This window comes from Burkholderia sp. KL41 (assembly GCF_057005415.2).
In genome coordinates, this window is sequence record NZ_CM174447.1 from 3,314,922 (window position 1) to 3,539,936 (window position 225,015).

The 225,015-nt window shown below is 66.0% G+C and carries 219 protein-coding genes and 2 pseudogenes (2 of these 221 running past the window's edge); 106 read left to right on the forward strand and 115 right to left on the reverse strand.

Annotation, left to right across the window (positions count from 1 at the left end; translation table 11 throughout):
* Positions 1 to 637: the 3' portion of an NAD(P)H-quinone oxidoreductase gene (locus tag PQB87_RS32305; protein WP_489243295.1), read on the forward strand. The gene continues 395 nt to the left of window position 1, outside the view; 637 of the gene's 1,032 nt are visible here — the last part of the coding sequence; its start codon lies off the left edge, out of view; its stop codon occupies positions 635 to 637.
* Between the two features lie 14 nt (positions 638 to 651).
* On the opposite strand, the gene PQB87_RS32310 is transcribed toward PQB87_RS32305, so the two are convergent.
* The 3 genes from PQB87_RS32310 to PQB87_RS32320 form a co-directional block, all read right to left on the reverse strand.
* Positions 652 to 1,473, reverse strand: a complete 822-nt coding sequence (locus PQB87_RS32310; RefSeq protein WP_321900473.1) for a quaternary amine ABC transporter ATP-binding protein — start codon at positions 1,471 to 1,473, stop codon at positions 652 to 654.
* A gap of 14 nt (positions 1,474 to 1,487) precedes the next feature.
* Positions 1,488 to 2,453: an ABC transporter permease gene (locus PQB87_RS32315; RefSeq protein ID WP_059498223.1), complete on the reverse strand. Its 966-nt coding sequence runs from the start codon at positions 2,451 to 2,453 to the stop codon at positions 1,488 to 1,490.
* Positions 2,454 to 2,523: 70 nt separating this feature from the next.
* Positions 2,524 to 3,561, reverse strand: a complete 1,038-nt coding sequence (locus PQB87_RS32320) for an ABC transporter substrate-binding protein (RefSeq protein WP_048021501.1) — start codon at positions 3,559 to 3,561, stop codon at positions 2,524 to 2,526.
* Positions 3,562 to 4,137: 576 nt separating this feature from the next.
* Here PQB87_RS32320 and PQB87_RS32325 point away from each other — a divergent pair.
* The 3 genes from PQB87_RS32325 to PQB87_RS32335 all read left to right on the forward strand — a co-directional run bounded on the left by PQB87_RS32325 (position 4,138) and on the right by PQB87_RS32335 (position 7,563).
* A complete protein-coding gene (locus PQB87_RS32325) occupies positions 4,138 to 5,289 on the forward strand; it encodes a porin (protein WP_059687236.1) in 1,152 nt (383 codons plus the stop codon).
* Positions 5,290 to 5,617: 328 nt separating this feature from the next.
* Entirely contained in the window at positions 5,618 to 6,427 is an 810-nt protein-coding gene (gene blaOXA / locus PQB87_RS32330; protein WP_489243296.1) for an OXA-1043 family class D beta-lactamase, read from the forward strand.
* Positions 6,424 to 7,563 carry an acyltransferase family protein gene (locus PQB87_RS32335; protein ID WP_059687237.1) on the forward strand — a complete coding sequence of 380 codons (1,140 nt, stop codon included), beginning with the start codon at positions 6,424 to 6,426 and terminating at the stop codon, positions 7,561 to 7,563. The genes blaOXA and PQB87_RS32335 overlap by 4 nt, the downstream gene beginning before the upstream one ends.
* Positions 7,564 to 7,735: 172 nt before the next feature.
* Here PQB87_RS32335 and PQB87_RS32340 read toward each other — a convergent pair whose 3' ends face one another.
* The 6 genes from PQB87_RS32340 to PQB87_RS32365 all read right to left on the reverse strand — a co-directional run bounded on the left by PQB87_RS32340 (position 7,736) and on the right by PQB87_RS32365 (position 14,872).
* Complete coding sequence (locus PQB87_RS32340) at positions 7,736 to 8,479, reverse strand: hypothetical protein (RefSeq protein ID WP_489243297.1); 744 nt, start codon at positions 8,477 to 8,479, stop codon at positions 7,736 to 7,738.
* 33 nt (positions 8,480 to 8,512) lie between these two features.
* Complete coding sequence (locus PQB87_RS32345; protein WP_489243298.1) at positions 8,513 to 9,904, reverse strand: alkaline phosphatase; 1,392 nt, start codon at positions 9,902 to 9,904, stop codon at positions 8,513 to 8,515.
* 32 nt (positions 9,905 to 9,936) lie between these two features.
* A complete protein-coding gene (locus PQB87_RS32350; RefSeq protein WP_489243299.1) occupies positions 9,937 to 11,376 on the reverse strand; it encodes an alkaline phosphatase in 1,440 nt (479 codons plus the stop codon).
* Between the two features lie 154 nt (positions 11,377 to 11,530).
* On the reverse strand, positions 11,531 to 12,121 hold the full coding sequence (locus tag PQB87_RS32355) for a class I SAM-dependent methyltransferase (RefSeq protein ID WP_059687240.1): 591 nt from the start codon (positions 12,119 to 12,121) through the stop codon (positions 11,531 to 11,533).
* Positions 12,122 to 12,364: 243 nt separating this feature from the next.
* Positions 12,365 to 14,086 carry a ubiquinone-dependent pyruvate dehydrogenase gene (poxB, locus tag PQB87_RS32360; RefSeq protein WP_059687241.1) on the reverse strand — a complete coding sequence of 574 codons (1,722 nt, stop codon included), beginning with the start codon at positions 14,084 to 14,086 and terminating at the stop codon, positions 12,365 to 12,367.
* A 258-nt stretch (positions 14,087 to 14,344) separates the two neighbouring features.
* Positions 14,345 to 14,872 (reverse strand): Lrp/AsnC family transcriptional regulator, encoded by a 528-nt coding sequence (locus PQB87_RS32365; protein ID WP_027789923.1) that lies wholly within the window; start codon positions 14,870 to 14,872, stop codon positions 14,345 to 14,347.
* 163 nt (positions 14,873 to 15,035) lie between these two features.
* Between PQB87_RS32365 and mdeB the strand changes: the two genes are divergently transcribed.
* Positions 15,036 to 17,768 (forward strand): alpha-ketoglutarate dehydrogenase, encoded by a 2,733-nt coding sequence (mdeB, locus tag PQB87_RS32370; RefSeq protein ID WP_489243300.1) that lies wholly within the window; start codon positions 15,036 to 15,038, stop codon positions 17,766 to 17,768.
* Positions 17,769 to 17,882: 114 nt separating this feature from the next.
* Here the strand turns inward: mdeB and PQB87_RS32375 are convergent, their stop codons facing one another.
* Positions 17,883 to 18,383, reverse strand: a complete 501-nt coding sequence (locus PQB87_RS32375) for an Lrp/AsnC family transcriptional regulator (RefSeq protein ID WP_489243301.1) — start codon at positions 18,381 to 18,383, stop codon at positions 17,883 to 17,885.
* Between the two features lie 198 nt (positions 18,384 to 18,581).
* On the opposite strand from PQB87_RS32375, the gene PQB87_RS32380 reads away from it, so the two are divergent.
* From PQB87_RS32380 to PQB87_RS32425, 10 genes are all read left to right on the forward strand, one after another.
* Complete coding sequence (locus tag PQB87_RS32380; protein WP_059687243.1) at positions 18,582 to 19,598, forward strand: 1-aminocyclopropane-1-carboxylate deaminase; 1,017 nt, start codon at positions 18,582 to 18,584, stop codon at positions 19,596 to 19,598.
* A 593-nt stretch (positions 19,599 to 20,191) separates the two neighbouring features.
* The gene (locus PQB87_RS32385; RefSeq protein ID WP_489243302.1) at positions 20,192 to 21,604 is read left to right on the forward strand and encodes an undecaprenyl-phosphate glucose phosphotransferase; all 1,413 of its coding nucleotides are present in this window, start codon (positions 20,192 to 20,194) and stop codon (positions 21,602 to 21,604) included.
* A 52-nt stretch (positions 21,605 to 21,656) separates the two neighbouring features.
* Positions 21,657 to 22,808 carry a polysaccharide biosynthesis/export family protein gene (locus PQB87_RS32390; protein WP_489243303.1) on the forward strand — a complete coding sequence of 384 codons (1,152 nt, stop codon included), beginning with the start codon at positions 21,657 to 21,659 and terminating at the stop codon, positions 22,806 to 22,808.
* A complete protein-coding gene (locus PQB87_RS32395; protein WP_489243304.1) occupies positions 22,805 to 23,302 on the forward strand; it encodes a low molecular weight protein-tyrosine-phosphatase in 498 nt (165 codons plus the stop codon). The genes PQB87_RS32390 and PQB87_RS32395 overlap by 4 nt, the downstream gene beginning before the upstream one ends.
* A complete protein-coding gene (locus PQB87_RS32400; RefSeq protein WP_489243305.1) occupies positions 23,299 to 25,596 on the forward strand; it encodes a polysaccharide biosynthesis tyrosine autokinase in 2,298 nt (765 codons plus the stop codon). The genes PQB87_RS32395 and PQB87_RS32400 overlap by 4 nt, the downstream gene beginning before the upstream one ends.
* Positions 25,593 to 26,840, forward strand: a complete 1,248-nt coding sequence (locus PQB87_RS32405; RefSeq protein ID WP_489243306.1) for a glycosyltransferase family 4 protein — start codon at positions 25,593 to 25,595, stop codon at positions 26,838 to 26,840. The genes PQB87_RS32400 and PQB87_RS32405 overlap by 4 nt, the downstream gene beginning before the upstream one ends.
* Complete coding sequence (locus tag PQB87_RS32410) at positions 26,837 to 28,009, forward strand: polysaccharide pyruvyl transferase family protein (RefSeq protein WP_059687249.1); 1,173 nt, start codon at positions 26,837 to 26,839, stop codon at positions 28,007 to 28,009. The genes PQB87_RS32405 and PQB87_RS32410 overlap by 4 nt, the downstream gene beginning before the upstream one ends.
* Complete coding sequence (locus PQB87_RS32415; protein ID WP_489243307.1) at positions 28,003 to 29,295, forward strand: oligosaccharide flippase family protein; 1,293 nt, start codon at positions 28,003 to 28,005, stop codon at positions 29,293 to 29,295. The genes PQB87_RS32410 and PQB87_RS32415 overlap by 7 nt, the downstream gene beginning before the upstream one ends.
* The gene (locus PQB87_RS32420; RefSeq protein ID WP_489243308.1) at positions 29,285 to 30,406 is read left to right on the forward strand and encodes a hypothetical protein; all 1,122 of its coding nucleotides are present in this window, start codon (positions 29,285 to 29,287) and stop codon (positions 30,404 to 30,406) included. The genes PQB87_RS32415 and PQB87_RS32420 overlap by 11 nt, the downstream gene beginning before the upstream one ends.
* Complete coding sequence (locus PQB87_RS32425; RefSeq protein ID WP_489243309.1) at positions 30,399 to 31,436, forward strand: acyltransferase family protein; 1,038 nt, start codon at positions 30,399 to 30,401, stop codon at positions 31,434 to 31,436. Before PQB87_RS32420 ends, PQB87_RS32425 begins: the two co-directional genes overlap by 8 nt.
* Before the next feature lie 248 nt (positions 31,437 to 31,684).
* On the opposite strand, the gene PQB87_RS32430 is transcribed toward PQB87_RS32425, so the two are convergent.
* From PQB87_RS32430 to PQB87_RS32465, 8 genes are all read right to left on the reverse strand, one after another.
* Positions 31,685 to 32,800 carry a fimbrial protein gene (locus PQB87_RS32430; protein WP_174415121.1) on the reverse strand — a complete coding sequence of 372 codons (1,116 nt, stop codon included), beginning with the start codon at positions 32,798 to 32,800 and terminating at the stop codon, positions 31,685 to 31,687.
* Between the two features lie 175 nt (positions 32,801 to 32,975).
* Positions 32,976 to 33,965, reverse strand: coding sequence for a fimbrial protein (locus tag PQB87_RS32435; protein WP_489243310.1), 990 nt, complete (start codon positions 33,963 to 33,965; stop codon positions 32,976 to 32,978).
* A 140-nt stretch (positions 33,966 to 34,105) separates the two neighbouring features.
* A complete protein-coding gene (locus tag PQB87_RS32440; protein WP_489243311.1) occupies positions 34,106 to 34,360 on the reverse strand; it encodes a FimD/PapC C-terminal domain-containing protein in 255 nt (84 codons plus the stop codon).
* 79 nt (positions 34,361 to 34,439) lie between these two features.
* The gene (locus PQB87_RS32445; RefSeq protein ID WP_174415125.1) at positions 34,440 to 35,438 is read right to left on the reverse strand and encodes a fimbrial protein; all 999 of its coding nucleotides are present in this window, start codon (positions 35,436 to 35,438) and stop codon (positions 34,440 to 34,442) included.
* Positions 35,439 to 35,464: 26 nt separating this feature from the next.
* The gene (locus tag PQB87_RS32450) at positions 35,465 to 36,211 is read right to left on the reverse strand and encodes a fimbrial biogenesis chaperone (protein ID WP_174415127.1); all 747 of its coding nucleotides are present in this window, start codon (positions 36,209 to 36,211) and stop codon (positions 35,465 to 35,467) included.
* A gap of 125 nt (positions 36,212 to 36,336) precedes the next feature.
* Positions 36,337 to 38,841, reverse strand: a complete 2,505-nt coding sequence (locus PQB87_RS32455; RefSeq protein WP_489243312.1) for a fimbria/pilus outer membrane usher protein — start codon at positions 38,839 to 38,841, stop codon at positions 36,337 to 36,339.
* A 122-nt stretch (positions 38,842 to 38,963) separates the two neighbouring features.
* Positions 38,964 to 39,680 (reverse strand): fimbrial biogenesis chaperone, encoded by a 717-nt coding sequence (locus PQB87_RS32460; RefSeq protein ID WP_174415130.1) that lies wholly within the window; start codon positions 39,678 to 39,680, stop codon positions 38,964 to 38,966.
* A gap of 53 nt (positions 39,681 to 39,733) precedes the next feature.
* The gene (locus tag PQB87_RS32465) at positions 39,734 to 40,327 is read right to left on the reverse strand and encodes a fimbrial protein (protein WP_174415131.1); all 594 of its coding nucleotides are present in this window, start codon (positions 40,325 to 40,327) and stop codon (positions 39,734 to 39,736) included.
* Between the two features lie 473 nt (positions 40,328 to 40,800).
* Between PQB87_RS32465 and PQB87_RS32470 the strand changes: the two genes are divergently transcribed.
* Positions 40,801 to 41,088 (forward strand): hypothetical protein, encoded by a 288-nt coding sequence (locus tag PQB87_RS32470; protein ID WP_174415133.1) that lies wholly within the window; start codon positions 40,801 to 40,803, stop codon positions 41,086 to 41,088.
* Between the two features lies 1 nt (position 41,089).
* Here PQB87_RS32470 and PQB87_RS32475 read toward each other — a convergent pair whose 3' ends face one another.
* The 7 genes from PQB87_RS32475 to PQB87_RS32505 all read right to left on the reverse strand — a co-directional run bounded on the left by PQB87_RS32475 (position 41,090) and on the right by PQB87_RS32505 (position 51,852).
* A complete protein-coding gene (locus PQB87_RS32475; protein ID WP_174415135.1) occupies positions 41,090 to 44,170 on the reverse strand; it encodes a hybrid sensor histidine kinase/response regulator in 3,081 nt (1,026 codons plus the stop codon).
* 173 nt (positions 44,171 to 44,343) lie between these two features.
* Positions 44,344 to 45,018 (reverse strand): response regulator, encoded by a 675-nt coding sequence (locus tag PQB87_RS32480; protein ID WP_111938530.1) that lies wholly within the window; start codon positions 45,016 to 45,018, stop codon positions 44,344 to 44,346.
* Between the two features lie 396 nt (positions 45,019 to 45,414).
* On the reverse strand, positions 45,415 to 45,585 hold the full coding sequence (locus tag PQB87_RS32485) for a hypothetical protein (protein ID WP_309251629.1): 171 nt from the start codon (positions 45,583 to 45,585) through the stop codon (positions 45,415 to 45,417).
* A 127-nt stretch (positions 45,586 to 45,712) separates the two neighbouring features.
* A complete protein-coding gene (locus tag PQB87_RS32490; RefSeq protein WP_174415136.1) occupies positions 45,713 to 48,796 on the reverse strand; it encodes an ATP-binding protein in 3,084 nt (1,027 codons plus the stop codon).
* A 364-nt stretch (positions 48,797 to 49,160) separates the two neighbouring features.
* The gene (locus tag PQB87_RS32495) at positions 49,161 to 50,192 is read right to left on the reverse strand and encodes a hypothetical protein (RefSeq protein WP_111938533.1); all 1,032 of its coding nucleotides are present in this window, start codon (positions 50,190 to 50,192) and stop codon (positions 49,161 to 49,163) included.
* Positions 50,193 to 50,315: 123 nt separating this feature from the next.
* Positions 50,316 to 51,143, reverse strand: a complete 828-nt coding sequence (locus PQB87_RS32500; protein WP_021160568.1) for a hypothetical protein — start codon at positions 51,141 to 51,143, stop codon at positions 50,316 to 50,318.
* 121 nt (positions 51,144 to 51,264) lie between these two features.
* Positions 51,265 to 51,852 carry a tetratricopeptide repeat protein gene (locus tag PQB87_RS32505; protein WP_060068302.1) on the reverse strand — a complete coding sequence of 196 codons (588 nt, stop codon included), beginning with the start codon at positions 51,850 to 51,852 and terminating at the stop codon, positions 51,265 to 51,267.
* A 359-nt stretch (positions 51,853 to 52,211) separates the two neighbouring features.
* On the opposite strand from PQB87_RS32505, the gene PQB87_RS32510 reads away from it, so the two are divergent.
* Genes PQB87_RS32510 through atsR form a run of 3 tightly spaced genes read left to right on the forward strand, consistent with a single transcriptional unit; the run spans position 52,212 to position 55,454 of the window.
* Entirely contained in the window at positions 52,212 to 53,084 is an 873-nt protein-coding gene (locus PQB87_RS32510; RefSeq protein WP_059685006.1) for a response regulator, read from the forward strand.
* A 49-nt stretch (positions 53,085 to 53,133) separates the two neighbouring features.
* Positions 53,134 to 53,637, forward strand: a complete 504-nt coding sequence (locus PQB87_RS32515; protein WP_048021454.1) for a putative pterin-binding protein — start codon at positions 53,134 to 53,136, stop codon at positions 53,635 to 53,637.
* Positions 53,634 to 55,454, forward strand: coding sequence for a hybrid sensor histidine kinase/response regulator AtsR (atsR, locus tag PQB87_RS32520; protein ID WP_489243313.1), 1,821 nt, complete (start codon positions 53,634 to 53,636; stop codon positions 55,452 to 55,454). Before PQB87_RS32515 ends, atsR begins: the two co-directional genes overlap by 4 nt.
* 65 nt (positions 55,455 to 55,519) lie before the next feature.
* Here atsR and PQB87_RS32525 read toward each other — a convergent pair whose 3' ends face one another.
* Together PQB87_RS32525 and PQB87_RS32530 are read right to left on the reverse strand one after the other, a co-directional pair.
* Positions 55,520 to 55,939, reverse strand: a complete 420-nt coding sequence (locus PQB87_RS32525; protein ID WP_027789935.1) for a secondary thiamine-phosphate synthase enzyme YjbQ — start codon at positions 55,937 to 55,939, stop codon at positions 55,520 to 55,522.
* A gap of 10 nt (positions 55,940 to 55,949) precedes the next feature.
* Positions 55,950 to 56,276, reverse strand: a complete 327-nt coding sequence (locus tag PQB87_RS32530; RefSeq protein WP_021160574.1) for a thioredoxin family protein — start codon at positions 56,274 to 56,276, stop codon at positions 55,950 to 55,952.
* Between the two features lie 227 nt (positions 56,277 to 56,503).
* Here PQB87_RS32530 and PQB87_RS32535 point away from each other — a divergent pair, with 227 nt between their 5' ends.
* Positions 56,504 to 57,205: a flavin reductase family protein gene (locus PQB87_RS32535; protein ID WP_489243314.1), complete on the forward strand. Its 702-nt coding sequence runs from the start codon at positions 56,504 to 56,506 to the stop codon at positions 57,203 to 57,205.
* 155 nt (positions 57,206 to 57,360) lie between these two features.
* Here the strand turns inward: PQB87_RS32535 and gcvA are convergent, their stop codons facing one another.
* On the reverse strand, positions 57,361 to 58,293 hold the full coding sequence (gene gcvA, locus PQB87_RS32540; protein ID WP_021160576.1) for a transcriptional regulator GcvA: 933 nt from the start codon (positions 58,291 to 58,293) through the stop codon (positions 57,361 to 57,363).
* A gap of 138 nt (positions 58,294 to 58,431) precedes the next feature.
* Between gcvA and PQB87_RS32545 the strand changes: the two genes are divergently transcribed.
* Together PQB87_RS32545 and PQB87_RS32550 are read left to right on the forward strand one after the other, a co-directional pair.
* Positions 58,432 to 59,634: an MFS transporter gene (locus tag PQB87_RS32545; protein WP_489244322.1), complete on the forward strand. Its 1,203-nt coding sequence runs from the start codon at positions 58,432 to 58,434 to the stop codon at positions 59,632 to 59,634.
* Positions 59,635 to 59,648: 14 nt separating this feature from the next.
* Positions 59,649 to 60,545, forward strand: coding sequence for an oxidoreductase (locus tag PQB87_RS32550; protein WP_489243315.1), 897 nt, complete (start codon positions 59,649 to 59,651; stop codon positions 60,543 to 60,545).
* Between the two features lie 115 nt (positions 60,546 to 60,660).
* Here PQB87_RS32550 and PQB87_RS32555 read toward each other — a convergent pair whose 3' ends face one another.
* Positions 60,661 to 61,233: a YbhB/YbcL family Raf kinase inhibitor-like protein gene (locus PQB87_RS32555; protein WP_489243316.1), complete on the reverse strand. Its 573-nt coding sequence runs from the start codon at positions 61,231 to 61,233 to the stop codon at positions 60,661 to 60,663.
* A gap of 472 nt (positions 61,234 to 61,705) precedes the next feature.
* Here PQB87_RS32555 and PQB87_RS32560 point away from each other — a divergent pair, with 472 nt between their 5' ends.
* The 3 genes from PQB87_RS32560 (at position 61,706) to PQB87_RS32570 (ending at position 63,750) form a co-directional block, all read left to right on the forward strand.
* On the forward strand, positions 61,706 to 62,038 hold the full coding sequence (locus PQB87_RS32560) for a DUF2322 family protein (RefSeq protein ID WP_048021448.1): 333 nt from the start codon (positions 61,706 to 61,708) through the stop codon (positions 62,036 to 62,038).
* An 88-nt stretch (positions 62,039 to 62,126) separates the two neighbouring features.
* Positions 62,127 to 62,987: a hypothetical protein gene (locus PQB87_RS32565; protein ID WP_373863073.1), complete on the forward strand. Its 861-nt coding sequence runs from the start codon at positions 62,127 to 62,129 to the stop codon at positions 62,985 to 62,987.
* Positions 62,988 to 63,117: 130 nt separating this feature from the next.
* Positions 63,118 to 63,750 carry a LysE family translocator gene (locus PQB87_RS32570; RefSeq protein WP_059684996.1) on the forward strand — a complete coding sequence of 211 codons (633 nt, stop codon included), beginning with the start codon at positions 63,118 to 63,120 and terminating at the stop codon, positions 63,748 to 63,750.
* 18 nt (positions 63,751 to 63,768) lie between these two features.
* On the opposite strand, the gene PQB87_RS32575 is transcribed toward PQB87_RS32570, so the two are convergent.
* The 3 genes from PQB87_RS32575 to PQB87_RS32585 all read right to left on the reverse strand — a co-directional run bounded on the left by PQB87_RS32575 (position 63,769) and on the right by PQB87_RS32585 (position 65,871).
* A complete protein-coding gene (locus PQB87_RS32575) occupies positions 63,769 to 64,470 on the reverse strand; it encodes a YebB family permuted papain-like enzyme (RefSeq protein WP_489243317.1) in 702 nt (233 codons plus the stop codon).
* A gap of 144 nt (positions 64,471 to 64,614) precedes the next feature.
* The gene (locus tag PQB87_RS32580; protein ID WP_059684992.1) at positions 64,615 to 65,184 is read right to left on the reverse strand and encodes a hypothetical protein; all 570 of its coding nucleotides are present in this window, start codon (positions 65,182 to 65,184) and stop codon (positions 64,615 to 64,617) included.
* A 228-nt stretch (positions 65,185 to 65,412) separates the two neighbouring features.
* The gene (locus PQB87_RS32585; protein ID WP_006749370.1) at positions 65,413 to 65,871 is read right to left on the reverse strand and encodes an Lrp/AsnC family transcriptional regulator; all 459 of its coding nucleotides are present in this window, start codon (positions 65,869 to 65,871) and stop codon (positions 65,413 to 65,415) included.
* 125 nt (positions 65,872 to 65,996) lie between these two features.
* Between PQB87_RS32585 and PQB87_RS32590 the strand changes: the two genes are divergently transcribed.
* From PQB87_RS32590 to surE, 3 genes are all read left to right on the forward strand, one after another.
* Positions 65,997 to 66,731 (forward strand): AzlC family ABC transporter permease, encoded by a 735-nt coding sequence (locus PQB87_RS32590; RefSeq protein WP_059696142.1) that lies wholly within the window; start codon positions 65,997 to 65,999, stop codon positions 66,729 to 66,731.
* Entirely contained in the window at positions 66,724 to 67,032 is a 309-nt protein-coding gene (locus PQB87_RS32595; protein ID WP_153490222.1) for an AzlD family protein, read from the forward strand. Before PQB87_RS32590 ends, PQB87_RS32595 begins: the two co-directional genes overlap by 8 nt.
* Positions 67,033 to 67,229: 197 nt before the next feature.
* Complete coding sequence (surE, locus tag PQB87_RS32600) at positions 67,230 to 68,009, forward strand: 5'/3'-nucleotidase SurE (protein WP_489243318.1); 780 nt, start codon at positions 67,230 to 67,232, stop codon at positions 68,007 to 68,009.
* A gap of 257 nt (positions 68,010 to 68,266) precedes the next feature.
* On the opposite strand, the gene PQB87_RS32605 is transcribed toward surE, so the two are convergent.
* The 7 genes from PQB87_RS32605 to PQB87_RS32635 form a co-directional block, all read right to left on the reverse strand.
* Entirely contained in the window at positions 68,267 to 69,088 is an 822-nt protein-coding gene (locus PQB87_RS32605; RefSeq protein ID WP_021160587.1) for an SDR family NAD(P)-dependent oxidoreductase, read from the reverse strand.
* Between the two features lie 530 nt (positions 69,089 to 69,618).
* Entirely contained in the window at positions 69,619 to 72,264 is a 2,646-nt protein-coding gene (locus PQB87_RS32610; protein ID WP_489243319.1) for a GH92 family glycosyl hydrolase, read from the reverse strand.
* 67 nt (positions 72,265 to 72,331) lie between these two features.
* Positions 72,332 to 74,791: a GH92 family glycosyl hydrolase gene (locus PQB87_RS32615; RefSeq protein ID WP_489243320.1), complete on the reverse strand. Its 2,460-nt coding sequence runs from the start codon at positions 74,789 to 74,791 to the stop codon at positions 72,332 to 72,334.
* Between the two features lie 328 nt (positions 74,792 to 75,119).
* Positions 75,120 to 75,587, reverse strand: coding sequence for a cupin domain-containing protein (locus tag PQB87_RS32620; protein WP_060206126.1), 468 nt, complete (start codon positions 75,585 to 75,587; stop codon positions 75,120 to 75,122).
* Positions 75,588 to 75,827: 240 nt separating this feature from the next.
* A complete protein-coding gene (locus tag PQB87_RS32625; RefSeq protein WP_489243321.1) occupies positions 75,828 to 77,180 on the reverse strand; it encodes a pyridoxal phosphate-dependent decarboxylase family protein in 1,353 nt (450 codons plus the stop codon).
* A gap of 25 nt (positions 77,181 to 77,205) precedes the next feature.
* Positions 77,206 to 77,505 carry an ArsR/SmtB family transcription factor gene (locus tag PQB87_RS32630; RefSeq protein ID WP_021160594.1) on the reverse strand — a complete coding sequence of 100 codons (300 nt, stop codon included), beginning with the start codon at positions 77,503 to 77,505 and terminating at the stop codon, positions 77,206 to 77,208.
* A gap of 175 nt (positions 77,506 to 77,680) precedes the next feature.
* Positions 77,681 to 78,568, reverse strand: coding sequence for a LysR family transcriptional regulator (locus PQB87_RS32635; protein ID WP_153490227.1), 888 nt, complete (start codon positions 78,566 to 78,568; stop codon positions 77,681 to 77,683).
* Between the two features lie 132 nt (positions 78,569 to 78,700).
* On the opposite strand from PQB87_RS32635, the gene PQB87_RS32640 reads away from it, so the two are divergent.
* A complete protein-coding gene (locus tag PQB87_RS32640) occupies positions 78,701 to 79,738 on the forward strand; it encodes an aldo/keto reductase (protein ID WP_301862017.1) in 1,038 nt (345 codons plus the stop codon).
* Positions 79,739 to 79,772: 34 nt separating this feature from the next.
* Here the strand turns inward: PQB87_RS32640 and PQB87_RS32645 are convergent, their stop codons facing one another.
* Positions 79,773 to 81,599, reverse strand: coding sequence for an ABC transporter ATP-binding protein (locus PQB87_RS32645; protein WP_502291559.1), 1,827 nt, complete (start codon positions 81,597 to 81,599; stop codon positions 79,773 to 79,775).
* 36 nt (positions 81,600 to 81,635) lie between these two features.
* On the opposite strand from PQB87_RS32645, the gene PQB87_RS32650 reads away from it, so the two are divergent.
* The 5 genes from PQB87_RS32650 (at position 81,636) to PQB87_RS32670 (ending at position 85,556) form a co-directional block, all read left to right on the forward strand.
* The gene (locus tag PQB87_RS32650; RefSeq protein WP_048021417.1) at positions 81,636 to 81,938 is read left to right on the forward strand and encodes an ArsR/SmtB family transcription factor; all 303 of its coding nucleotides are present in this window, start codon (positions 81,636 to 81,638) and stop codon (positions 81,936 to 81,938) included.
* A 61-nt stretch (positions 81,939 to 81,999) separates the two neighbouring features.
* A complete protein-coding gene (locus tag PQB87_RS32655) occupies positions 82,000 to 82,995 on the forward strand; it encodes a zinc-dependent alcohol dehydrogenase family protein (RefSeq protein ID WP_489243323.1) in 996 nt (331 codons plus the stop codon).
* Between the two features lie 157 nt (positions 82,996 to 83,152).
* Positions 83,153 to 83,629, forward strand: a complete 477-nt coding sequence (locus PQB87_RS32660; RefSeq protein ID WP_059684973.1) for a GNAT family N-acetyltransferase — start codon at positions 83,153 to 83,155, stop codon at positions 83,627 to 83,629.
* Positions 83,630 to 83,946: 317 nt separating this feature from the next.
* Complete coding sequence (locus PQB87_RS32665) at positions 83,947 to 84,210, forward strand: helix-turn-helix domain-containing protein (protein WP_042975682.1); 264 nt, start codon at positions 83,947 to 83,949, stop codon at positions 84,208 to 84,210.
* A gap of 2 nt (positions 84,211 to 84,212) precedes the next feature.
* Entirely contained in the window at positions 84,213 to 85,556 is a 1,344-nt protein-coding gene (locus PQB87_RS32670) for a type II toxin-antitoxin system HipA family toxin (RefSeq protein ID WP_111938546.1), read from the forward strand.
* A gap of 42 nt (positions 85,557 to 85,598) precedes the next feature.
* Here the strand turns inward: PQB87_RS32670 and PQB87_RS32675 are convergent, their stop codons facing one another.
* Positions 85,599 to 86,324, reverse strand: coding sequence for a class I SAM-dependent methyltransferase (locus PQB87_RS32675; protein ID WP_111938547.1), 726 nt, complete (start codon positions 86,322 to 86,324; stop codon positions 85,599 to 85,601).
* A gap of 188 nt (positions 86,325 to 86,512) precedes the next feature.
* Between PQB87_RS32675 and PQB87_RS32680 the strand changes: the two genes are divergently transcribed.
* From PQB87_RS32680 to PQB87_RS32700, 5 genes are all read left to right on the forward strand, one after another.
* Positions 86,513 to 87,520 (forward strand): hypothetical protein, encoded by a 1,008-nt coding sequence (locus tag PQB87_RS32680; RefSeq protein WP_111938548.1) that lies wholly within the window; start codon positions 86,513 to 86,515, stop codon positions 87,518 to 87,520.
* A gap of 258 nt (positions 87,521 to 87,778) precedes the next feature.
* The gene (locus tag PQB87_RS32685) at positions 87,779 to 88,366 is read left to right on the forward strand and encodes a DUF4410 domain-containing protein (protein ID WP_059621180.1); all 588 of its coding nucleotides are present in this window, start codon (positions 87,779 to 87,781) and stop codon (positions 88,364 to 88,366) included.
* Positions 88,367 to 89,115: 749 nt separating this feature from the next.
* On the forward strand, positions 89,116 to 89,925 hold the full coding sequence (locus PQB87_RS32690; RefSeq protein WP_489243324.1) for a TlpA family protein disulfide reductase: 810 nt from the start codon (positions 89,116 to 89,118) through the stop codon (positions 89,923 to 89,925).
* A gap of 576 nt (positions 89,926 to 90,501) precedes the next feature.
* A complete protein-coding gene (locus PQB87_RS32695) occupies positions 90,502 to 90,783 on the forward strand; it encodes a SymE family type I addiction module toxin (RefSeq protein ID WP_489243325.1) in 282 nt (93 codons plus the stop codon).
* The gene (locus tag PQB87_RS32700; RefSeq protein WP_489243326.1) at positions 90,780 to 91,100 is read left to right on the forward strand and encodes a helix-turn-helix domain-containing protein; all 321 of its coding nucleotides are present in this window, start codon (positions 90,780 to 90,782) and stop codon (positions 91,098 to 91,100) included. The genes PQB87_RS32695 and PQB87_RS32700 overlap by 4 nt, the downstream gene beginning before the upstream one ends.
* Before the next feature lie 172 nt (positions 91,101 to 91,272).
* Here PQB87_RS32700 and PQB87_RS32705 read toward each other — a convergent pair whose 3' ends face one another.
* The 4 genes from PQB87_RS32705 to PQB87_RS32720 form a co-directional block, all read right to left on the reverse strand.
* The gene (locus tag PQB87_RS32705) at positions 91,273 to 91,677 is read right to left on the reverse strand and encodes a hypothetical protein (protein ID WP_021160608.1); all 405 of its coding nucleotides are present in this window, start codon (positions 91,675 to 91,677) and stop codon (positions 91,273 to 91,275) included.
* Positions 91,678 to 91,936: 259 nt separating this feature from the next.
* Complete coding sequence (locus tag PQB87_RS32710) at positions 91,937 to 93,529, reverse strand: DHA2 family efflux MFS transporter permease subunit (protein ID WP_489243327.1); 1,593 nt, start codon at positions 93,527 to 93,529, stop codon at positions 91,937 to 91,939.
* Positions 93,526 to 94,644 (reverse strand): HlyD family secretion protein, encoded by a 1,119-nt coding sequence (locus tag PQB87_RS32715; RefSeq protein ID WP_059587090.1) that lies wholly within the window; start codon positions 94,642 to 94,644, stop codon positions 93,526 to 93,528. Before PQB87_RS32715 ends, PQB87_RS32710 begins: the two co-directional genes overlap by 4 nt.
* Positions 94,645 to 94,691: 47 nt before the next feature.
* A complete protein-coding gene (locus PQB87_RS32720; RefSeq protein WP_489243328.1) occupies positions 94,692 to 96,212 on the reverse strand; it encodes an efflux transporter outer membrane subunit in 1,521 nt (506 codons plus the stop codon).
* Positions 96,213 to 96,310: 98 nt separating this feature from the next.
* Between PQB87_RS32720 and PQB87_RS32725 the strand changes: the two genes are divergently transcribed.
* Both PQB87_RS32725 and PQB87_RS32730 read left to right on the forward strand, forming a co-directional pair.
* Positions 96,311 to 97,084 (forward strand): AraC family transcriptional regulator, encoded by a 774-nt coding sequence (locus tag PQB87_RS32725; protein ID WP_489243329.1) that lies wholly within the window; start codon positions 96,311 to 96,313, stop codon positions 97,082 to 97,084.
* A 102-nt stretch (positions 97,085 to 97,186) separates the two neighbouring features.
* Positions 97,187 to 98,242 carry a LysR family transcriptional regulator gene (locus PQB87_RS32730; protein WP_489243330.1) on the forward strand — a complete coding sequence of 352 codons (1,056 nt, stop codon included), beginning with the start codon at positions 97,187 to 97,189 and terminating at the stop codon, positions 98,240 to 98,242.
* Here PQB87_RS32730 and leuA read toward each other — a convergent pair.
* Positions 98,160 to 99,869 carry a 2-isopropylmalate synthase gene (leuA, locus tag PQB87_RS32735; RefSeq protein WP_489244324.1) on the reverse strand — a complete coding sequence of 570 codons (1,710 nt, stop codon included), beginning with the start codon at positions 99,867 to 99,869 and terminating at the stop codon, positions 98,160 to 98,162. The genes PQB87_RS32730 and leuA overlap by 83 nt on opposite strands.
* Positions 99,870 to 100,820: 951 nt before the next feature.
* Between leuA and PQB87_RS32740 the strand changes: the two genes are divergently transcribed.
* The 3 genes from PQB87_RS32740 to PQB87_RS32750 all read left to right on the forward strand — a co-directional run bounded on the left by PQB87_RS32740 (position 100,821) and on the right by PQB87_RS32750 (position 103,152).
* A complete protein-coding gene (locus PQB87_RS32740) occupies positions 100,821 to 101,210 on the forward strand; it encodes a fucose-binding lectin II (protein WP_021160613.1) in 390 nt (129 codons plus the stop codon).
* A gap of 124 nt (positions 101,211 to 101,334) precedes the next feature.
* Complete coding sequence (locus PQB87_RS32745) at positions 101,335 to 102,153, forward strand: fucose-binding lectin II (RefSeq protein WP_489243331.1); 819 nt, start codon at positions 101,335 to 101,337, stop codon at positions 102,151 to 102,153.
* 153 nt (positions 102,154 to 102,306) lie between these two features.
* Entirely contained in the window at positions 102,307 to 103,152 is an 846-nt protein-coding gene (locus tag PQB87_RS32750; protein WP_489243332.1) for an AraC family transcriptional regulator, read from the forward strand.
* Between the two features lie 164 nt (positions 103,153 to 103,316).
* Here the strand turns inward: PQB87_RS32750 and PQB87_RS32755 are convergent, their stop codons facing one another.
* Both PQB87_RS32755 and PQB87_RS32760 read right to left on the reverse strand, forming a co-directional pair.
* Positions 103,317 to 103,583, reverse strand: a complete 267-nt coding sequence (locus PQB87_RS32755; protein ID WP_489243333.1) for a type II toxin-antitoxin system RelE/ParE family toxin — start codon at positions 103,581 to 103,583, stop codon at positions 103,317 to 103,319.
* A gap of 176 nt (positions 103,584 to 103,759) precedes the next feature.
* On the reverse strand, positions 103,760 to 105,124 hold the full coding sequence (locus PQB87_RS32760; RefSeq protein WP_489243334.1) for a M23 family metallopeptidase: 1,365 nt from the start codon (positions 105,122 to 105,124) through the stop codon (positions 103,760 to 103,762).
* 340 nt (positions 105,125 to 105,464) lie between these two features.
* On the opposite strand from PQB87_RS32760, the gene PQB87_RS32765 reads away from it, so the two are divergent.
* Positions 105,465 to 106,334, forward strand: coding sequence for a mechanosensitive ion channel family protein (locus PQB87_RS32765; RefSeq protein ID WP_021160618.1), 870 nt, complete (start codon positions 105,465 to 105,467; stop codon positions 106,332 to 106,334).
* 80 nt (positions 106,335 to 106,414) lie between these two features.
* Here the strand turns inward: PQB87_RS32765 and PQB87_RS32770 are convergent, their stop codons facing one another.
* Complete coding sequence (locus PQB87_RS32770) at positions 106,415 to 107,557, reverse strand: branched-chain amino acid ABC transporter substrate-binding protein (protein ID WP_489243335.1); 1,143 nt, start codon at positions 107,555 to 107,557, stop codon at positions 106,415 to 106,417.
* Between the two features lie 69 nt (positions 107,558 to 107,626).
* Positions 107,627 to 108,664 carry a histone deacetylase family protein gene (locus tag PQB87_RS32775; RefSeq protein WP_489243336.1) on the reverse strand — a complete coding sequence of 346 codons (1,038 nt, stop codon included), beginning with the start codon at positions 108,662 to 108,664 and terminating at the stop codon, positions 107,627 to 107,629.
* A 115-nt stretch (positions 108,665 to 108,779) separates the two neighbouring features.
* Between PQB87_RS32775 and PQB87_RS32780 the strand changes: the two genes are divergently transcribed.
* The 5 genes from PQB87_RS32780 to dbpA all read left to right on the forward strand — a co-directional run bounded on the left by PQB87_RS32780 (position 108,780) and on the right by dbpA (position 113,828).
* Positions 108,780 to 109,268: an Lrp/AsnC family transcriptional regulator gene (locus PQB87_RS32780; protein ID WP_489243337.1), complete on the forward strand. Its 489-nt coding sequence runs from the start codon at positions 108,780 to 108,782 to the stop codon at positions 109,266 to 109,268.
* A 65-nt stretch (positions 109,269 to 109,333) separates the two neighbouring features.
* A complete protein-coding gene (locus tag PQB87_RS32785; RefSeq protein WP_175830964.1) occupies positions 109,334 to 109,621 on the forward strand; it encodes a hypothetical protein in 288 nt (95 codons plus the stop codon).
* Positions 109,622 to 110,143: 522 nt separating this feature from the next.
* Positions 110,144 to 111,805: a malate dehydrogenase (quinone) gene (mqo, locus tag PQB87_RS32790; RefSeq protein ID WP_175830962.1), complete on the forward strand. Its 1,662-nt coding sequence runs from the start codon at positions 110,144 to 110,146 to the stop codon at positions 111,803 to 111,805.
* A gap of 431 nt (positions 111,806 to 112,236) precedes the next feature.
* Complete coding sequence (locus PQB87_RS32795; RefSeq protein ID WP_021157994.1) at positions 112,237 to 112,434, forward strand: hypothetical protein; 198 nt, start codon at positions 112,237 to 112,239, stop codon at positions 112,432 to 112,434.
* Positions 112,431 to 113,828, forward strand: coding sequence for an ATP-dependent RNA helicase DbpA (gene dbpA / locus PQB87_RS32800; RefSeq protein ID WP_059620235.1), 1,398 nt, complete (start codon positions 112,431 to 112,433; stop codon positions 113,826 to 113,828). Before PQB87_RS32795 ends, dbpA begins: the two co-directional genes overlap by 4 nt.
* A gap of 15 nt (positions 113,829 to 113,843) precedes the next feature.
* Here the strand turns inward: dbpA and PQB87_RS32805 are convergent, their stop codons facing one another.
* Positions 113,844 to 114,734 (reverse strand): LysR substrate-binding domain-containing protein, encoded by an 891-nt coding sequence (locus tag PQB87_RS32805; RefSeq protein WP_111938562.1) that lies wholly within the window; start codon positions 114,732 to 114,734, stop codon positions 113,844 to 113,846.
* 122 nt (positions 114,735 to 114,856) lie between these two features.
* Between PQB87_RS32805 and hndA the strand changes: the two genes are divergently transcribed.
* A complete protein-coding gene (gene hndA, locus PQB87_RS32810) occupies positions 114,857 to 115,807 on the forward strand; it encodes a 2-hydroxy-1-naphthoic acid nonoxidative decarboxylase (protein ID WP_111938563.1) in 951 nt (316 codons plus the stop codon).
* 87 nt (positions 115,808 to 115,894) lie between these two features.
* Here hndA and PQB87_RS32815 read toward each other — a convergent pair whose 3' ends face one another.
* From PQB87_RS32815 to PQB87_RS32895, 17 genes are all read right to left on the reverse strand, one after another.
* Positions 115,895 to 116,797 (reverse strand): SphA family protein, encoded by a 903-nt coding sequence (locus tag PQB87_RS32815; RefSeq protein WP_111938564.1) that lies wholly within the window; start codon positions 116,795 to 116,797, stop codon positions 115,895 to 115,897.
* Between the two features lie 72 nt (positions 116,798 to 116,869).
* Positions 116,870 to 117,691, reverse strand: coding sequence for an alpha/beta fold hydrolase (locus PQB87_RS32820; RefSeq protein ID WP_111938565.1), 822 nt, complete (start codon positions 117,689 to 117,691; stop codon positions 116,870 to 116,872).
* A gap of 36 nt (positions 117,692 to 117,727) precedes the next feature.
* A complete protein-coding gene (thmT, locus tag PQB87_RS32825) occupies positions 117,728 to 117,919 on the reverse strand; it encodes a 2-hydroxymuconate tautomerase (protein WP_059684940.1) in 192 nt (63 codons plus the stop codon).
* Between the two features lie 14 nt (positions 117,920 to 117,933).
* Positions 117,934 to 118,722 (reverse strand): 2-oxo-3-hexenedioate decarboxylase, encoded by a 789-nt coding sequence (gene dmpH / locus PQB87_RS32830; protein ID WP_060068268.1) that lies wholly within the window; start codon positions 118,720 to 118,722, stop codon positions 117,934 to 117,936.
* The gene (gene dmpG / locus PQB87_RS32835; RefSeq protein WP_111938566.1) at positions 118,719 to 119,765 is read right to left on the reverse strand and encodes a 4-hydroxy-2-oxovalerate aldolase; all 1,047 of its coding nucleotides are present in this window, start codon (positions 119,763 to 119,765) and stop codon (positions 118,719 to 118,721) included. The genes dmpH and dmpG overlap by 4 nt, the downstream gene beginning before the upstream one ends.
* A gap of 40 nt (positions 119,766 to 119,805) precedes the next feature.
* On the reverse strand, positions 119,806 to 120,726 hold the full coding sequence (locus PQB87_RS32840) for an acetaldehyde dehydrogenase (acetylating) (protein ID WP_059684935.1): 921 nt from the start codon (positions 120,724 to 120,726) through the stop codon (positions 119,806 to 119,808).
* 40 nt (positions 120,727 to 120,766) lie between these two features.
* Positions 120,767 to 121,549, reverse strand: a complete 783-nt coding sequence (gene dmpE / locus PQB87_RS32845) for a 2-oxopent-4-enoate hydratase (protein ID WP_059684934.1) — start codon at positions 121,547 to 121,549, stop codon at positions 120,767 to 120,769.
* Between the two features lie 28 nt (positions 121,550 to 121,577).
* Complete coding sequence (locus PQB87_RS32850) at positions 121,578 to 123,089, reverse strand: 2-hydroxymuconic semialdehyde dehydrogenase (protein WP_175830952.1); 1,512 nt, start codon at positions 123,087 to 123,089, stop codon at positions 121,578 to 121,580.
* A 68-nt stretch (positions 123,090 to 123,157) separates the two neighbouring features.
* The gene (locus PQB87_RS32855; protein ID WP_059684932.1) at positions 123,158 to 123,607 is read right to left on the reverse strand and encodes a GlcG/HbpS family heme-binding protein; all 450 of its coding nucleotides are present in this window, start codon (positions 123,605 to 123,607) and stop codon (positions 123,158 to 123,160) included.
* Between the two features lie 21 nt (positions 123,608 to 123,628).
* On the reverse strand, positions 123,629 to 124,573 hold the full coding sequence (locus PQB87_RS32860) for a catechol 2,3-dioxygenase (RefSeq protein WP_059684930.1): 945 nt from the start codon (positions 124,571 to 124,573) through the stop codon (positions 123,629 to 123,631).
* The gene (locus PQB87_RS32865) at positions 124,570 to 124,956 is read right to left on the reverse strand and encodes a 2Fe-2S iron-sulfur cluster-binding protein (protein ID WP_059684929.1); all 387 of its coding nucleotides are present in this window, start codon (positions 124,954 to 124,956) and stop codon (positions 124,570 to 124,572) included. Before PQB87_RS32865 ends, PQB87_RS32860 begins: the two co-directional genes overlap by 4 nt.
* A 1-nt stretch (position 124,957) precedes the next feature.
* On the reverse strand, positions 124,958 to 126,022 hold the full coding sequence (locus PQB87_RS32870) for an NADH:ubiquinone reductase (Na(+)-transporting) subunit F (RefSeq protein WP_233344519.1): 1,065 nt from the start codon (positions 126,020 to 126,022) through the stop codon (positions 124,958 to 124,960).
* A 25-nt stretch (positions 126,023 to 126,047) separates the two neighbouring features.
* Positions 126,048 to 126,404: a phenol hydroxylase subunit P4 gene (locus tag PQB87_RS32875; RefSeq protein WP_233344518.1), complete on the reverse strand. Its 357-nt coding sequence runs from the start codon at positions 126,402 to 126,404 to the stop codon at positions 126,048 to 126,050.
* 69 nt (positions 126,405 to 126,473) lie between these two features.
* On the reverse strand, positions 126,474 to 128,024 hold the full coding sequence (locus PQB87_RS32880) for an aromatic/alkene/methane monooxygenase hydroxylase/oxygenase subunit alpha (RefSeq protein ID WP_059695187.1): 1,551 nt from the start codon (positions 128,022 to 128,024) through the stop codon (positions 126,474 to 126,476).
* 38 nt (positions 128,025 to 128,062) lie between these two features.
* Entirely contained in the window at positions 128,063 to 128,332 is a 270-nt protein-coding gene (locus PQB87_RS32885; RefSeq protein WP_059684923.1) for an MmoB/DmpM family protein, read from the reverse strand.
* Between the two features lie 35 nt (positions 128,333 to 128,367).
* Positions 128,368 to 129,363: a ferritin family protein gene (locus PQB87_RS32890; protein ID WP_059684920.1), complete on the reverse strand. Its 996-nt coding sequence runs from the start codon at positions 129,361 to 129,363 to the stop codon at positions 128,368 to 128,370.
* Positions 129,364 to 129,379: 16 nt separating this feature from the next.
* A complete protein-coding gene (locus PQB87_RS32895) occupies positions 129,380 to 129,592 on the reverse strand; it encodes a phenol hydroxylase subunit (protein WP_226127088.1) in 213 nt (70 codons plus the stop codon).
* A 304-nt stretch (positions 129,593 to 129,896) separates the two neighbouring features.
* Between PQB87_RS32895 and PQB87_RS32900 the strand changes: the two genes are divergently transcribed.
* Positions 129,897 to 131,585 (forward strand): sigma-54-dependent Fis family transcriptional regulator, encoded by a 1,689-nt coding sequence (locus PQB87_RS32900; protein ID WP_301862000.1) that lies wholly within the window; start codon positions 129,897 to 129,899, stop codon positions 131,583 to 131,585.
* Position 131,586: 1 nt separating this feature from the next.
* Positions 131,587 to 132,327 carry a GntR family transcriptional regulator gene (locus PQB87_RS32905; protein ID WP_301861998.1) on the forward strand — a complete coding sequence of 247 codons (741 nt, stop codon included), beginning with the start codon at positions 131,587 to 131,589 and terminating at the stop codon, positions 132,325 to 132,327.
* Positions 132,328 to 132,351: 24 nt separating this feature from the next.
* Here PQB87_RS32905 and PQB87_RS32910 read toward each other — a convergent pair whose 3' ends face one another.
* Positions 132,352 to 133,176, reverse strand: coding sequence for a phosphate/phosphite/phosphonate ABC transporter substrate-binding protein (locus tag PQB87_RS32910; RefSeq protein ID WP_059684912.1), 825 nt, complete (start codon positions 133,174 to 133,176; stop codon positions 132,352 to 132,354).
* 242 nt (positions 133,177 to 133,418) lie between these two features.
* Here PQB87_RS32910 and PQB87_RS32915 point away from each other — a divergent pair, with 242 nt between their 5' ends.
* Positions 133,419 to 134,444 (forward strand): fatty acid desaturase, encoded by a 1,026-nt coding sequence (locus tag PQB87_RS32915; RefSeq protein ID WP_489243338.1) that lies wholly within the window; start codon positions 133,419 to 133,421, stop codon positions 134,442 to 134,444.
* 240 nt (positions 134,445 to 134,684) lie between these two features.
* Entirely contained in the window at positions 134,685 to 135,887 is a 1,203-nt protein-coding gene (locus PQB87_RS32920; RefSeq protein ID WP_489243339.1) for a benzoate/H(+) symporter BenE family transporter, read from the forward strand.
* 34 nt (positions 135,888 to 135,921) lie between these two features.
* On the opposite strand, the gene PQB87_RS32925 is transcribed toward PQB87_RS32920, so the two are convergent.
* Positions 135,922 to 136,809 carry an NmrA family NAD(P)-binding protein gene (locus tag PQB87_RS32925; RefSeq protein ID WP_489243340.1) on the reverse strand — a complete coding sequence of 296 codons (888 nt, stop codon included), beginning with the start codon at positions 136,807 to 136,809 and terminating at the stop codon, positions 135,922 to 135,924.
* A gap of 775 nt (positions 136,810 to 137,584) precedes the next feature.
* Between PQB87_RS32925 and PQB87_RS32930 the strand changes: the two genes are divergently transcribed.
* The 3 genes from PQB87_RS32930 to PQB87_RS32940 all read left to right on the forward strand — a co-directional run bounded on the left by PQB87_RS32930 (position 137,585) and on the right by PQB87_RS32940 (position 139,566).
* Entirely contained in the window at positions 137,585 to 138,166 is a 582-nt protein-coding gene (locus PQB87_RS32930) for a PAAR domain-containing protein (protein WP_489243341.1), read from the forward strand.
* A 15-nt stretch (positions 138,167 to 138,181) separates the two neighbouring features.
* Entirely contained in the window at positions 138,182 to 138,943 is a 762-nt protein-coding gene (locus PQB87_RS32935; RefSeq protein WP_155635678.1) for a hypothetical protein, read from the forward strand.
* 110 nt (positions 138,944 to 139,053) lie between these two features.
* A complete protein-coding gene (locus tag PQB87_RS32940) occupies positions 139,054 to 139,566 on the forward strand; it encodes a hypothetical protein (RefSeq protein ID WP_155635677.1) in 513 nt (170 codons plus the stop codon).
* Positions 139,567 to 139,767: 201 nt separating this feature from the next.
* Here PQB87_RS32940 and PQB87_RS32945 read toward each other — a convergent pair whose 3' ends face one another.
* The gene (locus tag PQB87_RS32945; protein WP_059684906.1) at positions 139,768 to 140,676 is read right to left on the reverse strand and encodes an AraC family transcriptional regulator; all 909 of its coding nucleotides are present in this window, start codon (positions 140,674 to 140,676) and stop codon (positions 139,768 to 139,770) included.
* Positions 140,677 to 140,870: 194 nt separating this feature from the next.
* Here PQB87_RS32945 and PQB87_RS32950 point away from each other — a divergent pair, with 194 nt between their 5' ends.
* The gene (locus PQB87_RS32950) at positions 140,871 to 141,065 is read left to right on the forward strand and encodes a hypothetical protein (RefSeq protein ID WP_048021356.1); all 195 of its coding nucleotides are present in this window, start codon (positions 140,871 to 140,873) and stop codon (positions 141,063 to 141,065) included.
* Between the two features lie 41 nt (positions 141,066 to 141,106).
* Here the strand turns inward: PQB87_RS32950 and PQB87_RS32955 are convergent, their stop codons facing one another.
* Positions 141,107 to 142,060: a LysR family transcriptional regulator gene (locus PQB87_RS32955; protein ID WP_021158002.1), complete on the reverse strand. Its 954-nt coding sequence runs from the start codon at positions 142,058 to 142,060 to the stop codon at positions 141,107 to 141,109.
* 100 nt (positions 142,061 to 142,160) lie between these two features.
* Between PQB87_RS32955 and PQB87_RS32960 the strand changes: the two genes are divergently transcribed.
* The 3 genes from PQB87_RS32960 (at position 142,161) to PQB87_RS32970 (ending at position 146,077) form a co-directional block, all read left to right on the forward strand.
* The gene (locus PQB87_RS32960; protein WP_489243342.1) at positions 142,161 to 143,519 is read left to right on the forward strand and encodes an NAD(P)/FAD-dependent oxidoreductase; all 1,359 of its coding nucleotides are present in this window, start codon (positions 142,161 to 142,163) and stop codon (positions 143,517 to 143,519) included.
* Positions 143,520 to 143,843: 324 nt separating this feature from the next.
* On the forward strand, positions 143,844 to 144,278 hold the full coding sequence (locus tag PQB87_RS32965; protein ID WP_021158004.1) for an HAD family hydrolase: 435 nt from the start codon (positions 143,844 to 143,846) through the stop codon (positions 144,276 to 144,278).
* A 179-nt stretch (positions 144,279 to 144,457) separates the two neighbouring features.
* A complete protein-coding gene (locus PQB87_RS32970) occupies positions 144,458 to 146,077 on the forward strand; it encodes a histidine-type phosphatase (protein WP_489243343.1) in 1,620 nt (539 codons plus the stop codon).
* A gap of 17 nt (positions 146,078 to 146,094) precedes the next feature.
* Here PQB87_RS32970 and PQB87_RS32975 read toward each other — a convergent pair whose 3' ends face one another.
* The 3 genes from PQB87_RS32975 to PQB87_RS32985 all read right to left on the reverse strand — a co-directional run bounded on the left by PQB87_RS32975 (position 146,095) and on the right by PQB87_RS32985 (position 147,902).
* Complete coding sequence (locus tag PQB87_RS32975) at positions 146,095 to 146,337, reverse strand: energy transducer TonB family protein (RefSeq protein WP_489244325.1); 243 nt, start codon at positions 146,335 to 146,337, stop codon at positions 146,095 to 146,097.
* Positions 146,338 to 146,416: 79 nt separating this feature from the next.
* Positions 146,417 to 146,713: a transcriptional regulator gene (locus tag PQB87_RS32980; protein WP_226216700.1), complete on the reverse strand. Its 297-nt coding sequence runs from the start codon at positions 146,711 to 146,713 to the stop codon at positions 146,417 to 146,419.
* Between the two features lie 250 nt (positions 146,714 to 146,963).
* Positions 146,964 to 147,902, reverse strand: a complete 939-nt coding sequence (locus PQB87_RS32985; protein ID WP_111938576.1) for a sterol desaturase family protein — start codon at positions 147,900 to 147,902, stop codon at positions 146,964 to 146,966.
* A gap of 94 nt (positions 147,903 to 147,996) precedes the next feature.
* Here PQB87_RS32985 and PQB87_RS32990 point away from each other — a divergent pair, with 94 nt between their 5' ends.
* Positions 147,997 to 149,043, forward strand: coding sequence for an AraC family transcriptional regulator (locus tag PQB87_RS32990; protein ID WP_489243344.1), 1,047 nt, complete (start codon positions 147,997 to 147,999; stop codon positions 149,041 to 149,043).
* A gap of 84 nt (positions 149,044 to 149,127) precedes the next feature.
* Positions 149,128 to 149,433 (forward strand): hypothetical protein, encoded by a 306-nt coding sequence (locus PQB87_RS32995; protein ID WP_489243345.1) that lies wholly within the window; start codon positions 149,128 to 149,130, stop codon positions 149,431 to 149,433.
* Between the two features lie 35 nt (positions 149,434 to 149,468).
* Here PQB87_RS32995 and PQB87_RS33000 read toward each other — a convergent pair whose 3' ends face one another.
* Complete coding sequence (locus PQB87_RS33000; RefSeq protein WP_059684894.1) at positions 149,469 to 149,765, reverse strand: hypothetical protein; 297 nt, start codon at positions 149,763 to 149,765, stop codon at positions 149,469 to 149,471.
* A gap of 286 nt (positions 149,766 to 150,051) precedes the next feature.
* The gene (locus PQB87_RS33005) at positions 150,052 to 150,243 is read right to left on the reverse strand and encodes a hypothetical protein (protein ID WP_489243346.1); all 192 of its coding nucleotides are present in this window, start codon (positions 150,241 to 150,243) and stop codon (positions 150,052 to 150,054) included.
* Here PQB87_RS33005 and PQB87_RS33010 point away from each other — a divergent pair.
* Positions 150,230 to 151,798, forward strand: a complete 1,569-nt coding sequence (locus PQB87_RS33010) for an EAL domain-containing protein (RefSeq protein ID WP_489243347.1) — start codon at positions 150,230 to 150,232, stop codon at positions 151,796 to 151,798. The two genes, PQB87_RS33005 and PQB87_RS33010, sit on opposite strands and share 14 nt — an antisense overlap.
* A gap of 85 nt (positions 151,799 to 151,883) precedes the next feature.
* Here the strand turns inward: PQB87_RS33010 and PQB87_RS33015 are convergent, their stop codons facing one another.
* The 4 genes from PQB87_RS33015 to PQB87_RS33030 all read right to left on the reverse strand — a co-directional run bounded on the left by PQB87_RS33015 (position 151,884) and on the right by PQB87_RS33030 (position 154,622).
* Positions 151,884 to 152,804: a hypothetical protein gene (locus tag PQB87_RS33015; protein ID WP_153490263.1), complete on the reverse strand. Its 921-nt coding sequence runs from the start codon at positions 152,802 to 152,804 to the stop codon at positions 151,884 to 151,886.
* Entirely contained in the window at positions 152,801 to 153,175 is a 375-nt protein-coding gene (locus tag PQB87_RS33020) for a hypothetical protein (protein WP_489243348.1), read from the reverse strand. Before PQB87_RS33020 ends, PQB87_RS33015 begins: the two co-directional genes overlap by 4 nt.
* Before the next feature lie 317 nt (positions 153,176 to 153,492).
* A complete protein-coding gene (locus tag PQB87_RS33025) occupies positions 153,493 to 153,990 on the reverse strand; it encodes a hypothetical protein (RefSeq protein WP_175830913.1) in 498 nt (165 codons plus the stop codon).
* Between the two features lie 257 nt (positions 153,991 to 154,247).
* Complete coding sequence (locus PQB87_RS33030) at positions 154,248 to 154,622, reverse strand: nuclear transport factor 2 family protein (protein WP_059489619.1); 375 nt, start codon at positions 154,620 to 154,622, stop codon at positions 154,248 to 154,250.
* A gap of 103 nt (positions 154,623 to 154,725) precedes the next feature.
* Between PQB87_RS33030 and PQB87_RS33035 the strand changes: the two genes are divergently transcribed.
* The 4 genes from PQB87_RS33035 (at position 154,726) to PQB87_RS33050 (ending at position 159,997) form a co-directional block, all read left to right on the forward strand.
* A complete protein-coding gene (locus PQB87_RS33035; protein ID WP_489243349.1) occupies positions 154,726 to 155,706 on the forward strand; it encodes a LysR family transcriptional regulator in 981 nt (326 codons plus the stop codon).
* Between the two features lie 184 nt (positions 155,707 to 155,890).
* On the forward strand, positions 155,891 to 158,287 hold the full coding sequence (locus PQB87_RS33040) for a DNA polymerase II (protein WP_489243350.1): 2,397 nt from the start codon (positions 155,891 to 155,893) through the stop codon (positions 158,285 to 158,287).
* Positions 158,288 to 158,437: 150 nt separating this feature from the next.
* Entirely contained in the window at positions 158,438 to 158,761 is a 324-nt protein-coding gene (locus PQB87_RS33045) for a DUF4148 domain-containing protein (RefSeq protein ID WP_021158021.1), read from the forward strand.
* 108 nt (positions 158,762 to 158,869) lie between these two features.
* Positions 158,870 to 159,997 (forward strand): J domain-containing protein, encoded by a 1,128-nt coding sequence (locus PQB87_RS33050; RefSeq protein ID WP_301861984.1) that lies wholly within the window; start codon positions 158,870 to 158,872, stop codon positions 159,995 to 159,997.
* Between the two features lie 76 nt (positions 159,998 to 160,073).
* On the opposite strand, the gene PQB87_RS33055 is transcribed toward PQB87_RS33050, so the two are convergent.
* Both PQB87_RS33055 and plcR read right to left on the reverse strand, forming a co-directional pair.
* Complete coding sequence (locus PQB87_RS33055) at positions 160,074 to 161,450, reverse strand: pectin acetylesterase-family hydrolase (protein ID WP_489243351.1); 1,377 nt, start codon at positions 161,448 to 161,450, stop codon at positions 160,074 to 160,076.
* Positions 161,451 to 161,516: 66 nt separating this feature from the next.
* Entirely contained in the window at positions 161,517 to 162,236 is a 720-nt protein-coding gene (gene plcR / locus PQB87_RS33060) for a phospholipase C accessory protein PlcR (RefSeq protein WP_060068241.1), read from the reverse strand.
* Positions 162,237 to 162,666: 430 nt separating this feature from the next.
* On the opposite strand from plcR, the gene PQB87_RS33065 reads away from it, so the two are divergent.
* The 5 genes from PQB87_RS33065 to PQB87_RS33085 all read left to right on the forward strand — a co-directional run bounded on the left by PQB87_RS33065 (position 162,667) and on the right by PQB87_RS33085 (position 169,015).
* Complete coding sequence (locus PQB87_RS33065; protein WP_489243352.1) at positions 162,667 to 163,893, forward strand: amino acid deaminase/aldolase; 1,227 nt, start codon at positions 162,667 to 162,669, stop codon at positions 163,891 to 163,893.
* Between the two features lie 65 nt (positions 163,894 to 163,958).
* Positions 163,959 to 165,377 carry a D-arabinono-1,4-lactone oxidase gene (locus tag PQB87_RS33070; protein WP_489243353.1) on the forward strand — a complete coding sequence of 473 codons (1,419 nt, stop codon included), beginning with the start codon at positions 163,959 to 163,961 and terminating at the stop codon, positions 165,375 to 165,377.
* On the forward strand, positions 165,374 to 166,558 hold the full coding sequence (locus PQB87_RS33075; protein ID WP_489243354.1) for an MFS transporter: 1,185 nt from the start codon (positions 165,374 to 165,376) through the stop codon (positions 166,556 to 166,558). The genes PQB87_RS33070 and PQB87_RS33075 overlap by 4 nt, the downstream gene beginning before the upstream one ends.
* A gap of 137 nt (positions 166,559 to 166,695) precedes the next feature.
* The gene (locus PQB87_RS33080) at positions 166,696 to 167,892 is read left to right on the forward strand and encodes a porin (RefSeq protein ID WP_489243355.1); all 1,197 of its coding nucleotides are present in this window, start codon (positions 166,696 to 166,698) and stop codon (positions 167,890 to 167,892) included.
* Between the two features lie 100 nt (positions 167,893 to 167,992).
* Complete coding sequence (locus tag PQB87_RS33085) at positions 167,993 to 169,015, forward strand: AraC family transcriptional regulator (protein WP_048021314.1); 1,023 nt, start codon at positions 167,993 to 167,995, stop codon at positions 169,013 to 169,015.
* Positions 169,016 to 169,065: 50 nt separating this feature from the next.
* Here PQB87_RS33085 and PQB87_RS33090 read toward each other — a convergent pair whose 3' ends face one another.
* The gene (locus PQB87_RS33090) at positions 169,066 to 169,770 is read right to left on the reverse strand and encodes a GntR family transcriptional regulator (RefSeq protein WP_048021312.1); all 705 of its coding nucleotides are present in this window, start codon (positions 169,768 to 169,770) and stop codon (positions 169,066 to 169,068) included.
* Positions 169,771 to 169,953: 183 nt separating this feature from the next.
* Between PQB87_RS33090 and PQB87_RS33095 the strand changes: the two genes are divergently transcribed.
* The 4 genes from PQB87_RS33095 (at position 169,954) to PQB87_RS33110 (ending at position 176,548) form a co-directional block, all read left to right on the forward strand.
* Positions 169,954 to 171,174 carry a pyridoxal-phosphate-dependent aminotransferase family protein gene (locus PQB87_RS33095; RefSeq protein WP_048021310.1) on the forward strand — a complete coding sequence of 407 codons (1,221 nt, stop codon included), beginning with the start codon at positions 169,954 to 169,956 and terminating at the stop codon, positions 171,172 to 171,174.
* Between the two features lie 194 nt (positions 171,175 to 171,368).
* Positions 171,369 to 172,643 carry an MFS transporter gene (locus PQB87_RS33100; RefSeq protein ID WP_489243356.1) on the forward strand — a complete coding sequence of 425 codons (1,275 nt, stop codon included), beginning with the start codon at positions 171,369 to 171,371 and terminating at the stop codon, positions 172,641 to 172,643.
* A 52-nt stretch (positions 172,644 to 172,695) separates the two neighbouring features.
* Positions 172,696 to 173,457: a 2-keto-4-pentenoate hydratase gene (locus PQB87_RS33105; protein WP_489243357.1), complete on the forward strand. Its 762-nt coding sequence runs from the start codon at positions 172,696 to 172,698 to the stop codon at positions 173,455 to 173,457.
* Positions 173,458 to 173,509: 52 nt separating this feature from the next.
* Positions 173,510 to 176,548: an FAD-binding and (Fe-S)-binding domain-containing protein gene (locus tag PQB87_RS33110; RefSeq protein ID WP_489243358.1), complete on the forward strand. Its 3,039-nt coding sequence runs from the start codon at positions 173,510 to 173,512 to the stop codon at positions 176,546 to 176,548.
* 17 nt (positions 176,549 to 176,565) lie between these two features.
* Here the strand turns inward: PQB87_RS33110 and PQB87_RS33115 are convergent, their stop codons facing one another.
* The 6 genes from PQB87_RS33115 to PQB87_RS33140 form a co-directional block, all read right to left on the reverse strand.
* Positions 176,566 to 177,471: a LysR family transcriptional regulator gene (locus PQB87_RS33115; RefSeq protein ID WP_027790054.1), complete on the reverse strand. Its 906-nt coding sequence runs from the start codon at positions 177,469 to 177,471 to the stop codon at positions 176,566 to 176,568.
* 76 nt (positions 177,472 to 177,547) lie between these two features.
* Positions 177,548 to 178,792 carry an acyl-CoA dehydrogenase family protein gene (locus tag PQB87_RS33120; RefSeq protein WP_489243359.1) on the reverse strand — a complete coding sequence of 415 codons (1,245 nt, stop codon included), beginning with the start codon at positions 178,790 to 178,792 and terminating at the stop codon, positions 177,548 to 177,550.
* A gap of 33 nt (positions 178,793 to 178,825) precedes the next feature.
* Complete coding sequence (locus PQB87_RS33125) at positions 178,826 to 179,584, reverse strand: SDR family NAD(P)-dependent oxidoreductase (protein ID WP_059684867.1); 759 nt, start codon at positions 179,582 to 179,584, stop codon at positions 178,826 to 178,828.
* A gap of 7 nt (positions 179,585 to 179,591) precedes the next feature.
* The gene (locus tag PQB87_RS33130; RefSeq protein ID WP_027790057.1) at positions 179,592 to 180,356 is read right to left on the reverse strand and encodes an SDR family oxidoreductase; all 765 of its coding nucleotides are present in this window, start codon (positions 180,354 to 180,356) and stop codon (positions 179,592 to 179,594) included.
* Between the two features lie 43 nt (positions 180,357 to 180,399).
* Positions 180,400 to 181,431 carry a phosphotransferase gene (locus PQB87_RS33135; RefSeq protein WP_113044750.1) on the reverse strand — a complete coding sequence of 344 codons (1,032 nt, stop codon included), beginning with the start codon at positions 181,429 to 181,431 and terminating at the stop codon, positions 180,400 to 180,402.
* A gap of 19 nt (positions 181,432 to 181,450) precedes the next feature.
* The gene (locus tag PQB87_RS33140) at positions 181,451 to 182,125 is read right to left on the reverse strand and encodes a histidine phosphatase family protein (RefSeq protein ID WP_489243360.1); all 675 of its coding nucleotides are present in this window, start codon (positions 182,123 to 182,125) and stop codon (positions 181,451 to 181,453) included.
* A gap of 200 nt (positions 182,126 to 182,325) precedes the next feature.
* Between PQB87_RS33140 and PQB87_RS33145 the strand changes: the two genes are divergently transcribed.
* From PQB87_RS33145 to PQB87_RS33155, 3 genes are all read left to right on the forward strand, one after another.
* Positions 182,326 to 182,481 (forward strand): DUF3309 family protein, encoded by a 156-nt coding sequence (locus PQB87_RS33145; protein WP_021158044.1) that lies wholly within the window; start codon positions 182,326 to 182,328, stop codon positions 182,479 to 182,481.
* 166 nt (positions 182,482 to 182,647) lie between these two features.
* A complete protein-coding gene (locus tag PQB87_RS33150; protein WP_027790060.1) occupies positions 182,648 to 183,379 on the forward strand; it encodes a response regulator in 732 nt (243 codons plus the stop codon).
* 2 nt (positions 183,380 to 183,381) lie between these two features.
* A complete protein-coding gene (locus PQB87_RS33155) occupies positions 183,382 to 184,467 on the forward strand; it encodes an ATP-binding protein (protein ID WP_301861974.1) in 1,086 nt (361 codons plus the stop codon).
* Positions 184,468 to 184,501: 34 nt separating this feature from the next.
* Here the strand turns inward: PQB87_RS33155 and PQB87_RS33160 are convergent, their stop codons facing one another.
* Positions 184,502 to 185,194: a hypothetical protein gene (locus PQB87_RS33160; RefSeq protein ID WP_489243361.1), complete on the reverse strand. Its 693-nt coding sequence runs from the start codon at positions 185,192 to 185,194 to the stop codon at positions 184,502 to 184,504.
* Positions 185,195 to 185,420: 226 nt separating this feature from the next.
* Here PQB87_RS33160 and PQB87_RS33165 point away from each other — a divergent pair, with 226 nt between their 5' ends.
* Positions 185,421 to 186,443, forward strand: coding sequence for a MerR family transcriptional regulator (locus PQB87_RS33165; protein ID WP_489243362.1), 1,023 nt, complete (start codon positions 185,421 to 185,423; stop codon positions 186,441 to 186,443).
* 7 nt (positions 186,444 to 186,450) lie between these two features.
* Here PQB87_RS33165 and PQB87_RS33170 read toward each other — a convergent pair whose 3' ends face one another.
* The 3 genes from PQB87_RS33170 to PQB87_RS33180 form a co-directional block, all read right to left on the reverse strand.
* On the reverse strand, positions 186,451 to 187,266 hold the full coding sequence (locus PQB87_RS33170; RefSeq protein WP_059684860.1) for an alpha/beta hydrolase: 816 nt from the start codon (positions 187,264 to 187,266) through the stop codon (positions 186,451 to 186,453).
* Positions 187,267 to 187,279: 13 nt separating this feature from the next.
* Positions 187,280 to 188,572 carry an MASE1 domain-containing protein gene (locus PQB87_RS33175; RefSeq protein ID WP_059620205.1) on the reverse strand — a complete coding sequence of 431 codons (1,293 nt, stop codon included), beginning with the start codon at positions 188,570 to 188,572 and terminating at the stop codon, positions 187,280 to 187,282.
* Between the two features lie 295 nt (positions 188,573 to 188,867).
* Positions 188,868 to 189,368 carry a lipocalin-like domain-containing protein gene (locus PQB87_RS33180; protein WP_222153548.1) on the reverse strand — a complete coding sequence of 167 codons (501 nt, stop codon included), beginning with the start codon at positions 189,366 to 189,368 and terminating at the stop codon, positions 188,868 to 188,870.
* A gap of 175 nt (positions 189,369 to 189,543) precedes the next feature.
* On the opposite strand from PQB87_RS33180, the gene PQB87_RS33185 reads away from it, so the two are divergent.
* Together PQB87_RS33185 and PQB87_RS33190 are read left to right on the forward strand one after the other, a co-directional pair.
* Positions 189,544 to 190,449, forward strand: a complete 906-nt coding sequence (locus PQB87_RS33185) for a LysR substrate-binding domain-containing protein (protein WP_059695117.1) — start codon at positions 189,544 to 189,546, stop codon at positions 190,447 to 190,449.
* A gap of 130 nt (positions 190,450 to 190,579) precedes the next feature.
* The gene (locus tag PQB87_RS33190; RefSeq protein ID WP_059684853.1) at positions 190,580 to 191,017 is read left to right on the forward strand and encodes a GNAT family N-acetyltransferase; all 438 of its coding nucleotides are present in this window, start codon (positions 190,580 to 190,582) and stop codon (positions 191,015 to 191,017) included.
* Positions 191,018 to 191,042: 25 nt separating this feature from the next.
* Here PQB87_RS33190 and PQB87_RS33195 read toward each other — a convergent pair whose 3' ends face one another.
* The 3 genes from PQB87_RS33195 to PQB87_RS33205 form a co-directional block, all read right to left on the reverse strand.
* Complete coding sequence (locus PQB87_RS33195; protein WP_489243363.1) at positions 191,043 to 191,882, reverse strand: peptidylprolyl isomerase; 840 nt, start codon at positions 191,880 to 191,882, stop codon at positions 191,043 to 191,045.
* 344 nt (positions 191,883 to 192,226) lie between these two features.
* Complete coding sequence (locus PQB87_RS33200; protein ID WP_489243364.1) at positions 192,227 to 194,161, reverse strand: SMP-30/gluconolactonase/LRE family protein; 1,935 nt, start codon at positions 194,159 to 194,161, stop codon at positions 192,227 to 192,229.
* A gap of 530 nt (positions 194,162 to 194,691) precedes the next feature.
* Positions 194,692 to 195,996: a dicarboxylate/amino acid:cation symporter gene (locus PQB87_RS33205; protein WP_048021285.1), complete on the reverse strand. Its 1,305-nt coding sequence runs from the start codon at positions 195,994 to 195,996 to the stop codon at positions 194,692 to 194,694.
* 582 nt (positions 195,997 to 196,578) lie between these two features.
* Between PQB87_RS33205 and PQB87_RS33210 the strand changes: the two genes are divergently transcribed.
* From PQB87_RS33210 to PQB87_RS33220, 3 genes are read left to right on the forward strand one after another with little or no spacing between them, the layout of a single operon-like run.
* Entirely contained in the window at positions 196,579 to 197,724 is a 1,146-nt protein-coding gene (locus PQB87_RS33210; protein WP_174415629.1) for a glycosyltransferase, read from the forward strand.
* Positions 197,724 to 198,290: a hypothetical protein gene (locus tag PQB87_RS33215; protein ID WP_226113248.1), complete on the forward strand. Its 567-nt coding sequence runs from the start codon at positions 197,724 to 197,726 to the stop codon at positions 198,288 to 198,290. Before PQB87_RS33210 ends, PQB87_RS33215 begins: the two co-directional genes overlap by 1 nt.
* Before the next feature lie 23 nt (positions 198,291 to 198,313).
* Entirely contained in the window at positions 198,314 to 199,048 is a 735-nt protein-coding gene (locus tag PQB87_RS33220) for a polysaccharide deacetylase family protein (protein WP_489243365.1), read from the forward strand.
* Between the two features lie 26 nt (positions 199,049 to 199,074).
* Here the strand turns inward: PQB87_RS33220 and PQB87_RS33225 are convergent, their stop codons facing one another.
* From PQB87_RS33225 to PQB87_RS33240, 4 genes are all read right to left on the reverse strand, one after another.
* On the reverse strand, positions 199,075 to 200,439 hold the full coding sequence (locus tag PQB87_RS33225) for an MFS transporter (protein ID WP_489243366.1): 1,365 nt from the start codon (positions 200,437 to 200,439) through the stop codon (positions 199,075 to 199,077).
* Positions 200,440 to 200,673: 234 nt separating this feature from the next.
* Entirely contained in the window at positions 200,674 to 201,612 is a 939-nt protein-coding gene (locus tag PQB87_RS33230; protein ID WP_489243367.1) for an alpha/beta hydrolase, read from the reverse strand.
* 2 nt (positions 201,613 to 201,614) lie between these two features.
* Positions 201,615 to 202,499 (reverse strand): alpha/beta fold hydrolase, encoded by an 885-nt coding sequence (locus PQB87_RS33235; protein WP_059620201.1) that lies wholly within the window; start codon positions 202,497 to 202,499, stop codon positions 201,615 to 201,617.
* Between the two features lie 32 nt (positions 202,500 to 202,531).
* Positions 202,532 to 203,587 carry a sugar phosphate isomerase/epimerase family protein gene (locus tag PQB87_RS33240; protein ID WP_489244326.1) on the reverse strand — a complete coding sequence of 352 codons (1,056 nt, stop codon included), beginning with the start codon at positions 203,585 to 203,587 and terminating at the stop codon, positions 202,532 to 202,534.
* A gap of 110 nt (positions 203,588 to 203,697) precedes the next feature.
* Here PQB87_RS33240 and PQB87_RS33245 point away from each other — a divergent pair, with 110 nt between their 5' ends.
* The 5 genes and pseudogenes from PQB87_RS33245 (at position 203,698) to PQB87_RS33265 (ending at position 207,459) form a co-directional block, all read left to right on the forward strand.
* Positions 203,698 to 204,303, forward strand: coding sequence for a TetR/AcrR family transcriptional regulator (locus tag PQB87_RS33245; protein WP_059684844.1), 606 nt, complete (start codon positions 203,698 to 203,700; stop codon positions 204,301 to 204,303).
* 115 nt (positions 204,304 to 204,418) lie between these two features.
* Positions 204,419 to 204,647: pseudogene (locus tag PQB87_RS33250) on the forward strand (hypothetical protein); the annotation flags it as partial.
* A gap of 236 nt (positions 204,648 to 204,883) precedes the next feature.
* Positions 204,884 to 205,834: a chromate resistance protein ChrB domain-containing protein gene (locus PQB87_RS33255; protein ID WP_489243368.1), complete on the forward strand. Its 951-nt coding sequence runs from the start codon at positions 204,884 to 204,886 to the stop codon at positions 205,832 to 205,834.
* Between the two features lie 23 nt (positions 205,835 to 205,857).
* Complete coding sequence (locus PQB87_RS33260; RefSeq protein ID WP_489243369.1) at positions 205,858 to 207,036, forward strand: chromate transporter; 1,179 nt, start codon at positions 205,858 to 205,860, stop codon at positions 207,034 to 207,036.
* Between the two features lie 123 nt (positions 207,037 to 207,159).
* Positions 207,160 to 207,459 (forward strand): hypothetical protein, encoded by a 300-nt coding sequence (locus PQB87_RS33265; protein ID WP_489243370.1) that lies wholly within the window; start codon positions 207,160 to 207,162, stop codon positions 207,457 to 207,459.
* A 156-nt stretch (positions 207,460 to 207,615) separates the two neighbouring features.
* Here the strand turns inward: PQB87_RS33265 and PQB87_RS33270 are convergent, their stop codons facing one another.
* Positions 207,616 to 208,515: an MBL fold metallo-hydrolase gene (locus PQB87_RS33270; protein ID WP_489243371.1), complete on the reverse strand. Its 900-nt coding sequence runs from the start codon at positions 208,513 to 208,515 to the stop codon at positions 207,616 to 207,618.
* 305 nt (positions 208,516 to 208,820) lie between these two features.
* Positions 208,821 to 209,009 (reverse strand): annotated as a pseudogene (locus PQB87_RS33275) (integrase core domain-containing protein); the annotation flags it as partial.
* A 258-nt stretch (positions 209,010 to 209,267) separates the two neighbouring features.
* Here PQB87_RS33275 and PQB87_RS33280 point away from each other — a divergent pair.
* Positions 209,268 to 209,423, forward strand: a complete 156-nt coding sequence (locus PQB87_RS33280) for a hypothetical protein (protein ID WP_165843486.1) — start codon at positions 209,268 to 209,270, stop codon at positions 209,421 to 209,423.
* A gap of 128 nt (positions 209,424 to 209,551) precedes the next feature.
* Positions 209,552 to 209,800 carry a hypothetical protein gene (locus PQB87_RS33285; protein ID WP_226143940.1) on the forward strand — a complete coding sequence of 83 codons (249 nt, stop codon included), beginning with the start codon at positions 209,552 to 209,554 and terminating at the stop codon, positions 209,798 to 209,800.
* A gap of 258 nt (positions 209,801 to 210,058) precedes the next feature.
* On the opposite strand, the gene PQB87_RS33290 is transcribed toward PQB87_RS33285, so the two are convergent.
* From PQB87_RS33290 to PQB87_RS33300, 3 genes are all read right to left on the reverse strand, one after another.
* Positions 210,059 to 210,343 (reverse strand): hypothetical protein, encoded by a 285-nt coding sequence (locus PQB87_RS33290; RefSeq protein WP_059685033.1) that lies wholly within the window; start codon positions 210,341 to 210,343, stop codon positions 210,059 to 210,061.
* A gap of 73 nt (positions 210,344 to 210,416) precedes the next feature.
* Entirely contained in the window at positions 210,417 to 210,683 is a 267-nt protein-coding gene (infA, locus tag PQB87_RS33295) for a translation initiation factor IF-1 (protein ID WP_027790083.1), read from the reverse strand.
* Between the two features lie 496 nt (positions 210,684 to 211,179).
* Complete coding sequence (locus PQB87_RS33300; RefSeq protein ID WP_011548695.1) at positions 211,180 to 211,383, reverse strand: cold-shock protein; 204 nt, start codon at positions 211,381 to 211,383, stop codon at positions 211,180 to 211,182.
* Between the two features lie 725 nt (positions 211,384 to 212,108).
* Between PQB87_RS33300 and PQB87_RS33305 the strand changes: the two genes are divergently transcribed.
* Both PQB87_RS33305 and PQB87_RS33310 read left to right on the forward strand, forming a co-directional pair.
* A complete protein-coding gene (locus PQB87_RS33305) occupies positions 212,109 to 212,348 on the forward strand; it encodes a hypothetical protein (RefSeq protein ID WP_226118136.1) in 240 nt (79 codons plus the stop codon).
* 68 nt (positions 212,349 to 212,416) lie between these two features.
* Positions 212,417 to 212,656 carry a hypothetical protein gene (locus PQB87_RS33310; protein ID WP_059685032.1) on the forward strand — a complete coding sequence of 80 codons (240 nt, stop codon included), beginning with the start codon at positions 212,417 to 212,419 and terminating at the stop codon, positions 212,654 to 212,656.
* A gap of 271 nt (positions 212,657 to 212,927) precedes the next feature.
* On the opposite strand, the gene PQB87_RS33315 is transcribed toward PQB87_RS33310, so the two are convergent.
* Both PQB87_RS33315 and PQB87_RS33320 read right to left on the reverse strand, forming a co-directional pair.
* A complete protein-coding gene (locus PQB87_RS33315) occupies positions 212,928 to 213,188 on the reverse strand; it encodes a hypothetical protein (protein WP_059684833.1) in 261 nt (86 codons plus the stop codon).
* Positions 213,189 to 213,335: 147 nt separating this feature from the next.
* Positions 213,336 to 213,653: a hypothetical protein gene (locus PQB87_RS33320; protein ID WP_059684830.1), complete on the reverse strand. Its 318-nt coding sequence runs from the start codon at positions 213,651 to 213,653 to the stop codon at positions 213,336 to 213,338.
* Between the two features lie 57 nt (positions 213,654 to 213,710).
* Here PQB87_RS33320 and PQB87_RS33325 point away from each other — a divergent pair, with 57 nt between their 5' ends.
* From PQB87_RS33325 to PQB87_RS33355, 7 genes are all read left to right on the forward strand, one after another.
* On the forward strand, positions 213,711 to 213,893 hold the full coding sequence (locus PQB87_RS33325) for a hypothetical protein (RefSeq protein WP_502291560.1): 183 nt from the start codon (positions 213,711 to 213,713) through the stop codon (positions 213,891 to 213,893).
* A gap of 300 nt (positions 213,894 to 214,193) precedes the next feature.
* Positions 214,194 to 214,391 (forward strand): hypothetical protein, encoded by a 198-nt coding sequence (locus PQB87_RS33330; RefSeq protein ID WP_041489505.1) that lies wholly within the window; start codon positions 214,194 to 214,196, stop codon positions 214,389 to 214,391.
* Positions 214,392 to 214,454: 63 nt separating this feature from the next.
* Positions 214,455 to 214,727, forward strand: a complete 273-nt coding sequence (locus PQB87_RS33335; RefSeq protein WP_059684828.1) for a hypothetical protein — start codon at positions 214,455 to 214,457, stop codon at positions 214,725 to 214,727.
* 48 nt (positions 214,728 to 214,775) lie between these two features.
* A complete protein-coding gene (locus tag PQB87_RS33340; RefSeq protein WP_059685028.1) occupies positions 214,776 to 215,063 on the forward strand; it encodes a hypothetical protein in 288 nt (95 codons plus the stop codon).
* A 77-nt stretch (positions 215,064 to 215,140) separates the two neighbouring features.
* Positions 215,141 to 215,425 carry a hypothetical protein gene (locus PQB87_RS33345; RefSeq protein WP_081064683.1) on the forward strand — a complete coding sequence of 95 codons (285 nt, stop codon included), beginning with the start codon at positions 215,141 to 215,143 and terminating at the stop codon, positions 215,423 to 215,425.
* 458 nt (positions 215,426 to 215,883) lie between these two features.
* On the forward strand, positions 215,884 to 216,063 hold the full coding sequence (locus tag PQB87_RS33350) for a hypothetical protein (protein WP_111938614.1): 180 nt from the start codon (positions 215,884 to 215,886) through the stop codon (positions 216,061 to 216,063).
* A 320-nt stretch (positions 216,064 to 216,383) separates the two neighbouring features.
* The gene (locus PQB87_RS33355) at positions 216,384 to 216,626 is read left to right on the forward strand and encodes a type II toxin-antitoxin system HicB family antitoxin (protein ID WP_489243372.1); all 243 of its coding nucleotides are present in this window, start codon (positions 216,384 to 216,386) and stop codon (positions 216,624 to 216,626) included.
* 196 nt (positions 216,627 to 216,822) lie between these two features.
* Here the strand turns inward: PQB87_RS33355 and PQB87_RS33360 are convergent, their stop codons facing one another.
* The 4 genes from PQB87_RS33360 to PQB87_RS33375 all read right to left on the reverse strand — a co-directional run bounded on the left by PQB87_RS33360 (position 216,823) and on the right by PQB87_RS33375 (position 219,013).
* Positions 216,823 to 217,032 carry a hypothetical protein gene (locus PQB87_RS33360; protein ID WP_226118140.1) on the reverse strand — a complete coding sequence of 70 codons (210 nt, stop codon included), beginning with the start codon at positions 217,030 to 217,032 and terminating at the stop codon, positions 216,823 to 216,825.
* A gap of 230 nt (positions 217,033 to 217,262) precedes the next feature.
* Positions 217,263 to 217,994: a Crp/Fnr family transcriptional regulator gene (locus PQB87_RS33365; protein WP_006480091.1), complete on the reverse strand. Its 732-nt coding sequence runs from the start codon at positions 217,992 to 217,994 to the stop codon at positions 217,263 to 217,265.
* 566 nt (positions 217,995 to 218,560) lie between these two features.
* A complete protein-coding gene (locus PQB87_RS33370) occupies positions 218,561 to 218,827 on the reverse strand; it encodes a DUF1488 family protein (protein WP_059684822.1) in 267 nt (88 codons plus the stop codon).
* Positions 218,828 to 219,013 carry a hypothetical protein gene (locus tag PQB87_RS33375; protein ID WP_059684821.1) on the reverse strand — a complete coding sequence of 62 codons (186 nt, stop codon included), beginning with the start codon at positions 219,011 to 219,013 and terminating at the stop codon, positions 218,828 to 218,830.
* A gap of 901 nt (positions 219,014 to 219,914) precedes the next feature.
* Between PQB87_RS33375 and PQB87_RS33380 the strand changes: the two genes are divergently transcribed.
* Positions 219,915 to 220,316, forward strand: coding sequence for a DUF2384 domain-containing protein (locus tag PQB87_RS33380; protein ID WP_111938616.1), 402 nt, complete (start codon positions 219,915 to 219,917; stop codon positions 220,314 to 220,316).
* 438 nt (positions 220,317 to 220,754) lie between these two features.
* On the opposite strand, the gene PQB87_RS33385 is transcribed toward PQB87_RS33380, so the two are convergent.
* Both PQB87_RS33385 and PQB87_RS33390 read right to left on the reverse strand, forming a co-directional pair.
* Entirely contained in the window at positions 220,755 to 221,879 is a 1,125-nt protein-coding gene (locus tag PQB87_RS33385) for a reverse transcriptase family protein (RefSeq protein WP_111938617.1), read from the reverse strand.
* 212 nt (positions 221,880 to 222,091) lie between these two features.
* Entirely contained in the window at positions 222,092 to 223,273 is a 1,182-nt protein-coding gene (locus tag PQB87_RS33390) for a phosphoribosyltransferase-like protein (RefSeq protein WP_146756239.1), read from the reverse strand.
* A 248-nt stretch (positions 223,274 to 223,521) separates the two neighbouring features.
* Here PQB87_RS33390 and PQB87_RS33395 point away from each other — a divergent pair, with 248 nt between their 5' ends.
* Positions 223,522 to 223,830 carry a hypothetical protein gene (locus PQB87_RS33395; RefSeq protein ID WP_111938619.1) on the forward strand — a complete coding sequence of 103 codons (309 nt, stop codon included), beginning with the start codon at positions 223,522 to 223,524 and terminating at the stop codon, positions 223,828 to 223,830.
* 60 nt (positions 223,831 to 223,890) lie between these two features.
* Positions 223,891 to 224,328: a hypothetical protein gene (locus PQB87_RS33400; RefSeq protein ID WP_146756240.1), complete on the forward strand. Its 438-nt coding sequence runs from the start codon at positions 223,891 to 223,893 to the stop codon at positions 224,326 to 224,328.
* Between the two features lie 21 nt (positions 224,329 to 224,349).
* Here PQB87_RS33400 and PQB87_RS33405 read toward each other — a convergent pair whose 3' ends face one another.
* Positions 224,350 to 225,015: the 3' portion of a DUF2806 domain-containing protein gene (locus PQB87_RS33405; RefSeq protein WP_181522965.1), read on the reverse strand. The gene runs 363 nt beyond the window's last position; only the last 666 of its 1,029 coding nucleotides appear in the window; its start codon lies beyond the right edge, outside the window; its stop codon occupies positions 224,350 to 224,352.

Below are 225,015 nucleotides of genomic sequence, written 5' to 3' on the forward strand. Positions count from 1 at the left end.
GGAAACGTTCCTGACGGTCTGGCTGAACCTGGTCCAGCGCGGGCGGCTGCAGGCGGGCGAATCGGTGCTGATCCACGGCGGTGCGTCGGGCATCGGCACCACCGCGACGATGATCGCGAAGGCGATGGGCGCGTCGACCGTCATCACGACGGTCGGCTCGGAAGCGCATCGCGCCGCGAGCCTGCGGCTCGGCGCGGATCACGCGGTGCACTACCAGGAAGAAGATTTCGTGGCCGAAGTCGACAGGATCACCGCCGGCAAGGGCGTGGACGTGATCCTCGACATCATCGCGGGCGACTACGTCGCGCGCAATTACCGGGCCGCGGCGATGAACGGGCGGATCCTGCAGGTCAGCGCGCTCGCCGGGCCGGCGAAGGAACTCGACGTGTGGCCGATGATGACCAAGCGCCTCACGCACATCGGCTCGACGCTGCGCTCGCGCACGCCGGAGGAGAAAGGCGCACTCATCGCCGAACTCGAACGGCACCTGTGGCCGCACGTCGCGGCGGGCACGGTCAAGCCGCAGGTGTTCCGCACCTTCGCGCTCGACGACGCGCGCGGCGCGCACGTGCTGATCGACTCCGGCGAGCACGTCGGCAAGATCGTGCTGACGACGGCCGCGCACCGCGCGGCCTGACCGGGCACGACGCGTCAGTTCACGCTCGTGCGCTTCTCGACGAACCGCTTCACGTAATCGTCCGCCGGACGCGACAGGATGTCGTCCGGCGTGCCGACCTGCACGAGCGTGCCGTCACGCAGGATCGCGATCCGGTCGCCGATGCGCAGCGCCTCGTCGAGATCGTGCGTGATGAACACGATCGTCTTCGCGAGCGTCGCCTGCAGTTCGAGCAGCTGATCCTGCATCTCGGTGCGGATCAGCGGATCGAGCGCGGAAAACGCCTCGTCCATCAGCAGCACGTCGGTATCGGCCGCCAGCGCGCGCGCCAGCCCGACACGCTGCCGCATCCCGCCCGACAGCTCGTCCGGGTAATGATCGCCATAACCGTCGAGCCCGACCTTCGTCAGCCAGTTGCGCGCGGCGTCAGCCGCGTCGTGCCGCTTCTCGCCGCGCGTGCGCAGCGCATACGCGGCGTTGTCGAGCACGGTCTGGTGCGGCAGCAGCCCGAAGTTCTGGAACACCATGCTGACCTTGTAGCGGCGCAGCTCGCGCAGCCCGTGCGCGTCGAGCTTGATCACGTCGCTGCCGTCGATCACGATCTCGCCGGCCGTCGGCTCGATCAGCCGGTTGAAGTGCCGCACGAGCGTCGATTTCCCGGAACCCGACAGCCCCATGATCACGAAGATCTCGCCCGACTCGATGCCGAGGCTCACGTCGTTGAGCCCGACGTTGCAACCCGTTTCGGCCAGCACCTCGGCCTTGCGCCTGCCCGAGCGCAGCAGGTCGAGCACGCGCGCATGCGCGGCCTGCGGCCCGAACAGCTTGTACACGTGTTTGACGTCGATGGTCGCCATGTCTGCCTCCGTTCCTATGCGCGCGACGATTGCGTCGCCTGATTCGAATCGACGGCCGCCGGCTGCGCCTTGCGCGGCAGCCGGTACGGCACGCGCGACGCGCCTTTCTGCCGGCGCTGCTGCGCGAGCCGGCGGCGCGCGCGACGCTCCTGGCCGAAGCCCTGGCTGATCCGGTCGATCACGATCGCGAGGATCACGATCGCGAGGCCGGCCTGCGTGCCCTTGCCGACGTCGAGCGTCTGGATGCCCGCGAGCACGTCCTCGCCGAGCCCGCGCGAGCCGATCATCGACGCGATCACGACCATCGACAGCGCCATCATCGTCGTCTGGTTGATGCCGGCCATGATGCTCGGCCGCGCGAGCGGCAGCTGCACGTTGACGAGCAGCTGCCAGCGCGTCGTGCCGAACGCACGCGCGGCCTCCGTCACGTCCGGATCGACCTGGCGGATGCCGAGATCGGTCAGGCGGATCAGCGGCGGCAGCGCATAGATGATCGTCGCGAGAATCGCGGGCACCTTGCCGAGCCCGAACAGCATCAGCACCGGGATCAGGTACACGAAGCTCGGCAGCGTCTGCATCACGTCGAGCACGGGCAGCAGCATCCGCCGCAGCCACGCGCTGCGCGACGCGAGGATGCCGGCCGGCACGCCGATCGCGACCGACAGCACCGTCGCGACAAGCATCAGCGCGAGTGTCTGCATCAGCTTGTCCCACAGGCCGAAGCAGCCGATCGCGTAGAGCAGCAGCATGAAGAGTGCGCCGAGGCCGATGCGGCGCGTCGCATTCCACGCGATCGCGCCGACGACCAGCAGCACGAGCCACGGCGGCGCCACGCGCAGCGCGCCTTCGAGCGGCACGAGCAGGTAGCGCAACACGAGCACGCTGAAGTGATGGAAGCTGTCGCCGTATTGCGCGACGAACGTCTCGAGCGCGCTGTTCACCCAGTCGGCGATCGACAGGTGCAGAAAGAAGCCGTTCATGTTGATTCTCCGTCGCGCCGCGAAGGCGCGTGACGGCGGCGGCGGGCGCGGGCCCGCCGCCGCGCGCAGGTTACGCGCCCTTCAGGCTGCCGGCGATCTTCTGCGCGACGTCGGCCGGCACCCACTGCTTCCACATGTCCTGGCGGGTCTTCAGGAACTGCGTGGCCATCGCCGCGCCGTCGATCTTCTTCGTCGTCATCTCGAGGATCGTCTGGTTCAGGAAGTCCATCGGGAAACGCACCTTGCCGAATACGCCGACGAGATCGGGGTTTGCATCGGCGAACGGCTTCGACACGCCGACCGTCAGCCGCGACACCATGTACGACGACGCGCACTGGTGCGTGCTGCTCTCGTCGCGCAGCGTCTTCCAGCATGCGTCGTTATAGGCCGGCATCTTCAGCGCGGTGAATTTGTATTTCGCCATCAGCGCGGCCGGGCCCCAGTAATAGAACACGATCGGCGCGCCGCGCTGGTACGCGGACGCGATCGCCGCGTCGAGCGCCGCGCCGGTGCCCGGATGGAAGTTCGTGTACGACTGGTCGAGCTTCAGCACCTTCAGCAGACGCGTGTTCACACGCTCGCAGTCCCAGCCCGTCGGGCAGTTCAGGAAGCGGCCCTTGTCCGGCTCCTCCTCGTCGGCGAACACCTGCTTGAACTTAGGCAGATCGTCGACCGACACGAGCCCGGGCGCGACCGGCTTGATGTTGCGCGCCGGATCGCCCTTCACCACGTAGTCGGGCACGAACCAGCCTTCGGTCGTGCCGCCCGGCAGCGTGTCGCCGATCAGCTTCACGGCGCCCGACGAGACAGCCTTCGCGGTGATCTCGCTGCGGCCCGTCCACTGCTCGGCCCAGATCTGCAGGTCGTTGCGCGCGAGCGCCGTTTCGGTGGCGGCCGTGCTGCCCGGCACGACGTCCGTCTTGCAGCCGTAGCCCTTCTCCATGATCTGCCGCAGCACTTCGGTCGCGAACGACCCGCTCTCCCACGTGATGCCCGCGAAATGGACCGTCTTGCCGTCGGCGCACGCGCCGCCGGCCGCGTGGGCCGCGGGCGCGGACAGGATCGCCGCGGCGGCGAGAAGGACCGTTTTCAGTCGTCGAATCTGCATGGTGGGTCGTCTCCAAATCGAATCTGTTGTTTGTGCGTCGCGGCATGCGCGGCGACCGGCGAATCGTGCATCCGGCCACGTCCGGTCAGCCTGCATGTTTCAGCCGCCAATATGTTTAGGGAAACGAGTAATTCCGATCATGGCTATCGGCGGCGCCAATCGATCTCCGGGCGCCCCGCCAGGCCCGCCTGGCGGGCCTCTCGTCCGATCTCCCGCGCCTGCGCACGGCCCCGGCCAGGCTGCGTCGCGCCCCCGTCCGGCGAGGGCGCGACCGGCGTTGGCGTGCGGCGCCGCGCACACGGTTTCGACTGTCGAAACGGCTGGCCGCGACCCCATCGGCGAACCCGATCCCATCCATCGAAATTACTCGCTTCCGGTTCCTCTTCGGCTTGGGAAGAATGCGCGGTGTCATCGGAGGAGACACGACCCGGCACAGCCGGTCGCCGCGCCGCCGCGCATCGCGCGTTTCCGGCGCCGCGCGCGCTGCGCCGGAAACGCCCCGGATGACGGGGCGCGCCTCGCCGGTCGCGCCCACGACAACCGATACAAGAAGCTGGATATCCCGGAGATCTCTCAATGAAAAAGACCCTGACGGCGCTCGCCGTAACGGCAACCTTCGCCGCCCCCGTGTTCGCGCAGAGCAGCGTCACGCTGTACGGCGTGATCGACGAAGGCCTGAACTACACGAACAACGTCGGCACCGGCCACGTCTACGAGATGGCAAGCGGCTACGCGCAGGGCAGCCGCTGGGGCCTGAAGGGCAGCGAGGATCTGGGCGGCGGCATGAAGGCGATCTTCCAGCTCGAAAACGGCTTCGACGTGAATTCCGGCCGGCTCAACCAGGGCGGCCGCATGTTCGGCCGCCAGGCGTACGTCGGCCTGAGCCAGGCGCAGTACGGCACGCTGACGTTCGGCCGCCAGTACGACTCCGTGGTCGACTATCTCGCGCCGACCACGGCCAACGGCAACTGGGGCGGCTACCTGCTCGCGCACCCGTTCGACAACGACAACACCGACAACTCGTTCCGCCTCGACAACACGGTGAAGTACGCGAGCCCGAACTTCGGCGGCTTCCAGTTCGGCGGCGCATACAGCTTCAGCAACAGCACGAACTTCTCGGACAACCGCGCGTACAGCTTCGGCGCGCAATACCAGAACAACGGGCTGCTGATCGGCGCCGCGTACCTGCAGGCGAACCACCCGGGCAACGGCTCGGCCGGCGCGATCACCGCGAACGACGCGAGCTACATCGCCGAGCGCATGCGCGTGTTCGGCGCGGGCATCAACTACACGTTCGGGCCCGCGACGCTCGGCTTCGCGTACACGAACTCGAACTACAAGAACCCGACCGGCAACGGCTACCTCGGCACGCCGGGCGCGATCATCGCACCGGGCGCGACGGTCAGCGCGATCAAGTACCAGAACTTCGAGGTCAACGGTTCGTACCAGGTCACGCCGGCGTTCATGGTCGGCGCGCAGTACGTGCTGTCGCTCGAGAAATACGACGCGTCGACCGGCGACGCGAAACCGAAGATCCACTCGGTCGGGCTGATGGCCGACTACAACCTGTCGAAGCGCACCGACGTGTACGTGCAGGCCGCGTACCAGCACATCGCCGGCGACAAGACGAACTCGATCCTCGACAACGCGTTCATCCCCGGCACCGACGCGCCGTCGTCGACGTCGAACCAGGTGGCCGTGCGTCTCGCGCTGCGCCACAAGTTCTGACGCAACCCGGTTCTCCGTTCTTCACGCGACACCCGCGCCGGTCGGCCCGAAGTGTCTTCGCCCGCCCGCACGCGCCAGCCTGCCGGCGGGTTTTTTCATGCGCGCCGCAACGCGCGTGACCGGCCGATGACGCCGGAACGGACAATGGACGCGCAATCGCCCCGTCAACCGTGACAGGTCAACGGACGACGATCCGTCGATACACTGTGGGCCTGCGCAACGGCCGCCATCCCCGCCTTCCTCGATGCCGGCCGTCGCCTTCATTGCGCACGGCCCGCCGCCTTTCGCCCGCGCCGTGCACCTGCCGCCCATCCCCAAGGAGTGTCACTTGAAGCACTGGCGCCGCGCGCTGTTCACCCTCGTCGCCGGCCTTCTGGCCAGCGCGACTTCCCATGCCCACCCGGTGTGCACCGTCGTCGCCGACGCCACCACCGGCCAGATGCTCGTGCAGCAAGGCGACTGCGCGACCCGCGTCACGCCCGCGTCGACGTTCAAGGTCGCCATCAGCCTGATGGGCTTCGATGCGGGCGTCCTGAAGGACGCTCACACACCGACGCTCGAGTTCCACACCGGCTACCCCGACTGGGGCGGCGCGCCGTGGCGCGAGCCGACCGATCCGGCGCGCTGGATGAAGCTGTCGGTGTTCTGGTACTCGCAGCAGGTCACCCAGGCGCTCGGGCAGGCGCGCTTCCAGCAGTACACGACCGCATTCGGCTACGGCAACGCGGACGTGACCAGCCGGCAGGGTGAACTGAACGGCGTGATGGGCGCCTGGGTCAATTCATCGCTGCGCATCTCGCCGCTCGAACAGGTCGGCTTCATGCGCAAGATCGCGAACCGGACGCTGCCCGTCAGCGCGCACGCTTACGACATGACCGAGCGCGTCACGCTGATCGATACGCAGCCCGGCGGCTGGATCGTGCACGGCAAGACGGGCACCGGGTCGCCGGGGCGCAAGTACGATGCGTCGCATGCGTACGGCTGGTTCGTCGGCTGGGCGGCCAAAGGGCCGCGCACGCTCGCGTTCGCGTACCTGATACAGGACGACGAGCGGCAGACGCCGAACGCCGGCCTGCGCGCACGCGACACGTTCCTGGCGACGCTGCCCGCCCTCGCCGAACCGGGCAGGCCGCAATGAGCGCCGGCCCGCGCAACGCGCGGATCGACCTGCTGCGCGGAGTGTCGATCGTGCTCGTCCTGCTGCATCACTTCAACATCCCCTACTCGCTGCGCGAGACGTCGCTCGCGCGCGTATTCGGCTGGGAAACGGTGCATGCGGTGGTGCGCAACGGCAACTACGGCGTGACGATGTTCTTCGCGATCTCGGGCTACCTGATCACGTCGAACGCGCGGCACCGCTGGGGCAACCTCGGCGCGGTCGACGTGCGCGCGTTCTACGTGTCGCGCGTCGCGCGCATCGTCCCGTGCCTGCTCCTGCTGCTCGCGCTCGTCAACGGCCTCGCGGCGGCCGGCGTGCCGATCTTCCGGAACCACGCGCCGGAAGGCATCGCCGTGTCGTTCTGGCTCGTGAATCTCGCATCGCTGACGTTCTGGATGAACGTGCTGATCGGCGCATACGGGTGGGTCAACTACGCGCTCGGCGTGCTGTGGTCGCTGTCGGTCGAAGAGGTGTTCTACCTGTCGTTTCCGCTGCTGTGCATCGCGCTGCGCCGCGATGCGCGGCTGGTCGCGTTCTGGGTGGCCGTCGCCGCGATCGGGCCCGTGTACCGCTTCACGCACGCCGGCGACGAAGGCGGGTTCCTCTATGCGTACTTCGCGTCGTTCGACGGGATCGCGATCGGCTGCTGCACCGCGTTGCTGGCCGAGCGCAAAAGCTGGCAGCGGCTCGCCGCGCCGCTCGTGCAGGGGCTCGTCGCGGCGGCGATGGCCGCGCTGTATCTGGCCTGGCCGATCGCGGAAAGCCACGTCGCCGGCGTCACCGCGATGGCGCTCGGCACGGCCGTGCTGCTGATCGGCGCGCACGTCAACGGCACGCGCGCGCAGGGCCGCCTGCTCGCGCCGTTGCGCCGGGCCGGCACGCTGAGCTACGAGCTGTACCTGTTTCACCTGATCGTGCTCGGCGGGCTGCGCACGTTCTGGCCGCCGTCGGCCACGCATGGCGACACCCGGCTGCTGTTGCTGATCGCGTATCTGGCGTTGTCGGCGGTGCTGAGCGCGGCGATCGCGCGCGGCTATGCGACACCGCTCGACCGCTTCATCAAGCGGGTCGCGTCGCGGCCGTCAACGCGCGTGCCGGACGGCGCGCGGTTCTAGCGGATCGTCGGCCGCCCCTGCCGGGTGACACGACTTCAGAAAGAGAAAAAAGCGGCCAGCGCCCGGCCGTATCGCGATGGCGATACCGGCCGGCCTGACCGCAAACCCCGCGTACGCATCGCACGATCGACCGAAGCCGTCGGGTAATCGGTAACGTGTGGCCGCCCGCCGGTCAATCCAGATAGTCGGCGTATTCCTTGCGCGCGTAGCGGGCGAGCATCGTCCACGGCGGCGGCTCGCGCCGCGCGGCCGGCGCCGGTGTCAACGTCAGCTTGCGCACGACGCGGCCGTCGGCACTCCGGTATTCGACCGACAGCGGCGCCCGCAGCGTCTCGCTCCACAGGATCCGGTTCACGCCGCGCGCGCCGGGCGTATCGACCGCCTGCTCGTACCAGAGGGTGCCGGGCGCGTCGCCGCGCTTCGCGACCGCGAGCCGCTTCAGCTGCGACGGCGGCGTGACGTAGTACGCGTTGTCCCACGAGCCGTCGAAGCCCGTGGTTTCGTACTCGGCCGGCGGCACGCTGACGACCGTCCGGTTCGCCGCATCGACGTACTCGATGCGGGCCGTCTTGCCGTCGTAAGTCACATGCCGTGCAGCCGCCTGGAAGTTGAAATGCCTGTGGCCCGCGTGGGCAGCTGCCGGCTGCACGCCGGCGCGGCGGCCCGGGCCCGCATCGTGGTCATGATCGTGATCGTCGCCCTGACCGCCGCCGGCCGCCGCGGCGGGCAGCACGCGTTCGACCCACACGTGGCCGTCGCGCCGCACCATCCGTTCGCGATACAGCGTCGTGCGCGTCACGCCGTCGGCCGTCACCGTGCGGCTCTCGTGCAGCAGCACGGCGTCAAGATCGGCCGCGGCACACGCCGGCAGTGCAATCATCCCGCAGGCGAGCGCACAGAAGATCTCGCGTTTCATCGCGCGTTCCTGTTCATCGTGCCATCACGCGCCTCAGAAACCGAACGCCGAGCGCACGAGACCGAACACCTTCGTGTTGTCGATCGTGCCCTTGAACGCCTTCGCATCGGCACCGTCGGCGAACAGCATCACGTCGCCGCCGCCGTGCGTTTCCGAACCGGCGCTGCCCATCCGCACGCCGACTTCCTGCAGATACGCATCGTTCGTCGCGGTGGCCGAATCGACCGACGCGCGCACGTTCGGCCGGTTCGCGCCGTTGCCGAACACCAGCGTCGTGTAGGTATTGCCGTCGGCGTCCTTGCTCGGCTGGCCGTCGCGATAGTTGCGGCTGATGTCGAGAATCGGGTTGCCGCGCTTCGAATAGCCGTTGATCGTCATCGTGTGGTCGTGGTCGGCCGTCACGACGATCAGCGTGTTCGACAGGTCGACCTTCGACAGCGCGACGCGAATCGCTTCGTCGAATGCCGCCGTGTCCTCGAGCGCGCGCTTCGCGTTGGTGCCGTGCAGCGCGTGATCGATCCGGCCGCCTTCGACCATCAGGAAATAGCCGTTCGAATTCTTCGACAGCACGTCGATCGCCTTCGACGTCATCTCGGCAAGGCTCGGCTGCGACGGCCCTTCGCCCTTGCCCGCGACGCGGTCCAGTTCGTACTCGAGATGGCTCGTCGAACTGAACAGGCCGACCAGCTTGCCGTTGCCGGCCTGCGCGAGCTGATCCTTCGTCGCGACGACCGTGTAGCCCTTCGCCTTCATCTCGTTGAGCAGGTTGCGCCCGTCCGCGCGGCCGCGCTTGTTGGCCACCGGATCGAACGGCGTCCAGTGGTTGCGGCCGCCGCCCATCAGCACGTCGACGCCGTCGCCGAGCGCCGCGTTGTAGCCCGCGCCGCCCGGCGCCGCCTGCACGGCGATATCGTATTGCGCGTCGCGATGGCAGATGTGCGAATAGGTCGCGGCAGGCGTCGCGTGCGTGAGCTCGGTCGTCGTGATCGCGCCGACCGCCTTGCCGCGCGCCTTCGCCAGTTCCAGCAGCGTCGCGACCGGCTGGCCGTTGCCCGGCGCGCAGTTGTTGACCGTCTTGTTGCCGTTCGCGTCGCTGCCCGGTGCAACCGCGCGCGTGTCGGACGACATCGACAGCACTTCGTTGTTCATCTTCACGCCGGTCATGTACGCGGCCATCGACGGCGCGCTGTCGGTCGTCTGCGCGTCGTTCGAGAAGGTCTTGATGCGCGCGGTGCGCGCCAGCTTCTCCATCGTCAGTTGTCCCGACTCACCGACCTTGTAGATCCGGCTCGCCGTCACGGTCGTCGGCCCCATGCCGTCGCCGAGAAAGAAAATCACGTTCTTCGCCTGGCCGGCGGCCTGCGCCGCGCCGCATGCGAAACCCGCGACGGCCAGCGCCGCCGCGATGCACTTGATGGTCGACATCCTGTATTCCCCTGTACCCGTGTAGTCGGCGCTCACAGCTGCACCGCGTTGCGCACCAGCTCGAAGACCTTGTTGTTCTCGATCACGCCGTGGAACGCATCCGCGCCGCGGCCGATCGCGCCGAGGAACACATCGGTGCCGCCGTGCGTCTCGTTGCCCTTGTCCATTCGCACGACCGCCTCCTGGCGATAGTCGTCGGCGCCCGTCACCGCGTCGGTGAGCGCGGTGCCCGCGCGGCTGCCCTGCACGCGGTTCTCGCCGTTGCCGAAGCCGATGATCGTGTACGGCGCGCCGTCCGCGTCCTTCGCGACCGCGCCCGTCTGGTAGTTGCGCAGCACGCCCAGCACGCCGGCCTTGCCCGCTTCGGTCTTGCCGGTGCGCGCCGCATAGCCGTTCAGCACCAGCGTGTGGTCGTGGTCGGCCGTGACGACGATCAGCGTGTTCTTCAGGTCGGGATCGGTCTTGCGCACCTTGTCGAGCGTGGCCTTGATCGCGTTGTCGAACGCGACCGTGTCCTGCAGCGCGCGCTTCGCATTGGTGTCATGCAGCGCGTGGTCGATCCGGCCGCCTTCGACCATCAGGAAATAACCGTTCGGATTCTTCTGCAGCACGTCGAGCGCGCGCGTCGCCATGTCGGTGAGGCTCGGCTCCTTCGTCGCGCCGCGATCGAGGTCGTAGCTCATGTGGCTCGACGAGAACAGGCCGACCAGCTTGCCGCTCTTCATCGCATCGGCGGCCAGCAGGTCGTCGCGGTTCTGCGCGAACGCATAGCCCTTCGCCTTCAGCTCGTTGACGAGGTTGCGGCCGTCGGTGCGCTTGCCGCCGCCGTCCTTCGGCACGAAGAATTGCGTGCCGCCGCCGAGCACGACGTCGACGCCGTCGCCCAGCGCACCGTTGTAGCCCGCGCCGCCCGGCACGAGCTGCGCCGCGATGTCGTTCTCGGCGTCGCGATGGCACACGTGCGCGTAGGTCGCGGCGGGCGTCGCGTGCGTGACGCGCGTGGTCGTCACGACACCGGTGGCCATGCCCTTCGCCTTCGCGATCTCGAGCAGCGTCGTCGCCGATTTGCCGTTGTTCGCGCCGCAATTGCCGGTCAGGCTCGCGCTCGGCTCGATCGCCTTCGTGTCGGGCGACATCGAGATCACTTCGTTGTTGGTCTTCACGCCGGTCATGTACGCCGACATCGACGGCGCGCTGTCCGTCACCTGCGCATCGTTCGAATAGGTCTTCACGAACGCGGTTTCCGGCAGCGTATCGATCGTGAGCGCGCCGTCTTCACCGACGCCGTAGATGCGTGTGGCCGTCAGCGTCGTCATCCCCATGCCGTCGCCGAGGAAGAAGATCACGTTGCGCGCGGCCGTCTGAACGGGCGGCTGGGTGGGCGACGTGCTGGTCGGGCCGTCATCGCTGCCGCATCCGGCGAGCGCAAGGGCGCCCGCGCACAGTAGCGCCGCCGTTTTGATTCGATTCATGGTGCCGGTTCTCCCCGCCGTTGATGCTTTCGAAATGAAAGGCGATGGTAGGAACCGGATGTGACGGCAATGTGAATGGAAACTGGAAGGTAGCGAATGAATTATGAAAGGCGGTGGCGAGACGCCACCGCCGCGCGCCGCGCGTGCTGCGGCGTCATTCCGCGTGTTCGGCGGCGATGTTGCGCACGGTCACGATGCGCGCAGGCGGAATGTTTGCCCAGACGATCCGGCTGCCGCAGGCGACAAATGCCGGATCGCCCAGCGGATGCCGCCCGGGCGGCCGCAGGTCGTACGTGAACTGGATCATCACGCCGTCGGCGGACAACACGCGATGGCACTGGCCAACGATCGCCGTCACGTCCTGGCGCGGCAGCGTGCGCAGCGGCAGGCACGACACGATCGCGTCGACGCGCGCGTCGGGCGGCAGCAGGCGTTCGAGCTGCCGCGCGTCGCCCGACACGATCGAGATGCCCGGAAAACGTCGCCGCAGATGCTGGACGAACGCGGGCGAACGCTCGACCACGACGAGCCGCCGTGGCGCGACGCCGCGTTCGAGCAAGGCCGCGGTGATCGCGCCGGTGCCGCCGCCGAGCTCGACGACCAGCCCGTCACCGTCCGGCACCGCGTCGGCCATCTCGCGCGCCAGCTGCCGCGAACTCGGGCACAACGCGCCCACCGCGGCCGGACGGCCGACCCACTCGCGCACGAACAGTGCCGACACACGCCACGCGTTCGGCCAGATCATGGGCGGCCCTTGAGCGATTGCGCCACCGGCAACGACGCGCCGAAGACTTCATGGAACAGGGCTACGGCGACACGGGGCTTTGGCATGCGCATCCTCCTGGACGAATCGGTCCGTCGCAGGAAGCGCGACGATCAAATCGATTCTAGGAAACGCAAACTTAAGGCGACGTGAAGATTGACCCTGATTCCCCTGATCAATTCGTACCGGATCAACGGCCGACGCCCGCCCCGTGCGCGGCCCGTCTCATCGCAGGTTGGTTCTCGCCAGCTCGACGATCTCGTCGCCGCGCCCGCTGAGGATCGCGCGCAGCATGAACAGGCTGAAGCCCTTCGCATGCGCGAGTTCGATCTTCGGCGGCATCGCGAGCTCGTACTTCGACGTGACGACGTCGACGACGGCCGGCCCGTCATGCGCGAACGCCATGCGCAGCGCTTCCTCGACGTTCTCCGAGTGCTCGACCCGCACGCTGAAGATGCCCGCGCCCTTCGCGATCGCCGCGAAATCGGTCGGGCTCAGGTCGACGTTCGTGTCCAGATAGCCGGCCGCCTTCAGCTCCATCGACACGAAGCCGAGCAGGCTGTTGTTGTACACGACGATCTTGACCGGCAGCTTGAGCTGGCGTGCGGTGAGCAGGTCGCCGAGCAGCATCGACAGCCCGCCGTCGCCGGACAGCGACACCACCTGCCGCCCCGGATGCGCGCCCTGCGCACCGAGCGCCTGCGGCATCGCATTCGCCATCGAGCCGTGATTGAACGAACCGTGCAGTTGCCGCTTGCCGTTCATCGTCAGGTAGCGCGCGGCCCACAGCGTCGGCGTGCCGACGTCGGCCGTGAAGATCGCGTCCTCCGCCGCGACTTCGTCGACGATCTTCGTCAGGTATTGCGGATGAATCGCGCGGCCCGGCGGCTCGGCCACCGCGAGATCGTCGAGCCCCTTGCGCGCGGCCGCGTAGTGCTTCAGCGCATTCTCGAGGAAACGCCGCTGCGTCTTGCGCGTCAGGCGCGGCAGCAGCGCCGCGATCGTTTCCTTCACGGTGCCGACGAGGCCGAGCGCGAGCGGTGCGCGATGGCCGAGCTGCGAGCCTTTCCAGTCGATCTGCGCGATCTTCGCGTTCGACGGATAGAACGGCCGGTACGGGAAATCCGTGCCGAGCATCAGCAGCGTGTCGCACGATTCCATCGCGTGATAGCCCGAGCTGAAGCCGATCAGCCCCGTCATCCCGACGTCGAACGGGTTGTCCCATTCGACGAACTGCTTGCCGCGCAGCGCATGCACGACCGGCGCGCCGAGCGTGTCGGCCAGCGCGACCACCTCGTCGTGCGCGCCCTGCGTGCCGCTGCCGCACAGCAGCGTGACCGCGTCGGACGCGTTGAGCAGCGCCGCGAGCCGGTCGAGATCGGCGTCGGCCGGCAGGATCGACGGAGGCGCCGATTCGCTCCATGCCGGCGCTTCGTCCGGGCCGTCGCCCAGCGCGATGTCGCCCGGCAGCACGATCACCGCGACGCCGCGCTCGTCGATCGCGGTGCGCATCGCGCGCGCGAGCACGCGCGGGAACTGCGATGCGTTCGTCACGAGTTCGGCGAAATGGCTGCACTCGCGGAACAGCTCCTGCGGATGCGTTTCCTGGAAGTAGCCGAGGCCGATCTCGGTCGACGGGATGTGCGCGGCGATCGCGAGCACCGGCTGATGATTGCGGTGGCAGTCGTAGAGGCCGTTGATCAGGTGCAGGTTGCCGGGGCCGCAACTGCCCGCGCACACCGCGAGCCGCCCGGTCGACGCGGCATCCGCGCCGGCCGCGAACGCGGCGCTTTCCTCGTGCCGCGTATGCATCCAGCGGATCGAGCCGATCTGGCTCAAGCTGAACGACAGGCCGTTCAGGCTGTCGCCCGTCACGCCCCAGATACGCTCGACGCCCGCTGCCGCCAGCGTCTTCGCCAGGTATTCCGCCATCGTCTGTCTAGCCATCATGCCCTCGCTCGTTGATCGGTCGTCACACGATTGATCCGGCAACGGCGGCCGCCGTTGCCGCTGACGGGACGAGCATACGCGATCGTGCCGCGCGGCGTCGTGAAGACGCAAGCGCCCTGCACGCCGCCGCGGCAGCGATCCGTCGTGCCGCACGCGGCCCCTTTCGACGGCGTCGGGCAATCGTCGGCGCTTTGTCATGGTTGCCGACTGCAGCCGGCGGCCGGAAACCGGGCAGGCGCGCCTGCGGCTCCCCGCTCAGCTCCAGTCGGATGCCGCCTCGTCCGGATCGACGAGCGTCAGTCCGGACGCCGGCAACGGCAGCGCGGTCTTGTAGCGCACCTGCTTCAGCGCGAAGCTCGACCGGATGTTCGATACGCCGGGGATCGTCGTCAGGCGCTCGATGATGAAACGCTCGAGCGTGCGCATGTCGGGCATCACGACGCGCAGCAGGTAGTCGGCGTCGCCCGACATCAGGTAGCACTCCATCACCTCGGGCCGCTGCGAGATCGCTTCCTCGAAGCGCTGCAGCGCGTCCTCGACCTGCTTCTCGAGGCTGACCTGGATGAACACGTTGATCCGCAGCCCGAGCGGCTCGGGGTCGAGCAGCGTGACCTGCTGCCGGAACAACCCGAGCTTCTCCAGCGCGCGCACGCGGTTGAAGCACGGCGTGGCCGACAGGTTCACCGCACGCGCGAGTTCCGCGTTCGTGATCCGCGCGTTCTGCTGCAGCTGGTTCAGGATGCCGATGTCGATGCGGTCGAGCCGCCGCGGGTTTGAACTCATGGTCGAAATATTCCGGAAGAGTGGCCACAACTGGAATATTTACACTATCGGCGCGCGAAATCCCAATGAAATCAGACGCATATTTTGCGGATCGGCGGGTAGCATGATCCGACCGATTGCCACTGATGCGCGCCGCTCTGAACCGGCGCGCGGGAGACCTGCGATGACGGACCTGTCGAACGGTATCGACGCCACGCGGCGCGCGGGCGGCGCTCACGCCGACACCGACCCTGAAGAAACCGCCGAATGGCTGGAGGCGCTCGACGCCGTCGTCGCGCACGTCGGCAAGGAGCGCGCCCAGTACCTGCTCGGCCGGCTCGCCGCGCACGCGCACACCCGCGGGCTCGCGGCGCCGCGCGGCCCGGTCACGCCGTACGTGAACACGATCGCCGCGCACGAGCAGCCGCCCTATCCGGGCGACGCCGATCTCGAGGAACGGCTGTCCGCCGCGCTGCGCTGGAACGCGCTCGCGATGGTCGTGCGCGCGAACCGTGCGTACGGCGAGCTCGGCGGCCACATCGCGAGCTACGCGTCGGCATCCGACCTGTTCGAAGTCGGCTTCAACCACTTCTTCCGCGCGGCGCCGGCCGGCGCGGGCGATGAAAGCGGCCCGGGCGGCGATCTCGTGTACTTCCAGCCGCATTCGTCGCCGGGCGTCTATGCACGTGCGTATCTCGAAGGTTTTCTCGGCGAGGATCACCTCACGCACTATCGCCGTGAAATCACCGGGCCCGGGCTGTGCTCGTATCCGCACCCGTGGCTGATGCCCGACTTCTGGCAGTTCCCGACCGGCTCGATGGGCATCGGCCCGATCAACGCGATCTACCAGGCGCGCTTCATGCGCTACCTGCAGCATCGCGGCCTCGCGAACACCGCGGGCCGCACCGTGTGGGGCTTCTTCGGCGACGGCGAGATGGACGAACCCGAATCGCTCGGCGCGCTGTCGCTCGCCGCGCGCGAGGGGCTCGACAACCTCGTGTTCGTGATCAACTGCAACCTGCAGCGGCTCGACGGCCCGGTGCGCGGCAACGGCCGCGTGATCGACGAACTCGAGGCGCAATTCGCGGGTGCCGGCTGGAACACGATCAAGGTGCTGTGGGGCTCCGACTGGGATCCGCTGTTCGCGCGCGACCACGCCGGCGCACTCGCACGCGCATTCGCCCATACCGTCGACGGGCAGTTCCAGACCTTCTCCGCGAACGACGGCGCATACAACCGCGCGCGCTTCTTCAGCCAGGACCCTGCGCTCGAAGCGCTCGCCGCGCAGCTCACCGACGCGGAGATCGACCGCCTGCGCCGCGGCGGCCACGACGCGCGCAAGCTGCACGCCGCGTATGCGCGTGCGCTCGCGCACCGCGGCCAGCCGACGGTGATCCTCGCGAAGACGATGAAGGGATACGGGATGGGTGCGGCCGGCCAGGGCCGGATGACGACCCATCAGCAGAAGAAGCTCGACGTCGACGATCTGAAGGCGTTTCGCGACCGCTTCCGGTTGCCGCTGTCGGACAGCGACGTCGAGCAGTTGACGTTTTACAAGCCAGCGGAAGACAGCCCGGAAATGCGTTACCTGCATGCCCGCCGGGCTGCCCTGGGAGGCTATCTGCCCAGAAGGCGGATGGCGGCATCGAAGGGGCTGACCGTCCCTTCGATGCCGGCCTGGGGTGCGTTCGCGCTGGATGCGGCCGGCCGCGAGATGTCGACGACGATGGCGCTCGTGCGCATGCTTGCCGCGCTGATCAAGGATCGCGAGCTCGGCCCGCGCGTCGTGCCGATCGTCGCCGACGAAGCGCGCACGTTCGGCATGGCGAGCCTGTTCCGGCAGGTCGGCATCTACTCGCCGCTCGGCCAGCGCTACGAGCCGGAGGATCTCGGCTCGATGCTCTATTACCGCGAGGACACGCGCGGCCAGATTCTCGAGGAAGGTATTTCGGAAGCGGGTGCGATCTCGTCGTGGATCGCCGCCGCGACGTCGTACAGCGTGCACGACCTGCCGATGCTGCCGTTCTACATCTACTACTCGATGTTCGGCTTCCAGCGCATCGGCGACCTGATCTGGGCCGCCGCCGACCAGCGCTCGCGCGGCTTCCTCGTCGGCGCGACGTCCGGGCGCACGACGCTCGGCGGCGAGGGGTTGCAGCACCAGGACGGCAGCAGCCATCTCGCCGCATCGACGATTCCGAACTGCCGCGCGTACGATCCGGCGTTTGCGTACGAAGTCGCGACGATCGTCGATGCGGGCATGCGCGAGATGGTCGAGCAGCAGCGCGACGTGTTCTATTACGTGACGGTGACGAACGAGAACTACGCGCAGCCTTCGATGCCCGGCGGCGATGCGCAAGCCTTGCGCGAAGGAATCCTGAGCGGGATGTATCCGCTGGCGGCGGAATCGCATGCGACGGCGCGGGTGCAATTGCTCGGCGCGGGCGCGATCCTCGGCGAAGTCATCGCCGCGCAACGCATGCTGAAGGAAGACTGGGGCATCGATGCGGCCGTGTGGAGCGTCACGAGCTTCACCGAACTGCAGCGCGACGGGATGGAGGCCGAGCGTCGCGCGCGGCTCGACGACGACCACCCGCACGCCATGCCGCATGTCACCGGCGCGCTCGGCGCGACGCGCGGGCCCGTGATCGCCGCGACCGACTATGTGCGCGCGGTGCCCGAACTGATCCGCGCGTACGTGCCGCGTCGCTACGTGACGCTGGGTACCGACGGATTCGGCCGCAGCGACACGCGCGATGCGCTGCGCGCGTTCTTCGAGGTCGATCGTGCAAGCATCGTGCTCGCGGCGCTGAAGGCGCTGGCGGACGAGCACGAGATCGCCCCGGCCATCGTGCGGGCCGCGCGCGAACGCTACCGGCACGACACATCGCCGGATACGCCGCCCTGGCAACGCTGACGCAAAAACGCCGCGCGACCTGCGCGGCGTTTTTGCATGGATCGGCCGTTGCATGTCGTGACCACCGACGGTCATTGATGCCTCGCGCTCCACACCGCCCGCCGCCGAACCGCACTACACCGGTAACGCGTGCGTCGACAGAATCTCCTTGAGCACCATGAACGAGCGCACCTGCCGCACGCCCGGCAGATAGATCAGCTGCTCCGCATGCAGCCGGTTGAAGCTCTCGTTGTCGCGCGTGCGCACCAGCATGAAGTAGTCGAACTCGCCGGTCACGACGTGGCATTCGACGCATCCCGACACCTTCTGCGCGGCCTTCTCGAACGCGGCGAACGCCTCCGGGGTCGAGCGGTCGAGCACGAAGCCGATCACGACGAGCATGCCGGCCCCGAGCGGCTTCGGGTCGAGCAGCGCGACGATCCCGCGAATCATCCCCATCTCCTTGAGCCGCTCGACGCTCCGCAGGCACGCCGGCGCGCTCAGCTTCACCTTCGCGGCGAGGCTCACGTTCGAGATCGACGCGTCCTGCTGAAGCTGCCTGAGGATCGCGCGATCGATGCGGTCGAGCGCGGGCGCCGCGTCGGCCGGCGCCGCGGCATTTCTACTTAATTTCATTGCGTCACTCTCCATTTCTTCGATCCGTAATTGCTTCTACATCGCCTGATTCATTATCAACGTAGGCCGATGGTATTTATTTCGCAAGCTTATTTCGTGCGCGCTTGCCTATCATTTTTCCATCGGGAGGCCGCGCGCCGGCACTTCCCGAACGAGCTGCTTCCCGTACCCATCCTGCCTTTCCGGAGACCCGAGTCGATGAACCTGCAACGTTTCCCCCGTTATCCGCTGACGTTCGGCCCGACCCCGATCCAGCCGCTCAAGCGCCTGAGTGCGCACCTCGGCGGCAAGGTCGAGCTGTATGCGAAACGCGAGGACTGCAACAGCGGCCTCGCGTTCGGCGGCAACAAGACCCGCAAGCTCGAATACCTGATCCCCGACGCGCTTGCGCAGGGCGCCGACACGCTCGTATCGATCGGCGGCGTCCAGTCGAACCAGACGCGCCAGGTCGCGGCCGTCGCTGCGCATCTCGGAATGAAATGCGTGCTCGTGCAGGAGCACTGGGTCAACTACGACGACCCCGTGTACGACCGGGTCGGCAACATCCAGCTGTCGCGCATGATGGGCGCCGACGTGCGGCTCGTGGCGGACGGCTTCGACATCGGCATTCGCCGCAGTTGGGAAGACGCGATGGAAAGCGTGCGGCAGGCGGGCGGCAAACCGTATCCGGTGCCGGCCGGCTGCTCCGAGCATCCGCTCGGCGGGCTCGGCTTCGTCGGCTTCGCCGAAGAAGTGCGCGCGCAGGAAGCGCAGCTCGGTTTCAAGTTCGACTACATCGTCGTGTGCTCGGTGACGGGCAGCACGCAGGCGGGGATGGTGGTCGGCTTCGCGGCCGACGGGCGCGCGAACCGCGTGATCGGCATCGACGCGTCGGCGACACCGGAAAAGACCCATGCGCAGATCACGCGCATCGCGCGGCATACCGCTGAAATCGTCGAACTCGGGCGCCGCATCGACGAACAGGACGTCGTGCTCGACACGCGTTATGCCGGCCCGGAATACGGCCTGCCGAACGACGGCACGCTGGAAGCGATCCGGCTGTGCGCGCGGCTCGAAGGCGTGCTGACCGATCCCGTCTATGAAGGGAAATCGATGCACGGGATGATCGACAAGGTGCGCAACGGAGAATTCGAGCCGGGGTCGAAGGTGCTGTATGCGCATCTCGGCGGGGTGCCGGCGTTGAGTGCGTATGCGGAGATTTTCCGCAACGGGTGACGCCCGAGCGATCGCGATCCGGCGCGCCCGCGTGCGCGCCGTCACGGTGCCGGCCCGGTCGACTTTGTCGACATCGGGGCGGCGCCGTTTCTTCGTTGTGACGCGTCCTGCGTCCTTTGGCTGCCGCTTGCCCCGTCCCATCGCGGTGCGCCGCCGCTTTCACGCCCTCCCCAGCCGCTTCGCACGCGGCATCCCCCGTTTCCTCCACGCTGACCACCGCCTGCATCGGACGGGACTTGTCCGTCAAAAAAAATTGACGATGTGACGCGCTCCCAAATCATTCGTACCTGTACCAAGCCTTACGCGTCCCATTTAGTAAGCGTTCTATTTAAATCACCTCCCTGCTTACCGAAAATTGAAACAGTTGAGTCGATTGCAACGTTTCGCAAGCATTCGCCCGCAATAGCAAGGCCAGAACCGCCGATGCACGCGCGCAACCGGCCGACAAATCAGGCGCCGTCGTCGTCCATCGATTGCCCATCCCATGCACTGCAAGACCGCCGCCCCTCGGCCCGACCCGGGGGTGGCAGCGCATCGCCATCGAAAACGCACGACGCACCGCCCATCCGACCAATCGAAAGGGGCAGGGGTATATGGATACGCCATTCGAAATCCGGCAAGCACAGGTGTCGCCCATCGCGGGGGGATCGTTCGCACGCGTGTCCGACGTCGCGCTGATCTCGACCGGCGCACTGGCCGCGGCGCTGGTGCTGCCCGATACGGGCACCGATCGCTCGCCCGAACTGGCTGCCGTTGCCTGCGCGGCGACGTTCGCGCTGATGCTGTTCCCCGCGTTCGGCATCTACCGGATGCCGGACGGTCGGCCGAAACGCCGAGCGGCGTTCCGCACCGCACTCGCGTGGCTGCTCGCGCAAGGCTGCGCCGCGCTCGTGATGCGCACGCTGGCGCCCGAGTCGAGCATTCCGGCGAACTGGTACCTGGTCTGGACGGCCGCAAGCGGCGCCGCGCTCTGCGTGTCGCGGCTCGTCGCCGGTCGCACGCTCGGGCGGATCGGGCATCCGCCCGCGGGCGGCTACCCGGTCGCGATCGTCGGCACCGGCGCCCATTGCGACGCGGTGCGCGACCGGATCGCGCGGATGCCGTCGGCAGGATTCCGCGCCGCCGCCACATTCGATCCCGACCATGCTCGCCCCGATGGCCACGCCGACGTCCCGCACTTCGATGCGCTTGACGCGTTCGCGCAGCACGTACGCGCGCACGCGATTCCCGAGGTCTGGCTCGCGCTGCCGATCGGCGACACGCGCACCGTGATGGCCGTGATCGACGCGTTCCGCAACGATCTCGTCAACATCCGGCTCATGCCCGACGTCAGCACGATGACGATGTTCGACGGCGGCATGGTCGACCTCGTCGGCGCGCCGGCGATCAATCTCGTCGCGTCGCCGTTGTCGTCCCGCGCGCTGCTTCAGAAGGCCGTTTTCGATCGCCTGTTCGCGGCCGCGGTGCTGATCGGCACGGCGCCGCTGCTGCTCGCGATCGCGACGGCGGTGCGGCTCTCCTCGAAGGGCCCTGCGTTGTTCCGGCAGCAGCGCCAGGGCGCGAACGGCAACACCTTCACGATCCTCAAGTTCCGCACGATGCGGCTGCACGACGACGGCCATGAAGTGCGGCAGGCCACGCGGGGCGATCCCCGCATCACGCGCATCGGCGCATTCCTGCGCCGCACGAGCCTCGACGAACTGCCGCAGTTCGTCAACGTGCTGCGCGGCGAGATGTCCGTCGTCGGGCCGCGCCCGCACGCGCTCCAGCACGACAACCTGTATCAGCCGATCGTCGACGGCTACATCCACCGCTATCGCGTGAAGCCGGGCATCACGGGCTGGGCGCAGATCAACGGGCTGCGCGGCGAAACCGACTCGATCGAGAAGATGCAGCGCCGCGTCGAGGCCGATCTCCATTACCTGCGCAACTGGTCGTTCTCGCTCGACATGCGGATCGTCTCGGCCACCGTTCTGCGCGGCTGGGTGCATCACAACGCGTACTGACCTGCACGCAACGCGCGCCTTTCGAAGCGCCGCCCATCACTAAGGATAACTGATGACGAACCCGACACCCGATCGATCCGATACCGCCCATCCGCGTTGCATGCGTTTGCTGCTGGCCATGGCCGCGAGCGTCACGCTGTCGGCCTGCGTTCTCGCGCCCGGCATGCGGATGAGCCCGCCGTCCGACACGACAGACGCGCACGCCGCCAGCGGTGCCCCCGCGTTCCGGATCACGCCGATCGATGCCGGCCTGATTCGCGAACTCGACGCGCAATCGGCGAGCCGGCAAACCGGGCAGTCCGATCGGCTTGCCGCATCGCCCGGCCCATACCGGATCGGCCCCGGCGACGTATTGCAGATCACCGTGTGGGACCACCCCGAACTCGCGGCGTCGCAAGGCCCCGCGCCGCAGAACGCGCCGCGCGCGGCGGATCCGGCATCCGGCTTCGTCGTCGATCCGAAAGGCAACGTGTCGTTCCCGTTCGCGGGCGCCGTGCACGTCGCGGGGTTGACCGCCGACGCCGCGCAGGCGCGGATCGTCGCCGCGCTGTCGCGCGTGTATCGCGGCCCGCAGGTGACGTTGCGCGTCGCGTCGTTCCGCTCGCAGCAGGTCTACATCGACGGCGAGGTTCGCACGCCGGGCGCCCAGCCCGTCAACGACGTACCGATGACGCTGTACGAGGCGCTGGGCCGCTCGGGCGGCCTCAGTCCGGCCGCCGACCAGAGCCGCATGACGCTGGTGCGCGACGGCGTGACCTATCCGCTCGACCTGAGCCGGATGCTGCGCAACGGCCGCAATCCGGCCGACGTCGTGCTCGCCGCCGGCGATCTTCTTCACGTGCCGGCCCGCAGCGACTACGGCGTGTACGTGATGGGCGAAGTCAACAAGCCATCGCTCGCGGTGCCGCTGCGCGACGGGCGCCTGACGCTGTCCGACGCGCTGTCCCAGGCCGGCAGCGTGAACGCCGGCACGGCCGACGCGGCTCAGATGTTCGTGATCCGCGGCTCGGGCACGGACAGCCCGCAAGTGTTCCACCTCGACGCGCGCTCGCCGGTGTCGATGGTGCTCGCGAACGAGTTCGAGCTGCAGCCGAAAGACATCGTCTATGTCGACGGCAACGGCCTCGTGCGCTTCAGCCGCGTGCTCAGCCTGCTGCTGCCGGGCGTCAATACCAGCGCCACCGCGGCGCTCGCCGTCAAATGAGCGCGATCTCCACGCTGCTCGTCGTGTGCATCGGCAACGTCTGCCGCAGCCCGATTGCCGAAGCGCTGTTGCGCGCGCGGCTGCCGGGCGTCGACGTGCAATCGGCAGGCCTCGGCCCGCGCGACGGCCAGCCGGCCGATCCGCATGCGGTCGACCTGATGCGCGAGCGCGGCCTCGACATCGCCGCGCACCGCGCGCGCCGCGTGCCACCCGGGCTCGCGATGCGCGCCGACCTGATCCTGACGATGGACGCCGACCAGCAACAGCGGCTCGAACGCCGCCTGCCGGCGATGCGCGGCCGCGTGTTCCTGCTCGGCATGCCCGGTCCGTCCACCGGCCGTGCGCAAGGCTTCGACATCCCCGATCCCTACCTGGGCCCGCGCGCGTCGTTCGAGCACAGCCTGCGGCTCATCGAATGCGGCGTCGACGCATGGTGCGCGCGCATCGCACCGGCCGCCCCTACCACGCTTGCCCTTTCCGATTCGAACCGATGACATCCACACCTTCCCACGAGCATGCGCCCGACCGCGACGCCGAACTCGATCTCGCCGGCGCGATCGACGTGCTCGTTTCCCGGCGCTGGCTGATCGCCGCCGTCACCGCAGCCTGCATGGGTGCGGGCACGCTGTACGCGTTCCTCGCACCGCGCCAGTACCAGGCCGACATCATGGTGCAGGTCGAGGACAGCGGCGACACGTCGGCCGCGAAGAGCGCACTCGGCGACGTGTCGTCGCTGTTCGACATCAAGTCGAGCGCTGCAGCCGAAGCGCAGATTCTCGCGTCGCGGCTCGTCGTCACGCGTGCGGTCGACGAGCTGCGCAGCTACATCGTCGTGCAGCCGAAGCGCTTCCCGGTCGTCGGCGAATTCGTGTCGCGCTTCAACACGGGAATCGCACGCCCCGGCCTGCTGGGCATCGGCGGCTATGCGTGGGGCGCCGAGCGCGCCGAACTGGCGCGCTTCGACGTGCCGAAACCGCTGGAGGGCGAGCGTTTCGAACTCGTGCTGCTCGACGGCGGACGCTACCGTCTGACAGGCGGCGCACTGAGCGCGCCGGTCATGGGCACGATCGGTCGTCCCGAGACGATTCCGACCACGTACGGCCCGATCGCCGTAGACGTCACCCGCATCGATGCGCATCCGGGCACCCGCTTCACGCTCGTGCGCGAATCGCGTGCCGGCACGATCGACGCGCTGCGCCGCGGGCTCGACGTCCAGGAAAAGATCAAGCAATCGGGCGTGATCGTCGCGACGCTGCGCGGCGCCGACCCGCAACACGCGCAGGCTCAGTTGCAGGCCGTCGCGAGCCACTACGTGCGCCAGCACATCGAGCGCAAGTCCGCCGACGCCGCGCAATCGCTCGCGTTCCTCAACGCGCAGTTGCCGGTGCTCAAGAAGCAGTTGCAGGACGCCGAACAGCGCTACACCGACATGCGCAATGCGAACGGCGCGATCGACCTCGATGAGGAAGCGAAGCTGATGCTTCAGCAATCGGCCGATGCGAAAACGCGCCGGCTCGAACTGGAGCAGAAGCGCGACGCGATGAGTGCGCGCTTCGCGCCGGGTCACCCCGACATGATCGCGCTCGACGCGCAGATTGCGACGCTCGCGCGCGAACAGCAGTCGTTCGAACGTCAGGTCGGCCGCCTGCCCGACCTGCAGCAGAACGCCGTGCGCCTGATGCTCGACGTGAAGGTCGACACCGATCTCTACACGGCGCTGCTCGCCAACGCGCAGCAGCTCGAACTGGTCAAGGCCGGCAAGACCGGCAGCGTCCGGCTCGTCGACACGCCCATCGCACCCGAAGACCCGGTGCGCCCGAACCGGCCCGTCGTGATCGCGGCCGCCGCGCTGCTCGGTTTCGCGCTCGGCATCGCACTCGCGTTCGTGCGCGACTATCTGTTCGGCGGCGTGCGCAGCGCCGACGAGATCGAGCGGCCGCTCGGCATCGACGTCTATGCGACCGTTCCGGCATCGTCCGGCCAGCGACAGGTCGCCCGGCGCAGCGCGCAACGGCTGCCGGGGCCGCACCTGCTGAGCGTGCTCCACCCGCACGACCCGGCGGTCGAGAGCCTGCGCAGCCTGCGCACCGCGCTGCGCTTCGCGATGCAGCGCGCGCGCAACAACGTGCTGCTGCTGACGGGCCCCGTGCCCGGCGCCGGCAAGTCGTTCGTTGCGTCGAACTTCGCGGCGCTGCTGGCCGCCAACGGCGAGCGCGTGCTGCTCGTCGACGGCGACCTGCGCCGCGGCTACCTGCACGATGCGCTCGGCGTCGGGCGCGAGCCGGGCCTTGGCGACCTGCTGTCCGGCACCGCGACGCAGGACGAGGCGATCCGCCGCGACGTGATCCCCAACCTCGACTTCATCCCGACCGGCACCCTCCCCGAACACCCGTCGGAACTGCTCGTCGACGAGCGTGTCGGCGCGCTGCTCGACACGCTGTCGGCCCGCTACGACCGCGTCGTGATCGATACCGCGCCGATCCTCGCCGTCACCGACGCCGTCGTGCTCGGCCGCCATGCGGGCACCGTGCTGCTCGCGGCCCGCGCGGCGTCGACGCGTGTGGCCGAACTCGGCGAGGCGATTCGGCGTCTCGCGCACAACGGCGTCGATGCGAGCGGCGTGCTGCTCAACGGCGTCGATCCGCGCTCGGGCCGCTACGGTTCGCGCTACGGCGCGTATCGCTACACCGAGTATCGCTACACGCCACCGCGTCGCGGCATCACGTCGTCGATCGGACAGTCGCTGCGCTCGCGCGTCGCGCGCTTCCGGCGAGGAGCACCGCGATGAACGATCTTCGACACCTCGAACGCCGGGCCGCTGGTGAAGCAACGCGCCCCGCCGCATCGCCAGCGGCCGGCACATCCGTCCCGTCGCGCGCGCCCCGCATTCGACCGCTTCGTGTCGCACTCGTCGTCGAGGCGGCGGGCGGCGGCGTGGCCGTCCACCTTGCCGACCTGATCGACGGACTGAGCAAAACCGGCGGCGTCGAACTTCACCTGATCGTGCCGCGCGGCCCGCGCTTCGACGGCACGATCCTCGATGCGCGCGTGCTGTCGCTGTGCGCGAGCGTGCACCACGTACCCATGTATCGCGCCCTCGGCTGGCACGACGCATGGGCCGTCGCGCACGTATACCGATGCCTGCTGCGGATTCGCCCCGACATCGTGCACAGCCACAGTTCGAAGGCCGGCGCAGTCGCACGTCTGTGCATCGGCCCGTGGCGGCACGTGTACACCCCGCACGCGATCTACACGCTCAACCCGACCCTGGGCAGCCTGCAACGCCGCGTGTACGGCACGATCGAAGCGTTGCTCGGCCACTTCCGCTCGCACCGGATCGTCGCCGTCTCGCGCGACGAAGCGCGGCATCTGCACGACGCGCTCGGCATCCCCGCACATCGCGTCGCAACGATCTGCAACGGTGTCGCGGCGCCCGCGACGCTGCCGCGCCGCACCGCGCGGCAGGCGCTGGGCCTCCCGGACGACGCGATCGTCGTCGGCTTCGTCGGGCGCCTCAGCCACCAGAAAGGCGTCGACCGGCTCGTGCGGATCGCGCGCGGCGTCTATCGCCAGTGCGGCCTCGACGTGCGTTTCGCCGCGATCGGCCCCGGCGACTTTGCGACCGCGGCCGGCCCCGAGGCCGACGACGTGCCGCCCAATCTTCACGTCGTCGGCCCGGTCGATCGCGCCAGCCGCTATTTCTCCGCATTCGACCTGTTCGCACTGCCGAGCCGCTATGAAGGGTTTCCTTACGTGTGCCTCGAAGCGATGGCCGCCCGGGTGCCGATCGTCGCATCGCGCGTCGCGGGCGTGACCGAACTGGTCGAAGGACACGCGATCGGCGAAGTCGTGCCGAACGATGACGACACGACGCAATTCGCCCGCACCGTCGTCGCGCTCGCCCGCGACGCAGCGCGACGTGACGCCATGCGCGACCACTGCGCGGCGACGCTCGACCATTTCTCCGCCGCGACGATGGTCCGGCGCACGCACGACCTGTATCGCGTACTCGTTCAAGGACACCTCGCATGACTTCCTCTCCCCACGTCGCGCTGCTGCACGCGTACAGCGCCGGAAACGCCGGCGACGGCCTGCTGGTCGACCTGTCCGTCTCGCTGCTGCGGGAGGCCTTCGGCGACGCGACACGCGTGTCGATCGTCGCCGCCGATCCCGCATCGTTTGCCGGCCACGACGACGTGCGCCCGGCCCCCGTGCTCGCCGGTAGCGGCTGGCGCCGGCTGGCCGCCGCTGCCGGCGCCGCGCTGCATGTCCACACGAACCGCGGGCTGCGCCCGCTCGGCCACCTGCTCGAGCAGGCCGACCTGATCGTCGGCGTCGGCGGCGGCTACCTGCGCGCGCGCAATCCGCTCGAGGCGCTCAAGCTCGAAGCCGGGCACCTGCTGCAGATGCGCGCCGCGCACGCGTCGGGCAAGCCGGCCGTGTATCTGCCGCAAAGCATCGGGCCCACGCTGTCGGCGGGCCCGGTCGGCGCGCACCTGCGCTCGCTGCTTGCCGCGTTCGACACGGTGTTCGTGCGTGACGACCGTTCCGCGGCCTTCCTTGCCGAGAATCCGAATACGCGGCGCGCCCCCGATCTCGCGGTCCTCGATTTCGAACATCGCCGCGACGCGATCCTGCAACGCGCGGCGCGCACGGATGGCGACGTGCGGCACGTGGCGTTCGTGCTGCGCCGCGCGCCCGCATGGTCCGCCGCGCAACGCGCACGCTACGACGCGTCGATCCGGCAGCTCGTCGAACAGGCGAGCGCATCATGCCGCGTAAGCTTCGCGGTGCAGAGCACCGGACGCGGCAACGACGATCTCGCGTACTACCAGCGCCTCGGCATCCGCGATGCACTGGTACCGCTCAGGACGCTGCTCGAGCACGACCGGCCCGACGTCACGGTGTCGGTGAGGCTGCACGGCGCGCTCGAATCGATCCTGCATGGCGTGCCGGCATTCCACGTCAGCTACGAGCGCAAGGGCTTCGGCGCCTATGCGGACATGCGGCTCGACGACTGGGTCGTCAACGGCGCGCACTTCGATCCCGCGTCCGTCGCCGACACGATCTTCGCGCCCGGCGCGACAGCCGCGTTCTGGGACGCCGCGCAAACCGGCTTCGCCCGCATTCGCGCGGCCCGCCTGCGCGTGATCGATACGTTGCGCGCCGCGCTCGATACCGGCACGGGTGAACGATGCTGACGCGCCTGTTCCTGCGGATCTCGGCACTCGGCCTGAAATTCGCGCTCGCGATCGTCGTCGCGCGCACGCTCGGCTTCGACGCGATCGCCGCGTACGGGCTGGCGGTCGCCGCGTCGGTGATCGCGTCGAAAGTGCTGGGACTCGGCTTCAGCCCCGAACTCAACCGGCGCCTGAGCGAGGCCAACCCGCTTCCGGCCATCGGCAACATGCGCCGGCTGTGCGTCGCCTATGGCGCGCTCTACCTGTTGCTTGCCATCGCGCTTGCCGTGGCGACACTGAACGATGCCCCCGCCGCGCTGCTCGCGCGGTTCGGGCTGCCGGCGCCGCTCGCGTGGAGCGTGCTGCTCGTCGCGCTGTCCGAACATGCGGCGTTCGAGGCGAACGGATGGCTGTTCTCGCTGCACCAGCCGCGTGCCGCGTCGCTGCTGCTGTTCGCGCGCACCGGCGCGTGGGCCGGTATCGCGTGCGCGGGGCTGCTCACGGGCGTCGTGCCATCGATCGAAACGGTGTTCGCGATCTGGGTCGTGACCAACGTATTTGCCGTGATCGCGTCCCTGCGCCGGATCGATGCGTTCGCGCACCGCGCGCGCGGCATCCGTTCCCCCGGAAGTGTGGTGGATTCGGGTGGCATGTTCCCGGTCTGGTTTCACGGGCTGCCTTTCTACGCGGCCGGCATACTTCTCGTGGTGCTGCAATACGCGGAACGCTTCATCGCCGGCAGCCTTGTGGACGCCGACGTGCTCGGCCAGTACGTATTCGCCTGGTCGATCGCCAATGCGGTGCAGACGATTGCGTTCGCGACGGTCGTCGCGACGGCCGGCCCGCGCTTCGTGCGTACGCTGGCCGATACGCCCGGCGCGTTTCTGCTCCAGGTTCGCCGCGCGGCGGCAGCCAGCGTGGCCGTGACGTTGCTCGCATCGGCGGCCATCGCCGTCGTGTACCGCGACCTGTTCGCCTACGCGCACGTGCCGGCGGACGCCGGCCATGCCGCGCTGCTCGCGGTGCTGCTCGCATCGTTCGTCCTGCGCGCGGCGGCAGATGTCCTGTGGACCGCGGCCATCGCGCTGCGTGGCGGCGCCGTCGTGCTGGCCGCGTTGACGGCGATCGCGCTGCTGTATCCGCCGGTTGCGTTGCATCTGATCGCGCGCGGCGGCGTCATGGGCGCCGCGCTTGCCCATCTGGCAACCGGCGTCGCGGTCGCAGCGATGCTCGCGCTGAGCGTCGGACGACTCGCGCGCCGGCATCGACGCATCCTGCCCGCCACGGAGCCGCATCATGCTGGATAAGCTGCTTTGCGCGGGCCCGCGGCTCAGCCGCGGCCTGATACGCGCGATCGTCGCGCTGGCCGTGCTGGCTTACTGGGGCATCTATGCGAAAGCCGGTGCGTTTCTGCCCGAATTCATCTTCCGCGATGCGGAGAAGATCCAGAGCCAGATCGGCGGCGCCAGCACCTACGAAGGTACGTCGTTCGATGCGGTCGCACGGCTCTATGCCGCGCTCGGCGCAACCGGTACGCATCTGTTCGTCGCCGCGGTCGGCGCGCTCTGCATCGGGTGCGTACTCGGCCAGGGCAGACGCATCGGCTCGATGGCAGCCTGCATGGTGCTGCTCGCGCCGTGTGTGTTCTTCAACCTGTTCGTCGCGAGCAAGGACACGCTCGTCGTGCTGATGGCCATCGTGCTCGCGCGGATCGCGCAGCGCCGCACCGCGCTCGTCGCGATCGCGGCCGCCGTCATGCTGTATGGCGCCTATGCAGCCTTTGTACGCAGCTATTTCGCGTTGATTCCCGCGATCGCGTTCGGCGTGCTGCTGTTCCGGCAGGGTGCCTGGCCGCGCAGGATCGTGCTGATGCTGGCCGTGGTACTGGCGATCTTCCTGCTGCCGAACGATGTGTATTACCTGCTGCAGCATCCGCGCGACATGGCGGCCGACTACCTCGCATATGGCTCGCCGTTCGGCGCTCGCACCAGTTTCAACAACCCCGCCGAACCGGTTTCGTTCGTCGCGTTCTGCGTCAACTACCTGTACGCCGTGCTACGCCTGAATCTGCCGGTGCTGTTTTCTCCCGGGCCGAAGGAAATCGCGATGCAGGTGTTCGTGTGGATCGCGCTGGCCGCCGTGTGGCGCCGTGCGCGGGGCGATGACGGTCCCGGCCGCGAGGTGCTTGCCGCCCTCGTCATCGGGCATGTCGCCGTATCGATGCTGTTCGAGCCCGATCTCGGCAGCTATACGCGCCATTTGTCGAGCGTGTCGTTGCTTTGCGCGGTGCAATTCGCGGGGGGCTCGCGCGTGGCGCGTGGGCCGGGGCGGAGATCCGGTGCGATCGACATCGCCGCCGGCCACCGCGACCGTCAAGCGGTGTCGCGAGCGGCCTCGTCCGGAGATCGCCATGCGTGACACCGTGCACCAACGCGCGTTCTTCCCCAATATCCAGGCCGCCCGGGCCTTCGCTGCCCTCGCGGTGGTTGCCTATCACATGCACGTGCTGCCGTTCGGCGAGGCCGGCGTCGACGTCTTCTTCGTGATCAGCGGGTTCATCATGTCGTGGGTCGCGCCGAACGAAGGCCGTGCGTTCTTCCGCAAGCGCCTGATCCGGATCGTGCCGCTCTACTGGGTCACGACGCTCGGCATCTACGCGATCGCCGTGCTGCGCCCGCACTGGCTGAACACGACGACAGCCGCGCCCGAATACCTCATCAAATCGCTGCTGTTCGTGCCTTACGTCAAGGAAAACGGTCATTGGGGCCCGCTGAACCTGAACGGCTGGACCCTCGAGTACGAGATGCTGTTCTATCTCGCCGTTGCGGCAAGCCTCTGGATCGTTCGCGCACGCCGCGCGACTGCATTCGCGGCGCTGATGCTCACGTCGCTTTGCCTGTGGGCGGCAATCGATGGCACGCCTGGCACCGTCGCCCACCATCTCGGGCAACCGTTCGTGCTGGAGTTCGGCCTGGGTGTCCTGGCGTACCGGGTCCTGCAAACCGGAATCGTGCGCCGAATCGCCGCGCCGGCTTGGGCCTTCGCAGCAATCGGCGCCGTCGTGGCGATTCCGTTATCTCATGCCGCGTACGGCACACCACAAGCGTTCGCGCGTATTGGGCTGTGGGGCATGCCGGCATGCGTGCTGATCGTCTCGCTGGTCGCGCTCGACATGCTGAACCGGACGATCTCGAACCGCATCGTGGCTTCGCTCGGAGCCGCCAGTTATTCGATCTATCTGATCCATCCGTATGTGATCGGGGCCGCCGAGAAGATCGTCGACGTGCGCGCGAATCTTCACACATGGCCCGGCGTCGCTACCGCGTGCGCAATGCTCGGCGTGATCTGCCTGTCCGGACAGGTTGGCCATATCTGGATTGAACGGCCGATCGTGTCAGTATTGAATCGATGGCTCCGACAGTCGCGCTTCTCGAAGCGTTCTCCGTAATTGCCCCCGAAACGTCGTATTCCCGCGCCGCGTCTGCCTGAACCAGCTCGAAACCGATTCGGCGACCAGTGCGCTTTCGCCCGGTTCGTCGGATGAGTGCCACCCAGGGGCTACCCCAATGCCGTTCGTCGATCGTTAGGGGCCGACTTGCAGTGCCCCCGTCGAAGCTGCCGCTGTTCCAACGCCAACATCCTGTCAGGACCTTCCCGCTCCGGACAGGACGCCTTCGCGGGTCACAGCCAAGGCCGTCACTGGTAAGAGAATGTGATCGTGCTTTGCGCGGCAACCGATCCCGGTGTGATCGTTGTCCCGGTCTTGGCGTACTTGGCCACGAACGAAAGCCCAACCACGCCGTTCGATCCGGCCGTACCGACATACCATTGGTTGGCATTTCCGTTCGCCGCCGAATCCGGCCCATAGCTGACAGGCGTCGTTTCATTCTCGCGGTAGATCCGAATGCCGACACCGCTGGCCGTCGAACCGGCTCCAAGGCTCAGCGTATCGGTCGAATTCAGGGGATTCGAAGCGTCCGTCATCGTCGCGTAGACCTTCACGCCCGAATCGCACTGCAATCCGAGCGAGAAAGGAGAAGACGAACCTTCCGACACGCCATTCGGATCCTGACTGCCTATGCTGTAAATCGATACCTGCGGCAGCAAAACGGACTGCTTCGCACCGTTCGTCAGATTGCAAGACCCGGCTTTCACGGTAACGGTCCCGTTGATTCCCAGACCTGTACTAAGCAGTTCCTTTGCCGTCGATTTCTGCTTGATATAAGCAGTTGGGTTCACTCTGATCGAATAGCTCCCGGACTTCACCCGCCCAGTGGCGACCAAGGTAGCCCTGAGTTGCAACGAAATGAAAAGGCTCCCGACCGATGGTTCATTCAGCGTCCCGATATTCTGCTCTGCGGATGCAATCGGGATCCAATCGCCAGTATTTTTTAATCTGCCCGCCATGGCAATCCCAATACCCGGCACGCCGCTTTCCCAGACAACGTGCTCGACTCCGTTTTGCGTATAACTAACGGCAGTCTTTTTGACCGTATCAGGAATGGAAATAATACCCACGACTCCCGATCTATCATTGCAAGTCAGGCTGGTATCAATCTGCAATAGACCGAAGCTCAAGGATTTATCGGTCGCTCCGGAAGAGACCGCCGTTCCAGGCACCATTGCATCTTGCGCACCGGAAATCGTTTGCGCAGGAAATGTTATTGCCGTGCTACCACTTCCCGACCAGCAGATCGCATGAGAGGCAGTCGAAAACGCCGTAAGTAAAAAAAGCAATAATATGCGTATTGGCATCATTTTTCCCAGGAAAGCGGTGAAACGAATCGAGGACGCACATCGAACAGCAATCATTTGACGTTGACGGTCATTCCACCCCGTTCACAGCTCACCGCCTGTCGCTCGTACGCCAGTTCCTTACTCCGTGGCTTCAACGTATAGCCGACCGTGAATGACCACCCCGGCGCGTGGCGATGCCGCTCTGGTCCTCGATGCGAGCCAGCTTTCGGCAGTCCGGAAGCGCGCCCGCTTATTGATAGCTCATGGTGAACGTGGCGGCGCCATCCGCCTTGCCAGGCGATACGGTGGAAGACGTTCGCACATAGCGAGCCTTGAACGGAACGGTCACGTCGACATTGCCGAAACTCCCGATGCTCCATTGATTCGGATTGCCTGCCGCCGCAGAGTCCGGACCGTAACTGACCAGCGTGTCATCCGAACCACGCAGTATCTGAATGCCGAAGCCTTTGGCTTTCGAGCCGGCCGCAAGGGAGAGCGTATCGGACTCGTTAGCGGGATTTGCCGAGTCCGTCATCGTCATGAACATTTTCGTCGACGTGCCCGGATTCCCACCAGAGCACTTGAGACGCACTTCGAAGGATTTTGGCGATGACGTTGCACCGACGTTTTTCAGATCACCGGTTAATGCCTTCCCGAGATCGACCGATATATTCTTGGTCAACACATTGCAGGTCGGCACTTTTGGAATGATATTTATCGAACCATTCGTCACGATTGAACGAACTTTCTTTTCATGCGCAACCAGATAAGTCATACCGATCTCTCCACTCAAGACGCCTGCCGCTGTGATATCGCCAGTTTTTACGAGCTCAATCGTAAAATCCGATGCCCCGTCCAGGTTCCACACAGTAGTGGTCCCGGTAGTCGATTGCGGCCACCACTGATCCGTATTGATACCGCCTTTTATTCTAAGCCCCACCCCGGAAACTGGCGTGGGATACGTGCTGTATTTCCCCGGAGCAACGCCTGCCGGTCCGAAATAACCGACTTGGCCAACGACAGAGTCGCATGTCGCCTTTCCTCCCAATCCAGTTGACGTCCCCGATGCCGTGAAGATCACCGTTCCCTCAGCGATATTGGGATCAAATGCAGGTGGAGAGAATTTCGGCAGCGTGATGACGAGATGATCCACGACTACGTTATCGCTTCTTTTGACCGTGCATTTCGCATGGGCAAAATTTGACAAGAGAACCAAAATCAAAAAACCGATGAATTTCATTTTTCCGTGTCCATGGTTGATTGCGTGTTTTCCGGCTTTCCAAAGCTCGTCGTAGTCGTGGGCCGCACGATGCGCGGCCCGTACAAGCGGTTATTCCCGAGCGGGAAGTGGCGGAAATCAGCACGCGCGCCGAATGACGCTCACTTGACGCTGGTGACCGTCCCGGCGCGTACACAACTCGCTGCCTGTCGCTCGTACGCCAGTTCCTTGTTCTGCGGCTTCAGCGCGTAGCCGATCGTGCATTGCTTGTCGCCCCAGCTCACGTCGATGCTGCCCTGGTCTGCGACACCGAACACCAGCAACCGCGACTGGTTGTCCACCATGCCGAGCAGCTTGCCCTTCGCGTCGTACGCCTGCGCGCCGAATGGCACCTTGCCGCCTTCGTCCGTACTCAACTCGAACTGCACGCGCCGGCCCGACTCTGTGCCGAAGCGGATCTTCGCGATCGCCCCGCGTGTGGCCGGCTTACCCGCGCTATTTATAGTAGAGTTCCACTGCCGCACCGGCATTGAATTTGCCCAGTTTCGGCGTACCGGTGCGCCACTTCAGACTTGCCAGAAAGCGGTGCAGGTTGGATTGTTGCGATGTTGGCGGAGTCAGGACCAGCTCCTTCCGGAAAGTAATCGGTGCAAGATCGTCCGCCCTGAGAAGATTGATGCCGACAGACGGGTTGTCCGAAGGCACGAGTGTCGTATCGCTATCGGCAAGCGTCGCGTTCACCGGGCTCAAGTAAGCATTGACTCCGTACACCGCGCTCCCGCTTGCGCAGGTGCGTACCTCCGCAATCGTGAACGGCATTCGCACGATCACCTGGTCCGGCTTCGGAACCGAACCGCCAGTACTGATTCCGCTGAATTTGATCGTGCTGGGACTGATGCTGATCTTCGACTCGCAAGGGATATAACGCAGCTTGTCGAGACCTTTGACCGTGATGTTGTAGCTCATGCCCAGGCGAGTCCCTCCCTGTCCGTCGAATTGCAAGGCCATGTAATCGGTGATCGATGTCATCGACCCTTCTTTGGCCGTGCCGGCCGGCGACTTCTTGACGAGAAAGATGGAGTACGTGAAGGTCTTTCGCGCCTTCTGCCAGCCGCAATTCACCGAACAACCGTCGACCCAGACGTCGGTCTTCAACTTCCCCCCCGACAAGGATGAATAGAGGTAGTCCTTCCCATCGTAGGTAACGCCGATTTCCAGGTCGTCTCCGAGCGAGATTCCTTTCGGGTTGACATATAAATAGACATATTCACCGGGGTTGATGGAATCCACCCAACAATCCATCGTAGTCGTCTGAGTGGGTTGTCGCCAGAGCACCTTGCCCTTCGGCTGGGTGTTGGGAACGGCGACTGTCGTGTCGACGGTCGTGGTAACGCTCGTCACCTTCGAGTCCGCAAGCGTACAGATCAGGGCATAACTCTTAGGCATCCAGAGCATGAGTGCTGCAGCCAGCAACAGAATCCTGTGAAATTTCATTGACTATTCCCCAAATACAAGTGGATTCAGAGCGCCGACTGCAGTGCGAACGTGCGTGGATGCTGGAATCCGCTGTCGCTGATGTAGACGTAGCCGACACCATCCGGCGCCGTGGCACATCCGGAATCAGGTAGTGGTTTGGTGGAGTACGGTTCCAGCATCCAATGCCGGAGCGTCTCCCCACATGTCTTTCCAGTGCTGTCCTGAAGCTTGATATCCGTCAGCGTCAGGAAATAAGGCGAATCGTTGTGCGCGCTCGGAACAGCAGATCCAGGCTGGCGCACCCATTTGAGTCGGTCAATCGCCTCTTGCGGATCCATGGAAAGCTGCGGACGATAAAAGAACTTGAGATGATGCCGCACAGCGAACTGAAGGCTGTCGCCACCTTCCGGCTTCTTCGGGATCTCCGTCACGGAAAGCGTGAAGTAGGATTCCCGATCGGCCGGAAGACCCTCCCCCTGGTAGATGATTTCCTCGAAAGCTCTTTTCCGCGACGGGATCAGGAGCAGCGGCTTGGAAACAGCAATGGGAACGAGCGGCGCGGCCTTTTCGTTTCCCCACTCGATATTGACCTGAACGAGGGCCGGCTCGTCACCATCGTTCTCGATCTCGATGTTTTTTCTGCCATTCCTCTCATCCATGACAAAGCGGGTATAACCCCCGAAATGGATATCCGCCAACGCGGCGGTCGATTGCAGCAATGTCGCCAGGAGAGCGCCCCTCAGCACGGCGACCGATGACCCAGCCAGAAACAAAAATAGTCTGTTCAGCATGTCGTTTGCGGCATGAACGGCGCCGCCTCCATTTCACTTAGTGCGCGACGGTGCAAGCAAGAGCCCCCGCGGATTCAGTCGGATTCGCGCTGCGCTTGCTCTGCACTACCCTCGCAATCGGCGCATCAGTTCGACGCCGCCATCTTTCCAGCGGAGCATCGCGTCTGCACGCGCTCGTACGCCAGTTCCTTGTTCTGCGGCTTCAGCGCGAAGCCGATCGTGCATTGCTTGTCGCCCCAGCTCACGTCGATGCTGCCCTGGTCTGCGACACCGAACACCAGCAAGCGCGACTGGTTGTCCACCATGCCGAGCAGCTTGCCCTTCGCGTCGTACGCCTGCGCGCCGAACGGCACCTTGCCGCCTTCGTCCGTACTCAGTTCGAACTGCACGCGCCGGCCCGACTCCGCTTCGAAGCGGGTCTTCACGATCGCACCACGCGTGGGCACTACCATCTTCGCGTTGTCGGTGATCTCCGTATGCGTGCCGACACTCGACGGATCGATGTTCAGCCAGTTCTGACGGTACGGCTGCAGATACGGCACGATCGCGTAGCCGCGCCGGTCGGTACGCACCGTCGGCGCTCCGCCGAACGTCACGTCGCTCACTTTCGGCACCTGGACCACCGCGAACGTCTCGCCAAGCGGCTGGCCGAGCGTGACACCGCCGCCATGCACGACGACCGAGCCCGATGCGCTCGCATCGAAATGCCGGCCCGAGCGGTCCTGCGTGAAGTTGCCGGCCAGCTTCGCGTTCGGCGTATCCCAGCCCGCGCTGACGCCGCCCGAGCCGCCGCCGTCCCGGCTATAGCCGCCCTGCACACCGTAGTTGACGGTATTGCTGTCGTTCAGATAACCCGACGCGCCGGTCTGCACGTTGAAGTCGCCGCGGGTCGACGACACCGCGTTCGCGTACAGGCGATGCGAACTCGACGCCTTGCCCAGCGGAATGCTCACGGACACGCTGAACTGCGTGTCCGGGCGCGCGAACGGCCCCGACTCCTGGATGTGGGATGCCGACACGCTGTAGCTGACGTTCCTGTAGCTGTTGCTGTAGCCGACCTGAAAGCGCCGGCTGTGTCCTTCACCGTTCCAGTAGGTCGTGTCGCCGATGCCGGCGAACATTGAGCCGCTGCCGAGCGGCTGGTTGACGTTCACGTCCAGGCGGCTCTTCTGACGCATGAGGCTCGGCCCATACGTATGGTCCGTGTCCTCCACGTGCTGGCTCAACGTCCGGTAGCCGTCCGTCGAATAGCGGTAGCCGACCATCGTGAACGTGGTGTTGGTCGGATACAGCGTCTTCGAATACAGGAACCGCAAGCTCTGCCCTTGCCGCGTGCCCGACGACGTGCGCGACCGGCTCGTCGTGACGTCCAGCGACATGCCGCCGATGCGCGTGTTCATGCCGATGCCGAGGGCGGCCGCCACGTAGTTGTCCGCGGCGATGATCCCGCCGTAGCCGGTGAAGTTGTCGGACACGCCGTACACCAGCGTGCCCTGCGTGAACTTCGGGCTCGACTGGCCCTGCACGCGATACTGGCCGGCGGCAAACGCGTACCGCAGGCTGCCACGACGAACCATGACCGGCAGGTACGAGTACGGCTGAGTGAACCGGCGCACGCGTCCGTCGGACTCGGTGATCCTGATCTCGAGGTCGCCGTTCGAGCCACTCGGATAGATGTCGGAAATCTCGAATGCGCCCGGCGGCACCGGCGTCGAATAGATCACATAGCCGTTCTGCCGCACTTCCACGATTGCGTTGCTCTCGGCAATCCCGCGCACGACCGGCGCGAAGCCGACTTCGCTGTCGGGCAGCATGCCGAGGTCGGTGCCGATCTGCGCGCCGACGAAGCGCACGCTGTCGAAGATGTCGCCCGACGTATACAGTTCGCCGGCCGCCACCTTGCTGCGCAGGCGCCGGATGTCGCGTTCCACGTAGGTGCGGTTGCTGGAAAAGCGGCTGCCCGCACCCGTGGTGCCGGTGAGCGACGATTCGTTGCGGAAACGCCAGCCGCCGGCATTGAAGCCGTTGCGCAAGCCGACGAAGTAATACTCGTTGTTGTGGCCGTGGCTATCGTTGCGGCTGTAGCTGACCTGATAGTCGCTGTACAAGGCCGGCACGCCGTCGTCCCACAGCGACTGGTCCACGTAGCCGCGCGAGGTACGCGACACATACAACTGCGGGAAGCTGATGTTCAGCGAAAGCGTATTGGCTTCGAACTCCACCGAAGCGCCGTCCGCCACGGCGGGGAGGTCCACGATCGTCGCGTCGTCCTCGCCCGCGGCGATGCGCCCGTCCTTCTCCAGCCGCGCGACGTTGACACCCGCGGCGCGCAACAGCCCGAGGGTCACCGCCGGCTTGACGGCGCCGCCGGCATCCGCGCGGAACACGACGTCCTGGCGCTTGACGAGGGTATGGTTCAGGTAGACATCGACGTCATAGCTGCCGGGCAGCACCGAACTGCCCTTCTCGAAATAGCTCAGCTCGACGGGCGCTTCGCCCTTGCGCAGAAAGGATTCGTTGAATTCCACCGCATGGCCCTGCGCCGGCAGCACCAGCCCGAGCAACGCAAGGCACGGCGCACCGATCTGCGCGGGCGTCCAGATATCCACTTCCTTTCTGACGTTCTCCATACCTTTTCTCTATGTTGGTTCACCTCCTGAGCGAAATCGCAAGCGCGAACGTGCCCCGCCCCGCGGCACCGGCCCGGGGAGAATGAAGATGAAGAGGAATGCGATGTGTCGAGCTGGCTGCGTCAACCAGCGGTGGTACCGTCGTGCGGTTCGACTGCGCCGTAGTCGTTGATCGATTCGAAGTGAACCTTGACGCCCGCTGCGGCGGCGCCAGCCGGCAAATCCTTCACGGCAAAATGGCGGGTGGCGGACGGCGGCACCATCTCGGCGGCCGCGGCATAGTCCCGACCGCCGCTTTGCACGTTGACCGATGCCAACGACACGAAGTAAGCCGACGGATTGCTGACTTCGAGCTGTGCCTGACCGTTGCGTTGCACGAGCTTCCAGCGGAGTTGCGCGGGCGCCTCCTCGACCTTGCCGGGCAGGCCGGCGGGCCGGTAGAAGAACTTGATGCGCTGACGCACCGCGATCTGCAGCGTGTTGTCGCCCTGGGCTTTCTGCGGGATTTCCTGCACGTTGAGCCAGAACACCGACTCGCGATCGGCCGGCAGGCCCTGACCGTAGTAGAGAACGCGTAGCGTCTGCTGCTTCTCCGCGCCGAGGCGGTTGAGCGCCGGCGTGATCGCGAACGGCACGTCCGCCTTCCCGTCGCTCGCGTCCATCCACGACTGGATCATCACGTCGGCCGGCGCGCGGTTGCGGACCAGAATCGACGCCTCCTTGCTCGGCGCGGCCAGCACGACGCGGGTTCCGTCGAGCGTGACGCCAGCGAGCGAAGCGCCCGAAGACAACAGCAGCGAACTGGCCAGGGCCAGCCCAGCAAAGTGGAATCGTTTCATGTCGATTGGGATCCTGTTAGTCGGGCGAGGGCGCTCCCCCGCCCGGAGGTGGCTTACTCGTAGGTCAGCGTGAACGGCAGCGTGCCGTTGGCGGTACCGGCCTCGACGTCGGCGGCGGCCTTCACGTAGCCGGCGCGCAGCGCGAGGTCGGCCTTGTAGGTCGGCGCTTCGGGCGTACCGTCCTGGACCAGCGGTGCGTCGAACGTTTCGTTGGCGCCCAGGTTCAGCAGCGCGCCGTCGGCGTTGTAGATACCGATGCCCACGCCCTTGGCCGTGCCGGTGGTCTTCAGCAGCTTGTTGTTGTTGCCGTCGACACCCGAACCGCTGGCCGGATCGAAACGCACCTTGACCGTGTTCAGGCCCTTACCGGTCGCACCGCAATCGAGACTGAGGTTGATCGCCGTACCGGCCGCGATGCCGCCGCCGGCGGTGCTGCCCAGCGCGTCCACGCTGACCTTGCCCATCTTGACGTCGATCGACTGGTCACCCTTGCCGCCGGTCACCGACGTGCCGTTGCCGCCCGTGATGCCGCACGACGCAGCGACGATCTCGCCCGTGAAGTTGATCGTGCCATCCGCAGCATGGGCAGCGCTCATCGCCGCGAATGCGAGGCCGGCGGCCGACATCATCATTGCAATCTTTTTCATTTCGGTTTCGCTCAGTTTTAAAGGAGTATTGCGATAATGAATGCAAGGTCTAAACCCGCATTCGCCGCGTGGAAGATCATTTCCACTGACAATATTTTCAAGAAATCTCTCAAAACGAGGAATAGGACGATTTTTATATGTCGCTTCAAACAAATAGTACGAGTACGAATTTCGTCTTTTCGGCAAACCGCCCCCGCCGACTGTCAAGTTAACCTAATTATTCTCGCGCCCCCTGATCGCACCGGGTGACGGGGTTCCCGGGGTGACGGGGTTCCCGTCCACGCGCATCACGCAAGCCCGGGCATCGGGAATGGCGATCACCTCGCGGTCAATGGCGGCGGTTATCGGAAGACGACGGAAGGAGTGAAGCGGCAAGGCGCACGGCGAGTTCCGTTCGGCGTAACACCGGAAACCGACATCCGCGCACGCATCGGCATCTGACGCATCGCGCGGATGTGCGCAATCACGCGTTCATGCGCGTCGAATTCAAGGGTGGAAAATGGGGCACGCAAGCACCCGATAGGCATCGAGCGATGCCGGAATGCACGGCGGTCGACATTCGAAGATTTCAGAACAGCCGTAAAAAAGTGAAGTCGACCCGCGCGGCTGTGAAACGGATCACACGCCGAAACGGCTCGACCGAACAGTCAAATCTCGGCTCTCCGGCACTGCGCTATGTCGTTGTTCGAGCAATGTGCCACGCGATCGGCCCGCGGATCGACGATCGTGGCGCGCCCACGCCGCGCCACATTCAGTCGTAAATCAGATCGGCTCCGGCAAGCCGCACGACCCGCTTCCGGACAGCCGCGCCAGCGCGCATTCGATCCGCGCGTCGAACGCCTGCCATTCCGCCTTCATCGCTTCGATGCCGCCTTCGGTCACGGTTCCTTCGGCACGCGCGCACACGTCACTCGCCTCGGTGTCGCCTGCCAGCGCAAAGCCGCCGCGCATCGAGTGCAATTCGATCTTTATCAGATCGATCTCGCCGGCCGCCAGCGCGCCTCCGATCACCGTCAGTGAACGCAGCGTCGCCTCGCGCAACGTCTGCCGCATCTCGTCGGTCACGACCGGCGGCCTGTCATGCGCCGCCGACGCATGCGTATGCGTATCGCCCGCCAGCACTCGCCGCCCGCCATGCCTGCGCAATACCGCTTCGAGCGTCGTGATCGACAACGGCTTCAATACGACCTCCACCGCGCCCGCCCGCTCACAGCGCCGACGGTCTTCATCGGTCGCGTGCGCGGTCATCGCGATCACCGGCACTTTCGCGCCCTGCTCCCGCAGAAAATTTGCCAGCGCGAACCCGTCGAGTTCCGGCATGCCGAGATCCGTCAGCACGACGTCGAACGGATGCTCGAAAAACGCGCGCATTGCCTCCACACCGTTGGATACGATCGTCGCGTCGTAATGCAGCGCGTCGAGCTGGTCGCGCAGCAATGCGCGACTCGCGGGATGATCCTCGGCGACGAGCACACGCAGCGGCTCCTCGTCGTCCTCCCGGCCCGGCGGGCCCGCTTCGGCCGCCGCTGTCGCTCGGGACTCGTCATCCGCTTCCGATGCCGATCCATAACCGCGCACCGCATCCGCGAACGCCGGCAGTTCCGGTACGTCGATACGCCACCCGGGTGCGGCTTCGGACAGCGGCAACGCGGCCACGAAGGTCGTGCCTTCGCCAAGACGACTGTCGACGCTCAGCTCACCGCCCATCAGCGTGACGATGCGCTTGCACAGCGGCAACCCGAGCCCCGTGCCGCCGAAGCGGCGATACACCGATGCGTCGGTCTGGATATAGACGTCGAACAGCGTCGACACGCCGTCTTCGGGAATGCCGATGCCCGTATCCCGGACGATGATCTCGACTCGTCTTCCCCCGGCACCGGCCGGCGCGGGCCGCGCCTCGACCGTCACGTCGCCGCGCTTCGTGAACTTGATCGCGTTGCTGACGAGGTTCGACACCAGTTGACGCAGCCGGGTCGGATCGCCGACGTAGCCGTCGGCCAGTTCCGGCGCTACGCGACAAGCAAGCCCGAGGTTTTTCGCTTCCGCGAGCGGACGGAACATCGCGGTCACGTCGTCCAGCAGGCGACGCAGATCGAATGGGATGCTTTCCAGCACCATCTGGTTCGACTCCGCCTTCGAAAGATCGAGCACGTCATTGATCACGCGCAGCAACGTGTCCGACGACGAAGCGACCGTATTCAGGCGCCGCCGCTCCGCCGACGGTAGCGCCCCGCGCGCCATCAACTCGAGATTGCCGATGATCGCATTGAGCGGCGTGCGGATCTCGTGGCTCATCGTCGCGAGGAACGTGGATTTGGCCTTGTTCGCGTCCTCGGCGGCCACACGCGCCGCACGGAGCGTCTCCTCCACTTCCTTGCGCGCGGTGATGTCGATCAGTGTGCACAGCAGCACGTCGATGCCGCGGTACTTGGCGCGCACCATGTGCGCATCGAGATACGCGGTGCCGTGTTCCGCGCGCTCGATCGCGAATTCATGCGTGACGAGCCTGCGCGCGCCGCCGCCGCGCACCGCGTCGCGATAGACGTGCCACAGCCGCTTGCCGAGCGGCGCGCCCGACACGGCATTGTCGTACGCGGCCATCGCGTCGTTGCGCACGATCGCGTCGCCGTCGGCGAGCGACAGCAGCGCGAGGCCGGCCGGCGCCGTGCGAATCAGCGTGCGGTTCAGCGCCTCGCTTTCGATCAGTCGTACCGCGCGCCGATTGGCAGGACGCAGCGCGCGCCGGTCGAACAGGACGATCGCGGTCCACAACACCACGATGCCGAACAGCGCCAGGACGCACGTGATGCCGATACGCGTGGCATTGGCCATCGCCACGCTTTGCCACGAAACGCTCTTGATCAGCACGAGGTCGGCCCCAGGCAGGCGATCCCCCAGCACGAAGCGGCCGCCGATGCGATGCGGGATGGCTGGCGCACGATCCCGATTCAGCACGCGATCGAGCATTCGCGCGACGACTCCGCTGTCATGCGGCCGCCCCATCACGATATGCCCGCTCGTGTCGACGAGCACTTTCTCTTCGTCCGGGGCCTGCGGCGCCATGATCCGGTCGAGTTCGGGGCGCCCGTTGTAAACAAGCCAAGCGAACGGCTCGCCGTTCACGTTGCGCAGCCGTTGCGCGATCCGGGTCACGGGCCTGCCAAGCAACGGATCGTCGCGCGTCTCGATGACGACGCGGTCATCGACACCCGTGGGTTCCAGGCGTCGCGCCAGCGCCCGCAGATCGGACGGGGCCAGTCGCGCGGGAGCCCGCGCGGCCAGTTCGGCGCCGAACAACACCAGATAGTCGTCGTTCACGCCAATCAGGTAAGCCGAGAAACTCAGTGCAATCGAAACCGGCGACGGCGTGGCCACGGCGTGGCCCATCCGGTAGAGCGCGCCGATATAGCGGAGATACGCAGCAGGCGAATGCCCCGGCGAGATATCGGCAAACCCGACGACCCTCGACTTCCCGTACGGGTTCGGCCAATCCAGTCTGCCGCCGTTATCGATCAGCGTTTGCAGATCGGACGGCGGCACCACTTCGGGGTTGCTGTTGGCCGCGGTCATGTTGTCGGCGAATCGTCCAAGCAGCACCTTCGTCACCTGCAACTCGCCGTGCAGTTGCGCCGCTTCCCGCAGGAACGACGAGCGCATCTGGGCAACGTAGTCGCCGACAGCAAGCCGGACGACCAGGAACGCACACAGCACGATGAACACGGTGATCGCCACGCCGCCACCGTACAGCAGCGCGTACTGCTGGCGCCGAACCCGGGCCGGGTCGAACGGCTTGCGGCCAACGGCGGCAGCCTGCGCGGCCAGCCTTTTCAATTTGTCGGGCATACGCTTCGCTGTGGTTTCACTGTCGTCGAACGTGAGCCGGTATTCGCCCGTGCTGGCGACAGCTTGCCGCGGGTGCAACCGTCACGCATCGAACATGCGCGCGGGAACGGTGCGGCACCGTGCCGCCCGCGCTGTGCGCCTGCCGGTGGCCTGTGCCGAGCCGTGTGCCCAGGTCAGTCACGTGCGGTTGGTACGCCCGGAGCGGACGGATCCTGCACGTCGCCTTCGTCCGCATACCGGATCAAGTCCGCGTCGCGAACGATCCCCAGCTTCTTCATCGCGCTCGACTTCTGGGAACTGATGGTCTGCTTGCTGCGATGCAGCTGCGTGGCGATCTCGCCCACCGTGTAGCCGGCACCGAAAAGCCGGACCACCTCGATCTCGCGCGTCGTCAGCGCGCGCGCGACGGGCATCGCATCGCCATCCTGAAGCAGTTGCTTCACGAACGGCGACATGTAGTTCGCGCCGACATAGGCCGCGTGCACGGCGCCGATCAGGTGCGACAGCGCATCCGACTTGCTGAGGATGCAGCTCACGCCCTGCTTCTGGATCGCGCGCAGTACGCTCGGGTTGTCGATCATCGTGATCGTCACGATGCGCAGCGCGGGGTAACGACGCTGCAGGAACGACAGCAGCACGAGGCCATCGCCGTACTTGCCGCCTGGCATCACGTAGTCGAGCACGAGCACGTCGCTCGGCTGCGCATCGAGCGCCGTGACCAGATCCGTCGAGTTCGAAACGGCGCCCACCAGCTTGATCGTGCTGTTGCCTTGCATCGCCTGCGACATCCCGAGCGCTGACGCCGGATGATCATCCGCCACCATCACGCGCACTGAAAATTCGTCCATGCTCCTGTTTCTCCCCGAGGCTTCCCGTCACGCGTCCGGCGCACGACGCGACGCTCGCATACTCGCGCCGTCGGCCGATCGTCAGCCACATACGGCCGCCGGACAATAGTGACCCAATTTTAAGATAAATCCGGCCGCGTTTGCCGGTCGGGCGGGCAGTCGATGCATCCTGCGCGCCAACTGGCGGACGGGCTGCGATGACCGCGTCGCGCGGTTTGAGGGATCGAACACGCGTCACCGGGGAAATCCGCTGCGCGGCGCGCCCGTACGCGCCTGAGGCGGCGCTTGCAACCGGCTGGCCCGTATTGGTCGTCGCCGCCTGCCGCCATCATACGCAGGGCGTCTCAGCGGAAGGGCGCGGGGAGATCCCGCTACGTACCGCCCCGCCACCAAGCACTATCGGGGCATCGACTCGCCGGGTTCGTCATGCCGCGTACCTTCCTGGCGCATTTTCCAATCGTTGATCGCGCGCCGTCTCTGAGCCGGCGACATCAGCAGATACTCGTTCATTATCGTCAGAAATTCCTTGCGCGACCGCTCTGACAGCGCCGCGAATTCGATCAGCAATGCGAATATCTTCCCCAAGTGACGCATGGTCTTCCCCTCCAGTGTGATTTGAAATGTGCACTGCGACCGGCGCAGGCACTCTGCCTCTGTTATGTCGGACACGCGTTGCTGGGTTCCGTGTTGCCGGTTACTTATCATGCAGTGCCGCCTCGCGATCGGCCGGCTCGCTCGCCGCGCTTTCCGGCGCAGCATCGCACCGCTGCCACACGGACGCGAGCGCGCCACGCAGGTGTGCGAGCGTCACGGGTTTCGTCAGGACGCGCCGCACGCCTGCCGTCATGTAGCGGCGCATGCCATCGGGCGACACGTGCGACGTGATGACCAGTACGTCGCACGCGGCACCTTGGTCGCGCGCGGCTTCCGCCAGCTCGTGCGCGCGCAGATCGGGAAGATCGGCGCCGATCAACAGCACGTCCCAGTCACCGCCGGCCAGCGATTCGAGCACCGCGCGCCCGGACCCGACCTCGGCCACCGTGCAGCCGAGTGCATGCAGCTGCTCGCGGAAAATCGACCCGTCGACGGCTTCGTCGCGAGCGACCAGCACGCGCGGCGCACGGGCGACGGACGGCTGTGGCCGCGTCAGCCCGGCGCGCCGCCGGCCGGGCATGACGAGACGCGCAAGCTCGCCAGCGGATGAAGCGGCGATCGCGCTTTCACCGCGACACGACACGCAGTACGACAGCGCGGCGCACAGGCCGCCGAGCGAATAACTCGATACGCGCACCGTGCCGCTCGCACGGTGCGGTTCGAGCGGGCCGTCGCGCGTGGCGAGGATCAGCGGCGCACAGCCGCGCAGGTTGCCCAGTTCGGCGTGCGACCAGGTGTCGGGATCGCCGATCAGCACGACCGGCCCCGCCAGATCGCCCGGCAGGCTCGACAGGTTGTCGTACACGTCGACGTCGAATCCCCATGCACGCAGGTGCGGCAACGCGAATTCGCGCCATTCGCGATGCGCGGCAACGAGCGTCAGAGCACATGCATGCGTGTGCACGCCGTGCGGCCGGCCGGGCACCGCGACGTCCGCGCCGAGCGGCAGACGGATCGTGAAGCGACTGCCGACACCCGGCTCGCTCGCCACGTCGATGCTGCCGCCCATCGCCGCGACGAGGCGATCGCACAGCGCGAGCCCGAGCCCCGTGCCGCCATAGCGCCGCGTGATCGACGTATCGACCTGCGTGAACGCCTTGAACAGCTTGCGCCGATGCTCGGCGGCAATGCCGATGCCGGTGTCCTCGATCGCGACCGACAGCACCGGCGCGTCGTGGCCGTCCGCAACGACTGCCACGCGCACGGTCACGCGGCCCGCGCTCGTAAACTTGATCGCGTTGTTCAGCAGGTTGCCGAGCACCTGCGCGAATCGCGTCGGATCACCGCGCATCCGCTGCGTATCGGCCGCGTCGACTTCACAGAACAGTTGCAGGCCCTTCGCCTTCGCGATCGGCGCGAACGCGCTCAGCTCGCGTGCGACCGTCGCGATCACGTCGAACTCGATCGACTCGACGCGCATCGCGCCGGCCTCGATCTTCGAGAAATCGAGAATGTCGTTGACGAGCGCGAGCAGGCTCGTCGCCGACGTGCGCAACGTGCCGATGCGGCCGTGCTGGACCGCATCGAGCGCCGAGCGTTCGAGCAGTTCGAGGTTGCCGAGGATCACGTTCAGCGGCGTGCGGATCTCGTGGCTCGTCGCCGCGAGGAACGAAGATTTCGCGGCATTGGCCGAATCGGCCGCGCGCACGGCCTCTTCGAGCTTCTGCATCAGCTGGTGCTTCGCGGTGGTATCGGTAACCGCGGCGATCAGCACGTCCGCGCCCTGATAGCGTGCGCCGCACGCGATGAATTCGAGATGCAGGTGCGCGGCTTCGCCGCCGCCGATCACGAGATCGTCGTGCAGCACGCGGCCCGCGCCACCGCTCGCGACGTGCGCCTGCCACGCGGTGGCCATCTGGTTCGACAGCTCGCGATGATCGCCGCCGTTGCGGGCGACCATCTCCCTGAACGCGGGACTCGCCAGCATGCAGCGCCCGTCGTCGCGCGCGATCAGCCCAAGGCCGATCGGCGCCATCTCGATCACGCTGCGGCACAGCGCCTCGCTGTCGACCACGCGCTGCGAGCGCGCATAGAGCGGCGCGAATTCGCGCCGGTGAAAGCGCAGCAGCAACACCCACATGACCGCGAGCGTCAGCAGCGTCGCCGCCATCAACGTGCCGGCCGAACGCGCGACACCGGACGCGACATCGGCCCACGACAGCGCGTATGCGAAGGTCCAGCCGGTCGATTCGAGCTTGCCGTGAAACAGCAGGAAACCGTCGCGGAACTCGGGCGAGCCCGACGACGCGCCGCCGCGCCACGGCGCCAGCTTCAGCAGGCGCGTCGCGCGGCCGGCGTCGCCCACGGCGGGATCCATCGCGACGAGCCGGCCGTCGGCCGTCGTGATGGAGAACGCGCCGTCGGGCCGATAGTCGGCCAGCCATGACAGCAGGTACTCGGGCGGATATTCGGTCACGAGCACGGCAAACGTCTTGCCGTTGTCGTGCGCCTCGGCCGCGATCCGGATGCGCGGCTGCCCCGACACGGGATCGGTAAACGGCGCGAGCCAGCGCACGTGCGGACGGCTATCGACGACACCCGGATACGCGCGCTCGAAATCGATGCGCAGCGCGTCCAGCACGCGTGCGCGATCGTCGGGCGACACCAGCGCGGGATCGTCGCGGTTCTGGTTCGGCACCAGCCCGAACATGCCCGTGCGCGTGCTGTAGTGGTAGCCCTCCAGCGTGCGCCCGCGATTGATCGAGCTCGCCGCGCAGATGCGCGCCAGCAGCACCGACAGCGACAGGTAGCGCGCCACCTCGATGCGATCGCCCGTCTGCCCCGGCACGCCGAGCAAAAGCGATGGATGGGGCCGGATCGCGATACGCTGGTCGTCGCCGAAGAACGCATCGACGACCGACTCCGGCGCGCTATCGGCCTCGCGCCAGATCAGCTGCGCATTCGCGACGCCGTTGCGGAACGAGGTTTCGCTCACCTGGATCTCGTTGAGCGTCTGCTCCAGCCCGTTCAGGTAGTTGCGCCGCTCGCCCTCGACATGCCCCGAGACGATCGCCGTCATCCCGAGACCGCATGCGATCAGGACCAGGATGGTAACGACGATGCCGCCACCGAACACGGAAATGCTCAGATAGCGGCGAAGGGATTGAAGCGGACTCTGCGGCATGACGCGCGACGAGGGTCGCGCCCTCGAACGATGCCGATTCGATGCGCGACGCCTGGCCGGAATTCACCATGGAAAAGATGGAATGAATTCCGACGATGCCAAACGGGTATGGGAGCGTCCACCCCAAATGAACCGTTTCGTACAGGTCAGATTCTATTGAGAAGATATTTAGAACTTGACCGAGATTTGATGTGGAAAAAAGTGGCGTTAGGACGCATCCCGGTTGCACGTCGGAACATGCGACGCGCAATCGGGAGGAAGAGGAGGCGAGGAAAAAGGCGGGGGCGGGCCATCAAGCGGCATACCCCCACGGAAGCGCCGCTCAGGCGGCGAGGCACATCGGCGGCCGTCGAACGACGGCAGGTCAGTTCTGCGTGAGCGGGTTGAGCGTCGTGCACAGGAACCCCGTGCAGTTCGCCGGCTTGAAATAGAACGACGCCATCACCGGCGTGGGAACGCCGAGCGCGAGATCGCTCAGATACGCGGTACCCTGAGCGCCGAACGTGTTCGACTGCTGGACGAAGCTGGCGCCGGTCGACTGGATCGCGGCCGACTGGTACGTGAAGGTCGGCGACTGAGTCTGGTCCTTCACGTAGACCCACGAGATCGTGCTGCCGAACACCATCGCGCCCTTCGCGCGATAACCCTTCGCACCTTCGCTGTTGGCCTGCGCGATGAAGTCGCTGACGCTCGTCGTCGGCGCGAGCGCATCGTACGTGTAGGTTGCGCTCGACGCGTTGTTCTTCATGTACACGTTCGACTGCACCGAGCCGATCACCATCGGGCCCAGGAACCAGTAGCCCGACTGGCCCTGGCCGTTCGCCTGCGTGAGGAACGCGTTCGGGTCGGCCGGCAGGCCGGTCGTCGTATACGCGTAGGTGGCCGACGAACCGCCATCCTTGCGATACAGGTAGCCGTACGTGAGCGGCCCTTCGTAGCGATAGCCGTTCGTGCCCTGCGTGTTGGCCTGGTTGAGGAAGGTCGTCCAGTCGCCCGGCGCGGATTGCAACTGGTACGTGTAGGTCTGCACGGTGCCGTCGTTCACGAAGATCGAGCGCGAGCCGCCGTCGGACGGGGCGTAGTAGTAGTCGCCCAGATAGCGGTAACCCTTCGCGCCTTCGCTGTTGAGCAGCGTCAGGAAGCTCGCCTGATCCGCCGCGGTCGGCTGCGCGTCGTAGCGCAGCGTCAGCGTGCCGCTGCCTGAGCCGCCGGAGCTGCCCGACCCACCCGAGCCGCCGCTACCGCCGCTTCCCGTTCCGCCGGAACCCGTGCCGCCGGTGCCGCCGTTGTTGCTCGTGCCCGATCCGCCGCCGGACGACGCAGGTGATGAATTGTCGTCGCCGCCGCAGGCGGTCAGCGCGAGACAGGTCAATGCGATCAATGCAACGGCTTTCATCGGAATCACCTCGAAACGAACAGGACAAACAGGACGAACGAAGCCGGCGCGCGCGGCTCACGCCGCACGCACGGACGCTTGCGAAGCGGAAACCGGCCGGCGGCGCACCGCCGGCCCTGGACGTCAGTTGACCTGGAGCTGGCCACCGCGGCCGAGGCCGCCCTTGACGTCCTGCGCCTTGTAGCTGCGCAGTGCGACGACCATCTTGTTGTACGCGTCGATGAACGCGACGACGGTCGCCTTGCCTTCCGGCGTCGACGAGAAGCCCGCGAGCGCACCGCCCACGCCGCCGCCGAAGCCGCCCAGCGCGGCACCGTAGTTGGTCGCCGTCGAGCTGCCTTCCGATGCCGCGATCTGCACGGCCGAGCGCACGTCGAACAGCGTCAGCGTGACGACCGATGCCTTCGTCTGCAGGTGGCCGGCCACGGCCGCCACCGCGCTGTTGCCGATCAGCCCGCCGATCATGCTGCCGATGCCGCCGATCGGCGAATCGTTGATGACGATCTGCGGTTCCATGTAGTAGTCGGCCGCGACACGCTGGCCCTTCTGCTGCTTCGAGCCCGCGCGGTATTCGCCCGAGTTGCGCTGCAGTTGCGTGATGCGCGACAGGCGCGCGTCGCTCTTCTGGTTGCCGATCGACGTGATCACGAAGCAGTTCGACTGCTGGACGGCCAGGCGCAGCAGCGGGTCGATCGTCGTCATCTTGGTCGCGCTGCCGAACGGGCCCCACCAGTCGGCATTGCGGCCGTCGTCGACGGCGATCGTGCCGAGCGGCGACGCGCAGCGCTGCAGCCCCGTGTCGGCGCCGGCGCTCGTGCCGCCCGCGGCGGCACCGGTCACGCCCGCGTTCTGACCGCCGGGCGTCACGACGCCGCCGCAGCCCGCCACGGACGCGCAAAGCGCTGCGACCAGCGCACCTTGAGTGAGACGTTGGGAAAGGTTGGTCTTCATGTCGTTGTCGATCGATTAGAGTCGTTGTTCGGCTTATGTGTTCGTGCGAACTTCGATAAGCCCCCCGGGCTGGCGCGCGATGGTGGTCTCCCCGCTGCTGCCCCCGTTGCTTCAGGCCCGGTCAGTAGTACCAGTACGTCTGCTGCCAGACGCCGTAGTACGGATAGCCCGAGTACCAGTAGCCGTAATAGACGTCACGCCACTGCGTGCGCCATTTCCAGTCTTCTTCGTCTTCCTTCTTGGCCTTGCGTGCAAGGTCGAGCAGCTTCTTCGACTCCTTGTCGCCGCGGGCGGCCGCGATCGACAGCCACTTCTCCGCTTCGCGCGCGTCGGAGCCCATTTCCTCGAGGCCGAACAGGTAGAAACTGCCGAGCGCCTTCTGCGCCTGCAGGTCGCCGCGCTCGGCGGCCTCGCGCATCCACTTGAGGGCCTGGTAGCTGTCCTGGCGCACGCCGTCGCCGCGGAAGTAGCGCAGGCCGAGGTCGTAGGCGGCCTTCGGCTGGGTCTTCGCGGTCTGCTTCAGCGCGGCGATGCGCGGATCTTCCCGGTCTTCCGAATCGTCCCTTTTTTGATAGGACACCTGATCTTTAGGGCGGTCGGAACATCCTGTGTCGTCGCAGATCCGCACCGTGTTGGCGGTGACGGACGGATCCTGCGCGCACGCGGCCAACAGCAACAGCAGCCCCGGTGCGAGTAGACGGCGGAACATTGGTACTTTCCTCAAGTTTTATTGGCGCCGCAATTCTTCGAGCCTTTCACCCCCGTGAGCGCGCACCCGGTTGCGCGCGGCGCAGCGGATACAATCCGCCAACGCCGACACGCTATCCAAGGCTCTCTCAGGTTCTCTCTTCGAATCGTTCAGTCACCGCTTCATTGTTGTCGCTTTTCGTTGTACCGGCTCCCGCCGGCTGCGATCTCCAAACATGACGCGACAAACAAAGGTGACGTGGTGAGCAATAATAATGGAGAAAAACAGCATGTCAAGGTGATTCGCTTTTTCAAAGTTTGCGTGTCGCGTCAGTTTTGATATGCTCTCCCTCGCCAAAAACCCTTGGAGACCCCATCGAGATGTCCAACAGCGAGCAGGCCAACGTCGATCTGATCACCGCCAACAAGGTGCGCGACCTACTGAACCGGAACGGCATTCCGCCGCGAAGTCACAACACGACGATCGCGAACGTGCTCGGCCTCAGCTTCTCCGTCGTCACCCGCAAGATGAAGGGCCTGATCCCGTGGAACCTGTCGCAGTTGCAGGACATCGCGACGCATTTCGGCGTGCCGCCCGCGATCCTGCTCGACGACAAGGGCACGCAACCGGCCGCCGCCGAGATGATCGACGCGACGCTCGTGATCGAGTCGCGGCGCTTTCGCTGCCGCGCCGCGATCTCGACCAAGGCCAGCAGCCAGATCGAGACGGACTTCGTCGCGCTGCAGTGGCAGGGCGAGTGGCTCATCACCGAGCGTCAGCACGCGCGCGAGGGCCGCACGTATCCGGTCGACGTGATCGAGCTGCGCTCGACCCAGCCGAACGTGTATGCGGCGCGGATCGCCGTGGTCGACGATTCGCAGGACGTCGCCGAAACCGTATGTGAATATTTCATCGAAAAAGGCGTGAACGCGATTCCGTACTTCGACGGCGCATCGTTCCGCAAGGCACTCGAAGTAGAGGATTTCGACGGCTACATCCTCGACTGGATGCTCGGCGACCAGACCGCCGCCGAACTCGTGCGCGGCATCCGCTCGAGCGAGAACAGCGGCGCGCCGATCTTCCTGCTGACCGGCAAGATCTCGACCGGTGAAGCGAGCGAAGACGAAATCGCGCACATCGTGTCGCACTACAACGCACGCTGCGAGGAAAAGCCGGTGCGCCTGCCGATCCTGTTCGCCGAAGTGGCGCGCGAACTGAAGATCACGCTGCCGGCCGCGGCCGCCGCGAACTGAGACCGGAAACACAAGCCACCACACAACACGACAAAACCGAGGGAATGACATGCGAATTCCGACCATCTGGACCAAGGGCCTGCTGACGGCCTGCCTGCTCGGCATGGCCGCCGCGGCGTGGGCCGCCTCGTCGTTCACGTTCACCGTCGACGGCAGGATCGACAGGCACAACCAGCCGGGCAAGACGGCCTACGTCTTCTCCGAACAGGCGCTGATGGCGCTGCCCCAGCACACGATCGTCACGTCGACGAGCTGGACACCGAAGGCGACCTTCACCGGCCCGCGCCTGTCCGACATCCTGAAGACCGTCGGCGCGCACGGCACGCAGATCGAGTTCCGCTGCATCGACGAGTACACGTTCACGATTCCCGTGTCCGACGCCGATCGCTACGGCGTGATCCTCGCGCGGACGATGAACGGCAAGGTGCTCGACAACGACAACTACGGCCCGCTGTGGATCATGTACCCGCGCGACCAGTATCCCGACGAACTGAAGACGCCGCTCGGCGAAGCCAAGTTCGCATGGCAGATCATCGGCCTGACGGTGAAATGAAACGCGGGCGATGGAAAAATAGAAAAATCATCCTGGTCCTCGGCTCGCTGTGGATCATGGGGTTCGCCGCGTGGGCGTTCCTGCTGTGGGACCTCCTCGCCACCTCGGTCAACGAAGGCGTACTCGAGGGGCCGCGCGAAGGCGTGTTCTGGACCGCTGCGCAATACCGGAACGTCTATACGCGGTTCGACCGGCAACTGATCCTCTACGCGACGCACGAGGACGACGACTTCAATCACGTCCAGATGCAGCTCGACAGCCTGTCGGTGTCGTTCGGCTTTCTGCAGCGACCGTCGGAAGTGTCCCAGTACTGGCTGCGCATCCCGCGCGCGCGCAACGAGATCGACGCGCTCGGCGAATTCATGACGCGCCTGAAGCGCGACGTGCCGCCGTTGCGCGATTCGCCGCAGCGCGCACGGCAGGTGATCGACGACGTGAATGCGTACTGGCCGAAGGTCAACGGCCTCGCGAACTATTTCCGCGCGATCGAGATGGCGCAGCGCGACTTCACGTTCCATCAGCTGAAGGAAAAGCAGCGCGCGATCCTGATCCTCGGCATCGTGCTCGGCGTCATCCTGTGCGCGTTGTTCCTGCTGCTGTTCTATACGATGCGCACGCGCGACGACCTGCTCGAACGGCAGGACGCGGCGCTCGACGCGGAACGCAAGGCGTCCGATCGTGCATTCGAGATGATCGAGGCGAAGAACGCGTTCCTCGGGATGGTCAGCCATGAGTTGCGCACGCCGCTGCAGGCGATCTGCGGATCGGTCGAGATCCTGCTCGCGCGCCCGCAGTCGGACGCGAACCTGAAGACGATCCGGCGGCTGCAGAATTCCGCGCTGTCCCTCGAGGCGCTCGTCAAGGACCTGACCGACTACATCAAGCTGCGCTCGACGAAACGTCTCGCCGAGCTGGATACCGTCGCCATCGCGCCGCTGCTGGCCGAAGTGCTCGACCCGCTGCGCGAGAAGATCGCGGCCAGGCGGATCGTGGTCACGCAGCAAGTCGAGCCGCACGACCTCGCGATCCGCTCCGATCGCAAGCTGCTGCGCCAGGTGCTGTCGAACCTGATCGAGAACTCGGTCAAGTACACGCTTGGCGGCTCGATCGACGTGTCGATCACGCTCGCCGACGCGCCGGCCGGCCAGCAATTGAAGATCGCCGTGCGCGACACGGGCGCCGGCATCGCGAAACAGCACCTGTCGAAGATCTTCGAGCCGTTCTATCGCGCGAACGACGCGGTCGGGCTGCATGTGGACGGAATCGGCATGGGGCTCGCCGTCGTGCGCGAAATCGTGACGACGCTGCGCGGGCATGTGGACGTGCGCAGCACGGTGGGCGAAGGCAGCGAGTTCGTCGTGACGCTGCCGGCCGAAGTGCCCGGCATCGACACCGCCGGCAACGCGGCCGGCGACGCGCCCGCGCTGCCGCACGCGGCCGCATACCGCGGCCGGCGCGCGCTGGTGGTCGACGACGACGACAACGCACGCGAAACGCTCGGCGCGATGCTGTCGGCGCTCGGCATCGACGTCGATCTGTGCAGCACCGGACAGGAAGGCGTCGCGCGCTTCGGTGCGAGCCGCTATGACATCGTCGTGCTCGATCTCGAGCTGCCGGACCTGAGCGGTTTCGACGTCGCACGGCGCATTCGCGCGGTGGCGCAACCCGACGACGACGGCCGGCATCCGGCGATCCTCGGCGTCAGCGCGTATGAATCGGCTGCGCTCGGCGAAAACAAGCGGGTATTCGACGCATTCCTGCCGAAGCCCGTCCACCTGCGCGAACTCGGCGCGCTCGTCGAGAAACTGCTCGCGTAAGCCCGCGATGCCGTGTGCGCACAGGCACCGCATTGCGAGCCGCGCGCGGCGTCACCCGTCGAGACTCATTCGCCGATCAGATGCAGCACGATGTCGCGCCGGTGCGCGGCGCGGCGATGCTCGAACAGGTAGATGCCCTGCCACGTGCCGAGCACCATGCGTCCGTGCTCGACCGGGATCGACAGCTGTACCTGCGTGAGCGCCGTGCGCAGATGCGCGGGCATGTCGTCGGGCCCTTCGGTGTCGTGCTCGTAGCGCGTGGCGTCCTCCGGTGCGAGCGTCGCGAAGTAGCGTTCGAGATCGCGCTGCACCGACGGATCCGCATTCTCCTGGATCAGCAGCGACGCCGACGTATGGCGGCAGAACACGGTGAGCAGGCCGGTGCGGATCGCCTGCTGGTCGACGAACGCACGCACCTGCGGCGTGAATTCGACGAGGCCGCTGCCGCGCGTGTCGACGCCGATGTGCGTGAGGGCCTGTTGCATCTCGGTGACCTCAGGCCAGCGCGGCAAAGCCGTCGGCTTCGATCTGCTTCGCGTCGGCCGGGCGCACGACGCGCGCGACCTCGACACCGTCGCGCAGGAACACCAGCGTCGGCCACAGCTTCACGCCGAACGAACGGCCGAGCGGGCGGCCCGGGCCATCCTCGATCTTCAGGTGCCGCACCGCAGGATGCGCGGAGAACGACGCGACGATCGCGGGCTGCGCGCCCGCGCAGATCCCGCACCAGTTCGCGCCGAATTCGATGACGGTTGCGCCGCCCAGTGCGTCGACTTCCGCGCGCGTCGGTGCATTGGCGGTATAGCGTTGCTCGGTATCCATCGGGCCCTCGTGTGCGTTGGCGGAACGTGGCCGCGCCCGCGTGCGTGGTGCGGCGGTCGCGGCCTGCGATTTCCTACTCTAGCGGAAAAGCGCGCGCGATGCCGGCCGGCCCGTTGCGGCGCCCACGCCGCCTGCGCCCCCTCCGGAATGACACGACAAGATTCGGAGCGCCGCGCCGCCGCGACAGGATCAGCATGCGGACTGATCCGTCACCAGGGGCACCCGCCATGAATGCGCCGCATTGCGTCACCGAACCGAACATCCTCTATTTCGGCACGCCCGTCGTGCTGGTCAGCACGCTGAATGAAAACGGCACGCCCAATCTCGCGCCGATCTCGTCCGCGTTCTGGCTCGGCTGGCGCGGCGTGATCGGCATCGCCGCCCGCTCGCAGACCACCCGCAACCTGATGCGCACCGGCGAATGCGTGCTGAACCTGCCGTCGTCGGCGCAGGCGGATGCGGTCGACCGGATCGCGCGCACGACGGGCACGCATCCGGTGCCCGACGGCAAGCGCGCGAGAGGCTACGTATTCGAACCCGACAAGTTCGGCACGGCCGGGCTCACCGCAACCGCGTCGCAAACCGTCGCGCCGCCGCGCGCGCTCGAATGCCCGGTGCACATGGAAGCAGTCGTCGCGGCCACGCACGGGATCGGCGACGAGGCGCCGGACCTGCGCGGCCATATCCGCGTGTTCGAGTTGCGCATCCAGCGCGTGCACGTGCATCCCGACCTGCTGATGGACGGCTACGCCGACCGCATCGATCCGGACAAGTGGTCGCCGCTGATCATGAGCTTCCAGAAGTTCTACGGGCTGGAGCCGCGGCAGGTGCATGCGTCGCGGCTCGCGGAGATTCCGGAGCGCGCGTATCGCAGCCCCGACATCGAACGTTCGCGTGAAGCGGGCATGTTGACCGGCGCCGGACGGTAACGAAGCGCCCGGCGCATTCGCAGTGAACCGGGCGCTTCGTCATGCCTCCACCGGCGGTAGCGAGGCGGCTGCGCCGACCCCGCACCGCCTCGTTCCGCCTCGCACTGCCGGCCCTGTGCATCGCGATGCCGATCGCGCGGATCGACACTGCGAGCCTATTCCGCCTCGCGGCCCGCCATGCGTTCCATCCACTGCTCGAACGCGGACACCGCGGCATCGTCGGCACGATCGGCGTTCGTCACCAGCATGTAGTCGTCAGCACGCCATACGGGCGACGCGATCGGACACACGAGGCGCCCCTCGGCGAGATCGCGCCCGATCAGCGGCAGCGATGCCAGGGCCACGCCGAGCCCCTCGATGGCCGCGCCGAGCTGAAGATTCACATGATCGAATTCGACATGACGCGCGGCGCGCAGATCGGAAGCCCCCGCTTCCTGCAACCAGTGCGACCAGGCGGAGCGCGTCGTGGCCGAATGCAGCAGGGTGTGATGGCGCAGGTCGGCCACGCCCTGTATCGGATGCCGGCGCAGCAATGCGGGATTGCAGGCCGGCACGCGCAGGTCGGGCATCAACGGGCGCGATACGACGCCCGCGCCCTGCTCGGGACCGGAACGAACACCGATATCGAAAGCGTCGGCGACATAGCGCAACTTGCGCGATGTCGTCGACACCCTCACGTCGATGTCGGGGTACCGCGAATGGAAATCGGCGAGCCGCGGCAGCAGCCAGCACAGCGCAAAGCTCATCGGCACATTCACGCGCACGACGCCCGATATCCGGTGCTTGAACGTGTCGTGGCGCAGCCGCCCCACCGCGGTACCGAGGCGCTCGAACACGTGGCTGACGTCGTTCAGCAACGCGGCCCCTTCGTCGGTCAGCACGACACCGCGCGGACGACGGTCGAACAACGGCAGGCCGAACCAGTCCTCCAGCAGCCGGATCTGCTTGCCTACGGCCCAGTGGGTGACATGCAGTTCCACCGCCGCCCCCGCGAAGCTGCCGTGCCGCGCGACCGCATCGAAAGCGCGCAGCGCATTGAGCGGAGGCAACTCGCCCCGATGCTTCGCCGTGTCCTGGTTGTCGTTCATGACGTGACTTTTTCTCTCCGTTGACGCGATTTTAGTTCAATTGAAATGGCCGCTGCGTCACCCATAAAATTGACACATCGAGCGTGAAAACGATGCCACGAGCTGCTTCCACCGACCGCTCGCACGGAGCAAATGACGATGCGCCTGCCGGTTTTTTCCCCTCCCGCGACGCGGGAGACTGCGCCACCCCGACGGCGCGTGCTGTGGCTGTCCTGCATTGCGCACGCAATGCACGATGGCTATACGGACATGATCTACGCGCTGCTACCCGTGTGGCAGTCGGAATTCGGGCTCGACTTTGCGGCCCTGGCGATCCTGCGCGGCATCTATGCCGGCACGATGGCGACGCTGCAGTTGTCCGCGGGGCGCCTCGCGCAATACCTGGGCAGCGGCACGACCCTCGCATTCGGCACACTGCTCGCCGCGCTCGGTTATGCGCTCGCGGGCCTGTCGGGTGGCCTGCTCGGTCTGGGCGTGGCGCTGGCGATTTCGGGCGGCGGATCCAGCACGCAGCATCCGATCGCATCGGGCGCCGTCTCCCGCCTCTATGGACGCGACGCGAGAGGCCCGCTGAGCATCTACAACTTTGCCGGCGATCTGGGGAAATCCGCACTGCCGGCCGCCATTTCGCTGCTCGTGACCATGATGCCGTGGCGTCACGCGCTATGGATCGTCGCCGGATTGGGCTGCGTCGTGGCCGCCGTCATCGCGCTCTGGTTTCCCGCCGTGCCGCGTGGCGCCGGCAAGACGGCGGCCAAAGAACAGGCGTCCGCTCAACGCAGCGGCACCGGAGGAAGCGGCTTCCCCACGCTGTTTTCGATCGGCGTGCTCGATACGGCGGTACGCATGGGACTGCTGACATTCCTGCCTTTCCTGCTCAAGGCGAAAGGTGTCTCGCCGCAACTGCTGGGAACGGCGCTTGCGCTCGTTTTCATAGGCGGGGCGGCCGGCAAATTCCTGTGTGGCTGGTTGGGCGCGCGCCTGGGTATGGTCAGGACGGTGCTGCTCACGGAGGGGGGGACAGCCGCGTGCATCGTCGCGGTGATGTATCTCCCGTTGGCACTTGCCATGGTGCTGCTGCCGATTCTGGGTATGATGCTCAACGGCACTTCGTCGGTGCTGTACGGAACCGTTCCGGAGATGTCCGCACCCGAGCGCACCGAGCGCGCATTCGCGATCTTCTACACGGGGACGATCGCATCCGGCGCGATATCGCCTGTTCTCTACGGTTTCCTGGGCGACAGGATCGGTGTGCATGGCGCCACATATGCGACCGCGCTGACCGCCCTCGCGATTTTTCCGCTCGCCCTCGCACTGCGCCCGCATCTGGCGGATGACTGAACAGGATGAACACCATGACGAACGCTGACTACCCGACCGTCGCCCTCGTCGGTCCGGGCGCAATCGGAACGACCGTCGCCGCGGCCCTTCATGAAGCCGGCCGCACGCCGGTGATCTGCGGCCGCTCGGCGCACGAACAGTTGAAGCTGCGCTTCGACGGGGGCGAAATCGTCTTGCCCGGGCCCGTACTGACCGATCCGCACGCGGTCGAGGAGAAGTTCGATCTCGTGTTCGTTGCGGTCAAGTCGACGCAGATAGCGAGTGCGGCACCCTGGGTCTCCGCGCTATGCGATGCGAATACCGTCGTCTGCGTGCTGCAAAACGGCGTCGAGCAGAAAGCCGCGTTCGCGCCGTATGCGGCCGGCGCCACGGTCGTGCCGTCGATCGTCTGGTTTCCGGCGCAGCGCGAATCGGGCGCATCGGTGTGGCTGCGGGGCAAGCCTCGGCTCACCCTGCCCGATACGCCGGCGAGCAACGTGGTGGTCACCGCTTTGCACGGCACGCGCTGCGCGCCGGAGGTGGCGGAGGACTTCATCTCGCTCGCGTGGCGCAAGCTCTTGCAGAACGCCGTGGCGGGACTCATGGTGCTGACCGGTCGCCGCGCCGGCATGTACACGCGAAGCGACATCACCGAACTGTCGCTCGCCTACCTGCGGGAATGTCTCGAGGTCGCGCGGGCGGAGGGCGCGAAGCTGGGCGATGACGTGCCGCAGGAAATCGTCGATGGATTGCATGGCTTTCCGCCCGATTTAGGGACGTCCATCCTTGCCGACCGACAAGGCAACCATCCGCTCGAATGGGACTGCCGGAACGGCGTCGTGCAGCGCTACGGACGAACGCACGGCATTCCGACGCCGATCAGCGATCTGGTCGTTCCGCTTCTCGCTGCCGCCAGCGATGGTCCGGGCTAGGGCCTGTTCACGCTAATAACGGGCTTGCGCCGGCCCCCAGAAGGGCGCTTCGTCAACGGTGTGAACCCGAGTGTCGACGGCGAGATGTCGCTGCGATGACCTCCCGCCAGGACGCTTACTCTGCCGCCCGGTGATACATCGCAACGTAGCGAGCCCGGGCAATCACTTTTCCGTGCATCTGATATGCAACGAGGGCCGGGCTCGACGTGGCGTTCACGTCGATACTCGGAACAGAGAGCGCCGATGCCGTCACGACGTATCGGTGCGACTCTCCCTGAGGCGGGCAAGGTCCGCCGTATTTCGCCGCACCGAAGTCGGTCAGCGTTTCGACGGCCCCGGCAGGCATCCGCTTCGGATCGCCGGAGGCGCCCTTTTCGATCGATTCTTCGGATGCCGGAATATTGACGACGCCCCAATGCATCCAGCCCAGTCCGCCCGTCGGGGCGTCGGGGTCGTGAATGGTCACGACGACGCTCTTCGTTCCGTGAGGAAGATGGGACCACGAAATGCGTGGCGAGACGTTTCCGCCGTGGCAGCCAAATCCGCCGTAGACCTGTTCGTTCTCGAACCGGCCATGGTTCAGGTCGTCGACTTTGACGGAGAACGTTCCCGCGACAGCGACGGTCGGCACGATCGACAAGAGCATCGCGGAGCAGAAGGTCGATCGCGGCAAGAAATTGAATGTCATGGTTGCTCCGTTGAAAAGGACGGCGTTTCCGCAGCAGGCAGGAACGATCCAGCCGAACGAAGCGGATAAGTTGCCGGCTTCGTTGCGGCAGATACGTCGGGTTCGAACATGAAACAAGCGTTGTACAACCCGCGCTCAAACAAATTGTAGATTTGGATTCCCGACGTCAGTAGCGTCGCCAACGCGTTCACCGTGTTGTCTTGATGGCAACAATTGACGACGGGGATGTCTTGAAATTGCGCTCGCGACTGTCACGCGAAGCGGCGGCGGCACGAGAAACAGGCATGGCAAACCGGACGACTGCGCGTCGCGGAGCATTCCCGCGTGCCCGCAATCGGCGCGCCGTGCGCATCTGCGATCGGATGATCAGACTCCGTGCAAATCGCCCGGTTGCGGCGGAAAGTGCATCACGGCGAATCAGATAACATACAGGCCGCCACCTTTCCACGATCAAACCGACGGAGTGTTTTCAGTGATTCAACCGACCCCTGTATTCAAGGACAACCTCGCGCAACTGCCGGCCATCGACGGTATCGCGCGCATCGATCTCGCCGGCGCGAACGGCGACGTGGTCGCGACCATCGAGAACCAGCCGGGCAAGCAGGGCTCGCTCGCGGTGTACAACTATCTGCAGCAGGCATTCGGCACGCTCGACGCGAAAGCGGCCGAGCACGGCCTCGCCGTGTTCGCCGAACATACGGCCGACGCACGCAACCGCCCGGGCGCGCACCCGAACGTCGATCGTCTGCTGGCGATCGTCGACGGCGGCGAAGCGCTGCGCATCGACGTCGTCGCGAAGGGCTGAGTCGTTGGCGGCACACGTGCGGAACACCGCAATCGTCGCATCCGTATCCGCTTCCCTGGAGATCGCCCGCGTGTCTCGCTTGAGTGCTCTGGCCTCGGGCCGCCGTTTCGCGACGGCCACCGCGATCACGGCCGTTGCCTGGGCCGCGCTCGGCGGCACGGCATCGGCCGCCCCGCTGCGGACAGCATCCGATATCGCCGGCGCGTCGCTCGTGCCGCTCGGCGTGCTGCCGCATTCGCCGGAGAACGGTTCGCTCGATCCGTTTTGCACGCGATATCGCGCGAAGACGACCACCGCGGCCGGCCGCGAAGTCGCGAAGCGCGACTGGATCGTGACGTCCGAGGCGCCGCTCGGGCGCTACACGGTCGTCACGTTCTCGAGCGGCTTCCGCGCCGGCACGAGCGCGATCTGCTTCGCGCGCAACGGCAACATCGGCGTATTCGACGGCACGACGCTCGTCGCGCTCGGCTATACCGCGCGCAAGGCCGGCTGGCAGCTCGGCTCGGTCGATCGGCTGGAAAACGGCGCGCTGCTGATCTGGGGCGGCGACGGCCCGGCACCGCCCGTCGGCGAACTGCATGAAGAGAACGGCGGCCTGCGCTTGACCGGCGTCGCCGCCGAAAGCACACACTGCAGCGGCCGCGCGGTCGTGCCGAACGTGTACGGCAAGCCGCTCGACGCGGCACGCAGGATCCTGATCGCGCACGGCTGGCAACCGCTGCCCCCGCGCGAGAAGCCGGAAGCAACGGATGGTGCGGCAACGCTCGCGAAGCACGGCATCTTCGAAGCCGAAGCGTGTTCGGGTACCGGCCTGGGGTATTGCGCGCTGCGCTACCGGAATGCAGCCGGCGTGCTCGGCGTGACGACGGTCGGCGGCGAGCCGGACAAGCCTTCGGCGAATACCGTGATCGACTACCAGGTCGCGTGCCGCAAGCAGGGGGTGCGCTGATCGCACGAGCATGTTGCACGCGTCATGCGATCCGCGCCGTCCGGCCATCGTCCGTTCGCTCGATTGACCGCGCTCACGTGCCCTCCTAAACTGACCTCCCTTTTACGCCGCACCGACAAAAGGGACTGCCATGATCGACTTCTCCACGCTCGCGCTGTTCTCCGGCGCATGTCTCGCCCTGACGGCCACGCCCGGCCCCGACATGCTGCTGATCGCGTCCCGCAGCGTGAGCCAGGGCCGGCGTGCAGGCTTCGCGACGCTCGCGGGCATTCAGGCCGGCACCTACTGCCACGCGCTCGCGGCCGCGCTGGGCTTGTCGCAGCTCTTTGTCGCGGTGCCGCTCGCGTATGACGCCGTGCGCTTCGCAGGCGCCGCGTATTTGCTGTATCTCGCGTGGAAGACCTTCCGTTCGGATGCGACCGCGCTGTCGCCCGTCGCGTCGCCACGCCGCCACTCGACCGCGACGATCTTCCGTCAGGGCCTGACGACGAACCTGCTGAATCCGAAGATGGCGTTGTTCGTGCTCGCGCTGTTTCCGCAGTTCGTGCGCCCCGAGCACGGTTCGATCGCCGTGCAGATTCTCGTGCTCGCGACGGTGCTGAACCTGATCGGACTCGTCGTGAACGGCGCGGTCATTCTTTCCGCGAGCCGGCTGAGCCAGCGGATCGGCGCGCGCCGCCGGCCGTCGAAGCTGCCTCAGTATCTGCTTGGGTCGGTGTTCGTCGGATTGGCGGCACGGCTTGCGGTGGCGGGGCGGCAGTAGTCGTAGCGGCCGCCCGATTCAGGTGCCACCCGAACGGCCAGGTTCAGGCCCGTTCTCGACACACCCGCGCGTATCCGCCACCACCCGCAACGCGTCGCTCTCGAGCAAGCTCGCCGGCGTCACCGTGCGGCGGCGCCACGGGATTCGCCCGAAATACCAGATTTTCCAGAAACCGAGCGGATGATCGGGATTCCGGCGCAGCAGCATGTCGAAGGTCTCGACGTCGCCGAGCACGATCCGCGTCGCATCGCGCACGACTTCGCGCACGAACCGCGAGCAGAACTGCCGGCGCGACGCGAGATTGAAACCCGTGTCGTAGACCACGCCGGTCCGGCGCATCGCCGCGTCGACAAGCCGCCGCCGCTGCTCTGCATCGAGCGGCTGCTTCAGCCGCGCGATCACGCATGCGCCGCGATCGGAGCGTGCGAGAAATCGCGACATCGTCGTCACGCGCGATAGCGGAAACGTGCTCTCCGCGATCAGCGTTTCACCGCCGCGCGCGCCGACGACGATGCCGACGTGATTCGTCCATGAGCGCGTTGCGCTCGCTACCTCGAGGAACGGCCGCACGGTCACACGAATGAACACGATATCGCCAATCTCCGGCGCGACCGGCAACGACACATCATGCGTTTCGGGAGAACCGACGGAGAAGAGGCGCCGCCGGCCCGCGCCGGGCGGGCGGATCATGAGCGGCTGGCGGCCGGTGTCGACGACCATACGGACCTCGCGCGAGTGGTGATGGCGCGAGCATGTCAGCAGCGGCCGGACTCCGCATCCGCTTCGTGTGCGAGGCCAGGTATTCGCGCCGCCCGGTGGCGGATTTCGATACCGGCGTGAAGCGGCGCGCGGGCGCCGCCGCCTTCAGCGCGTCGCGCCCAGCGCCACGCGCAGCCGTTCCATCAACTGCGTGTAGTGGCGCAGCACGTCGTCCCTCGGCACGACATTCGCCGTCGCGAAACGGTCGGACCACACCGGTTTCCACTCATACGAACCGTGCACGCTGCGGTCGCCGTCGGGCGCCTGGATCAGCGAGCGGATCCGCGCGTCGCGGCCCGGGCCCGTATGCATGTCGAACAGCGCGTGGATATACGTGTGATACGCGTCGTACACGTCGTCGTCGAACAGGTAACGATAGATGTGGAACGTGCGGTCGAGCTCGCGCTTCGCGCGGATCACGTCGTCCGGCGAGATGTCCTTCCAGTAGCCGATCCATGTGTAGAAGCACAGCAGCGCATTGAGCTGCGGCGCGACCGCGTCGTACAGCGCGAGCCGCTTCTCGATCAATCGCTGGTTGGTCCATTGCACCAGTTCAAGGCGCTTCAGCCGGCGCGCGACGAGCCAGCCGAGGCACGCGACCGACAACGGCGTCAGCACGCCGAGCACGAGCTTGACGATTTCCAGCGAATTCCACGGATTGTTGAATGGCTGCATGAATGGCCCGACAAGAAGGAACGTACCCGCGCCGGCGCATGACCCGGCGCGCGGTGCCGCCTGCCCGTTTGCGTCGACATTGACCGTTAGTTGCTTGCGCATCGAACGTCGCGCGACGACACGGGCGACATGCCCGAAGCGGCGCGATGCGTCAGTCTATCGGGCGATTGTCACCGAGCCGTGACCGTTCGTCGACCCGTCGTCGCAACTCCGCGCGCCCGCGTCGCGTTACGTCGGCAACGCCGACGTCAGCTTGACCTTCTGCATCGGAATGTCCGTCTTCACGCTCAGCACGCCCGGGATGCGCGTGAGGGTTTCCATCTGGAAGCGCCGGTAGTCGTCGATATCGGCCGCGACGACGCGCAGCAGGAAATCGCAGTCGCCCGCCATCAGGTGGCATTCGACGACTTCCGGCATCTGCTGGACGGCGTCGGCGAAACGGTTCACGGATTCCGCGTCCTGCCCCTTCAGCCACACGCGCGTGAAGATCGTCAGGCCCTTGCCGACTTTCGCCGGATTCAGCACGGCCACGTATTTCTCGATCACGCCGGCTTCCTCGAGCAGCCTCACGCGCCGCAGGCACGGCGACGGCGACAGTCCGACCTCGTGCGCGAGCTCCACGTTCTGCATGCGGCCGTCGCGCTGGAGCGCGCTCAGGATCCGGCGGTCGATGGCGTCAAGTTTCATTTGGCATCCAATTCCAAGAAATTCCAAAATCCTTCGTTCGATGCCAAATTCTCCGAAAATCATGGCCACAACGCAACCCGATTCGAGTCAAAAAAGCAGACAATCCCTCCCCCGAAGGAGGAGTAATGAGCAGTAGCGTTTCAACGTCGTCAGGGCTTCGCGACAAGCCCGCCTATGTCGCCGAGATGGGTCGCGGATTGCGCGCGGCGCTGCCCGTCATGCTGGGTTTCGTGCCGTTCGCGCTCGTGCTGGGCGCGCAGGCCGCGCAGAAAGGGCTGAGCCTGTTCGAAGTGCCGATGATGACCGGCATGAACTTCGGCGGCGGCTCCGAATTCGCGGCGATCCACCTGTGGACGTCGCCGCCGCACATCGCGCTGATCGTCGCGATGTCGTTCCTCGTGAATTCGCGCCACATCCTGATGGGCGCCGCATTCGAGCCGTATATCCGCCGCCTGCCGCGCCGCCGCGCGTTCTTCGCCCTGTTCTTCATGTGCGACGAAAGCTGGGCGATGTCGCTCGCCGACGCCCGGGCGCGCTCGGCCACCCACATCAGCGTGCCCTACTACGCCGGCATCTGCGTGGGGCTCTACCTGACGTGGATCTCGATGACCACGCTCGGCGCGGCGGTCGGCCCGACGATCGGCAACGTCGAGCAGTACGGCTTCGACATGGCGTTCACGGCCGTCTTCCTGGTGCTGCTGCGCGGGATGTGGAAAGGGATGCGCGCGAGCCGCCCGTGGTTCGTGAGCCTCGTCGTCGCGGCGGCCACGCACCTGGCCGTGCCCGGCGCATGGTACGTCGCGGCCGGCGCCTGCGCGGGGCTGATCGCCGCGCTGCTGTGGGAGCCGCGCGATGCCTGATTTCCCGGATCTCAACACGGTCGTCACGATCGTGCTGATGGCGTCGACGACTTACCTGTCGCGCATCCTCGGCTACGTGCTGCTGCGCAACCGCACGCTGAGCCCGCGCATGGCGTCGGTGATGGAGAACGTGCCCGGCTGCGTGCTGATCTCCGTGATCGCGCCGGCCTTCGTGTCGACGCGCCCGGCCGACCTGTTCGCACTGGCCATTACGCTGATTGCGGCGACACGCCTGTCGATCCTGCCGACCGTCATCGTCGGCGTCGTGTCGGCCGGCCTGCTGCGGCACCTGCTCGGGTAACGCGGGTAACGCCGATCCGACCCGCCGCATGCGCGGTCTGTCGAACCTGAGAACGGGCGCGCGATGCGCCCGTTTTCGCATGCGCGCACGGTGCAAGGCACTGCGTGGCACGACAGGCGTCGCGACGGGATGCTAGCCTTGCGGGGTGTACCCGCGATGCCATCTCCCCTCATTGCCTACCTGCGAGGATCGTCCCGATGCAAGAAACCCGCCCGCTGTTCGATCGTGTCCTGCTCACCAACGACGACGGATTCGACGCCCCCGGCCTTGAAGTGCTCGAACAGGTCGCCACGCAACTGGCGCGCGAAGTGTGGATCGTCGCGCCGGCGGAAGACCAGAGCGGCACGTCGCATTCGCTGAGCCTGCACGAACCGCTGCGCGTGCATCGCAAGGGCGAACGCCGTTTCGCGGTGCGCGGCACGCCCGGTGACTGCGTCGCGATCGCGATCAGCCACCTGATGAAGGATGCGCGGCCCGACGTCGTGTTGTCCGGCGTGAATCGCGGCGCGAACCTCGGCACCGAAACGGTGTTCTCCGGCACGGTCGGCGCCGCGATGACGAGCATGCTGGTCGGCGTGCCGGCCATCGCGCTGAGCCAGGCCTTCACCGATCGCAATGCGGTGCCGTGGGGCACCGCGCTGGCGCTCGCGCCGGACGTCATTCGCCGGCTCGTCGCCGCCGGCTGGGACAGCGATGCGTGCCTCAACGTGAATTTCCCGGCGCGGCCGGCCGAGGACGTGCGCGGCCTGAAGGTGACGAACCAGGGGGCCGGTACGCTGCAGGGCATCGAGATCGTGTCGGGCCGCGATCCGCGCGAGATCGACTATCACTGGCTGAAACTCGCTCGCGCGCCGCGTGAGGACGATCCGGATTCGGAAACGGTCGCACTCGGCGAAGGGTATGTCGCCGTCACGCCGCTGAAGTTCGAGCGCACGCACGACCAGGCGCTCACGCAACTGCGGTCGCGCCTCGGCTGATCCGCGTACGGAGGCTAAAAAGCGGTCGCGGCAATCGCGTGCATGATTCTTGCGCGCGGCTGTCCGGCCGCGACATTGCATCACGACATCACCGAATCGCCCCCACACCGCGACGCTGTATCCCCATATCACTTGCATCACTGCATCACCGCATCACCGCATCACCGCATCACCGCATCACCTCATCACCTCATCACCTCATCACCGCGTCACCGCGTCACTGCATCACTGCATCACCGCATCACCACTTCACCGCATCACGTCAGATTCATTCCCCCATCAAGCATCACGATCTCGCCCGTCACGTAATCAGACGCGACGAGCATCGCGACCGTCTGCGCGATGTCATCCGGCGCCGCCGCCCGGCGCATCGGCGCGCGCTCGCGCCAGAGTTGCTGCGCGTCCGTCCAGTCGGCCGTGAGCGGCGTATCGACGAGCCCCGGTGCGACCGCGTTGACGCGAATCGCCGGCGCGAGCGTGCGCGCGAGCAGCCGCGTCGTGTGATTGAGCGCGGCCTTCGCCGCCGCATAGGGAATCGACGCGCCCTTCGGCCGCACGCCCGCATGCGAACTGACGTTCACGACACACCCGGCACGCCCATGCGACGCCGCCTCACGCAGCGCGGCCTCCGCTTCGGCGACGAGCCGGAATGGCGCGATCACGTTGATCTCGTGCATCTCGCGCCACACGTCGGGCGTCGCTGCGGCAAGGTCGTCATGCGGAATCACGCGGCTGACGCCCGCGTTGTTGACGAGGACGTCGAGCCGCCCGTGCACGGCCAGTGCGTCGCGAATCAACCGCACGCGTTCGGCATCGTCGGCGAGATCGGCCTGCACGTAGGCCGCGCCGAGCTCGCGCGCCATTGCTCGCCCCACGTCCGCCGAACTGCGCGAATGCAGGATCACCGCATAACCGTCCGCCGCCAAGCGGCGCGCGATCGCCGCGCCGATGCCCGACGTCGATCCGGTGACGAGCGCGACCGGCCGATGCAGCCGCGACGCGCGCGGCTCGGCGACGGTTTCGGTTTCAGGTTCCGTTTCGGGAATCGGGGCAGAGATCGGCGGAAGCGGCGCGTCCATGTCGGGGAACCCTGTGAGTGGCGTTCCCGCATCATAAGCGCGACGACGTCTCCCGGACGCGAAAGTCACCGCGGCCACCACGAGGATCGCTCCGGCGAAGCCGAATCGGCCGGCCATCCATTCGCCGGCAACGCGCGGATCGCACAGCCGGGATCGCACCAGAACCGGTACACGCTCGGCGAGCGAGCACGCCCGCGAGCCGGGCCCGGACGCATCGGACACGGCGGCAATCAGGCCCGGACAGACCATCGCCGTGCCGAGACCGGGCAACACGCTCGCCACGAGCCGCCAGCCGCCAGCGCAACCGCCCCGTCAGCGCGGTCGGCGCACGTCTTGCCGCTGGCACCCGCATCCCGGCGACGATCAGCCCCTTGCGGCCCCAGCGGTCGCTCAGCGGCCCGGTGACGATCCGGCAACTTGCCCCATACGGCCGGACAGACGGCCTCAAGGATGCGATCCGCTCGAAACCGGCGCCGCCGGATGAAGCCATTCGGCCCGCGTCGAGGCGGGCCGCTTGCCGTTGCCTGCGGCTACTTCCCTGCCAACGTCAACGAAGGTGCGAGCGCGCTGTTCGGATCCTGACCGTTCCACTGGCTGACCCAACCATCGTTCGGCGTCGCCCCCATCACGAAATCGAGCGTGCCGCCGGCCTTCATCTCGTCGTAGGTGATGTACGGCCGATGCAGCGGCACGCCGTTCAGGCTCACCGACTGCACATAGCGATTGACCGACGACGGCGCGCCGCCGCCGGCCGTGTGCGCCGTCACGGTGAAGCGCCGCGACTTGCCGAACTTCAGCGCACCACCGTCTCCGCCGCCCGATGCAACCGGGATGTCGATCGTCGCTTCCGCGAACAGCGGCGTGCCAAGGTAGAACACGCCACCCACCGGATTCAGCGAATAGATGCCGAGCGCGGACAGCACGTACCACGCGGACAGCTGCCCGCAGTCGTCGTTGCCGGGAATGGCCGAATCGCGCACGCGGCGCGGGTCGGCCAGCGCGGCCTTCAGGCTGTCGCCGCTGAGCAGCGCGCGATCGCCGGCCGTCAGCGTCAGCGAATACATGTCGTCCATCACCGTGCGCACGCGGTCCTGTGTCTTCGACGGCATGCCCGCGACGTCGTACAGGTACGGCAGATGGTTCGCCGGCTCGTTCCCGGCGAAGAACTGGCCGCTGCGGCCGGTCAGGTCCGGAAAGCCCTGGTTGCCGAGGAAGGTCAGCGGGTTGGCCGGATCGAACGTGCGATCGAGCTGCGCGATGAACTGGCTTTTCCCGCCGAGCAACGCAACGAGCCCCGGGAAGTCGTGGAAGATGTTCCACGTATCGATCCACGCATTCGATTCGGAGAAGTCCGTCTTCTCCGCCGCCGTCGGGTCGAAGCCCGCCACCCAGTTGCCCTGCGCATCCTTCGGCTGCGAGAACTTCCAGCCGTTGTTCAGCGTCGGGTTGAACACGTTCCGGTAGTTCTGGCTGCGCTGCAGGTAGGGCCGGTAGTCGGCCGTGCTCTTGCCCGCCGCCTTGCCGACCGCGGCCGTCGCCCAGTCGTCGAACGCATAGTCCTGCGTCGTCGACACCGATGCGTTGTCGCCCGCGACCACGTAGCCGCGCTGGCGGTACTGGTCGAAGCCGTGCGCGCTCGCGCCCTGCGTGGTCGTCAACGCGGCCCAGATGTCGTCGATGCCCGCGCTCGTCAGGTGCTTCAGGTACGCATCGGCGATCAGCGGGATCGACGGGTGGCCGGCCATCGTGAAGGTTTCCGTTTGCGCGAGCGGCCACACCGGCAGCTCGCCCTTGCCGTTCTGCCTGAACTGCGTGAGCAGCGACTTGACCCAGCCGTCGACGCGCTCGGGCTGTACCAGCGTCATCAACGGCGACTCGGCACGGAAGGTGTCCCACAGCGAAAACGTCGACGAATAATCGAAGCCCGGATTCGCATGCTTGCTCGTCGTCGGCGGCGACGTCGCGCCGTCGTTGGTCGAATCGGTGCCGACGTAGCTGCCGTCCGCGTTGTTGTAGACGGTCGGCGCGAGCATCGTGCGATACAGCGACGTATAGAACATCGTCCGCTGGTCGGCGCTGCCGCCCTTGATCCTGATCCGTCCGAGCGCGTCGGCCCACACGCGTTCGGCCGCGCCGCGCACCTGGTCGAACGACTTCGCTCCGACTTCCGCGGCGAGATTGGCCTGTGCATCCGCGATGCTCGACGGCGAGATGCCGACCTTCACCGTAACCGCGCCGCTGTCGTTGCCGTCGGCGAACGTCAGGTAGGCCTTGAAGCCGTCGGCGCTGAACGCGACGTGTTTCGTATCGAACGGCTTCGAGAAACGCGCGACGAAATACGTCGGCTTGTTGTTCGCCCAGTTGTTCGTGATCTCCCAGCCGGCGATCGTCTGCGCATCGATGACCTGGATCTTGCCGCTCGCGGTCGAGCCGCCGATCGGGTTGTCGATGCTGACGATCATGCTGCGCTTCTGTGCAGCCGCGCTCGGGAAATACGTGTAGCGATGCACGCCCGCGTGCGCGGTGGCCGTCATCTCCGCGAGAATCTTCGCGCCCTTCACGTTCCACGGCGTGTTGCCGCTGCCGACCGGCGCCATCTTCACGCGGTAGTAGCCGGGGCTCGCGGTTTCGTCGTCGTGGCTGAACGACGCGTTGTAGGTGATCGACGCATCGGCGGCCACCTTGGCCAGCGTCGCGGTGTCAACCGGCGCCAGCGTCGGCAGGAACCGCACTTCGCCACCCGAACCGATGCCGGTGCCCGACAGGTGCGTGTGCGTGAAGCCGGTGATGAGCGGATCGTCGTACTGATAGCCGGACGTGCGATCCCAGTTCCACGGCAGCGTGTGCGCGCCGCCGGTCGTGTCCGGCCCGAGCTGCACCATGCCGAACGGCACGGTCGCGCCCGGGTACACGTGGCCGTGGCCGCGCACGCCGCTGCTCCAGTCCGCGTTGATGTCGAGGTTCGCGGTGCCGATCATCGGATCGACGCTGCGCAGCACCGATCGCTTGCCCGCGCCGCCGTTCTCGCCCTGGTCGTTCTGATCGCCCTGGTCGTTCTGGTTGCCCTGCGCGTTCGACATCTGCGCGAGCACGCTCGCATCCGTCGAAGCCTGATCGCCCCCGCACCCCGACAACACGGCAAGGCACCCGATACCCACCACATGACGTAGCTTCATCCGTTCGTCCCTCCCTCTCTCTGCGTCGATCCTGTCGGCAAGAACCGCTCGTTGATCTTCTCGACCGTTACGGCGCGCTGGCCGCCTGCGGGAACGACGGCATCGCGGATGCGTCGGTGCCCCACGTCGCCGCGCTCGCGTCGGCCGTCATCGAATACGACAGCTTTCCACCCTTCGCGATGTGCTCGAACGGCAGCCACGCGGTCGAGTAAGGTGCACCGTTCAGCTTCAACGACTTCACGTAGAACGACGCGGCATCGCCCGACCCTGCGCCCGGCGCGACGATGTGCAGCAGGCGGTAGCTGCCGTCCTGCTGCCCGACGCGCACGACGATCTTCTCGAACTGCGGGCTCGACAGCGCAACGCCGCTCACGCCCGGCACGACCGGATAGAGACCGAGCGCGGCCCACACGTACCAGCCCGAGAGCGCGCCGAGATCGTCGTTGCCGGGCAGCCCGGCCGCACCGGTGCCGAACTCGTTCGCGAGCGACGCGTGCAGCACGCGCTGCGTATGCGACGGCGCGCCGGCCCACGCATAGACCCACGGCACGGCCATCGTCACTTCGTTGCCGACGTAGAAATACGGCTGCACGGTGCCGATGTTCAGGTGCGTGAAGAACGTGTCGAGCCGCTTGACGACCGGCGCGGCGCCGCCGGCCTGCGCGACCACGCCGCCGAGATCGTGCGGCACGTACCACGTGTACTGCTCCGAGTTGCCTTCCATGAAGCCGGTGCCGTCGGTGACCCACGCACCGGCCGACGTCTTCGGCTGGATCGCGTTCCTGTCGAACAGGTTCTGCCAGTTGCCGCTCGACTTCAGCAGCGCGCCGGCCGTCGCCGTATCGCCGAGCGCCGTCGCGAAGCGCGACACCGCGAAGTCGCGCACCGCATATTCGAGCGTGTTCGACGCGGTCTGGTTGTCGCCCGGGCCCGACGACGGCACGTAGCCGAGCCGGTCGTAATCCGCGCGGCTGCCCATCACCGGCGTGCCGGCGCATGCGGCGCCCGGCATCGTGCTGCGCTTCATGATCGACAGCGCGGCCTGCGTGTCGAAGTTCGTCGCGCCGAACGCATGCGCGTTCGCGACGATGATCGAGCCCGCATCGCCCGGCATCACGGCCGTCTCGGTATTGAAGTACGCCCAGCGCGGGAACGCGCCGCACGCTTTTGCATCGAGCACGAGCGACTGCACGATGTCGCTGGTCCGCACCGGATCGAGCAATGCCTGAAGCTGCATGAACGAGCGGTCGATGTCCCAGCCGGAGAAGTTCGCGTACATCGTGCGGCCTTGCTCGACCTGACGCGTCGGCGCGGCCGATGCGCCGTTCGACGCGTAGAAGTCCGGATACTGGCCGTTCACGTCGTTGAACACGTTCGGGTGCAGCGACGCGTGATACAGCGCGGTGTAGAACTTCGTCTTATCGGCGTCGCTGCCGCCCGTGACCTGGATCGCGTTCAGGCGCGCGTTCCACGCGGCGCTCGCCGCGCTGCGTACCTTGTCGAAACGCCAGTTCCGGTTGCCTTGCGCGTCGGTGCCCGGATTCTCGGCGAGCAGGTTCGCCTTCGCATTCGCTTCGCTGACGAACGAAATGCCGAGCTTCATCATCACGTCCGGGTGCTTGCGGTCGACATTGAACGTCAACGCCACGGGGCTGTCGTTCGACAGCGCCGGCTTCGCCGCGAACGGCTGGCTGAATTCCGCGTAGTAGTAGACGGGTACCGCATGCCCGGCCCAGCAGAATCCGCCGCCCGCGATCGTGCCCGACAACGCGCGGTCGCCGACCTGGCTGATCGTGTCGCCCGTCGAGCCTTGCGCGCGATTGTTCAGCACGGTCGGATCGATCGCGATCGTCGCCTGCTGGCCCTGCGCGAGTGCCGGGTACGTGAAGCGCGCGAAGCCGGTGCGCAGCGTCGTCGTCAGCTCGGCCTTGATGCCGTTGCCGAGCGTGACACCGTAATAACCGGCCTGCACGGTTTCGTTCGCGTGGTTGAAGCTGGCCGGCGTGCCGGCGTCGCCGGGCGCGAGTTGCGGCATCACGTTCAGGTAGCCGCCGTTCGCCCAGCAGCCGGTGCCGCTCAGGTGCAGGATGCTGAATGCGTTGATCGACGTGTCGCCGTACCAGTAGCCGCCGGAGAAGCCGGAGCCGTCGCCTTTGCGGCTGTCGTACTGGGCGGTGGGCGTCATCGGGCTCCACTGCATCATCCCGAACGGGACCGTCGGCCCCGGGAACGTGCCGCCGCCCAGACCCGAGCCGACCGGGTCGGCCGGCTGGTCGGTCGCATAGTCGGTGCCGATCAGCGGATTGACGTACTGAACGACGCGAATGTCGGCGTTCTTCTTCGCTGCTGCGTTGCCGTTGTCGTTTCCATTGCCGTTGCCGCCGTTGCCGTCTTCGTTGCCTTGCGACTGCGCCGCGGCCGACAGATTCGAAGCGGCTGCCGACGGCGAATCGCCATCGCCCCCGCACGAAGCCAAGCCAACGCAGAGCGCCAGCAGCGCCGCTCCCAACCCCCAGTTCCTCGACATCGCCTGTCTCCGTTTCGTTCTTGAATCAAGCTGTTGGTTCGAACTACTGAGCTTTAAATCAGGAATCTTTTCGTGACTTGTCGCGTACGCGGCCAATCGGTCGAAACTGCCGGACGCGTGTATTTATTTCCGTACCCGGATGCCCGAAAAAGACATGCCGCCAGGTCGAAATGCCGGCACCCGGGAACGGACAATGCGCACAAGCGTGCCCAAATAAACGCGGTTTCTCTACCCCGTATTTTTACGAATTTTTATTTTGTTTATCTAAACAATAGGTAATTGATTCGGTTTTTTATACGGAATTCGACATTGCGAATGCGATTGGCAATCAGGGCTGTTTCGGCAGCTCGACGTAGTCTTCAAGCTCGCCGGCGATATAAAGCCGCTTGCCGATACGCGGGTATTCGCAGACATCGTGTTCGAGCCGCTGCCCGCCGACGAGCAGTTCCAGCGGCGCATCGCCGGTGTTCTGCACCGTATGCGCTTCACCGCCACGCGGAAAGCCGATGAAATCACCGGGCCCGATTTCACTGACGCGTTCGCCGATCGTGACGGAGCCCGCGCCGGACAGCACGTAGACGAATTCTTCCTCGTACAGGTGACGGTGATACTCGGCCGATTCGTGACCGGGCATCAGCGTGAGCAGGTGGATACCGAATTGCGTCAGGCCGGTCAGGTCGCTGAGTTGTCGTTTGAGCCGGACGGCATTGGGATTCAGCGAATGCACCGCGCGCGTCGGTTCCATCTTCGCGATATCGGCGGCCTTCAGCAGTTCCCGGGGAAAGGGAGTCGACATGGGGGTCTCGCAAGCGTGAATGCATCGGTTGAACGCTACGCCGGCGCGGCGCACGCAGCGGCTATTGTCCGACATTTTCACGCTGGCAGCCGTGGCATCCGCACCGCCGTCGCACGCTGCTCACACGCCCCCGTTCGTTGCGCGAGCGCGTCGATGCGAATGGTGCGTGCCGCGCTGCACGTCATCGAATGCACGAAGGTCGCGCCCGCCACCGTGACGGGCGCGGACGCCGCGGGACGCTCAGCGCACGTGCACGCCGCGCAACGCCGTCAGCAACGCGACGAGCCGATCGATGTGCGCATCTTCCGTGCGCCACGACGACACGCTGATCCGGAACGCCGGCCGCCCCTGCCACACGGTCGCGCCGAACCACACGTCGCCCGATGCCTGTGCGGCTTCGAGGATCGCCGCGGTTTCGTCGTCGGTGCCGGCGCGCGCGAGCACCTGGTTCAGCACGACGCGGTTCAGCACGTCGTAACCGGCCGCACGCAGGCCGTCCGCGACCCGCGCCGCCTGCGCGCAATGCCGCTCGACCATCGTCGCCACGCCGGCGCGGCCGAGCGCACGCAACGCAGCCCACACGGGAATGCCGCGCGCCCGTCGCGAGAATTCGAGGTTCAGGTTCTTCTGCGCATCCTGCGCGCCGCTCAGGTAGACGGCGTCGCTGTTCATCGCGGTGGCGAGCGCCGCCGCGTCGCGGCAGATCACCATCGCGCCGTCGTACGGCGTGTTGAGCCACTTGTGCCCGTCGGTCGTCCAGCTGTCCGCGCCGTCGATGCCGTCCGTCAGCGCGCGCTTCGACGATGCGCGTGCCCACAGGCCGAACGCGCCGTCCACGTGCACCCATGCGCCGGCCGCCTTCGCGGGCGGAATCAGCGCCGCGAACGGATCGAATTCGCCGGTGTTCACTTCGCCAGCCTGCACGCAGAGGATCGTCATGTCGTCGAGCGGCGGCAACTGGGCGGGGTCGATGCGGCCGTGCGCATCGACCGGCGCGACGACGATGCGCTTCATCCCGAAGCCGAGCACGCGCAGCGCCTTCTTCACCGTGATGTGCGCGAGCGCGGAAATCACGACCTTCACTTCGGGCGCGCCGATCAGCCCGTCCTCGTCGATATCCCAGCCCTTGCGCGCGAGCAGCGCGCGCCGCGCGGCCACCAGCGCGACGAGCGTGCAGGCTGTCGCGCTCGTACCGAACCCGACCGCGCTGCCTTCGGGCAACGCGAGCGCATCGACGACCCAGCGCGCGGCCTGGCGTTCGATCGTCGCCGCGACCGGCGAATTCGCGTACGACGACGCGCACTGGTCCCACGCGAGCATCAGTCGCTCGGCCGCGGCAGCAGCCGGGAGCGCCGCGCCGATCACGAAGCCGAAGTAGTTCGGGCCGTTCGACGCGACCGTCGCGGGCGTGCCGTGCTCGTCGAGCAGGCGCAGCACGTCGTCGGCCGGGCGCCCCGCGTCGGGCAGCGGCTCGTCGAAGGCGGCGAGGCCGGCCAGCGCGGCCGCGTCGGGAAACGCGCGTCGCTCGCCGGTTGCGGCCAGATACGCGTGCGCGCGCCGGTCGGCGTCGGCCAGCAGTGCAAGTTCGTCCATGTCGGTTGCCTCGGGGGAAATGGAATCAGAGTTGCGAGAGATCTTGGCCGAGCTGCTGCAGCGCGCCGTCGATCCGCTTGTAGTACGTGAACTTGCCGACGCGGGTCGCCCGCACGAGCCCGGCATCCGCGAGGATGCGCATGTGGCGCGTGGTCGTGGCCGGCGCGATGCCGAGCTTCTCGGTGATGTACGTGCAGCACACGCCGAGTTCGTCGAAGTCGCCGTGCGGTTGCGGCGGGAAATGCTTGCGCGGCTGCTTGAGCCAGCGCATCACGGCCAGACGGCTTTCGTTGGCCAGGGCGCTGATGCGGGTAACGTCGTCCATGGGGTGCGGTTTCGTTTGACGTTTCGAATATTAGCTAAATGACGAAGTGTGGGCAATCGGTTTGAAGGACGATTTCGGCTGGCGATGTGGCGTGCAGGGGCGCCTGCGTCGACACGCGACGCAGGCGCGGCGGAATCGCTGCTTCAACGTTTCGCGACAGCCCGTGTAATCTGCATCACGCCGCAGTCAGTGCCTGCGCCAGCCGGTCGATCAGCGCACGCACGCGCGTCGGCTGCGCGGCACGGCCCGGATACACGATCTGCAAGTCGACGTCGCCCGGCGAGAAATCGCGCAGGATCTCGACGAGCGCGCCGGACGCCAGATCCTGCTCGACGTCGACCAGCGATTTCAGCGCGACGCCATGCCCCGCGATGCACCACGCCCGCACGAGCGCGCCGTCGTTGGCCACGCGCCGGCCGCGTACCATCACGCGCTTCGGTTCGCCATCGATGCTGAACGGCCATTCGGCATACAGGTCCGGCCCGAAACGCATCACGATGCAGTCGTGAGAAACGAGATCGTCCGGATGCGTTGGCGTGCCGTGCGCGGCGAGATACGCAGGCGACGCACATACCACGCGCCGCGCGCGGCCGAGCGAGCGGCTGCGCAGCGAACTGTCCGCGAGCGTGCCGCGGCGAATCGCGAAATCGAGCCCCTGCCCGACGAGATCGACGTAACCGTCGCCGAGATGCAGGTCGACCGTCACACCCGGGTGCTCGGCCAGGAACGCATCGACGACCGGCACGACGCGCTCGCGCCCGAGATCGGCCGGTGCGCTCAGCCGCACGGGCCCCGACAGCGTCTGCACGCCCAGCCGCACGCGGCTTTCGAGTTCGTCGGCTTCGGCCAGCAGGCGCCGCGCGCCGTCGACGAGCGTGCGGCCCTCGTCGGTCAGGCTGATCGCGCGCGTCGTGCGCGTGAGCAGCGCCGCGCCGTAGTGACGCTCGAGCGCCGTCAGTCGCTCGGACACCGTGGCCGGCGACAGCCCGACCTCGCGGCCCGCCGCAGCCAGCCCGCCCTTCTCCACGATGCGCAGGAACAGCGCGAGATTGTCGAGCAGCATTGTTCGCTCCTTCCGAAGGATATTTTCGAAGCCTGCCCGATTATCCGAAATGTCCGCAAGCGATACAGTGCGGCAACGCTCGATGTCACGGCCGTCCACCCCAGCGCTTCGATCATCCACAGGAAACCCGCCATGGAATACCGCACCCTCGGCCGCTCCGGCCTCAAGGTTCCCGTCCTGAGCTTCGGCGCCGGCACATTCGGCGGCACCGGCCCGCTGTTCAGCGCATGGGGCAACACGGGCGTCGACGAAGCGCGCCGCCTGATCGACATCTGCCTCGAAGCCGGGGTGAACCTGTTCGACACGGCCGACGTGTATTCGGACGGTGAATCCGAGCGCGTGCTCGGCGCCGCGATCAAGGGACGTCGCGACCAGGTGCTGATCTCGACGAAGACGGGCCTGCCGACCGGCGACGGCCCGAACGACGCGGGCACGTCGCGCGCGCGACTGGTCCGCGCGGTCGACCACGCGCTGCGCCGCCTCGACACCGACTACATCGACCTGCTGCAACTTCATGCGTTCGACGCGGGCACGCCGGTCGAGGAGGTGATGTCGACGCTCGACGATCTCGTGCGCGCGGGCAAGCTGCGCTACATCGGCGTGTCGAACTTCGCGGGGTGGCAGATCATGAAGTCGCTGGCGGTGGCGGATCGGCACGGCTGGTCGCGTTACGTCGCGAACCAGGTCTACTACTCGCTCGTCGGCCGCGACTACGAGTGGGACCTGATGCCGCTCGGCGCCGACCAGGGCCTCGGCGCACTCGTGTGGAGCCCACTCGGCTGGGGCCGGCTCACCGGCAAGATCCGGCGCAACACGCCGCTGCCCGAAGGCAGCCGCCTGCATGAAACGGCGAGCTACGGGCCGCCGGTCGACGAAGCGCGCCTGTACGACGTCGTCGATGTGCTCGACGCGATCGCGGAGGAAACCGGCAAGACGGTGCCGCAGATCGCGCTGAACTGGCTGCTGCGACGGCCGACCGTGTCGTCGGTCATCATCGGCGCGCGCAACGAGGAACAGTTGCGCCAGAACCTCGGCGCGGCAGGCTGGGCGCTGACCGATGCGCAGGTCGCGAAGCTCGATGCGGCGAGTGCTGTCGAAGCGCCTTATCCGTACTTCCCGTATCGCCGGCAGGCGGCGTTCGCGCGGCTCAATCCGCCGATGCGCGGGTAAGGGACGGTAGCGGCGACGCGGTTGCGTGCCTGTGTCAGGCCGGCACGCCTGCGTGGCCGAGCCGCACGACCTTGTCGGCCGCGCCGATGACCGAGCGCCGGTGGGTGATCGCGATCACCGTGACATCGCGGGCGAGCAGTCGCACGTGTTCCATGATGTCGCGCTCCGTCGCTTCATCCAGCGCGGAACTCGCCTCGTCGAGAAACAGTACGGTCGGGTTGCCGTACAGCGCCCGGGCGATCGCGATGCGCTGGCGCTCGCCGCCGGACAGCTTCAGCCCGCGCTCGCCCACCGTCGTGTGGAATCCGTCCGGCAGGCCGTCGATGAACGTCAGGATCGTGGCCCTCGCAGCGGCTTCCCGCAAACGCCGAGCATCGTGCGGCCGGCCGAGCAGGATGTTGTCCTCCAGGCTTTCGTTCAGCAACACTACGTCCTGCGGCACGACGGCGACCGCACCGTACCAGTCGGCGCGGTCGATGTCCGCGAGATCGACGCCGTCGACGAGAATGCGCCCGCCGGTCGGTTCGATCGACTTCAGCGCCAGCTTGAAGATCGTCGATTTCCCCGCCCCCGTTTCGCCGACGATGAACGTGACGGCCCCACGCTCGGCGACGAAATCGACATCGGTCACGCCGCGCCCGTTGCCGTACGCGTAACCGACATGGTCGAACACCACGCGCCCTTCGCGCGGCACGAACGCCGATGCGTGCGACACCTGCCGCTCCTCGGGTGCCGTCCAGAGCGCCGCGAACGGCACGAGGGCCGCGCGGGAGCGCGCACTCTCGTCGATCGAGCGCGCGAGCATTTCGAACGGCAGGTTCAGTTGCAACAGCAACGTGTTGAACAGCACGATGTCGCCGATCGACAGCGCACCGGCTTCATGGCGCGGCAGCAGCAACCAGAACGTCACCGAGAACTGGACCGCGAGGCCGAGACCCAGCAGCGCGAGATAGCCGACGTGCTGCAGCACGTATGCGCGCCAGCTGTCGCGCTCGACGCGCGCTTTCTCGGAGAAACGTTCGCTCATCCACCGATGGCTGCCGAAATGCCGAAGCGTCTCCATCGCATTGATCGCGCCGCCGACGAAACGCGCATTCTCCTGCCCGGCCTCGATGGCGCGGTCGAGAAACGCGCGCGAGCGCCGCGCGGCAACGATCGCGATCGTCACTGCGACCGCGCCGTAGGCGGCCGTGATGGCCATGACCTCGAAATTGATCAGCGCGCCAAGCGTGGCGAGCGTCAGCACGATCTGAAGCGTGCCGGGGATCAGGTCCATCAGCGCGAGTTGCACGAGCACCGACAGTGCGCGGCTGCCGCGTTCGTTCGCATTCTGGATTTCAGCCGGATTGTGTTCGACGAAGAAGGCCGTGGTCTTCTTCAGGATGCGCTCGAAGAAGCGCGTGCCGGTGATGAATCCGAGATTCTCGGAACTCATGAAGGACAGGTACTGCACCACGCGTTGCAGCGCGCTGGACAGGCCCAGCAACACCGCATAGAGCACAAAGCCCGGGATCAGCGCATGGAGCACGCCGCGATGCGACAGCGCGTCGATCAGGCGCGAGAACAGATAGGGCGCGGCGACGGCGCTCGCACTCGACAGCACGACGACCGCCGCGACCGTCAGCAGCATCCAGCGATCGGCCTTCCAATAGGCTCGCAGCACCTCGGCAATCGGATTCGGCGCGTGGTGTTCGTTCATGACGCGAAAAACCGGGGGCGACCCGGATGGCGACAGACGGCCGAAAAGTCTAACAGACCGAAAGAAAAGACACGGCGGCGTTCGGGCGGCACGGCGGCAGCAACGCGGGGCCTTCGAAGGCCGGCTGGCCGTGGACGCTACCAAACGGCGGATGCCCCCCACATTGACATATCGGTAAATCTCGATATACTCCGCGCCATGGAATTGCTCGACATTTTCAAGGCCCTCTCGAACCGGACTCGTCTCGAGATCCTGCAAGGCTTGAAGGATCCCGTGAAAAACTTCCCTCCGCAGGACGAAGGGGACGTGCTCACGGTGGGCGTCTGCGTCAGCAGCATTCAGGAGGGTGTCGGGCTGTCGCAGTCGACGGTGTCCGATTATCTTGCCACGCTGCAACGCGCCGGCCTGGTCGAGGTCAGGCGCATCGGTCAGTGGACCTACTACAAGCGCAACGAAGCAGCCATCAGTGCGCTTGCCAAGGCCATTGGCAAAGAGCTGTAATTTTTTGCCGCAATATATCGATAATTCCCGATATCTCTTTTTATCGAAACAAGGAGCTCCAGTGAAAGCGCTCATGCTCAAATCATTTGGCGGCCCGGAATCGTTCGAACTGAGTGACGTACCCAAGCCCGTGCCGCACGCGGGACAAGTCCTGGTCCGCGTCCATGCGACGTCCATCAACCCGCTGGATTACCAGGTCCGGCGCGGCGACTATCACGACCTGGTGCCGCTGCCGGCCATTACCGGGCATGACGTCTCCGGCGTGGTCGAAGCAGTCGGGCCGGGGGTGACGGCCTTCTCTCCGGGAGACGAAGTCTGGTACACCCCGCAAATCTTCGACGGGCCGGGCAGTTATGCCGAGTACCACGTCGCCGCCGAACACATCGTCGGGAAGAAGCCGCCGTCACTGAGCCATCTCGAAGCGGCAAGCCTGACCCTGGTCGGCGGGACGGCATGGGAAGCACTGGTCGTGCGTGCGGCGCTGCGCGTGGGGGAAAGCATTCTGGTACACGGTGGCGCGGGAGGCGTCGGCCATGTGGCGATCCAGCTCGCCAAAGCCATCGGCGCGAGGGTGTTCACGACCGTGCGCGCAGCCAACGTCGAATTCGCCCGAAGTCTGGGGGCCGACGAGGTCATCGACTACGAAAAGGACGATTACGTCGACGCCGTCATGCGGACCACGGGTGGCCGCGGAGTCGACGTCGTGTTCGACACCATCGGCGGCAACACCTTGTCGCGCAGCCCCGACGCGCTCGCACAGCTTGGCCGCGTCGTCACGATCGTGGACATCGCACAGCCGCAAAACGTCATTCAGGCCTGGGGCAAGAACGCGAGCTATCACTTCGTTTTCACGAGGCAAAACCGTGGCAAGCTGGATGAGCTGAGCGCATTGGTTGCGCGCGGACAGCTGCGGCCACACGTCGGCGCCGTCTATTCCCTTGCCGATATCCCGCTCGCCCATGCCCGGCTGGAAAGTCCCCGCCACGGTGTTCGCGGAAAGATCGCGATCGCGGTCGAGCCATTGGCTCATCCCGGCCGTGTCGACGGGTCTTCATGATCCTGTTGCACGGATGCTCGACCGTTGGCCGTGGCACCATGAAATGCTGTCACCATGGGCCTACCCATGGTGCCGCGAGCTTCCTATCGTAGAGACCTGCGACGCGCCGGCCGGACCGGCGGCGCGCGCCCTTCTCATCGAAAGGTTCGCCAACAACATGAATGCCGACGACACAGGACTGACCGTACGCGCGGTCACTGAAAACGACTACGACCAGTGGCTGCCGCTATGGGACGGCTATAACCGCTTCTACGGCCGCTTCGACGATACGGCCCTGCCGCTGCGCATCACGCAGCTCACGTGGTCGCGCTTCTTCGACGGCTACGAGCCCGTCCATGCTTTCGTCGCGGAACGTGACGGCAAGCTCGTCGGGCTCGTGCACTTCCTGTATCACCGCAGCACGACGCACGCCGGGCCGGTCTGCTACCTGCAGGACCTGTTCACGCTCGACAGCGAGCGCGGCAAGGGCGTCGGCCGCGCGCTGATCGAAGCCGTGTACGACACCGCGCGTGCGCATCGCGCCGAACGCGTGTCCTGGCAGACACACGAATCGAACCACACGGCGATGCGCCTCTACGACACCGTCGCGGAAAAGCCGGGAGCGGTGCTCTACCGGAAGGAGTTGTTGCGCTGAGTACGCGCGGCCGGGCGCTCATCTGCCACCTTGCCCCGCGAAGACGACGGCATGCGCGCCCCTTTCTTCAACGCGCTGAATGCAGGAACACCAACCAGCGTCAGCCCCTGGACAAGCCCGCCCGATTGAATGCCACGATGAATGCCACGATCGATCACAGTCGCGGTTACCTCGGCAGCTTGGTAGCCCTCGAGACACAAAATCTCCGGTTACATCCATTTTTGTATCCCTGAGGCTACAATCCCTGCATGCCATTTTGTAGCAGAAGGGCTACAATTAAAGCCGGTTTGGCGCTTTCTGATGCCTTGGGGCTACAAATGACAACATTGGCCGATGTGGGAGAAATGCTGAGGGATGCCCGCCACGCGGCGGGACTTTCTCAGAGTGAGCTGGCTGAGCACGCCGGTGTCGCACGCACGACGCTCGCACGCATGGAGACACTTGCACGAGGCGACATGAGCGTATCTGCGCTCGTCCGCCTCCTTGAGGCCGCCGGCTACGACCTGCGCGTCGTGAAGCGCGGACACGGGCGCACGCTCGATGACGTGCTGGCCGAACAGCGCACGATGGGAGATACGTGACCATGCGCCTCCACGTGTATGTCAAAGGCAAACTCGTTGCTCACCTCTACCGCCAAGCGGACGACTATGCGTTGCGCTACACCGCAGACGCCCTCGACGCCGACTTTGCCAGCCTGACCATGCCCGTTCGCGAAGATGCCTGGGTCTGGCCTCGCGACCTGCATCCCTTCTTCCGGCAGAACCTGCCCGAAGGGTTTCTCTTTCAAGTGATTCGCGAAGAGTTCGGCCCTTATCTCGACGGAACCGACCTCTCGCTCCTGGCCATCATCGGCGGCTCCGGTATCGGCCAGGTAACAGTCACACCCGAAGGCGGCCCCCCTGGCGGCGAGCTCGACCCGCTCGACCTGAAGAGCCTGCTGCACGAAGACATCACGACCGCCCGCTTTGCGGAACTCGTGCGGTATTACGCTCGCGCCGCCATTTCAGGCGCCGTACCCAAATTCCTTGCGCCTGAACTCCGGTCAGGCCAGGCACCCGTAGGCAAGCAAACGCTACGCACGAGCCGGCACATCGTCAAGGGATCCGACGAGCAAACGCCCTATCTCGGTTTCAACGAGCATTACTCGATGCAGGTGCTGGCAAGACTCGGGGTCGCACGAGTAGCGAAGACCACGATGTCGGACGACGGCCGTGTGCTCGTCGTCGACCGGTTCGACATCGACGAACAAGGCAAACCAGCCCTTGGCCTCGAAGACGCTTGCAGCCTGCTTGGCCTGCCTCCGCATGAGAAGTACCGCCCGTCGACCGAACAGGTCCTCAACGCAACGAAGCCCTACATCGGCCCCGCCAATTGGCGACGAGAGGCCGAGCAACTCGGCTGGCAACTCATCACCAACTACGTCGTGCGCAACGCGGACTGTCACGCGAAGAACATCGCACTCATCTACTCGAACATCGACGACGTCATCTACACACCCGCCTATGACATCGTCACCACGGAGGCTTATCCGCGCTTTGCAAACAACCCGCCAGGGCTGAGCATCGAAGGTCGAAAAACGTGGGCTCCGGGGAAAACGCTGGAGCGCTTTTTCAACACGCGCCTCGGCATCCCGCCAAGGCAATACCGCGAAATGGTCGAAGCGCTGTGCGACTCCGCCGTATCGACAGGGAAAGATATCGTCGAAGCAGCAAAAAACGAGACGCGGTGGCGGTGGATCGCCAAACAGATGCTGCATGCATGGAACGAAGGGATGGGATCGCTTCGCAGCACCAAACCGCAGGTCGCACTCAAAGCGCTCACGCCAATCATCGAGGCCGCCGGTTTCTCGGATGCCGACAAGGCCGACAACGCGAGAGAGGTCATTGGTCGCTCGGAATTGCTGGCCAATCACGGCAAGGACAACTGACACCCGCCCAGTTCAGCCCACCGACACACGTCCGGGTCGCGCTCACCCCACCGGCCGCGCCTTGATCCACAGAAACAGCGGCACGCGCGCCCATTGCTTCAGTTGATCCGTATCGGCCTGATCGGGCGGCGGCTCGCGCAGCGACACGATCGCGAACCCGGCCGCCTCCAGTGCTTCCATATACGCCTGCAGCGGCAGCGACCAGCCCGCGAAATGCATCGACAGCCCGTCGCGCGTTTCCACGCCGTCGAAGTGCTCGCGCCCGAAATAGCTGCCCTTCAGCACGAACGGCGCATCGGGTTGCGGCCCCGCGAAGCCGCCGCGATCGCGAAACGGATGCACGAGCGAGATGAACAGCAGCCCGCCCGGCTTCAGCACGCGGCGCGCCTCGTTCAACGCGCGCTGCATGTCGTCGAGATCCATCAGCACGTTGTACGCCATCACGAGATCGAAGCTGGCCGCGTCGAACGGCAGCGACGCCGCGTCGGCCAGCTCGTAGCGATGCGCGGAATCCGCGCGCCGGGCGGCGTCGAGCATCGCGGGCACCACGTCGGTCGCGGTCACGTCGTAGCCGAGCGCCTTCAGCTCGCGGCTCACGCGGCCTTCGCCGCAGCCGATCTCCAGCGCGCGGCCGGTGTCGCGGCCGATATAGGCCGCGAGCCCCGCGCGGTATTTCCAGAACGCATCGTGCCCGGGCTTGCCGGCCCAGCCGATCCATTGGTCGGCGACCTGTGTCCAGTGTTCGGTGATGGCTTTCGTGTCGGTCATGCGCGCTCCCGCCCGGTGTGCGTCGTTGGCTCAGGATGCGCATGGTAAGCCGATGCGGCGGAACGCGCGACCAGGCTCCGCCGCGCGGCCGGTTTCCGTTTCCGGCGGCAACGTTCTACAGTGACATAAAACAATCCGCGCCGCGTCGCCCCCGCCCGGCGATACGCACCCGATTCCGAGGACACCCCATGCCGAGCATCCTGGCCGCGCCCGCCAATCTGCCCCCGAGCCCCGTCGCGGCGGAAACGCGCATGGTGCACGACGTCGCGACGCTGAAGCCGTCCGACTACCGTTCGGCGGACGGCGTGTCGTGGGTCATCTCCATCATCACGCCGGCCGCGGACAGCGGCACGAACGTGACCGGCGCGACGTACTTCGACACAGCGAAAGGGAAGACCGTCCCGGTGCCCGACGCGCGCCGTCGCTATGCGAATCGCGGCACGTGGCAGGTCGTCGCGAGTTCGAGCCCTGCCGTGCCCGCCACCGGCCGCTACGACTGGCTGACGCTCGCCTGGCTGCCGATCAACCGGCGGCCGCTGCCGCAAACGCCCGAACACCTGTATTCGCCGTTCATTCGCGGCGGCACGATCGTGTATCGATGGAATCCGGCGGCGGAAGGCGGCGAGCAGTTCGGCAACGTGCGGATGATCTTTCCGGAATGGACGCGGCAGGTGGCCGATGCGTTGCGGTCTGCGCCGGCAGAGTCGCCGGGTGACGCCAGCACGTCGGCCGCACCGTCGGCGCTCGATCGCCTGACAGCGGACACGAACCCGATGATCGCCGTGCTCGACTTCGGCGACGCACTGCGCGACGAGCCGGTCGAGCGAATCGTCGCGCGGCTGCCGGCGCTGCTGCGTGTGAAGGACCTGCACGAACTGTCGGCGATCGTGTTCCTGTGCCTGTCCGGATCACGCGCAGAAGACCGGCCGCGCCTCGCCGAAGCGATCAACGGATCGATCGCGTCGACCGACGACAGCGCACGCCTGCTCGCGATTGCATATGGTGCGTTCGCGGCCGGCCGGGCACGGCCCTATCCGTTCAACGATGCGGGGCAGGCCGCGCGTATCAACGACGTGTTCGGCGCGTTGAAGCGGCGGACCGCGGCACTTGACGTGCCGGTCGCGGAAGGTTCGCCGTGGTACGAGTTCTTCACGGCATATCGGCTCGGCGGGGCGGCGCCGGGTAACAACCCGTGACGACGGGCACATAGCCGGTGCGGCCACGGCGAAAGCCGGCCTCCCGCTTGCGCGTGGAACCCGTCGTTCCGGTGAGCCGCGCGCCGTCATCGCCCGTCACGTGAGCGGCGCATGTCTGCATCGGCGCCGAAGGCCGCGACGAATCCGGATCAAACGGAATGTTCGATCTATTCGACCATTTGAACCGGATCGCCCTGTGCTAGATTCGCGCCCGGCCATAGAGCCATCTCAAATAACCCGAACTAAAAAGACCAAATCATGAAATCTGTATTCCGTCATGCCGCTCTGGCATTGGTGACGATCGGCTTCCTGTCGGGCTGCGCCAGCAGCGTGACACGCGACGCCAGCGATCCGGCGGGGGCCGCCGTGACTGCATCGACGATGAAATTCGGCACGAAACCCGTGGTCGTGAAGGTCACGCTCGACAATACCGCGCAGGAAGCGTTGAAAGACAACCTGAAGTTCGACGCGAAGAAACTGCAGGAAAAAATCGAAAGCGCGCTGGATGCACGCAAGCTGCTGGCAAAAGCGGATTCGACCGATGCAATGCACCTGAACGTCGAAGTCAACGGCATTCGCGTGCGCTCGAGCTTCTCGGCCGTCATGTTCGGCTTCATGGCGGGCAACGATCACGTCGACGGCACCGTGACGCTGCTCGACGCCGACAATCATCAGATCGACCGCTTCAAGGTATCGGCTTCGTACGCGCTCGGCGGCATCGCCGGCGGCATGGACGATACGCGCATGAGCTGGCTGTACGAGAAGTTCACCGAGCAGACGCTGACGACGCTCGAACCGGCAACCGGCGCGCAACAGGCGAACGCCACGCAGACGAAGACGCAGTAATGCCCGACGCCCGGCCGGCCGCGGATGCGCGGCCCGCCGGGCGGCTGCGATCGCGCTCATCCGCCGGCGACGATGCGGATGTCGCACGCAACGATCGTCGTCGACCGGGGAGCCTTTCAGCCTGCCCCACCAGTCACCGGGCATGCCCCGCCTCTCACCGCGCTCCCGCGCGCGGCATGACTCCATCGCCGAATTCCTGAATACGGTCGCAAGCCACGCTTGCGCAAATACTCAGCCATCGGTCGGCCGACCAGCAACGACGGTTCACGTGTGTTGCCTCCATCGGAACCCTGTGCCTGCCACCAACCTGGCACCACGCCGTGCGCGAGTGAATGCCCGGTGCCCGAATCCGGCGACGATCCCGTTTCGTCGAATCAGCCTGCATGAATCGGATCGCGGCCGTGCCCATCTGCCACCACAACGCATACACGATCGCATGTGAAGCGATGGGAATGCAGCCGCTCGGGGGAGCCGACCGTCAGGCAGAGATCCCTTTCGAGACACCGGCGGACACCACGCCGGACCGGCGACCGCGTTGTCGATGAGCGATTCGCAACCGATCATCAGACCAGCCCGAATGACTGCACGCTTACCGGAAAATGACGGCATCCTGACTATGCACGCGCCGCGCCGGGAACCCGCACGCATCGGGCCATGTCGAATCGCATCACGACCGTTGACCGCAACGCGTTCATCGGCCGATCATCGTCCTCCTGCCCCCGCTCGATCAAGTCGCCCCTTTCCTTCTCATGTTAAGCATCGGTCCCTTCTCGATCCGCGTCGTCGCGGTGGCCGTCGCCGCGCTGCTCGCGTGGCTCGTCGCCCGTTTCATCCAGCGCCGCGCGCCGGACGGCCAGCACAAGACCGCATCGAGCCTGATCCTCGATACCTTGCTGCTCGGGCTGATCGCCGCGCGCATCGGCTACGTCGCGCAGTGGTGGCACGAGTACGCCGCCGCGCCGCGCGCGATCGTCGCGCTCGGCGACGGCGGCTTCGACTGGCGCATCGGCCTCGCGGCCGGGATCGTGTTCGCGGGCTGGCGCCTGCGCCGCCTGCCCGCGCTGCGTCGCCCGGTGATGGCCGGCATGCTCGCGGGCCTCGCCGCGTGGGGCATCGCGCAGGGCACGCTCGCAACGTTGCAGCACGGCGCGCCACCGCTTGCCGCGTTGCGGCTCGAAGCGCTCGACGCCACGCCGGTGCCTGTGCAACGCTTCGCGGGCAAGCCGGTCGTCGTGAACCTGTGGGCCACGTGGTGCCCGCCGTGCCAGCGCGAAATGCCGATCCTCGCGCAAGCGCAGCTGGATCATCCGGGGATGACGGTGCTGATGGTCAACCAGGGCGAAGACGCGCAAGCGGTGCGCGCGTTCCTCGAACAGAAGGGGCTGCGGTTCGATCACGTGCTGCTCGATCGCACACTGCACGCGATGCAGACCTATGGTTCGCGCGGGCTGCCGACGACGCTCTTCTTCGACGCGAAAGGCAATCTCGTCGAATCGCACATGGGCGAGATCACCGCCGCGCGGCTGAAGGACGCCGTCGCGGACCGCTTCGGCCAGTAACGCGCGTCGGCCGAACAGCCGCGGCATCGCTGCATCACATCCGCGCCTCGACCGCGGCGAGCGCGCGCCGGCAGATGGACGCGCTTCACGCATGATGCGCGGCCGCCGTTGCGGAAAGCACGGCGGCTTCCCGCGCAAGTTCGGACGGCACCTGCACGACGCCGATGACATCCTCGTGCGACGTGTGGCGGGCGGATCGGAGCATTCGACCGACACGTTTTCTGACATATCGTCAATAAAGTGACGACACGGCCCGCCGGCGCAATCGCCGGGGAAGCGTTTCGCAGCAAGCCTGCAAGACATCGGGGCATCCATCAGTGCGGACGAAGACGCTCCGGACCGACACCTGATGCCGGCCGATCTCGGCTAGAGTAATTGCACGTTTTCGCGTGGAAGGTCATTTCATTTCGTCATGCCAACCATGTGACGAGGTGTCGATCGAAATCCACTGCGTAAACGAGCGCGGCCCGCGAGTGCACTACCACGCGCGGGCCGCTGACCACAACCCACTCTGTACAGGAGTCAGTCATGGCTGACGGGAATCATAACGCACCGGTTCGCTTTCACGATTGTTCCGTGCCCGCTCGCACGTCTTTTCAGACTCGCCGCATCGTTCCACATCTCAGGCTCGCCGACACGGCACCGCCAGCCCTCCATCTGTGGATGAAACTGTCCGGCCGCTGGATCGATGCAGCGGGTTTCGAACCCGGCCAGCGCTTGCAGATCGAGGTGATGCACAAGCGGCTGGTGGTCACGCCGATCGAAGACGGGCCCGGCGACGATTTCGGCCGGGATGCCGATCGCGCAACAGGCCGGCCGCGGCCGACGTTCACGGTGATCACGGGAGGCGCGCAATGAATCGCAACGACTCTCGACAACGTGCCGACACCTTGCCGGCCGACTTCGGCCTCGATGACGCGGGAGCGCTGTCGGCCAAATCCGCGCTCGTATTGAAGATCAACGCACTGACCGTCTCGCGCGGCCTGAGCGAAGACGAGGCGGCGGCGCTCGCGGAGATGGCCCGGCCGGTCGTCACGCCCGAGCAACGCGAAATGCTCCGGAACGTCTCGCTGGAACTGCTGATGCAGACGCTGGTGTCGCTGGGTCAACAGGTGGAAATCGTGGTGCGGCCTGCGGGGCCACCGCATTCGGCAGGCATCATGGTTTCGGTCTGACCGTCGGCGAAATGAACGAAGGGGGTGTAGCGGCCGGGCCCGGCCGCCGCCGGATGCCCGTCACGGGCGAGCGGGGGGACGCACAGTGCCGGCTCGCAGCAATCATCCTCGGCACATCGGCTCGGCCGCGCCCCCGTCGCCCCGCGTTCCGACGATGCGCCGGACCTGACGGTCAGGGCCGCGACAACACCATCACACGCCCCGACACGCGCTGCAGCTTCAACCAGCCCGTGTCGGCCGTAAATTGAAGCTGCTGCAGCGGAAAATCGAACTCCGCGCGCTGCGCGGCGCTGATCACCGCATCGGCGATCCAGCGGATCAGTTCCTTGCCTTCGTCGGTCGTCTGGTGGCCGTTCTGGACACCATAGAAATAGCGGTTCCCGGCGTTGACCTCGTTCTGAACCTGCATCCAGTGCCCCGGCAGGCCCCGCTGCGTCCTGAACAGGTCGGCCACCCGCTGCGTCGTCAATCCGCGCGCCCACAATGCGCCGTTCACGGCGGGGCGCGCCAGGTTGTGGCGATCGGCTTCCTGGGCTTGCTCCTTGATGTCGCCTTTCAGGGAATCGGGTTTCGTCATGACGCTTTCCTCGCGATGGGCCCGACAAAGGGCCGATTGAATGGACAAGGACCACGGAGAGGAGGGGCTGACGCGCGAATCTGCGCGACCCGGGCGTCCGTGGCCACCACGAACGACAGGCCGGCGACATGCGCCGGCCTGGCTCACGATATCGGCCGCAGGCCGGTCGTCCCGCCTGCGCCGGGTGAACGATACGCCCATTGCAGGAATTCTTCGCCTGTCAGGTATGTCAGGCTTCGATATCGGGCGTCCGTCCCCATCACGCTTTCCTTTTCCCCTTCAACAGGAACGCCGCCGCCGTACATCCCGCCATCGCAACACCCGCGATCAGGAACGTATCGCTGTACGCCATCAACAGCGCCTCACGCATCACGCGCTGGTTCACGAGCGCGAGCGCCAGCTCGTGCACGCCGCCGATCGCCGAACCCGGCAACGCATCGGCACGCGGCACATGCACACGCGACAGCAACCGCACCAGCATCGCCATCCGCTCCTGAAACGCTTCCGAGAACGGCGAAACGGCCTCGCCGATCCGCATCGCATGCAGCTTCTGCCGCTCGACGACGACCTGGCTCGCCACCGCGATGCCGATCGCACCGCCGACGTTGCGCACCATGTTGAACACGCCGGACGCCGAACCGAGCTGCGCCTTCTCGATCCCGTCGACGGCCATCACCGACAGCGCGATCACCACGAGCGACTGCCCGATCCCGCGCACGACGAGCGACGGCACGATCACGTTCGATGCGGCGTCGGCGGTCAGGTGGATGTTCATCAGGCAGCCGGCCGCGACGAGCACGAAGCCGAGCACGATCGTCGCGCGCGGGCTCGTGCGGCGCATCAGCGGCGGCGTCAGGAACGACATCACGAACTGCACGAGCCCGTACGGGATCATCGCGAGGCCGATGTCGCGCGCGCTGTAGCCGTGCAGCTCCGCGAAGTAGTTCGGCACGAGAAACACGACACCGAACACCACCGCGCCGAACAGGAACTGCATCAGGCTCGCGATCCCGAAGTTGTAGCGGCCGAGCAGCCGCAGGTTGATGAACGGCGCCTCGCGCCGCAGCTCGATCGCGACGAACGCGACGAGCCCCGCCACCGCGACGATCGACAGCTCGACGATCAGGTCGGACGCGAACCAGTCCTTGCGCCCGCCCTCCTCCAGCACGATCTGCAGCGCGCTCAAGCCGATCGCCATCGTCGCGATCCCGAACCAGTCGGCCTGCCGCAGCTTCGCCAACTGCACGGGCACCGGGCGGATCGCCCACGCGATCGCCGCGATCAGCGCGATCGCAGGCGGAATCTGCAGATAGAAGATCCAGCGCCACGAATACATGTCGGTAAGCCAGCCGCCGAGCGACGGCCCGGCCGCCTGCGCGACGTTGTTCGCGACCGCGAACAGCGCCATCCCGAGCGGATGCTTCGACGGTGGCAGCTCGGTGACGATCAGCTGGAACGACAGCGGAATCAGCACGCCGCCGAACGCGCCCTGCAGCGCGCGCGCGACGATCATCGTCGAAATGGTCGGCGCGACCGAGCACGCGATCGAGAACGCGAGGAACCCCGTTGCGCCGACGAGCAGCACGCGGCGCGCGGAGAACACCTGCACGAGCCAGCCGGTGAGCGGAATCACGACGATCTCGGCAACGAGGTACGCGGTCGAGATCCACGAGCCTTCCTCGAAGCTCGCGCCCAGCGACCCGCGGATGTCGGGCAGCGACGCGTTCGTCACGTGCACGTTCATCCCCGCCATGAAACAGCCGAACACGCCGCCGAGCACCGCGACCCACGCGCGCAGCGAGACGGATTCATCTTGCGCGGCCTGCGCGGCCCGCGATGCCGCGGCCGTCACGATCCGGCTCCCGGTGCGCCGCGCGTATCGACGCGCGCGATCACCGACATGCCGGGCCTCAGCACGAGGCCCGGCGGCGGCGCATCGAGGCGGATCTTCACGGGTACGCGCTGCACGATCTTCGTGAAGTTGCCGGTCGCGTTGTCGGGCGGCAGCAGCGCGAATTCGGCACCCGAGCCCGGGGCGAGCCCCAGCACGCGGCCGTGCAGCGTGCGGCCCGAGTAGGTATCGACGTCGATCTCGACCGGCTGCCCGTCGCGCATCGCGCCGAGCTGCGTCTCCTTGAAGTTCGCGACGACGTACACGTCGCGCAGCGGCACGACCGCGAGCAACGGCATCCCGACCTCGACGTACTGGCCCGCGCGCACCGCCCGCTGGCCGATCGTGCCGTCGCGGGTCGCGCGGATCACCGTGTGCTCGAGATCGAGTTGCGCCAGCGCGAGCTTCGCGCGCGACGCCGCGAGCCGCGCACGCGCCTGCTCGATCGCGGCCGCGCTTTGCGCACGGCGCCGGCGCAACACCGTCTGCTGGTCGTCCTGCGCGCGCACGGCCGCACCGGCGCGCGCCAGTTCCGCGCGCGCCTTCAGCGCATCGGCGTGCGCCTGTTCCCAGCGCTGCCCGCTGGCGGCCGATTCGGCGAGCAACTGCTTGTAGCGCGCCGCATCCGCGTCGCGTCGGGTCGCCTCGGCACGCGCGGCGGCCGCGTCGGCCTGCGCCTGCTCGATCACGCTGCGCTGCTGGCCGACCTGCGCGTCGAGCGTCGCGGCCGCGGCTTCCTCGGCCTGCAACGTCGCATCGGCGGCGGCAACGGCCGCCTGCGCGTCGTCGAGCTTCGCGCGATAGTCGCGATCGTCGAGCGTGACGAGCACGTCGCCGCGCTTCACGGGCTGGTTGTCGTCGACGGCCACGCTTGCGACATAACCGGCCACCCGCGGGCTGACGGTCACGATGTCGGCGCGCACGTATGCATCGTCGGTGTGTTCGATGAAGCGGCCGACCGTCCACCAGCGCCAGCCGAAACCGGCCAGCACGATGACGGTGATGAAGGCGCCGGCGGCGATCCAGTGGCGCCGCGCGAAACGGGCGGATTTCTCGGGTACGGCTGTGGTGCTCATGATCGGAATCGGAAGGGTTGAGTGCGTGCGGATTCACGAACGGCCGGTCAGGGCCCGTTCACGTCAATAACGGGCTTGCGCTGGCCCTGACGCTGCCAGCCGCCCCCCAGTGCCTTGAAGACGGCAACCTGATCGAGCGCGACCTGCTGCGTCGACGCGGCCAGTGCCGCATCGACCGCGACGAGGCTGCGCTGCGCGTCGAGCACGCCGAGAAAATCCAGCGCGCCCGCGTCGTAGTTCAGTTCCGCGAGCCGGAAAGCGCGCGCGTGTTCGGCGCGCGCGGTTTCGAGCGCGGCCTTGCGGCGCCACTCGGCACCATATCGCGCGAGCGCCTGTTCGGTTTCCTTCAGCGCGCGCAGCACCTGCGCGTCGAACGACGCGCGTGCGGCGGCATCGTCCGCGCGGGCCTGCGCGAGCTGCGCGCGGCTCGCCGCGAGATTCGGAAAGCGCCAGGTAATCAGCGGCCCGACGCCCCAAGCGATCGCGTACTTGTCGCCGAGCGACGACGGATCGCCGGTCGTCGACAGCCAGTTCACCGACCCGCCGAGCACGATCGACGGATACAGCTCGGCCGTGGCGGCACCGATCCGCGCGTTCGACGCGGCGAGCCTGCGCTCGCTTTCGCGCAGGTCGGGCCGGCGCCGAAGCAGCGCGGCGCCATCGCCGACCGGAAACGGCCGCGCCAGCGCCGGCGTCGCATGGCAGCGCGCGGCCGCATCGGGAATCGCGCCGGGCGCGTGCCCGGTCAGCACCGCCAGCTCATACAACGCGGCGCGGCGCGCGCCAGTCAGCGTCGGCAGTTCGGCACGCGTATCGTCGGCGAACGCGCGCGATCGCGCGACTTCCAGATCGGACACGAGACCGTGCGTGCGCTGCCGTGCGGTCAGCGCGGCGAGGCGGTCGGCGATCGCGACCGAACGCTCGGCCACGTCGATCCGCTCGCCGTATGCGCACGCCTGCGCGTAGGCGGCCGTCGTCTCGGCGGCCACCGCGACGCGCATCGCATCCGCTGCCGCCTGCACGGCCTCCGAATCGGCGCGCGCGGCATCGACGAGATGGCCGACACGCCCCCACAGATCGACCTCCCACGACAGCGCGAACGACGGCGCGAATCCCCGGCGCGTATGCGCATCCGTGCCCTTCGCGCTCGCGACGATCTGGTCGGGCGCGTGCTTGCCGTAGTCGACACCGAAGCCGGCCGTCGTATCGGGCAATCGCGCGGCACCCGCTTCGTCGAGCACGGCGCGCGCACGCGCGACGCGTGCCGCGGCCACCGCGAGATCGCGGTTTTGCGCGAGCGCTTCGCGCACGAGTGCGTCCAGCGCCGGATCGTCGAACAGTTGCCACCAGCGATCGGGCAACGCGCCGCCCGGCGCGACGGGCGCATCGACGGCGGCATCGAACGGCGCGCGATGTGCCGCATCGATCGACGGCGGGCGATACGGCTCGCCGACGGAGCATGCGCCAAGCATCGCCGCGCTCAGCAGCGTGGCGGCAATGCGCGGCGCGCAAGACGAGGCGGCAACGGGTAAATCGAAGGAAAGCGAAGCAAGGAAGGAGGCGCGCATCGTGCAGTGGCAGTCGAACAAACGATGGGCCTATGGTAATTTCGGCACATTCAGTCGATCTCGCGCGCAAAGCGCATTCGTCGTCGAGAAAAGGACAAGTGGACCCATTTTTCAGCGCGCTCGAGCGCAAGGAAAAGCACAAGCAGATCGCGGTCGCCGTGTCCGACGCGGCGTCCGGTGTCCTGTATCCGCCGCATTCGCACCGGCACGGCCAGCTGATTCACGCGATCTCCGGCGTGATGCTCGTGCATGCGGATGCCGGCAGCTGGGTCGTGCCGACCGGGCGCGCGGTGTGGGTGCCGGCGGGCACGCAGCACGAGATCCGGATGGCCGGCGACGTGCAGATGCGCTCGGTGTTCGTCGCGCGCGAAGTGCGGCCGAGCCTGCCGGGCGAGTGCCGCGTGATCGAGGTCGGCACGTTGCTGCGCGAACTGATCGTGACCGCGTGCGAACTGCCGGCCGACTACGACCTTTCGCATCGCGCGGGACGCGTGCTCGCGCTGATCCTCGACGAAATCGAAATCGCGCCGCTGCTGTCGCTGCATGTGCCGATGCCGCGCCATCCGGCACTCGCCGCGCTGTGCACGCATCTGATCAACGACCCGTCGGTGGCCGTCACGCTGCAGTCGTGGGCGCGCGATGCGCACATGAACGAGCGCACGCTCGCACGCACGTTCAAGCGCGAGACGGGCATGACGCACGGCGCATGGTGCCGCCATGCGCGATTGCTGCTGAGCCTGCCGCGCCTCGCGGCCGGCACGCCGATCCTCGAACTCGCGCTCGAGCACGGCTACGACAGCCCGAGCGCGTTCGCGGCGATGTTCCGCAAGGCGCTCGGCGTGCCGCCGAGCGAATACTTCCGGCGCCGATAAGCGGCGCTGTCCGTTTCGCGACGATCGAGCGCTGCCGCGCGTGCGCGGCGCAACGTGTGGCCCGCTACAGTGGCGGCATCGCACGACACTCGCGCTCCGCCGATGGATCTGATTCAACGCATGCAGGTTTTCGTCACGCTCGCCGACGCGGGAACCTTCACCGAAACCGGCAAGCGGCTCAACCTCACGACCGCGTATGTCAGCCGCGCGATCGCGTCGCTCGAAACGCATCTCGGCATCCGGCTGCTGAACCGCACGACGCGCTCGATGTGCCTGACCGAAGCCGGTGAACGCTATCTGGCCCGCGCACGCGACATCACGCTCGCAGTGGACGCGAGCGAACGCGAAGCGCGCGGCGCGCGGCTGCATCCATACGGACGACTGCGCGCGCACTGCAGCGCCAGCATCGCGAACCGTTTCGTGATTCCGCTGGTCGCGCGCTTCCAGGCGCGTTATCCGGAAGTCAGCGTCGACCTGACGCTTGCGCCGCACGTGCCCGACCTGATCCGCGACAGCTACGACGTTGCAATCGTCGCGATGCCGAACCTGCCGAGCTCCGATCAGGTCGCGATCGATGTCGGGCGAATCGGCAGCGTGCTGTGCGCCGCGCCCGCGTATGTCGCGCATCACGGAACGCCGGATACGCCGCGCGCGCTCGTGCGGCATCGCTGCCTGCAGCTGGTCGCGCCCGCCTACCCGGCGGGCGAATGGACACTGACGCGCGGTGCGGATGCGGAAACGGTCGCATTCGAGCCGGCGATGACGGCCGACGTCGCGGCATCGCTCGCGATCGCGGTGCGGGAAGGGGCGGGAATCGGCCTGCTGCCGGAATTCGTCGCGGCGGACGATCTGCGTTCAGGCGCGCTGGTGCGCGTGCTGCCCGATTACCGGGCGGAGGACGTGCGCGTGTTTCTGGTGTACCCGTCACGCCGGCACATCGACGCGAAGACGCGCGCGTGGGTGGATTTCATGAAGGTGGAACTGCGCGATGCGCTTGCCGGGCCACGCGGCGGCCACCGCGGCGGCGGCGACGCGACCGCGCCGGGCACCGCCGGCGCAGCCGCCACGACGCCGCTTACGCGACAGCCTTCACCGCCTGCTGCGCGCCAAAAAACGTCGCCTGCGCCGCTTCGTCCGCGCGCGCATACGCGCGGTTGACACCGCTGATCACCGCGCGGATCGACGCGGTCGTCAGGTTCGCGTCGATGCCGACACCGAACGCGCTGCCGCGCACGCCCGACCCGGCCAGTTCCGCGATCGCGATCGCCTTCGCATCGGCACCTTGCGACAGCGCGCGTTCCTCGTAGTGCTGGATGCGCAGCGGCGTACGCAGCGCGTGCATCAGCGCGTCGAGCGGGCCGTTGCCTTCACCGCGCAGCACGCGGCGCTCGCCGTGCACGTCCGCGGTCAGCACGATCGTCTCACGGCCGTCGCGCTCGCTCAGTTCATGACCGACATAACGCAGCGGCGCATCGCCCTCCACATATTCCTGCTGGAACAGCGACCAGATCTGCGCGCTCGTCACCTCGAGCCCGCTGTCGTCGGTCAGGCGCTGCACGGCCGCGCTGAAGTCGACCTGCAGGCGGCGCGGCAGCGCGACGCCATAGCTCTGCTCGAGCAGGTACGCGATACCGCCCTTGCCCGACTGGCTGTTCACGCGAATGATCGAGTCGTACGTGCGGCCGACATCGCTCGGATCGATCGGCAGGTACGGCATTTCCCATACGGCGTCGGGTTTCTGTACCGCGAAGCCCTTCTTGATCGCGTCCTGATGCGAGCCGGAGAACGCGGTGAACACGAGGTCGCCGACATACGGATGGCGCGGGTGGATCGGCAACTGCGTGCATTCCTCGGACGTGCGCGCGACTTCGTTGATCTGCGAGAAATCGAGGCCCGGATCGACGCCCTGCGAGTAGAGGTTCAGCGCGAGCGTGACGAGATCGACGTTACCGGTGCGCTCGCCGTTGCCGAACAGGCAGCCCTCGATCCGGTCCGCGCCGGCCATCACCGCGAGCTCGGCCGCCGCGACCGCGGTGCCGCGGTCGTTGTGCGGATGCACGGACACGATCAGCGCATCGCGGCGCGCGAGGTTGCGGTGCATCCATTCGATCTGGTCCGCGTAGAAGTTCGGCGTGCCGACTTCGACCGTGGCGGGCAAGTTCACGATCGCCTTGTGCTCCGGCGTCGGCTGCCAGACGTCGAACACGGCGTCGCAGACTTCCTTCGCGAAATCCAGCTCGGTCGCCGTGAAGGTTTCCGGGCTGTATTGCAGCGTGAAATGCGTGTCGGTCGCGGCGTCGGCGAAGCGCTTGATCGTGCGCGCCGCGTTCACCGCGAGTGCCTTCGCGCCGTCGCGGTCGAGGCCGAACACGATCTTGCGGAATTCCGGCGCGGTCGCGTTATACAGGTGAACGATCGCGCGCTTCGCGCCGCGCAGCGAGTCGAAGGTACGCTCGATCAGGTCGTCGCGGGCCTGCGTGAGCACCTCGATCGTCACGTCGTCGGGAATGTGGCCGCCTTCGATCAGTTCGCGCACGAAGTTGAAGTCGGTCTCCGACGCCGACGGAAACGCGACCTCGATCTCCTTGAAGCCGATCGCGACCAGCATCTTGAACATCCGCATCTTGCGCGCCGCGTCCATCGGCTCGAACAGCGACTGGTTGCCGTCGCGCAGGTCGGTGCTCATCCAGATCGGCGCTTGCGTGATCGTGCGCGTCGGCCACATGCGGTTCGGCAAGTTGACGGGCGTGAACGGTCGGTACTTCGTCGCGGGGTTCTTCAGCATCATGATGTTCGGTCCTCGGTCGGTTGGTCGGGAAACCGCGGCGCGATGGCCATCAGTCGTGGTGGCAGGCTGCGCGCACAGCGGTGAAAACGGTGGAAAGCGGCACAACGGCAAAGCGGTACGGCGAACGACGGCCTTGGCGGTTGAGCGACCGGGACGGAGCGGAACGATTCGGAAGAAAGACGAACTCAGGCGCCGGTCGACAACCGGGGCCAGGTCGGTGATGCGGGGGAAATCTGGCGCTTCAGGAAAGAAGCAGATGGAAAGCGCGCAGCCGCAGACCCAGCCCGGAGAAACGGGCTAGTAGTCGTAGCGAGAAGAGGGGCTGGGCGGCTTGCATGGCCGGAATCAAATCACAAGGTGACGGGGGCTGTCAACGGGCCGGGCGCAAATGGCGCCGAATTTGATCGCTCAGAATCAGTCCTGTCCGATAGGCATCGCGCAGCCCCGTCGATATGCTTCATGGGTGCGGCGCCGGTGGAGCCCTGTTCGCGTTCGGAGTGAGTGGGTCAATCCACTTCGCCGGTTGCCGCACCCCATTTCCGTTGCGATCGGGTTTCGGCGCGGGCGTTCGGTGGTGGCCGGTGGGCGCGGCCATGACCGAGATGCTGATGTTGAAACGAACGCTGCCATATGCGAACGCCGAACGTCCGCGCCCAAGCCCGCTTGCTGTCGCCTCCCCTGCCTCCCCTGCTCCGCCCGCGCAATCACGCATCGTTCAGAAAAGCGATATGCGCGCCGATATAGTTTCCCGAATATTTCAAAATAACGCCAATTAAACACGCTTCATTAAATCGATTAACCCTGGTTTTCGATTTACTGAACAATAGCCATTCCTCGGCGAATATTTTCTGATTTATTTTTCGGCATGCTCGATGCGTCGCATTTCAAACGGCAAACGTTTGTGCGACACGGCTTCAAGCCTTACCCATCATTCCTCAGGAGGAAAGCATGGCCGATTCTCAAACGTCTTCCAATCGCGCCGGCGAGTTTTCGATTCCGCCGAATACCGATTTCCGCGCGATTTTCTTCGCGAATGCCGCCGAGCAACAGCACATCAAGCTGTTCATCGGCGACAGCCAGGAACCCGCCGCGTATCACAAGCTGACGACGCGCGACGGCCCGCGTGAAGCGACGCTGAATTCCGGCAACGGCAAGATCCGCTTCGAAGTGTCGGTGAACGGCAAGCCGTCAGCCACCGACGCGCGCCTCGCGCCGATCAACGGCAAGAAATCGGACGGCTCGCCGTACACGGTCAACTTCGGGATCGTCGTGTCGGAAGACGGCCACGACAGCGACTACAACGACGGCATCGTCGTGCTCCAGTGGCCGATCGGCTGACCTGACGCACGGCCGACGACCGACCACCGCCGGCCGCCTCCGGGCCGGCCGGCGGTCGGGCACCGCATTCAGCGGCGCCTCGCGCCGCACTCCACGAAAACCCGCCCAACCAACGGAGACATCCATGCCCCTCCTTTCGGCTTCGATCATCAGTGCACCCGTGGCGACCTCGGAGACCTACGTCGACATCCCGGGCCTGTACATCGACATCGCCAAGGCTGAGATTCGAAACGGGAAACTGCAGGTCATCCTCAACGTGCCGACGCCGTACGCGACCGGCAACAACTTCCCCGGCATCTATTTCGCGATCGCGACCGACAAGGGTGTCGTCGCGGACGGCTGCTTCACCTATTCGTCGAAGGTGCCCGAAAGCACCGGGCGCATGCCGTTCACGCTCGTCGCGACGATCGACGTCGGCACCGGCGTCACGTTCGTGAAGGGCCAGTGGAAAAGCGTGCGCGGCAGCGCAATGCATATCGACTCGTACGCGAGCCTGTCCGCGATCGGGGAAACGGCTGCATCGTCGTCGTCCGCCGGCGGCGGCAACGAAACCGGTGCGGAGGGCGGCAGCGGTGCCGGCAGCATCGGCGGCGGCGAGCGCGACGGCACGTTCAACCTGCCGCCGAACATCAAGTTCGGCGTCACCGCGCTCACCAACGCGGCGAACGACCAGACGATCGACATCTACGTCGACGACAACCCGAAACCGGCCGCCACGTTCAAGGGTGCCGGCGCGCAGGACCAGAATCTCGGCACCAAGGTGCTCGATTCCGGCAAGGGACGCGTGCGCGTGATCGTGATGGCGAACGGCAAGCCGTCGCGGCTGGGCTCGCGGCAGGTCGATATCTTCAGGAAGTCGTATTTCGGGATCGTCGGCTCGGAAGACGGCGCCGACGACGACTACAACGACGGCATCGTGTTCCTGAACTGGCCGCTGGGCTGAGTAGCACCGCCCTGCCTGCCGTCGCCACGCCGCCCGGCGTGGCGATCCGTTCCAGTGCGTCAGCCGGCGCACTCCCCGCCCGCGCCGCAAGAACGATCAAATGCCCCCGGCGCCGATACCATATAGTCCGACCGACACCCTCATTGGCACGCCATGAACCCGGTAGGAAAAGCACTCTGGTTGATCGAAACCAAACTCGACACGGAACTGACGCTCGACAGGATCTCCGCCGGTTGCGACATGTCGCGCTTCGGCTTCTCGCGCCTGTTCTCGATGAATACCGGCTGGCCGGTGATGCGCTACGTGCGGTCGCGGCGGCTCACGCGCGCGGCACGTGCACTCGCGCAAGGCGCGCCGGACATCCTGCACGTGGCGCTCGATGCCGGCTATGGCTCCCATGAGGCGTTCACGCGCGCCTTCCGCGATCTCTTCGGCGTCACGCCCGAGGACGTGCGGGCACGGCGCACTCTCGACGGATTGTCTCTTGTGGAGCCGCTGCGCATGAAAGAACTGAAGATCATCGACGTGAGGCCGTCGCGCTTCGAAACCGCAGGCAAGCAGTTGATCGCGGGCATGAGCGACCGCTATACGTTTGACACCAATGAAGGGATTCCGGCGCTCTGGCAAGCGTTCATCCCATACATCGGTACCCTTCCCGGCCAGGTCGGCGACGTGACGTACGGCGTGTGCTGCAACCCCGATGCGGACGGCAGCTTCGAATACATCGCGGGCGTGGAAGTCACGAGCCGCGACCGGCTGCCCGCACCGTTTCGCTGGGTCGAACTGGCGCCACAGCGGTACGCGGTGTTCGAACACGCCGGGCATATCTCGACGTTGCACCAGACCTTCTACAGCATCTGGAACGGCTGGCTGCCGACGTCGGGATTCAAGGCGGTGGACGCACCCGAGTTCGAGCGCTACAGCGGCGACTACGATCCGGTGACGGGCGCCGGCGTGCTGGAGATCTGGTTGCCGGTCGAACCTGTGGCGTCAACGTGAACGAACGTGACAGCCAATCGGACCTCGCTGATTCTGCGGCCAACGTGTTCGACCAAGATGTGCCCACACGATGAACCGGACGGGTTGCCGTTTCTCGAGGTGCGCGATTCACAGCCAGGATCGTGGCCGCGTATGCGGTCTCCCGACGAAGTTTATTTTCGAAATCAGCGCCTGACATGTGCAACTCGTCGTTGGGTGTTTCCTGGCGCTTTCCTGACGAAGGAATGCAGGACGACGAGTTCATCCCCCACCCGGATGCAATGGAACACACGCCCGATGCCTTCACGGCCTCGCGGGCGCAATTCAAGCAATCCTTCCCCCATCGCGCGAATACGGCATCCGCAGATTCGCACCGTGTTCTTCCATCGTCTCGACGCGCTACGTGCACGTGACCCTCCGCATGTATTGCGACTCCTGCGACAAAGCGACATGCCCGCTGCCGGCCACGCGCCCCGATCAGGTACCTCTCGTCAGGCCAGGTGAACCGGGTATCCGGCTTCCGTTTGTCAATTCGTCTTCTACACGCTTCCTTCAGACTCCAAGGCGACGTCTTTGCGATTCGTCAGTTAACCAAACGATCTAATTCCCACATTGCAAGTCCGCGGGGTCAGCCATCGCGCGACGGGGAAAGCGTCGTCATCGCAACTGGCTGCAGCCAGGCGGCAGACGCGAGCTGCGTGCGCGCATCGAGCGCCACCTGGTTGAACGCCACGCGCCGCTCGCCCGTCAGCTTCGCCGCGTCGCCTGCCTGTACGAGCGCGACCGGGTCGACGAGACGGTCATGCCTGCGCACCTCGAAATGCAGATGCGGCCCCGTGGCCGTCCCGGTGCTGCCGACCGCGCCGACACGCTCGCCGCGCGCGACCCGCATGCCGGTTCGCAGCGTCGGCTCGAACGCCGACAGGTGCGCGTAGTACGACGCATAGCCGCCGTCATGGCGAATCACCACGTACTTGCCATAGCCGCGCGGCTCGGTGCCGATGAACGTCACGACCCCACGTTCCGACGCATGAACCGCGCGCCCGGCCGGTGCCGCGAGATCGACGCCGGAATGCACATGACGCACGCCGGTCACCGGATGCACGCGCGCCCCGAAATGCGAGCTGATCCGCGTTGCGTTGACCGGCATCGCAAACCGCGAACCGGCGAGCGGCACGCCGTCGAAGTCGTAATAGCCACCCGACGCGCCGTCCGCGGGCGCAAACCACACGCCCGCGACGTACTGGCCGCGGAAGCGGAGCTCGAGTGCCGTCACGCGCGTGCCGCCCGGCTGCATCGCGCTGTCGTCGGGTTCGTATGCGACGCGGAAGGTGTCGCCGAGTGCGCCGCGCTGTTTCAGGTCGACGCGCCCGGCGAGCATGCGGATGACCTGCGCGGCAACGCCGGCCGGCAGATCGGCGCGCGCCAGCGACGCCCGCAGGTTGCCGACGATCGCGCCGCTACGCGCGCCGCGCTCGGCCTCTTCGAACACGAACGGTTCGGCAGCAGCGAGATCGACGGGACGCCGTTCGTGCGCGGCCCGTTCACCCATCGCGGGCAACGCCGATGCAAGACCGTAATCGAACCTCGACGCGTACGCGCGCTCGACCGCACCGCGCGCCGCATCGCACAGCACGCGGTAGGCCACACATGCACCGAAGCGCGCAACGGCGCCATCGCGTTCATGCGCGCTCGGCACGGTCAACGCAGGCGCCGCATAGGCCACGTCGAGCGGCGCTGCCGACGATGCGTGCAAGCCGCCCCACGTCGTTCGAGCGGCATTGAAAAAGGGCACGTCGACAAGGTCGGCCGTCACGGACGGGAACGGCGCGGTGTCGTTGGACACATGCGCCGGCGCGCCCGGTGCACCCGCCACACAGGCGGCCGCGACGACACCGCGCAGCAGCGCGCGGCGCATCGGGAAACCGCAAGCGCCGCGGAGCGCGGGTAGACCTTGTTCGCGTGCGAGACGGAAACGCAGGTCTAACCGCATGACGTCGTCACTCGCTGTCTGTCAATGAAAAATCGGGAAAGAACCGGGTATCGCGGAGGAACGATCGTCGCGACCCGGCGACGTGAAGACGAGTGTATCGGCGCGATCGAAACAGCTGAATAGGACAAGTCTTATTTACAGGAAAAGCCGTTTCGTACTAAATCGAAATCGCGATGTCGCGCGCCGGCGGCACGGCTGTGCGGCATTCGACCCCACCCATGCGGGCGAACCATCGTGCCGCAGGGACAGTCGAACGCTGCCGGCGCGTGAATGCGAGCGTGCCCGACCACGGCACGCTCGCGTCGCATCGCGCACTGCTCCCCCAACCCGGAATCCCCTCATGTTTCTCGACCAACTACATCCGGAACGCTGGACGTTCCTGTGGAACGCGTTGTCCACCCTCTCCCTCAAGCTGTCCGCCGGCCTGGCGTTGCTCGTCGTCGGCTGGTGGCTGTCGAAACGCATCGGCAACTGGCTGAACCGTCTGCTCTCGAACAAGGAGCGCGTCGACGACACGCTGCGGCCGATCCTCTGCGACGTCGCCGTGTGGGGCATCCGCATCGTCGCGATCGTCGGCGCGCTGTCGCAGCTCGGCATCGAAACCGCGAGCATCGTCGCGGTGCTCGGCGCCGCAGGCCTCGCGATCGGGCTCGCGCTGCAGGGCACGATGCAGAACATCGCGGCCGGCATCATGCTCCTGCTGCTGCGGCCGTTCAAGGTCGGCGACTATATCGACGGCGGCACGGGTGTCGCGGGCACCGTCGACGAGGTCGGGCTCTTCATGACGCGGCTGACGAAACCGGACGGCATCTGCGAATACGTGCCGAACAGCGCGCTGTGGGGCAGCTCGATTCGCAACTACACGCGCAATCCGACACGCCGCCTCGATCTCGAAGTGGAAGTATCGGTACACGACGACATCGACCGTGCGCTCGATGCGCTGCGCAAGCTGGCGCTCGCCGATCCCGACGTGCTCCGCGAGCCGGAACCGGACGTGATGGTGATGCGCTTCGACGACAGCACGGCGGTCGCGAACATGCGCGTGTGGACGCACACCGACAAGTTCTGGGCGATGCGCTGGCGCCTCGCGCGCCAGGTGCGCAAGACGCTTGCCGATGCGGATTGCGTGCTGCCGATCCGCGCACGCGAGCTGCACATCGTGCACGACGCGGAGCGCCGCGCCGACAGCACGCGAGTGCGCGCGCTGTAAGCGGCGGGGGCCGCGAAGCCTGTCCCGCTTCGCGGCCCCCGCGACATCAGGCGCGACATCAACGCAACATCACCGCCGCGTCACATCTTCACGATATCGAGCAGCGCCTTCTTGCCGCTCTTGTACGTGAACACCGAGATCGCGCCGTGCTTCAGGTCGCCCTGCGGCGTGAAGCTCGTTTCGCCGATCACGCCGCGATAGTCGGTGGCCGGCATCGCGGCCAGCACCTTCGCCGGATCGGTGGAGTTCGCGCGTTTCATCGCGTCGACGATGATGTGGACGGCGTCATACGAGAACGGCGCATACACCTGCATCGGCTGGTGGTAACGCGCTTCGTAGCGTTTCGCGAACGCCGCGCCGCCCGGCATCTTCTCGAGCGCGATGCCGGCTTCGGAGCACACGACGTTGTCGGAGGCCGGGCCCGCGAGCTTCGGCAGGTCGGTCGAGCACACGCCGTCGCCGGCGAGGATCTTCGCCCGCATGCCGAGCTGGCGTGCCTGCTTCGCGAGCGGGCCGCCCGTCGCATCCATTCCGCCGTACATGATCGCGTCCGGGTTCGCGCCCTTGATCTTCGTGAGGATCGCGCGGAAGTCGATCGCCTTGTCGTTGGTCGCGTCGCGCGACACGACCTTCATGCCGGCCGCCTTCGCGGCCTTCTCGAACTCGGTCGCGAGACCCTGCCCGTACGCGGTCGAATCGTCGACCACGGCCACCGTCCTGATGCCCATGTTCTTCGCCGCATACATCGCGAGCGCGGGCCCCTGCTGCGCGTCGGTCGCGACGACGCGATAGGTCGTCTTGAAGCCCTGCTGCGTGTACATCGGATTGGTCGCGGCCTGCGAGATCTGCACGACGCCGCCGTCGCGATAGACGCGCGACGCCGGAATCGACGTGCCCGAGTTGTGATGGCCGACGACCCCGATCACCTTGTCGTCGACGAGCCGCTGCGCGACCTGCGTCGCGGTGCGCGGATCGCCCGCGTCGTCCTGCGCGTCGAGCTGCAGCGTGACCTTCTTGCCGCCGATCACGAGCCCCTTCGCATTGATTTCCTCGACCGCGAGGCGCGCGCCGTTCTCGCTGTCCTTGCCGAGATGCGCGATCGCGCCGGTCAGCGGCGCGACGTGGCCGATGCGTACGATCTCGTCCGCGTGCGCGGCCCCTGCGGACAGCGCGCACGTCAGTGCGGCCGCGCTGGCGAGTACCGTCTTGTGATGTCGATTCATGGTTGTCTCCGTCCTTGTCGCGCTTCGTTCGTGTTCAGATCCGTCGTTCGTCGAAGTCATCCCGCACGCTCACACGCGCCCTTCGAATCCCAGCAGTACGTTCACCGCATTGATGCCGATCTCGTCGACCATGTAGCCGCCTTCCATCACGAACAGCGTCGGCAGGTTCAGGCGCGCGAGCGCCGCGCCGATGCGCAGGTAGTCGGGCGAGCGCAGCCGGAAATGGCTGATCGGGTCGTGCTCGAAGGTATCGACGCCGAGCGAGACGACGAGCGCGTCGGGCGCATGCGCGGCGATCGCGGTTGCCGCCTGGTCGAGCGCCGCCGAATAGGTATCCCACAGCGTGCCCTTCGGCAGCGGCAGGTTCAGGTTGAAGCCTTCGCCCGCGCCGATGCCGCGCTCCTCCGCGTAGCCGGAGAAGTACGGGTACGACACCGGCGCCTCGCCGTGGATCGATGCGAACAGCACGTCCGCACGGTCGTAGAAGATGTCCTGCGTGCCGTTGCCGTGGTGGAAATCGACGTCGAGCACCGCGACGCGCGCGGCGCCCTGCGCGATGCAGTGCTGCGCGGCGATCGCCGCGTTGTTCAGGTAGCAATAACCGCCCATGTACTCGCGGCCCGCGTGATGGCCGGGCGGGCGGCACAGCGCGAACGCCGCGCGCGCCGCGCCGCTCGACAGCAGGTCGGCGCCGGTGAGCGCCGAGTTCGCGCTCGCGCTCACGGCATCCCACGTGCCGGCGTTGATCGGCGCGCCGGCGTCCATCGCGTAGAAGCCGAGCTTGCCGTCGATGAACGCGGGCGGCGTCGCGGCGGCCGGCATCGCGCGCACCGGCCACACGAGCGGCAGCGCCTGGCAGGTGCGGCCCGTCGCGGTCCACTCGTCCCACGCGCCGGCGAGGAAATCGACGTAGCGCGCGCTGTGCGCGGCCGCGTAGTGCGCACGGTCGAACGGTTTCGGCGCGATGACGTCGCCAAGTCCTGCGGCACGCACCTGCGCGAGCACCGTCTCGGCGCGAAGGGGGTTTTCGAACGAATCGGTGATCGCGCCGTCCTTCAGTTCGACGCCGCGATGCAATTGGTGATCGCTGCTGTAGACCGTGAGCATGGTTGACTGTTGCGGTAAGGGTGGCAACAGTTTATTGACCGCAGGCGGCAATAACTTTGCTTTCGACGCGCGCCTTTCGTACAATTTTGAGAAAACCGCCTACGGAATCCCGGAAATGAGCAAAATTCGCGCTTCGGTCGAACTGGATGGCGTGGACCGCGCCATGCTGCGCCTGCTGCAGGACGACGGCGCGCTGTCGAACGCGACGCTCGGCGAGAAGCTGTCGCTGAGCGTCACGCCCTGCTGGCGCCGCCGCAAGCGGCTCGAGGACGAAGGCGTCATCACCGGCTACCAGGCGAATCTCGACCGGCGCGCGCTCGGCATGAACGTGTTCGCGTTCGTGCAGGTGACGTTCAACATGCATTCCGACGAGGATTCCGATCACTTCGAGGAGGTGATGCGACGGCACGACGAAGTGACGTCGTGCCACAAGATCACCGGCGCGGCCGACTACCTCCTGCAGGTCGTCGCGGCCGATCTCGATGCGTACGCCGAATTCGTCGAGCGCGTGCTGCGCAAGCAGGCCGGGGTTTCGTCGATCCAGTCGAGCCTCGCGTTGCGCGAAGTGAAGTTTTCGTCGCGCGTGCCGGTGCCGGGCGCCTGAACGACGCGGCGAACGCAGGGGCCGTCAGCCGATTCTCCGAATACTCATCCCATGGAGCACCACCTATGACGCGTTTCGTCCCTTCCCTGTCGCTGGCCGCCACGCTGGCCTGCGCGTTCGCACTGAGCGCCTGTGCCGCACCATCCACGCCGCCGGCCCAATCGTCGGCGCCGCCCGCACCACCGATGGTCGGCAGCGATCGCGACGCGCACGGCTGCATCGGCTCGGCCGGCTATTCGTGGTGCGAAACGACCCAACGATGCGAGCGCCCGTGGGAACTCGCGAAGCAGAAGGGCTTCGCGAATTCGGCGCAAGCGTACGACCAGTTCTGCCGGAACGGTGCTGCCAAGTAAAGTGACGTGACGTCGCGCGATCGTGTCGCGGCACGCTGCCGCGACACGACGAGACACAAGCAAGACGCGCCCGAAAACCCCTCGCGATCCCGCGCAGTTATCCACACGTTTCCCGGTTCCGCCGACCATCATTCCGGAAACCCGGACACGCAAAAAACCCCACGAAAACAACGGTATTTTTCGTTTGTGACACAGCAAACGAGTTCGGTTACATTACGCGCCCCTTGCCACCCCGCCCCCCGCAAAACGCGTCGCGCGCGGCCTCTTTCCACGCAACCCGAAGCGCCTTCCGCCTAGGCTTGCCGCAAGGGCCCGGGCGCGTCGTGCGCCACTGTGACGCAGGCGCTTGCCTGCCCGCGGGAAGCCGATCCGAAGGTGTCCTTCCCGACGGTTTCGCGTGCGCAAATGCAACGCGGTGCGGCGTCAATCCGGAATTCCGGATTCGCGATCCGGATCTCCGGATCCGCGTTTCACCGCGGTCGACACGCACGCCGGGCGGCTTGGCAAACCGATGCATCCAAGTTGAAAAAGGGATCTGCTGTGATCAAAACGTTACGGGTAATACTGTCGGCGCTCGCGCTGTGCGTCGCCGCGTCGTCCGCGCACGCCGCCGATACGAAGAAGGTCGACGTCCTGCTGGTGGGCGGCGGCATCATGAGCTCGACGCTCGGCGTCTGGCTGCACGAGCTCCAACCTGACTGGTCGATGACGATGGTCGAGCGCCTCGACGGCGTCGCACTGGAAAGCTCGAACGGCTGGAACAACGCCGGCACCGGCCACTCGGCGCTCGCCGAACTCAACTACACGCCGGAGAAGGCGGACGGCAAGGTCGACATCTCGAAGGCCATCGAGATCAACGAGTCGTTCCAGATCTCGCGCCAGTTCTGGGCGTGGCAGGTCAAGCAGGGCGTGCTGAAGAACCCGCACTCGTTCATCAACTCGACGCCGCACATGAGCTTCGTGTGGGGCGACGACAACGTCCGCTTCCTGAAGAAGCGCTACGAGGCGCTGCAGGCCAGCCCGCTGTTCCGCGGGATGCAGTATTCGGAAGACTACGACCAGATCAAGCAGTGGGTGCCGCTGATGATGGAAGGCCGCGACCGCAACCAGAAGGTCGCGGCGACGTGGACGCCGATCGGCACCGACGTGAACTTCGGCGAGATCACGCGCCAGTTCGTCGGCTACCTGAAGACGCAGCCGAACTTCACGCTGTCGCTGTCGAGCGAAGTGCGCGAGATCACGCGCAATGCCGACGGCACGTGGCACGTGACGTGGGTCAAGCTGCACTCGGATGAACCGGCGCAGTCGGTCGACGCGAAGTTCGTGTTCATCGGCGCGGGCGGCGGTGCGCTGCACCTGCTGCAGGCGTCGGGCATCCCCGAGGCGAAGGACTACGGCGCATTCCCGGTCGGCGGCTCGTTCCTCGTGACGGACAACCCCGAGGTCGTGAAGCAGCATCTCGCGAAGGCGTACGGCAAGGCGTCGGTCGGCTCGCCGCCGATGTCGGTGCCGCACCTCGACACGCGGATCATCGACGGCAAGAAGATCATCCTGTTCGGGCCGTTCGCGACGTTCTCGACCAAGTTCCTGAAAAACGGTTCGTACTTCGACCTGCTCAAGAGCACCAACACGCACAACGTCGCGCCGATGATGCGCGTGGGCGTCGACGAATTCCCGCTGGTCCAGTACCTCGCCGGCCAGCTGATGCTGTCCGACGACGACCGTTTCAACGCGCTGAAGGAATACTTCCCGAACGCGAAGAAGGAAGACTGGCGCCTGTGGCAGGCCGGCCAGCGCGTGCAGATCATCAAGCGCGACCCGGTGAAGGGTGGCGTGCTGAAGCTCGGCACCGAGATCGTCAGCTCGCAGGACGGCAGCATCGCGGGCCTGCTCGGCGCGTCGCCGGGCGCGTCGACGGCCGCGCCGATCATGCTGAACCTGATGAAGAAGGTGTTCAAGGACAAGGTCGCGACGCCCGAGTGGCAGCAGAAGCTCCGCCAGATCGTGCCGAGCTACGGCACGAAGCTGAACGACAGCCCGGCGAAGGTCGTCGAGGAATGGACCTACACGAGCGACGTGCTGCAACTGGCGCCGCCGCCGAAGATCGACATGGCGACGCCGTCGCAGGCAACGGGCACGGCCCCGGCACGCCCCGCGAAGGCGTCGGCCGACATGGCGCTGTAACGCGTCCGGCCCCGATTCGCCGCACCGCACGGCCACCCTCCGGGGTGGCCGTTTTGCATGGCGGATGCGGATGCCGTGGCGTGCTTCGTCCTGCGGAGGCTCCGCCGGCTGCCATGCCGCCCGCCGCGCCGCGCCGCTGCCGATCGTCCGCTGCCGGACGTCAGCTACCGGCCTTCCGCTATCAGCCGAACCGCAGCCGGTGCCCCGGCCGCTCGTCCGCTACGGGCCGCGCGCGGGCGGCCGCCCCCAGCCGCCCGTCCGCATCCGCTAGAATGCGGGCACGCGCGACGCCGTCGCCACCGATCCACCATCCGCATCGACGCGGTCCACGCGACCGCCGGTGCGGCCCGCGCCCGAGCCGCGCGAGCGCCGCACCTCGTTGCCGCGCCCGCCGGGCGCGCCATCAACCGAATTCAGCTGGAGAAAAATCCGTGTTTACCTGCCGAAACCAGAGCTGCGGCACGCAGTGGGAACAGTCCGACGTCGTCATCAAGGACGAAGGCCAGGGGCTGCTGTTCCGCTGCCCGCTGTGCGGCGCCCGCAACTACCTCGAGCGCTTCGAGGACGATGAAGGCAACGTCGCCTACGAACAGATGGAAGGCAAGCCTTACCTCGGAGACCTCGAATGACCCAGCCGACCGCCACGCCCTTCAGCGCGCTGCCGCTGACGCCGGCCACGCTCGCCAACCTCGCCCAGCTCGGTTATGTCGACATGACGCCGATCCAGGCCGCGAGCCTGCCGATCGCGCTGGCCGGCCAGGACCTGATCGCGCAGGCGAAGACGGGCAGCGGCAAGACCGCCGCGTTCTCGCTCGCGCTGCTGGCCCGCCTCGACGCGCGCCGCTTCGACGTGCAGGCGATGATCCTGTGCCCGACGCGCGAACTCGCCGACCAGGTCGCGCAGGAAGTGCGCCGCCTCGCGCGCGCCGAGGAGAACGTGAAGGTGCTGACGCTCTGCGGCGGCACGCCGATGCGCCCGCAGGCGCAGAGCCTCGAGCACGGTGCGCACATCGTCGTCGGCACGCCGGGCCGCATCATGGATCACCTCGATCGCGGCAACCTGAAGCTCGACGCGCTGAACACGCTGGTCCTCGACGAAGCCGACCGGATGCTCGACATGGGCTTCTTCGACGACATCGCGAAGGTCGCGCGGATGTGCCCGACCACGCGCCAGACGCTGCTGTTCTCCGCGACCTATCCGGACGGCATCGTCAAGCTGAGCCAGCAGTTCCTGCGCAATCCGAAGGAAGTGAAGCTCGAGGAGCGTCACGACAACAGCAAGATCCGCCAGCGTTTCTACGAAGTGACGGAGAACGAGCGCCTGCATGCGGTCGGCCAGTTGCTGAACCATTACCGGCCGGTGAGCACGATCGCGTTCTGCAACACGAAGCAGCAGTGCCGCGACCTGCTCGACGTGCTGCACGCGCAGGGCTTCCACGCGCTCGCGCTGCACGGCGAGCTCGACCAGCGCGAACGCGACCAGGTGCTGATCCAGTTCGCGAACCGCAGCTGCTCGGTGCTGGTGGCAACCGACGTCGCCGCGCGCGGGCTCGACATCGCGCAGCTCGAAGCCGTGATCAACGTCGACGTGACGCCCGATCCCGAAGTGCACGTGCACCGCATCGGCCGGACGGGCCGCGCGGATCAGGACGGTTGGGCGCTGAGCCTCGCGAGCATGGACGAGATGGGCCGCGTCGGTGCGATCGAGCAGGCACAGAAGCGTGACGTCGAATGGCATCCGCTCGCGGAACTGAAGCCGGCCGACGACGGCGTGCTGACGCCGCCGATGGAAACGCTGCAGATCCTCGGCGGACGCAAGGACAAGATCCGCCCGGGCGACGTGCTCGGCGCGCTGACGGGCGACGCCGGGTTCGACGGCAAGCAGATCGGCAAGATCAACGTGACCGAGTTCTCGACCTATGTCGCGATCGAGCGCGGCGTCGCACACGACGCGCTGCGCAAGCTCAATGCGGGGAAGATCAAGGGCAAGCGGGTCAAGGTCCGCTTGATGGACGAGGAGTAAGCCCCGCGCGCGCCGCTACCCCTGCGCGGCGCGCTCGCCCAGCATCGTCAGGTACTGCTGTACCGCCCCCCATTCCGCGCCGAGCCGGCTGAGCGCGACGAGCTCCGACCGCGGTGTATCGCCGGCAAGCTTCCGGTACACGACGTTCGGCGCCGCGATCCGGCTGAGCGGCGCCGGCACGATCGACACGCCCAGGCCGGCCCCCGTCAGCGCCAGCACCGACAGCGTGCTGCTCACCTGGTGCGCGATGCGCGGCTCGCGCCCGAGCACCTGGCGCAGGATCGCCAGTTGCCATTCGTCGTCGCCGTCGGCCGCATACAGGATGAACGGTTCGTCCGCGAGCGCGGCAACGCTCACCGAGCGCCGCTTCGCGAACGGATGCCGATCGCTCATCACGACTTCCCACGCCCAGCTGCCGACCGTCCGCACGGCCAGTTTCGCGTCGAAGGCCACGCCGAACGCCGGGCAATAGCCGATGTCGAGCCGGCCCGCGAGAATCGCATCCTGCTGCGCGGCCGGCGCCATTTCGTGCAGGTCGAGCACCACGCCCGGCCAGGTCGCATGAAACTCGGTCAGATCGTGGGACAGCCGCCCCGTCGCGACCGCATTCCCGACGAAACCGATCCGCACGATGCCCGTCTCGCCGCGCGCCGCGCGCTGGACCAGCGTCTTCGCGCGCTCGGCCTGCTCGAGCGTGCGCTGCGCCTCGATCACCAGCAGCCGGCCGGCATCCGTCAGCGCGACCTTGCGCGTGCTGCGCTCGAACAGCGGCGTGCCCAGTTCCTCCTCGAGCGCGCGGATCTGCTGGCTCAACGCGGGCTGCACGATATGCAGCCGCTCCGCCGCGCGACCGAAATGCCCTTCCTCGGCAACCGCGAGAAAGTAGCGCAAATGACGAAGATCCATGGGGCCGATTAATCACTCAAAACGATCAATATCGAAATTTAATCTATTGGATTGAAAAATCAAGCGCGCGCATCCTGACGGTCAGGCGCTGCACCGCAGCGCACCTTCACAGGAGCCGCATCATGTCCGACCGCAACCGCATCGATGTTCACCAGCATGTCGTCCCGCCGTTCTGGGCCGACGCCCTGCCCGCCCATGGCGGCGACCCGTCCGGCTGGGGCAGCCCGACGTGGAGCCCGGAAAGCGCCCTCGCATTCATGGATTCGCTGGAGATCCGGACCGGCGTGCTGTCGTTGACCGCGCCGGGCGTACAGGGCTGGAACGGCCAGGCGAAGTGCGACATGGCACGCCAGGTGAACGAGTACGTCGCCGGCCTCGTCGCGAAATGGCCGACCCGCTTCGGAAACTTCGCGACGCTGCCGCTGCCCGACGTCGACGGCACGCTCGCCGAAATCGACCACGCTTTCGACACGCTGAAGGCCGACGGCGTCGTGCTGCTCAGCAACTACGGCGGCACCTATCTCGGCGATGCGGCATTCGAACCCGTGTGGGCCGCGCTCGACCGTCGCCACGCGGTGGTGTTCATCCACCCGGCCAAGCCCGCGATCGACGTGCTGCCCGGCATGCCCGGCCCGCTGCTCGACTACCCGTTCGACACGACGCGCATCGCGCTGCAGCTCGTCCTCAACGGCGTGATCACGCGCTACCCGAACGTGCGCATCATCCTGTCGCATGCCGGCGGCTTCCTGCCGTACACCGCGTACCGCTTCGCCGAACTCGCGCCGGGCGTGCGCAACGACGTGCCGGATCGCGACGGGCTGCTCGACCTGCTGCGCTCGTTCTACTTCGATACCGCGCTGTCGTCGCCGTCAGCGCTGCCGAGCCTCACCGCGTTCGCACAACCCGATCGCGTGCTGTACGGCAGCGACTTCCCGTACGCGCCGCCGTCGGTCAGCACGTCGTTCACCCATGCGCAGGATGCGTATGCGGCGCTGAGCGCCGACCGGCATGCCGCGCTCAACCGTGCGAACGCGCTGCCGCTGTTCCCGCGTCTCGCCGCGCTCGCGCAATAACGCGCAATAACGCGCGATGAAGCGGCGCGTGACGCGCGGCGATGGCGGCGTCACGCGCGCAACCGGTGGCCGGCCCACGCCGTCAGGTCAGAACGGAATGACGGCCTTCGCCCACACGGCCTCGCCGGCCGGCCGGTTGCGGACGAAAAACTCCTTCACGATGCGCGCTTCCACGCTGATCTTGCTGAACTGATAGCGAACCCCCGGCCCGATCGCGAACGCCTGCCCGCGAAACCCGTCGCCCGCGACCGGCTGGCCGTTCTGCATGTCGTCGGTGGTCTGCTTGACGAAGTAGCCCGACAGCCCGACCCGCACCTTCGGTGTCACTGCATAGCTCGCCGAATAGTCGACGTGAAACAGGTTCCCCGAGTGGTAATGCGTGTCGTTGTTCGGCGAGTTGAAGCTGTACGTGATCTTCGCGGATACCTCGACCTTGTCGTTCGGCAGCCACGACACGCCGAATACCGGCCGCGCGGTGTAATAGTTCTTGCCCGTGTTCAGCGCGGATTGCGCGTCGTACTGCCCGGTCGGGAACACGAACTCGACCGCCGCGACGGTGCGCAACGCGCCCGAGCCCCATGCGATCAGCGCGGGGCTGACGATCAGGTCGCCGAGGTTGGTGCGGTCGAACGACGCGCCGCCCGCGTCGAGCGCAAGATGCTGCATCGGCAGTACCGCATACGCGCCGTAGCGCCCGCCGAGCACCGACAGGTTCGACATCCAGACCACGCGCGGAATCAGCACGTCCGCATCGAGCTTGAAGCCCGGCACCGAGCCGTTGCCATGCGAATCGTTGAAGCGCGATGCATGGTAGTGCGTGTAGTACAGCAGCGCGTACAGCCCGACCGGCGGCAACGCGCCGGCGAAGAACGCTTCCGCGCCCTCGCCGATCGTGTCGCCGCCGCCCTCCGTCGCGCGTGCGCCGGTGCTCAGTGCCATGCCCGCGCAAGCCGCGAGCGAGATCAGTCCGAATGCAGCCTTTCGTTTCATCGATGTCTCCAATCTTCGTTCTACTGATTTGATTTATTGTGATCGTCCTGCGCTGCCTGCCCTGCCGATGCGTTACTCGTTGAAGTGGTCAATCACGAGCCGGTTGAAGCGCGCCGCATGCTCGATCTGCGTCCAGTGCCCGCAGCGGCCGAACACGTGCAGCTGCGCGTTCGGCAGCCATTCCATCAGCTTCAGCGAACTCTCGAGCGGAATCACGCGGTCCTCGCGGCCGTGCACGATCAGCGTGTCATGCGTCAGCGCACGCAACCGCGTCTCGTCGCTCGCGAGCGCATCGACCCAGCGCTGGCGCGGCGCGGGAAACATGTTCGCGAACGCTTCCTGGTAGCCGGGCCGCACGCTCGCGTCGTAGCGCAGCTTCGCGAGCTCGTCGTTCACGAGCGTGCGATCGAACGCGAAGATATCCAGCAGCGCGCGCATGTTCGCGATCGACGGCGTGTAACCCCACACTGCGTCGAGCCCTTCGGTCAGCGTGAAGCGCGTGCCGGCGGCGCCCATCAGCACGAGCTTGCCGACCCGCTCCGGCGCGCGGATCGCGAGTGCCAGCGCGAGCGCGCCGCCGAACGAATTGCCGACCACGTGCGCGCGCTCGACGTCGAGCGCATCGAGCAAGCCCAACGCGTGATCGACCCAGTGCGCCATCGAATAACGGTATCCGGCCGGACGTTCGGTTTCGCCGAAGCCGGCCATGTCCGGCGCGATCACGCGGAACTGCCGCGCAAGCGCCGGCATCGTGAGCCGCCAGTTCGCATAGGCCGTGACACCGGGCCCCGAGCCGTGGATCAGAAGCACGGGCGGGCCGTCGCCGACGTCGTGATAATTCGTGTCGATGCCGCCGGCGACGATCCGGCGGCCGATTTCAGGATTGGATGACATGACGCTCCCCCAGTCGATTCATGTAGGCGCGGCGCATCAGCGCCCGCGCTGCTTCGCGCTCTGCCCGCCGATCCCGAAATGCGCCTTCGGCATCTCGGTGATGATCACGCGCACCGATTCGACCGGTGCGTCGAGCGAGCGATGGATGGCTTCGGTGACCTCGGCGATCAGGCGTTCCTTCTTGTCGTCGCTGCGGCCTTCCAGGATGTACAGATGAGCAACCGGCACGATCGGCCTCCCCGTCAGATGAAACGCAGGCCGACCGACCCGATGTCCTGCACGCGCAGCGTCACGCTGTCGCCGGCCGCGACGGCCACCGCCTCGGTGATGCCGCCCGACAGGATCAGGCTGCCCGCCGGAATCGATTCGCCGCGCGCGCCGAGATGGTTCGCGAGCATCGCGATCGCGGCGGCCGGATGCCCGAGCACGGCCGCGCCCGCACCGAACGCGACCGGCAGCCCGTTCTTCTCGAGCACGACGCCGAGCGTGCGCAGATCGACGCCGTCCACCGGCAACGGGCGCCCACCCGCCACGAAGCGCGCGGCCGACGTGTTGTCGGCCACCACGCTCTTCAGGTCGAACTTGAAGTCGCGGTAACGGCTGTCGATCACCTCGATGCCGGCGATGACGAAATCCGTCGCGGCGAGCACCGCACCGATGTGGCAACCGGGGCCTTTCAGCTCGGCCTTCGTCACGAACGCGATCTCGGGCTCCACCTTCGGGTGAATCAGCGCGGACGTGTCGCACTCGCCGCCGTCGGGCAGGTCGTAGAGATCGGTGAGGAAGCCGAACACGGGCGTATCGACGCCCATCTGGCGCATCTTCGCGTGCGAGGTCAGGCCGGCCTTGTAGCCGACGATCCGTGCGCCGCGCGCGAGCTGCCGGCGTCGGATCGCGTCCTGGACCGCGTATGCGTCGTCCCAGTCCATCTCCGGATGCCGGTCGGTGATCTTCGGCGTGTCGCGCGCTTCGCGCATGCAGTCGTCGAGATGCGCGGCGAGCGATTCGACGGTCTCGTTGGTCAGGTTCATGCAGCCTCCCGCTTCGCTTGCGCCGCGCGTGCCTTCGCGAGCGTCAATGCCGTGTCTTCGATCATGTCTTCCTGGCCGCCGACCATCCCGCGCCTGCCCAGCTCGACGAGGATGTCGCGCGCCGGGACCCCGTACTTGTCGCCCGCGCGCTTCGCGAACAGCAGGAACGACCCGTACACGCCCGCATAACCGAGCGTCAGTGCGTCGCGATCGACGCGGATCGGGAAATCCATCATCGGCACGACGAGGTCCTCGGCCACGTCCTGGATCTTCCACACGTCGACGCCGGTCTCGATGCCCATCCGCTCGCACACGGCGACGAACACCTCGAGCGGCGTGTTGCCCGCGCCGGCGCCGAGGCCGGCCGCCGCGCCGTCGATCCGGTTAGCGCCGGCCTCGATCGCCGCGATCGAGTTCGCGACGCCCATCGCGAGGTTGTGGTGGCCGTGAAAGCCGAGTTCGGTATCCGGCTGCAGCGCGTCGCGCACCGCGGCGAGGCGCGCCTTCACGTCGTCGGGCAGCATGTAGCCGGCCGAATCGGTGATGTAGATGCAGTTCGCGCCGTACGACTCCATCAGCTTCGCCTGCTTCACGAGCCCTTCCGGGCTGTTCATGTGGCTCATCATCAGGAAGCCGACGGTATCCATGCCGAGCTTGCGCGCCATCGCGATGTGCTGTTCGGACACATCGGCCTCGGTGCAGTGCGTCGCGACGCGGATCGTCTGCACGCCGAGCGCATGCGCCTCCTTCAGGTGATCGACGGTGCCGATGCCCGGCAGCAGCAGCGCCGACACCTTCGCGCGCTTCAGCAGCGGGATCACCGCGCCGAGGTATTCGGCATCGGTGTGCGCGGGGAAGCCGTAATTGACCGACGAGCCGCCGAGCCCGTCGCCGTGCGTGACTTCGATCAGCGGCACGCCGGCCGCATCGAGCCCGGTCGCGACCGCGCGCATCTGGTCGAGCGTCATCCGGTGACGCTTCGGGTGCATGCCGTCACGCAGCGTCATGTCGTGGACGGTGATTCGCTTGCCTTTGAGATTCATTGCCGTTTCCTTGTTCGTCCGGTCATGGGAGAAGCGCGCGTCAGGCTGCCTGTGCAACCGGCTGGAGCGCGAGGCGGCCGGCCAGCAGTTCCTCGGCGAACATCTCGGCGGTGCGCGCGGCGGCGGCCGTCATGATGTCGAGGTTGCCCGCGTATTTCGGCAGGTAATCGCCGAGGCCTTCGACCTCGAGGTAGATCGACACGCGGTTGCCGTCGAACACCGGCCCGTTGACGATCCGGTAGCCCGGCACGTAGCGCTGCACGTCGGCGATCATCGCGTGCACCGATTCGACGATGCGCGCTTCGTCCGGCGCGCTTTCCGTCAGGCAATGCACGGTGTCGCGCATGATCAGCGGCGGATCGGCCGGGTTGATCACGATGATCGCCTTGCCGGCCTGCGCGCCGCCGACCTGCGCGACCGCCGCCGCCGTCGTGCGCGTGAATTCGTCGATGTTCTTGCGCGTGCCGGGGCCGACCGAGCGCGACGACACGGTCGCGACGATCTCGCCGTATGCGACCGGCTGCACGCGGGACACCGCGCGCACCATCGGGATCGTCGCCTGGCCGCCGCAGGTGACCATGTTGACGTTCATCTCGCCGGAGCCGATGTGATCCTTCAGGTTCACGGGCGGCACGCAGTACGGGCCGATCGCGGCCGGCGTCAGGTCGATCATCAGCACGCCGAGCGCGTTGAGCTTGCGGCTGTTCTCCGCGTGGACGTACGCGCTCGTCGCATCGAACGCGATCTGCACGCCGTCGGCCTGCACGTGCGGCAGCAGGCCGTCGACGCCTTCCGCGGTCGTCTTCAGCCCGAGTTCGCGCGCCCGCTTCAGGCCGTCTGAATCGGGATCGATGCCGACCATCCAGACGGGTTCGAGCACGGGGCTGCGCATGAGTTTGGCGAGCAGGTCGGTGCCGATGTTGCCGGGGCCGATCAGCGCGCAACGGATCTTTCGGGTCATGGGGATGTCCTCGTTTGCGATTGAATGGAAACGGCGCCGCTCACGCGAACCGCACCGAACACGCGCCGATCCCGCCGATCGACACGCGGAAGTTGTCGCCGGGCCCGGCCGGCGCCATCGCGGCAAGCGCGCCGGACAGGATCACCTCGCCGGCCTTCAGCGGAATGCCGAGGCGGCCGAGCGTATTGGCGAGCCACGCGACGGCGTTCACCGGCGAGCCGAGCGCGGCCGCGCCGGCGCCGGTGCCGATCACGTCGCCGTTCTTCTCGAGCACCATCCCGCAGGTCGAGAGATCGACGCGGCGCGTGCTCACCGCCTGGTCGCCGAGCACGAACACGCCGCACGACGCGTTGTCGGCCACCGTGTCGCCGATGCGGATCTTCCAGTCGCGAATGCGCGAATCGACGATCTCGAAGCACGGCATCACGCATTCGGTCGCGGCCAGCACCATCGCGTTCGTCACGCCGGGGCCGAGCAGGTCGCGCTTCAGCACGAACGCGATCTCGCCCTCGGCCTTCGGCTGAATCAGCGTGTCGAGTGCGATGCATTCGCCCTCGCCGACCACCATGCCCGACAGCAGGTAGCCGAAATCGGGCTGGTACACGCCGAGCATGTCCATCACGGCTTTCGACGTGACGCCGATCTTCTTGCCGACGACGGTCTCGCCGGCGTCCAGGCGGCGCTGCACGAAGCGCTGCTGGATCCGGTACGCGTCGTCGATCGACAGGTCCTCGTGCTGCGACGTCAGCGGCGCGACGGGCATGCGCGACGTCATCGCGTCGTACAGCCGGTCGCCCAGCGTGGTAATCAATGTGGAGTCCATAAGCGTTTTCCGGTCGGTAACGGGTGGATCAAAGCTTGATGCAGACGTTGCGGAGTTCCGTGTAGAACTCGAGCGAATGCACGCCGCCTTCGCGGCCGATGCCCGATTGCTTCGCACCGCCGAATGCGGTGCGCAGGTCGCGCAGGAACCACGAGTTGACCCACGCGATGCCGACGTCGATCGACGCGGCGACGCGATGCGCGCGGGCCAGGCTGGTCGTCCAGATCGCGGTCGACAGCCCGTACACGTTCGCATTCGCGCGGCCGATCACCTCGGCTTCAGAGTCGAACGGCATCACGAGCGTGCACGGGCCGAAGATTTCCTCGCGCGCGATCGGCGAATCGTCGCCGAGGCCGGTCCAGATCGTCGGCTGTACCCATGCGCCGCCGCGCAGGTCGTCCGGCAGGTCGGGCACGCCGCCGCCCGTCACGACCGTCGCGCCGAGTTCGGTCGCCTTGCGGTAGTACGACAGCACCTTGTCGCGGTGTTCCTGGCTGATCAGCGGGCCGATGCCGGTCGTGTCCGCTTCCGGGCGGCCCGGCCGCAGCGCCTCGGCGCCTGCCTTCAGCGCGGCGACGAAACGCTCGAACAGCGGGCGCTCGACGTACACGCGCTCCGTGCCGAGACACACCTGCCCGGCATTCGCGAAGCACGAGCGCAACGTGCCCTCGACGGCCGCGTCGAAATCGCAATCGGCGAACACGATCGCCGCGTTCTTGCCGCCCATCTCGAGGCTGACGGGCCGCGCGCCGTCGGCGGCCGCCTTCATGATCGCCGCACCGGTGCGCGTCTCGCCGGTGAACGTGATCGCGTTCACGCCGGGATGGGTCGTCAGGAATTCGCCGGCTGAATCGGGCCCGAAGCCGTGCACGACGTTGTAGACGCCGCGCGGCACGCCCGCCGCGTTCATCACTTCGCCGAGCAGCGCGGCCGTCTGCGGCGTTTCCTCCGACGGCTTCACGACCACGGTGTTGCCGCACGCGAGTGCCGGCCCGACCTTCCACGTCATCAGCAGCAACGGCAGGTTCCACGGGCAGATCACGCCGACCACGCCGACCGGGCGGCGAATCGCGTAGTTGAGCGCGCCCGCCCCGTCCGGCGTCGCCATTTCGAAGGTTTCGCCCGGCACGTTCTTCACGATGTCGGCGAACACCTTGAAGTTCGCGGCGCCGCGCGGGATGTCGATATGGCTCGCGAGGCTCACCGGCTTGCCGGTGTCGGCCACTTCGGCCTCGAGAAAATCGTCGAAGCGGCGCGTGATGCCATCGGCTACCGCGTACAGGATCTCGACGCGCTGTGCGACCGTGAAGCCGCCCCACGGCCCCGACAGCGCCGCGCGCGCCGCGTGGACGGCCGCGTCGACGTCGGCGCGGCTCGCTTCGGCCACGCGCGCGATCACCGCGTTGTCGAGCGGCGAGCGCTTGTCGAACCAGCGTTCTCCGGCGCGATAGCTGCCGTCGATGAAATTGCGGACGAGCCGCACGTCCGGCTGCCCGCCGGCGGGGCCGCGCGTCGCGGCGATGGGTTCGGTGTCGTACATGATGTGTCTGTCGAGTGTCTTGAATCCGTGATCCGGTGGGTTCGTTCCGCGCGTTCGCGTGCCGTGCGTCATCGCGCGCGGAAGCCGGCGGCAGCGAGGCCCGCGTGCGCGCACTGTTCGTCCTGCGCCTCGCTGCCGCCCGACACACCGATGCCGCCGATCCGCGCGCCGTCGTCGTCGATCGGCAAGCCGCCGCCGAACGCGACGAAGCGTGCGCGCAAGACGAGCCCCTGCCGCACCGCGTCCGAATGCGTGGCCAGCGCGTCGTGCCAGCCGCCGGTCGGCACGCCGAAACTCGCGGCCGTGTACGCCTTGTCGATCGCGATGTCGATCGAATGCAGCGGCGCGCCGGGCATCCGCACGAAGGCCGCGAGCAGCCCCGCCGCATCGACCACCGCGACGTTCACGCGCACGCCGAGCCGTTCGGCCGCTTCTGCCGCCGCGTGCGCGGCGCGCGCGGCGGCCGGCCAGTCGATCGTGCGCAACGCGACGCTGCGGGTCGAATCGTTCCGTGCCATGACGCTGTGCTCCTTCGCGGGTCAGGTGTAGACGGTCGTGAACGCTTCGTTCAGCTCGCCGGAGTGGAAGAAGATCCCGCGCCCGAGTTCGTCCTCGGTCCAGGTCGTGACCGGGCGATCGGGTTGCGCGAGATAGCCGAGCCCCGCGAAGGTTTCGTTGCGGTTGCCGCTCGGATCGAAGAAGTAGATGGTCGTGCCGCGCGTGATGCCGTGCCGCGTGGGCGCGACGTCGATCTTCACCTTGTTCTTCGCCATCACGTCGGCCGACTTCAGCACGTCGGCCCAGTCGTCGAGGAAGAACGCGATGTGATGCAGGCCGTTGCGCGGGCCGCCGACGAACGCGATGTCATGCGGCGTCGAGCTGCGGAACATCCACGTCGCGGCGCGAATCGTGTTGCCCGGGCCGACCATCACCTGCTCGGCCAGATGGAAGTCGAGGCACTCGGCCATGAAGCGCGTGTTCTCCTCGACACGGTTCACGCCGGTCTCGGGATTCAGCTCGCACATCAGCAGGCAATGGTCGAGCCAGTGCACGGCCGAGCCCGGAATGTCGTCGGGCCACGGATCGGGATTCAGCGAACCGACGGCCGTGCCGACCTGCTCCTTCTGCGCGAACAGGCGCAATTCATGCCCGCTCGGCAGCAGGAACCGCAGCTGGCGGCCCATGGCCGGCAACGCGCCTTCCGGCAGCATCTCGGTCTTGATCCCGTACGCGTCGATCCGCTGCCGCAGCGTGTCCAGGTCGGCATCGCGCTCGACCTTGTAGGCCGCATGCTTGAGCCCGGCCTGGTCGGACGGCGACAGGATCAGCGAATAGCGGTCCCATTCGTCCCAGCATTTCAGGTAGACGTTGCCGGCCGCGTCGCGCATCGTCTCCTGCATGCCGAGCACGCGTATGTAATGACGCAGCGCTGCTTCCATGTCCATCACCTTCAGATTGACATGACCAATACGCATCACACTCATGGTGAGTCTCCTCCTTGGTTACTTGTTGAGTTCCGGCGTTCCGGCGTCCCGGCACAGGCCGATCCGCAGAAAAACGGCTTCTTCAGCCGGCCGGCCACTTCCAGTTCGACGTCGCCGTCGGCCGTCACGCGGCACGCGAGCGCATAACCGTCGTCCTCCTCCTCGGCGCTCACGTGCGCGCGGCTGACCGGCCCGAGCTTGCGCACCGCGCCGCGCAGCACGCGCACCTTGCACACGCCGCACCCGCCGTTCAGGCAGCCGACCGGGATGCCGCGCCGGCCGAGCTTCGCCATGCCGGCCAGCAGCGATTCGCCGGCGCCGCATGCGTAGCGCTCGTCGGTCTGCGCGATCGTCACCGTCGCGCACACACGGCCCGCGTCCACGTCACACCCGCCGGAACAGCGGGCTGCGCGTCTGTTGCGCGTCGGCCGCCGAAATGAACTTCTCGTGATAGATGTCGCGCTCGAACAGGCGCCCCTGCATCAGCGCGGTGATGCACGCGTCGATCATCGCGGGCGGCCCGCACAGGTAGGCTTGATGGCCGGAGAAGTCGCCGCCGAAATGCGCCTTCGCGACGTCGTGCACGAAGCCGTTCGCGACGCCGTCACCCGCGTCCGGTGCGCCTTCCGACAGCGCCGGCACGTACGTGAAATTCGGGTGGCGTTCGGCCAGCGCGCGGAATTCGTCGTGGTAATAAAGCTCCTTCGCGTTGCGCTGGCCGTAGATCAGCGTGATCGGCGCGGTAACGCCGCTCGCGAGCAGGTCGGCGATCATCGAGCGCGGGCTCGACAGCCCGGAGCCGCCGGCCATGAAGATCATCGGCAGCGCGGCCGAGCGGCGCACGAAGAAACGGCCGTACGGGCCCGACAGCCGCACACGGTCGCCGGTCGCCAGCTGCTCGTGCAGGTAGCCGGTGCCCAGGCCGCCCGGCACCTGACGCACGTTCAGCTCGATCTCGTCGGTGGCGGCCACATCGGCCGGCGCGTTCGCGATCGAGAACGCGCGGCTCTGCCCGAGCCCGGGGATTTCGAGCTGCACGTACTGGCCGGCCTGGAAATGGATCGGCTGCGACAGCTTCAGGCGGATCGACTTGATGGTCGGCGTGAGCTGCTCGATGCGCGTGACGTCGGCCACGAAGTCCTTGACCGGGATGATCTCCGCGTCGGGCTCCTCGTCGACGTCGGCCTCGATCACGGTGTCGGCCTGCAGCGTCGCGCAGCATGCGAGCGCCTTGCCTTCCTCGCGCTCGAAATCCATCAGCGCGAACGGGTTCGCGTCGCCAAGATCGGTCTCGCCGTCGAGCACGGCGACCTTGCAGGTGCCGCACAGGCCGTGACAGCACGCGTGCGGAATGTAGATGCCCTGGCGCAGCGCGGCATCGAGCATCGTCTGTCCTTCCTCGACCTCGATCGTGACGCCCAGCGGCTCGATGGTAAGTTGGTGGCTCATGATGGTTCGCTCGTCCGCGTGGCGGTCAGAAGCTCGCGCCGCCGAGGCCGTCGAGGCCCGGCGTGCGGAAGCTGATCAGGTCCTTGTGCCCGAGGCCGTTGCCGGCGAGGCTCTGCGCGGAGTCCGGCGTCCACGGCTCACCGGAGCGGAACCACTCGACGCGATCCCAGTCGATCTTCGCGAAATCCGGGTGGTAGCCGTAGACGGGCGGCAGCACGTCGCGCGCGAGCGCGCCGAACGGCAGGTCGGGCGGCAGCGGCAGGCAGAACGGCGCCGGGAACATCAGGTGGTCTTCCCAGCACACGTAGAGCAGCGGCGCCGGGAACTTCCCGACCGCGTCCTTCACCGGGAAGTCGTAGGGTTTGAGCGCGATGACGGCCATGTTTGTCTCCTGTCGGCCGGCGTTCGCGCCTTCGCGCGTGCGCCGGTCTCGTTCAAGGTTGCGTATTGATCAGTTGCTCGTGACCTGGCCGCGCCAGGCCGCGAAGTTCTTCTGGTCTTCCGAGCCTTCGAAATCGAGGTTGTCGCGGCCCATCTGCACCGCGTAGTAGTCGAGCACCGCGGCGAGCGGATCGAAGCCTTCCGCCGTCGGGTCCGCATCGGGCGGGAAGCAGTTGCCCTGATGGATCTGGTGCACCGGCAGCCACGCCTGCACGTACTTCTGCGGCTCGTGATCGAAGATTTCCTTGCAGTGATCGCTGCAGAAATGGAACTTGTTGCCGAGGTAATCCGATTCGCGCGCGCCGATCTTGCGGGCGTTGCCGGGCTCGGTGAACAGCATCGGGATCTGGCAGGTCTGGCACAGCATCGGCAGCGTCTTCATGTAGAAGCGGTTGCCGGCCTTCGCCTGCTCGCCCCAGTAATCGAAGCGCGGGCGGTAGTAGCGGTCGAACGAATCCGGATACTTCGCGGACAGCCACGCCATCTCGTCCTCGCCCGGCACCCACGTATGGAATGCGGACGCCGCGTTGAAGCCGTAGAACGTCGACCACGCCTGGTGGCTAATGTGGTCCTTGCCTTCGCATGCGTCCTGCCAGCCCTTCGGCTCGCGAATGCCGTAGCGCGCGAGATCCTTGAACAGCGCGCCGCCGTTCTGCTCCGCGTACATCTCCCACGATTCGCGCCAGCTCATCACGCGCTTCGGCTGCATGTAGTCCATCATCATCGCGACGAGCGTCAGCAGCCGGTAGCCGCGCCAGAACCACTTGTCGATCCAGCGCTGCACGATCGGCACGTTGTCGGGGTCCTGTTCGAGCAGGAACTTGATGCACTCGATGCCGAGCGTCATGTGACGCGATTCGTCCGATTGCGCGGAGAAGCCGAACGTGACGGTCGACATGTCGCCGTTGTACGCGGCGCCCGACATGAACGGCACGAACAGCAGGTTCGTCAGCACGTATTCGAACGAGAAGCTCACGGCGGTCAGGAATTCGAACGGCCCCGACGAATACGCATCCTCGAAGAACGACTTCGGCACCGACAGGTACCAGACGCGATCGAACCAGTGGTTCGAGTGATGGAACCCGTTGAAGAACCTGTTGTACGTCGACATCGCGTGCGTTTCGGTCTGGTAGTGCCGCAGCTCGTCGATCGACTGCATCTGGCACGCGATGCGCGCGCCCTCGCCGGTGAAATGCCGGCCGACGTGCGCGAAGCCGCGGTGCGCGAGGTATTCGAGCGGCGTCACGCCCTGGATGAACAGCTTCAGCGCATTGATGTAGCGCGCGTCCGTCACGCCGAGGAACGCGTTGTTCTGCGTGAACGCGTCGATCACCGCGTACAGTTTCTTTTCCTTCTCGCCCTGGTATTTCCAGTACGCGTCCATCGTCAGGCGGAACGGGTCGACCCACTTGTCCCAGTCGTGGATCTTGATGCCCTCGTAGCGGTCGTACGGGAATACCTTGTCCATCGGCTGGTAGGTCGTTTCCCAGCCGAGGCCGCGCGTCATCGCCGCGTAGCGGTCCTTCAGGCCGAGCTTTTTCTTGAGCGTAGGCGTATCCATTCGTGTCTCCGGTGTTGTCGGTGCGCGGTGCGCGGCGTTCAGTGCGACCAGCTCAGCGTGAACTGGTCGTCGTCCTCGTCGATGTGGCCCGACAGCGTGATCAGGTTCACCTGCAGCTGCTGCAGGTCGAAGCGCGTGCCGGTCAGTTCCTCGATCGTTTCGCGGCGGATCGTCAGGCGGTCCGGCGAATCGATCTTGACCATGCCGGGCGACTCGACCACCGTCGCGAGCGGGTTGTCCGCGACGATCGCCTCGACGATCGGTCTGGACTCCTCATTGGCCTGGAAGGCAATGAATACGTTGGACATGCTGGTTTCCCTGTTTGAGTGATTGACGCCCGTCGTCAGGACGCGATGCCGAGCTTCGCGATGCGCGCATGGAACAGCTCGCGCACTTCGTCGAGCGCCGCGCGACCGTCGTCCCGCAACGCCAGCTCCGCCACCGGCGCGAGTGCCGCATCGGCCCGGGCGGACCAGTCGCGCGTCCAGCGGGCAAGCAGTGCGCGGTTGTCGTCCGATTCGGCCGCCATCGTCTTCACGACCGCGTCGATCCAGCGGTTCGATTCCGTGTGCCATTCGGGCATGAACGCGGTCAGCATCGCGACGGCCGAGCCGCCCGCGAGCGCGATCCGTTCATCGACGAAGCGGTCGTATACGAGCGGATAAAGCAGCCCGTCGAGCGCGAGGTTCTGCGCGACGAACAGCTCGACCGGATCGGCGACGACCAGCGTGTCCTCGACGTAGCGGCGCAGCGGTTGCCACGCGGCGCCGGTCAGCCATGCCGCCTTGGCCGTGTCGAGCGTGTCGGGCTCGGCCATCGCAAGCGCGAGACGCGTGAGGTACTGCGCGACGCCGAGGTTGTCCATCGCATGGAACATCGCGGGGGCGGTGAACGCCGTGCCGTAGCCGAGCGCGCAGACCTGCGCGTTGTTCATGTTCGCGCCCCACGCCGCGTGGCGCAGCGGCACCAGCACGTCGAGCGCGTGCGCAGCGACGTCGTCGCGCATCAGGCCTATCATCCGGCGCGATTCGACGAACTCGAAGTTCGCTTCCATCGTGTCCTGCTGGCGCGCCCGCGCGGTTGCCCACGACGCGTAGTAGAACTGGCGCGGGTCCTTCAGCGCATACCAGTCCGCCATCCGGATCGCCGAGCGCGACGCGTCGAAGATCTCGTGATCGGGGTCCCACGTCGGCCGGTAATGGAAGTTCGCCTGGGGCTGCGCGCCCATCATGCCTTCCTGGTAGCGCGTCGCCGTCCTGTCGCCGCCGATGTGCTGCGCGACGTGCGCAAAGGTGTGCCGGAGCGGCTTGATGTCGACTGTCTTCAGCTCGATGGTCACTTCTTGCTCCTCAAGGTCATGGGTTCGCTTCGACGTCCAGCCGCGTGACCTGCTGTTCGCGGCAGAACGCGTCGAAGGCGGCAGGAGGCAACGTCAGCTCGACGCACAGCTCCGGCGCGCCGCCGATCGACAGCTCGAATTCGACGAAGCCGCGTGAGTTCGTGCCGGTCACGCGGACGCACTTGCGGCCCGGGTCGAGCGGAGAAAGATCGGTGTCGGGTGGATTCATGTTCGGTGTCGCCTCCATGCCGTCCTTCAATGCAGCATCCGTGCCACACTCGGCCGGCCTTGCAAAAAATCTCGATAATTCAGGGAAAGCCCTGACGTAAAGTTTGAATTCGAGATCCACAATGGCGGTTAACCAGAACGCGATCCGCGCCCGGACTATCGCGCCGAACCCTTGATCAGGCGGACTTCTTCATCATTTGATCAACCCGGTTTCGCGCATTTGATCAAATGATCAACCCGTCACGTGTCCCGGGGCGACGCTGGTGGAAATTTCGAAAATCACGAGAAATCTCGACGGAGGAGACATGACGCGGCCCAGCCTGCCCCCCTTGCCGCCAGACACCGACCTGCGCAAGCTGATCCATTTTTCGGCGAGCGACGGCCGCATCTGGCTCGCCGGACAGCGGATGGTGCTGCTCCATGCCGGCGCGCTGGCGACGCTGCGCCAGGAACTGATGGAAAGCGTCGGCCCGGCACAGACGCGGCGATTCTTCACGCGCGTCGGTTTTGCCGCCGGCGAACGGGACGCCGCGCTCGCGCGCGAGATCCGCAGCGGCGCATCGCTGTTCGACATGTTTCATGTCGGCCCGCAGTTGCACATGCTCGAAGGCGCGGTGCAGGTCACGCCGCTGCGTTTCGAAGCGGACCCTGCGACCGGTGCGTTCTATTGCGAGTACCGGTGGGAGCATTCCTGGGAAGCCGACGTGCACCGCCGCACGTTCGGCCCGCAGCCCGAGCCCGTGTGCTGGATGCTGATCGGCTATGCGACCGGCTATACGAGCGCATTCATCGGCCGGACCATCCTGTTCAAGGAAACGTCCTGTGTCGGCATGCACGATCCGCACTGCACGATCGTCGGCAAGCCGGCCGACGAATGGCCCGATGCGGAGGAAATCTCGTCGTGGTTCAAGGCCGATTCGCTGATCAATACGATCCGCGACCTGCAGACCGAGGTCGAATCGCTGCGCCTCGAAATCGCACCCGACGACAGCCGGACGAAGCTCGTCGGGCGCTCCGATGCGTTTCGCGCCGCATACGCGCTGCTCGAAACGGCCGCGCCGACCAAGGTCGCCGTGCTGCTCACCGGCGAGACGGGCGTCGGCAAGGAACGGTTCGCCCGCGCGCTGCACAGCCTCAGCCCGCGCGCCGCGAAGCCGTTCGTCGCGATCAACTGCGCGGCGATTCCGCACGCACTGATCGAATCGGAACTGTTCGGCGCGGAGAAGGGCGCGTTCACGGGCTCGCAGGCCACGCGCGCCGGGCGCTTCGAGCGCGCGGACGGCGGCACGCTGTTCCTCGACGAGATCGGCGAACTGCCGCTCGACGTGCAGGCCAAGCTGCTGCGCGTGCTTCAGGAGGGCGAAGTCGAGCGGCTCGGCGCGACGGAAGGCAGGAAGGTCGACGTGCGCGTCGTCGCGGCGACCAACCGCGACCTCGAACAGGCCGTGCGCGACGGCACCTTTCGCGCGGACCTCTATTACCGGATCAACGTCTACCCGGTGCTGATCCCGCCGCTGCGCGACCGGCAGGACGACATCGCGCTGCTCGCCGACGCGATGCTCGAACGCTTCGCGTCGCTGCACGGCAAGCCGGCGCCCACGCTGACCGACTATGCATACGACACGCTGCGCGGCTACCGGTGGCCCGGCAACGTACGCGAGCTCGAGAACCTGATCGAGCGCGCGGTGATCCTGTCACGCTCGAACCGGCCGGTCGACGCGAAGGACCTGTTCCCCGGCGTCGGGCTGCCCGGCGGCGCGACGGTCGACCGTGCAGGGCAGATTCGCCCGGCGGCCGCGCTGTCGATCGACTGCGCGACGCTGCTCGACCAGTTGCAGGGCGGCGGCGGGCTCGACGGCCTCGAGCGCGCGCTGCTGCATGAAGCCGTCGACCGCGCGAACGGCAACCTGTCGGCCGCCGCACGCCTGCTCGGCGTGACACGCGCGCAGCTCAGCTACCGCCTCAATCGCAAACACGATCAGGAGGACGCCTGACATGAACACCATCCTGCCCGCGCCCCCGTTCACCGACACGCTGCCCGACGACGCGTCGGCGGCCGACGATACCGTCGAGCCGCATGCCCGCACGCTCAGCGAGCATGCCTACCATCAGCTGCGCCAGCACATCGTCGAAGGCCACTACCCGCCGGGCGCGAAGCTGCGCGTCGAGCATCTGAAGAACGTGTACGGCGTCGGCGCCGGCACGCTGCGCGAAGCGCTCACGCGGCTCGTCAGCGATGCGCTGGTCGTCGCCGAAGGGCAGCGCGGCTTTCGCGTGACGCCGATGTCGGTCGACGATCTCGAAGCGATCACACGGCTGCGCGTCCACATCGAGGTCGATGCATTGCGCGAATCCGTGCGACGCGGCGACGACGCATGGGAACAGCGCGTGCGCCAGAGCTTCGAGATGCTGTCGGCGTGGGAACAACCGGTGTCGATCGCGCACCGGACCGCGTGGGAAGCCTGCAACCGGCGCTTTCACGAAGCGCTGATCTCGGCCGCCGCGACGCCGTGGACCTACCTGATCCTGCGGATGCTGTCGCAGCAAAGCGAACGGTACCGGCGCGTGTGCATTGGGCTCGGCGATTCGAAGCGCGACGTGCATGCGGAACACACGTGCCTGTTCGATGCCGCGATGCGGCGCGCCGATGCGCGCGCGGCGCTCGCGCTCGAGGACCATATCGGCACGACGCTCGCGGTGGTGCGCAACGCGCCGCCCGGCACGCTGCCGTTCTAGCGCTTCACGGCATGCTTGCGGCGCTCAGGCCAGTTCGGGATAACCGTGCGCGGCCGCGTCCTGCGCGAACCGTGCAATCGTGTCGTAGTCGGCCGGCAGCAGCCGTTCGAAGCCCTTCAGCCGCAGCACGCGCGCCCGTTGCGCGTCGGCGGCCGCCGCACGATCGAGCGCGTCCTGCAACGCGCCGACCTGTGTTTCCGGCAGCGCGCGCGATGCGATGAACGGCAATCCCGGCGCGGAAGCCGTCGTACCGATGACCCGGATGTCCTTCAGCAGATCGGGCAACGCGTCGCGGATATAAGCAAACGTCACGCAGTCAATCGCCCCGCAATCGGCATCGCCCGACGCCAGCGCACGCAGCACGTTCACGTGCGAGCCAACCGGCGTGACCGACCCGAAGAAATGCCCGTCATGCGCATGCGGCGCGACCGCGTGCCTGAATGCGTTCATCCCGCTGTGTGAATCGTCGCCGTTGAGTGCGGCGCGCAGCCCGCGACAGGCGGCGAGCGTCGTCGCGCCGCCCGCGTGCACGCGCGCCGACACGACCAGCACGCTGCTGTAGCGCGCTCCGTCGCAGCCGTCCGCATCGAAAGCGGGCGTTGCGATCAAACGCACGACGCCGCGCAATCCGAGCATCCGGTACGGGTAGCCGCAGGTCTGCGACAGCAGCAGATCGTCGCGCCGCCACAGCGCATGCAGGTCGTCGAACGGCGCATCGGGCAGCGCTACGCCGGCAGGGCCGCCCGCCTTCGCGAACGCGTCGAGCGCATCGCGCAACAACGCGCGCCACAGGGCGGCGTGGTGCGGCGTCACGTTGTACATCGGCAGTACTGCGATCCATGGGTTCATGCGGGCATTCTACGCACCGGCGGCGGTCCCGATGCTTATCGGCCTCGTCACGATAAGCAAATGCGAATCGATTGGTTGGCGCGGCAGCGCCGCCCCGGTACCGTTCGAGGGCCTGCCGGCGCTGCCACCTTGCGCAATGCCGGACAGGCCGACCGTGATCCGCGAGACACCTGCGCACCGGGCCGAGCGCACCGGTTCCATCGCTCGTTCCCCGCACTGCCCGATCCATCCGCCTCAACGCCATGGCCGAATACTTCGACGTCGATCACGCGCGCGCGATTGCCGCGCTCGGCGCCCGCTTCACCGCCCGCACCGAGTGGCCGACCTGGCTGCTGGTCGCCGTCATCTACGGCGGCTGGCTGGCCGTGCTGCTGCTCGTGCGCGACGGGCACCTGTCGCTCGCGGCCGCGACGCCGCCGCTGATCCTGCTCGGCGCATGGCACTTGTCGCTGCAGCACGAACTGCTGCACGGCCATCCGACGCGTTCCGCGTTCGTGAACAAGCTGCTCGGCTATCCGCCGCTGACGGTCTGGTATCCGTACACGCTGTATCGCGACACGCACCTCGAGCATCATCGCGACGAAGACCTGACCGTGCCGGGCGTCGATCCTGAAACGAATTACGTGACGCGCGAACGCTGGGCGCGGCTGCCGCGCTGGCGTCGCGCGCTGACGGTCGCGCGCAAGACTTTCATCGGACGAATCGTCGTGGGGCCGCCGCTCGCCATCGCCGCGACGGTCGCCGATGCGGTCGCCAGGTTCCGGCGCGGCGACTTCCGCCATCTGCCGATGTGGATCATGCACGTAGCCTGCGCGGTCGTGCTGCTCGCATGGCTGCAACGCGAGATCGGCGTGCCGTGGTGGTACTACCTGCTGGCCGTCACGTGGCCCGCGCTGTCGCTCGCGATGATCCGCTCGCTGTACGAGCACCGCGCCGCGCGGCACCCGAAGGCACGCATCACGATCAACGAGGCCGGCTTCGCGATGCGGCTGCTGTACCTGAACAACAACTACCACCTCGTTCATCACGACCTGCCGAAGCTGCCGTGGTACGACCTGCCGCGCGCGTACCGGATGCGGCGCGACGCGTATGCGAAGAAATGCGGCGGCTTCGTGATCCGCGGCGGGTATCGCGCGTTGCTCGCGCGCCATGCGTGGACGCCGACCGATACGCCCGTGCATCCGTTCGACGAAGGCACGGCGTCGCTGTCGACGGGGAGCGGGGTGAAGGTGGCCGTGGTCGACGAGGTGCTGCAGATCAGTACGTGACGTGCGGCGGCGCCGCACTTCTTCGCGAAGCAGCCGGATTCAGCGACGCGGGCGTCAGGCCGTTCGGCCGCCGATTCGTCCGACGCGCCGCATTTTTCTTACGAAATGCCGACGATGCCGCTCGTGCCCGCGCATTGCCAATTGCGCCGCCAATGCCCAGAATGACGGCTCATCCGGGGCTTCCAACAATCATTCGCCCCGGCTATGCCTCGCGGCCGCGCGCCGCATTCCCCGACGACGATGCAACCGAACTCCCCGCCCGGCGCAATCCGCGCGATCGGCAACGACTGGTCCGTTTCCGCGATCACCGCGGGCTTTCTCGCGGTCCTGATTTCCTACGCGGGCCCGCTCGCGATTTTCTTCCAGGCGTCGCAGGCCGCGCACGTGTCCAATGAAATGGTGTCGTCGTGGGTCTGGGCGATCTCGATCGGCGCGGGCATCTCGGGCCTGTTCGCGAGCTGGAAGCTGAAGGTGCCGGTCGTCACCGCATGGTCGGCACCCGGCACCGCGCTGCTCGTCGGCCTGTTTCCGCAACTGACGCTCAACCAGGCCGTCGGCGCCTATATCACGGCCGCGCTGATCATCCTGCTGATCGGCGTGACCGGCTATTTCGACCGGCTCGTGCGTCACATTCCGCGCGGCATCGCGTGCGGGATGATGGCCGGCATCCTGCTGCCGTTCGGCACGCACGCGTTCGCCGCCGCATCGGAGCAGCCCGCGCTCGCGTTCGGGATGATCGCGGCCTACGTGATCTTCAAGCGCCTGCTGCCGCGCTACAGCATCGTGCTCGTGCTGCTGACGGGCGCCGCGCTCGCGACGGCGCTCGGGATGACGCATCTCGGCAACGTGTCGCCGAGCATCGCGCACCCGATCTTCATCGCGCCCGAATGGGCGCTCGGCACGACGCTCAGCCTCGCGCTGCCGCTCGTCGTCGTGAGCCTCACCGGCCAGTTCCTGCCGGGCATGACGATCCTGCGCGTGTCCGGCTATCACACGCCCGCGCGCCCGATCATCACGGCGACCAGCGTGATGTCGCTCGTGGTCGCGTGCTTCGGCGGGATCACGATCGTCGTCGCGGCGATCACCGCGGCGCTGTGCACCGGCAAGGACGCGCACGAGGATGCGGGCCGGCGCTACGTCGCCGGGCTCGCGAACGGTGCGTTCTACCTGGTCGGCGGACTCTTCGCGGGCACGATCGTCACGGTGTTCTTCGCGCTACCGAAGGCGTTCGTCGCGATCCTCGCGGGGCTCGCGCTGATCGGCGCGATCGGCGCGAACGTGCACGGGATCTTCGAGGACGAGAATCACCGCGAGGCGTCGGTGATCACGTTCCTCGCGACCGCGTCGGGCATGACGTGGCTCGGGCTCGGTTCCGCGTTCTGGGGGATCGTGATCGGGTCGTTTTCGTATGCGGTACTGAACAAGGTGCGGCGACAGGCATGATGCGCCACGCGCGCAACGCTCGCCGCCGCGTCGCTCAGCGCGCGTGCTGGCGCAATAGCTGCACGAGTGCATCGGCCGGCGCCGTCGCCCCGTAAAGCCGCTCCGACACGCCCGCCTCGACGTCGATCTGTCCGGCGTTGTGCACGTCGTAGAGATCGACGATCAACTGCGCATGGCGTTCGCCGAGGCCCGCGCGCAGCAACGTCGCGGCCCAGGTGTCGCGCGGCAGTTCGCGCGCGACGACGGCACGGCCGGCCGCCGCGCCGAGCGTATCGGCAATCGTCGTCACGCTCACCCGCTGCGGCCCTTCGACGCTGACGATGCGCGGCCCGTTGCCGCCTTCTGGCGCATCGAGCAGCAGCCGCGCCGCGACGACGCCCACATCGGGCGCCCAGACCGTCGGGAACACCTTGCCGACCGGATGGTGAAAGCTCGGCAGCACGCCGGTGCCGAGCGCGACCGGCAGCACGCGCGCCCAGTTCTGCAGATGCTCGGCCGAACGTAGCAGCGTCAATTGCGTCGGGATCGTTCTCAGCCGTTCCTCGAGGTAATAGAACAGACGCGTGATGCCCGTGTTGCCTTCGCGCTCCGCGCCGTAATCCGACAGGGCGAGCAGCGCGGGCGGCGGGTTTGCGGCGAGTGCGGCGGTGGCGACGTCGATCGTCCGCGTCATCGTCGCGGCCGGATCGGGGTCGGCGACGGGTACCGGGCACAGTATCTGTACGGCCTGTGCGCCGTCGATTGCAGATGCGACCGCGTTCACGTCCGTCAGCTCGGCGATCACGACATCGCAGCCAAGCTGCGCGAAGCGTTCACGATGGCGTGCGTCGCGCAACACCGCGCGCACGGGATGGCCGGCGTTGCGCAAGGTCGTCACGGTCGACTGGCCGACGTTGCCTGATGCTCCGAAGATCACGAACACGATCCGCTCCTGGGGGGATGAAGGTGGGGTGATTGTCGGGTTGGAGAGCCCGGGTGTCGGACACAAACGGATGAATCGGACAGAAATGGACGAACGATTCAACGTCTGACGATTTTTCGCGGAACTGGATAAACCCCAGTAGCACGCGTTCGACACCTCACGGTCTTTGTAATCAAGGGGACGGGAGCGAAACAATGCGAATACAAGAGCCACCCGGAGTCGGTATTTGCTTGCGGCTGATCGCCTTGACGGCTGGCCACCCTGGTGAAGCGGCTGACGCTGAGTGGGATGAGTTCGACGACGAGAATGTGCAACGCTGATCACCCGAGACTCATGTCTAAAGAACTAAGTCTCAGATGATCGCGATTTCGTTGGCGCTGCCGAAACACCACTTCCGACTCAGGCTTTGGGCACCATGTCGAAACGCCGCACCGAACTTTTGCGAGTTACTGAGCGCGAATAAATTTGACAGTTGATCACGTTCTAACCTGCGGCTAACAACCAACCGCACAAATCGCAGTTGCTCAGCAAGGCCAGATCGCTCCCCGCGCGGGGAGTCCCCACTGATCGCCCATGCTCGCCCATGCTCGCCCATGGACAAGACGTACAGACCAGATTCCCATTGCGGGATTCCGAGCAATCTCAATAAAAATCAGATTCATCCCGAAATTTTTAAGGATGCATCTCATGTACTTTCTTGCTCGAATCGGGTTCACTCCTTTCGATTCCCAACCTCTTTTTGTTAGAAGGTGGTCATATAGCCGGTGAACAGCCGATGAACTTGCTTTCAGCAATGAAGCACGCCACCCAAATCGAAGCAATATTTCAAATCCTCAATGATATGGAGCGGTCAATGAGAGCCAATCTGATAGGTCGAGCGCAGTGTGTAGTGGGAGATATGACTTCTCACGGAGGGGTTGTCATATCCGGAAATCAATTTCACACATGGAACGACATTCCAATTGCGCGCCAAGGCGATCTTGTGACCTGCCCAAAATGCCCGCCCCATATTTTCAGGATCGCAGAAGGCCTCGAAACGTCGATAAGTGACGATCGGCCCATGGCCGTCGAAGGGCATAGAACGACCTGCGGAGCGGTGCTTATAGCACGGATGGCCCCAGCGAACATGGTCTCCGCTCATACCGCATTCGCGAACGGCTGTGGTTACGACGAGCAATTCGTCTTGCGTGATCTGGACGGGCATCCGATTCCAGGGATGCCCTACAAAATCACGGCAGCAGACGGCACGGTATATCGCGGAACCACCGACATGCATGGACGTACTGAGCGCGTAATGTGCGTAGAAACACAGAGCCTAACCATCGAACCAGATATGGATTGGCTGCTTACACGTTAAATCCAGGATTCATCGATGACAAATCTCGCATGGTCAGGCAGCGCCGCGACCAATACTACACCGCATAGCTTCCAATTAGTTCAAACTGACGTGATACGTTACGTCAATACAGTCGACACCGACAGTGGCTGGTTACTTGTCGGGAGAGACGATCTTCCACGCTCAGAGTGGAAATCGCTTTTCAAGTATTGCAAAGTCATGCTTATTGGCAGAAAAAATGGCCGCACCTACTTCAAGGTAATGGAAGGGGAATCTCGGGGAACAATCGCCTTTCTGTCAGATTCGAACGCCAGCCAATACCTTGGCAAGACAGCGCCCACACAAAAACCTGTCGAACTCGTCATGACCTATGGCGCTTATGATGAGAGTTGGGAATCAATCACCCGGAAGAGAATGTTGCCACAGCAATTAGCCAGTGGGACACTCGGCGAAATCAGGTTTGAAGCGACAATGAACACAAGCTGGGGCGGTGAATTTCATCCTATCCCACCCGGAACCTATACAATTTTGCTACCCGACTTCCCTCACAAAAAAGAATATACCGAACAGTATAAACGCGAACATCCAAATCTATCCCATCATCAAGTCTGGTTTCCTATCGCCCATGGCAACAACAGCAGATATGTTCACGTGGGAAACGTATCGGAAGGATGCGTTACCGTTGTGCACCTGAAGAAGTGGTCCGAGATTCACGAAACGCTTGTTCGCCACCGCGGTCCAGACGGAAACAGCGTAGGCACCCTCATTGTCAAAGGTCAACCTCGGAGAACAAGATAGTGCGTAGCTGCCCCCTTTACACCGCTTGCTTTCTCGCTGCGATCATCGGGTTCTCCGATTGGTCATTCGCATCATCTGATTTAAACAGCAGCCCCGCAACCGAGTGGACCATGTTCAGAAGAACAGCCGAAGGATATCGAGAAAATATAAACAAAAATGAGAGCATTAGAAATGCAAGGGAGGCCGAAGAGAGAGGTCGAAAGGCATTCCTAAATGGAGATCTTCAAAAGGCTTACCTCCATGGCTACGGTGACGCAATAGCATGGCTCCCGAGGCCCGAGTATTTTTTTATAGTCGGAGATATCAATCTTCGCCACAAATTATCACTTCACAGCGACTCCCCTTACGCAACATCAGAATACAAGAAATGTTGGGATAAGTATCTATTCGCCATCGATGTACAGAGAACTATTAATTACGATTTTCAAAGAGGATTTGGGCTGACAGAGGAATTGAATTTATCGACCACCAAGAACTCAAAAATCTACAAGCAAGCCATCGCCAACGCATCCTGCTTCGCACGATTGACAAGCAAATATTCTGAAGGAGTAGGTCCACAGTGCGTGCCAGTCAATGAAGTAAAAGCATGCCTCGGGAGTCCGCTGTTGTTTCTATATCACTAGGCCATAAACCCGCCATCGCCGCTGTTTAGGTTAGGGGTGGCATCCACTCGCGCTCCCTTTCACCAACCCCATTACTGCCCCAGACACACCGCCGCATCTTGTACGTTCATGCCCGGATTCCCGGTCGATTGCCTGCAATCACAGTGGCCGTATCGAAACTGGTACCGAAACCGACACGGTCACCGGACTTGTAGCCATGCGTCAGCCCTTCCCCTCGCCGTCATACGCCAGCCTCAACCCACCCCGCTCCCCCGATCGCGCAATCTCCGTCGGCGTCGCACCCAGCACGCGATTCATCCAGTTCGCCATGTGACTCTGGTGCGCAAACCCGGCTTCGAGCGCGATCTGGCTGATACTCAGCCGGCCTTCGAGCAGCAACGCCTTCGCCCGCTCGACCCGGCGCCGCACGACGTACTGGTGCACGGGCATCCCGAGCGTTTCGCGGAACAGCACCTTGAAATGCGGGACGCTGATCGACACGAGCGCCGCGAGTTCGGCAAGCGTCATGCGCCGCTCGAGATTCGCTTCGACATAGTCGATCACGCGCGCGGCCGCCTTCGGCGCGAGCGTGCGGCGGCGCTCGCGAAACGCCGGCTGGCCGTCGACCAGCCGCGCGACGAGCGCCGTGCACAGGCTTTCCGCATAGAGCGGATCCGACGCGTCCTCCGCTTCGAGTTCGGCCGCCATCGCCCACGCGATGTGCTGAAGGCGCGGGTCGCGCACCTGTAGCCGGCGACGGATCTGCCCCTGCGACGGCTTCAGTTCGAGCTGTTCGACGGTGCGCCGCACGAACGTGTCGCTGAGCATGATGTGCAGGATCCGGCAGTCGGCGCTGTCGGTCCACTGGCCGGGCAAGCCGGCCGGAATCACGTCGACGTCGCCATGCGCCTGGATACGCGATACGCGCTCGCCGTCGCACACGCAATCCGCGCGAACGGGCCCGCCGATATGCACGCCGATCCGGTGATGCTCGGCCGCCGGAATCCGGTAGGTGCCCGCGCGGATTTCCAGCAGCGACGCGCCGAAGCCCTGCCAGCCGAGCCCGCGGCTGGAGCGCAGGCTGACCGGGACGCCGTTGTCCGTCGGCGCCGCGAGAATCGCATCGCTCATGGCCTTCCTCCGGTTGATGGGGATGTCGAACGCGCATTGTGACGCGTTTTTGGCCCGCCTGCCGGGCCTGCCGGCTGCTCACCCGGGCCGAGCAGAAAAAGATCATCCGTTTCTGCTCGGGGCCATCCTTGCGTGTGCGCCGGCGGGCGCCGTGCCGCTTACGATGGCCCCATCCGACACCTACGGAGACCGTCATGCCTCACTGCCTTGCGCAACGCACCGCGCTCACCGCGCCGTCGCCCGCCGCCACCCGTCCCTCGTCCGGCCCCCGCTCCCGCAACGACCGCACCACGCTCGCCGCCCGGTGCCTGCGCATCGTCGGCTGGTACCGGCTCGAACGGCTGCTCGCGTCGATCCCCGACAGCAACGACGACTTCGGGCTCGTCTGACCGGCCGCGCGGCCGGTGTCGGCGCGACCGGCATCGTCCACCTACTTGCGCCGCCGCTCGTGCGGTGCCACCGTCGCGCCGTCGATCACCGGCGCGCCCTGCTTGATCAGGAAATCGCGGAACAGCCCCGTGACCTGCGAAATGCGCCGGTCGGCGAGCGTGACCACATACCATTCGCGTTCGATCGGGTTGCCGGGGAACGGCAGTTGCCCGAGCAGCCCGGTGCGCAATTCGAGTGCACACGCGTGCAACGACAGGAACGCGACACCGAGCCCGGCTTCGGCCATCTGCTTGATCGCCTCGTTGCTCGACAGTTCGGAGCCCACATGGAAGCGGTGGCCGGCCGTCTTGAACAGGTTCTCGACGGTCGAGCGCGTGCCTGCGCCGCGTTCGCGCACGAGCAGGTGCGCGGATTCGAGATCCTTCAGCGAGATGCGCTTGCGCTGCATCAGCGGATGGCCAGGCGCCGCGACGAACACCATCGGATGCTTCGCGAACTCCACCGCATGCGTACGCAACTCCTTCGGCGCGCTGCCCATCACCGCGAGATCGATTTCATGCGTGGCGAGCATGCGGATGATGTCGTCGCGATTTCCAACCTTGAAATAAGTCTTCACATGCGGACGCGTCGCGGTGAATTTCACGAGCAGCGGCGGAATCAGGTACTCGGCCGTCGTGATCGCGCCGATCCGCAGCGTGCCGCCGAGATCGCCCGTCAGCGCGGCCACTTCGTCGCCGGCCTCGCTCCACAGATGCAGGATCTCGCGCGCATAGCGCGACACGATCTCGCCGGCCGCGGTCAGCTGTACCCCGCGCCCCACCCGCTGCAGCAAGGCGGCGCCCACCGCCTCCTCGAGCAGGCGAACCTGCAGCGACACGGCCGGCTGCGTCAGGTTCAGCTCCTCGGCCGCCCGCGAAACGCTGCCGAGCCGCGCAATCATGTCCAGCGCCTTCAGCTGCCGGAACGTCGCGGTCTTTCCTATAAGTGAATACATATGAGTCGCTTATAAACATTAAATTGTTCGAGTGGGTTCGAAACTATATCGTCGGTTCTTGAGCAATGTCATCCGAATCGTCATTCAGCGGGAGCCCCACATGGACAACACCACGCCCAACCTTGCAACGGACCGCGCACCGCGCCTGCCGCGCATCGTGATCGTCGGCGGCGGCGCCGGCGGCCTGCATCTCGCCACGCGTCTCGGCGATACGGTCGGACGCCGCGGCCAAGCCGAAGTCGTGCTCGTCGACCGCTACCCGACGCACTTCTGGAAGCCGCTGCTGCACGAAGCCGCTTCGGGCCATCGCGACCCGGCATCGCACACGATCGAGTACGCGGCGCAAGCAAAGCGCCACGGTTTCCGTTTCGTGCAGGGCGCGCTGCAGCGGGTCGACCGCGCGGCACGCACCGCAACGATCGCGGCCGTGCAGGACGCGGACGGCACGGAAATCCTGCCGCAGCGCGAGCTCGACTATGACGACCTCGTGCTCGCCGTCGGCAGCGTGACGAACTTCTTCAACGTGCCGGGTGCCGCGCGCCATGCGCTGCCGCTCGAAAACCTCGACCAGGCCGAGGATTTCCGCCGGAAGTTCCTCGCGGCCTGCACGAAGGCGAATCACCTGGCCGAGCAGCAGCCCGCGCGGCGCGCGGCGCCGATCTGCATCAACGTGATCGGCGCGGGTGCGACGGGCGTCGAGCTGGCCGCGGCATTGCGGCATGCGATCCAGCAGCTGACGACGTACCGCTTCAAGGCGCTGGTATCCGCACGCGACGTGCACATCCGGTTGATCGAAGGCGGCCCGCGCATCCTGCCGGCACTCGACGCGCGGCTGTCCGGCAAGATGCACGCGCAGCTTCGCGCGCTGAACGTGGACGTGCTGACCGATACCCGCGTGGCGGAAGTCGGCGCGGATGCCGTGACGACCGCGACGGGCGAACGGCTCGCGAGCGACATCACGATCTGGGCGGCCGGCGTGGCGGGCCCCGCGATGCTGCGCGAAATCGGCGACATCGCGCTCAATCGTGCGAACCAGGTGATCGTGACCGACACGCTGCAGACGCCCGACGATCCGCACGTGTATGCGTTCGGCGACTGCGCCGCGTGCCCGACGGCCGGTGCGAGCGGCTTCCTGCCGCCGCGCGCGCAGGTTGCGTACCAGCAGGCCGTGTATCTGGTCAATGCGTTCGCGCGCCGCGTCGCCGGCAAGCCGGTGGCCGGCTTCACGTTCCGTGATGCAGGCACCGTCGTGTCGCTCGGGCATGCGGGCGCCGTGTACCAGGCCGACCTCGGCGTGCGTTCGCGCTCGCTGATCGTCGACGGGCTCGCCGCGATCGGCCTGTACAAGTTCCTGTATCGCAAGCACCTGTTCAGCGTGGTCGGCATGAAGCGTGCGCTGTTCCAGTCGCTGAGCCACTGGCTGCAAAGCCGCAACCAGCCGTCGATCAAGCTGCACTGAGCGACGACTCGCACGCAGCATCGCACAACGGCATATCGGGCGACCATCGCTCGATATGCCGTTTTTTTATATGCATATAACGGTTGCATCCACAACGTGCGCGACTTTGGTGCATCACATCGAAGACCGTCGATGCGAGGCATGTCGCCCGAAAAATGTCGCGCGACACGCATCCCGCGCCGGTTCTGGCTGACACCCCGATTCATTAGTCGAATCGTATAGGTCTGATAAAAATATTAATTGGTCGCGTTTTCAGGATCGACGCTAAGGTGTGTGGCATTCCCGTCGGCGAACGGATCATCACGTTTCTGAAGAGGAATCACCGTGGTTATCGAAGCCATCGTCACCCGTCTCGACGCAGCATTCGCGCAAATCGAAGCAACACCGGATTCGCATGAATCGCGCCATCAACGCGACGCGATCATCCAGTGGCTCGACCGGGCATCGGAAGAAGGATATCGACTCGGTCTCGTCACGACGCTGCCGGCTGCACGGCTCAGCGACATGTTCGAAGGCCAGTTCGGCCGCGCGAACCTCGACCGCTTCTCGGTCGTCGTCACCGACGCCAATCAGCAGGACTCCGGATCAAACCAGCATCCTTTCGACGTCGCACTGCAGGCACTCGGCGTACCGCCCGAACGCGCGGTAGGGATCGCGAGCAGCGAACCGGAGCGCCGGGAAGCCGAGCATTTCGGCCTGTCGCGCTGCGTGAACATCACCGACACCGTGCGCTCGATCGCATCGGCCGGCCTGCACTGACCGCCCGCACACCGGCTGGCGACGGCCGGCCACCCTCGATCCGGCGGCCATCCGACGATTGCCCGACCGAATCCTGACATTCTGCTGTCAAAGTCGCTTGCAACACTTCCGGGCTTGACCGATCCCTCCCGGAGACGGGACGACGCGAAACCGCATCGTCCCGCCCGTTGCACACCACGATGACACGCCCGACCCGCACCGCCACCGCCCTCGCCGTTGCCTGCCTGCTGCTCGCCGCTTGCGGCGGGGACGATTCGACACCGCCCGCGGCCTCGGCCGACAACAGCGGCTCGACGCCCGCACCGCAACCGCAACCCCAGCCCACGCCGGCACCCGCGACCTATTACCAGACGAAGACGCCATACCGTCCGCAGCAGGACGCCGCGACGTACGAAGCGCCGCCCGCCGGCTACGCGCCCGTCTACACCGAACTCGTCGCACGCCACGGCTCGCGCGGGTTGTCGGGTTTCAAGTACGACGGCGCGATCTACGCGATGCTGGTCAAGGCCGAAGCCGACGGCGCCCTGACCGCGCTCGGCGCACAGCTCAAGGCCGATACGTACGCGATGATGAAAGCCAATGCGCTGCTCGGCTATGGCGTGGCGGGCATCTCCACGCCCGGGTACGGCAACCTCACGCAAACCGGCATCCGTGAACACCAGCAACTCGCCGCGCGCCTCGCGCAGCGGCTGCCCGCACTGTTCGCGGCCGGGAACCGGCAGATCGTCGTCGTCAACTCGGGCCAGGACCGCGCGGTCGACAGCTCGACCTTTTTCTCCTCGTCGCTCGTGGCCGCGCAACCGGCGCTGGCCCCGGCGATCACGCTGCCGGCCGCGCCGTCCGGTTTTCCCGCGAGCGCGCCGGTCGCGCAGCCGGCCGGCACCAACCGTTTCCTGCTGTACTTCCACTCGCTGAAGCCGGCCACCGACCTCGTGACCGATGCGGGCAATCCGTACTACGCGACCTACCAGGCGAGCCAGGCCTACCAGGCCTATGCGAACGACGCGACGGTGGCCGCGAAGCTCAACGCGATCAAGGCCGCGCCGCAGGCGGCCGAGGTCGCGCAAACGGTGCTGTCCGCGCTCGTGTCGCAGGCATTCATCGCGAAGCTCGGCACCAGCGGCTACACGTTCGCGAACACGGGCACCTACGCGTTCACGTCGGCGGACGGCAAGTTCAGCAACACGCTGAAGGGCGACGGCAAGACGAAGATCGCGACGGCTGTCGATGCGGTGAACGTGCTGTACAACCTGTTGCAGGTCGCGCCCGCGATGACGGCGGAAACGGGTGGCGTCACGATGGAAAAGTACATCGGCGCGGAGCAGGCGCAGTATCTCGCGTATCTGCAGGATGCCGAGGACTACTACCAGAAGGGGCCCGGCATCCAGGAAGCGAACCCCGTCACGTACCGGATGGCGAAGGTGCTGCAGGACGATTTCTTCGGCGAAGTCGATGCGATCGCGCGCGGCGACCTGACCCGCGCCGCGAAGCTGCGCTTCACGCATGCGGAGATCATGATTCCGTTTGCGTCGATCATGAACCTGAAGAACGTATTCGTGCCGACGCCGCAAGCGCAGACGTACACGTACGCGAACAACCCGTGGCGCGGTGATCAGGTGTCGCCGATGGCCGCGAACATGCAGTGGGATGTCTATCGCAACGGATCGCGGCTCATCGTGAAGATGCTGTACAACGAGCGCGAAACGGATTTCCAGGCTGCGTGCGATGGCGCGAAGCTCACGCCGGGCAGTCACTTCTACGACTACGCGGGGTTGAAGCAGTGTTACGGGTATCGGTGACGGACAGCGGCGCGCCGTCAGTCCACCGGATAGTTGAGATCGTGCCAGCGCTTGGCGGATTTCCCGCCGGAGCCGAGGTGACCGGCGGAGAAGCGCATCACGGCAATCGCGTGGAGCGCTTTCTCGTCGAGCGCGGAATCGCCGCAGCTGCGCCGGACCTTCAGATCGCGCACGCGTCCCTGTTCGTCGAGCCACACGCGCACGATCACCTGCCTTCGCGACGAGGTGTCCGGCACGCCACGTGACAACAAGCGATCCATGAGCGACACGATGTTCTCCGTAACCGTCGAATGCTGCGATTATCACCGAGCGCGCGGCAGTGCGGCGCGCGGCGTGGCGTCAATGCTTCGACACTTCAGGCCGCACGACCGTACCCGTGCGTACCGCCCGTACGCGCTGCGGATTCGCGGCGGTTTTCCGCTTCGGGTCGGTGCGCCCAGCCTCCTGAGGCTTCCGCACCTTGGCCGCAGCCGGCTGCGACTTGGCGGCAGGCTTCGCGTCGGCATGCGCGGCGACCGGGCCGGTCGCGCGCGAGCGAACGGGCTGCCGAACCGGCTTTGCGGCTGTCGCACTGCTCGCCGCCACGGCCGGATGCTTGACCTGCCGCGCGTATTCCTTCACGTCGCCGTCGCTCATCCACGCCTCCGTGTAGACCGCTGACGCAGGATGTGCAAGATTGAGATAGGCGAACGAGGCCACGAGAAATGCACGCACGTGTGTGCGACGAGTCGATGCGGTAATGACGAATGCTCCTTGCGATCTGGCTCGACACCCCTGTGTCGGAGCCGTCGTGGCGGCACAATAAAGGAGCGCCATGTACATCGCAAGCATCCGACCGGCGATCCAAACGATTCTTAACGTTTGGATCGCCCCGCCGGCCCGAATCTCATTCCCGTCCGTCGTCACCCTTGCGCTCGACGCTCCACGTATGGATCGGTCGATGCCCCGGCCGCTCCCATTCGGGCGGCATCCACAGATGCTTCAGCCGCTGCAGGATCGGCCCCGGCGCGAATACGTCACGCCACATATCGACGAATTCGTGCAGGTTCAGCACCAGGAAGTTATACGAACGAATCTGCTGCGTGATCCCGTAGTCGACCGGCTCCGTTTCCTCGACATAGGTGCCGAACAGGCGATCGAAGACGATCAGCACGCCGCCGTAGTTCCTGTCGATATAGCGCGGATTGCGGCCGTGATGCGCGCGATGGTTCGACGGCGTGTCGAACACGTACTCGAACCAGCGCGGCAGCCGCCCGATCGCTTCGGTATGCACGAAGTACTGGTACACGAGATCGACCGCGAGCAGGAACAGCACGACCGCGGGCGGGATGCCGAACCAGACTGGCGGCAGGTAGAACAGGAACACACCGACGAACGCATTCAGCAGCGACTGCCGCATCGCCGTCGTGAAGTTCATCACTTCACCGCTGTGATGCGGCACGTGCGCGGCCCAGAACCAGCGCACGCGGTGCGACGTGCGATGAAACCAGTAGTAGCAGAATTCCACGACGACGAAGATCGGCACGATCGTGAGGCCGTTCACCGGCACGTCGAACAGCCGGTGCCGGTAGACCCACGCGAAGATCGCACCGGTGAACAGGAGCCCCATCACGGTCTCGGCCACCTGATAGCCGGCGCCGAGCGACAGGTTCGCGACGATCTCCTTCCAGCGAAACGGCTCACGGCGGCCGCGCCCGGTCATCACCGCGTATTCGATCGCGAACGCGATCAGGAAGACCGGCGTCATGCCGATCAGCAACACCTGCTTCCAGTCCACGTCGTTACCCAGGAACGCATGGAGCCACGTCATCAACTCGGTCGGCATGTTCGCAGCCTCGATCAGGAACTGGCCGGCAGTATGGTCGCGCGCGGGTCGCTCCGCGTTGACACTTGCCGACGATTACTTGACACTTTCCGCCATGCCCGCCGCCTCCCCGCTCTCGACACAGCGCGTCTACTACTCGAGCACCTACGTGCGGCTGCTGTTCGACTATCTGTCCGAGCAGGGCAAGGATGCCGCGCGCGTGCTGGGCGAGGCGCGGCCGCCCGAGGACGACCGCGGGCTCACGCTGTACGCGAGCGCGCACTGGCGGCGCCTGCTCGAAAGCGCGGTGCACGTGCTCGACGATCCGCTGCTCGGCCTGCACGTCGGCCAGCGGATCACGCCCGCCCATCTCGGCGCGCTCGGCTACGCGCTGCATGCGTGCCGCGATGCCGGCGCCGCACTCGCGCGCTGGCAGCAATACGAACACCTGATCGCGAACGTCGCGCGCATGGAAGTGCGCGTCGAGGCGGCGTCGGTCGCGATCGAATGGCACGATGCGCCCGAGCCGCTCGGCCCGCTCGTCGACGAAGTCGCGCTCACCGCCATCGTCCAGTTCGCACGCAACATCACCGGCACGCGTGACGGGCCCGACGAAGTCTGCTTCGTGCACCCGTCGCCTGGCGACGATCGGCCGTACATCGATTATTTCGGCTGCCCGGTGCGGTTCGGCCAGCCGGTGAACCGCCTCGCGTTCCCGCTGCACCTGCTGACACAGCCGCTGCGCCAACCGGACGACGCGCTGCTGCAGATGATGGAACGCCAGGCAAGCGCGCTGCTGGCCGAGTTGCGGCAGACGGACGATCTCGAACAGTCTGTGCGCGAAGCCGTCGCGCGCCTGCTGACGCAAGGTGAAGCGAGCATCGAACAGATCGCGTCGGACCTGCATGTGTCGTCGCGCACGCTGCATCGGCGGCTTGCCGAACTCGGGCTCAACTTCCGGACACTGCGCGAGGACACGCGGCGGCGGCTCGCAATCGACCACCTGAACGATCCGCGGCTGACCCTCGCGGAAGTCGCGTGGCTGCTCGGGTATTCGGAACACAGCGCATTTACGCGCGCCTTTCGGCGCTGGACCGGCGAATCGCCGCAGCAGTGGCGCAGCCGGCAACCCGCGCGGACGGCGAGCGTCGCGCGCGGCTGAGCGCAACTGAGCGCAGCGCGCAACCGTGCCGCCGACGAACTCGCGTCCGCCCGCGCGGTCGAACGAGCATCGCCGGAGAATCCCATGAAACGCGTTGCCGCTGTCGCTGTCTTGACCCTGCTTGCCGCCGTCAGCTTGCCGGCGGCCGCCGGTGCAACATCCGCCAGTGCCGGGCCGGTTCCCGTTCAATCGCACGCGAACAACTGCGTGCCGTCCCGCAGCGCCACGCCCGACGCGCGCTCGCCGTCGAAGGCGCCGCCGATCCGCGTATGCGTCGGCGATTCCAATACGCAACTGAACCTGCCGTGGTTCCTGACCGATGTGCTCACCGCGGTGGACACGCACCAGTCGGGCGGCGACCTGCTGCGCAAGATGCGCGACGATTTCTGAATCGCGGCCCGCGTGACGCGCGGGCACCGCATCGTTCACTCATCTTCGGACGCCTGCAGCACCTGCGTGAACGTGCCGACCATGCCGGCCCACATTGCGGGGTCGGCAATGCTGCGCAGCAGCGCAAGCGCTTCCTTTCGTTCGTCTTTCGAAAGCGGACCATGTGCGCCGCTGATGGTGTTGTAGCGCGGCGTGCCGCGCGAAGCGAGCGCGCGATCGAGCACGTAATTGCGGGCCTGCCCGTTCACGTCGATCCGGATCCACAGCGAACCGCCGTCGGCTGCGGCTGCACCATCGGTCACGATGACCGTGGGCACGGTATTTTCTTCCATCCCGAAGCTCCGGCGAGACGTGCGACCGAATTGCGCGGCGCCCGAACGCGGGCCACGGACAGGTCGGCAAAGACAGCATCCCGAAAGAATGTTTCCTGTCGAGACACAATGACAAAATTACACCAATTGTTGAATAACAATATTTCGTAATCTCTCATCACATCTTATACTTGCCGCGCACCATCCTCGTGCCAAGAGACGGTGTTTTTTCGTCCCGGCCGCAAGACCATGCGGCCGGGGTTTTTTCGGTGCGTTCCGCCAGTTTATATGCGCCGAATGCGCATGTTCATGGAGGCAAGCCTCGGAATGAACGGCCCATTGCGACGAGGCTGTCACGGATGTCCGTCGCGACCGTAGAATCGATCGCATCGAGATGGCGGCGCGCATGACGCAGGCGTGCCGTCGATGTATCGACCAGTTCGACTTGCCTCTCCCAACACACAACACCAAAGGCGACCGCGGGAATGTCGGCGTTCACGCCAGGCTCGAAACCAGTTTTCCAGCGCAGCGGCGCCTGGCCGCGGGTCGTCTTGTTCGTCGCCGTTATCGTTTGCGTACTCGTGCCGGCATTCGCGATCGCGCTTGCCGACCGCTATGCGCGCGATACCGTCATCGAACATGAACGCGTCGTGGCGAACGACATCGTGGCATCGGTCGACCGCATCCTGGACGGCGCGCGCCTGCGACATGTGGACGAACTCACCGCGCTCGTCGGGCGGCCATGCGCGACGGTATTCCGGACGCTCGCCGAGATAGGCACGCGCCTGCGCTACCTGCGCGCCGTCGCGCTGGTGTACAACGGCCGTGTCATGTGCTCGTCGGCGCTGGGGGCAATCGACTTGCCGCTGGGCGCGTACACGCACGAGCCGGAACCGGGTTCGACGCTCGTCACGCTGCTGCGCCAGACGCCGTTCCAGCCGGGCATCCCGGTGCTGCCCGTGTTTTACGCCACCGCGCCCGGCGCGGGCGTGCTCTACCTGGTCGAAGGTGACTACGTGGCCGACGCGCTCGCGCACGGCGCCCGCTACGGGACGGAAACCGCGACGCTGTCGATCGCGGGTTCGGGCCATCTCGATCAGCACGGGAAGTTTGCGCCGGAAGCGGCCGCGGAACCCGCACGCGGCAGCACGATCGTGTCGCCCCGCTGGCCGTTCACGGTGTCGGTTGCGGCATCCACGCGCTACGCGTCGCAGGTTCGGCACCACTATCGGCTGATCGGCATCACGATCGTGCTGCTGGCGGATGGCCTCGTGATGGCCGCCTACCTGCTGGCGATGGCACCGCGCCGGCTGTTGCTGAAGGCCGTGCGCAACGCGCTCAGGCGCGACGAACTCCATGTCGTGTACCAGCCGATCGTCGAGGTCGGGACGCGCAGGACCGTCGGCGTCGAGGCGCTGGTGCGCTGGCAGCATCCGAAGTGGGGGGCCATCAGTCCGGCGGTGTTCATCCCGCAGGTCGAATCGAGCGCGGTGCTGCCGAAAGTGACCGAATTCGTGCTGCGGACCGCCGTGTCGGAACTCTCCGCGCTGACGCCGTCAACGCCGCTGCGCATCGCCGTCAACATCGCGCCGAAGGATCTCGAGCGCACGCGGTTCGTGTCCATCGTCGAGGATGCGATTCGCGCACTGCCACCCGGCTTTACGCTGGTGCTCGAAGTCACCGAGCGCATCCTGCTCGAGAAGAACGCGCGGACCACCGCGATCTTCCATGCGCTGAGAGCGAAAGGCGCGAAATTCGCGATCGACGATTTCGGCACGCATCACAGCAATCTCGACATGCTGTCGCGTTTTCCGTTCGACTACGTGAAGATCGATCGCCAGTTCGTCTCGCAACTGAACGGCGGCAGCGCGGGATTGATCGAGGGAATCGCGTCCGTCGCGCATCACTACGACCTGAAGATCATCGCGGAAGGCGTGGAAACGGAAGCGCAGCATCGCGCGCTGCAGACGGTCGGGATTCAGTATGCGCAGGGATATCTGTATCAGCGGCCGCAACGGGCAGAGCACTTGAAGCAGGATGTCGCGTGGGTGTAGGGTGCGTGCGCCGATGCGCACGCTGCCGAATCGCCGCGGGTCGTCCTGTCGCGCACGCGGCTCACGCCATATCCGCTTGCGGGTTTCACGACGTCGGCATGCCTTGCGACGGTCCAGCGGTCTCGCCACGCGCAGCGGCATAGAACACGCGGAACCACACCCAGTAGGCCGCGCCGGTTGCGGCGAGAACGACGACCGGCATGATGCCGGACATCAGGCTGGCTATTCCGAGCACGTCGCCCACGAGGCGCAGCACCGCATAAGCCAGCAGCAGGACCGATACCATCGACGCAAGCGACGCCCCCAGCAGACGCCGGACGTGCAGCCGACCGAGATCGCGAGGCAAGCCGAGCATCGCGCCGGCGAAGACGATCGCGGCGGGAACGACGATCCCCCCGACGTAGTTCAGCATCACGAGCTTGAGATCGTCGTCGAAATGGTCGAGCAGGATCATCACGGCCTGCGTCATGAAAAGCAGCAATACGCTGGCAAACAACCAGGCCGCGAGACCCGCAATGCGCCGCCGCGCATTGCCGCGCGGCACCCCGGGCAACGCGTCGTTGCGAAACAGGTGGGTGACGAACCACCACGCAAGCCAGGCGACGAGCGCATAGAGGACGGCGTTCACCGGCGCGATGAGCGTCACGATGTGCGTCAGGCTGAGAGAACCGCCGCGCAACATGCCCACGAGCGCCTGGAAAACCAGTACCTGCGCGGCCTGCCAGACCAGCAGGCACAACGCAAAGGCCGTCAGCGGCAACGCGGGGCGACGGAATGCAAGCTGGTCCCGATACTCTCCGTGCCAGCGGACGATCAGGAACACCAGGCCGCTTCGAAACACCAGGCTCCCGATGAAAGTGGACAGTTGCACGGCCAGCATGTTCACGGACGGCGAAGACTTCGTCGACCACACGTAGAGGCCGATCAGAAATTGCGCCGTGGTAATGACCGCCGCGATGAGCGCGGCGATACCGGGTAAAGAAATTTGCCGGGAGGAGGCGTTCATGGGGAGTCCGGGGTAAATGGGTTCATCGGCAATGCGTGCGGCGCCGCGCTTCCAGGCAAACCGAACAGCCACGCCATCCCTGCGGCAACAGGATGGCCGGGCATCCGCCGGGAGAATGCGCCTGTGCGTTTCGTGTGGTACTTCCGGGCAACGACCCACGGCCCCGACCGGGGCGACGCACCGGTTGCGACCGTTTCCGGCCAACCAGCTGTCCGGCCAAGTAACTCGAGCGTGTCGTGCAGAAGGGCCCGCCCCGACAGCCCGAGGACGAGCGACAGCGAGCCGAATTCAATCGGGATCAGTGGATGCGTGCGGTTTTGCGGTCGATTGCCTTCGCTCATGTCGAGCGACAGGCCGGTCGACTGCGGCATGGAGGCTTTCACCAGCGGCGACTGGAAACGCGGCTGGCGAAGTCAGGTCGGCATGCGTCATGCGCTCCCACGCAGCTTGCGCGATGTGTCGGCACGTCATCGCGACCGATGCAGGACTTCCTGGCCCTGCGGTGGGGAATCGGAGCACGATTGCCAAGCCGGGATTGGAACGCGACAAGCGATGCTTGCCGAGCCGGCCGTTCCGCAAATGCTTCCCTCATGCGGTGCGCATTCATGGCGCCTCTCTCAGAATGATGTTGTTCTTGACCGGCGATTCTACGAATGATGATTCCGTGACGTCAATCGGGCGGGATTCATCAGCATGCCGGCGGATGATCGGGATCGGACAGGCATGTGTCCCGATAGGCGTCGTCGACGGCACGCAGAAACGCCTTCCGTCCGTTCTCCAATGCCGTGGCCGTGTGCGCGTCCGGCGAGACAGGCATCACGCGGCCATCAGGCGACATCGAATATCCGAGATCGACGAACGCATCGTCCGGCGCGCGCTTCGTTCCGATCCAGTAGCCGATCGAAACCGAGCTGGCAACGCCGGTCGCGCCGTTGTAACCCACTTCGAATCGTCCGGCCTTGAAGATGCGCGGCCTCATTTTTTCCGCATAGGACAGCACGTCGGCAACCGTTGCGCCATCTTTTGTCCGATGCTGCCTGACCGCCTGTATCCAGTTGGCTTCCGTGGTCGCCGGCAATGCCTTCACTTGCGGGGAAGCGCCTATCGCACGCCCGCTTCCACACAGGCAGGCCGCAACGACGACGCAGCCGGCAACACGTGCGACGCGATCAATCGCGAGTTTCATTCAATGATCCTTGACGGGTTCAATCGAGCCCGAATCTTACGATCATCGGCCCGGATGCCGGAACGGTATCGCGCACCCCGTCCCGGCACAGCCCCGCCCAAGCGATGAAATCGACCGCCCGGGCATCCACGACGAGCGGGCGTCTCGACGGCGTTCGAGCAGGGTCCCATACGGATTCACCCCGTCGATGCCGAGACACCGCATTTCGTCGGCGCAAAAAACCCCGGGAACCCGATGCGCATCTGCCGCGCGGCGCTTCAGTCGAACGTACGCACCACGGCGGACGCCTTGGTTGCGATCAACCAGCTGCCGTCCACCTTGTGCATGACGAAGTGATCGTTGAACAACCGGTTGCCGATCCGCACCCGCACCGTAGCCGTTGAAAGGCCGTCCGACACATGCGCCATCGAGAGGATCGCCTCGTCCCTGGGCGCGCCGGTCGATCGCGGACTCGGCCTCCCGTTGATGAGCGCCGCATACTCGTGCGACGCCAGCGTGCGAAACCGGCCTTCATCGAGCCACTGAATCACGCAGCTCGGGTGAAAAACCTTGTCGAAGTCGCGGCTCTTCGGCTCATAAGCCAAATTGAAGTAGTCGTCGATCAACGCGACTACGGCCTGGGTCTGGGTCATGGCTGGCTTTCCTCGATAGTGAACCGCTCGTATAGTGAGCGATCGCCCCGGCCCTCGGCTACGGCGACCCGGTTATCGCTGCCATTACAGGAACACATGGATCATGGAAGACCTCGACGGAGGACTGGTCAGCGGCTTGCTTGTCCTTGCGGCCCTGGCCGAATCCGGGAGCTTCGGTCGAGCGGCCTCCCGCCTGGGCAAGACTCAGCCCGCGGTCAGTCGCGCGATCCAGCGGCTGGAGGATCGCCTGCGCGCGAAGCTCGTGCATCGCACCAGCCGGCACGTCGAAGTGACGGACGCGGGCCACGAACTGTTGTCGAAGGTGCTGCCGTTACTGCAGGGGATCGAGGAGGCGACCGCCGGCACTTCCGGCCAGGCCTCGGTCGCCAGCGGCACGCTCCGTGTGGCGTGCGATGCCGCATTCGCCCGCCTTGTGCTCGCGCCGGAGCTCGCCCGGTTCATGAAGGAACACCCCGCTCTGCACCTGAAGCTGGAGACCCGGAACGACCTCTCGGACCTCGTCAGCGACGGCTTCGATCTCGCCATCCGCTTTGGCCCCCCATCCGTTTCCACCTTGGTCTGTCGAAGGCTGTACAGCCCGCGGGTGCTGACGGTGGCCGCACCGTCCTACCTGGAGCGACGCGGCCGGCCGAGGTCGCCGCAGGATCTGGTCAACGACGGCCACGAATGCATCCTGGCCATCGACCCGGCTACCGGCCGCCCCTTCGACTGGGAATTCTGGCGTGACGGCGAAAAAGTGAAAGTGGCCGTAACCGGCAGCCTGACCGTCACGGATGCGGGCACCAAGATCGGCGCCTGCGTTGCAGGCTTCGGGATCGCCCAGGTGATCGACCTCGGAATCGACACGCACCTGCGTGCCGGCACACTGGAGCCGGTGCTGACCGACTGGTGCGACGAGACGTTCCCGCTTTATGTCTACTACCCCAGCCGGAACCACGTTCCGGCCAAGGTGAGAACGTTCATCGACTTCGTCGTCGGCATGATGCCCAGGTTGCAGTCCAATGGCTACGGCGCGTGCCGGCAACCGCCATCCGCCGTGCTCGAGACGCTGCGTCGCGAGTAGTCGCCTTCTTTCCGTCGCGCGCCGGACGTCAATCGCGTCGAAAAACCCGAACGCCGGCCGGCACGCGGAAGATCGCGCATCGCGCGCCGGCTTCCTGCCACCTGTTGCCACGCGCGCCCCGTCGGCACGGCCGCCATTCAAGCGCTAAAATCCGCCGCCTGGGCATTCACGACGAGCAAGCGTTTTGACGGCGTTCGAGCAGGGTTTCATCCTCACCCGCCACTGGCGGGACACCGCATCCGGCATCGAGATCGAGTTCTGGCTGGCAACCGAACACGGTCCGCGCCGCGTGCGCCTGCGCCCGCAGGAAGCCGTCGCGTTCATCCCCGCCGAACAGCAGGCGCTCGCCGAACGCACGCTGGCAGGCGAGCACGACGCCGAGTTGCGCCCGCTCACGCTGCGCGATTTCCGGCAGCGCCCCGTCGTCGGCCTCTACTGCAAGCGCTATCGCCATCTGTCCGGGCTGCAAAAACGCCTCGCCGCAGCGGGCGTCGACGTCTACGAAGCCGACGTGCAACCGCCCGACCGCTACGCGATGGAACGCTTCATCACGGCGTGCGTGCAGTTTCGCGGCCGGCCCGGCCGCGACGGCACGCTGACCGGCACCGAGCTGAAATCCGCGACCGGCTATCGCCCGGCCCTGCGCTGCGTGTCGCTCGACATCGAAACCAGCGTCCACGGCGAGCTGTATTCGATCGCGCTCGAAGGCTGCGGGCAGCGGCAGGTCTACATGCTCGGCCCGCCGAACGGCGATGCAAGCAGCAAGGCAGGCAGCGAAGCAGGTACGCGGGACTTCGACCTCGACTATTGCGACAGCCGCGCCGCGATACTCACGCGGCTCAACGACTGGTTCGAAACACACGATCCCGATGCCGTGATCGGCTGGAACCTCGTGCAGTTCGACCTGCGCATCCTGCATGCGCATTCGGAGCAATACGGCGTGCCGCTGAAGCTCGGGCGCGGCGGCAGCGTGCTCGACTGGCGCGCGCACGGCCAGCAGCCGGACCACTTCTTCGCGGGCGCGGCCGGCCGGCTGATCCTCGACGGCATCGACATGCTGAAATCCGCGACGTGGACGTTCCCGTCGTTCAGCCTCGAATACGTGTCGCAGGCGCTGCTCGGCGAAGGCAAGTCGATCGACAATCCGTACCAGCGGATGGACGAGATCCAGCGCCGCTTCGATCACGACAAGCCGGCGCTCGCGCGCTACAACCTGAAGGACTGCGAGCTCGTCACGCGCATTTTCGACAAGGCGGACCTGCTGTCCTTCGCGCTCGAACGCGCGAGCGTGACGGGCCTCGCGGCCGATCGCACCGGCGGGTCGGTCGCGGCCTTCACGCACCTGTACCTGCCCCGCATGCACCGGCTCGGCTACGTCGCGCCGAACCTCGGCGACGTGACCGGGCAAAACAGCCCCGGCGGCTTCGTGATGGATTCGCGCCCCGGGCTGTACGACTCGGTGCTCGTGTTCGACTACAAGAGCCTCTATCCGTCGATCATCCGCACGTTCCTGATCGATCCGGTCGGGCTGATCGAAGGGCTCGCGAATCCCGGCGACGACGCATCGGTGCCCGGCTTTCTCGGCGCGCGCTTCTCGCGTACCGCACACTGCCTGCCCGATATCGTGCGCCGCGTGTGGGAAGGCCGCGACGATGCGAAGCGGCAGCGCAACGCGCCGCTGTCGCAGGCGCTGAAGATCATCATGAATTCGTTCTACGGCGTGCTCGGCTCGACGGGCTGCCGCTTCTTCGACCCGCGCCTCGCGTCGTCGATCACGATGCGCGGACACGAGATCATGCACCGCACGCGCGAGCTGATCGAAGCGCAGGGCTACGAAGTGATTTATGGCGATACCGATTCGACGTTCGTGTGGCTCGGCCGCGCGCACGACGACGATGAAGCCGGCGCCAAGGGCCGCGCGCTCGTGGCGCACGTGAACCGCTGGTGGCACGCGCACCTGCGCGACCAGTTCGGGCTCGAGAGCGCGCTGGAACTGCAGTACGAGCGGCACTACCGCCGCTTCCTGATGCCGACCGTGCGCGGTGCGGAAGAAGGCAGCAAGAAGCGTTACGCGGGCCTCGCGGCGGCGGCCGACGGCGGCGAGGATCTCGTGTTCAAGGGGCTCGAAACGGTGCGCACCGACTGGACGCCGCTCGCGCAGCAGTTCCAGCGCGAGCTGTATCGACGCGTGTTCAGCCGCGAGCCCTACCAGGATTTCATTCGCGACTACGTGCAGCGCACGCTGGCCGGCGAATTCGACGATCAGCTCGTCTACCGCAAGCGCGTGCGCCGGCCGCTGCGCGAATACGAGCGCAACGTGCCGCCGCACGTGCGCGCGGCGCGGATCGCCGACGAGTTCAACCACGCGCAGGGCCGGCCGCTGCAATACCAGCGCGGCGGCTGGATCAGCTACGTGATGACGACGGCCGGCCCCGAGCCGCTCGAGACGATGCGCTCGCCGATCGACTACGCGTTCTACCTGAGCCGCCAGCTGCAGCCCGTGGCCGACGCGATCCTGCCGTTCCTGCGCGACGATTTCGAACGCGTGATCTCCGGGCAGGGGCAGTTGTTCGGCGATTGACGACGTGGCGGCACGGCCGCACGCCCGTCGCCCACTGTGGCGCATTCCGGAAACACAGTTCACCCGGAATCGGCATTTATCCGGCCGGCATGGATTCCTAAACTTGCTTCGTCGGTTCGGTGAACCGCCACGCAACCGTCTGAGGAAATCATGAAATCGATCATCGCCACCGTCGTCGTCGCCACCGCTGCCGCGACTGCCCTGCTCGCCGCGCCGGCCGTGTCGTACGCGCAGTCGTCGCACTCGACGCTCACGCGTGCGCAGGTACGCCAGGAACTGTTCGACCTCGAAGCCGTCGGCTACGACCCGGTCGCCAGCAACGGGGACAACTATCCGGGCGACATCGTCGCCGCGCAGGAGCGCCTGACTGCCAAGCGTCTCGCGGAGCGCAACAACGCCGCTGCCGCCTATGGGCCGGGCGGCACGCCGGGCACGGATTCGGGCGCACCGGCGGTCGCGGCACCGCGGCCGTAACGCGCTGGCGAAAGCGTCGGCGAAGCAGGCCGTTCCGCGCCGCCGGCCGCACATCCGGCTAGAATACCGGCCTGCTGCGCGTCCTGCCGCGGCCGGAGGACATTCATCATGACCGCACGACGCGGTGCCGCGGTCGTCATTGCGCCCGGCCACGAGACAGCCAGCCTGTCGAAAGCCCAGAAGACGTTCAATACGCTCGTCCAGCAGATCGAAACACGGCGCGAACGCCTCGGCGCATGGGACGCCGTGACGCCGGCCTTCCACAAGAAATTCGTCGACGGGCTGCTGCCGCTCGAGCAGGCGGCGACGGCGTTGCGGATCAGCTTGCTCAACCGGCTCGACGACGCGTTCCTGCAAAAGGGCTTGAGCAAGGCGGAGCAGCGCACGCTGTCCGACGTGATCGCGAACATGGCGCGCGACCTGCTCGACGTCAGCGACGACGCGCAGTTGAAGATCATCTACAACCGGCACCGCGCATCCGGCGACGACGACCGCACGGCAGCCGATCGCGCACGGCCGAAGCAGGCACCGGAACCGGCGCCCGCCCCCGCGCCGGAAGACGATCTCGACACGCTGTCGCCCGACGAACTCGCCGAGCGCATGCAAGCCGAGCTGGACGAACAGTTCAGGCGCGACATGGCCGAGCACGAGGCCCGCGAGGCGCAGCGCGCGAAACGCAAGAAGGCGCCCCGGCAATCGGCGGCGCAAGCGAGGCGCGAAGCCGAGCAGGCCGAATCGAGCAAGTCGATCCGCGACGTCTATCGCAAGCTCGCGAGCGTGCTGCATCCCGATCGCGAAACCGATCCGAAGGAACAGGAACGCAAGACCGTGCTGATGCAGCGGGTCAACCACGCGTATGCGAAAGGCAACCTGCTGCAGTTGCTGGAACTGCAGCTGGAGATCGAGCAGATCGACCGGCGCGCGATCGACGGCCTCGGCGAAGACCGGCTGATGCGCTACAACGGCATCCTGGAGGAACAGGTGCGCGAGCTGGACCAGGAGATCCGGCACGTCGAGACCCACTTCCGCCGAACCTACGGCATCGCATCGTCCGTCAAGATCGCGCCCGATACGGTCATGCGGATACTGACGCGCGACATTGCCGGCATGCAGCGCAGCAACCAGGACCTGACCATCGCGGTGCGCGAATTCGACGACCCGGACAACGTCAGGGAATGGCTGAAGGAGATGAAGCGCCGGCCGGCATCGTCCCGCTTCGACGACGATTCGTACTGAACGCGCATGCCCGGCGCAACGGCGGCGCGACACGGCGGCGCGGCGCAGAGCAGCGCACCGCGCCTCCGTCACCCGTTCACGCCCGGTGCCCCGAGATCGGTCCCGCTTCGCCGGTCAGGTTGAACACGCTGTCGATCCACGCGAGAAACGTCGAGAACGTGAAATCCGACCACTGCTGCGTGCGGAACGCCTTCATCACCGGCGTCTCGGCCGGGTCCTGCTGGTTCAGCAGGTTGTCGACGAAGGTGCCGATATCCGCGTCGGTGCCGTTCTCGTGGATCCCCGACCCGGTGAAGCTGACCGCCGTCACCTGATGGTTGGCGATGAAGTCGTTGCGCGCCCACGGCATGAAGTAGCCGAAGTTCGGCAACGGGTTCAGCATCTGCTTCAGCCCGTCCAGCTCCTTCCCGAACATCGCGAGCGACAGCGCGTCCTTCGTCGTGTCGTCCGGCGCCGCGATCACGGCCGGCACGAACGCGCGATAGTGATACGCGGCGATGATCTTGTCGCGCTGGTAGCTGGAAAAACCGAAGCGATCATGCGGAAAGGTCGCCGACAGCGCCGCGTACGCGCTCCCCATGTTGCCGGGGTCGAACCGGCTGGTCAGCCGGCTGTTCACGGTGATCATCCCGTCGGGGCCCGTCATCCCCCACTCGGTGCGCACGCGGTCGTACAGGCCGACCGACGGATGCGTGGCCGCGTCCGCATCGAACGGCGTGTTGAACACCGTGCCGGCGTCGTCGAGCAGCGAACTGTGCGCCTGCGGCTGCAGCGTGTTGCGCAGCGTCGCGTAGTTCGCGAGCGTGCCGTAGCCGCCCGCGCTCATCCCGTACACGAGCAGCCGGTTCGGCTTGCCGAAGCCGTGCGACGTCAGCCACTGCGCGACGGCCTGGATGTTCTTCAGCCCGCTGTAGTGCTGCAGGCGCCAGTCGCCGGACGGCGACGTGTAGTTGCGCACCGCGCTGCCCATGTGGATATCTCCGGTGCAATAGGGCACGAAAACCTGTGTCCATTGCTGCGTTTCGACCTTCGGCTCGCCGACGAGAATGTGCGCGAGATCCATGCGCGTCAGCAGCGGCGACAGGAACGACGACAGCAGGCTCTCGTTCGCGGTGCCGTTCATGTAGTTGTGCGGGATGCCGTCCGGATTGAAGCCGCCGAGGCCGGCCTCGGCACCGGTCGAGGTCTGCGTGCAGGTGCCGTAGTCCCAGCACGCGCCGCCCGGCTCCATCATGTACAGCAGGTTGTCCGACTGCGCGCGATTGATGTAGAAGCGCATCGGCGTGCCGTTGCCGCACGATGCACCGGTGCTCTCCGGCAACGTCACTTCGTACCACGAATAATAAGGAACCGACGGATCCGGCATCGTCGTATCGGCCGCGTGACCGTTCAGTGCCGCGCAACCGAGCAGCGCGGCAACGGCCGCGCGCAGCAGGCATCGTGCTGTGGACATCTCCCCTCCTTGTCGATGGACATGACGCGGCCGCCGGGCGCCGCCCCGGCCGCGCGGATTCGGCGCTCAGTGCACGCCGGACGGTGAAGCGCCGTCGAACAGCTGGACGCGCAGCGCCTGCAGGCGTTGCGCGATGACGGCTTGCTGCTGGTCGGGATCGGGAATGCTCGCCTGAACCTGCCGGACGACGTCGCGGCTCTGCTGTTCGTACGAGAGATAGCGCGGGTCCTGCGCCGGCGACGGGCCGACCGTCCGCTGCGCATAGGTGTCCCATTGCGCGCGCATCGACCGGATCGCCGCGCCGCGCGTCGCCGGGTCGGCTTCGGTGTCGGTCAGCAGCGCCGCGCTCAGCGCTTCGGCCTGCACGGGCACGATCTCGTTGCGCGCGACGTGGTCGGGAAGTTCGTCGAGAATCCGGCGCGCGAGCGCGTCGCGCTCGGCTTGCGGCAGGCTGTTGCGGCGATCGCCGTAAGCGGCGACCTCGTCGCGGAAGCGCGCGAATGCAACGACGCGCTTCACTTCCGCGTCCGCATCGGGGCGCCCGGCAAGGCTGCGGCGCAGCGCGTCGACATCGAGCCGCCGCTCCTCGGGGCCCGGTGTCGCGGCGCCGGTGCCGGTACCGAACGTATCGGCCGCGCCGGACCGTGTGCCCGCCGTCGCGACCGGCGTGCCGGACGACGCGGCCTGCGCCGGTGTCGCCGCTTCGTATCGCCAGATCGCGACGACGGCCACGCCGATCGCCGCGATCGCGCCCGTGCGCCGCCAGAGTGCCCTGTTCTTCTTCACGTCGCCTCCTCGTCACGTCATGCCGTTCTTCGCCGGTGCATCCGCGAGTAGGTTCTAGGTCGAATCCGGCATGCAGTCAAAAGCGGCACTAGAACGCGGGCACTAAACCTGCGCGCAGCGGCGATGGCCGGCAAGACGTTTGAAACGCATTTCGTTGTCGCGTCGGCACGCGCGTGATGTCGAGCGTCGCGCCCGTCCGGCGGTGGTTCGCGCCGGCACGCGCGATGTGCGCCGCGACACCAAGCAAGCAGCGATCCACCTTCACGGGGCGCGACGCTCACGCGTGCGCGTGGCCGATACGGATGGCCGGATAAGACCCGTCGAACGACCCGCTGAGCGCTTGGTCGTCATTTTGGCCGGCCCTATGCTGGTTTCCGACACGCGCCGAACGGTCGGCGCGGCACACACCCCACCCAGCCGAGCCCGTTCCATGAGCCGTGCAGACCTTCCGCATCGCGCACCCGCCGCCGTCCACGACTATCCGACCTACCGCGACGCGCTCGCGGGCCGCCGCCTTCCCGCCGCATTCGTCGATCTCGACTGCCTCGACGCGAACCTCGCCGACCTGAAGCGCCGCGCGCGCGGCCTGCCGATCCGGCTCGCGACGAAATCGGTACGTTCGCGCGAACTGATCGGCGCGGTGCTCGCCGCCGGCCCGTTCATGCAGGGGCTGCTGTGCTATTCGGCCGCGGAAGCCGCATGGCTTGCGGACGGCGGGTTCGACGACATCGTCGTCGCCTATCCGACCGTCGACGCCGACGACCTTCGCGCGGTGGCCGCGCAGCTCAGGCGGGGCCGCTCGATCACGCTGATGGTCGACGATGCCGCCCAGGTCGACGCGATCGACCGCCTCGCACGCGCGGAAAGCGTGACGATCCCGCTCGCGATCGATCTCGACATGTCGTCCGCGTATCCGGGCCTGTATTTCGGCATGTACCGCTCGCCGGTGCGCGACGTGGCCGCTGCACTCGCCCTCGCGAACCGCATCGGCGAGCGGCGGCACGTGCGGCTCGACGGGCTGATGGGTTACGAAGGACAGATCGCCGGCGTGGCCGACATGGAGCCGGGCAGCGGCGCGCGCAACGCGCTGGTGCGCCACCTGAAGCGCCGCTCGGCGCGCGAGATCAACGCGCGCCGCCACGCGGCCGTGCAGGCGCTCGCGGCGGCGGGCCATACGTTGCGCTTCGTGAACGGCGGCGGCACCGGCAGCTTCGAAAGCACGCTGGGCGACGCGTCGGTCACCGAGCTCGCCGCCGGCTCCGGCCTCTACGCGCCGGCGCTGTTCGATCACTATGCGGCGTTTCATGCGCAACCCGCCGCCGGCTTCGCGCTGCCGGTCGTGCGGATTCCGCAGCCGGGCATCGTGACCTGCTCGGGCGGCGGCTATATCGCATCGGGCCCGGCCGGCAAGAGCCGGCTGCCCCGCCCGTGGCTGCCGGCCGGCTGCACGCTGATCGACAACGAAGGCGCGGGCGAGGTGCAGACGCCCGTGCGCGTGCCGCGCGGCGTCGCACCGGCGATCGGCGACCCGATCCTGTTCCGCCACGCGAAGGCCGGCGAACTGTGCGAACGCTTCAACACGCTGCTGCTGATCCGCGGCGGCCGCGTGGTCGGCGAGGCGCCCACCTATCGCGGCGAAGGCAAGAGCTTTTTCTAGCGGGCCGCGCGGCCCGTCGTTCAAACCGTTCAACTCATTCGATCGACAACCACGGAGACAATGCCATGTGGCGTAACTGGTCGGGATATGTCTGCAGTCCTGATGCAACCGTGTCGACGCCCGCGTCGCACGCCGCGCTCGCGGCGGTGCTGCGCGACGCGGCGGCAACTGGCACCACCGTGCGCGCGGCCGGCGCCGGGCACTCGTTCTCGCCGCTCGTGCAGACCGACGACGTGATCCTGTCGCTCGACGCGATGCAGGGCGTGATCGACGTCGACCGCGACCGGCGCGTCGCGCGCGTGCATGCCGGCACGCGGCTGTGGGCGCTGGGCCCGGCGCTCGCCGCGCACGGCCTCGCGATGGAGAACCTCGGCGACATCAACGTGCAGTCGATCGCCGGCGCGACCAGCACCGGCACGCACGGCACCGGCATCACGCTCGGCAACCTGGCGACGCAGATCGACAGCCTGACCTTCATGTGCGCGGACGGCAGCGAGATTCGCGCGAGCGCCGACACGCATCCCGCGCTGTTCGCCGGCGGCCGGATCGGGCTCGGCGCGCTCGGCGTGCTGACCGAGATCGGCCTGCGCCTCGTGCCCGCGTTCAAGCTGCGCCTCGAACGCGGCGGCATGCGGCTCGACGATTGCCTCGCCCAAGCGGACGCGCTGATCGCCAGGCATCGCTCGTTCGAGTTCTACTGGTTCCCGCACACGGACACCGTGCTGACCAAGGCGTGGGACATGACCGACGAGCCGGCCGACGCGGTGCACTGGGCGAGCCGCGCGTCCGAGTCGTTCCTCGAGAACACCGTGTTCGGCGCGCTGTGCGGGCTCGGCCGGCGCGTGCCGTCGCTGTGCCCGGCGCTGAGCCGGCTGTGCGCATCGACCGTGTCGGCCGGCCGGCACGTGGATGCGAGCTACGCGATGCTGTCGACGGTGCGCCGCGTGCGCTTCAACGAAATGGAGTGGTCGGTGCCGGCCGACCGCGGCGCCGACGCGCTGCGCGAAATCCGCGCATTCATCGCGCGCCGCAGCTTTCCGCTGATGTTCCCGATCGAATACCGCTGGGTGCGCGGCGACGACATCTGGCTGAGCCCCGACTACGGGCGCGACAGCGTACGCATCTCGGCGCACCAGTATCGCGGGATGCCGTTCGACGCGTATTTCTCGGGCGTGCAGGCCATCTGCCGCAATCACGGCGGGCGGCCGCACTGGGGCAAGGTGCATGCGATGAAGGCCGCCGAGCTGGCGACGTGCTACCCGCACTGGGACGATTTCCTCGCGCTGCGCGAGCGGATGGACCCGCACGGCCGCTTCCTGACGCCGTACCTGCGCACGCTGTTCGGCCTGCCGCAAAGCGCAGGCGCAAACGCAAACGCAAGCGCCACCGCTCGCGCCACGCGGGCCCGCCGGGGGACACACCCGATGCACGAAACGGCCGGCGTCGCGCAAGATCGGCCGCGATCCAGCCAGGAGGCCTCATGAGCACCGCCACGCTGCACGCGGCCGCGCAGTCGCGTCCCGATCCATCGGCCAGCGCCGTCGTCCGCCTTGCGCTCGCGTTCGCGGCCGCCACCAACGGCCTGATCCTGTCGCCGTTCCTCGTCGCGGCGGTGATGACGCGCTTCCGGCTCGACGAAGGCACGGCGACCGCGCTCGTCAGCGCCGAGATCCTCGGCATCGCGATCAGTTGCGCGCTGCTGTCGCACCGGATCGCGCGCGCCGCGCGGCCGTTCACGCTGGCCGGCCTGGTCGGCGCGATCGCCGGCCAGGCCCTCGGCGCGGTCGCGCCCGGCATCGTGTCGGCGGCGCTCGCACGCGGGATGACGGGGCTGTTCGAGGGGATGCTGTTCGTCGTCGTCGCGTCGGGCGTGTCGCAGCGCGCATCGACCGACCGCCTGTGGGGGCAAATCAACCTGCTCGCGGGCATAGTCAACGGCGGCATCCTCGTGCTGATCTCCGCGCTGCCGGCCGCGTGGCTCGGGCGCTGGGTGTTCGCGCTGCTGGCCGTCGTCGTCGCCGTGCTGGCGCCCGCGATCCGCGGCATCGACGCGTTCGCGAGCGCGCCCGCGCAGGCCCGCTTGCGCGCCGGCACGTTGCCGTGGCGGCCGGTGCTCGCGATCTGGGCCGTGACGGCGCTCGTCTATGGCGTGCAGGCGTCGCAATGGGCGATCGCCGGTTTCGTCGGCGAGCGTGCCGGGCTGTCGCCCACGACGATCGGCGTGCTGCTGTCGGTGTCGTCCCTGCTCGGCTTCGTCGGCGCGGCGATTCCGTCGCATCCGGCCAGCCACCGGCACCGCCTCGCGCTGATCTGGGCCGCGCAGCTCGCGATGATCGCGTCGATCGAATGGTTCTTCGGCGCGCGCGGCGGCAGCGCGTATTTCCTGAGCCAGTTCGTGCTGAACAGCGCGTTCTTCGTGATCGTGCCGTTCCTCACCGGCATGCTGTCCGACGTCGACCCGGATGGCTCGCTGGTCGCGCGCACGCTCGTCATCACGTTCTTCGCGGCGGGCATCGGCACCGCGCTGTCGGGTGCGCTGCTCGGCCGCTTCGGCGGCACGCGCGTCGCCCACGTGCTGTGCGTGGCCGTGCTGGCCGCCGCCCCGTTCGTGCGGCTGGCGCTGCGCCGCGCGGCACCCGCTGCCGTGGCCGGCGCGGCGCCCTGACCGCAGTGCGCCATGCCGTGGCCGCGACGCACCACGAGAATGGCCGCCGCGGCCTTGGCCCGCGCAAATTTGGCTTTCTACAGTCGTTCCCGACGGCGCGAGCCGTCCGTCCCCAGTTCGATGCGGAGTCCAGAAGAATGAATCGTCACGATAGCGTTCGCGCCGCGTGCTGCGCGATGATGGTCCTGGCCGGTACCGGTGCGCACGCGCAAGGCAACGTGACGCTGTACGGCGTGATCGATGCGGGCATCCGCTACGAGACGCACGGCGTGTCCTACGGCGCCGACGGCACACCGGTGTCGACGGGCCGCAAGATCTCGATGGCCGACGGCGGCGGCCTGACGGAAAGCTACTGGGGCCTCAAGGGCAACGAGGATCTGGGCGGCGGATTGTCCGCGCAGTTCAACGTCGAAAGCCACTTCGGCCCCAACAGCGGCGCCATCGTGCCGGCCGGCTCGCCGAATTTCTTCCAGGTCGCGTACGTGGGGCTGACGTCCGCTTCGCTTGGCCAGCTCTCGCTCGGGCGCCAGTACAACGTGCCGTTCGAGATGGTGTCGCTGACCTTCGGCTCGAACCTGTGGGCCGGCCCGCAGGACCCGTACTTCAACCTGTTCAAGCCGGAGCAGACGATGCTCGCGGGCGCGCGCACCAGCAACATGATCCAGTACGGCGCGCAGCTCGGCAGCTTCTACCTGCTCGCGCAATATGCGCCGGGCGGCCATGCGGGCGGCGGCGTGCGCGGCGGCCAGCTCGGCGCGGCCGCCGCGTATGCGCCGGACAAGGGGCCGTTCACGGTCGGCGCATCGTTCATGCGCAGCTGGGACGACGTCACGCACGGGAAATTCGACATCTACACGGGCGGCGGCTCGGTGACGATCGGCAACGCGACCGTCAACGCCGGCTACATCGAGAACGCACGCGACAACGACTTCACGTCGTTCGAGAACGGCCCGTTCAGCCCGACCGATCTGGCGGGGCTCGGCATCATCTCGCCCGCGCAGGTGGTCGACCCGACCGTGCCCGGCGGGTTCCGCCGCCGCAAGATGGCGCTCGCGGGGCTGACCTACCGCTTCACGTCGGCGTTCACGGCGGCCGTCAACGCGTGGTGGACGCAGCAGTCCGGCTATACGGCGGATTTCGACGGCCGTGCGCGCCAGTTCCAGGTGATCGCCGGCTACAGCCTGTCGAAGCGCAGCATGCTCTATGCGGAAGTCGACTACGCGATCTACCGCGGCGGGCTGGCCGGCGCGCAACTGGTCGGCGTGAACGGGCAGGCGCCGAGCACCAGCACCACGCAGCTCGGTGCGACGGTCGGCCTGCGTCACTACTTCTGACGCGGGGCCGCGCGGGATGTGGGCGATCGCGGCCGGGGCGGCACCGGGTCTCCGGCCGGGCGGGACGAGTACAATCCATGGAAAAAAATACGGAGCATCCATGGACGATACCGACCGTTATACGACGGCGAATCTGCCGGTCCATCTGTTGCGGTGCCTCGCGGAGACAAGCAAGGAACTGGGCATCGACCCTACGCGGCTGTGCCTCGGGCTCGGCTTCGACGTTGCCGACCTGTCGAATCCGTCGTGCCGGATTTCATTGCGCCAGGCGAGCACGATGATCCGCCGCGCGCTCGAGATGGCGCCGGGGCGGGCGCTCGGCCTCGAACTCGGCACGAGCGAGACGATCGCGTCGATCGGGCTGGTCGGCTATGCGATGCTGACGAGCCCGACGCTGAAGGACGCGATCGTGACCGGTATCGGGCTGCAGCGCCACACGGGGCCGCTGATGCGCTTCGACGTGATGTCGGATGCGCGCACGCTGTCGGTTCGCGCGACCAACGTCTTCCTCGAGCCCGACATCGAGGCGTTCCTCGTCGAGGAGGCGTTCGGCAGCTTCATGAAGATCGGGCGCTCGCTCGTCGGCCCCGCGTTCCAGCCGAAGGTCGTCGATCTCAGCTACCCGCCGCCGGCCTATGCGGAGCAATACGCCCGCGTGTTCCCGTGCCCGGTGCGGTTCGAACAGGAGCAGAACCTGTTTTCGTGCGACGCCGCGCTCGGCAACCGCCCGATCGCGACCCACGACCCGCTCGCGCATCGCCAGGTGCTCGAATTCCTGCAGGACGCGCTGCCGCCCGAACCCGAAGGCACCGAATTTCTCGAATCGATCGAACGGATCATGCGGCGCGACCTGCGGCATGCGCCGTCGCTCGCCGAGATCGCCGCGCAGTTGTGCATGAGCGAGCGCACGCTGCGGCGGCGGCTCGCCGACCAGGGCGTGTCGTACCAGACGGTGATCGACACGATCCGCCGCAAGCGCGCGTTCACGCTGCTGAGCAATCCGCGGCTGTCGATCGAGGACGTCGCGCACGAAGTCGGGTTCAGCGACGCGCACAACTTCCGGCGCGCGTTCAAGCGGTGGACGGGGCACGGGCCGAGAGAGGGGCAGCGGGCGGCGGTGTAGCGGCGCGGCCTGCCGGCACGACGCGATGACCGTTCGCGTGCGGCGTGCGACTACGCGTCCACTGCCCCCTGCTGCAACAACACCGCGTCGCGCTTCTCCAGCAGATGCCGGCGCAGGATCGCCGCGAGCGCCTTGCCGTCGCGCGCCTCCAGCGCCTTGATCATCTCCTCGTGATCGTGCACCGCGCGATCCCACTTCTCGACGTGCTGGTTCGAGCGGAACCGCATCGACATGATCCGGCGATTGATCGACTGGTACGTGGCGCGCAGCGCCGAGTTGCGCGCGGCCTCGTTGATGCGGTCGTGGATTTCCTGGTTGCGGCTGTAGTAGCCGGGCAGGTCGTTCTGCAGCCGGCACGCGAGCATCGAGTAATGCAGCGCCTTGATCTCCGCGAGCTCCGCGTGCGTGATGCGCTCGCAAGCCAGCTCGCCTGAAAACGCCTCCAGCCCCGACATCAGCTCGAACGTCTCGCGGATCTCCGATTCGCTCATCCGGTACACGCTCGCGCCGCGATTCGGCGACAGCACCAGCAGCCCCTCGGCCGCCAGCACCTTGAACGCCTCGCGCAGCGGCGTGCGCGAGATGCCGAGCGTCTCGCACAGCTCGCGCTCGTTCAGCCGCATGCCCGGCGTGAGCACGCCTTCGACGATGAATTTGCGCAGGTGCTCGACGACCGTGTCGTGCAGCCGCTGCCGCTCCAGTTTCGGCAGTGCCGGCGCGCCGCCGGCCTGCTCCAGATCATTCAAATCTTGCATGCAAAATCCTTCCTTCTTGCTTCACGCGATTCTACTTCAACTCGCCCGACCCGAATATCTCCCCGCCAACGCCGGGTAAACACCGGCATTTTCGGTGAAATCAGTGCTTGGGTTTGCCGTGATCGCTCTGCTAAAGTATTTTGCATGCAAAATTCAAAATGCAACCAAGGAGACAGAACGACCATGCTGCAACTCGACTTTCATCCGTCCGGCCGCCATTTCCTGCAGATTCCGGGGCCGAGCCCGGTGCCCGACCGCATCCTGCGGGCGATGAGCTATCCGACCATCGACCACCGTGGCCCCGAATTCGGCGCGCTCGGCCTCAAGGTGCTCGCCGGCATCAGGAAGATCTTCAAGACCACGCAGCCGGTGATCATCTATCCGGCGTCGGGTACCGGTGCATGGGAGGCCGCGCTGACCAACACGCTGAGCGCCGGCGACACCGTGCTGATGTACGAGACCGGCCACTTCGCGACGCTGTGGAAGAAGATGGCCGACGCGCTCGGCCTGAAGCCCGAATTCCTCGGGCTGCCGGGCATCGAAGGCTGGCGCCGCGGCGTGCAGCCCGACATGATCGAAGCGCGCCTGCGCGCCGATACCACGCACGACATCAAGGCGGTGTGCGTGGTGCACAACGAAACCTCCACCGGCGTCACCTCCGACATCGCGGCCGTGCGCCGCGCGATCGACGCGGCCGGCCATCCGGCGCTGCTGATGGTCGACACGATCTCGGGGCTCGCCTCCGCCGACTACCGCCATGACGAATGGGGGGTCGACGTGACGGTGTCGGGTTCGCAGAAAGGGCTGATGCTGCCGCCCGGCATCAGCTTCAACGCGGTATCGCCGAAGGCGCTCGCGGCGAGCGGGCACGCGACGCTGCCGCGCGCGTTCTGGGGCTGGCACGAGATCATCGAGGCGAACAGGAACGGCTACTGGCCGTACACGCCGAACACCAACCTGCTGTACGGGCTCGCCGAAGCGCTCGACATGATCCTCGGCGAAGGGCTCGACGCGGTGTTCGCGCGCCACCAGCGGCTCGCGGAAGCCACGCGCCGCGCGGTGCGCGCGTGGGGCCTCGAGATCCAGTGCGCGGATCCGGCCGTCTACAGCCCCGTGCTGACCGGCGTGATGATGCCCGACGGCGTCGACGCGGACGCCGTGCGCAAGCTGATCTACGAACGCTTCGACATGTCGCTCGGGCAGGCGCTCGGCAAGATGCGCGGCAAGATGTTCCGCATCGGCCATCTCGGCGACTGCAACGACCTCACGCTGATGGCCACGCTCGCCGGCTGCGAGATGGGGCTGAAGCTCGCCGGCGTGCCGGTTGCCGCGAGCGGCGTCGTCGCGGCGATGGACACCCTCGCATCGAACACGCACGCCCCCGCGCTGCGCGCGGCGGCCTGAGCGCCGGCGGGCAGCGCGCACGTTTCCCGCACGCCGCCCGACGCGCCCTTTCCGCTTCACGGGCGGCCGCGCGGTCGTCGCGACACGCACCGGCCGCTGCCGGCGCCCGCCCCGCTTCATCGGCACGACCCGCCTCGACGCCGGCCTCGACGCCGGCACGGGCAGCAAGCCAGACAACATCCAGGAGACGAAACATGAAGCTGTTCCGAGCGACCGGCATCGTACTGGTGATGCTGTGCGTGATGTACTTCATCACGTACCTCGATCGCGTGAACGTGAGCACGGCCGCTGCCGGGTTCGCCAAGGAATTCGGGCTGAACAGGACGGAGATCGGCCTCGTGTTCTCCGCGTTCGCGTATCCGTATCTCGTATTCCAGATCATCGGCGGCTGGGTCAGCGACCGCTTCGGCGCGCGCCGCACGCTGCTCGCCTGCGGGCTGCTGTGGGCCGTCGCGACGCTGCTCACCGGGATGGCCGGCGGCCTCGCGTCGCTGCTCGCCGCGCGCCTGCTGCTCGGGCTCGGCGAAGGCGCGACGTTCCCGGCGGCCACGTCGGCGATGTCGCGCTGGGTGCCGCGCGAGAAACGCGGCTTCGCGCAGGGCGTCACGCATGCGTTCTCGCGCGTCGGCAACGCGGTCGCGCCGGCCGCCGTCGTCGCGGTGATGGCCGTGTACGGGTGGCGCGAATCGTTCTACATCTGCGGCGTGATCAGCATCGTGTGGGTCGCGGTGTGGGCGCTCGTCTATACCGAACACCCGAAGGACCACCCGCGCATCACGCAGGCCGAACTCGACGCGCTGCCGCAACCGAAGCCGAAACCCGCCGCCGTGCCCTGGGGCCCGTTGTTTCGCCGGATGATGCCCGTCACGATCGTGTACTTCTGCTACGGCTGGACGCTGTGGCTGTTCCTGAGCTGGATTCCGCAGTACTTCCTGCACAGCTACGACCTCGACCTGAAGAAATCGGCCGTGTTCGCGTCGGCGGTGTTCTTCGCGGGCGTGATCGGCGACACGCTCGGCGGGATCGTCACCGACCGCATCCTCGCGCGCACCGGCAGCCTCAAGCGCGCACGCAGCCGGATGGTGTCGATCTGCATGCTGCTCACGCTGCTGTCGCTGTTGCCGCTGCTGTTCACGCATCACCTGTACGTGTCGATGGCGTGCCTCGCGGCCGGCTTCTTCTTCGCCGAAATGACGATCGGCCCGATGTGGGCCGTGCCGATGGACATCGCGCCGGAATACTCGGGCACCGCGAGCGGGATGATGAATTCCGGCTCCGCGCTCGCGGCGATCCTGTCGCCCGTGATCTCCGGCTTCGTGATCGACCGCTTCGGCAGCTGGGAGCTGCCGTTCATCGGCAGCATGGTGCTGATGGGCGTGGGCGTGCTGCTCGCATTCCGCATGCAGCCGGAAAGCCGCTTCGCCGACGCACCCGCCGAACAACCGGCCGCCAATCGCTCGCCGGCCTGATGCCAACGGGGCGCTGCCGCCCGCGGCGCCCGCCTTTTCCCCGACTGCAACGATGACCCAGGCTACCCACGACCTCGCCGTCCGGCTCGCCGCCGGCTGGCAACACGGCATCGCGTTCGCCGCGCTGCCTTCAGCCCTCGTCCCCGCCGATGCCGACGCCGCCTATGCGGTGCAGGCGCAACTGCTCACCGAGCGCCGCGCCGCGATCGGCGCGTGGAAGGTCGGCGCGAAACAGCCCGACGGGCCGATCCAGGGCGCGCCGCTGCCGGACGACTGCCGCCATGCGAGCGGCGTCACGCTACCGCGTGGCGCGTTCCGGCCGCTCGGCCTCGAACTGGAGATCGCGTTCCGCTTCGGCCGCGACTTCGCGCCGCGTGCGCCCGCCTATGCCGACGATGAAGTGTTCGACGGTATCGCTCAGATGGGCGCCGCGATCGAGATCGTCGCGAGCCGCTTCCGCGAATGGCCGGACGTCGCGCCGGCCGCCCAGCTCGCCGACCTGCAGAACCACGGTGCGCTCGTGCTGGGCGAGATGACCGGCTATCGCGCCGATTTCCCGTTCGCCGCGCCGGCCCCGGCGTTCACGTTCGACGGGCACGACATCGCCGGCACCGCACCTGGCACCAACCCGGCCGGCGACCCGCGCCGCCTGCTGCCGTGGCTCGTGAATCACGCGTCGCGACGCGGCATCGCGTTGCCGGCCGGCACCGTCGTCACGACCGGCTCGTACACGGGCATGTATTTTCCGCGGGCCGCGGGCACGGCCGTCGGCCGCATCGCGGGGCTGCCGCCCGTCAGCGTCACGCTCACCTGATCCCTCGCCCGATCCTCGCCCGATCCGTTCCCACCCGATACCGACCGCCGCCATGACATCCGCCGTCTCGCCTTCGCTGGTTCGCCCCGTCCATCTCGTGCCGTCGCAAGGCGCCGCGCTGTCGCCGCTGTTCGAGCGGCTGCGCCGTGAAATGCGCGGCGACGTCTACGCCGATCGCGCAAGCCGCGGTCGTTATGCGACCGACGCGTCGATCTACCAGATCATGCCGCTCGGCGTCGTCGTGCCGCGCGACCAGGACGACCTGCGGATCGCGCTCGACATCGCGCGCGACCGCAAGATTCCCGTGCTCGCGCGCGGCGCCGGCACCAGCCAGTGCGGGCAGACGGTCGGCGAGGCGCTCGTCGTCGACAACAGCAAATGGCTGAACCGGATCGTCGCATTCGACGCGCAGGCACGCACCGTCACCGTCGAGCCCGGCATCGTGCTCGATCACCTGAACGCGTGGCTGAAACCGCACGGGCTGTGGTTTCCGGTCGACGTGTCGACGGCCGCGCAATGCACGATCGGCGGGATGGCCGGCAACAACTCGTGCGGGTCGCGCTCGATCGAGTACGGCAACATGGTGCACAACGTGCTCGCGATCGACGCGATCCTCGCCGACGGCAGCGAATGCCGGTTCGGTTCGCTCGCGCAGCCCGTCACCGATCGCCGCACGCTCGACCTGCTGCACGGTGTCGAACGCATCGCGAAGCGCGAGCGCGACGAAATCGTCGAACGCGTGCCGAAGGTGCTGCGCCGCGTGGCCGGCTACAACCTCGACCTGTTCGACTGCCAGAACCCGCGCGCTTACACCGACGACGGTCACGCGAATCTCGCGCACCTGCTCGTCGGCTCGGAAGGCACGCTCGCCCATAGCCGGCAGATCACGCTGAAGCTCGCGCCGCTGCCCGCGCACAAGACGCTCGGCGTCGTGAACTTCCCGACCTTCTACCAGGCGATGGACACCGCGCAGCACATCGTGAAGCTGAAGCCGGTGGCCGTCGAGCTGGTCGATCGCACGATGATCGACCTGTCGATGGAGAACCCGGCGTTCCGGCCCGTGATCGAACGGGCGCTGGTCGGCCGGCCGCAGGCGATCCTGCTCGTCGAGTTCGCGGGCGAATCGCGCGACGCGCAACACGCGCAGCTCGACCGGCTCGCCGAACTGATGGCCGATCTCGGCCTGCCCGGCAGCGTCGTGAAGATGACCGATGCCGGCGCGCAGAAGGCGCTGTGGGAGGTGCGCAAGGCCGGGCTGAACATCATGATGAGCATGAAGGGCGACGGCAAACCGGTGTCGTTCATCGAGGATTGCGCGGTGCCGCTCGAACATCTCGCCGAATACACGCGCCGCCTGACCGACGTGTTCCACAAGCACGAGACCGAAGGCACGTGGTACGCGCACGCGAGCGTCGGCACGCTGCACGTGCGGCCGATCCTCGACATGCGGCGCGACGGCGCGACGCGCATGCGCGAGATCGCCGAAGAAGCGGCGGCACTCGTGCGCGAGTACAAGGGCGCGTATTCGGGCGAACACGGCGACGGGCTGTGCCGCGGCGAATGGGTCGCGTGGCAGTACGGCCCGCGCCTGAACGCGGCGTTCGCGGAGATCAAGAAGCTGTTCGATCCCGACAACCGCTTCAACCCCGACAAGATCGTCAATCCGCCGAAGATGGATGCGCGCGAGCATTTCCGTTTCGCGCCCGGCTATGCGGCGCTGCCGCTGCGGCCCGCGCTCGACTGGTCGGCATGGAACGTCACGCGCAATCCGCTGACCGGCGAAGAAACCGCCCCCGGCTCGGGCACCGACATCACGCACGGGCTCGCGTCGGCCGTCGAGATGTGCAACAACAACGGCCACTGCCGCAAGTTCGACGCGGGCACGATGTGCCCGAGCTACCGCGTGACACGCGACGAACAGCACGTGACGCGCGGCCGTGCGAACACGCTGCGGCTCGCGGTGACGGGCCAGCTCGGCGCCGACGGCCTCGCCGGCGACGACGTGAAGGCCGCGCTCGACCTGTGCGTGTCGTGCAAGGGCTGCAAACGCGATTGTCCGACGGGCGTCGACATGGCGCGCTTCAAGATCGAGGCGCGGCACGCGTGGAACCACAAGCACGGCACGACGCTGCGTGAACGGCTCGTCGCGTATCTGCCGCGTTATGCGCCGTGGGCCGCGCGCATGCGCGGCGCGATCGCGTTCGTCAATGGCGTGCCGGTCGTCGCGTCGTCGATCAAGCGATGGATCGGCCTCGCGCCGCAGCGCGCGCTGCCCGGGTTCGCGCGACCGTTTCTGGCGGTTACGGGGGCGGGTGCGGGTGCATCAACGCCCACGCAAACCGGTTCGGCCACCCGCGAAGTGCTGCTGTTCGTCGATACGTTCAGCAACTACCAGGAGCCGGACAACGCGCGCGCCGCGCAGGCCGTGCTCGAAGCGGCCGGCTACACCGTGCATTTCAACGTGCGCGCAGGCGCGCGGCCACTGTGCTGCGGCCGCACGTTCCTCGCGGCCGGGCTCGTAGACGAAGCGAAATCCGAGGCCAGGCGCACGCTCGATGCGCTGCGGCCGTACCTCGAACGCGGTATCGCGATCGTCGGGCTGGAGCCTTCGTGCCTGCTGTCGATGCGCGACGAGTTTCTTGCCTACGGTTTTGGCGACGAAGCCGCGAGGCTCGCGAGCCACGCGTTCCTGTTCGAGGAGTTTCTCGTGCGCGAACACGAGGCCGGCCGGTTGTCGCTGCCGCTGCACGCGATCGATGCGAACGAAGCGCTCGTGCACGGCCACTGCCATCAGAAGGCATTCGGCGCATTCACGCCGGTGCAGACGGTGCTACGCTGGATTCCGGGGCTCAAGGTATCGCCGGTCGAATCGTCGTGCTGCGGAATGGCCGGCAGCTTCGGCTATGAAGCCGAGCATTACGCCGCATCGCAGGCGATGGCCGAGCTGTCGCTGCTGCCGGCCGTGCGTGCGCGGGCGGAAGGCGCGATCGTCGTCGCGGACGGCACGAGTTGCCGGCATCAGATTCAGGACGGCGCGCAAGCGCAGGCCGTGCATGTGGCGAAGGTGCTGGCGCGGGCATTGCGAAGCTGACCGCCGCCGCGTGCGCCTCACCTCGGTTCGCCGATCCCGCCCATCAGCGTCACCAGTTGCTCGCGCAGCCACCGGCTGCCCTGATCCTGATCCGCGCTGCGATGCCAGTAGCAGAAGTATTCGAGCGCCGGCATCTCGAACGGCAGTTCGAGAATCCGCGCCGGATAACGCTGCAGCAGCCGCAGCGGTGCCGTCAGCGCCAGGTCGCCGCGCATCGCGATCAGCGGCGCGACCATGTAGTGCTGCACGCGCATCTGGATGGTGCGGCGCAACCCGAGGCGCGTCAGCTCCGCGTCGACGTGCCCGCTGCCCTTGCGACGGCTCGACACGTGGATGTGCCCCATCGACAGGTAGTCGTCCATGGTGAGCGTGTCGCCCTTGAACGGGTGATCGTCGCGGATCATGCACGCATAACGATCGCGCACGAGCAGCGCCTGATGCAGGTGCGGATCGCCGATCAGCGGCGCGTCGATCGCGATGTCGACGGAACCGTTCGCGAGCGCGGTCGCGACTTCGCGGCGATCCATCGTATAGCTGCGCACGTGCATGCCGGGCGCATGCTTCTGCAGCAGTTCGCCGAGCGCGGGCAGCAGCAGCGCTTCGGTCAGGTCGCTCATGCTCATCCGGAACACGCGCGTCGACGACGCCGGATCGAACACGTCGCCTTCGTGCGCGCTCGAATCGAGCAGCTGCATCGCCTCGCGCACACGGCCGACGATGTTCTCGGCCAGCGGCGTCGGCATCATCCCGGCCGGCGTGCTGACGAACAGCGGATCGTTCAGGGTCTTGCGCAGCCGCGCCAGCGCGTTGCTGACGGCCGGCTGCGTGAGATTCAGCACCTCGGCCGCGCGCGTCAGGTTGCGCTTGGTGTAGATCGCGTCGAATACGACGAACAGGTTCAGGTCAATCTTCGAAAGGCGCATCGCCGGATCTCCTTGCCGGCATCTTACGGCGTGCGCCACCCGCTCGTCCACGGCCCTGCGCATCCCGGCGCGACGCTCAGGCGCGCAGCGGCGGCGTCAGGTACGGCGCCGTCGAACCCGGCACGCCGTCCTTGATTTCCATCCGCGCGATCGCCTGCAGGTGCACCTCGTCCGGGCCGTCGGCGAAGCGCAGCGCGCGGCCCCAGGTCCAGAGGTCGGCGAGCGGCGTATCGGGGCTCAACCCCGCCGCGCCGAACACCTGCATCGCGCGGTCGCAGACATTCGCATACACGGTCGGCACCAGCGCCTTGATCATCGCGATTTCCTTGCGCGCGGCCTTCGCGCCGACCTTGTCGATCATCCACGCGGCCTTCAGCACGAGCAGGCGCGCCTGCTCGATCTCGATGCGCGAGCGCGCGATCCATTCGCCGACCGTGCCGTGCCGGTTCAGCGGCTTGCCGAACGCGACGCGCGACTGCGCGCGGTCGACCATCAGCTCCAGCGCGAGCTCGGCCGCGCCGATCGACCGCATGCAGTGGTGGATGCGGCCCGGCCCGAGGCGGGCCTGCGCGAGCGCGAAGCCGCTGCCTTCCTCGCCGAGCAGGTTGCTCGCCGGCACGCGCACGTTGTCGAACGTGATCTCGCAGTGCCCTTCCGGCGCGTAGTGATTGACCACCGTGATGTTGCGCAAGACCGTCACGCCCGGCGTGTCGCGCGGCAGGAGAATCATGCTCTGCTGCTGGTGCGACTCGGCATCGGGATCGGTCTTGCCCATCACGATGAAGATCTTGCAGTTCGGATGCGCGGCGTTGGTGATGAACCACTTGCGGCCGTTGATCACGTACTCGTCGCCCACGCGCTCGATGCGCGTCGTGATGTTCGTCGCATCCGACGATGCGACATCGGGCTCCGTCATCGCGAACGCCGAACGGATCTCGCCGCGCAGCAGCGGTTTCAGCCACTGCTCGCGCTGCCCGGGCGTCGCGAACATGTGCAGCAGCTCCATGTTGCCGGTGTCCGGCGCGTTGCAGTTGAACACTTCAGATGCCCAGCCCACGCGCCCCATGATCTCGGCGAGCGGTGCGTATTCGAGGTTCGTCAGGCCCGTGCCGGGCTCGTCGTCCTTCAGGTGCGGCAGGAACAGGTTCCACAGCCCTTCCGCCTTCGCGCGCTCCTTCAGTTCCTCCATGAACGACACGGGATACTGGCCCGCGTGCACTTCCTCGTTCCACTGGCGGATGCGCGGCACGATGTGTGCATCCATGAATGCGCGCACGCGGCTGCGCAGTTCTTCCACTTTCGGGGTGTAGCCAAAGTCCATGATCGACTCCTCGATTCCGTTCGTTCGGTTCCGTCAGAAGGCCGAGACACCGCCGTCGACGGCGACGGCCTGCCCGGTCAGATAAGTGTTTTCCTTCGCGCACAGCGTCAGCATCGTCGCGACGATTTCCTCGGGCCGGCCGAGCCGCTTCATCGGCGAGCCCTGCGCGAGAAAATCCTGGCGGTCGCCGATATCGCTGTCGGTGACCATCGGCGTCGTGCTGTAGAACGGGCACACCGCATTCACGCGAATGCCGTGGCGCGCGTATTCGATGGCCGCCGTCTTCGTGAGCCCGACCACCGCATGCTTCGACGCCGCGTAGGCGGCCAGCTTCGGCGCGCCGCCGAGCCCGGCCATCGACGCGACGTTCAGGATCACGCCTTCGCGCTGCGCGAGCATCTGGCGGATCTGGTGCTTCATCCCGAAGAACACGCCCTTCGCGTTCACCGCGAAGCTCAGGTCGAGATCGGCTTCGTCGGTATCGATCAGCGCCTTCATCGGCGGCGCGATGCCCGCGTTGTTGATGCCCACGTCGAGCCGGCCGAAACGCTCGGCCGCCGCGTGCACCAGCGCGGCGACGTCCGCTTCGACACGCACGTCGCAGCGCCGCGCGATCACGTCGGCGCCGGCCGCGCGCAGCGGCGCGGCCACGCGTTCCAGCGCCTCGCCGTTCAGGTCGCCGAGCGCCAGCCGCGCGCCCATCGCGGCGAGCTCGCTCGCGAGCAATGCGCCGAAGCCGCTCGCGGCGCCGGTGATCATCACGGCCTGGCCGGCGTAGCTGTCGATCTTCATCGCGCGCTCAGATGGTCAGGCCGCCGTCGACGACGATGCATTCGCCGTTCGTGTAGCTCGCCGCGTCCGACACGAGGTACAGCACGGTGCCGGCCATTTCGCGCGGTTCCGCGTGGCGGCGCAGCGGGATCTTCGCTTTCCACGTCTCGTAGATGTCCTTGTCGGCGAACAGCGCGCCCGCGAACTTCGTCTTCGTGAGCCCCGGCAGCAACGCGTTCACGCGGATGCCGAACGGCCCGCATTCCTTCGCGAACGCCTTCGTCATGTTGACGACGGCCGCCTTCGTGATCGAGTAGATGCCCTGCCGGTCGCCCGGCTGCAGTGCATTCACCGACGCCGTGTTGACGATCGCGCCGCCGCCGTGTTCCTTCATCAGCTTGCCGGCCTCGACCGACATGAAGAAGTAGCCGCGGATGTTCACGTCGACCGTCTTGTCGTAAGCGGCGAGATCGGTATCGAGGATGTGCCCGAAATACGGGTTCGCGGCCGCGTTGTTCACGAGGATGTCGAGCCGCCCGTGCTTGCCGCGGATATGCTCGAACGTCGCGGCGATGTCTTCCAGGCGCCCGACGTGGCAGGCCAGCGCCTCGGCGCGGCCGCCCGCCGCGACGATCGCGTCGGCCACGGCCTGGCAGTCGTCGAGCTTGCGGCTCGACACGATCACGTGCGCGCCCTGCTCCGCGAGCAGTTTCGCGATTTCCTCGCCGATGCCGCGGCTCGCGCCCGTCACCAGTGCGATCTTGCCCGTCAGGTCGAACAGATTCGTTGCCATGTTGCTGTGCTCCTCCATTGATGTGGTGTCGTGCCCGGCGCTGTCAGCGATGCGCGTCGATCACGCCGACGGCCATCTCGGCGAGACGCCCGGCCATCGCGCCGACGCGCAGCGCCTGCTCGCTCGATGCGTTGCCCTGCAGCGCGCGCGCCTTCACGCCCTGCGCGATCGCCGCGAGCCGGAAGAAACTGAATGCGAGGTAGAAATGCCAGTCGCTGATCGGCTCGATGCCGCGCAGCTCGCAATAACGCGCAACGATCGCCGCTTCGTCGGGAATGCCGAGTTCCGCGCGATCCTGGCCCGCGAGCCCGCGCACCTGCCCGCCCGACGGCAGCCGCAGGCACATGCAGAAGTACGCGAGATCCGCGAGCGGGTTGCCGAGCGTCGACAGTTCCCAGTCGAGCACGGCCTGCACGCGATAGCTGTCACGCGCGAACATCAGGTTGTCGATCCGGAAATCGCCATGCACCAGCGTCGGCCGGCCCGTGTCGGCCGGGCACGCCTTCGGCAGCCAGTCGATCAGCGTCTCCATCGCGTCGAGGCGCTCCGTTTCCGCCGCGCGGTACTGCTTCGTCCAGACGCCGATCTGGCGTTCGAAGTAGTTGCCGGGGCGGCCGTAGTCGGCGAGGCCCACCGCGTCGACATCGACGTCGTGCAACGCGGCCATCGTCTGCAGCAACGCGTCGTAGCACACCGCGCGATCGGCCTTCGGCAGCTCCGGCAGCGCGGGATCCCAGAAGATCCGGCCGTCCTCGAAGCTCATCACGTAGAACAGGCTGCCGATCACGTCGCGGTCTTCGCAGAGGTGATACGGATGCGCGACCGGCACCGCGGTGCCCGACAGCGCGCTCAGCACGCGGAATTCGCGGTCGACCGCGTGCGCGGATTTCAGCAGTTCGCCCGGCGGCTGGCGGCGCAGCACGTAGCGGCCGCTCTTCGCATGCAGCAGGAAAGTCGGATTCGACTGGCCGCCGGCAAACTTCTCCGTGTCGACCGGGCCTTCGAAGCCCGGCACGTGCGCTTCCAGATAGCGCGTGAGGCGGGCTACGTCGAGTTGCTGGGTAGGGTTCGTCATCGTCGCGATCGTTCGTGGGTCAGCCGTAGGTTCGCAGCGCGTGTCGTTCGGGATCCTCCAGATGCGGGATGCCGTTGAACGACGCGAGGTGGAATGCATCGGCGTTGAAGAAAAACTGCGAAAGGCTGCTGTTGCGGATCTGCAGGTTCAGCGCGATCGCGCTCGACGGCGGGGCGGCCAGCACCTGCTGCACGGTGACCGCGATCGGGCCGCCGGAGCTCACCGTCAGCACGCGCTGGCCGCCGCCGTGGCGGATGGCCGCGCGGGCATCGGCCACGCGCTGCTGGAAGTGCGCCCAGGTCTCGGGGGCCGAATCGCCGAGCTTGTCTTCCGACCAGAGCTGCAGCACCTGCCGCAGCGCGCGGAAATGCTCCTTCATCGAGCCGGCCGCGAGGCGGGAGATATCCGGGTAGTCGTGCGCGGCGGCGGCGAACAGGCCGTGGAAGTCGTATTCGTTCAGGCCGGGATGGCGGTCGATCTCCGCGCCCTCGCGGCCCATCCCGCGCAGGATCGCGTCGACCGTCTGCGCGTGGCGGTTCATCGTGCCGCAGATCACGCGGTCGAACACCAGGCCTTGCTGCGCAAAGTATTCGCCGAGCCAGACGCCCTGCTGCTCGCCCGCCGGGGAAAGCCGGTCGTAGTCGTCCGTGCCGAAGGACGCCTGCCCGTGCCGTACCAGAAAAAGTTCAGCCATCGCATGCCCGCCAGATCAGAAGGATTCAGCATAGGGGGCGGGGATGCATTTTCAAACTTTATTTTCTGAATCGGCGGGTATTCATCGGGTGAATTTCAGGCATTCCAACCGTGCGCTTGCGCCGGCTTTCGCCCGCCCCCGCCGCGGCACGCGAATTGCGGCGGGAAGCACCGTCCATTCACGACGTCAGGAGGGGTGCGATGCTCGGTACGATCCTCATCATCATTCTGATTCTGCTGCTCATCGGGGCGTTTCCGGCGTGGCCGCACAGCCGAAGCTGGGGCTACTGGCCGTCGGGCTCGGTCGGGTTGATCGTCGTCATCGTCGTGATACTCGTGCTGCTGGGTCACATCTGAGTCCGACGCCGTAGCTTCTTTACAAACGCAGGCAAGGGCGGGACATCCGTCGGCCGGGCGCGAATCGTGTCGCGCCGCGCTGTCCCCCCGCCTCCGTTCGATTGCGCCGGCCGTGCGGTAGTATGGCGACCTGACGGAACCCCCTGATGGATCTGAACGAGTGGCCATGCCCGAATTTTCTTCATCGCCCGGCGCCGGCCAGAACGCCCAGGCGCTCGTCCTCATCGCCGAGGACGAACCCGAGATCGCCGAGATCCTGACCGCCTATCTCGCGCGCGGCGGCCTGCGCACCGTGCACGCCGCCGACGGCCGCCGCGCACTGGAACTGCACCTGCAGCTCAAGCCCGACCTCGTGCTGCTCGATGTGCAGATGCCGCACGTCGACGGCTGGAAGGTGCTCGCCGAAATCCGTCATCGCGGCGACACGCCCGTCATCATGCTGACCGCGCTCGACCAGGACATCGACAAGCTCACCGGCCTGCGCATCGGCGCCGACGACTACGTGGTGAAGCCGTTCAATCCCGCCGAAGTCGTGGCGCGCGCGCAGGCGGTGCTGCGCCGCTCGATGGCCGGCGCGCGCCAGGAAGAACAGCGCGTGCTGCGGGTCGCGCCGTTCGAGATCGATCTCGAACACCACGAAGCCACGCTCGAAGTGGGCAGCGAACGGCACACGCTCGTCCTGACGCTCACCGAATTCAAGCTGCTCGCGCAACTCGCGCGCGCGCCGCGGCGCGTGTTCAGCCGCGCCGAGCTGATGGCCACCTGCCTGCCGGAAGGCGACGCGCTGGAACGCACGGTGGACAGCCACGTCAGCAAGCTGCGCAAGAAGCTGGACGACCTCGGCGTGCAGGGCGTGCCGGTCAGCGTGCGCGGCGTCGGCTACAAGCTCTGGAGCTGAGCATGAAGCTCGACGGCCTGAGCCGGCAGATCGCGCTGACCATGGCAGGCATGGTGTTCGGCGTGACCGTGCTGATGGTGCTCACCGCCACCGTCTTCTACTACATCGCGTTCAATTACTGGCCCGCGCATTTCAACACGAAGAACCTGCTGCCGACCGGGCCGGAATGGGCCTGGCTGATCGCGACCACGTCGGTCGGCCTCGCGCTGTCGGTCGCGGTCGCGGTCAATCTCGCGCGCCGCATTCTCGTGCCGCTCAATTCGGTCACCGAAAGCATTCGCCGCGTCGCGCGCGGCGATCTCGACGCACGCGCCGTCGCGGGCGACCGTTCACTGCACGAAGCCGCGCTGCTCGCCGACAACTTCAACGCGCTCGCCAGCGAACTGCAGCGCGTGACCAACGAGCAGGCACTCTGGAACGCGGCGATCGCGCACGAGCTGCGCACCCCCGTCACGGTGCTGCGCGGGCGCCTGCAGGGGCTCGCCGAAGGCGTGTTCACCCCCGACGAAGCGCAGTTCCGCAGCCTGCTCGGGCAGGTCGAAGGGCTGACGCGGCTGATCGAGGATCTGCGCGTGGTCAGCCTCGCGGACAGCGGCCACCTGAGCATCGAGATCCGCGACACCGATCTCGCGGCGGATGCGCGTGCGGTGGTCGACATGGTCGAGCCGGCGCTGCGGGCCGCCGGCCAGCATCCGGTGCTCGATCTCGACACGCGGCGCATGCGTTGCGACCCGGTGCGCATCCGCCAGGCGCTGCTGGCGCTGCTGGAAAACGCGCGCCGCCATGCGGTGCCCGGCGCGATCCGCATCCAGACGCGCATCGAACAAGGGATGTGCCGGTTGCGCGTCGGGGACGACGGCCCCGGCATCCCGGCCGATTTCGCGCCGCACGTGTTCAAGGCCTTCCGGCGCGCCGACGACACGCAGCCGGGCGGCAGCGGCCTCGGGCTCGCCGTCGTCGCGGCGATCGCCCATGCGCATCATGGCGAAGCTGTCTGCATGCCGAGCCGCACGGGCGGCACGCTGTTCGAAGTGCAGTGGCCCGACAACCTCACGCCGGCGCCGGAACACGAGCGCTTTCCGGCCTGAGGCATCGCCTTTACGGCCGACCTGGCGCCCGCCTTTACCGCGCCACGTGCGGTTCGCGCCCGACCTGTTCGAGCGGCGGGTTGAACCCGAGCACCGTGTACTCCAGCACGGACACCGTCCCTTTCCCGGCCGCGCCCTGCACGACGACCGCGCGCACCGCGCCGGCCCGGTCGAATTTCAGGCAGGTGCCGACGGTCGCGTTGCGCAGCGCCTCCAGTTCCTCGATCCGAGCGATCGCCAGCTTGCGCACCGCGCCGGACACGTACACCGGCAGGAACACCAGCGCGATGAAGATCGACACGGCATCCTTCGATACGCTGTCCAGCACCGCCTGACCCGACATCACGAGCGACAGCGACGTCGCGGCGACGAAGATCGCGAGCACGGTCGCGCCCACACCGAGCGACGAGAACCGCTCGGCCGCCTTCTTCATGCGTGCCTTCACGAGCGCGCGCGTGGTCGCGGACGGCACCAGCCATTCGCGCAACGCGCCATGGTATCCGCCGAAACCGAGGAACAGCGTCGCGACCGCGCTGATGCCGATGCTGGTGTACAGCGCATCGAAGATCATGCAGAGGAATTCGAGCACGAACACGATCACCGGCGGCCACAGCAGCAGCCGGAACGAATAGCCGTCGCGGCCGTGCCCGCGAATCCACCATTTCACCGGCGCAAGCTGCCAGAAGCGGCTCTCCTGGTGGAGCGAAAGTTCTTCGTTGTCGGTCAATTTCCCACCTGTCGGATCCTGCGCCGTGTCGGCGTCGGCCGTGAATCGGCACGGCCGCAGCCGCATTCTCCCAGATGCGCGGCGCGGCGAGAAAGGCGCCGCCGCCGGCCTCCGATTCCCGGCCGACCGACACATCATGTGCATCGCACATGCACGCGCGCTTGACCCGGCCCTTGGGATCGCCTTTATGCTGGGCGCAACGAATCGACAGCAAGGAGAGTGACGGATGAGCACGTCCACGCCCCGTTTGAACGCGTCGGCCGCCGCCGCGCGGCTCGGCGTCTCGATCAAGGCGCTGCGGCTGTACGAGCGGCACGGCCTCGTCACGCCGGAACGCACGCCGGCCGGATACCGTGCGTACGGCCCGGACGATCTCGCCCGCGCGGCCGACATCGCCGCGCTGCGCGCACTCGGCCTCGGTCTCGCGCAGGTGGCGAGCGTGCTCGACGGCGACGCGCGCAGCCTCGACGACGCACTGGCCGCTCACGAAGCGGCGCTGGACCACGGCATTCAGGATCTCGTGCGCAAGGTCGATCGCGTACACGCAATCCGCGCCGGCCTCGCGCGCGGCCGGATGCCGGCCGACGGCGAACTGACCCGGCTCGTCGACGACAGCAGCGCCGGCGTGGCATTCAGCCTGCCGTGGCCGTGGGGCGGCGAGTGGTTCGAGTGTCGCGATATCCGGCCGCTGAACTACATCATCGGCCCGCTCGGCAGCGGCAAGACGCGGCTGGCGCTCCGGCTCGCCGACGCGCTGCCCGGCGCCGCGTTCGTCGGCCTCGACCGGCTGGAACACGACGGTGCGGCGGCGCGCGACGTGCTGCGCACCGATCCTGCGTTGAAGTCGCGCGTCGACCGTGCATCGGCAGCGCTCGTCGCCCGAGGCGCGACGCCGTCGGCGGCGCTGACCGCGCTGCTCGTCGCCCTCGAAGTCGAAGGCCCGCGCACACGGGTCGTCGACATGATCGAACAGGATCTCGATCGCCCCACGCAACAGGCACTGATTGCCCGTCTGCGCGAACAGGCCGCCGCCGGGATGCGGCCGCTGTTCCTGCTGACGCGTTCGTCGGCGATCCTCGACCTGTCGGCGGTCGGCCCGCATGAAGCGATCATCCTGTGCCCGGCCAATCACAGTCCGCCTTCGCGCGTGGCGCCTTACCCGGGCTCACCCGGCTACGAAGCGGTTGCCACGTGTCTTGCGTCGCCCGAGATCCGGGCGCGGATCGCGCATCCCCCGGAAGCGGCGTAAGCGTTCGTCACGGCGCCATCCGCCCCATCCTGCGCGCCATCGCCGGGCTGACCGCATGCACCGGATCGAACCCGAAGAATTCGAGCACGTGGCGGGCGACGTCGTCGCGATCGTTGTCCGCGCAGATCATGTGGTAGCTGTTCTCCAGCACGATCCCGCGCGCGTCGGGCATCTTCGCGAGCAGGAAATCGGCCGAGCGCAGGCTCGTCAGTTCGTCCTCGCGCGCATGCAGCACGAGCGTCGCGCACGGCGTGCCGGCTGCCGCCTCGAGCGCCCAGTCGCGCATCCGGTCGACCTGGCGCACGCAAGCGAGCGGCACCCACGCATAGTGGAAACTGTCTTCGCGCTCAAACTTCTTCTTCACGATCGCGCGGATCGTCGCGTTCTTGATGCCGAACGGATCGCCTTCCTCGACGCGCATCCGCTCCGCGACACCCGGCACGCGATACAGCACATGCCGCAATGCCCGGTACCACGGTGTCGACCAGCCGTCGATGAACACCGGCGTGGCCAGCAGCGCGAGCCGGCCGCGCGCATGCTGCACGCGATGGCACAGCAGCAGCGCGACCAGCGCGCCCATGCACATGCCCGCGACATGCACGGTGTCGTACTCGTTCTCCAGCGCGCGATACTGCTCGGTCACCGCGTCGAGCCATGCCTCCGCGCGCACACCGACCAGATCCTCGGGGCGCGTGCCGTGCCCCGGCAGCGTGATCATGTGCGGTTCGCCGCCCGCGCGCCGCACCGCCTTGTGCAGCGAACCGAGATCGTATTGCGTGCCGCCGAGCCCGTGGATCAGCAGGACGCCCGTGCGGCCCGTCATGACGCGTCCCCGCTCATTCGTCCGCCGGCCACACGCGCTCGAGCTGCCAGACCCCTGCCACCACCGTCACGTCGACATTCGAGTCGAGCAACGGTGCGCCGTGATCGGTGATCGTCCGCGTGCCGCCGTCGCGCTGCACGATACGCAGCGACAGCGACGCACGATCCTCGCCGGCGATCTCCGCGTTCCAGTAGTCGCTCAACGCATCGCGGTCGCCCGGCTGCACACGTTCGAGCACGAGCGACACGCTCGCGATCTGCGCCGCGTCGACGCCGACACCGAACACGCGCTCGACGTCGCCGCTCCACTCGATCCGCCCCGATTCCGGATCGAGCACATACGCGATCTGGCCGGCGCTCGCGAGCGCGAGCTCCATGTTGTTCTGCAGGACCGCCGCATGCTCGTGCACGCGCTCGCGCGTCGTCTTCAGCGTGCTCACCGTCAGCACCAGCAGCGACGCGACCGCCAGGTAAAGCTGTGCCTCGAGCAGCGAACTGCCGTAGTGCTCATGGAACGACGCGAACGGGCCGTCGCCCTGCGCGGTCTGCTCGATCACGATCAGCGCGAGCACCAGCACCGACGACGAGCCCGCGCGGCCGCCGAGCAGCAGCGTCACCGCGACGGTCAGGAACAGCGGGATATACGTCAGCGCAAAGCCGGCGCCCGTGCCGAATTTCTTCGACGTGTCGCCGTCGAAGATCACGAGTGCGCCGATCACGAGCAGCGCGAACGCGACGATGCCGAGTACCAGGTCGAAGCGCTCGTGGTCGCCCGAGCGGTGCGCGCGAAAGCGCGACCATGACGCGAGTACCGGCGTGACCAGCAGCACGCCGACGAAATCGGACGCGGCCCACACCGACCACACGTCGAGGAACGGCGCGCCCTTGACCGCCGTGTACCACGCCGCGCCGCCGATCGCGCCGACCACGCCCGCGATCAGGCCGGCGAGGATCACCGAGCGCAGGAAATACAGCCCTTCGAGCGAGAACCGCACGCGCTGGACGAGCCATACCGCGAGCGCGGCGGCGCCGACCTCGTCGACCGTGAACAGTACCGCGTTGACCAGGCTGCCGTGTTCGATGCCGGTCAGCGCGAGCTGCCCGACCAGGAACGCGCCGGCCAGCGTCAGCCATTCGCGCATCGGCCGCAGCATGAACGCGCCGACCGTCACGCCGGCCGGCAGCCAGATGTAGCCCGTCAGCCGGACGGGGCCGTTGAACTCGTGCGAGATATAGCCGGTCGCGAGATACAGCGCCGCCCAGAGCAGCGCAGCGACGAGGCCCGGCCGCGATCGTTTGGTGTCCATCGAGAATCCCTGTGTGCTGCGCCGTGCAGGCAGACGCACCGCCGCGTCGGAAGCGGCGGCGCCTGCGGCCGGCAGGTGCGCGATGTGCGCATGATATGCGGACAGGGCAAACGGAGGAATACCGGCGGGGGAGGCACGGGAAGCCGCGGCCTCCGATCCGGCTCGCCGGGCCGGCGGCGGCGGCTTGCGCGGGCCGGCGGAAATCGCGTGTGGCGCCGGCTACCCGGCGCGTGCCGGAACGGCCGCGATCACGGCCTCACGGCCGCATGCGTCACGGATCGAACGGCCTCCCGGTTCACTCCTTTCGCCGCCACACCGAGATCGGAATGTCGCCGTTGGCACGCGGCGGAACGCGGTAGCTCAGCTCGCCGTCCTTCAATTGATAGGTTCGCGTCTGCGTTTGCCCGGCCCAGTTCGGGTACGACGCATTGCTGATGTGAAACGCCAGCGTGTGGTTCGCGGGATCGACGCTCAGCGTGCCGTAGTGGGTACTCGAGCCGAGCACGGCTTCACGGAATTCCTCCGGCGTGCCGGTCGCCTTGTCGTTCGACGCGAAGCGCGGGCGTTCCGACTTGAAGATCTGCAGCGAATAGTTCCCGTGCGCGTCGATCAGCAGCAGGCCCGCCGGATCGGCACCGAAGTCGCGGCCGATCGTGCCGTCGGGATGTTGTACGTCCGCCGCGACCAGCGTCCACGTCCCCGCGAGCGACGGCGCGGCCGAAGCGTCACCGGGAATCATCGACGCGGCCAGCAGCATGCCGGGAAAGCCTTGGCGGAATATCGAGCCGATTTTCATTCAATGTCCTTGTCGGGAAGAAGAGGGAGCAACCTCACGGACATCCGCAGCCGCGTATCCAGCCGCGTATCGCGCGCATCCCCGTGAACCGAAACGACCGGTTCACTTGATGGTAGCGACGGGAATGTGCAATAAATACGATAATTCGAAATCGACTTATAAGAAAAACCGAATCATGACGCTTCCGAATCTCGACATGGATGCGCTGCGCACGCTGATTGCCGCGGATCGGCTCGGCAGCCTCAACCGCGCCGCCGACCGGATCGGCCGCTCGCAGTCGGCAGTCAGCCAGCAGATGCGCAAGCTCGAAACGCAGATCGGCCAGCCGCTGTTTCGCCGCCAGGGGCGCGGCCTCGTGCCGACCGAAGCCGGCGAGCTGATGCTGTCCTATGCGCGCCGCATCCTCGAACTGAACGACGAGGCGGTCGGCGCGATCCGCGGCGCGGCGATTGACGGCGCCGTGCGATTCGGGCTGCCGGGCGATTTCGCCGAATCGTGGCTGCCCGTCGCGCTCGGCCGGTTCAAGCGCACGCATCCGGGCGTGCGCGTCGACATCGTCGTCGACGGCAACGGCGCGTTGCTCGACCGGCTCGATGGCGGCGAACTCGACATCGTGCTCGCGATGGGGCGCGGGCATCGCGCCGACGCCGAACACCTGGTCACGCTGCCGATGGCGTGGATCGGGCCGCAAGGCATCGACGTGCGTCCGCGTGCCGGCGCACCGCTCGATCTTGCGCTGTACAAGCCGCCGTGCCTGTTCCGCAAGGCGGGTACCGACGCGCTCGACAAGGCCGGCATCCCGTGGCGGCTCGCGTACACGACCGGCAGCCTGCAAAGCCTGTGGGCCGGCGTCGCCGGCGGCCTGGGCATTACCTCGAGAACGATGGCGGGTGTGCCGCCGGCGCTGCGGCAGCTCGGCGAGCGCGACGGCCTGCCGCCGCTGCCGTCCGTCGACGTGTGCCTCCATGCGGGCGGAGGCGATGCGCCTTCGGCGCTCGTGAGCCTGAAGCGCGTCGTGATCGACACGCTGATCGCCAATCTCGCCGATGTGCACCCGCACTCGGGCCGGCGCGCCGGATGATCGGCCACGCATGCGCGCCGGGCTCGGCGTTGCGCCCTTTGACCGGCTTCCCGTCATCGCGGATGATGCGCTGCGGGGTTCGACCTTCCCGTCGGCGCTCCCGTCCCGAACGAACGTATGAGTCCGCACGATGACACACGCAATCCGCCTGCGCCCGGCATGCGCCGCCGACCTGCCGTTCCTGCTGACCCTGCGTCGGCTCACGATGACCGTGCACCTGCAACGCGTCGGCGCGCCCACCGACGACGAAGCGCACGACCGGCGCATTCGCGCGAACTTCGACGATGCGATGATCGTCTGCGACGTCGACGACGCAATCGGCTTGCTGAAGGTGACACGCGCCGCCGACGAGTGGCACGTTCACCAGATCCAGATCCTCCCCGATCACCAGGGCCGGGGCATCGGCGAAGCCGTGCTGAACGCGTTGCTGGCCGACGCGGCGCGCGCGCACGTGCCGGTATCGCTCAGCGTGCTGCACGGCAACCCGGCGCGGCGGCTCTACGAACGGCTCGGCTTTCGCGTCGAGTCGGCAACCGACACGAGCGCGAGCATGATCTGGCGCGCGTGACGCGCGGCGTTTCGACGCCGCCGCATTACTGCGTGATCTTCGCGTCCTTCAGCAGGTTGCCGATCATCTGCGCGCTCGCCTTCTCCACCGCAGCCGCCTGCAGTTGCTGCTGCAGCGCCGGCTTCGCGGTCGCGAAACCCGGCACCTGCGTCGGCCGCTTCGCATCCAGCTTCACGATCGCCCGCACGCCGTCGACCGGGATCGAATCCTTCGTCGCGGCGCCGACCGTCAGTTTCTCGAGCGCCTGCGCGACCGGCAGCGGCAAGCCGGACGTCTTGCCTTCCGCCGCCGGCGTGTGGAAGCTCACCCACGGCAACTCGCCGCCGCTGTCGCGGCTCGGCGCGATGCTGTACTGGCGCGCCAGCCCGTCGAACGACTTGCCCGCCTTCAGCTCGCTCAGCACCGTCGCGGCCGTCACCGGATCCTGGACGATGATCAGGCGCGGCTTGTACTCGTTCTTGCCGAGCGACGCCACGAGCTCGTCGTAGCGCGCCTTGACCTGCTCGTCGGTCACCGGCTCGGGCTTCACGTTGTCGCGCAGGTAAAGCTGCACTTCGGCATTCGCCTTCGCCTGCTGCACCGCCGCCTTGACCTCGGGCTTGTCGGCATAGTTCGCCTTCTCGGCGGCCTGCTGGACCAGCACGCGCGTAATCAGCTGATTCTTGATCGCCTGGCGGACCTGCGGCGAGTCGGGTTGCCCGGACGCGCGCAGCAACGTGTCGACGTCGGCCTGCGTGATCGGCGTGCCGTTGACCGTCGCAACGGTCGCGGCGGCCGCCGGCGTCTCCGCGTGGACTGTGCCGCTCATCGCGCCGGCCAGTGCGGCGATCAGAAACAGGCGGTTCGGTGTCGTTTTCATCTTCATCGTTTCGTCACTTCGGCATAAAAAACGCGGCATGGGGCATGCCGCGCGAGTTCACCGGCGCTGCAATGCGCCGGCGCAACCCATCAGTCGATCCGGTTCATCGTCGTGGGCACGCGCAGTGCCTGCCGGTGCCGCTGTCATTGTGCCCGGAACCGCTTTTCCGCGTCGTGAGGTTTGGAACGGCCGCCCGGCGGGCGGTGAGGCGCGCGTTGCGCACGCCGCTCATGACGAACGCGTGATGTGGAAATTGCGTGGATGCGCGGTGGAAATCCCGCGAAATCGCGACGAATAATACGATGAGGCGTTCACGAGCGCGGCCGCCTGTCGACGCGGCCGCGCGTTCATCAAGGCGTCCACCGGTACACGGTGATGCTGTTGCCTTTCACATTGTTCTTCATCACCACGTACTCGCCGTTCGAGCGGCGGTACGCGCGAATGCTGTACATCGCATCGATCGCGCTGCTCGTATCCACGGTCGCGGGGCTCGCGTTGACCAGCGTCGTATCGAGAGTGCCGGTCGTCAGGTTGAACGCGTCGACGTTCGGCCACAGCGGCCCGCTGCTGCTGAACCAGTAGCCGACGAACAGATGGTTGCCCACCGCGTCGATCGATTTCGCGCCGCTGTGCGGCAGCGTGATCACCGGGTCCGGCTTCGTCGTATTGCCCGCGCTCCAGCCGTGATACACCTCGATGCGCGTGCCGATCGACGTCCAGTCGTTGGTCCCGATCGCACCTTGCGCGAGCACCATCGTGTCGCTGTCCGCGAGATAGACGATGCGCGTGAGCGGCTGGATGCTGTCGGGCACGCGGGTCGCGACACCCGGCCCCCACGACGGCTTGCCGCTCGCGTCGAAGCCGGTCAGCGGGTAGTGCGTAATCGCGCCGGTCTTGTCGAGACCGGCCCACACGCCGCCCTTGCTGTCGACGCTGAAGCCGCCCGTCACGCGCCGCGTCGTGTTGAACGCGGGGCCCGGGATCGCGCCGTCCGGAATCGCGACATAGCCGTTCGCCGCGTTGAAGTGGAAGAAGTAGAAGACCGGCGGGTTCTGGCCGGCCGCGACGAGAATCCGGTTCGCGCCCACCGACGTGAGCAGACCGAAATGCTCGTCGCGCTGCGTGTCGTTCATGTCGATGCGCGGATCGGCCGGGTACGTGAACGGATCGACCGTGTTCGCGATGAACCTGCCGCCCGCGCTGCCGCCGTACACGTGCGTGCCGCCGTAGAACAGCGCACCGTCCGTGACCGGGTCCGGCGCGGCGATGCCTTCGAAGTTCAGCGACTGCAGCGTCCACCGCAGGCTGCCGGTGCTGCTGTACGCATGAATGTCGGTCGCGCCGTTGCGGCCGAGATCCCAGCTGCCGCCCCAGGGATTGTTGAGCACGTAGAGATTGCCGCCGGTGTCCTTGCCGATCCCGACGATGCGCGTGAAGCGCTGCGCGCCGACCTGCCCCTTGATGCCCGTCGTCGTGTCGAGATAGCCGCCGCGCACGCCGAAGGTGCCGGCCAGCGCGGGCCGGCCCGACACCGTATAGCGCTTGATGTTCTGGTCCGGGCCTTCGTCGCCCACCAGCAGCTGCCCGGCCGCCGCATCGAAATACAGCGCCGACGGCTGCGACCCGGACGGCATCCGGATCGTGTTCAGCGGCGCACCGGCCGGGCTGAAGCCGACGATCGAGCCTGCGCGCTTCTGCGCCACCCACACGTTGCCCGCTGCGTCCAGCGCGAGCGCGCCCGGCTCCGATACGCCGATATCCCGCTGCCACACGCCGTCGGTGGTGAACACGCGCACGCGATTGCCGTAGAAATCGCTCGCATAAAGCAGCGAGCCGGCCGTCGCGAGCCCGGTGACGACGTCGATGCGCGGCTGGTTGGTGGCCGCGCTGATCTGGATCACGCGGTCGCGATACTTCGTCGCGCGGTTGTAGCGCCCCACCGCGCCGCTGCCGTACGTCTTGCCGGGCTGCAGCGCGACGAACAGCGAGGTCGCGTTGCCCGTGATCGCGCTGCCCTGGAACTCCGAGTGCGTGCCGATCGAGCCGACGCTCTTGCCGTTCTGGTAAATCGCGACACCGCCTTCGTCCTCGTCCCACATCGACGCCGTATAGATCACGCCTTCAGGCGCGACCCACATTGCACGCGCGACGTTGCCGACGTGGGCCGCGAGCGTGCCGTACGTGTTCGCCAGCCAGTCGGTGGTGTTGCGTGCGTGAACGGGCGGGGTAATCGCGGCGATCGCCGCGGCGAGCAGCGCGGCCTGGAACCGTTGTCTGGCGACCATGACGGATGCACTCCTGAATGGTGCGAACACTCATATGAAGGGCCGGCCGGACGGCTTGAAAGCCGCAATACGTCAATTCTTCCGCTGAAGCATCCGGCGCAGTCGGTATTACGTACGGCATGCGTTCGATCATGCGCAGCGCGAGAATAGCGTTATATAAATCGAAAAAAATTGCGGATCGTGCGCCATTGCGCTTTTCGCGGAAGCGGTTTCGACGGCGTCGCCCGTGGCGCCCCTGCGTGCCGGCGGCACGCGTGACTGCGCGACAGTGAATGGTCACTTACGCGTCGAATCGGAGATCGGGAAATTCAGGCTCGTGCCTGCGGGAATATCGCCGCCGGTTCAGCGACGATCGATTGAAACGGCGAGTGCCTGTTTCGGAGAATCGGGAAAAACCGCCGCATTCAACGCGGCTTCATTGCACCCGGCAAATCGCCGGCCTGAATCCATTGCGAATCCAGGCCGGCGATCGTCCGTTACCGCGGGGCAGGCAATGCGCCACTAACGCCGTACTGCGGCACTGCCACGCGTCAAGCCGATGCCGAAGTCTCCGGCACCTTCACCTTCATCACGCGTCCGTTGTCCGGATCGTTGTCGTCGCGCGGGGCGTCGAGCTGCCCTTCCCACTTCGCGACCACGGCAGCCGCGATCGAGTTGCCGACGGCGTTGGTGGCCGAGCGCCCCATGTCGAGGAACATGTCGACGCCCATGATCAGCAGCAACCCGGCTTCGGGCATGTTGAACTGGTTGAGCGTCGCCGCGATCACGACCAGCGACGCACGCGGCACGCCCGCCATCCCCTTCGACGTAACCATCAGCATCAGCAGCATCGTGATCTGCGTGCCCAGCGGCAGATGGATGCCGTACACCTGCGCGATGAACAGCACCGCGAACGTGCAGTACATCATCGAGCCGTCGAGGTTGAACGAATAGCCGATCGGCAGCACGAAGCTCGAGATCTTGCGGTTCACGCCGAAGCGGTCGAGCGCATCCAGCAGCTTCGGGTAGGCGGCCTCGGAACTCGCCGTCGCGAACGACAGCAGGAACGGCTCGCGGATCAGCCGGATCAGCGTGAACGCGCGCTTGCCGAGGAACGTCACGCCGGCGAGCGTCAGCACGCCCCACAGCAGCGCCAGTGCCAGGTAGAAGCTCGCCATGAACTTCGCGAACGTGAGCAGGATGCCGAGCCCCTGGGTGGTGATCGTCGACGCCAGCGCCGCGAACACCGCGACCGGCGCGAACCACATCACGGCGCCCGTGACCTTCAGCATCACCTGCGCGAGATCGTCGATCACGCCGGTCAGGCGCTTGCCCGATTCGCCGAGCGCCGACAGAGCGGTGCCGAAGAAGATCGAGAAGACGACGATCTGCAGGATTTCGTTGTTCGCCATCGCTTCCGCGATCGACTTCGGCACCAGGTGGACCACGAAATCCTTCAGCGTGAAGGCGCCCGTCTTCAGGTTGAGGGCTGCATCGGATGCCGGCAGCGGCAGGCTCAGGTGGCTGCCCGGTTGCAGGATCGTTGCGGTCAGCAGGCCGAGCAGCAACGACGTAAACGAAGCGATGAAGAACCAGCCGAACGCCTTGACGCCGACACGGCCTACCGCGCTGCCGTCGCCCATCTGCGCGATGCCGACGGTCAGCGTCGCAAATACCAGCGGCGCGATGATCATCTTGATCAGGCGCAGGAACACGTCGGACAGCAACGACACGTACCCGGCGACTTCCTTCGCCATGGCCGGGTCGGGAAAGGCGCTATGGCAGGCGTAACCCACGGCGATACCAAGAATCATCGCGACAACGATGTACTTGGTGATGTTGTGCTTCTTCTTCATTAGTAATCCAAATCACAAAGCGTATGTTGCTAACGGCTGGCTAACTTTCGCGCCCGGCTACGAATCGAAACCCACGTCTCTCTGGGTGCGACGAGTCCGCCTTCGGCGGTCGCCATGGCGGACAGGGGGGGCATTCTAACGCAAATGGCCCCCCGGCTTTCAAATCTGAAAGTCAGCCGGGTTGATTTGCGTCCGGATGTCGTCGAAAAATCGGGTTTTGTCGCGATCCTGCCCGCTTCCTGATCGCTTCGGGCCTGTTTTTCCGGCCCGGTCGGCGAAGGTAACCGGGCCACACCACCGTTCGCGCCGGGATTCCCCCTCCCCCACCGCGGCATCGCACGATGTGACGACACTGCAATCGATCGCGACACATCCTCACAAAGATGCGCAGACCTCGACACTACGGCACGTAATGCGTCTGTAATATTTCGAAACGTTTCGCGGTACCCCCTTCCGGGCATCGGTGCGCAATTACGCATCGGCAATGCGGAACCGGGTTCGAGTCATTGCTTTCAACACGTTGAGGCATTCATTTTCTCAGCAGTCCTGCCAAATGAATGATCGAGGAAAGGCAGCATCGTGATGAACATTCTGTATACCAACTTCCACGGCGACTACGGCGGCGGCCAGGACACCTACGTTCGCGACCTCGCCGCCGCGATGAGCCGGCACCATCGCGTGACCGTCGCGTCGCCGGAAGGGAGCCGCCTGTCGCGACTGCTGAAGGACAGTCCCGACGTGGCGATCTTCGACATGGAATTCAAGCCGCGCTGGAACCGGCTGTGCCAGGAAATCGTCCGGCTGCGCCAGCGGATCCGCGCCGAGCGCTTCGACATCATCCACGTCAACGGGTCCGCCGATCACCGGCAGGTGATGCTCGCGCTGCTCGGCTGCCGGTATCGGCCCGCGGTCGTGCTCACCAAGCACAACACCTATCGCGCCGACAGCTTCGGCAACGTGCTGCGCGCCCGGCTGGCAACCGACCACACCATCGCGGTCAGCGACTACGTGGCGAGCATGCTCGCGCTCCGGTCGCCGTACGGCAACGTCACGGTCGTCAAGCACGGCGTGCGCCGGCAGGCCGCGGAACAGCTGGCCGGCGACGAAATCCGCCGCCGCAAGATCGCGCTGTTCGGGCCGTCCGGCGCGGACGCGATCGTGCTGGGCAGCAGCGCCGGCACCGCGCCGGAGAAAGGCTGGATGGACCTGATCGCGGCGCTGGGCCGCCTGCCCGAACACGAGCGCGAGCGGTTTCGCGTGCTGCTGGTCGGCGCGGAACCGTCCGGCGAGCAACGCGAGCAGATCGAGCGGCACCACATGGCGTCGCGTACCGCTTTCACCGGGCGCCTCGACGATGTGCGCGCGCCGTTCTCGATCATCGACGTGTCGTTCGTGCTGTCGTACCACGAGAGCCTGTCGTATGCGTGCCGCGAGGCGATGTCGCTCGGCTGCCCCGCGATCGTGACGCGCGTGGGCGGGCTGCCCGAGAACGTCGAGCCGGGCGTGGACGGCTGGGTCGTCCCGCCGCGCGAGCCCGAGGCGATCGAGGCCATCCTGCGCGCGATCGTGCGCGAGCCCGCGTGCGTGCGGGCGATGGGGCGCAGTGCGCGGCTGAAGGGCAAGCGCGAGTTCTCGTTCGACCGGTTCGTCGATGCGACGTTGTCCGTCTATCAGAAATCGATTCGACACAACCCCTATCGTTGGGTGACATCCATGAGGTCCGTTTAATGGCAATGAACATCTGGAAGAAGTACTGGGACCTGCGCACGCAGGAGTGCCCGTGCGACGTGCACTTCGTCGAATGGCTGGAATCCGCTCGTCTCAACGGCATCCGCATCTATCACTTCGGCACCGGCGGCCACCACCACGTCGGCGTGGAATGCGCCCGGCCGCACCTGAACAACACCGTCTTCGGCGTGACGGCGTCGCCGAAGGAATACAAGTCGTACGTCGATCTCGTCACGCGGCAACCGGAGGTGAGCAAGACCTACCTGGCCTATTTCGGCGACATCTATACGAGCAATACGGACCTGCTGCCGGCGTTCGACGTCGTCACGCTGTTCCATCTGTGCGAATTCCGCGACGAAACGAACAGCCGCTACGGCGCGAAGACCGACGCCGAAGTGCTCGACCTGTTCGCACGCCATACCGCGCGCGACGGCCACCTGCTGTTCTACAAGGGCTCGTCGGCGTACCGGAAGGCCGAGCCGATCATCGAGCAATGGGCGGCGAATGCCGATTTCACCGAAGTCGGCGACTTCAAGACCCTGCGGATTTTCCGCAAGGCCGCGTAATTCCCCGTTCCCGCGACCCGCTCATGCTGTTGTCCGCCACGCGCTACCCGATCCTGATGTATCACCAGATCCGCACGCTGCCGCCGCCGTCCGACCGGCTGCGCAGCCTGAGCGTCGCCCCCGACGCGTTCCGCCGCCAGATGACGCTGTTCAGGCGGCTCGGCTACCGCGGCCTGAGCGTGCGCGAACTGCAGCCGTACCTGCGCGGCGAGCGCAGCGGGAAGGTCTTCGGCATTTCGTTCGACGACGGCTTTCTCAACGTGCTCACGCATGCGATGCCCGTGCTGGACACGCTCGGCTTCACCGCGACCTGCTACTTCGTCGCCGGCCGGTTCGGCGGCGAGAACGACTGGGATGCGGGTGCCGATACGGCGCGCTCGCCACTCATGACGTGCGCGGACATGCTCGCATGGCGCGATCGCGGCCACGAAATCGGCTCGCATACGCTCGATCACGTCGCGCTGTCGCACGTGCCGGCCCACGTGTCGGCGGTTCAGATCATCGAATCGAAGCGGCGGCTCGAAGCGTTGAGCGGCCAGCCTGTCGAATCGTTCTGCTACCCGTACGGCGATCTCGACCCGCGCGTGCGCGACCAGGTCGCCGCCGCCGGCTACCGCAACGCGACGACGACCCGGCGCGGTTGCGCCGGGGCGTCCGACGATGCGTTCCTGTTGCCGCGCGTTCCTGTGGCGGGCGGGGTTGGTGCGATGCGGCTTTGGTTCAAGTGTGTGAAGGCGCGGGTTCGGAGGCGCGGGTAGCTCGCGCTGGTCGACTGCATTGATGGCTATTGTGGCCACCGGCTGCGGAAAGCGAGCAGGCCGGTCAGTGCGATCACCATGAACATGACCCATGCCGGCGCGAGCACCGTCCAGCGTGCGGCTGCGCTGCCGATGAAGTTGCCCAGCACCCCGCCGATCGCCCACGAAATCGCCGACGCACCGAAATAACGGCCGGCGTTGCCATCCGTCGTCAGGCCGGCGAGCGCGATGTTCGACGCGGGAAGAATCAGGCTTTCGCCAAACGTGAATACGATCGCGAACACGATCAGGATCACGAGCGACGCATCTGCGCCCCGATCGCGGGCGACCAGCCATGCCGCAAGCGCAAAACAGCCGCACAACGACGCATGCCCGATCACCATCATCGATCGCCAGCCCGTACGCTGAAACCAGCCCATGCCGAGCCAGGCGGTGGCGATTCCCATCAGCGCATTCGTGATGTAGAACGGCCTCACGCCGTTGTAGCCGTGTGCGCCATGCGAAAAGGTCAACGGGATGAATACGTAAATCTGCGTATACACGGTCCAGAACGGGACGAGCGACCAACATAGCCGGCGAAACCGCCGGTCGCCAAACGCGACCAGCACGCCACGCAGCGGATGCGCGTCGACTACGTCGTGCCTGCTTCGCCCCGCGATCCACGGTGCAACCAGCGCGAGCGCCGTGAAGACCGCACCGCTCACCAGAAACGGCAGCGCCCCGTTCGTGTTCGGCACGACAATCAGCAGCGCCGGACCGATCAACGCACCGAGATTCAGCGCCAGGTTGTTCAGCGCGAACACCTTGGGACGCACGGCGCCATCGAGCGAACCGAAGATCGAATACGCGGTCGTTTCGTAAAGCGCGGCTCCAAGCCCGGACAGACACGCCCATATCAACAGGCCCGGAAGCGATCGCGCAAATGCGAATCCTGCAAACCCGGCCGCACGGCAAAGCAGACCGAGCGTGGTCAGCACGCGGCTGCTGAAGCGATCCGCCGACGCACCCAGCAGCAGCGGCAACAGCCGGCTCGCCAGCAGATTCACCGTCAGCACGCTGGCGACACTGCTCGCGTCCAGATGGCGCTCCATGTCCAGGAACGCGGCAAGCAGCGGCAACGACCCGAACACCGACAGATTCACCAGGAACTGGAAGACCAGCAGGATCCGCGTCGACGCCGGCACGCCTTCCACGAATCCGTTGAGCCATGCGGCTGGGTTGTTGTCCTTCTGGCGAAACGAGCCGACTCTGTCGCCGGACACTCGGCGATCGCAATCATCCATCATGTTCTCCGCTGACGTTCGATGCCGGCCAAACGGAGCATGAAAAAAGCCCCGTCCGTTTCCGGCGGGGCTTGGGGTGAGTTCGACACACCGACCTACGACGCGCAACCTCCTCCCGGCCCGCCATTGGCGGTCGTGGCGGTGGTCGTAGTCGTGACGAAAAGTGCGTTCATGCGAAGAATCTAGCCAACCTGCTGTCGGCCGTCAATACGGGAGCCGTGTGACCGATCAAACAGGCAATCCGTCGAAACCACGGAAATCGCTCGGCCGTTCCCGATATCGCGCGGCCGCCGAACCCTACAACCCTCCACGCAGCTCGCGCCGCCCCCTTCGGCCATACGCTCACCGCTGGAAAGCCCTGCGCATCTGCGCGCCGGCCACGTCGAACACCTGGCGGGCTGCCGACGTCACGCCGGCCATATGGATGCACGCATGGATCATCCCCGGCAGCACGACGAAATCGGCCGCCACGCCGGCCTCCCGCAATCGCTCCGCATACGCGTGCGCGTCGTCGCGCACCGGATCGTACTCGCAGGCCAGCAACGTTGCCGGTGGCAAGCCCTCGAGCGAAGCCGCCTGCAGCGGCGACACGCAGGGTGACCCGCCGTCGGCCGGATCGGTCAGGTACATGTCGAAGCAATACCGCATGACATCTTGCGTCAGGTAGTAGCCCTGCCCGAAAGTCCGATAGGACGTCGTGCTCATCGACGCATCCAGCGGCGGATACAGCAACAGCTGATGCGCGATCGACGGACCGCCCCGCTCACGTGCGACCAGACACGCAGCCGCCGCAAGGTTTCCTCCCGCACTGTCGCCGCCGACGGCGATGCGCGCCGGGTCCAGCCCCAGGCCGGCCGCCTCGCGCACCACCCAGTCCAGCGCATCGCAGAAATCCTCCAGCGGCACCGGAAACCGGTGCTCCGGCGCAAGCCGGTAATCGACTGACAGCACGACGCATTGCGTCGCGTTGGCCAGCGCGCGGCATGGATTGTCGTATAGCTCGAGCGTGCCGAGGCACCACCCGCCGCCGTGCGCATAAACGAGCGCCGGCCGGCGTGCCGCGCTTTCCGAAGCGACCGATGGCCAATAAGCCCGCACGCGAATCTGCTGCCCGTCGCGCGTGGGCACCGCGAAGGTTTCCGTATGGTCGACCGCTTCCAGCGGTCCATGCCAGCCCCGCAGTGTCGTATCGGTCGCCCGTCGCAACGCGTCCAGCGACGCAGGCGCCTCGGTCATGGCCAGTCGCTCCAGCAGTGATGCGATGTCGGTGTCGATCGGCATGGTCAGCGGCTCCGCTCCAGGAAAGGCAGCAGATGGCCGATGAATGCGTCGGGGGCCTCTTCCATGATGAAGTGGCCGCAAGCCGGGACCACCGCGCCCTGCAGATCGGTCGCGTTGTCGCGCATCGTAACCAGCGGCGCATCGCCGGTGGCATGTTCGGCACCAATGGCGAGCACCGGCATCGTCAGCTTGCGCTGCGCCCGCGCCTGGTTCTGCCGGATCGTCTCCGGAATCGCACGGTAATAGGAGAAGCCGCCACGCAAGCCGCCCGGTGCCGCATAGGCATCGATATACACATCGACGGCCACACAATCGCGCCGGAACGACCAGCGGTTGAACATGAACTCCAGATACGCCCGTTCGCGGCCCGCAATCAGCGTCTCGGGCAGGTCGGCCAGCTGGTTGAACATGAAATGCCACAGGAAGATGTTTTCTTCCGGCGGGGCGAAGATCGACGGCGCGGGCGCCAGCCCGGGGATCACCGCCTCCGTGAGCGCCAGCGACTTCACGGCGTCGGGCCGGTCGCTCGCCAGCGCATAGGCCACCCACATGCCGACGTCGTGGCCGGCCACCTGGTAAACATCGAAGCCGAGCTGCGCCATCACGCGATGCAACGTCGCCGCCGTGTGCCCCGTGTCGTAACCCGCATGCGGCCGATCGGAATAGCCGGTACCTGGCGGATCGACCGCGACGGCCATGAAGCCGCGCGCGGCGAGCGCCTGCATCACGTGACGCCACGCGTACCAGGTTTGCGGCCATCCCGGAATCAGCAGGACCGGGGTACCGGCGCCGGCCGTGACGCAATGGATACGCTGGCCGTCGACGCGTACGTATTGGTGAGCAAAGCTTTGAGCGTCGGCAGACGACGACTGAAGTTGAGCGGACATATCGATGATTCCTGGCAGTGGGGGGAAACGGCTCAAGCGATGCCGAGCATGTCGTGGATTTGCCGTTGATCGACCGCGGCACCGGCGAAGTCGTCGAAGATGCGCTCCGTCACCCGGATGATGTGGTCATTGATGAACGCGACGCCTTCGCGCGCGCCGTCCTCCTGATTCTTCAGGCAGCACTCCCATTCGAGGGCGGCCCATCCTGTGTAGTCGTACTGAGCAAATTTCGAAAAAATCGCCTTGAAGTCGACCTGGCCGTCGCCAAGCGAACGGAAACGGCCGGCGCGCTCCAGCCACGAACTGTAGCCGCCGTAGATGCCCTGGCGCCCCGAAGGCAGGAACTCCGCGTCCTTCACATGGAACATGCGGATGTGGTCGCGGTAGATATCGATGTACGCCAGGTAGTCCAGTTGCTGCAGCACGAAATGGCTGGGGTCGAACAGCATCTTGCAGCGCGCGTGCTGGCCGACCAGCGCATGGAAGCGCTCGAAACTGACGCCGTCGTGCAGGTCTTCGCTGGGATGAATCTCATAGCAGAGGTTGACGCCGTTTTCGTCGCTGGCGTCGAGAATCGGCCGCCAGCGACGCGCCAGCTCGTCGAACGCCGTCTCGATCAGGCCGGCGGGCCGCTGCGGGAACGGAAACAGGTAAGGCCACGCGAACGAGCCCGAAAAGGTGCCCATGTCGGTCAGCCCCAGGCGGCGTGAAGCCCGTGCCGCCAGCTCGAGCCGATCCAGCGCCCATGCGGTGCGCGCGGCCGGGTTGCCGCGCACGGCCTCGGGCGCGAAGTTGTCGCACATGGCGTCGTAAGCCGGATGCACGGCAACCAGCTGCCCGAAGATATGCGTGGTCAGTTCGCTGATCTCCAGCCCATGTTCGGCCAGCATGCCCTTCATGTCATCGCAATAGGCCTGGCTGTCCGCGGCGGTCTCGACGTCGAACAGCCGACCGTCCCACGCGGGAATCTGCAGCGCCTTGAAGCCGACGCCGGCCGCCCATTGCGCGATATTCGGCAGGCTGTCGAACGGCGCCGCATCGTCGGCGAACTGCGCGAGATGAAGACTGGGGCCCTTGAGAGTACGCATGATCGATTCCAATTGTTTGTTGATCGACAAAGAATAGAATGCAGGAGCGACGCGTGTCAACACGGTGCGCGATAAAATCCGTGCACGATGTGACGACGGGCGAAAGGGATATGGCGGGACGACCGAGAGAATTTGATCGCGACATGGCGCTGAAACGCGCGATGCTTGCGTTCTGGCGGCGCGGCTACGAAGGCACCTCGATGTCCGACCTGGTCGAAGCGATGGGCATCGCGTCAGCGCGCATCTATGCCGCGTTCGGCAGCAAGGAAGCCCTGTTCCACGAGGCCGTGGCACTCTACGAGCAAGGCGAAGGCGGCTTCGCCGATCGTGCGCTCGGCGAGGAAACCGATGTCCGCGCGGCCATCGAACGGATGCTGCGCGATGCCGTCGCCGCTTATACCAGGCGCGGCCAGCCGCACGGTTGCATGGTGGTGTCCGCCGCGACCAACTACTCGGCCGAAAACGAAGGTGTCATGGAATGGCTGGCCGCCCATCGGCGCGCACGCACGCAATCGATCGCCGAACGCTTGCAGCTCGCGGCCGAGCAGGGGCAGCTCGCGCGGGGCACCGACATCAAGGCGCTGGCCGATTTCTATGCGACGCAGTTGCACGGCATTTCCGTTCAATCCCGCGACGGGGTATCGAAAGAGCGCCTGCTCGCATCCATCGGGCCGGCGATGATGCCGCTCGTGACGGCTGTGCGTGACGGCGCGTAACCCGGCCCGGTCGACCGACAGGACGGCCGTTTCAAGCTCGGGCGGATCGACCGGACAAGCAACTCGACGGACGACGCGACGCCTGTCGACAATCCGGTGCATGGCCGCAACGAACCACGAGCTCGTCGTCTTCAGGACAGATCTCCCCGACGATGCACTCCCTGCCGGCAAAGGACAGGGGGATGGAGCACACCCCGAAAACAATCGGGGAAGTGGAAGATATCGCGCCCGGCAAGCGCAAGCGCATGTCATTCAAGCTCACGCCTGGCCACGACGCGCTGAGCTGCAACAAGCCGGGCCACTATGAAGCGGGGATGCATACGGCACTTGTCGTGACGCCGTAGATCGTTCCGCCGGACCGAAATCCGGCCCGCAGCACCTGGGCGTCGTCTACCTCGTTCCGCATTACGCGATCCCCCATCCCACCCTCACCCGAGCGAGGCGCGGCGCTTTCTTGGCGCGCCTCGTGCGAGCGGATACCTGTCACACCCTGGCTACCTGCCGGGAGGGCGCGCGGGACTACACGCGATCACTCGAATAAATTTTGTAGAAAAAATAACCGAGACGTAGAATTCGCTACATGAAATCCATTTCTACATGGTCGCTGCTTGTTCTGACCCTTCCGACGGAAAACGCGACGGCCCGCATGCGGTTCTGGCGCGCGCTCAAGGCGAAAGGCTGTGCGGTGCTGCGCGACGGTGTTTACCTGCTGCCCCACACCGAAGCGCACGAAGAGACGCTGCGTGAACTCGCGGGCGCGATTGCCGAGAGCGGCGGCGCAGCTCACCTGTTGCGCGCACCGAGTCTCGACCGGTCCCAGGAACAGGAATTCCGGGCGCTGTTCGACCGGGCCGACGATTACGCAACCTTCACGCGCGCGCTCGCCGACGTGCGCAAGACGCTTGACGGGCAATCAGCCGCCGAGCTCGCTCGCCTGTTGCGTCGCCTGCGCAAGGATCTCGACGCCATCCGGGCGATCGACTATTTCCCGGGTGATTCGGCCACCCGCGCCGAAGTCGCCCTGCAGGATTTCGGTGCGCTGGTCGACACGGTGCTGTCGCCGGGCGAGCCGCATGCCGCGGACCGCGTCATTCGTCCGCTCGCGATCGGCGAGTACCAGGGCCGCGCCTGGGCGACGCGGCAGCGGATGTGGGTCGATCGCGTCGCCAGTGCGTGGCTGATCCGCCGGTTCATCGACGCGCAAGCGCGCTTCGTCTGGCTCGCGTCGCCGGCGGATTGCCCGGCTGACGCGCTGGGCTTCGATTTCGACGGCGCGACTTTTACGCACGTGGGCGAGCGCGTGACATTCGAAGTCCTGCTGGCCAGCTTCGGACTCGACAAGGACCCGGCACTGATGCGTCTCGGCGAGATCGTGCACGCGCTCGATGTGGGCGGTCCCGCCGCGCCAGAAGCAGTGGGCTTCGAGGCCGTGATGGCCGGCACGCGCCAACGGACGGAGAACGACGATCAGTTGCTCGAGCAGATGGGCGCCGTACTCGACTCCCTGTATACGCACTTCACGTCGGACTAAAAGAGCGAAACCGCAGCCAAATCATGACGACGACCATCGCCACGACCGAACCGACCTACTCGCTTGGCGAGCTGGTCGCCTACATGCTGCGTCTCGGCACGTTCGGTTTCGGCGGACCGGTCGCGCTCGCTGGCTATATGCGTCGCGATCTGGTCGAGCGACGCGGCTGGATAACCGAGGCCGACTACAAGGAAGGGCTCACGCTGGCCCAGCTCGCACCGGGGCCGATGGCGGCCCAGCTCGCGATCTATCTCGGGTTCGTCCACTACCGCCTTCTCGGGGCGACACTCGTCGGTATCGCGTTCGTGCTGCCGTCGTTCCTGATGGTGCTCGCGCTCGGGTTCGCGTACGCGCATTTTGGCGGGCTGTCGTGGATGCAGGCCGTCTTCTACGGCGTCGGCGCCGCGGTGGTCGGCATCATCGCGATGAGCGCTTACAAGCTCACGACCAAGACCGTCGGCAACGACAAGCTCCTCTGGGCGATCTTCCTGACGCTGGCTGCCGTGACCTTCGTCACGGAATCGGAAATCGCATGGCTTTTCGTTGCCGCAGGCCTGATCGGCTGGCTGTGGCGCGCGCCGCCCAGGTGGCTGCAGCGGGGCGGGCTGAATGCGGTTGCCGCCGCCAACTTGCCGGCAGCCAGCGGGCTGCTGAGTGGCATCGACCTGCCGCAGCTCGTCCAGATCGGTGCGTTCTTCATGAAGGCCGGCGCGTTCGTGTTCGGCTCCGGACTCGCGATCGTGCCGTTCCTCTATGGCGGCGTCGTCACCGAACATCACTGGCTGAACGACAAGCAGTTCGTGGATGCCGTCGCGGTCGCGATGATCACGCCCGGCCCGGTCGTGATCACTGTCGGCTTTATCGGGTACCTCGTGGCGGGCCTGCCTGGCGCATGCGTCGCCGCGCTCGGGACATTCCTGCCGTGTTACCTGTTCACGGTCATTCCCGCGCCCTACGTGAAGAAGTATGGGCACCGTCCAGGCGTCAAGGCATTCGTCGACGGCATTACGGCTGCGGCAGTCGGCGCGATCACGGGCTCCGTCCTCGTCATCGCGAAGCGATCGATCGTCGACGTCCCGACCGCACTGCTCGCCGTCACGACCGTGCTGCTGCTGTGGCGCTTCAAGAAGCTCCAGGAACCGGTGATCGTGACGGCGGCCGCCGCCATCGGACTCGTGGTTTTCCCGCTTCTCCATCACTGACTCGCGTCACCGGGAAACGAACATGACGTACCAGGCCAGGACGTTGCCATGCGATCGTCGTTCTCACGTTCGAGAAGGCGACGCGAGCGACCGTGCAAGGAGCAAGCGATGCGAACGTGTTGCGTGATTGCGCTGGCGATCGCGCTGTCCGTCGCGCTGCCCGGTTGCGACAAGGCAGCGCCCGATCAGGGGGCCGACGAGATCGTGGCGCTCGAGCACGCGCCGGAGTCGGTGAGAGCGATGATCGAGCGTCAACGGCAAGGCGGCAATGTCGGCGTGATTCAACGGCGTGTGAAGAACGGCAAGGCACGCTATGTCGTCACCATCGTGCAGGGTGACCAGGAGCAACGCCTGAGCCTGACTGAGGACGGCCGGCTCATCAGCAGCCGCCCCGCCGGCGACGACGAAGAGGACGACGACTGACCTTGACGCGGCCAATCACCGTACCTTGTTCGCGCATCATGCCCACGATGCTGCGGCTGCCGGCCGGCTTCGGCCTTCAATGAACCACGCGTGCACGCGACTGCGCAGTGCCATCCGCTCACGGTCGACAGGCGTTGCATTTCATCGCTGACCTGCTCACCTTGCGTCGAAGTGAGCGTGCAGGTCAGCGGAAATGGCCTTGTCCGATCCCTGCAACGCCAGTTCCGCCGCAACGGCGTTCGCCCCGGCCTTGATGAACACGTCGAGATCGGCCGTGGGCAGGAAGCGCTTCATGGTCGCCTCCAGTTCGGCCTTTCCGGCATCGTCCAGGCTGCGATTGCCGTTGGCGAGACGGGCCACCGCCGCGCGATAGCACCCGATATAAGCACGCTGCGCGGCAATCATGTCGAGCGGCTTGCCCGCCTGACCGTGGCCCGTATGGAACAGTGCGATGTCGCCGGACCGACGTTCGAGCGCATCGAGGCTGCGCAGCCAGTCCGCCGTATGGCCGTCGTTCATGAAGGAATGGACGCCGTTGAACACCATGTCGCCGACGAAGGCGACACGCTGGTGGGTTCCCACGGCCCAGACCAGATCCCAGTGCGATTCGCCAGGGCCGAACTCTCTTGCCTCGAACGGCACGCCATCGAAATGCAGCACGTCGCCGTCACGCACGAGGCGATTCGGGAAGGTGCGCCGTGCCGGCCAATCGTCGCCGAACACCGACTGCCACTGGACTGCCTTGGCATCGTCGACACGGCGCATCGCCTCGTCCACGCCCCGCGTCGTGATGACCGGCACATCACCAAGATCGCGGATCAGCTCGCCGATGCCGTTGTAGTGATCGGGATGCCCGTGCGTGATCAGCACCGCGAGCAAGGGTTTGCGCAGTGCATCCAGCCGGTGACGCACCTCGCGCGCATCCGATACGGTCATCATGGCGTCGATAGCCACGACACCGTTCGGCAATTCGACCAGAAAGGCGTTGGTGAGAAAGGTGCGTGCACCGGACGTGCACGTCACCACATTGATTTCAGGCCCGTTGAAACCGATCATTTGAAGGCGCTCTTTTAAGAAGCTGTTGCTTTGAATGGGTCGGACGCTCCGGCCCGTACCGCGTATGCGGTTCCCAAAGGCAGGATCTTTGATGTGAAGCGCATTCGCCACACACTCGGCACGGCCGCCGCGATGGATATCGCGCCAGACAGTATCTTTGTGTCGCGCCCGGAACACAACTCCCGGTAATCCGGAAGCAAGAGCGATCGATTACGCGGCAAGCGGACTGGAGATGGCAAACATTCGCGTTGCCTTCATTGGAAGTAGCCCGCGAATGCTGACCTGAGGCGGAATTTTGTGACCAATCAGGCAGTGATTCTCGCGTCGATATTATCGGAATCCAGCCAGGTTCGACGGACCGTGGCCGGAAGTTGGTAGCGACGAGCGCTGTGGGGCCGGCGCTCGTTATAGAACTGCCACCAGCGTTCGATGAGCGCCTTGGCCTCGGCGCGACCGCGGAACTATTCGCGGTTTAGCAATTCGTCTCTCAGCCTGTCGCAAGACGCATGAGCGCGCGATTGCCGACATCCTGGTGCCGAAACGGCAGAGCAGCAGAGGTTCGCTTTCGGACGCGACCATTTTCCAGTGTATGACCTGCTTAATCGCTTGCGCCCCAGATCATTGGATATGGGGCGCGACTGGCCAGGTAGAGGCGGTTCGTCCGCGCGGCGAGGCGCAAGACTTGTGAATCCTTCCCTCAAGACGCCTAAAATTCAGTCATGGGTGTTTTCCACATCCACAAGGAGGCTGTCATGACTCAGTCGATGATTGGTTGGGTGGTTGGGCTTGCGGCGATCGCGGTGATTGCAGTCGCGTTGGCGCGCCGTTACCAGAGCGAACATTCAAGGATGGAAGTCATTCAATGGCTGGACTCCCATCACTTGGGGTGGACGCATCGCAAACATTGACCTCTCGGCGCCGGCGGCGATAAACCCGCCTCGCCGAAGTTGACCGGGAGCCAAACACATGGATGCAGGCAGGCCGGTGAAGTCTGCCATGTCGTTGTCTCGCCAGGGGTCTTGGCAGGGAAGGCATCATGGACGATGAAGTGTGTACGACCCACACGCACGTGGCACGCCTTCGCGTGATGCAGACCACGTCTGGGCGCTATCGCGGAATCGTCCACTTGCACCGCATCGGAGAGGATCCCGGCACCTCCGAGCAACACGATGCCGAAGGGGATTTCGCATCGGACGTGGACGCACGTGACGCCGCAAGAACGCTCGCACGCAGATTGCTCGAAGAGCAAATCCAGGGGCACGAAAAGGCGCAAGGCATCGATTGAATCTGCGTCGGCGGCCTGGTTCCTACGCAACGTCGATCGGCAACGCGACGTCCATCAGCGCGTAGCGCGCCAGTCGCACCATGCGGCCGCCCGTCCGTTGATCTGCCTTGAAAACACGGGACAGCAAGGAATATCGGTGTTACGACGCGAGTTTCCCGCCGACCGGCAGCATGGCGTCGGCTCGCGCAATTTCAGATCGGGACGCGTGTCTCCGATTGATGCGCGCTCCGATGCATTGCTGTTCAACAGCGAGCCGTGTCAAAGAACTGCGCCGAACATCCCATGTTCGCCTCGGTTCTGATCGATGATGTCTTCTGCGTAACGTTGCGAAGCCCGGCGTGCGTCACCGGCACTGGCAAACGGCGAACCGTCGACAAGCTTGAAGGTCTGGCTCCGGGTCAGCGTGGTGTCAGTGCCGCGCAGGCAAACCTTGACCGCCGCGTCGAAACCGGCTTCGTAGTTGTGAGCACGGCCAGAGCCTGTGTGAAAGTGAGGATAAATCAGCGGATATATTTCGAATCCGCGATAGGTACGCATGCTCATGATGAACTCCTGGTGATTGACGGCGACGAATTGCGTAGACGAGCGCAATCAATCTTCTATCGGCGCTACGTGGTTAGCGTCGAACAAATCGGTTTCGGGGCACACCGGGCGAAGCCCGTTCGTCTTTGTGCCGGAAATTGATACGCCCTTTGGTGAGGTCATAGACCGACAATTCCAGCTTGACCCGGTCGCCAGCGAGAATACGGATGCGGTGTTTGCGCATGCGGCCCGATGCGTACGCCGCAACGACCGCGCCGTTTTCCAGGGTGACGCGAAACCTGCTGTCCGGGAGCACCTCATCCACGACGCCGTCCAATTCCAGCAATTCTTCCTTTGCCAAATCAATTTCTCCAATCAATGTGACGTGCCGCAATCGCAGCGGCGTGCGGATATCCGGTCCCCGACAGGGAGCGGTTTGCGTGCAAATATCGAAAACGCCCATGCGTGGGGGGCGCGTACCGACGCGACATGCGGGCCGCGCCTCGTCCGGGTGTTAACGTGCTCGTTATCGTGTCTCGGTGGAGCGCGTCTTGCCGCTCGATTTGGTGGGCGCAGAGGGTGCCTTCGGTGGCACCCAGTTCAGCGCCGCGCCGAGCACCGGCCAATCCCTGGCGCGCCGTGGTCTCGCGAGTGATCTTTTGTTGCGCGATTGACTCTTGGTCAAAGTTCCCTCGGTATGCGTCGATCGCGAGCTCACGATGAATGAGCCGCCCGATCGTTCGCCACCGGATGCGCCGCATCCCCCACTTTCTTCCTTGGGGTGTACGTCTTGAGGCGAAACGGTAGCCTCAGCAGGACTGTGGGCACCTGCACGCGGGACCGATTAATGATGTGGATTACTGAGGAACGATGTTCGAAGCCTGCAGCCCCTTGGGCCCGTTCTTCGTCTCGTAGCTGACCTTTTGACCTTCGGCCAGCGTCTTGAAGCCATCGCCGCGAATCTCCGAGAAGTGCGCGAACAGATCATCGCCGCCGCTGTCAGGCGTGATGAAGCCAAAACCCTTGTTGTCGTTGAACCACTTGACGGTACCGGTATCCATGGAAATTCTCCTGATATTGGACAAATGTATGCGCCCCGATAGCGGGGGCACGAAAAAGGATCAAGGAGGGAGAGGACAACGAATACCGCGTTCCGCGGTCAGTGATGAGCAGCAATCGCGCTTCTTGAAGGCTTCGGACACCCACCCTACGCGGGGCCAAACACCGTGTCAAGCTGTTTCGGTCGGCGCATTTCGGGTGGCAGCGCAGGAACACGCCGCGGCCGGCGAGGCTCGCCCCGGTTGTAAACCCTTGGCGCCGTGGTTTTGATTTGCTTCGAATGTCTAATTGAAATTTCGACGATACCGTCATGGCGCCCTCTCCCCACGTATCGGCGATTGTTCACACGCGGCTGAACCGGTCCGTCCCGCGCACAATCGGGGCGGCATGCCATGCGGCGGTTCGCGCAGAACTTTCGCTGTACAAGTTCGCCAATGGGCGTAGGATAGGTCCGTTGACTGACTCACTACCGATTCCCGCGCCACTCAAGGCGCCCCCCCTCCGAACGTGATTGGGCCTCTCATCGAAACCGCGCAATGCGGACGAGCGCGCCGCGTATCGGCTGCGTATGCGAAGCGCCTGATCGATGCCTGCCTGCAGGACACGAGCGTGCTGGATAACGCGTCCTGATCCCTTCCTCGGTCCATCCTGTTTCTGCGTCCGCGGCGCCGCCACAGACTCAAACACGCCTGGCGCACGGCGCGCCGGCAACGTCGGGAGGCTGGATATGAACAGGAAAGACCTGTTGAAGTGGATTCGACGCGATGGTTCTGGTGTCATCGAGCAGTTCCTGCCGTATGACGCTCGTGCCGAGATGGACGGCGTCATTCTCGATCGTCGCCATGAAATCGATGAGGATGCCTTCCTGATGTTTTTCTCGATCCGCGCGCTGTTGCGCAAAGGCGGAATGGCGAGCTGCGAATCGGACCAGGAAGCAGGCCAGATCATGGCACGCCTCAAGCTTTGACTGTTCTGGTCGCGACGATACGCTTCGCGGTGGCCACGGGCCCCGCGGCAACTGAAGGAGGAAGGAAAATGCAACTCGACTCAACCCGATTCCATATCGACCCGACACCGCGCAGGGCCGACGGGGAATACATGGCACACGCGCGGATCAGCATCGATCGTGCAGACGGCAGCACGTGCGACGTTCAACTGAGCGGAGACCTGGCTGGCTTCGACGTGCGCGAGGATGCGATTGCCTTTGCGAAAAACTGGGCGCGCGAATGGCTCGCCGCGCATTTGGTCGACGATCTCCCCGCGTTGATGAATTGAAATTCGGGTGGCACGCCAGCCGCCCGAGCAATCGGGGCGTCGTCGGGATCGAGGCCGACGGCAATACATGCTGCTGTCAAAGCAGGCTGACGTGGTGTCGAAGGTCGGTCGAGAGGATGGCCATGCTTGGTGGGCCACAGACCAAGGCAGCAAGCACGCCCTTCAACGGACGCGTCACCGCCAGATCGGGCCGCATGCGTTTCGCATCCTCGGAGTCCGCGACTCTCGTGAGCCGAACCTCCTCCCAAGTGCGGCGCGTCGCGTCGGGATATCATTCCAGTCGATCGAAGGCACCCGCTTCGAGATCTTTCCTGAAATGCTGTAGCCAGTCGCTTTCGTCGCCGATCACGTATTCCTTCGTAATCTGCGTCGAGAGCCTGGTGATGGTGACATAGCCCTGCAGACCGAGGTTCTCATCACCCTTCGGGTCGGTCGTATCCGTTTCCTGAAGATCGAAATCGCCCTCTGCCAAGCCACGTCGCGCCAAGGTCGCCAGAAAGTCTCTGTGTTCATCCGGTTCGATCAGCCGCATATCCGGCCCCCTCGTGTTCAGCGGAGATGCCGCGAGGCCGACGGCACGCGTTCGAGCGTTGAAATCACGCACACCGGACTCATGCGCAATACCTCACGGTCCCCCACATACGGCGCTACCGGAAAGCAAGCGTCACGGCCTGCAGTCTTATCGTCTGGGTCCTTTCATGCTTTCCGACTCCATGGCCGCATTCCACTCCTCGCTCGCCTCGATAGGGTCCATCGCTTCGTCAACCGACGCCGTTGCGCGCTCGGCGGCCGCTTTGGTTTCGTCCTCCGCGGCGTCGACATCGCTGTTGCCGTCACCCGGGGGAAGCAGCATGTCCTTGAGCATCGCGCTCAGCTCCGGCGTGTCCCATGGCAGGCCACGCCGGGTTCGGACCTTTATGTAGTGTTTCACTTCCGCGTCCTGCTCTGCGGTTAGCGGCAGTCCCCGGAAGGTGCTTTGGGGGTCGGAGTCTGTCATCGCTGTCTCCTCCTGCTATGGCGTCTTCAGTGTAGTCCCATTGCGACCATGAGAGTCGTGACCGAAGCGCTCATTCGTCGAATCAAATGCCGTGCATCGCTGCGGCAGGCAACAGCCGGCCATCGGCTGTCGTTGACTGCCTACGTCACGATGACGTTCGACCGGTTGAATCCACCTCAGTCAAACGACATTCCGTCCGTCCATGACCGACCGATCATGCAGGAATGCGAATTGATATGAGCATGCACCCGGACGATATTGGAGCGAAGCCGACCAGCAACGGCCCATGGCTGAAACTGACCGACGCGGTTCACGGGATGCAGCGGCGATGCAGGCAATGACATGGCGCACGTCGCGTCTTAACCGATCCATATGTGCGTAGCATGTTGACGTCAACGGAACAGGATACCACGTCGCCCCCCCTACTGGCCGGCTTCGGCTTGCGGCTGCGGGCACGCCAGAGAGCGAATATCGAGCGTGCGAAGGAGTAAGGGCAGACGCCACCGATCACCTATGCTGGAAGCTCACGAGGAGCCGACCATGACGCCACATGACGTGATGATGATTTTCGAGCGGAGGAACGCAGAGGGAAAGGCGGCCGCCGATCTGGACCATGCTTGTGCCGGATTCGCCGGCTGGTTGGCGGAGGCATGGAGTCGATTGAGTGAGGATGAGATCGCAGTTCTGACGTCGATCGGCGCCTCGCTGTATCGCGAGGGGTATGCGAGGCGCTACTAGGCAGGCTCGGGGGCCAGCGTGAATATATGGGCGGGGCGGACCGAAAGGGCGTATAAAGTTCGAATGACTATCCCCTCCGTTACCGCCGAGTCGGTCCTGGGCCTGTTCCGGCTCATTGCCGGGAGGGAGGAGCGCCGGACTTCCGGCGAATCGGCAAGGATGGCGGCGCTCCTGGCACTGGCCGAGCAGCTTGCACGCAACCATCAGGCAATGACGGAAGATAGTTGGGATGCAGCCGTCCGTGTTGGCGGTCTGCTGTTGCGAGCGGAAATGATCAACAACGACGCTGACACGGTTGCGCTTGACCTGCTAAGCCGGCTGCGGCGGCGGAAATGAAAAGCGCGTTCGAGCGTATGGCGAGTCGCCCCCTGCGGAGTGGCCAACATGTCGACACACCTGCTTCTTCTCTACAAGGGGTACGAACTTCATCCCCTCGTCTTCGCCCGTACATTCAGTCGCTTTGACGGACATTCCCGTTACGCCGAAGGGTACGACATTGCGGTACGGATATGCCGCCCGGGCGCGATAGCAACCTCCACCGCGAGCCGTATTTTCAGGCTGGCCCAACCGCATACATACTCCGACTTCGGTATGGCAAGGCGTGCCGCCCGGCAGCAGGGAAAGGACATCGTCGACGGCAAGGTGAGTGGAGCTTCGGTCATCGACATGTAGTTCGGTCAAACGCAGCGGTCGGCCACGACGACGCGAGAAACTGAACGCACGCATTCCTCCTCACCGGTATCGTCACCATGCAAAGTGATCGTAATGCGATTCCGTACTACCTCGTCTTACGGACTGACTGCCCGCCGTATGTTCTGAACGCTGACCGCCACGTGCTGCGCCGCGCGGCAAGCCCTCTCCTGCGAGCGTTCGCGAGAGCCCGCGGCGCGCCGACCTCGATCGCGGACGACGCATGGAGCGACTTTTCCGGCTCGGAATCCATTTCGCCTCTCGAGCGCGTGGAGATGCGGGCCTACGCACTGGTTCGCGGCGCCGAAAGCGAACATCAACTCCGGTTACTGGCTGCTCTCTGACTGCACCAACATCCGCATTCCTTGCGGACGGCGAGCTCGGCAGGCAGCCTATTCGAAACGAGGCCTGTTTGCGAAGGCATTCGGTCCGAAGAATCGTCGAAGGCGGCGTGACTGGAGGTACGCACGTCTTCGATCGATCGTCCCGGTGGGCATGGTCATGGCAGCCTCGTGCCGAGCGGTAGATCAGCCGCTGTAGTCACGCCCCTCGTGCACACCTGTCGAGAAGTATCGATCACTTCCTGGATCCGCGTGATCTGCGCCACCATCCCGCGCCGTTCTGCAGCCCGATGGGTTAACCATCGGCTGATCTAGCCGCTACTGCACGGCAACGTACCGACTTCCCCTTCCCGTTCGCCCATCCTGTAGTCAACACCCGTGCATCCGACCGCGATCCTGTTCGAGCGATCCGACTCGATGCGGCCCCTCGCTACGCGAGCACACCTCTCTTCGGAGGAGCCATGAAATATCATGCAAGCACATTACCCGATCGACGCGACCAGGTGACCCGACAAAAGGACCGCGACGATCTGGCCCGAGCCGATATCGAACGGGCCGAAAAGCGTACCCGCGACTACGCCGGCATCGATTCCAATGCGAGCAAGTGGCGCTATTCCGAATCCGACCGTCAGGTGAAGTAGTGGTGCAGCGTTGCTCCCGATACCGCCAGAGGTTGGCGCTCGCTCCTCGCGTTGTTAAGCGCCGATCCCGCATGACGCGTCGCGGACGTTCCGGGATCAGGTACACGGCCGCAGGCGTATCGAAAAATCGGCGATCGCGGTGACATCGCTTTGCTCCGCCTAGCGGCACCAATTTTGCGACCGGGCCGGCAATTGTTCGCGCGATGCGCGTGACCACGCCCATAGCTCGAGCAAAGCCTCATGCCTCTCCACGTGCACGCGTATTCGCCGGCTGGCATTGCGGCTCATGTGCGCGCCGCATTCCGTCCCCGACAACGGACATGGCGGCATTGCAGGCGTCGTGCATCGACGACGGCGAGGGAACCTGGAGGTTCACTGATATCGCCCGGCCGACATCGTGTTCGGTGCTGGTCTTGCCATGCCTCCCCACGCAACTCGTCGAAAAGATCGATGCAGTGGCGAAATCGCGCCATATGAGCCGCGAAGCGTTGGTAGCCGAGTGTATGGAAGGAATTGGCGACCCGGCGTTGCGCTCCTCCTGCCACGAACTTGTCCTGGCGTAGCGCGCCGAACGCGACGCGGCGAATTCATCTGCCCGGGTTGCGTCGCTTCACCGATGCGGGAAGGTGATGCATGCGCCGCTTGTCGTCACGAGCGACGCGCCGAAGTAAAAAGCCGGCGCTTGGCCGGCTTCGAGTTCCGCCTTGCTGGGGCGGCTCCACGTTCTGTTTGAGAGCGAGGAGTTTTGCTGCACATACGCTACAGGTTCGGCAGAAAACCCATGCCCAGACGTTTCCTTGCATCGGAAATACGTTGCCTGGATGTAACGGCTTTCCACGAATGGGCATGGCTTCTCTGCCGCTCCGGGTGAGCCACGGGCATTCCATCGTCGGTCGCGCGTGCCTCCGCCTGTTCTTGTTGCTCGTCCTTCACATTTTTTTCCCATTTCGGGCAATCGTTCATCAACATGCTCCCTCCACAACCCCGGTTTCGTCATTGATTGGCTCGCGCCGCCCGAGTCGGGATAAAACCACGCAAGCGATACGGATCGCGACGGTCCGCTTCGATCACGGCGTTTAAATCTCGATGAAGTCTGCGGCCGATCTGGTGTCCGTGCGTCATGTGTCAGCCTGCGCGTGCGAGCGTCTGAAGTCGGTACGCTGCCGTACGGGCGGGATGGCTTGGATGCAGGTCTGGCATCAGCGCCGTTTCTCAAGGCGCTTCAAATCAGGGAGCAGGCGGTCGAATTCTCGCCTGACCACGCCGTAGCATTCGCACACGCGCTTCTCGAGCCCGGAGCGATCCAATACCTCGATGTGCCCATAGTTGTACCGGATCAACCCGGCATCCTGAAGTTTCAGCGCAGCTTCCGTCACGCCCGACCGGCGGACACCGAGCATGTTGGCGATCAGTTCCTGCGTCATTTTCAGTTCGCTCGATGGCAGGCGATCGAGGCTGAGCAGGAGCCACCGACAGAGCTGCTGATCGATCGAGTGATGTCGATTGCATACGGCTGTTTGCGCCATCTGTGTGATGAGCGCCTGGGTGTAGCGTAGCAACAGCCGCTGCATCGAACCGCCTCGACGGAACTCGTCTTTCAGGATGCGCGCATCGAGTCGGTAAGCGTGTCCCGCGCTTTGGACGATCGCGCGGCTCGGGGTTGTTTCGCCCCCCATGAATAGCGCGATGCCGATCAACCCGTCGTTGCCGACGATGGCAATTTCGGCTGACGAACCGTCTTCCATCACGTACAACAGCGACACGATGGACGTCGTCGGAAAATAGACGTGACTGAGCGCACCGCCCGACTCGTACAGCACCTTTCCCAACGGCATGTCGACCAGCACGAGCTGCGGCGAAATATGCGCCAGATCTTCTACCGGTAATGCTGCCAGCAGATGATTCTCGATCATGGATGGCTGACCCGACATATGTCACTCCTCCAGTGGCTGCCGCCTCTACCCAAGACGTCCCAACGACACGAAGCGTCATCGGCTTGAGACTCGAACGCGCGAAGCAGACCTTGCGCGAGAAGCCGGGCAGAGCCGGATATAGAAGATAGCCCTCGGCCGGATGCAGATTTCCGCTCGAAGGGTTGCAGCGCAGTGCCCACCGCTGGGCGCCATAGGACTTCCACGCCGACAGGCAGAGTGAGCGTTCGGACAGGATTGCCAAATGGGACAGATCGAACCCTGCGCGGGCGGCAAGGTGCCGCAGCGTAACGCGTTGTAGCGCGTGGCCAGGGTGTCCGCGGCTACCGGCAGAGCAACGCGCGGTGCGCCGTGAAATACCCGAAACGGATCCGGCTGGGTTGTCCGGTCGAGCCCCCAGGGCCAGGAGCGCAGAAGTCGAGACGGTGCTTGCTGCGTTCGTGATAATCAAGCAGCGCATGCCTTGACCGATCCATGCCCCCTCAGCCCCGGGATACCCGCACACGCGGCGAGTGCAGGTCAGAAAGAAGATGCACGTGGGGTGCGCGCGCAAACGGGGGCCGACCTCACGAGATCGTGTACCGGTTCTGGGGCCCACCCTTGTAAAGGTCTCGGGCGAGCCCCAGAATCCGGTCGCGATTGCGGTCGAAGGCCGCAAGCAAGGCGGGCTCGCCAGAATCCATGTCGGAGTTCAGTTTCGCCAGCATCGCGTCGTCGACCAGAAAGGTAATCTCGCGAGAATTGTCGTAGCCCCAGAAACATACACAGTGCCTGGAAGCGTCGTAGGAGCGACTGGGATTCGGAAAGTTGAGCGTCACGGTGCTATTCGCCATCTAGCTCTCCTGACAGATATAACGCCACTTGCTCGCGTTGACATCGATGCGGGCGTCATTTTCGCGCCGCTTCTCGGCACGCTCGCTGTCCGCGCGCTTCAGTGCCAAGGCACGCGCCTTTTTCACGTCGACGTAATCGCTGTGGCTGGCGGGCGTGGCTGGCTTCAGTTCGGTTTGCTTAGGCATGCCGGTTCCCAAAAAGAGAATTTCAAATTTCAGGACCGTCGCGGTGACTGAATTTCGTCGTCGGCCGCCCCATACGAGGACCGGACGACGACCCGCGGGCTTGCCGCCGACGGCATCTCTCGCGCACGGAACTGCCGGATCAAACCTCGGAGGGAGGCTCGGTTGACGCGCGAAGTTCGCAGCTTCGACGTTCGCGCGCAGGATCGTCGTGGTGAGCCTTCTGCTTAGTTATGCGGACAGGGGGAAACGTAAGGTGAGGAGTCGGAGCAAAACCATCGGTCACGCACATCGAACCTCACGAGAATGCGCCCTATACCACGGCCATGCAAGCGCTATCTCGCGTCATGGCCATGATCGGCACGATGCCCCCAAGCAACACTACCGTCATCAACCTGGGCGTAACGGCCGCCAGCCAGCGCTTTTTCTCAGTCCCATCCCACGACCAGGCGACGCGCAGCGAGCGCGGCGGACTGTTCGGAGGGGCGTGCAACTGCCGGCGGAGAATGACGTCTCGACGACCGGGTTCCGTCACGCGCTGAATAGACTCGATGCCCGATCGGACAAGAAGGTGGCCACGATCGATCTGGAGATCAAGAAACCCTGTGAGGAACTGCACGGACGCATCGATGCTGTGGGCTCGCAGAAAAGGTGTCTTTGGCCCCCTAGACAGATCAAGGACTTGGACATCTTTTTTGAGAAATCTACGTGCATCTCGTCTCAAAAAAGATGTCCGTGGCCCCGGGATTTCTCAGAAAAGTCGTCCTTGGGAATGTCACGGCCCTACCTAGGTGTATCGGGAACTGGGCGACCAGCAGCGCAATGGATGAGCGTTTCAGCGACCAGCACGGTCAGCACTCCTTGTGCTATAAATGTGCAGATAGTGTGCAGTGAGCAATCTGCCATGAGCCATGATCCAGCCCCAAATTCAACACCCCTCAATTTCGACCAGTTCATGGCGTCTTTGAGAGACTCAGAGAATCTCGCGCCGATCCTCTCAGCGCGGCGTTTCGCGTCTGCCCTGCATATCGATATGCAAACGCTCGCACGGCTGGCCCATGTGCACCGTAATACGGTAACCCGCTTGGCTGGCTCCGAAAGCGTGCAAAAGTACCTTCGAGACGCGCTCCGGGTCATCCGAGCTGCAGCCGATATCTCCGGAGACGTACGAAGCACGCTGTTTTGGTATCGCAATGAACCGCTGCCGACCTTTAGCTACAAGACTGCCGAAGAGCTGATATCGGAGGGACGCACTGAAGACCTGCTTCGCTACATCACATCGCTCGAGACCGGTGCGGCCGGATAGCGTCGAGTACACCTGTTGTGGGTCTGCAAAATAGCGGCTACTCTCACGTCGTAGCCGACCTATGTTTGGCGAAAGTAAACAGGGAGCGGGGCTTACCGGCTTGGACGTGGTTCCGTGGTATGTTCTTGCCCCACCTCTTCCGATGCCCGCTCGATGATCGGGCATTTCCTTTTTCGCGCCAACGTAACCGTATGTCCACTCGATAATTGTGTATTTCGGACCCTCGCGCGCACCACGAACTGTAGTTCGTGGATCTCGATATCGCGTGTAGCGTGCAATTGAGACTGCGTCGTGACCGGCGTCGGTATCTGGCAAATATCGGCCATCTCCGGCCTGTCACCCGCGCATTCAGGTGGACATTCAAACGTCGCGTCTCTCAGATACCGGAATAATTTCGGCATTGGATCCAGCGCCGATAGATGCTAGCCGTCGTGAACGTCAGGGTGGTGGAATCTCTTTGAAGCGAGGAGCGAAGCTGTTCCAACTCAACGGGTCTACGTCTTTTATGAAAGAAAGCAGGCCAGCTAAGTGATTGTAGAAGCCGTAGGCCGAATCGAATTTGTAGAAGTCCGCCGTCGCCTCTAAGCCAAATTTCCGGCATGCATATAGGCGGGTATCGACTCGTTCATACATCTGCCGTGACAGCCGGGGCTGAGGTCCGTCTACCAGCAGACCAAGTACCAGTTTCTTTGAGCCCGGGCCGGCAATGCGCGTCTTGCTCTCATTCTCGACGAAGCCACTTTTTCGGATGGCGTGAATCACAGAACGATGTATTTCGCCTCGTGAGCGCCCCTTTCCGACGTCCATTGCGGAGATCGTAATATCGTCGGCATAGCGCGTGTAAACAAGCTTGTAGTGTACCGCTACTTTCGTAAGACGGTCGTCCAAGTCCTTCGCAACCAAATTGCTTATCGCTGGGCTTGAGGGGGCCCCTTGCGGAAGAACCCCCAGCTTATTGCATGCATCGGCGTAGGGCATTCCTCTATGGTCTGGGGATACCATATTAATAATCCCTGCCATATAGGGTGGCATTCGTATCGTTGTGCTCAATCGAGCAAACTCGAATGCTAGCAACGGACGGTATCCCAAATGACAGAAAAGCCGATAGACATCCGCCTCATTGATGCTGTAGAAAAAGTTCGAAAGATCGTATTGGAAGATCCACCGAGCACCACAATGCTGCGCGGCGCACTTCTTGATCCCACCGCCTGCATGGAAAGCAAAGGCCGCAGGATGAGGGGATACCTTTGCGAGGATTTCGTGTGCAAGGAAGGTCTGCACGCGAAACAAGTCAGAAGTTACCTCGTGAATGTGTCGGAACGTTCCGTCGCGTTTTGCGATGCGATATATCCGGTAATTGGCGGCCTCGCGCTTTCTCCGCACGCTTTCGCGTAGCATCTTGTAACTGACGCCCACGATACCGCTGAGATGCCGCAGGGAGAAAACTACCGGCAATTTGGCTGATTGAAGCGTTCGCGCATAGGCCGAAAGTGCGGTCGCCGTCGATCTATCCAGACTAGCTGATGCCGCTTGAAAAAGTTGGTGTGCCGACCAGTCTTCCACTCACCTCTCCTTCGACCCTTGGGTCTTACACTATCGAGGTCCTTACGAGTCGCCGCAGGATGTGGAGCTCGATAGAGTAGGGCGGCGTAGCCGCCATTGCGTCAGATCTTCCCAGAAAGACCGGTCTGGCCTTCCCATCCACCCACCATCGGTGGATTCTGTTTTCATTTTCTGTCACAACTGGCAGAGAATGAAAACGGCTGAGCGTCTGACTAGCCGGCACTCCAAGAGGTTGGAATATACATGGCATAGTCATATACGGCAACCTCGCTAGTGCGTGAAGTTTCATGGAAGAAATCGGCTCCCGCTTCGGTTAGCCGGACATTGGCAGTCACCAACCCAGCTCTCTGTGCACGTGCAATTAACGCAAGTGCAAAGGGGGCGTCGCAATTCATGCGTAATGAAATTGACAGCGGGGTGCGCACGCCGGACTTGATTAGGGCGATCAGCCTGAAAAGATCCGTATCCGGGGCGCCGTTCTCTGCAGTGTAACCTCGCTCTGCCGCCGGATGCTCCAGTAGGTCAGTCATCCAAACCGGCAGTCCTCTGTTCGGGAATAGCGGCAACCAGCCATTTTCACCGTACCACAACATGCCCGGGATGTTGTCTGGGACACTATGATAGAAGACGAGATTCCCCATGACGCCTCCAAATCCATCTTGCATGAACGTCGGGATTGAAGTAACGCTGCGGCAAAAGTCAACGATCGACTGAAAACCTGAGCCCCATCTTGACTCGAGAAAATTGGCGTCGTATCGAAGCTCGCTAGCGAACGTGATCTTCTCCGATTTCGGAATGATTCGCGCAGGGTGATCCGATCCCCGAATATTCCGAACGATGTATTTCTCTGCGGAGTATGTCCTGGCAAAGGCGACAACTCTTATGCGCACCCATCCTAGACTCCACCAACTCATAAACTGCTTGTGTCGTAGCATCGCATTGATGAAATCGACCACTCGCTGCCCGCTACCGATAGAGTCGTCGACTAGCACGAAGCTACGAAGCTTCCCTTCCTTTATCTCTGCGAGACTCGGGTGATCGAGCAACGCACCTTGGCTGATCCGGCCGGCGTTAGAGATGATGGAATAGACTAGATCTTCGCTGCCGAGCGACTGCCCCGAACGCGGCGTCGGTGTACCGTCGTCCTGCCAATAGCACGGATCGGTCCCATCCAATTTTCTGACCGCATACACCGCATGCTTGGATTGAAGGTCCAACAGGGAAAGTTCGCGTTTGAGCCATTCGCTGTATACATCTCTCCCCACGAACCAAAGCCGTGACAGCATCATTTCGGCCGTAGTCCACTGGTGAGGCGAAAACTGTAGAAGCCATTGATCGATTTCTGGCGACGACTTGATTGCACCCAAAGAAAGCGTTCTGATCCCGGTAAGCATTCGATACCTTCAATGTTGACAATTTTTTCGCATCTCCCGTGAACCTGGTTGATACGAAATAGTATCTCTTAAGTGCGTTAGGGTTGGACTGATGATTCTATCGTCATATTTGTTCGCTGGGCGCCAAACGATAACGATAATTCTGTCACATATTTTCCAATCCCTTTCGCGATCCCGCAAACAACGGCTGCCGGTCTTCAATCAAACACGACTGACTGCTTCGGCCAATTACTTGCCGGCCTGCACGAATGACAGTTGCACTTTGGAATCCGCCTTTGGCGGCTCACCAGGTCGAGAGGCAGATATGGGTCGCGAAGCGCCTTTCGCACGGCTCCGCAGCGGCCACTCGATATTGCACGGGGTTGTTTGCAGACATCGCCGAACGGCATGACAACGAGATAAGGAATACCTTCAAACCGTCGCAAATGAAAGCTTGGCAAACCGGGGGCGTCCGTGCATGGTCTTCGAATGTCGTGGTGTTGCCCATCATGCTTCATGCCTATGCGATTGGGCTCGCCTTGGCGCTGAACCAGTTGATGGCCACAATTGCTGGGTAGGATTGCGCGACCGCACTCCAGAGTGCTTAACGCTCGCGCATACGATGTGGGGAATAGTCGATGAATGGTCCGTCTCTCTCATTGGTACTCGCCCTATGGGGCGCGGTCGTTTCGACGGCACTCGGTGCGATCAAGATCTGGGAGGTTTGGCGAGACCGCCATCGCGTTGACGTCGGATTTTCGTTTTGCAGTGGCGAGCAACGCGGAAATACGATCACGATTCGCAACCTATCCGGACGCCCCCTCATCCTTTCCTATTGGGAGCTCCAGCTTCGTCAAGGTCGCTGGCCGTGCGCTCGATACAGCACGTTTCAGTCACCCGAACTCGACGAGCTGCTCGACTCTCGAATCGAGCCTTACTCCAGCAACCCATTGGTTTTCGCCGAGGCGGACCATTTCGACTGGGACAAGGGAGCGCTGCGCGGTCAGCCGCTGTACATCCGGTTGCACTTCGCCGGCCATCGGCCAACGCGGCGGTTGGCCTACCCGGGATCTTAGTTTGCGTATTCCTCGACGGCGTTAGACCGCCACTTCATCAATCCATCCTTCTTCCGCCGGCTCCGTGCCGGCGCAGCGCGAGGCAATGGCAACGGCAAACCCTTTCGATTTGCAGTGCACCGCCACCGCCTGCAGATAGCTCTCCGGGGCAGACATCGGACACAGCGACAGCGCCTGTGCGCCCACCGGCGTTGTCTTGTAGCCGTTCAGCTGAAGGATCGCCTTCGGATCGGACCCACGCACGATGACGGCGCGATCGTTGAGCCGAAGGACCACCCGAAATTCTGAAGCGATCTCGGATTCGAACTTCTGCAGCACATTACCCATGTAGCCGTTCCCTGATAGCAGCCCGAGTTCCTGGAGAAAGAACGGGAACTCCCGATTGTCGTGGTAAACCTGAGGCGCCTGCAGCGGGCCCAGCGTGAAAACATACCGCCCGTTGGCAAGAAAGGGGCACACGAACTGCATGCGCTCCGCCTCATCACGCGACAGATTCTTCAGGAAGTCGAGCGTCCGCAGCGAGAAGCTACCGGGGGACTTGACCTCACCCGCCAACACGCTCGCAAACAGGAATTGCAGTTGGTCAGATGACATTTGCGCTGCACTTCTACGCCACCGCGCGAGCCAGTCAGGATCGGCATACGTCGAAGGAGCAGTAGAGGGATCTCCAGCAAGGATGTCCTCCGC

Excerpts from the sequence above, each read along its gene's own strand:
- PQB87_RS32530 (WP_021160574.1), bottom strand. The coding sequence starts at position 56,276 with ATGGATACCGAGCAACGCTATACCGCCAATGCACCGACGCGCGCGGAA.
- PQB87_RS32430 (WP_174415121.1), bottom strand. The coding sequence starts at position 32,800 with ATGATTGCTGTTCGATGTGCGTCCTCGATTCGTTTCACCGCTTTCCTG.
- PQB87_RS32410 (WP_059687249.1), top strand. The coding sequence starts at position 26,837 with ATGACTTCCTCTCCCCACGTCGCGCTGCTGCACGCGTACAGCGCCGGA.
- PQB87_RS32960 (WP_489243342.1), top strand. The coding sequence starts at position 142,161 with ATGGACAACACCACGCCCAACCTTGCAACGGACCGCGCACCGCGCCTG.
- PQB87_RS32555 (WP_489243316.1), bottom strand. The coding sequence starts at position 61,233 with ATGACATTCAATTTCTTGCCGCGATCGACCTTCTGCTCCGCGATGCTC.
- PQB87_RS32605 (WP_021160587.1), bottom strand. The coding sequence starts at position 69,088 with ATGGACGCGCCGCTTCCGCCGATCTCTGCCCCGATTCCCGAAACGGAA.
- PQB87_RS32320 (WP_048021501.1), bottom strand. The coding sequence starts at position 3,561 with ATGCAGATTCGACGACTGAAAACGGTCCTTCTCGCCGCCGCGGCGATC.
- PQB87_RS32495 (WP_111938533.1), bottom strand. The coding sequence starts at position 50,192 with ATGAAAGCCGTTGCATTGATCGCATTGACCTGTCTCGCGCTGACCGCC.
- PQB87_RS32995 (WP_489243345.1), top strand. The coding sequence starts at position 149,128 with ATGAAACGCGTTGCCGCTGTCGCTGTCTTGACCCTGCTTGCCGCCGTC.
- PQB87_RS32420 (WP_489243308.1), top strand. The coding sequence starts at position 29,285 with ATGCTGGATAAGCTGCTTTGCGCGGGCCCGCGGCTCAGCCGCGGCCTG.
- PQB87_RS33145 (WP_021158044.1), top strand. The coding sequence starts at position 182,326 with ATGCTCGGTACGATCCTCATCATCATTCTGATTCTGCTGCTCATCGGG.
- PQB87_RS32465 (WP_174415131.1), bottom strand. The coding sequence starts at position 40,327 with ATGAAAAAGATTGCAATGATGATGTCGGCCGCCGGCCTCGCATTCGCG.
- PQB87_RS32875 (WP_233344518.1), bottom strand. The coding sequence starts at position 126,404 with ATGGCCGTCATCGCGCTCAAACCCTACGACTTCCCGGTGAAGGACGCG.
- PQB87_RS33340 (WP_059685028.1), top strand. The coding sequence starts at position 214,776 with ATGTCGACACACCTGCTTCTTCTCTACAAGGGGTACGAACTTCATCCC.
- PQB87_RS32770 (WP_489243335.1), bottom strand. The coding sequence starts at position 107,557 with ATGAATCGACATCACAAGACGGTACTCGCCAGCGCGGCCGCACTGACG.
- PQB87_RS32615 (WP_489243320.1), bottom strand. The coding sequence starts at position 74,791 with ATGTCGAGGAACTGGGGGTTGGGAGCGGCGCTGCTGGCGCTCTGCGTT.
- PQB87_RS32365 (WP_027789923.1), bottom strand. The coding sequence starts at position 14,872 with ATGAGTTCAAACCCGCGGCGGCTCGACCGCATCGACATCGGCATCCTG.
- PQB87_RS33215 (WP_226113248.1), top strand. The coding sequence starts at position 197,724 with ATGGCAATGAACATCTGGAAGAAGTACTGGGACCTGCGCACGCAGGAG.
- PQB87_RS32680 (WP_111938548.1), top strand. The coding sequence starts at position 86,513 with ATGCCGAGCATCCTGGCCGCGCCCGCCAATCTGCCCCCGAGCCCCGTC.
- surE (WP_489243318.1), top strand. The coding sequence starts at position 67,230 with ATGCAAGAAACCCGCCCGCTGTTCGATCGTGTCCTGCTCACCAACGAC.
- PQB87_RS32740 (WP_021160613.1), top strand. The coding sequence starts at position 100,821 with ATGGCCGATTCTCAAACGTCTTCCAATCGCGCCGGCGAGTTTTCGATT.
- PQB87_RS32590 (WP_059696142.1), top strand. The coding sequence starts at position 65,997 with ATGAGCAGTAGCGTTTCAACGTCGTCAGGGCTTCGCGACAAGCCCGCC.
- PQB87_RS32340 (WP_489243297.1), bottom strand. The coding sequence starts at position 8,479 with ATGAAACGCGAGATCTTCTGTGCGCTCGCCTGCGGGATGATTGCACTG.
- PQB87_RS33355 (WP_489243372.1), top strand. The coding sequence starts at position 216,384 with ATGGCGGCATTGCAGGCGTCGTGCATCGACGACGGCGAGGGAACCTGG.
- hndA (WP_111938563.1), top strand. The coding sequence starts at position 114,857 with ATGTCCGACCGCAACCGCATCGATGTTCACCAGCATGTCGTCCCGCCG.
- PQB87_RS32510 (WP_059685006.1), top strand. The coding sequence starts at position 52,212 with ATGTCCAACAGCGAGCAGGCCAACGTCGATCTGATCACCGCCAACAAG.
- PQB87_RS33150 (WP_027790060.1), top strand. The coding sequence starts at position 182,648 with ATGCCCGAATTTTCTTCATCGCCCGGCGCCGGCCAGAACGCCCAGGCG.
- PQB87_RS32935 (WP_155635678.1), top strand. The coding sequence starts at position 138,182 with ATGACAAATCTCGCATGGTCAGGCAGCGCCGCGACCAATACTACACCG.
- PQB87_RS32730 (WP_489243330.1), top strand. The coding sequence starts at position 97,187 with ATGGATCTGATTCAACGCATGCAGGTTTTCGTCACGCTCGCCGACGCG.
- PQB87_RS33065 (WP_489243352.1), top strand. The coding sequence starts at position 162,667 with ATGAGCCGTGCAGACCTTCCGCATCGCGCACCCGCCGCCGTCCACGAC.
- PQB87_RS32900 (WP_301862000.1), top strand. The coding sequence starts at position 129,897 with ATGACGCGGCCCAGCCTGCCCCCCTTGCCGCCAGACACCGACCTGCGC.
- PQB87_RS32635 (WP_153490227.1), bottom strand. The coding sequence starts at position 78,568 with ATGCTGCTCGACAATCTCGCGCTGTTCCTGCGCATCGTGGAGAAGGGC.
- PQB87_RS32570 (WP_059684996.1), top strand. The coding sequence starts at position 63,118 with ATGATCGACTTCTCCACGCTCGCGCTGTTCTCCGGCGCATGTCTCGCC.
- PQB87_RS33020 (WP_489243348.1), bottom strand. The coding sequence starts at position 153,175 with ATGCCGCAGTCGACCGGCCTGTCGCTCGACATGAGCGAAGGCAATCGA.
- PQB87_RS33255 (WP_489243368.1), top strand. The coding sequence starts at position 204,884 with ATGAAATCCATTTCTACATGGTCGCTGCTTGTTCTGACCCTTCCGACG.
- PQB87_RS32660 (WP_059684973.1), top strand. The coding sequence starts at position 83,153 with ATGAATGCCGACGACACAGGACTGACCGTACGCGCGGTCACTGAAAAC.
- PQB87_RS32595 (WP_153490222.1), top strand. The coding sequence starts at position 66,724 with ATGCCTGATTTCCCGGATCTCAACACGGTCGTCACGATCGTGCTGATG.
- PQB87_RS33300 (WP_011548695.1), bottom strand. The coding sequence starts at position 211,383 with ATGGATACCGGTACCGTCAAGTGGTTCAACGACAACAAGGGTTTTGGC.
- PQB87_RS32850 (WP_175830952.1), bottom strand. The coding sequence starts at position 123,089 with ATGTACGACACCGAACCCATCGCCGCGACGCGCGGCCCCGCCGGCGGG.
- PQB87_RS33370 (WP_059684822.1), bottom strand. The coding sequence starts at position 218,827 with ATGGCGAATAGCACCGTGACGCTCAACTTTCCGAATCCCAGTCGCTCC.
- gcvA (WP_021160576.1), bottom strand. The coding sequence starts at position 58,293 with ATGAACGACAACCAGGACACGGCGAAGCATCGGGGCGAGTTGCCTCCG.
- PQB87_RS32455 (WP_489243312.1), bottom strand. The coding sequence starts at position 38,841 with ATGGAGAACGTCAGAAAGGAAGTGGATATCTGGACGCCCGCGCAGATC.
- PQB87_RS32690 (WP_489243324.1), top strand. The coding sequence starts at position 89,116 with ATGTTAAGCATCGGTCCCTTCTCGATCCGCGTCGTCGCGGTGGCCGTC.
- PQB87_RS32475 (WP_174415135.1), bottom strand. The coding sequence starts at position 44,170 with ATGCCCGACAAATTGAAAAGGCTGGCCGCGCAGGCTGCCGCCGTTGGC.
- PQB87_RS32880 (WP_059695187.1), bottom strand. The coding sequence starts at position 128,024 with ATGGATACGCCTACGCTCAAGAAAAAGCTCGGCCTGAAGGACCGCTAC.
- PQB87_RS33395 (WP_111938619.1), top strand. The coding sequence starts at position 223,522 with ATGACAGTTGCACTTTGGAATCCGCCTTTGGCGGCTCACCAGGTCGAG.
- PQB87_RS32760 (WP_489243334.1), bottom strand. The coding sequence starts at position 105,124 with ATGCGGTTAGACCTGCGTTTCCGTCTCGCACGCGAACAAGGTCTACCC.
- PQB87_RS32315 (WP_059498223.1), bottom strand. The coding sequence starts at position 2,453 with ATGAACGGCTTCTTTCTGCACCTGTCGATCGCCGACTGGGTGAACAGC.
- PQB87_RS32870 (WP_233344519.1), bottom strand. The coding sequence starts at position 126,022 with ATGAGCCACCAACTTACCATCGAGCCGCTGGGCGTCACGATCGAGGTC.
- PQB87_RS33130 (WP_027790057.1), bottom strand. The coding sequence starts at position 180,356 with ATGGCAACGAATCTGTTCGACCTGACGGGCAAGATCGCACTGGTGACG.
- PQB87_RS32380 (WP_059687243.1), top strand. The coding sequence starts at position 18,582 with ATGAACCTGCAACGTTTCCCCCGTTATCCGCTGACGTTCGGCCCGACC.
- PQB87_RS32720 (WP_489243328.1), bottom strand. The coding sequence starts at position 96,212 with ATGCGCGCCTCCTTCCTTGCTTCGCTTTCCTTCGATTTACCCGTTGCC.
- PQB87_RS33205 (WP_048021285.1), bottom strand. The coding sequence starts at position 195,996 with ATGAAGAAGAAGCACAACATCACCAAGTACATCGTTGTCGCGATGATT.
- PQB87_RS32745 (WP_489243331.1), top strand. The coding sequence starts at position 101,335 with ATGCCCCTCCTTTCGGCTTCGATCATCAGTGCACCCGTGGCGACCTCG.
- PQB87_RS33085 (WP_048021314.1), top strand. The coding sequence starts at position 167,993 with ATGGACGATACCGACCGTTATACGACGGCGAATCTGCCGGTCCATCTG.
- PQB87_RS32975 (WP_489244325.1), bottom strand. The coding sequence starts at position 146,337 with ATGGATCGCTTGTTGTCACGTGGCGTGCCGGACACCTCGTCGCGAAGG.
- PQB87_RS32945 (WP_059684906.1), bottom strand. The coding sequence starts at position 140,676 with ATGAGCGATGCGATTCTCGCGGCGCCGACGGACAACGGCGTCCCGGTC.
- PQB87_RS33200 (WP_489243364.1), bottom strand. The coding sequence starts at position 194,161 with ATGGTCGCCAGACAACGGTTCCAGGCCGCGCTGCTCGCCGCGGCGATC.
- dbpA (WP_059620235.1), top strand. The coding sequence starts at position 112,431 with ATGACCCAGCCGACCGCCACGCCCTTCAGCGCGCTGCCGCTGACGCCG.
- PQB87_RS32345 (WP_489243298.1), bottom strand. The coding sequence starts at position 9,904 with ATGTCGACCATCAAGTGCATCGCGGCGGCGCTGGCCGTCGCGGGTTTC.
- PQB87_RS32425 (WP_489243309.1), top strand. The coding sequence starts at position 30,399 with ATGCGTGACACCGTGCACCAACGCGCGTTCTTCCCCAATATCCAGGCC.
- PQB87_RS32650 (WP_048021417.1), top strand. The coding sequence starts at position 81,636 with ATGGAATTGCTCGACATTTTCAAGGCCCTCTCGAACCGGACTCGTCTC.
- PQB87_RS32395 (WP_489243304.1), top strand. The coding sequence starts at position 22,805 with ATGAGCGCGATCTCCACGCTGCTCGTCGTGTGCATCGGCAACGTCTGC.
- PQB87_RS33105 (WP_489243357.1), top strand. The coding sequence starts at position 172,696 with ATGACCCAGGCTACCCACGACCTCGCCGTCCGGCTCGCCGCCGGCTGG.
- PQB87_RS32885 (WP_059684923.1), bottom strand. The coding sequence starts at position 128,332 with ATGTCCAACGTATTCATTGCCTTCCAGGCCAATGAGGAGTCCAGACCG.
- PQB87_RS32970 (WP_489243343.1), top strand. The coding sequence starts at position 144,458 with ATGACACGCCCGACCCGCACCGCCACCGCCCTCGCCGTTGCCTGCCTG.
- PQB87_RS32325 (WP_059687236.1), top strand. The coding sequence starts at position 4,138 with ATGAAAAAGACCCTGACGGCGCTCGCCGTAACGGCAACCTTCGCCGCC.
- PQB87_RS32545 (WP_489244322.1), top strand. The coding sequence starts at position 58,432 with ATGCGCCTGCCGGTTTTTTCCCCTCCCGCGACGCGGGAGACTGCGCCA.
- PQB87_RS33155 (WP_301861974.1), top strand. The coding sequence starts at position 183,382 with ATGAAGCTCGACGGCCTGAGCCGGCAGATCGCGCTGACCATGGCAGGC.
- PQB87_RS32905 (WP_301861998.1), top strand. The coding sequence starts at position 131,587 with ATGAACACCATCCTGCCCGCGCCCCCGTTCACCGACACGCTGCCCGAC.
- PQB87_RS32640 (WP_301862017.1), top strand. The coding sequence starts at position 78,701 with ATGGAATACCGCACCCTCGGCCGCTCCGGCCTCAAGGTTCCCGTCCTG.
- PQB87_RS33075 (WP_489243354.1), top strand. The coding sequence starts at position 165,374 with ATGAGCACCGCCACGCTGCACGCGGCCGCGCAGTCGCGTCCCGATCCA.
- PQB87_RS32525 (WP_027789935.1), bottom strand. The coding sequence starts at position 55,939 with ATGCAACAGGCCCTCACGCACATCGGCGTCGACACGCGCGGCAGCGGC.
- PQB87_RS32785 (WP_175830964.1), top strand. The coding sequence starts at position 109,334 with ATGACGCGTTTCGTCCCTTCCCTGTCGCTGGCCGCCACGCTGGCCTGC.
- PQB87_RS32895 (WP_226127088.1), bottom strand. The coding sequence starts at position 129,592 with ATGAATCCACCCGACACCGATCTTTCTCCGCTCGACCCGGGCCGCAAG.
- PQB87_RS33135 (WP_113044750.1), bottom strand. The coding sequence starts at position 181,431 with ATGACGAACCCTACCCAGCAACTCGACGTAGCCCGCCTCACGCGCTAT.
- PQB87_RS32840 (WP_059684935.1), bottom strand. The coding sequence starts at position 120,726 with ATGACCCGAAAGATCCGTTGCGCGCTGATCGGCCCCGGCAACATCGGC.
- PQB87_RS32515 (WP_048021454.1), top strand. The coding sequence starts at position 53,134 with ATGCGAATTCCGACCATCTGGACCAAGGGCCTGCTGACGGCCTGCCTG.
- PQB87_RS33315 (WP_059684833.1), bottom strand. The coding sequence starts at position 213,188 with ATGCGGCTGATCGAACCGGATGAACACAGAGACTTTCTGGCGACCTTG.
- PQB87_RS33165 (WP_489243362.1), top strand. The coding sequence starts at position 185,421 with ATGAGCACGTCCACGCCCCGTTTGAACGCGTCGGCCGCCGCCGCGCGG.
- PQB87_RS33140 (WP_489243360.1), bottom strand. The coding sequence starts at position 182,125 with ATGGCTGAACTTTTTCTGGTACGGCACGGGCAGGCGTCCTTCGGCACG.
- PQB87_RS33050 (WP_301861984.1), top strand. The coding sequence starts at position 158,870 with ATGACCGCACGACGCGGTGCCGCGGTCGTCATTGCGCCCGGCCACGAG.
- PQB87_RS33375 (WP_059684821.1), bottom strand. The coding sequence starts at position 219,013 with ATGCCTAAGCAAACCGAACTGAAGCCAGCCACGCCCGCCAGCCACAGC.
- PQB87_RS33035 (WP_489243349.1), top strand. The coding sequence starts at position 154,726 with ATGGAAGACCTCGACGGAGGACTGGTCAGCGGCTTGCTTGTCCTTGCG.
- PQB87_RS32805 (WP_111938562.1), bottom strand. The coding sequence starts at position 114,734 with ATGGATCTTCGTCATTTGCGCTACTTTCTCGCGGTTGCCGAGGAAGGG.
- PQB87_RS33115 (WP_027790054.1), bottom strand. The coding sequence starts at position 177,471 with ATGCGCCTTTCGAAGATTGACCTGAACCTGTTCGTCGTATTCGACGCG.
- mdeB (WP_489243300.1), top strand. The coding sequence starts at position 15,036 with ATGACGGACCTGTCGAACGGTATCGACGCCACGCGGCGCGCGGGCGGC.
- PQB87_RS33320 (WP_059684830.1), bottom strand. The coding sequence starts at position 213,653 with ATGACAGACTCCGACCCCCAAAGCACCTTCCGGGGACTGCCGCTAACC.
- PQB87_RS32390 (WP_489243303.1), top strand. The coding sequence starts at position 21,657 with ATGACGAACCCGACACCCGATCGATCCGATACCGCCCATCCGCGTTGC.
- PQB87_RS32980 (WP_226216700.1), bottom strand. The coding sequence starts at position 146,713 with ATGAGCGACGGCGACGTGAAGGAATACGCGCGGCAGGTCAAGCATCCG.
- PQB87_RS32335 (WP_059687237.1), top strand. The coding sequence starts at position 6,424 with ATGAGCGCCGGCCCGCGCAACGCGCGGATCGACCTGCTGCGCGGAGTG.
- PQB87_RS32665 (WP_042975682.1), top strand. The coding sequence starts at position 83,947 with ATGACAACATTGGCCGATGTGGGAGAAATGCTGAGGGATGCCCGCCAC.
- PQB87_RS33125 (WP_059684867.1), bottom strand. The coding sequence starts at position 179,584 with ATGAAGATCGACAGCTACGCCGGCCAGGCCGTGATGATCACCGGCGCC.
- PQB87_RS33270 (WP_489243371.1), bottom strand. The coding sequence starts at position 208,515 with ATGATCGGTTTCAACGGGCCTGAAATCAATGTGGTGACGTGCACGTCC.
- PQB87_RS32400 (WP_489243305.1), top strand. The coding sequence starts at position 23,299 with ATGACATCCACACCTTCCCACGAGCATGCGCCCGACCGCGACGCCGAA.
- atsR (WP_489243313.1), top strand. The coding sequence starts at position 53,634 with ATGAAACGCGGGCGATGGAAAAATAGAAAAATCATCCTGGTCCTCGGC.
- PQB87_RS32685 (WP_059621180.1), top strand. The coding sequence starts at position 87,779 with ATGAAATCTGTATTCCGTCATGCCGCTCTGGCATTGGTGACGATCGGC.
- PQB87_RS32950 (WP_048021356.1), top strand. The coding sequence starts at position 140,871 with ATGCCTCACTGCCTTGCGCAACGCACCGCGCTCACCGCGCCGTCGCCC.
- dmpE (WP_059684934.1), bottom strand. The coding sequence starts at position 121,549 with ATGGACTCCACATTGATTACCACGCTGGGCGACCGGCTGTACGACGCG.
- PQB87_RS33365 (WP_006480091.1), bottom strand. The coding sequence starts at position 217,994 with ATGTCGGGTCAGCCATCCATGATCGAGAATCATCTGCTGGCAGCATTA.
- PQB87_RS33390 (WP_146756239.1), bottom strand. The coding sequence starts at position 223,273 with ATGCTTACCGGGATCAGAACGCTTTCTTTGGGTGCAATCAAGTCGTCG.
- PQB87_RS32505 (WP_060068302.1), bottom strand. The coding sequence starts at position 51,852 with ATGTTCCGCCGTCTACTCGCACCGGGGCTGCTGTTGCTGTTGGCCGCG.
- PQB87_RS33195 (WP_489243363.1), bottom strand. The coding sequence starts at position 191,882 with ATGAAGATGAAAACGACACCGAACCGCCTGTTTCTGATCGCCGCACTG.
- PQB87_RS32860 (WP_059684930.1), bottom strand. The coding sequence starts at position 124,573 with ATGAGTGTGATGCGTATTGGTCATGTCAATCTGAAGGTGATGGACATG.
- PQB87_RS32385 (WP_489243302.1), top strand. The coding sequence starts at position 20,192 with ATGGATACGCCATTCGAAATCCGGCAAGCACAGGTGTCGCCCATCGCG.
- PQB87_RS33280 (WP_165843486.1), top strand. The coding sequence starts at position 209,268 with ATGACTCAGTCGATGATTGGTTGGGTGGTTGGGCTTGCGGCGATCGCG.
- PQB87_RS33070 (WP_489243353.1), top strand. The coding sequence starts at position 163,959 with ATGTGGCGTAACTGGTCGGGATATGTCTGCAGTCCTGATGCAACCGTG.
- PQB87_RS33090 (WP_048021312.1), bottom strand. The coding sequence starts at position 169,770 with ATGCAAGATTTGAATGATCTGGAGCAGGCCGGCGGCGCGCCGGCACTG.
- PQB87_RS33010 (WP_489243347.1), top strand. The coding sequence starts at position 150,230 with ATGTCGGCGTTCACGCCAGGCTCGAAACCAGTTTTCCAGCGCAGCGGC.
- PQB87_RS32675 (WP_111938547.1), bottom strand. The coding sequence starts at position 86,324 with ATGACCGACACGAAAGCCATCACCGAACACTGGACACAGGTCGCCGAC.
- PQB87_RS33305 (WP_226118136.1), top strand. The coding sequence starts at position 212,109 with ATGAACAGGAAAGACCTGTTGAAGTGGATTCGACGCGATGGTTCTGGT.
- PQB87_RS33310 (WP_059685032.1), top strand. The coding sequence starts at position 212,417 with ATGCAACTCGACTCAACCCGATTCCATATCGACCCGACACCGCGCAGG.
- PQB87_RS32450 (WP_174415127.1), bottom strand. The coding sequence starts at position 36,211 with ATGCTGAACAGACTATTTTTGTTTCTGGCTGGGTCATCGGTCGCCGTG.
- PQB87_RS32435 (WP_489243310.1), bottom strand. The coding sequence starts at position 33,965 with ATGAAATTCATCGGTTTTTTGATTTTGGTTCTCTTGTCAAATTTTGCC.
- PQB87_RS33380 (WP_111938616.1), top strand. The coding sequence starts at position 219,915 with ATGAGCCATGATCCAGCCCCAAATTCAACACCCCTCAATTTCGACCAG.
- PQB87_RS33100 (WP_489243356.1), top strand. The coding sequence starts at position 171,369 with ATGAAGCTGTTCCGAGCGACCGGCATCGTACTGGTGATGCTGTGCGTG.
- PQB87_RS32755 (WP_489243333.1), bottom strand. The coding sequence starts at position 103,583 with ATGTCGCTTTGTCGCAGGAGTCGCAATACATGCGGAGGGTCACGTGCA.
- PQB87_RS33170 (WP_059684860.1), bottom strand. The coding sequence starts at position 187,266 with ATGACGGGCCGCACGGGCGTCCTGCTGATCCACGGGCTCGGCGGCACG.
- PQB87_RS33015 (WP_153490263.1), bottom strand. The coding sequence starts at position 152,804 with ATGAACGCCTCCTCCCGGCAAATTTCTTTACCCGGTATCGCCGCGCTC.
- PQB87_RS32405 (WP_489243306.1), top strand. The coding sequence starts at position 25,593 with ATGAACGATCTTCGACACCTCGAACGCCGGGCCGCTGGTGAAGCAACG.
- PQB87_RS32355 (WP_059687240.1), bottom strand. The coding sequence starts at position 12,121 with ATGATCTGGCCGAACGCGTGGCGTGTGTCGGCACTGTTCGTGCGCGAG.
- PQB87_RS32490 (WP_174415136.1), bottom strand. The coding sequence starts at position 48,796 with ATGCCGCAGAGTCCGCTTCAATCCCTTCGCCGCTATCTGAGCATTTCC.
- PQB87_RS33345 (WP_081064683.1), top strand. The coding sequence starts at position 215,141 with ATGCAAAGTGATCGTAATGCGATTCCGTACTACCTCGTCTTACGGACT.
- PQB87_RS32550 (WP_489243315.1), top strand. The coding sequence starts at position 59,649 with ATGACGAACGCTGACTACCCGACCGTCGCCCTCGTCGGTCCGGGCGCA.
- PQB87_RS32630 (WP_021160594.1), bottom strand. The coding sequence starts at position 77,505 with ATGGACGACGTTACCCGCATCAGCGCCCTGGCCAACGAAAGCCGTCTG.
- PQB87_RS32705 (WP_021160608.1), bottom strand. The coding sequence starts at position 91,677 with ATGACGAAACCCGATTCCCTGAAAGGCGACATCAAGGAGCAAGCCCAG.
- PQB87_RS33230 (WP_489243367.1), bottom strand. The coding sequence starts at position 201,612 with ATGCCGATCGACACCGACATCGCATCACTGCTGGAGCGACTGGCCATG.
- PQB87_RS32820 (WP_111938565.1), bottom strand. The coding sequence starts at position 117,691 with ATGTCATCCAATCCTGAAATCGGCCGCCGGATCGTCGCCGGCGGCATC.
- PQB87_RS32460 (WP_174415130.1), bottom strand. The coding sequence starts at position 39,680 with ATGAAACGATTCCACTTTGCTGGGCTGGCCCTGGCCAGTTCGCTGCTG.
- PQB87_RS32470 (WP_174415133.1), top strand. The coding sequence starts at position 40,801 with ATGCGCGTCGAATTCAAGGGTGGAAAATGGGGCACGCAAGCACCCGAT.
- PQB87_RS33285 (WP_226143940.1), top strand. The coding sequence starts at position 209,552 with ATGGACGATGAAGTGTGTACGACCCACACGCACGTGGCACGCCTTCGC.
- PQB87_RS32715 (WP_059587090.1), bottom strand. The coding sequence starts at position 94,644 with ATGAGCACCACAGCCGTACCCGAGAAATCCGCCCGTTTCGCGCGGCGC.
- PQB87_RS33095 (WP_048021310.1), top strand. The coding sequence starts at position 169,954 with ATGCTGCAACTCGACTTTCATCCGTCCGGCCGCCATTTCCTGCAGATT.
- PQB87_RS32480 (WP_111938530.1), bottom strand. The coding sequence starts at position 45,018 with ATGGACGAATTTTCAGTGCGCGTGATGGTGGCGGATGATCATCCGGCG.
- dmpH (WP_060068268.1), bottom strand. The coding sequence starts at position 118,722 with ATGAACCTGACCAACGAGACCGTCGAATCGCTCGCCGCGCATCTCGAC.
- PQB87_RS32585 (WP_006749370.1), bottom strand. The coding sequence starts at position 65,871 with ATGAAACTTGACGCCATCGACCGCCGGATCCTGAGCGCGCTCCAGCGC.
- PQB87_RS33055 (WP_489243351.1), bottom strand. The coding sequence starts at position 161,450 with ATGTCCACAGCACGATGCCTGCTGCGCGCGGCCGTTGCCGCGCTGCTC.
- PQB87_RS33290 (WP_059685033.1), bottom strand. The coding sequence starts at position 210,343 with ATGAGCATGCGTACCTATCGCGGATTCGAAATATATCCGCTGATTTAT.
- PQB87_RS32920 (WP_489243339.1), top strand. The coding sequence starts at position 134,685 with ATGCAACCGAACTCCCCGCCCGGCGCAATCCGCGCGATCGGCAACGAC.
- PQB87_RS33335 (WP_059684828.1), top strand. The coding sequence starts at position 214,455 with ATGACTATCCCCTCCGTTACCGCCGAGTCGGTCCTGGGCCTGTTCCGG.
- PQB87_RS33045 (WP_021158021.1), top strand. The coding sequence starts at position 158,438 with ATGAAATCGATCATCGCCACCGTCGTCGTCGCCACCGCTGCCGCGACT.
- PQB87_RS33220 (WP_489243365.1), top strand. The coding sequence starts at position 198,314 with ATGCTGTTGTCCGCCACGCGCTACCCGATCCTGATGTATCACCAGATC.
- PQB87_RS33190 (WP_059684853.1), top strand. The coding sequence starts at position 190,580 with ATGACACACGCAATCCGCCTGCGCCCGGCATGCGCCGCCGACCTGCCG.
- PQB87_RS32765 (WP_021160618.1), top strand. The coding sequence starts at position 105,465 with ATGTTTCTCGACCAACTACATCCGGAACGCTGGACGTTCCTGTGGAAC.
- PQB87_RS32500 (WP_021160568.1), bottom strand. The coding sequence starts at position 51,143 with ATGAAGACCAACCTTTCCCAACGTCTCACTCAAGGTGCGCTGGTCGCA.
- PQB87_RS32910 (WP_059684912.1), bottom strand. The coding sequence starts at position 133,176 with ATGAACCCATGGATCGCAGTACTGCCGATGTACAACGTGACGCCGCAC.
- PQB87_RS33000 (WP_059684894.1), bottom strand. The coding sequence starts at position 149,765 with ATGGAAGAAAATACCGTGCCCACGGTCATCGTGACCGATGGTGCAGCC.
- PQB87_RS32610 (WP_489243319.1), bottom strand. The coding sequence starts at position 72,264 with ATGAAGCTACGTCATGTGGTGGGTATCGGGTGCCTTGCCGTGTTGTCG.
- PQB87_RS32915 (WP_489243338.1), top strand. The coding sequence starts at position 133,419 with ATGGCCGAATACTTCGACGTCGATCACGCGCGCGCGATTGCCGCGCTC.
- PQB87_RS33350 (WP_111938614.1), top strand. The coding sequence starts at position 215,884 with ATGAAATATCATGCAAGCACATTACCCGATCGACGCGACCAGGTGACC.
- PQB87_RS32815 (WP_111938564.1), bottom strand. The coding sequence starts at position 116,797 with ATGAAACGAAAGGCTGCATTCGGACTGATCTCGCTCGCGGCTTGCGCG.
- PQB87_RS32535 (WP_489243314.1), top strand. The coding sequence starts at position 56,504 with ATGAATGCGCCGCATTGCGTCACCGAACCGAACATCCTCTATTTCGGC.
- PQB87_RS32375 (WP_489243301.1), bottom strand. The coding sequence starts at position 18,383 with ATGAAATTAAGTAGAAATGCCGCGGCGCCGGCCGACGCGGCGCCCGCG.
- PQB87_RS32775 (WP_489243336.1), bottom strand. The coding sequence starts at position 108,664 with ATGCTCACGGTCTACAGCAGCGATCACCAATTGCATCGCGGCGTCGAA.
- PQB87_RS33110 (WP_489243358.1), top strand. The coding sequence starts at position 173,510 with ATGACATCCGCCGTCTCGCCTTCGCTGGTTCGCCCCGTCCATCTCGTG.
- PQB87_RS33180 (WP_222153548.1), bottom strand. The coding sequence starts at position 189,368 with ATGAAAATCGGCTCGATATTCCGCCAAGGCTTTCCCGGCATGCTGCTG.
- PQB87_RS32620 (WP_060206126.1), bottom strand. The coding sequence starts at position 75,587 with ATGTCGACTCCCTTTCCCCGGGAACTGCTGAAGGCCGCCGATATCGCG.
- PQB87_RS33235 (WP_059620201.1), bottom strand. The coding sequence starts at position 202,499 with ATGTCCGCTCAACTTCAGTCGTCGTCTGCCGACGCTCAAAGCTTTGCT.
- poxB (WP_059687241.1), bottom strand. The coding sequence starts at position 14,086 with ATGGCTAGACAGACGATGGCGGAATACCTGGCGAAGACGCTGGCGGCA.
- PQB87_RS32940 (WP_155635677.1), top strand. The coding sequence starts at position 139,054 with ATGTTCAGAAGAACAGCCGAAGGATATCGAGAAAATATAAACAAAAAT.
- PQB87_RS32415 (WP_489243307.1), top strand. The coding sequence starts at position 28,003 with ATGCTGACGCGCCTGTTCCTGCGGATCTCGGCACTCGGCCTGAAATTC.
- PQB87_RS33360 (WP_226118140.1), bottom strand. The coding sequence starts at position 217,032 with ATGTTGATGAACGATTGCCCGAAATGGGAAAAAAATGTGAAGGACGAG.
- PQB87_RS32855 (WP_059684932.1), bottom strand. The coding sequence starts at position 123,607 with ATGGCACGGAACGATTCGACCCGCAGCGTCGCGTTGCGCACGATCGAC.
- PQB87_RS33185 (WP_059695117.1), top strand. The coding sequence starts at position 189,544 with ATGACGCTTCCGAATCTCGACATGGATGCGCTGCGCACGCTGATTGCC.
- PQB87_RS33245 (WP_059684844.1), top strand. The coding sequence starts at position 203,698 with ATGGCGGGACGACCGAGAGAATTTGATCGCGACATGGCGCTGAAACGC.
- PQB87_RS32445 (WP_174415125.1), bottom strand. The coding sequence starts at position 35,438 with ATGAAATTTCACAGGATTCTGTTGCTGGCTGCAGCACTCATGCTCTGG.
- PQB87_RS32700 (WP_489243326.1), top strand. The coding sequence starts at position 90,780 with ATGAATCGCAACGACTCTCGACAACGTGCCGACACCTTGCCGGCCGAC.
- leuA (WP_489244324.1), bottom strand. The coding sequence starts at position 99,869 with ATGCTGAAGAACCCCGCGACGAAGTACCGACCGTTCACGCCCGTCAAC.
- PQB87_RS32955 (WP_021158002.1), bottom strand. The coding sequence starts at position 142,060 with ATGTATTCACTTATAGGAAAGACCGCGACGTTCCGGCAGCTGAAGGCG.
- dmpG (WP_111938566.1), bottom strand. The coding sequence starts at position 119,765 with ATGAATCTCAAAGGCAAGCGAATCACCGTCCACGACATGACGCTGCGT.
- PQB87_RS32985 (WP_111938576.1), bottom strand. The coding sequence starts at position 147,902 with ATGCCGACCGAGTTGATGACGTGGCTCCATGCGTTCCTGGGTAACGAC.
- PQB87_RS32310 (WP_321900473.1), bottom strand. The coding sequence starts at position 1,473 with ATGGCGACCATCGACGTCAAACACGTGTACAAGCTGTTCGGGCCGCAG.
- PQB87_RS32930 (WP_489243341.1), top strand. The coding sequence starts at position 137,585 with ATGAACTTGCTTTCAGCAATGAAGCACGCCACCCAAATCGAAGCAATA.
- PQB87_RS33175 (WP_059620205.1), bottom strand. The coding sequence starts at position 188,572 with ATGGACACCAAACGATCGCGGCCGGGCCTCGTCGCTGCGCTGCTCTGG.
- PQB87_RS33080 (WP_489243355.1), top strand. The coding sequence starts at position 166,696 with ATGAATCGTCACGATAGCGTTCGCGCCGCGTGCTGCGCGATGATGGTC.
- PQB87_RS32670 (WP_111938546.1), top strand. The coding sequence starts at position 84,213 with ATGCGCCTCCACGTGTATGTCAAAGGCAAACTCGTTGCTCACCTCTAC.
- PQB87_RS33210 (WP_174415629.1), top strand. The coding sequence starts at position 196,579 with ATGAACATTCTGTATACCAACTTCCACGGCGACTACGGCGGCGGCCAG.
- PQB87_RS33240 (WP_489244326.1), bottom strand. The coding sequence starts at position 203,587 with ATGCGTACTCTCAAGGGCCCCAGTCTTCATCTCGCGCAGTTCGCCGAC.
- PQB87_RS32990 (WP_489243344.1), top strand. The coding sequence starts at position 147,997 with ATGCCCGCCGCCTCCCCGCTCTCGACACAGCGCGTCTACTACTCGAGC.
- PQB87_RS32625 (WP_489243321.1), bottom strand. The coding sequence starts at position 77,180 with ATGGACGAACTTGCACTGCTGGCCGACGCCGACCGGCGCGCGCACGCG.
- PQB87_RS32750 (WP_489243332.1), top strand. The coding sequence starts at position 102,307 with ATGAACCCGGTAGGAAAAGCACTCTGGTTGATCGAAACCAAACTCGAC.
- PQB87_RS33260 (WP_489243369.1), top strand. The coding sequence starts at position 205,858 with ATGACGACGACCATCGCCACGACCGAACCGACCTACTCGCTTGGCGAG.
- PQB87_RS33025 (WP_175830913.1), bottom strand. The coding sequence starts at position 153,990 with ATGAAACTCGCGATTGATCGCGTCGCACGTGTTGCCGGCTGCGTCGTC.
- PQB87_RS33330 (WP_041489505.1), top strand. The coding sequence starts at position 214,194 with ATGACGCCACATGACGTGATGATGATTTTCGAGCGGAGGAACGCAGAG.
- PQB87_RS32350 (WP_489243299.1), bottom strand. The coding sequence starts at position 11,376 with ATGAATCGAATCAAAACGGCGGCGCTACTGTGCGCGGGCGCCCTTGCG.
- PQB87_RS32575 (WP_489243317.1), bottom strand. The coding sequence starts at position 64,470 with ATGGTCGTCGACACCGGCCGCCAGCCGCTCATGATCCGCCCGCCCGGC.
- PQB87_RS33030 (WP_059489619.1), bottom strand. The coding sequence starts at position 154,622 with ATGACCCAGACCCAGGCCGTAGTCGCGTTGATCGACGACTACTTCAAT.
- PQB87_RS32780 (WP_489243337.1), top strand. The coding sequence starts at position 108,780 with ATGAGCAAAATTCGCGCTTCGGTCGAACTGGATGGCGTGGACCGCGCC.
- PQB87_RS32580 (WP_059684992.1), bottom strand. The coding sequence starts at position 65,184 with ATGCAGCCATTCAACAATCCGTGGAATTCGCTGGAAATCGTCAAGCTC.
- PQB87_RS33400 (WP_146756240.1), top strand. The coding sequence starts at position 223,891 with ATGAATGGTCCGTCTCTCTCATTGGTACTCGCCCTATGGGGCGCGGTC.
- PQB87_RS33120 (WP_489243359.1), bottom strand. The coding sequence starts at position 178,792 with ATGGACTTTGGCTACACCCCGAAAGTGGAAGAACTGCGCAGCCGCGTG.